Below are 225,598 nucleotides of genomic sequence, written 5' to 3' on the forward strand. Positions count from 1 at the left end.
CGCCTTTGTACCAGCCATCGTTGATCCGGCGCGCTCTTTGCGCACCTGCTCGACCCAGCGACGCAAAGCCGTAGGGCCGATATCCAAACTGGCGCAAATTTCGGGAACAGGCAGGTTTTGATCAAGCACCATACTGACGGCGTTGAGTTTGAACTCGCTGGAATAGGACTTTCGCATCATCTGCACACCTCAGGTTTGGGCGCCATCATAGCGCCCTATTGATGTGTCCAAATTCATTAGGCCAGTTCAAGCCCGCTCCCACATTTGGATCTCCACAAATCTTATCGACCGCCGCTGCGCTCGGCATTACGGATCGAAACCTGCGTATTCAGCGTCCAGAAGTCATACAGCACGCCGATCAGGAATAACCCACCGGTCAGCAAGTAAACGATCCCGCTGATCCATTTGCCCTGATACATGCGGTGCAACCCGAAAACACCCAGGAACGCCAACAGAATCCAGGCCACGTTGTATTCAATCGGCCCGGCCGTAAATCGCAGGTCCGCTTCCCGGTCCATCGCCGGGATCAGGAACAAGTCGATCAGCCAGCCAATCCCGAACAAACCAAAGGTGAAAAACCAGATCGTCCCGGTCACCGGCTTGCCGTAATAAAAGCGGTGAGCACCGGTAAAACCGAAAATCCAGAGCAGGTAACCGATCACCTTGCTGTGGGTGTCTTGTTGCGAAACATCCTGTCGATAGGTGTTCATGGAGTACCTCTTTCGCCTCGATAGATAAATTTTTTCATTTTCTTTGTGACTTTTTTACGGGCGCCCGACGCACGGCAAATGGTATCTTCCTTCCCGCAAAGCCTTATGCCACCTGACCTGAGTCGGACAATAGCGACAATTCGTCGCGTTTTTCCTGAATTTGACCCCAGGGTTCAGTCGACAAACGGCCTTAGAACGACACAAAAAGCTGTTATAAAGTTGCGCGCAAACCTAAAAGAGCCACGCCTAATGCGACCATTTTTCAAGACATGGCTAACCATTTGCCTATTAATGCCACTGGCCGCCCACGCCACCAATCGTGAGCAACGACTTCCAAACGTTAACGGTTTCACCCCTAAAGTTCACGCCACCACCAGCTCCGCCAAATCGGTAAAGCTGACCGTGAAGCGCCCGACTCAACTGAGCAAGGCCAACGGTAAGGCAGTTCCAGGGTTGATGGCCGTCAACACCAAGCAAAGCAGCAACGTCCTCAGCCGCGCCGTCAACGTGCTCGGTACTCCTTATCGTTGGGGCGGCAGCAGCCCAAGTAAAGGGTTCGACTGCAGCGGTTTGGTGAAATATGCGTTTAACGACGTAAAAGCCGTGGATTTGCCGCGCACTTCCAACGCCATGGCCGCCGGCCACGGGCAAAAGGTTGAGCGCAAGGATTTGAAACCGGGCGACCTGCTATTCTTCAAACTGAAGAGCCGCCAGGTGAACCACGTTGCCATTTACCTGGGCAACGACCGCTTTATCCACGCACCGCGTCGTGGCAAGTCCGTGAGCATCGATACCCTGAAGAAGCCGTTCTGGGACAAGAACTACGTGATTGCCAAGCGTGTCCTGCCTAAAGAGCAGAACAATCTGCGGATTGTGCAGCGCTGATATCAGGCTGATGTGGGAGCGGGCTTGTGTGGGAGCGGGCTTGCTCGCGAATGCGGAGTGTCAGTCGATACATGCTTGACTGATACACCGCATTCGCGAGCAAGCCCGCTCCCACATTAGTTTTTCATCGCCCACGCGATCTTAAATATCCCCTGGCACCCTCGCCTTCTCCCGCGCATGCTCCCGGCTGATCAGCCCCTGGCTGACCAACGCCTTCAAACTCATGTCCAGCGTCGTCATCCCCAACGCCCCACCCGTCTGGATCGCCGAATACATCTGCGCCACCTTGTCCTCGCGGATCAAGTTACGAATTGCCGGCGTGCCGAGCATGATTTCGTGAGCCGCCACCCTCCCGCCTCCGACTTTCTTCACCAGCACCTGGGACACCACCGCCTGCAATGACTCCGAGAGCATCGAGCGGACCATGGCCTTTTCCCCCGCAGGAAACACATCCACCACTCGATCCACGGTTTTAGCCGCCGACGTGGTGTGCAATGTGCCGAACACCAGATGCCCGGTTTCCGCCGCCGTCAGTGCGAGCCGAATGGTTTCCAGGTCCCGCAACTCGCCCACCAGGATCACATCCGGGTCCTCCCGCAATGCCGAACGCAGGGCGGCCGAGAAACTGTGGGTGTCGCGATGCACCTGCCGCTGGTTGATCAGGGCGTTTTTCGGTTGATGGATGAACTCGATCGGGTCTTCAAGGGTGAGGATGTGCTGGCGGCGATGGGTGTTGAGGTAATCGATCATCGCCGCCAGGGTCGTGGACTTGCCGGAACCGGTCGGCCCGGTGACCAGTACCAACCCTCGGGGGAGGTCTGCGATGCGCCGGAATACCTCGCCCAACCCCAGGCTTTCAAGGCTCTGCACCGCCGAGGGGATGGTGCGAAACACCGCGCCCATGCCCCGATGCTGCTGGAACACATTTACCCGAAACCGCGCCACCTCGGGCAACTCGAAGGCAAAATCCGTTTCAAGAGATGTTTCGAAATCCTTTTGCTGATGATTGTTCAGCAAAGGGCTGAGTAACTCCGCCACTTGCGTAGGGAGCAGCACCGGCCAATCGAGGGGCCAGACCTCGCCATCAACTCGCAGCATCGGCGCCAACCCGGCCGACAAATGCAGGTCCGAGGCCCCCAGGCGCACGCCGGCAGCCAGCAGTTCAGTGATATCCATAGGGCTTTCCATTTCCAGTAGAATGCCGCGGACTCCATATCCACGGGCGCAACTTGAATGTCGACCATAGCAGACAACATCAGCCTGGTTTCCGAGCGGATCCGAGCCGCGGCCCAAGCCTCGCAGCGCGACGCGGACAGCGTGCACCTGCTGGCCGTGAGCAAGACCAAACCCGCACAAGCCATACGCGAGGCCTATGCCGCCGGGATGCGTGAGTTTGGCGAGAACTATCTGCAGGAAGCCCTGGGCAAACAGGCCGAATTAACCGACCTGCCCTTGAGTTGGCACTTCATCGGCCCCATTCAATCGAACAAGACTCGTGCGATCGCCGAGAACTTCGCTTGGGTGCATTCCGTGGACCGCCTGAAAATCGCACAACGCCTGTCCGAGCAACGCCCGGCTGACCTGCCGCCGCTGAATATCTGCATTCAGGTCAACGTCAGTGGCGAAGCCAGCAAGTCCGGCTGTACACCCGCCGACCTGCCCGCCCTGGCCGAAGCCATCAGCGCCCTGCCGCGCCTTAAGCTGCGCGGGTTGATGGCGATCCCCGAGCCAACCGACGACCGCGCAGAACAGGACGCAGCCTTCGCGACAGTACGCGACCTGCAAGCGAGCCTGAACCTGGGTCTCGACACACTTTCCATGGGCATGAGCCACGACCTTGAGTCGGCCATTGCCCAAGGGGCCACCTGGGTGCGGATCGGTACCGCGCTGTTTGGTGCCCGCGACTACGGCCAGCCGTGAAATGGCTGACTTCCATCTGAGTAAGGACCTGTCATGAGCAACACGCGTATTGCCTTTATCGGCGCCGGTAACATGGCGGCCAGCCTGATCGGCGGCCTGCGGGCCAAGGGCCTGGAAGCACAGCAGATTCGCGCCAGCGACCCGGGCGCCGATACTCGCTCCCGCGTCAGCGCCGAGCACGGCATCGACACCTTCGCCGACAACGCAGAAGCGATTGAAGGCGTTGACGTGGTGGTGCTGGCGGTCAAGCCACAAGCCATGAAAGCCGTGTGCGAAAGCCTGCGCCCAAGCCTCAAACCCCATCAACTGGTGGTGTCCATCGCCGCCGGCATCACTTGCGCCAGCATGACCCACTGGCTCGGCGCCCAGCCAATTGTACGTTGCATGCCCAACACCCCGGCGCTGCTGCGCAAGGGCGTGAGCGGCTTGTACGCCACGTCCGAAGTCACTGCCCAACAGCGTGATCAGGCACAAGAGCTGCTGTCCGCCGTGGGTATTGCCGTGTGGCTGGAACACGAGCAGCAACTGGACGCCGTCACCGCCGTGTCCGGCAGCGGCCCGGCGTATTTCTTCCTGCTGATCGAGGCCATGACCGCCGCTGGCGTGAAACTCGGCCTGCCACAGGAAGTCGCCGAGCAATTGGCCGAGCAAACCGCACTGGGCGCCGCGCAGATGGCCGTGACCAGTGATGTCGACGCCGCCGAACTGCGCCGTCGCGTGACCTCGCCGGGCGGAACTACCCAAGCGGCAATCGAATCGTTCCAGGCCGGGGGCTTTGAAGCCCTGGTGGAAAAAGCACTGGGTGCCGCAGCACATCGTTCGGCTGAAATGGCCGAGCAGCTGGGCAAATAGTCGTCCCCCACATAGGAATTAAACATGCTCGGAATCAATGACGCTGCCATTTTCATCATCCAGACCCTGGGCAGCCTGTACCTGCTGATCGTGCTGATGCGTTTTATCCTGCAACTGGTGCGGGCGAACTTCTACAACCCGCTGTGCCAGTTCGTGGTGAAGGCCACGCAGCCGCTGCTCAAGCCACTGCGCCGGGTGATCCCGAGCATGTTCGGCCTGGACATGTCCTCGCTGGTGTTGGCGCTGCTGCTGCAGATCCTGCTGTTCGCGGTCATCCTGCTGCTCAACGGCTACCAGGCCACCACGCTGCTGTTGCTGCCGTGGGCCTTGATCGGGATTTTCTCGCTGTTTTTGAAGATCATTTTCTGGTCGATGATCATCAGCGTGATCCTCTCGTGGGTCGCTCCCGGCAGCCGCAGCCCTGGCGCAGAGCTGGTGGGGCAGATCACTGAACCGGTGCTGGCGCCGTTCCGCCGCCTGATACCGAACCTGGGTGGCCTGGATATCTCGCCGATCTTCGCGTTTATCGCGATTCAACTGCTGCAAAGCTGGGTGATTCCGCGCCTGGCTTTCTACGCATTCATGCCCAAAGAACTGTTCGGTCTGATCTGACAACAATGTGGCGAGGGAGCTTGCTCCCGCTGGGCTGCGCAGCAGCCCCAAAAARGCCGACCGCGTTGCATCTGCAAAATCGCGGCAGCCGGACTGGGACCGCTTCGCGCTCCAGCGGGAGCAAGCTCCCTCGCCACAAAAAGCCTTAAAAACACCAGCAGCAGGCCTTTGCTTGCCGCTGGGTGCAGCGGTCTTTAGACTTACGCCTCATTTAAACGAGAGCAGGGTCGATGCCAGCTGCCTTCCCCCCCGATTCTGTTGGACTGGTCGTGCCCCAAGTGGCGCACTTCAGCGAACCTCTGGCCCTGGCCTGCGGCCGTTCGCTGCCCGCCTACGACCTGATCTATGAAACCTACGGCCAACTGAACGCCACGGGCAGCAATGCCGTGCTGATCTGCCACGCCCTGTCCGGCCATCACCACGCTGCGGGTTACCACAGCATGGACGAGCGCAAGCCCGGCTGGTGGGACAGCTGCATCGGCCCCGGCAAACCGATCGACACCAACACGTTCTTCGTAGTCAGCCTGAACAACCTCGGCGGCTGCAACGGTTCCACTGGCCCCAGCAGCCTCAACCCGGAAACCGGCAAGCCGTTTGGCGCCGATTTCCCGGTATTGACCGTGGAAGACTGGGTGCACAGCCAGGCGCGCCTGGCCGACGTACTGGGCATCGCCCAATGGGCCGCGGTAATCGGCGGCAGCCTGGGCGGCATGCAGGCCCTGCAATGGACCATCACCTACCCGGACCGCGTGCGCCACTGCCTGGCCATCGCTTCGGCCCCCAAGCTGTCGGCGCAGAACATCGCCTTCAACGAAGTGGCGCGCCAGGCGATCCTCACCGACCCGGAGTTCCACGGCGGTTCGTTCCAGGAAGCCGGCGTGATCCCCAAGCGCGGGCTGATGCTCGCGCGCATGGTCGGGCACATCACTTACCTGTCGGATGACTCCATGGGCGAGAAATTCGGCCGTGGTCTCAAGAGCGAGAAGCTCAACTACGACTTCCACAGCGTCGAGTTCCAGGTCGAGAGCTATCTGCGTTATCAGGGTGAGGAGTTCTCCGGGCGTTTCGACGCCAACACCTACCTGCTGATGACCAAGGCCCTGGACTACTTCGACCCGGCGGCGAACTTCGACGATGACCTGGCGCGGACCTTCGAGGCGGCCACCGCCAAGTTCTGCGTGATGTCGTTCACCACCGACTGGCGCTTCTCCCCGGCCCGCTCGCGGGAATTGGTGGATGCGCTCATGGCCGCGAAGAAAGACGTCTGCTACCTGGAGATCGACGCACCGCAAGGCCACGATGCCTTCCTGATCCCGATCCCGCGTTACTTGCAGGCCTTTAGCAACTACATGAACCGAATTGCGCTTATATGAATTGCTTACGCTTTGGGAGAACGCCATGAGAGCCGACCTGGAAATCATCCAAGACTGGATCCCCGCCGGCAGCCGCGTGCTCGACCTCGGTTGCGGCGATGGCGAACTGCTGAGCTGGCTGCGCGACAACAAGCAAGTCACCGGCTACGGCCTGGAAAACGACCCGGACAACATCGCCCAGTGCGTGGCCAAGGGCATCAACGTGATCGAGCAGGACCTGGACAAGGGCCTCGGCAACTTTGCCAGCAACAGCTTCGACATCGTGGTCATGACCCAGGCGCTGCAAGCCGTGCACTACCCGGACCGGATCCTCGACGAAATGTTGCGCGTCGGCCGCCAGTGCATCATCACCTTCCCCAATTTCGGCCACTGGCGCTGCCGCTGGTACCTGGCCACCAAGGGCCGCATGCCGGTGTCGGATTTCCTGCCCTACACCTGGTACAACACGCCCAACATCCACTTCTGCACCTTCGAAGACTTCGAAGCCCTGTGCAGCGAGCGCGAAGCCAAAGTCATCAACCGTCTTGCCGTCGATCAACAGCACCGTCACGGCTGGGCGAGTAAGCTATGGCCCAACCTGCTGGGTGAGATCGGGATCTACCGGGTCAGCAGCCCGGGCCTGACGGACCACCAGATTGCCGTCTAACCATTTTCAAGGAGGACGAACATGAGTCGTTTGGCTACTTTTTTACTCACCGCGTGCCTGAGCGTCAGCGCTATGGCGGCGGATGTTATCGACGGTAATCGCCAGAAAGAATTCGGCGATATCACGGTGCACTACAACACCCTGACCACCAGTTTCCTGACACCGGAAATGGCCCAGGAAGCCGGGATCGTACGCAGCAAAGAGCTGGGCATGATCAATGTATTCGTGAACAAGGGCGTCGAATCGATAGACGCCACCGTCACCGGCACGATCAAAGACCTGGGCGGCAAGAGCGAGATGCTGACGTTCAAGAAAATCACCCAGAAAGGTTCTACGCTTTACGTCGCCCAGTACCCGGTGCCGCAGCAGGAAACCAAGATTTTCACCATCAACGTTGAAACCGGTGGCAAAGCCCACGGTTTCAGTTTCAACCAGGAACTGTTTCCGGCCGAATGATGAACCTCACACAACTCGTACTCGCCAGCCATAACGCCGGCAAGCTCAAAGAACTCCAGGCCATGCTCGGCGACTCGGTGCAATTGCGCTCGATTGGCGAGTTCAGCCAGGTAGAGCCGGAAGAGACCGGCCTGTCGTTCGTCGAGAATGCCATCCTCAAGGCCCGCAATGCCGCGCGCATTTCCGGCCTGCCGGCACTGGCCGATGATTCGGGCTTGGCCGTGGATTTCCTCGGTGGTGCCCCGGGCATCTACTCGGCGCGTTATGCCGACGGCAAAGGCGACGCGGCCAACAACGCCAAGCTGCTCGACGCCCTCAAGGACGTGCCCGACGCGATGCGCGGCGCACAGTTCGTCTGCGTACTGGCCCTGGTGCGTCACGCCGATGATCCATTGCCGATCCTCTGTGAAGGCCTTTGGCACGGGCGCATCCTGCACGCGGCCAGCGGCGAGCACGGCTTTGGCTACGACCCGCTGTTCTGGGTACCGGAACGCAATGTCTCCAGCGCCGAACTGAGCCCAGCCGACAAGAACCAGATCAGCCACCGCGCCCGCGCAATGGATTTGCTGCGCCAGCGTCTGGGCCTGAAATGACTCAGAACACCTCTGCGCAGCCGCTGATCCTCGGTGGCGCGCAAACACCTCGGGCGGCCTTGCCTCACCTGCCGCCCCTGGCGCTGTACATCCACATCCCGTGGTGCGTGCGCAAATGCCCTTACTGCGACTTCAACTCCCACACCGCCAGCAAGGTGCTGCCGGAAGAAGAGTACGTCGACGCATTGCTGGCCGACCTCGATCAGGACCTGCATGCGGTGTATGGCCGCGAGCTGAGTTCGATCTTTTTCGGCGGCGGCACCCCGAGCCTGTTCAGCGCCGCTGCGCTGGGCCGGTTGCTCAAGGGCGTAGAAGCGCGCATCCCGTTTGCCAGCGACATCGAGATCACCCTGGAAGCCAACCCCGGCACCTTCGAGCAAGAGAAGTTCGTGGCGTACCGCAAGCTGGGGATCAATCGGCTGTCGATTGGTATCCAGAGTTTCCAGCAGGAAAAACTCGAAGCCCTGGGCCGCATCCACAACGGTGACGAAGCGGTACGTGCCGCCGGCATGGCGCGCCAGGCCGGGTTCGACAACTTCAACCTGGACTTGATGCACGGCTTGCCCGATCAGTCCCTGGACGACGCCCTGAGCGACCTGCGCCAGGCCATTGCCCTCAAGCCCACGCATCTGTCCTGGTATCAACTGACCCTGGAACCCAACACCGTATTCTGGAACCAGCCGCCCGTGCTGCCGGAAGACGACACCCTGTGGGACATTCAGGAAGCCGGCCAGGCGTTGCTCGCCGAACACGGTTACGCCCAGTACGAAGTATCGGCCTACGCCCAACCGGGCCGGCCGGCGCGGCATAACCTGAACTACTGGAGCTTTGGCGACTTTATCGGCATCGGTGCCGGTGCCCACGGCAAGCTCAGCCATCCGGACGGGCGCATCGTGCGCACCTGGAAAACCCGGGCGCCGAAGGACTACCTCAACCCGGCGAAAAACTACCAGGCCGGCGCGAAAGAACTGACCAACGAAGAGTTACCGTTCGAGTTCCTGATGAACGCCCTGCGCCTCACCGACGGCGTCGAAGCCAGGCTTTACGCCGAGCGCACCGGCCTTGAGCTGGCGAGCCTCGATGAAGCCCGCACGGATGCAGAACAAAGTGGCTTAATGCAGGTCGAACCGTCACGCCTGGCGGCCACCGACCGCGGGCAACTCTTTCTCAATGACCTGCTGCAGAAGTTTTTGAGCTGATTGCTCTTAAGGAAATCGAATGGATCTGGTACTCGACCTGCTCGCCACCGTATCCCGCTGGAGCCGTAGCAACCTGTCGGAAATCTCCCTGGCGTTGGTAGGCTGCCTGCTGGTGCTGTTTGGCGCCGACATCAAGGGCTGGGTCGAAGCACGACTGGGCAGCATCGCGGGCGCGCTGCGCGTGCCGCTGATGGCACTGGTGTGCATGATCGGCAGCGGCGCGGCACTGATCTACGCCACACCGTGGATTGTTCGGGGCTTAAGCCAGTTCAACAACTACAGCCTGGCACCGGTGTTGTTGGTGGTGCTGGTGTTGATTGGGGTGGTGGCGGATCGCCGCTGACCCAAGGAACGACACAAGCCACTGTAGGAGCGAGCTTGCTCGCGAAGAACGTCAACGATAACGCAGCGCTATCAGGTAGCACGCGTCGCCTGTTGTTTTTTCGCGAGCAAGCTCGCTCCTACAGTGAGTTGCATTTCAAGGTTGTGGCGAGTTACGCCAGCTTCTCGAACTTCAAATCCCAAACCCCATGCCCGAGTCGCTCGCCGCGACGTTCAAACTTGGTGATCGGCCGTTCGGCCGGGCGCGGGACGCATTTGCCGTCTTCCGCCAGGTTGCGGTAGCCAGGGGCGACGTTCATCACTTCCAGCATGTATTCGGCATACGGTTCCCAGTCGGTGGCCATGTGCAGGATGCCGCCCACTTTCAGCTTGCTGCGCACCAGTTCCGCGAAGGAAGCCTGGACGATACGGCGCTTGTGGTGACGGCTCTTGTGCCATGGGTCCGGGAAGAACAGCATCAGGCGGTCAAGACTGTTGTCGGCGATGCAGCGGTTGAGCACTTCGATCGCGTCGCAGTCGTAGACCCGCAGGTTGGTCAGGCCCTGAGTCAGCACGCCGTTCAGCAGCGCGCCAACACCCGGACGGTGTACTTCAACCCCGATAAAATCCTGCTCCGGCGAAGCCGCAGCCATTTCCAGCAGGGAATGGCCCATGCCGAAGCCGATTTCCAGGGAACGTGGCGCCGAGCGGCCGAACACCTGGTCGTAATCCACCGGTGCGTCTACCAGCGGCAGGACGAACAGCGGCGTGCCCTGCTCCAGGCCTTTTTGCTGGCCTTCGGTCATGCGACCGGCGCGCATCACAAAACTCTTGATGCGGCGGTGCTTGGACTCGTCGCCTTCTTCCAGGGTGTTCGGCGTTTCGTTTGATTCAGTCATCAATGGCTCTTACTTGATCAGACCATCCAGCGGCGAGGAGGCGCTGGCGTAAAGTTTTTTCGGCATGCGCCCGGCGAGGTACGCCAGGCGGCCGGCGACGATCGCGTGTTGCATGGCTTCAGCCATCATGATCGGTTGCTGCGCATGGGCGATGGCCGAGTTCATCAGCACCGCATCGCAACCCAGTTCCATGGCGATGGTGGCGTCGGAGGCAGTACCCACGCCCGCATCCACCAGCACCGGGATCTTGGCTTCTTCAAGGATGATCTGCAGGTTGTACGGATTGCAGATGCCCAGGCCGGAACCGATCAGACCAGCCAGCGGCATCACGGCGATGCAGCCGATTTCGGCCAGTTGGCGGGCGATGATCGGGTCATCGCTGGTGTAGACCATCACGTCGAAGCCTTCCTTGACAAGGGTTTCGGCGGCCTTGAGGGTTTCGATCACGTTGGGGAACAGGGTTTTCTGGTCGGCCAGCACTTCCAGCTTCACCAGGTTGTGGCCGTCGAGCAACTCACGGGCCAGGCGGCAGGTGCGCACGGCTTCGATGGCGTCGTAGCAACCGGCGGTGTTCGGCAAGAAGGTGTAGCGATCCGGCGACAGCACTTCGAGCAGGTTCGGCTCGCCCTCGATCTGGCCGAGGTTGGTGCGGCGCACGGCGAAAGTAACGATCTCGGCACCCGAGGCTTCGATGGCCAGGCGGGTTTCTTCCATGTCGCGGTACTTGCCGGTACCGACCAGCAAACGGGACTGGTAGGTACGACCGGCCAGGACAAAAGGCTTGTCGCTACGAACGATGCTCATGGGAAATCCTCGAGTTGGGGTGAGGTTCTGCAGAATGCGGTTTGGCGCTCTTGAGCGCCGGGCGGCTAGCCGCCGCCGATGGCGTGGACCACTTCGACCTGGTCACCTTCGGTGAGCGCGGTCTCGGCGTGCTGGCTACGCGGGACGATATCCTGGTTGAGCTCCACTGCGACGCGACGCCCGGTCAAATCCAGACGGGTCAGCAGGGCCGAAACGGTTTCACCGTCGGGCAGTTCAAAGGGTTCGCCGTTCAACTGAATGCGCATGCCACGGGCCGCCATCGTTTTTAGGGGCCAGCATTCTAGCGTGATCGGCGCTGATGACCCAAGCCCTCCGGTCAGCAACCTATGACAGGCTTCAAGCGGCTTGAAGGCGCCAGGCCGCGAGTCCCAGGAAAAACCAGCCCAGCAGGAACGCAAGGCCACCGAACGGGGTGATGATGCCGAGCTTGCTGATGCCGGTCATGGTCAGCACATACAGGCTGCCGGAGAACAGCAGAATGCCCACGGCAAAGGACACGCCCGCCCACGTCACCAGTCGACCGGGAATGTGCACCGCCAGCAATGCCACGCCGAACAGCGCCAGGGTGTGCACCAGTTGGTAGGTCACGCCGGTGTGGAAAATCGCCAGGTATTCGGCGCTCAGGCGGTTTTTCAGGCCGTGGGCGGCAAACGCGCCCAAGGCAACGCCGGTGAAACCGAAAAAGGCAGCCAGCATCAGAAAGCCACGCAACATGAGGAACTCCAGTCAGACTCAGTGGACAGGGTCTGTATAATGGCCCGCTCAACGGGTTCGGCCAAGCCATCTCTATGCTGCATCTTCTCTTCAAGCGTGTTCTCAAAGCCCTCAAGTGGTTTGCCATCGGCAGTGTGCTGCTGGTGCTGCTGTTCCGTTTCGTGCCGCCTCCGGGCACCGCGTTGATGGTTGAGCGCAAGGTCGAGTCCTGGGTCGACGGCGAGCCGATTGACGTACAGCGCACGTGGGTGCCGTGGGATCAGATCTCCGACGAGCTTAAAGTGGCGGTGATGGCGGGTGAAGACCAGCGCTTCCCGCAGCATTGGGGCTTTGATTTTGGCGCGATCCAGGCGGCATTGCTGCATAACGAGCGCGGCGGTTCGATTCGTGGCGCCAGTACGTTGAGCCAGCAGGTGTCGAAGAACCTGTTTTTGTGGACCGGCCGCAGCTATTTCCGCAAGGGCCTGGAAGCCTGGTTTACCGGGCTGATCGAGATTTTATGGCCCAAGCAGCGGATTCTTGAGGTGTACCTCAACAGCGTGGAGTGGGATGAAGGCGTGTTCGGCGCAGAAGCGGCGGCGCGGCATCATTTTGGGGTGAGTGCCAAGGCGCTGACCCGCCAGCAGGCCAGCTATCTGGCTGCGGTGCTGCCTAACCCGCGGGTGTGGAGTGCCAGTCATCCAACGTCATATGTGGCGCGACGGGCTGCCTGGATTCGGCAGCAGATGAGCCAGTTGGGTGGCGACAGCTATTTGAATGAGCTTAACAACTCGCGCAAGGCACCTTGGGCTGACTGACACCCCATAAAACAAAAGTGGGAGCGGGCTTGCTCGCGAAGGCGGTGTGCCAGTCAATATCTTAGGTGACTGATCCACCGCCTTCGCGAGCAAGCCCGCTCCCACATTTCGATCGCGCTGTCCTGGCTGCCTGTGTCAGGCGGCGATCGACAGTTTCAGCTTGTTCATCGCACTCTTCTCGAGCTGACGAATCCGCTCAGCCGACACGTTGTACTTCTGCGCCAGGTCGTGCAGCGTGGCTTTTTCTTCTGCCAGCCAGCGCTGGTAGAGGATGTCACGGCTGCGGTCGTCCAGCACTTCCAGTGCTTCATGCAGGTTGTGATTGGAGTTGTCGCTCCAGTCAGCATCTTCCAGTTGACGCGCCGGGTCGTACCGGTGGTCTTCCAGGTAGTTGGCCGGCGATTGGAAGGCGCTGTCGTCGTCCGCTTCGGCGGCCGGGTCGAAGGCCATGTCATGGCCGGTCAGGCGACTTTCCATCTCGCGCACTTCACGTGGCTCAACGCCGAGGCTTTCGGCCACGCGATGCACTTCTTCGTTGTTCAGCCACGCCAGGCGTTTCTTCTGGCTGCGCAGGTTGAAGAACAGTTTGCGCTGGGCCTTGGTGGTCGCGACTTTCACGATGCGCCAGTTGCGCAGGATGAATTCGTGAATTTCCGCCTTGATCCAGTGCACAGCAAACGACACCAGGCGCACACCCATTTCCGGGTTGAAGCGCTTTACAGCTTTCATCAGGCCAACGTTGCCTTCCTGAATCAGGTCAGCCTGGGCCAAGCCGTAGCCGGAATAACTACGGGCGATATGTACGACAAAACGCAGGTGGGCGAGCACCATCTGCCGAGCCGCCCCCAAATCCTGCTCATAGTAGAGACTCTCGGCCAGTTCACGCTCCTGCTCGGGCGTCAGCAATGGAATGCTGTTGACCGTGTGCACATAGGCCTCCAGGTTCGCACCCGGGACCAGAGCATAAGCAGGTTGCAAAGAAGTGGTCATACGAAAAAACCTCCGACTCACATAACTCGTGCAGTTCAGCACTGCGAAAATTGACCGGGAACCGTAGGACAAGTTCCCTAAACCACTGATACGGTCAATACAAACGAAACCACATTACCCTGACATTAACTACTTCGGTGCCAGCTCACGTAAATGCCGTGCGACCGCAATCCACGCACCGATATACCCCAAGAGCACTGCCCCAAGCAACAATGACAGACCGTCGGCTGCCGGCACGCCGGCCAAGGCAAAATCACTGCCGTACAGGCCGGCAAGCCCCACCACCGCGTCGTTCAGCCAATCAAGGCCAAAAGCCAGTACACCCCAGGACAAAATCCCGGCACCAAAGCCATAAAGCGCGCCCATGTAAAGAAAAGGCCGACGCACATAGCTGTCCGTGCCGCCGACAAGTTTAATCACTTCTATCTCGGTGCGGCGGTTTTCAATATGAAGACGAATGGTATTGCCTATCACCAAAAGTAATGCAGAAACCAGCAACACCGTCAGGCCGAACACAAACCGGTCGCCCAGCTTGAGAATTGCCGCCAACCGCTCTACCCAGACTAGATCAAGTTGTGCCTGCTGAACCTTCGGCATCTCTGCGAGTTTTTGTCGCAGGGCTTCCAGGGTCGTCTTGTCCACTTCGTTCGGCGTTACCAGCACCACGCCTGGCAGCGGGTTCTGCGGCAACTCCTTGAGCGCCTCACCCAGGCCGGACTGTTGCTGGAACTCTTCCAGGGCTTGGTCGCGGCTGATGTATTCAGCCTCGGCCACACCTGGAAGCTCTTTGATCTCGTCGCGCAGGGACTCGCCGTCTTTGGCGCTGGCGTCCAGGTTCAGGTACAGGGAAATCTGCGCCGCCCGCTGCCACGAGCCGCCAAGGCGCTCGACATTATTGAGCAGCAGCGACAACCCCATCGGCAGGCTCAAGGCCACGGCCATCACCAGGCAGGTAAAGAAGCTGCCGATCGGCTGTTTGCCCAGGCGGCGCAGGCTGTCTACCAGGCTGGCACGGTGACTTTCGATCCAGGCATGCACCAGGGTGCCGAAGTCCGGGCCATCGTCTTCGTCGCGTTTTTTCTTCTGAGGCTGCGGGTCGGCCGCTTTTGGCGCGACGCGCTCGGAAACCTTAGGGCTGCGTGTAGCACTCATACCCCAGCCTCCCCGTCGCCAATCAGGCGGCCGCGCTGCAGGGTCAACATGCGGTGACGCATGCGGGCGATCAACGCCAGGTCGTGACTGGCGATCAGCACGCTGGTGCCCAGGCGGTTGATGTCTTCGAACACGCCCATGATTTCTGCAGCCAGGCGCGGGTCGAGGTTACCGGTAGGTTCGTCCGCCAGCAGCAAGGCCGGGCGATGGACGATGGCGCGGGCGATGCCGACGCGCTGTTGCTGGCCGGTGGACAGGTCGCCCGGATACAGGTCGGTCTTGTCGGAGAGCGCGACGCGCTCCAGTGCCGAATCCACGCGCTTGATGATTTCGGCCTTGGACAGCCCGAGAATCTGCAATGGCAAGGCGATGTTGTTGAACACCGTGCGGTCGAACAGCAACTGGTGATTCTGGAACACCACGCCGATCTGCCGGCGCAGGAATGGAATCTGTGCGTTGCTGATGGTGGCCAGGTCCTGGCCCGCCAGCAGCAGTTTGCCGGTGGTTGGGCGCTCCATGGCCAGCAGCAGGCGCAGCAAGGTACTTTTACCGGCACCCGAATGGCCGGTCACAAACAAGAATTCGCCGCGACGCACCCGGAAACTCAGCTCATGCAAGCCGACATGCCCGTTGGCGTAGCGTTTACCGACCTGTTCGAAACGAATCATGAACGCTCCCGCTCGGCAAACAGTGCCTGTACAAAGGGTTCGGCTTCAAAAGTGCGCAGGTCGTCGATGCCTTCACCGACGCCGATATAACGAATCGGCAACCCGAACTGCTTGGCCAGGGCGAAGATCACGCCGCCTTTGGCCGTGCCGTCGAGCTTAGTCAATGCCAGGCCGGTCAGTTGGACCGTCTGGTGGAATTGTTTGGCCTGGCTGATAGCGTTCTGACCAGTACCGGCGTCCAGCACCAGCAACACCTCGTGGGGCGCGTCGGCGTCGAGCTTGCCGATCACGCGGCGAACTTTCTTCAACTCTTCCATCAGGTTGTCTTTGGTATGCAGGCGACCGGCGGTATCGGCGATCAGCACGTCAATGTTGCGGGCCTTGGCAGCCTGCACCGCATCGAAGATCACTGAAGCCGAATCGGCGCCGGTGTGCTGGGCGATGACCGGGATCTTGTTGCGCTCGCCCCAGACCTGCAGTTGCTCCACGGCAGCAGCACGGAAGGTGTCACCGGCGGCCAGCATGACTTTCTTGCCTTCCAGTTGCAGCTTCTTGGCCAGCTTGCCGATGGTGGTGGTCTTGCCGGCGCCGTTGACGCCGACCACCAGGATCACAAACGGCTTGTTCTGCGTATTGATCACCAGCGGTGCTTCCACCGGCTTGAGCATGGCCGCCAGCTCGGCCTGCAGCGACTTGTAAAGTGCATCGGCGTCGGTCAACTGCTTGCGCGCGACCTTCTGGGTCAGGCTCTGGATGATCACGGCGGTGGCTTCAACGCCCACGTCGGCAGTCAGCAGGCGGGTTTCGATGTCTTCCAGCAGCTCGTCATCGATGGTCTTTTTGCCGAGGAACAGGCTGGCCATGCCTTCGCCGATACTGGCGCTGGTCTTGCTCAGGCCTTGCTTGAGGCGGGCAAAGAAGCCGGTCTTGCTGGTTTCGGTGGGAGCGGCAGGTGCTTCGACTTCGATGACAGCAGGAGCGGCAACCACCACAGGAGCCGGTACTGGCTCGACCACCACCGGCGCCGCTGGCGCCTCGACTATGACCTGCGGCGGCTCGACAACCACAGGAATCGGCGGTGCAACATGCTCGGCCTGCACGTCCTCGACCAGCGCCACCGGCTCTTCAGCCACCGGCAACTCCGGCCATGGCGTGTGCTCGGGTTCAGGCTCGGGCTCAGGCTCTACCTCGGCTACCGGCTGCAACACCGGCTCAGCCATCGGCAACACCACCGGGGCCGGGATTTCGGCAACCGGTTCGGCTTCTACTGGGGATTCAGGGATCGGTTCTGCTTGAACCTGCGGCTGTTCGACGACGGTTTCCTGCGGCTTTTTGCGCAGCCATCCGAACAGGCCTTTTTTCTCGCCAGCCGCAGCTGGGGTCTTCTTGTCGTCGTTGGAACCAAACATGGAGACGGCTATCTCAAGGTAGCGACGCGCCAAGGGGCGCGTCGGTAAATAAAATTCGATGCGTAACAGACTGTTTTTTAGCCAGCTCGTTCATGCGCAACATTTTGTAAGGCCTAAATAGGGCCTCAACAAGACAGCCGTAGTGGCCGTCCCTAGGTCGGATCAGTATCCTAGCACCTCCTCGCCCGCCGACGCTAAGACCAAGCGGGCAGCTCAACAGGTTTAAAAACGAATGAATGCTCTAGCCCGCCGCGCCGCAGGCCTGCTGCTCAGCACAGTTTGTCTGCCCCTTTCAGCTTTGGCTGCCGACCCACAACCCACCCACGAATTCACCCTGGACAACGGCCTCAAGGTCATCGTGCGCGAAGACCATCGCGCGCCGGTGGTGGTTTCCCAGGTCTGGTACAAGGTTGGCTCCAGCTATGAAACCCCGGGCCAGACCGGTTTGTCCCACGCCCTGGAACACATGATGTTCAAGGGCAGCGCCAAGGTTGGCCCCGGCGAAGCCTCGCTGATCCTGCGTGACCTGGGCGCCGAAGAAAACGCCTTCACCAGTGACGACTACACCGCTTACTACCAAGTGCTGGCCCGTGACCGCCTGGGCGTTGCCTTCGAGCTGGAAGCCGACCGCATGGCCAGCCTGCGCCTGCCGGCCGACGAGTTCAGCCGCGAAATCGAGGTGATCAAGGAAGAGCGCCGAATGCGCACCGACGACAACCCGATGTCCAAGGCCTACGAGCGCTTCAAGGCCATGGCCTACCCCGCCAGCGGCTACCACACGCCGACCATCGGCTGGATGGCCGACCTGGACCGCATGAAGGTTGAAGAGCTGCGCCACTGGTACCAATCCTGGTACGTGCCGAACAACGCCACCCTGGTGGTGGTGGGCGACGTGACCCCGGATGAAGTCAAGACCCTGGCCCAACGCTACTTCGGCCCGATCCCCAAGCGCGACGTGCCACCGGCGAAAATCCCGCTGGAACTGGCCGAGCCCGGCGAACGCCTGCTGACAATGCACGTACAGACCAAACTGCCGAGCGTGATCCTTGGTTTCAACGTGCCCAGCCTCGCCACCGCTGAAGACAAGCGTTCGGTCAACGCCTTGCGCCTGATCTCGGCCCTGCTGGACGGCGGCTACAGCGCGCGCATCTCGACGCAACTGGAGCGCGGCGAAGAACTGGTGTCCGGCGGTTCGTCGAGTTACGACGCCTACACCCGCGGCGACAGCCTGTTCACCCTGACCGCTACCCCGAATCTGCAGAAGAAAAAGACCGTGGCCCAGGCTGAAGCCGGCCTGTGGCGCCTGCTGGATGAGCTGAAGGCCAAGCCACCGAGCGCAGAGGAACTGGAGCGCATCCGCGCCCAGGTCATCGCCGGTGTGGTTTACCAGCGCGATTCGATCACCAGCCAGGCCACCGCCATCGGCTCCCTGGAGACGGTGGGCCTGTCCTGGAAGCTCATGGACACTGAGCTTGCCGAACTGCAAAGCGTAACCGCCGAAGACATCCAGAAAGCTGCACGCACCTATTTCACCCGCAAACGTCTCAGCGTCGCCCATGTTTTGCCTGAGGAGACCGCTCATGAGTGAACGTAAAAACAACCGTCTGGTGCTGCCCGGTTTGATCGTGGTCACTTTGGCGGCCGCGTGCGCGGTGTATTTCCTGCGCCCGAGCGAATCCGTCGCCAGCCAGGCGCTGGAGCAGGCCAAGTCCGCCAACAAGCTGCAATCCCTGGCCGAGCTGGACGACAAGGCGCCGACCAACCGCAAGCTCGACGTGCAAACCTGGACCACCGCCGAAGGCGCCAAGGTGCTGTTCGTCGAAGCCCATGAACTGCCGATGTTCGACATGCGCATCCTGTTCGCCGCCGGCAGCAGCCAGGACGGCGACACACCGGGCCTGGCGCTGTTGACCAACGCGATGCTCAACGAAGGCGTGCCGGGCAAGGACGTCAGCCAGATTGCCGCCGGTTTCGACGGCTTGGGTGCCGATTTCAGCAATGGCGCCTACCGCGACATGGCGCTGGTTTCCCTGCGCAGCCTGAGCGCCAGCGACAAGCGTGATGCCGCCCTTTCGCTGTTTGACGACGTGATCGGCAAGCCGACCTTCCCCGCCGACTCCCTGGCGCGGATCAAAAACCAGCTGCTGGCCGGCTTTGAATACCAGAAGCAGAACCCCGGCAAACTGGCGAGCATCGAGCTGTTCAAGCAACTCTATGGCGACCACCCCTACGCCCACCCGAGCGAAGGCAACGCCGAGAGCGTGCCGAAGGTGACCCTCGCGCAGTTGAAGGACTTCCACGCCAAAGCCTACGCCGCTGGCAACGCGGTGATTTCTGTAGTCGGCGATCTGACCCGCGCCGAAGCCGAAGCCATGACCGCCAAGGTCTCCGCTTCACTGCCCAAAGGCCCGGCGCTGGCGAAGATCGCCCAACCGGTCGAACCGAAGGCGGGCACCACGCATATCGAGTTCCCGTCCAAGCAGACAACCCTGCTGCTGGCGCAACTGGGCATCGACCGTGCCGACCCGGACTACGCCGCGCTGTCCCTGGGCAACCAGATCCTCGGCGGCGGTGGCTTCGGCACCCGCTTGATGAGCGAAGTCCGCGAGAAACGTGGCCTGACCTACGGCGTATACTCCGGCTTCTCACCGATGCAGGTGCGCGGCCCGTTCATGATCAACCTGCAAACCCGCGCCGAAATGAGCGCCGGCACGCTGCGATTGGTGCAGGACGTACTCGCCGACTACCTCAAGACCGGCCCGACACAGAAAGAACTCGACGACGCCAAGCGCGAACTGGCCGGCAGCTTCCCGCTGTCCACCGCGAGCAACGCCGATATCGTCGGGCAGCTGGGCGCCATGGGTTTCTACAACTTGCCGCTGAGCTACCTGGAAGATTTCATGAAACAATCCCAGGCGCTGACCGTTGACCAGGTCAAAGCTGCTTTGAACAAACATTTGAGTGCCGACAAGCTGGTCATCGTGACCGCCGGCCCAACGATTGCGCAAAAGCCACTACCGCCCCCCACAGATAAACCCGCCGAGCAGCCGCTCGGGGTTCCGGAGCATTAATGGCCCGTCCATCACGTCCCAAAAAACCTGTCCACAACGTTCACAACGGTGTGGGCCAACTGCGCATCATCGGTGGAGAATGGGGCAGCCGTAAGCTGAGCTTCCCTGACGTCGTGGGCCTGCGCCCGACGCCCGACCGCGTGCGTGAAACCCTGTTCAACTGGCTCGCGCCGTATATCGCCGGGGCCAAGGTGCTGGACCCGTTCGCGGGCAGCGGCGCGTTGTTCCTTGAAAGCCTGTCCCGTGGCGCTGCCTTGGGCCAGGCGCTGGATGCCAGCAACGTGGCGGTTGCCAGCCTCAAGGAACACCTGGGCACCCTGCGTTGCACCACGGGGCAAGTGCAGACGGCTGATGCGCTGCGCTACCTGGAAACCCAGGAAGCCCGTGAGTTTGACGTGGTGTTTCTGGATCCGCCGTTCAACCAGAACCTGCTGCCGACCGTTTGCGCGTTGCTGGAAGAGCGTCAGTGGTTGGCACCGGATGCCTGGATCTACACTGAAAGCGAAACCGCACCGTCCACACTCGGCCTGCCAGGCACCTGGCGCCTGCACCGCGAGCAGAAATCCGGGCGGGTGTATTACGCGTTGTGGCAGCGCACGACACAACACTAACCCTGTGGCGAGGGAGCTTGCTCCCGCTGGGCTGCGCAGCAGCCCCAAAGCAGGCGACCGTGTTTCCTGAGAAATTGAGTGATCAGTTTTTGGGGCCGCTTCGCAGCCCAGCGGGAGCTTGCTCCCTTGCCACAGCAAGCTCCCTCGCCACAGGTTGCTTATCCGCTCTGCCACCTGCCGCGAGAATCATCGTGTCAAAAACGTCCGACCGCTTCACCCCCGCCTTCGGCCTCGGCAACCCGCACCTGCAAACGTTGTGGGGACCGCTGTGGCGCAAAACCACCCATATCGAACGCCAGCGCGAACGGCTGTGGCTCGCAGACGGGGACTTTCTCGACCTCGACTGGCACGGGCCCCATGACGCAACCACCCCGTTGGTGCTGGTCCTGCATGGCCTGACTGGCTCGTCCAACTCGCCTTACGTAGCCGGCCTGCAAAAAGCCCTGGCGGCTCAAGGCTGGGCCAGCGTGGCGCTCAACTGGCGTGGCTGTTCCGGCGAACCCAACCTGCTCGCCCGCAGCTACCATTCCGGCGCCAGTGAAGACCTGGCCGAAACCATCGCTCACTTGCGGGCCATGCGCCCGTTGGCGCCGCTGTATGCGGTGGGTTATTCGTTGGGCGGGAATGTGCTGCTCAAGCATCTGGGGGAAACCGGCGAAGCCTCCGGGCTGCAAGGCGCGGCAGCCGTGTCGGTGCCGTTTCGCCTGGATCAGTGCGCAGATCGCATCGGGCTGGGGTTTTCACGGGTTTACCAAAAGCATTTCATGCGCGAAATGCTGGCCTATATCCGTGTCAAACAAAGCCGTTTTCTAAAGGATGGCCACGAGGCAGGCCTGAAAACCCTGGCCGACCTGGGCTCACTGGAGAAGATGCGCACGTTCTGGGACTTTGACGGCCGCGTCACCGCGCCGCTGCACGGGTTTCTCAGCGCCGAGGACTATTACCGCCGGGCCTCAAGCCGCTATTACCTCGGGTCGATTCGCACGCCGACCCTGATCATCCAGGCCGCCGACGATCCCTTCGTGTTCGCCCACAGCCTGCCCGAGCCCAGCGAGTTGTCGGACTGCACCGAGTTCGAGTTGCTGGCCAAGGGCGGGCATGTGGGTTTTGTGGATGGCTCGCTGAAACAGCCAACTTACTACCTGGAACGACGCATCCCGAAGTGGCTGCTGACACAACGCGGATAAAAATGTGGGAGCGGGCTTGCTCGCGAAGGCGGAGTGTCAGCCAAAACATCTGTGCCTGATACACCGCCTTCGCGAGCAAGCCCGCTCCCACACTTTGGATCAGACCGTGTCAGATAGACCTCAGTCGCCTGTCGCAACTTCCCGCTTTGGATCAGTGATCCACTCGCTCCACGACCCCGCGTACAACTTGCCCAACGGGTAACCCGCCAGACACAACGCAAACAGGTTGTGGCAAGCCGTCACACCCGAACCGCAGTAAGCCACCAGGTCATCCGGCGAGCGATCTTGCAGCTTGGCGGCAAAACGTTGCTTGAGCTGGTCCGCCGGCAGAAAACGGCCGTCGCTGCCCAGGTTTTCATTGAACGCCGCACATTGCGCACCGGGAATATGCCCGGCAACCGGATCGATCGGCTCCACTTCACCGCGAAAGCGCGGCTGGGCGCGGGCGTCGATCAGGGTCAGGCCGGGTTGGCCGAGGCGTTTTTGCAGGTGTTCGGCATCCAGTTGCAGGTGGTTGTCCGGCGAGCCGCTGAAGGTCCCGGGCTCAATCACCGGCGCATCCAGGCTCAGGGGGAAGCCCGCCGCGTGCCAGGCTTTCAGGCCGCCATCGAGGATAAACACTCCGTCGCGCTTGCCCAGCCAGGCCAGCAGCCACCAGGCGCGGGCGGCATAGGCACCGGGGCCGTCGTCATACAAAACGATACCGCTGTCGGCGCTAACGCCCCATGCCCGCAGTTGCCGGATAAACGCATCCGCCGCAGGCAGCGGATGGCGACCGGTCACGCCCTTGATGATCGGCCCGCTGAGGTGGCGTTCCAGATCGGCATACTGCGCCCCTTCGATATGCCCTTCGGCGTAGCTGCACAGGCCGTAATCCGGGTCTTCCAGGGCAAAGCGGCAATCGAGGATCACCAGCCCGCCGGACTGCTGGCGCTCGGCCAGTTGCTGGGGGCTGATCAGTTGGGCAAGCGGCATGACTGACTCCTGTGGCTAGGTTAGCGTTCGGGAAACATCCTACTTCACTTCTTCCAGCGCCTGATTCAACGGCACGTAAAACTCTTTGAACAGCGCATCCACCGCGTCCTTGGCTTTTGGGGTGATAAACCCGGCTTCCAGCACCAGCACCTGGTACACACCGCGCTTGATCGCCTCGGCGCTCAGGTGCGTGGATTTTTCATTGGTGGTGCACAGGAAGCGCACCCATGAGGTGAGGATGATCCAGGCGTTGAGGGTCAGGGCTTCGGTTTGTACCGGGTCCATGTTCAGGATGCCGGCATCGACAAAACCCTGATAGATGGCCGCACCCTGGATCAGGCAGCGCTGGGAAAACCGCCGGTAGCCGGTGGCCAGTTCCGGGTCGCTTTCCAGCAGGTGTTCGAGGTCGCGGTGCAAAAAACGGTAGCGCCACATGCCGGCGAGCACCGCCTGCAGGTAGAAGCGTTTGTCTTCCACGGTCACCGCGCGGCCCTGGGGCGGGCGCAGGAAACTGTCCACCAACGCTTCGTACTCGCGAAACAGCACGGCGATAATCGCCTGCTTGTTGGGGAAGTGGTAGTACAGGTTGCCCGGGGAAATTTCCATATGGGCGGCGATATGGTTGGTGCTGACACTGCGCTCGCCCTGCTGGTTGAACAGCTCCAGGCTGGTTTGCACAATGCGCTCGCTGGTCTTGACTCGTGGTGCCATGGGAAATCAACTTCTAGACCCGTGATGACGGCATCTTACGGACTATCCTTGTCCGGATAAATCGGCATGTACTTGCAATGTTATTTGACAATTTAGAGTAATGACTCTAAAAACTGAAGCATTCCAATAACAATCGGGAACTTCGCCATGTCTGCCAACGTTGCCTACCTGCAAGATTCCCAGGCACTGGATCAGCTCCAGGTCCTGTTTGACGCTCAGCGCCAAGCCTACGCGGCCAACCCGATGCCGCCCGCCGCCCAGCGCCAGCAATGGCTCAAGGCCTTGCGCGAGCTGCTGAGCGATGAGCGCCAGGCGCTGATCAACGCCATCAGCCGTGACTTCAGCCACCGCAGCGCCGACGAAACCCTGTTCGCCGAACTGATGCCCAGCCTGCATGGCATTCACTACGCGAGCAAACACCTCAAAGGCTGGATGAAACCTTCCCGTCGCGCTGTAGGCATCGCCTTCCAGCCCGCGTCGGCCAAAGTCATCTATCAACCGCTGGGCGTGGTCGGGGTAATCGTGCCCTGGAACTACCCGCTGTACCTGGCCATCGGCCCTTTGGTGGGCGCCTTGGCGGCCGGCAACCGGGTGATGCTCAAGCTCAGCGAATCTACCCCCGCCACCGGCCAGTTGCTCAAGGCGCTGCTGGCGAAGATCTTCCCCGAAGACCTGGTGTGTGTAGTGCTCGGTGAAGCGGAAGTCGGCATGGCGTTTTCCAAGTTGCGCTTCGATCACCTGCTGTTCACCGGCGCCACCAGCATCGGCAAACACGTGATGCGCGCTGCGGCCGAGCACCTGACACCGGTCACCCTGGAACTGGGCGGAAAGTCACCGGCGATTGTTTCCGCCGACGTACCGCTCAAGGACGCCGCCGAACGCATCGCCTTCGGCAAGGCGCTGAATGCCGGGCAAACCTGCGTGGCGCCGGATTACGTGCTGGTGCCGGAAGACCGTGTGGACGGTTTCGTCGAGGCCTACAGCAAAGCGGTTCGCGGGTTTTACCCGACCCTGGCCGACAACCCGGACTACACCGCGATCATCAACGAACGACAATTGGCCCGGCTCAACGGCTACGTGAAAGACGCTACCGACAAGGGAGCCACGCTGATCCCGCTGTACGACCAGGGCCAGGACCGGCGCATGGCCCACAGTCTTCTGCTGAACGTCAGCGACGAAATGACGGTGATGCAGGACGAAATCTTCGGCCCGGTGCTTCCGGTCGTGCCGTATCGCGGCCTCGACCAGGCTTTCGCCTACATCAATCAGCGCCCTCGCCCACTGGCGCTGTATTACTTCGGCTACAACAAGGCCGAACAGAATCGCGTATTGCACGAGACCCATTCCGGCGGCGTGTGCCTGAACGACACCCTCTTGCATGTAGCCCAGGACGACATGCCCTTCGGCGGCATCGGCCCGTCGGGCATGGGCCATTACCACGGCCATGAAGGTTTCCTGACCTTCAGCAAGGCCAAGGGTGTGTTGATCAAGCAGCGCCTGAACGCGGCCAAGCTGATTTACCCGCCCTACGGCAAATCCATTCAGAAGTTGATCCAGAAGCTGTTCGTCCGCTAACAAACCCATCATCGGGATAACAATAAGAATGAACCCTAGCCTGACTGAATCACCCGCGCTGTCACGGCGCGGCGTCTTGAAACTCGGCCTGTGCGCCAGCGCCTTCCTGGCCACCGCCGGGCTTGGCGCCAGCCTCAGCGGCTGCTCCAGCAGCACCCCGGCCAGCGGCTTTGCGATGTTGCGCAGCAGTGACCTGCCGTTTTTGCGGGCAGTGATTCCGGTGCTGCTCGAAGGTGTGGCCAGCGCCGAGGTGGTGGTAGCCGGCATCGACGACACCCTGAAAAAGCTCGACTTCAGCCTGCAACACCTGTCGCCGGAGATGTTCAAGCTCACCCAGCAACTGTTCGACGTACTGGGCATGGCGGTCACCCGTGGGCCGCTGACCGGGGTGTGGGGCAGTTGGGAAAACGCCAGCAGCGAGCAGATCCGCAACTTCCTGCACCGCTGGGAAAACAGCTACCTGAACCTGCTGCGCATGGGCCAGGGCTCGTTGCTCAAGCTGGTGATCATGGCCTGGTATTTCCGCCCCGAGTCCTGGGCGCATTGCGGCTACCCCGGCCCACCGAAAATCTGATTCGCATCCCGATAAAAACAAGAGAAGACCCTGATGCCCGTACCTGATCTGTTCCGCGATGGCATGGCCCGCGGCTGGAAAACCCACAATGGCGCCGCCCTCGACCAGGACCTGACCCTGGAGGCTGACGTCGCAATCATCGGCAGCGGTGCCGGCGGCGGCACCACCGCCGAAATCCTCAGCGCCGCCGGCTACAAGGTGTTGTTGATCGAAGAAGGCCCGCTGAAAACCAGCAACGACTTCAAGCTGCTGGAGGACGAGGCCTACGCCAGCCTGTACCAGGAAGGCATCGGGCGCATGAGCAAGGACGGCGCCATCACCATCCTGCAAGGCCGCGCCGTCGGCGGCACCACGCTGATCAACTGGACCTCCAGTTTCCGCACCCCGGACCCGACCCTCGCCCACTGGGCTAGCGAGTACGCGGTCAAGGGCCACAGCAGCGCCGAGATGGCGCCCTGGTTCGAAAAAATGGAGCAGCGCCTGGGCATCGCGCCCTGGGCGATGCCGCCGAACGCCAACAATGACGTGATCCGCAAAGGCTGCGAAAAGCTCGGATACAGCTGGCACGTGATCCCGCGCAACGTGCGCGGCTGTTTCAACCTGGGGTATTGCGGCATGGGCTGCCCGGTCAATGCCAAGCAATCGATGCTGGTGACGACCATTCCGTCGACCCTGGAGAAAGGCGGCGAACTGCTGTACCTGGCCCGCGCCGAACGCCTGAAGTTCAGCGGCGACACCATCACCAGCCTCGAATGCGTGGCCATGGATCAGTATTGCGTGGCCCCCACAGGCCGCAAAATCACGGTCAAAGCCAAGCACTACGTATTGGCCGGCGGCGGCATCAACAGCCCGGCGCTGCTGATGCGCTCTGACGCGCCCGACCCCCATTCGCGCCTGGGCAAACGGACCTTTCTGCATCTGGTGAATTTTTCTGCCGGACTGTTCGACGAGGTGATCAACCCGTTCTACGGTGCGCCGCAGTCGATTTACTCCGATCACTTCCAATGGCAGGACGGCACCACCGGCAAAATGTCCTACAAGCTCGAAGTGCCGCCACTGCATCCCGGCCTGGCCAGCACCTTGCTCGGCGGCTATGGCACCCAGAACGCCCTGGATATGGGCCAACTGCCGAACACTCACGCGATGCTTGCCCTGTTACGCGATGGTTTCCACCCCGACAGCCCGGGCGGCACAGTCGAACTACGCGGCGATGGCACCCCGGTGCTCGATTATCAGGTCTCGCCCTACGCCTGGGACGGCCTGCGCCGGGCCTTCCACAGCATGGCGGAGATTCAGTTCGCCGGCGGTGCCAAGTCGGTGATGCCGCTGCACGGGGATGCACGCTACGTGAACACATTGGCCGAAGCCCGCAGCATGATTGACGGCTTGAACCTTGAATTGCATCGCACACGGCTCGGCAGCGCGCATGTGATGGGCGGTTGCGCCATGGGTGAAGAACCGAAAAATGCCGTGGCCGACAGCCTTGGGCGCCATCACCAACTGAGCAACTTGTCGATCCACGATGGCTCGCTATTCCCTACCAGCATTGGAGCTAACCCGCAGCTATCGGTGTATGGATTGACCGCGCAACTGGCGACAGCGTTGGCCGAACGTCTGAAAACGGCCTGAAAAAACCGGGTATTCGCGGTGTCTATAGTGCTTTCTTCTGAATAAGTTGACTTGGCCGACCGGGATGGCTGCGATACCATCCGGTTCCCCAACGGACTCCGCCAGGACGACGCGATGAACCGAGTGTTGTACCCAGGTACCTTCGACCCAATCACCAAGGGCCATGGCGATCTGGTCGAACGCGCCTCGCGCTTGTTCGACCATGTGATTATCGCGGTCGCCGCCAGCCCCAAGAAAAACCCGCTGTTTCCCCTGGAACAGCGCGTGGAGCTGGCCCGTGAGGTCACCAAGCATCTGCCCAACGTTGAAGTGGTCGGCTTTGCCACCCTGCTGGCGCACTTTGCCAAGGAGCAGAACGCGAATGTGTTCCTGCGCGGCCTGCGCGCGGTGTCGGACTTCGAATACGAATTCCAGCTGGCCAACATGAACCGCCAACTGGCGCCGGACGTGGAAAGCCTGTTCCTTACGCCGTCGGAGCGTTATTCGTTCATTTCCTCGACGTTGGTCCGAGAAATCGCGGCGTTGGGCGGGGATATCACCAAGTTTGTGCACCCAGCTGTGGCGGATGCGCTGACGTTGCGCTTCAAGAAGTAATTCTGGTCTTTGGGCTTATTGTGGCGAGGGGCTTGTCTGTGGCGAGGGGGCTTGTCCCCCGTTGGGCTGCGAAGCAGCCCCCAATAAAGACGCCGCGTAGTTTCAGGTAAAACCCAATCGCCTGATTCGGGGCCGCTTCGCGCCCCAACGGGGTACAAGCCCCCTCGCCACAGGGGCGCCAATGCGGCACAATTGCGCGCATTAGTTTTCAGATGCCTTGGCTGACAGCCCTGGCAGGAGTTTCCATGTCCCTGATCATCACCGACGATTGCATCAACTGCGACGTCTGCGAACCCGAGTGCCCGAACGCTGCCATTTCACAGGGTGAAGAGATCTACGTGATCGACCCCAACCTGTGCACCCAGTGTGTCGGCCACTACGACGAACCCCAGTGCCAGCAGGTCTGCCCGGTGGATTGCATTCCGCTGGACGAGGCTCATCCGGAGACGGAAGAGCAACTGATGGAGAAGTACCGGTTGATTACCGGCAAGGCCTAAGTCCCTTGGCGATTCGTTAGGCCCCTTCGCGAGCAAGCCCGCTCCCACATTCGACTGCATTCCAAAGGTGGAACTCGAACGAATGTGGGAGCGGGCTTGCTCGCGAAGAGGCCATCAGCAGCACCACAAATTCTCAGCTCTGACACTTCGGGCAGAACACACTTGCCCGCTGCCCCAGCGTCACACTGCGCAATTCGGTCCCACAGACCTTGCACGCCTCGCCACCACGGCCATAGACGAACAATTCCTGCTGGAAATACCCCGGCTGCCCGTCGCCGCCGATAAAGTCCCGCAGCGTGGTGCCGCCGCGCTCGATGGCCGCCGCCAGGATGCGTTTGATCTCGATCGCCAGCTTCAGGTAACGCCCACGGGAAATGCCCTTGGCTTCCCGGCGCGGATCAATCCCGGCGGCAAACAGCGCTTCTGTCGCATAGATATTGCCCACGCCCACCACCACCGCGTTGTCCATGATGAACGGTTTCACCGCCATCGAGCGTCCACGGGACAGCTGGAATAGCCGCTCGCCGTCAAACAGGTCGGTCAACGGCTCCGGCCCCAGGCGAATCAGCAGTTCGTGGTTCAGCGGGTCGAGGCTCCAGAGCATCGCGCCAAAGCGTCGCGGGTCGGTGTAGCGCAGGGCCAAGCCCGACTCCAGCTCGATATCCACATGCTCATGCTTGGCCGCCGGGCTGCCGGCCTCCACCAAGCGCAGGTTGCCCGACATGCCCAGATGGCTGATCAAGGTGCCGACTTCGGCATTGATCAACAGGTACTTGGCCCGCCGTTCCACCAGCACGATCCGTTGCCCGGACAGCCGTACATCCAGGTCTTCCGGGATCGGCCAGCGCAGGCGCCGCTCACGCACCACCACACGGCTGACCCGCTGGCCTTCCAGATGCGGCGCAATTCCGCGCCGGGTGGTTTCGACTTCCGGTAACTCGGGCATGTTTACCTCATGGAGAAAGAGTTAGTGCGCGCCCAGCTCGCGGATCGACAACTTCAAACTCTCGAAGTCGTAGTCCGACAGGCCGATATGGTCCAGCACCAGCGGGCCGATGGCGTTCCACTCATGGTCATCCACCTGGTTGCCCAGCACGCGGTAGGACGCGCAAATGTGCTCGGCCATTTTCAGGATCGCCAGCAGGTTTTTCAGCTGCGGCTTGTGGTTGGACTCGTCGCTGAAAATCGCCAGGGCATTGTGGTGATTGGCGATGGCATCGGTCACATGTTCCGGCAGGCGCCAGGATTTGGCGGTGTAGTAACCCACCACGGCATGGTTGGTGTTGAACGCCTGGTTCTCGGTGTCGACCACACGGCATTCCGGGCCGGCGTTGGCGTAGGCCTCTTCCAGCACGCTCATGTAGTTCGGGAAACGCTTGAGCATCAACGGCACGCCGCAATCGTGGAACAGCCCCAATGCGTAGGCTTCATCGACCGCCTGACTGCCGGTGCGCTTGGCCAGGGCCAGGCAGGTCATGGCCACGTCCTGGGCGGTATCCCAGAAACGATTGAGGGTGACGATGGTGTCGTCGCTCATCTCGCCCTTGATCGACTGCGCGTTGATCAGGTTGATGATGGAGCGGCTGCCCAGCAGGTTCACCGCGCGCTGGATCGAGACGATCTTGTTGCTCAGCCCGTAATACGGCGAGTTGACGATCTTCAGCAGCGAGCCGGAGAGGCCCGGGTCTTGGGCGATCAGCCGGGCGATCACTTCCAGGTCCGGATCGGGCATGTACTGCTCCATCTGCAAATCCACCATGATTTGCGGTTGAGGCGGCACGCTGATGCCTTGGAGGCTCTGTTGGATCTGTTCGGCGGATAGCTCTTGGGACATAGGGGGCACACTCTGGACTAGGCGGCGATTCTAACCTTTATAAAGACTCGGCTGACACCTCAAAAACCCGAACTGAACCGGATCAAATGTGGGAGCGGGCTTGCTCGCGAAAGCGGTGTGTCAGCCGCCGAATGTGTTTACTGATCCTCCGCTTTCGCGAGCAAGCCCGCTCCCACATGTCCGGCGGCGCCGCCAAGTACTAAACAACACGGTATACTCCCGCTCTTTTTTCCGGAGCGACGTCATGTCCCTGCCAAGCCTGCGTCTCAAAGCCAACGCCGATCGTCGTTTGCGCAACGGCCACCTGTGGGTCTACAGCAACGAAATCGATGTGGCCGCCACACCTCTTCACGGCTTCCAGGCAGGCGACCAGGCGATCCTGGAAGCAGCCGGTGGCAAGACCCTCGGCATCGTGGCCATGAGCCCGAACAACTTGATCTGCGCCCGCCTGCTGTCCCGCGACATCAAGCTGCCGCTGGACAAGTCGCTGCTGGTGCACCGCATCAACGTGGCCCTGTCCCTGCGCGATCGATTGTTCGACAAGCCGTTCTACCGCCTGGTGTATGGCGATTCCGACCTGTTGCCTGGCCTGGTGGTTGACCGTTTCGGTGACATCCTGGTGGTGCAGATCGCTTCGGCGACCATGGAAGCCCACAAGGAAGACGTGATCGCCGCACTGACCCAAGTGCTCAAGCCAAGCGGCATCCTGTTCAAGAACGACTCCGCCGCGCGTGATGCCGAAGGCCTCAACCGCTACGTCGAAACCGTATTCGGCCTGGTGCCGGAGTGGGTTGCCCTGGAAGAAAACGGCGTGAAGTTCGAAGCGCCAGTGATCCAGGGTCAGAAGACCGGCTGGTTCTACGACCACCGCATGAACCGCGCCCGCCTGGCCCCGTATGCCAAAGGCAAGCGCGTACTCGACCTGTACAGCTACATCGGCGGCTGGGGCGTGCAAGCCGCAGCCTTCGGCGCCAGCGAAGTGTTCTGCGTCGACGCTTCCGCCTTCGCCCTCGACGGCGTGGAGCGCAACGCGGCACTGAACGGCGTTGCCGAGAAGATGACCTGCATCGAAGGCGACGTGTTCGAAGCCCTCAAAGAGCTGAAAGCCAGCGAAGAGCGTTTCGACGTGATCGTTGCCGACCCGCCTGCCTTCATCAAGCGCAAGAAAGACATGAAAAACGGCGAAGGCGCCTACCGCCGCCTGAACGAGCAAGCCATGCGCCTGCTCAGCAAGGACGGCATCCTGGTCAGCGCTTCGTGCTCGATGCATTTGCCGGAAGACGACCTGCAAAACATCCTGCTGACCAGCGCCCGTCACCTGGACCGCAATATTCAGATGCTGGAACGCGGCGGCCAGGGCCCGGATCACCCGGTGCACCCGGCAATTGCCGAGACCCGGTATATCAAGAGCATTACTTGCCGGTTGTTGCCGAATAGCTAACGCCCAATTGGAACCGGATCAACTGTAGGAGCGAGCTTGCTCGCGAAAGACGAATAGACAACACGGGCTACCTGATAGCGCTGCGTTATCGTTGACGTTCTTCGCGAGCAAGCTCGCTCCTACAGCGGCAACAAACATCATCATGGGCTGGCCTCCCACAACACTTTTGATTGAATTCCCCGTTTCGCAGACTAGTATCGGTTTCTGGTTTTACTCCGGAAAATAAAAACAATGTCTGAGTCCTCTTATTCGCCACCCCATGGCGACGTAAAACGCCGACAACTCTCACGCTTCATCCTCATCACCTGCATCTCCCTGATCAGCTTCTTCCCGATCAATATCCTGCTGCCCTCCTTTCCAGCCCTGGCCGCGAAGTTCGACACTTCAACTTCTGAAGTCGCGCTGTCTATCAGCCTGTTCACCCTGGTATTTGCGATTTCCCAGCTGATCGCCGGCCCGCTTTCAGACAAGTTCGGGCGCAAGGAAGTCTTGCTGGGCTGCATTGTGGTTTCCACCCTTGGCTCGATCGGCTGCGCACTGGCGGCCAATTACCCGAGCTTCCTGCTGTTTCGCGCCGTCCAGGCCATCGGCTGTGGTTTTTTCGTACAGGGCCATGCGCTGGTGGAGGACCTGTTTGAAGAGCAGGATCGCGCCCGCATCCGCATCTACTACATGACCCTGAGCGGATCGTTTGTCGCGCTGTCGCCGCTGCTCGGCTCCTGGCTGCAAACCACATTTGATTGGCAGGGCAGCTTTTATGGATTTGCGGTGATGGCGCTGGGCATGTTTATCCATGCCTGGCTGATATTGCCGTCCAAGGCGGCCAGCCCTGAAAGAGCCCCTGTTTCAATCATCGGCACGCTGAAATCCATCGCTGGGAACAGGGACTTCATCCGCTATTGGTGGATCGCCGCGCTGGTATTCGCGTGTTACTTCGCCTTGATCAGCGTGACGCCGTTGATTTTCATGGATGAGTTGAAGCTGTCCGAATACCAGTACGCGGTGGTGCTGATGGTGTATGGCGCTGCCTATCTGCTGGGCGGCGTTGCAGCGACCGCTCTGCAGAAACATATCTCCCTCACGCGGCAAATCAACCTCGGGCTGGGCCTGCTGGCGATCGCCGGCGTGTTGCTGGCGTTGGTCATTCACTATGAGGCCATGACCACCGTCACCCTGCTGATCCCGATGCTGATCAGCGCCCTGGCCGTGACCCTGGTTCGCCCCGCCGCGATTTCCGCGGCCATGCTGCTGTTCTCCAGTAGCGCCGGCACCGCCGCCTCGGCCGGCAACAGCATCATGTTCATCACCGCCGCCGTCAGCAGCGCCGCGCTTGCCCAAGCCGGAGCCAACTTGCTGATGACCATCGCTATCAGCTTCATCGTGTTCAGCGTTTGGGGCGTGGTGACGAACATTAGAGTCGGACACTAACGCCCTCCCACTGTAGGAGCGAGCTTGCTCGCGAAAAACGTATAGGCGACACGGGCTACCCGATAGCGCTGCGTTATCGTTGACGTTCTTCGCGAGCAAGCTCGCTCCTACAGAAAGGCATGACATATTCGGAACCAGTGTTTAAACGCCAATAGACACCGCTGCCTCCTACCGTCTCTCTTCTACCCACACGAAGAGGACGAAGGAATGTCCACCCACCACAACGCACATCGTCTGCGTACAGGCCGCTATTCAGAACCCGGCCGCATTTACCTGCTCACCGCTGTAACGCATCAGCGACAGCTAATCTTCCAGGACTGGCGTATCGGCCGCCTGCTTGTTCGCGAATTCAGAAAGGCTCAAGACGACGGCGAAGCGACTTCCCTGGCCTGGGTGGTAATGCCGGACCATTTCCATTGGCTGGTGGAATTGCACAACGGCGATTTGCCGAGACTGATGCGAATCACCAAATCGCGAAGTGCCCACGCCATTAACAAAGCGCGCAGTTGCCACGGGACACTTTGGCAAAAGGGCTACTTTGATCGCGCGTTGCGCCGGGAAGATGACCTGAAAGCAACAGCCCGATATATCGTCGCCAATCCATTAAGAGCAGGGCTGGTTGAGCGTATCGGCGACTATCCACTCTGGGACGCCATGTGGCTTTAAAATACGCAACCCTGTAGGAGCGAGCTTGCTCGCGAAAAACCAACAGGCGACACGGGCCACCTGATAGCGCTGCGTTATCGTTGACGTTTTTCGCGAGCAAGCTCGCTCCTACAGGTAGACGGTGTAGAATCGGACCTATTCATCGCCAGTCATCCCCCGGCGGGTTTATGAGCTCGAGGCCCAAGCACGCGGCGATCCCGCGACGCGAGTGGCAACTTCCGGACACACGGCCATTTTCTGAGTGTTCCAGACGTCGATAGAAGCTCACTTCCCCTTTAGCACCTGATTAGCCGCCCGGAGTGTTCCATGCCAGATTACCGTTCGAAAACATCCACCCACGGCCGCAACATGGCCGGCGCGCGCGCACTGTGGCGCGCCACGGGGATGAAAGATGACGACTTCAAGAAGCCGATCATCGCGATTGCCAACTCGTTCACCCAGTTCGTACCCGGCCACGTCCACCTCAAGGACCTGGGCCAACTGGTCGCCCGCGAGATCGAACGCGCCGGCGGCGTGGCAAAAGAATTCAACACCATCGCCGTGGATGACGGCATCGCCATGGGCCATGACGGCATGCTGTATTCCCTGCCGAGCCGCGAGATCATCGCCGACTCCGTGGAATACATGGTCAACGCCCACTGCGCCGACGCCATTGTGTGCATCTCCAACTGCGACAAGATCACCCCCGGCATGCTGATGGCCTCCCTGCGCCTGAACATCCCGGTGATCTTCGTTTCCGGCGGCCCGATGGAAGCCGGGAAGACCAAACTCGCCTCCCACGGCCTCGACCTGGTAGACGCCATGGTCATCGCCGCCGATTCCAGCGCTTCTGACGAGAAGGTTGCGGAATACGAGCGCAGCGCCTGCCCTACCTGCGGTTCGTGCTCCGGCATGTTCACCGCCAACTCGATGAACTGCCTGGTGGAAGCCTTAGGGCTCGCCTTGCCAGGCAACGGCTCGACACTGGCCACCCACAGCGACCGCGAGCAACTGTTCCTGCAGGCCGGCCGCACCATCGTCGAGCTGTGCAAGCGCTACTACACCGAGAACGATGAGTCGGTGTTGCCGCGCAACATCGCCAACTTCAAGGCGTTCGAAAACGCCATGACCCTGGACATCGCCATGGGCGGTTCCACCAACACCATCCTGCACTTGCTGGCCGCCGCTCAGGAAGCCGAGATCGACTTCGACCTGAAGGACATCGATCGCCTGTCCCGCCACGTGCCGCAACTGTGCAAAGTCGCGCCAAACATCCAGAAGTACCACATGGAAGACGTGCACCGCGCCGGCGGGATCTTCTCGATCCTCGGTTCCCTGGCTCGTGGCGGCTTGCTGCACACCGACCTGCCGACCGTGCACAGCAAATCATTGGCCGAAGGCATCGCCAAGTGGGACATCACCCAGACCACCGACGAAGCCGTGCATCACTTCTTCAAGGCAGGCCCGGCCGGCATCCCGACGCAGACCGCGTTCAGCCAGTCGACCCGTTGGGAAACCCTCGACGACGACCGTGAAAACGGCTGCATCCGCAGTGTTGAGCACGCCTACTCCCAAGAAGGCGGCCTGGCCGTGCTGTACGGCAACATCGCGCTGGATGGCTGCGTAGTGAAAACCGCCGGTGTCGACGAATCGATCCACGTGTTCGAAGGCCGCGCCAAGATCTACGAAAGCCAGGACAGCTCGGTACGCGGCATCCTCGCTGACGAAGTGAAGGAAGGCGACATCGTCATCATCCGTTACGAAGGCCCGAAAGGCGGCCCGGGCATGCAAGAGATGCTCTACCCGACGTCGTACCTGAAATCCAAAGGCCTGGGCAAAGCCTGCGCCTTGCTCACCGACGGCCGCTTCTCGGGCGGCACTTCGGGCCTGTCCATCGGCCACGCTTCGCCGGAAGCCGCTGCCGGCGGCGCGATTGGTCTGGTGCAAGATGGCGACAAGGTGCTGATCGACATTCCGAACCGTTCGATCAACCTGCTGATCAGCGACGAAGAACTGGCCGCGCGCCGGGTCGAGCAGGACAAGAAAGGCTGGAAGCCGGTGGAGAAGCGTCCGCGCAAAGTCACCACCGCGCTGAAGGCTTACGCCCTGCTGGCCACCAGTGCCGACAAAGGTGCTGTGCGTAACAAGGCGATGCTTGACGGTCTGTAAGATTCGCCCATAAAAATGCCCCGCCAGGTGCGGGGCATTTTTTTGCCTGGAGATAATTCCTCAAACAAAGGAGATCAACTGTGGGAGCGAGTACATCCGTACTTACTGAATTTCGTCCGGCTTGACGATCACCCAGTTCTTGTCCGCTGTCACCGGCAACCCTTCCTTGGCCTGGGCCGCCGCGTGCTTGGCCATCATGCCGTTGAGCTGGGTCATGTATTTGTCTTTACGGTTGATCCACAGGTGGATGCCGCCCTTGGCCACGTCCACGTCATGAAACAGCATGTAGCCGTCACTGGTTGGCGTGTCGCCACCGACGATCACCGGTTTTTTCCACTCGTCGATATAGGTCAGGATCGCCGCGTGCTTGCCAGCCATCCAGGTGGCTGGGGTCCACAGGTACGGGGTCAGTTCCAGGCCGAGGTTGGCCTTCTCGTCATACTTGCCTGCAGCAATCTGCTTGCGCGCGGTGGTCAGCTCGCCGGTCTTGCGGTCCTTGAGCAAGGTGGTCACGCCGATGACATTCTCGGGTTTAACGTTGTAGCCGTACTTCGGATCGGCCGCGACCATGCGCACCAGTTCCTCGGACGCGGCGGTCATCACGTAGACCTCAATGCCGTTTTCCATCAGCTTGTTGAACAGCTCAGCCTGGCCGGTGAAGACCTTCGGCGGCTGCACTTCCATCTTCTTGACCACGTCACCTTCGTAATAGGTGACCGGCACCGGCTTGCCCGACGCCATCATCTCGTCGACGTAGCCCTTGAGTTCCTTGAGGGTGAAGCCGGAGAAAATCTGCGCGACCCATGGGTAGCAGACCATGTCGTCGACTTCACAGAGGCGGTAGTAGTAACTGAACAGGCTTTCCTTGTGGTCGGCGGTGTCTTTGAACGGGATCAGCTTCAGGGAAGGGTCCATGGTGTCGCGGGTGATCAGGCCCTTGTTTTCCAGGTACGGCAGCAACGACTCTTCAAGGTCGTAGCGGTAACTGGTGTTGTCCATGTCGAATACCGCAAAGTTGCCCTTGTTGGCATTGGCGGCAATCATCGTGTCCAGTTGCTTCGCGGCAGCCGCAGGCCAATGTTTCAACTCGGTGGCGGCAAAGGCCTGGCTCGCAAGGCCCAGGCACAGCGCGGCGGCAAACAGTTTCGGCGCTAGCTTCATGTGCGTTTTCTCCCTGAGTGAAAGACATCGACGCTAACAAATCCGTGTGACAGTTATCGCCCGAGCGCGACCGCTTTCGTCGTGATCGCGCCACCCGCGTACGCCTGGGCGCCATTTGCTTATTCCAAAAACGACAGTGACCATTCCATAAAGGTATTAAATCATTATATTTCAAGCTGTTAGCATTTCCGGTTCGCAATCGCAGGCTCACGCGATTGGCTGCCTTCTCAACGGAGCTTCAATGAATCTGCCCCTGATTCTCAACTTACTGGTGTTCGTGGCCCTGTTGCTGGGCCTGGCACAAACCCGTCGAACCAACTGGAGCCTCGCCAAGAAGGTCTTGTTCGCGTTGGTACTCGGCGTGATCTTCGGTGTGGTGCTGCACGCGATCTACGGTGCCGGCAACCCGGTGCTCAAGGCCTCGATCGGCTGGTTCGACCTAGTCGGCAACGGTTACGTGCAGTTGCTGCAGATGATCGTGATCCCGCTGGTGTTCGCCTCGATCCTCAGCGCCGTGGCCCGTCTGCATAACGCCTCATCCCTGGGCAAGATCAGCTTCCTGACCATCGGTACGCTGCTGTTCACCACGGCCATTGCGGCGCTGATCGGTATCGGCCTGACCAACCTGTTCGGCCTTACCGCCGAAGGCCTGGTGGCCGGCACCCAGGAAATGGCGCGCCTGCAAGTAATCCAGAGTGATTACGCTGGCAAGGTTGCCGACCTGAACATCCCGCAACTGCTGCTGTCGTTCATCCCGCAGAACCCGTTCGCCGACCTGGCCCGGGCCAAGCCGACGTCGATTATCAGTGTGGTGATCTTCGCTGCATTCCTCGGGGTTGCCGCGCTGCAACTGCTCAAGGATGACGTGGAAAAAGGCCAGAAAGTCCTCAACGCCATCGACACCCTGCAAGCCTGGGTGATGCGCCTGGTGCGCCTGGTGATGAAACTGACCCCGTACGGCGTATTGGCGCTGATGACCAAAGTGGTCGCCAGCTCCAACCTGCAAGACATCATCAAGCTCGGCAGTTTTGTGGTGGTGTCGTACCTGGCCCTGGGCCTGATGTTTGTGGTGCACGGCCTGCTGCTGTCCCTGGCCGGGGTCAACCCACTGCGGTTCTTCCGCAAGGTCTGGCCAGTGCTGACCTTTGCCTTCACCAGCCGCTCCAGCGCCGCCAGCATCCCGCTGAGCATTGAAGCGCAGACCCGTCGCCTGGGAATTCCGCAGTCCATCGCCGGCTTTGCCGCCTCGTTTGGCGCAACAATTGGCCAGAACGGTTGCGCGGGTCTTTACCCGGCGATGCTGGCGGTGATGGTTGCGCCGACCGTGGGCATCAACCCGCTGGACCCGCTGTGGATCGCAACACTGGTGGCGATTGTGACCTTGAGTTCCGCCGGTGTGGCGGGCGTGGGCGGCGGTGCGACGTTTGCCGCGCTGATCGTGCTGCCGGCGATGGGCTTGCCGGTGTCACTGGTGGCGTTGCTGATTTCGGTTGAGCCGCTGATCGACATGGGCCGTACGGCGTTGAACGTGAACGGTTCGATGACGGCCGGGGCGATTACCAGCCAAATCATGCAGCAGACGGATAAAGAGTTGTTGAATGCGGATGAGCATGCGGAGTTGGCGCAGGCTTAACGGCTGAACTTTGTGGCGAGGGAGCTTGCTCCCGCTGGGCTGCGCAGCAGCCCCAAAGCAGGCGACCGAGTTTTCTGAGAGATTGAGGGATCAGCTTTCAGGGCCGCTTCGCAGCCCAGCGGGAGCAAGCTCCCTCGCCACAGCAAGCTCCCTCGCCACATGAATTTTAGGCTTTTTCCCAAACCTCAAAGTTGTACGCCGGCTTATCACCCTCAGCCGCATTCTCGACATTCGACACCAGCTTCCACTGGTTCAAATCAAACTCGGGAAACCACGCATCGCCGTCCGGGCTCAACGCCACCCGCGTCAAATACAGGCGATCCGCCTGCTCCAGCCCCTGGGCATACAACTGCGCGCCGCCGATCAGCATCAGCTCATCCACGCCCTGCGCCTTGGCCCATTCCTCAGCCCGCTCTACTGCTGCGTCCAGGGACGGAAAAACTTCCGCACCTTCCAGCGCCAAGTCGGTCTGACGGCTGACCACAATGTTCAACCGGCCCGGCAACGGTCGACCCAGGGAATCCCAGGTCTTGCGCCCCATGATGATCGGCTTGCCCAAGGTGGTGGCCTTGAAATATTTGAAATCCCCCGGCAAATGCCAGGGCATGCTGTTGTCGACGCCGATCACACGGTTTTCACCGAGGGCTGCGATCAGGCTTAAAGGGAGAGTTTTTTTCATGGCGACGAGAATACCAGAGGCGCGCGCGGCATMCCCCAACCGCCGTTCCAGCGGTTATGCTCCAAGCTCACTGGCTCAACAGGATGACGCGTGACAGCTCTGAATCCCCTGCAAACACTCTGGCTGACCGAAACCGTGCGCCTGCGCGAGGAACACGCCGGCGCCCTGGAAGACCAGGAAGCCAATCGCCTGGCCCGCAGCAGCGGCGGTGACTTGCCGACGCGCATTCAAAACCGCGCGCTGTGGCTGGCTGAACGCGATGGCCTGACCGCCGCCCTGACCCGCTGGCTGCAGGGCGCGCGCCTGGCGCTGATCCTGCTGGCGGTGGTTGCTATCGTCAGCGGTGCCGGCCTGGCCTTTGCCGCGCTGGGCAACGGGCTGGCGCCGGTCAATGTGTTCTGGGCCCTGGGCAGCCTGCTGGGTTTGAACCTGATCCTGCTGTTGAGCTGGGCCCTGGGCCTGTTGTTTGCCGGTGAACACGGCGCGAGCCTCGGCCGCCTGTGGTTATGGCTCAGCGAAAAACTCGCCCGCGACGCCAAGGCCGCGCAACTGGCGCCCGCCCTGCTGCTGTTGCTGCAACGGCGCAAACTCAATCGCTGGGCCGTTGGTGTGCTGGTCAACAGCTTGTGGCTGCTGGCCCTGCTCAGCGCCCTGCTGATCCTGCTGACGCTCTTGGCCACCCGGCGCTATGGCTTTGTGTGGGAGACCACCATCCTGCGGGCCGATACCTTTGTCGCCGTGACCCAAACCCTCGGCGCCCTGCCCGCCTTGCTCGGCTTCAATGTGCCCACCGTCGAGATGATCCGCGCCAGCGGCGATGCCGCCCTGAATATCGAAAGCGCCCGCCAGTCCTGGGCTGCATGGCTGGTTGGCGTGCTGCTGGTGTACGGCATCCTGCCGCGGCTGATCCTCGCGTTGCTGTGCCTGTGGCGCTGGAAACGCGGGCGCGCCGCCTTGAGCCTCGACCTTAACCTGCCCGGCTACAGCCAACTGCGTGAGCGGCTGATGCCCAGCAGCGAACGGCTTGGGGTCAACGATGCAGCGCCCGAACAGTTGCACAACGTGACCGGCGGCGTCAGCGAACTGGAAAGCGACGGCGCCCTGCTGGTGGCCATTGAACTCGATGACCAACGCACTTGGCCGCCGAAGCTCCCGGCCAGCGTCAAGGACGCCGGCATCCTCGACAGCCGTGAATCCCGCAACAAGCTGCTGGAGCAACTCACCCGCTTCCCGCCCGCACGCCTGGCCATCGCCTGCGACCCACGGCGCTCGCCGGATCGTGGCAGCCTCGCGCTGATTGCCGAACTGGCCCGCAGCGCCACCGCCACCCGCGTCTGGCTGCTGCAAGCGCCGGCGGGCCAGGCGCTGGACGCGGAACGTTTGGGTGATTGGCATACAGCATTGCAGCAGTTGCAGATCCCGTTCGCTGATTGCGCGCCGCTCACTTGGCTGGAGACCGGTCATGACTAAGCCCCTGAAACTCGCCGTGGTCGGCCACACCAACGTCGGCAAGACCTCGTTGCTGCGCACCCTCACGCGAGACGTCGGCTTCGGAGAAGTCTCCCATCGGCCCAGCACCACCCGGCATGTGGAAGGTGCTCGGCTGTCGGTAGACGGCGAAGCCTTGCTGGAGCTGTACGACACGCCCGGACTGGAAGATGCCATCGCCCTGCTCGATTACCTCGAGCGCCTGGACCGCCCCGGCGAACGCCTCGACGGCCCGGCACGGCTGGCGCGTTTTCTGGAAGGCAGCGAGGCCCGGCAACGCTTCGAACAGGAAGCCAAGGTGCTGCGCCAACTGCTCGCCTCCGACGCCGGGCTGTATGTGATAGACGCCCGGGAGCCGGTGCTGGCCAAGTACCGCGATGAGCTGCAAGTGCTGGCCAGCTGTGGCAAGCCGCTGCTGCCAGTGCTCAACTTTGTCAGCAGCGCCGACCACCGCGAGCCGGACTGGCGTGAAGCCCTCGCCCGCCTCGGCCTGCACGCACTGGTGCGTTTCGACAGCGTCGCGCCACCGGAAGACGGCGAGCGCCGCCTCTATGAAAGCCTCGCCCTGCTGCTGGAAAATTCCCGTGGGCAACTGGAGCGGCTGATCCTCGATCAGGAAGCCCAGCGCCAGGCTCGCCAGCAAAGTGCTGCACGGCTGATCGCCGAACTGCTGGTCGACTGCGCCGCCTGCCGCCGCAGCGTGGTCAGCGAAGCCGAGGTAGAACAGCAAGCCATCAGCGAACTGCGCAAAGCCGTGCGCCAGCGCGAACAGCGTTGCGTGGAGGCCTTGCTCAAGTTGTTCGGCTTCCGCCCGCAAGACGCCGCCGCCAGCGATTTACCGCTGCTGGACGGGCGTTGGGGCGATGACCTGTTCAACCCCGAAACCCTCAAGCAACTGGGCGTGCGGGTCGGTGGCGGTATCGCAGCCGGCGCGGCCGCCGGTGCGGGTGTGGATCTACTCGTAGGCGGCCTGACCCTCGGCGCCGCTGCGCTCGCCGGGGCCATCGCCGGTGGCGCCCTGCAAACGGCTCGCAGTTATGGCAGCCGCCTGCTGGGCAAGATCAAGGGCCAGCGCGAGCTGACCGTCGACGACAGCGTGCTGCGCCTGTTGGCCCTGCGCCAGCGGCAACTGCTCAAGGCCCTTAACCTGCGGGGTCACGCGGCGATCCACAGCATCAAGGTCGACACACCCCAGGACAAGACCTGGCGCGAAGGCAAGCTGCCGGAAGCCCTGAACAAGGCCCGTGCCCACCCGCAATGGTCGTCCCTTAACCCGCACCCCAAGTTGAGCCAGGCCGAGCGCCAGGAACAGATCGAAGCCCTGGCCCAGCGCCTGGACGAGACCTAAGCCGCCAACAGTTGCCGGGCCTTGGACTTCAGCACTTCAAGGTCCAGCACCGGCACGTGCATTTCCTTGGCCTGTTCATCCCAGTGGCGCATGCGCAGGCTGACGGCGCACAGCGGATCCTGCTCGAACGCCCGTGCTTCCTCGGCAGTCATCACGCCGCCCTGGTAACCCAAGGTACGGCGGCTGGCTTCGCTCAAGCGTGCGTAATAATCCGGCTGGCTGAAGGTCAGGTAACGCTTGGCTTGCACGTGGTATTCCACCAGCTTGGCCATCCGCTCGCTGAAGCCTGCGCGGCGCAGATAATCGGCGCCCAGCCGTTCATGGCTGACCACGCCATAGCCGCCCATGTTCTCGCCACCTTGGCCGCAAATATGCCCGATATCGTGGAAGAACGCCGCCAGCACCACTTCATCATCGAAGCCCTCAGCCATGGCCAACTGCGCAGCCTGGGACATGTGCTCGATCTGCGAGACCGGTTCGCCGATGTAGTCAGCGGTGCCGTGTAGTTCATACAGGCCGAAGACCTCGGCGATTGCCTGTTCAGTGTTCATCAAGCACTCCCCCACAGCTCTGTGATATTGCGCTCGGCCATCGCCGGCCCGACGCTCATGCCCACGCCGGTGTGCATCAACGCCGCGCTCACCCCGGGTGCCGCCCGCAGGAACGAAAACGGCCCTGGGCCACGGGAACCATAGACACCCTGCCAGCGTTCCACCACCTGGATCTTGCAGCCCAGCGTCTCTTCGGCCAACTCGATCATCCAGGTGTCCACCTGCTCAGTGTTGAACGGTGAAGGGTCGCTGCCGTAATGGTGGGAGTCACCGATGATCAGCTCGCCATAAGGCGTTGGGCTGATCAGCAGATGAATGCCGTTTTCGTGCAGATGCGGTACATCCCGCAGAATTTCGGCCTGCACCGGCGCGGCTTCCGGCAAATCAGCGAAGGCGCCGTAGTGGACGCAGCTCAGACCGGTCAGCAGCGCGTGTTGCAGGTTCAACGCCACCGCAGGCCGGGCGCGCAGCATTTGCAGGCGGCAGATTTGCGGGTTGAGTTCGGCGATCTGCTCGGCCAGCAGCGTCTGGTAGTCGTGGCCGGAGCAGACAATGATCTGCTCGCCGCGAAAGGAACCGGCGGTGGTGTGCACCTGCCCGGGCTCGATGTCGCGGACCAGGGTGGAGAAGTGAAACTCCACGTTGAGTTCGCGGCTCAGGTAGTTGATCAGCGCCGGGATGGCTTCGCGGGAATACAGTTGCTGATCGTCCAGGCCGTGAAGCGCGGCGCGGTGATGCTTGAACTGGCCGCCGTAAAGGTCGTGCAGGGCGGCACCTTGCAGCAACTCGACGCGATAACCGTGCTCCAGGGCGCGACCGGCGCAGAAGGCTTCAAGCAAGTGCTCTTCGGCTTCGGTGCGGGCGAACAGATAGGAGCCGTTGCGTTTGAGCTGGATACCGGCGAGCTGTGCCCACTGGCCCCAGATTTCGCGGCTGTCCCGCGCCAGGTCGAGCATCGGCCCGGGCGGCTGGCCGGTGACCAGTGCCTGGCCGAAGTTGCGCACGGAAGCGCCCAATGGAGTGGCGCTGCGCTCGAAGACCTTGACCTTGAGGCCGCGTTTGGCGGCCGCATAGGCGTGGGAAAGGCCGAGGATGCCGGCGCCGATGATCAGCAGTTGTGTCATGAAGTGATGTCCTGAATTCGAGACCGCCTTCGCGAGCAAGCCCGCTCCCACATTTTGATTTGTGAACACATTCAAAATGTGGGAGCGGGCTTGCTCGCGAAGAGGCCATCAGCCCAACCCGAAAAATTACTGACCCGCCACCTTTTCCGACTTGCCGTCATAGCGCTTACGCCATTCGGTCAGGATGCTGTCGCGGTTTTTCGACGCCCAGGCGAAGTCGTTCTTGATCAGCCGCTGCTCATAGTCAGCCGGCAATTCGGTCTGCGGTTTGGCGATGCCCGGCTGGGCCAGTACCGCGAAGTTTTCCTTGTACAGCTCCATCGCCGCCGGGCTGGCGGAGAAGTCGGCGAGTTTCTGTGCCGCGTCCGCGTGGGCAGTGCCTTTGATCACGGCAGTCGCTTCGATGTCCCAGCCCAGGCCTTCTTTCGGCAGGATGATGTCCAGCGGTGCACCCTGGCGCTTCAGTTGAACGGCCGGGTATTCAAACGAAATGCCGATCGGGAACTCACCCGAGGCCGCCAGCTTGCACGGCTTGGAACCGGAGTGAACGTACTGGCCGATGTTCTGGTGCAGGTCGTCCATGTACTGCCAGCCCTGCTTCTCGCCGAAGGTCTGCAGCCAGGCGCTCACATCCAGGAAACCGGTGCCGGACGAGGCCGGGTTGGGCATCACGATCTTGCCTTTGTACTCAGGCTTGGTCAGGTCTTGCCAGCTCACCGGCTTGCTCAGGCCCTGCTTTTCGGCTTCAACGGTGTTGAAGCAGATAGTCGCAGCCCACACGTCCATGCCGACCCAGGCCGGCGGATTGGCGGCGTCGCGGTAGTTCGCACCGATCTTGCCCAGGTCCTTGGGTGCGTAGTTTTGCAGCATGCCCTGCTGGTCGAGGATCGCCAGGCTGGAAGCCGCCAGGCCCCAGACCACGTCAGCCTGCGGGCGGGATTTTTCGGCCAGCAGCTTGGCGGTGATGATGCCGGTGGAATCGCGTACCCATTTGATATCGATGTCCGGGTTAGCCTTTTCGAAGGCCTGTTTGTAAGTCTTCAATTGCTCGGCTTCGAGGGCCGTGTACACGGTCAACTCGGTCTTGGCGGCAAAGGCATTCAGGCTGAACGCAGTGAGCACAGCAGCGGCTAACGCCAGGGGCTTGAACATGGTGCAGTTCCTTTATGGATGATTTATTGACCGGGCACGGTTTGGCGCCAGGCCTGGGAGCGGCGCAACAAGCCGCGTGAGGCCCACGCCAGCAGCAAGGACACGCCCGCCGAGGTGAACAGAATCAGGGTCGACATGGCCGCCGCGCCGCCGACGTTGCCGGCGTCGTCCATGTTCAATACGGCGACTGCCGCGAGGATGGTGTCGGGGCTGTAGAGGAAGATCGCGGCGGAGACGGTGGTCATCGCCGAGACGAACAGATAGCGCACGATGTCCAGCAGCGCCGGCAGGCAGATCGGCACGGTGACCCGCAGGTAATGCCGGTACAGCGGCGCCTTGAGGGACAACGCGGCGGCTTCGAACTCGGCGTCCAACTGGCGCAGGGCCGTGGTGGCGGTCATTTGTGCGGTGGTCAAATAGTGAGCAATGGTGCACACCACCAGCAGCGTCATGGTGCCGTAGAGCACATGCAGCGGGTTGCCGTTGAGGTTGAAAAAGAACACGTAGCCCAGGCCCAGCACCAACCCTGGCACCGCCATCGGCACGAAGCTGAGCATGCGCAGCGCCAGGTTCAGGCCCTTCTGGCCCTTGGTTTTTTCCATCAGGTAGGCGCCGGTAAAGATCAGCACACTGCCGATCAATGCAGTGCACAGGGCCATGGTGATGCTGTTGCGATAGGCCAGCCAACCGCCGCCGGCCGTGTCCTCGAACTGGTAATGGGCCAGGGACAGCGACAGGTTATAGGGCCAGAATTTCACCAGCGACGAGTAGACCGCCATGCCAAACACCAGCAACAGGATCGCGCAGATCAGCAGGACGATGGCCAGGTAGCAGCCATCCCGCAGCTTCGACGGTGCCGGCTGGAACACTTGGGCGCGGCCGCTCATGGAGTCGCCATGACGGCGGCGCAGCCAGGCGTCGACGCCGAAGCTGAAGAGTGCCGGCAGCAGCAGGACCATGCCGATCAAGGCGCCCCGGCCGAATTGTTGCTGCCCGACCACGGCTTTGTAGGCTTCCAGGGCCAGTACTTGATAGTCGCCACCGACTACCACGGGCACGCCGAAGTCAGTGATGGTCAAGGTGAACACCAGGCAAAATGCAGCGAAGACAGCCTGACGCGTCGCCGGCCAGGTGATGCTGCGGAACGCCCGGGCGGGACTCGCGCCCATGCTCGATGCGGCGTCAAACAATCGTGCGTCCGCCAGGGAAAGCGCTGACAACAGGATCATCAGGGCATGGGGAAAGGTGTAGATCACTTCACCGAGGACGATGCCCCAGAAGCCATAGATGTTGTCCGACAGCAGCCCGCGCAGCATGCCCTGGTTACCGAACAGGTAGACCAGCGCAATCCCGGGCAGCATCGACGGCGCCATCAATGGCAGCAGCGACATGCCGCGCCAGATCGCCTTGCCGGGAATCAGCGTGCGTTGCAAAGCGTAGGCAAACAGGTAAGCCAGCGGTACGACGATGGCCGCCACACTGAGGGAAACCTTCAGGCTGTTACCCAGCAACCAGTGGAAGTTATCGCTGGTGACCAGTTCCCGCGCAGCCACCAGGCCACCGCCCTGCCCGGCTTCACTGCTGAAGCCGCGCCAGAAGATGGCCAGCAGCGGCAGCAGTACCGCGACGCCCAGCAAACACAGCCAGAGCAGCTTGCCGCCGATAACAAAAATACGGTCGCCGACTTCGGCACGGGAAACCTGACGAGCCACGTTATCGGGTATCGGCAGAGTTATATCGCGGGCCATCTCAGGCAAACACCTGCAGGCTGCGCGGGGGCAGCGCGACCCAGATGTCCTGGGCGCCGAGGCGTGGCATGGCTTCCGGGGCCAGTTCGGCCAGCAGCGGATGGCCGGGCAGTTGGTCCAGCTCAAAGCTCATGCGGCAGCGGTTGCCGAGGAAGGTGATCTCGCGGACCTTGGCCGGGAACAGGTTTTCTTCATGCACCGGCGGGTTGACGTTGATGGCTTCCGGGCGGCAGAACAGGCGACCCGATTTTGCGGCACCCGAGTTTTCCGCAAGACGCATGTTCATCCCGCCGACCTGGGCGTGGCTGTCGCTGTTGCGGCTGAACGGCAGCCAGTTGCCCTGGCCGACGAACTCGGCCACGAACGGCGTGGCCGGGCGATCGTAGATTTCCTGGGGCGTGGCGTACTGCTCGACCTTGCCGTTGTTCATCACGGCAATGCGGTCGGCCATCAGCATGGCCTCGTCCTGGTTGTGGGTGACCATCAGGGTGGTAATGCCCAGGCGGCGTTGCAGTTGGCGAAGCTCGGTGCACAGATGCTCGCGTACCCGGGCGTCGAGGGCCGACATGGGTTCGTCCAGCAACAACAAGGACGGCGCCGGTGCCAGGGCGCGGGCCAGGGCGACGCGCTGTTGTTGGCCGCCGGAGAGTTGACCGGGGAATTTCTTTTCACTGCCCACCAGGCCTACCAGTTCCAGCATCTGCCCGACGCGCTTGCGCACCTCATCGCGGCCACTGCCAGTGAGGCCGTAGCCGATGTTCGCTTCGACGGTGAGATTGGGAAACAGCGCGTAGGACTGGAACAGAATGCCGTAGTCCCGTGCCTGGGGTGCCAGTAGGGAAACGTCGCGGTCGCCGAGGTACAACTCGCCGCTGTCCTGGCGTTCAAGGCCCGCGATGCAGCGCAGCAAGGTGGTCTTGCCGCAGCCTGACGGGCCCAGCAGGCACACCAGTTCGCCGGCGGCGACATCCAGGGACACGTTATCCAACGCGGTAAAGGCGCCGAAGCGTTTCTGCACACCGCGCACCTTCATTGGCGCGCCGGGGCGGGTCTGAGCTGTGTTCATGGAGGCACCTCATCAAACTGATGAAGGTCATCCTAGGCAGGCAATGCGTCCCTCTTGTGGCAGAAAGGCAAAACGTGGCGATAGTGGTATTGGTGGATTTGGGTAAGGTTTACCCCGTATCTATAGCCTAGCGCTTGTGGCGAGGGGGCTTGTCCCCCGTTGGACTGCGCAGCAGTCCTAAACCCTGCTGGCGCGATCTGCCAGGAAAAATGCAGTGACCTTATTGGGGCTGCTTCGCAGCCCAACGGGGGACAAGCCCCCTCGCCACAAAAGCCCGCTCGCCATGGAAGCAAGTTAGCCTGCCGGAGACATTTCCTGCGCCAACCCCAGGAAAGCCGCCGGCAATCGGGCACCCTTTCTCTCTTTAAGACAGTACAAATATTCGGGAATCTGCGGGGCATTCTCGATGGTCAGCACACGCAGTTGCGGATCGTGGGGCACTTCCTGCCGGGCGATGATGCTGATGCCGATGTTACGCAACACCGCCTCACGGATCGATTCCCGACTGCCGATCTCCAGCAACGGCCCGTAACTCACACCGGCGCCCTGCAGCATCTCCTCGGTTAACCGACGGGTGGTGGAGCCCGGCTCGCGCATCAGCAAGGTGTGCCCGGCCAGCGCGGTCAACGGCACATGGTCGAGCACTGCCAGCGGATGATTGCGATGCACCGCCAGCACCAGCGGGTCCATGCCCAGTACCCGCCGGATCAGGCGCGGGTCTTCAAGCAACTGGGATGAAGCAGCGACGTCGACGCGGTAGTCATCCAGCGCTTCCAGCACCTGCTGGGAGTTGCCGATTTCCACCGAAACCTCAACCTGCGGCAGCCGCTCACGGAAGGTTTTGACCAGGTCGAGAATGTAATAAGGCGCCGTCGCGGCAATCCTCAACGCGCCTTGCACCTGGCCGCTGTTACGCAGGAAAAACTCGATGTCCGCTTCCTGCTGCAACAGCGCCTTGACCATCGGCAACAGCCGCGCGCCTTCGTCGCTGACGGTCAGGCGGCGCCCGCCACGGTAGAACAATTCCACCGAGTACTGGCTTTCCAGGTGACGAATCTGGGTGGTCACCGTGGGCTGGCTCAGCCCGAGCTTTTTCGCCGCCTGGGTAATACTGCCCAGGCGGGCGACCATGTAAAACGCCTTCAGCTCGGCACTCAGCACACCACCCTCTCATCGACTATTTGCGCAACAGGCGCAGACCATTGAACACCACCAGCAGGCTCACGCCCATGTCGGCGAACACTGCCATCCACATGGTGGCCATCCCAAGGAAGGTCACCGCCAGGAAGATCGCCTTGATCACCAAGGCCAGGGCAATGTTCTGCTTGAGGATACTCGACGTGCGCCGCGACAGTTGAATGAATGCCGGAATCTTGCGCAGGTCGTCGTCCATCAGCGCCACGTCGGCGGTCTCGATGGCGGTGTCGGTACCGGCGGCGGCCATGGCAAACCCGATCTCGGAACGGGCCAGCGCCGGGGCGTCGTTGATGCCGTCGCCGACCATGCCCACCCGGTGGCCCTTGGCGTAGAGCGCTTCGATGGCTTGCAGTTTGTCGGTGGGCAACAGGTCGCCCTGGGCCTGGTCGATGCCGACCTGATCGGCGATTGCCTTGGCGGTGTGGGTGTTGTCGCCGGTGAGCATCAGGGTCTTGATGCCCAGGTCATGCAACTGCTGGATGGCCTCGCGGCTGGTGTCTTTCACGGTGTCGGCCACGGCGAACAGCGCCAGCGGGCCGGACTTGTCCAGCAGCAGGACCACGGACTTGCCTTGTTTTTCCAGGGCGAAGAGTTTTTCTTCAAGGGCCGGCGAGCACAGGTTCAGCTCTTCCACCAGACGGTGATTGCCCAGGTAATAGACTTCACCATTGATTTCACCCTTCACACCGCGACCCGCCAGGGCTTCGAAGTTATCCACAGTGTGAACGGTAAGATTCTTATCCACCGCCGCGTTGGCGATGGCCAGGGACACCGGGTGATCGGAGCGCCCGGCCAAGCTCGCGGCCAGGGCCGGCGCGCTGTCTTCCATGTTCGGGAACAGCGACAGGTAATCGGTTTGCACCGGTTTGCCGTGGGTGATGGTGCCGGTCTTGTCCAGGGCCAGGTAGTCGAGCTTGTAACCGCCCTCCAGGTACACGCCGCCCTTGATCAGGATGCCTTTGCGCGCCGCGGCGGCCAGGCCGCTGACGATGGTCACCGGGGTGGAAATCACCAGCGCACAAGGGCAGGCGACGACCAGCAATACCAGCGCACGGTAGATCCAATCAAACCACGCGCCTGCCATGAACAGCGGCGGAATCAGCGCCACGCCCAAGGCAAAGATAAACACCGCCGGGGTGTAGACCTTGGCGAAGGTGTCGACAAAACGCTGGGTTGGCGCACGGGCGCCTTGGGCCTGTTCCACGGCGTGGATGATCCGCGCCAGGGTCGAGTTGTTGGCGGCGGCGGTGACTTTGTATTCCAGGGAGCCGGCCTGGTTGATGGTGCCAGCGAAGACTTTGTCGCCCAGGGTCTTTTCAATCGGCAGGCTTTCACCGGTAATCGGCGCCTGGTCGATGGTGGACTGGCCGGAGGTGACTTCACCGTCGAGACCAATGCGCTCGCCGGGGCGAACCCGCACGATGGCGCCCAGTTCGATGACTTTGACATCCTGTTCAACCCAACTGCCGTCGGCCTGACGAACCGTGGCCTGTTCCGGGGTCATCTGCATCAAGCCACTGATGGCATTGCGAGCACGGTCGAGGGACTTGGCTTCGATCAGTTCGGCCACGGTGAACAGGAACATCACCATCGCGGCTTCAGGCCACTGGCCGATCAGGATCGCGCCGGTGACGGCGATGCTCATCAGGGCGTTGATGTTCAGGTTGAGGTTTTTCAGGGCAATCCAGCCCTTTTTGTAGGTGGTGAGGCCGCCACTGAAGATCGAGATCAGCGCGACCAGGGCGATCACCCACGTGGGGGCTGCGTTGGTGAAATGCAGCACTTCGGCGCCTAACGCACCGACGCCAGACAGGGCCAGCGGCCACCAGTGCTTCTTCGCCGGCGGTTCCGTCGGGGCGACGCCCTCTTCGATGGGATCCGCCTGCATGCCCAAGGACTTGATGGCCTCGATGATCGGCGCGGTAGTCGGCAAATCGTGCGTCACACCGAGGATGCGGTTGATCAGGTTGAATTCCAGTTGCTGCACACCGGCGAGCTTGCCCAGTTTGTTCTGGATCAGCGTCTGCTCGGTGGGGCAGTCCATGGCTTCAATGCGGAAGGTGCTCAGCCGCGAGCCCGCCGTCGGGGCTTCAGTCAGCTTCACCAGCGCAGGCGCCGCTTTGCTGGAACAGCAGGAATCGCCATGGCTGCCATGGTCGTGCTTCTGCACAGGTTTCAGCTTGGGGCCATGATCGTGCGCGTGGTCATGATCATGGTCGTGCTTGTGCGGGGTGTGGATGGAGTCGCTCATTCTGTCGCGTCCGTAAAGGTGCCTGTTGCCAAGTAAAGACCCTGTAGCCACTATAGGGTCAAGCACCCTTTTGGAGATTGCTGCGATGAAGATCGGCGAATTGGCAAAATTGACGGATTGCCAGGTGGAAACCATCCGTTATTACGAGAAGGAAGGCCTGCTGCCGCCGCCTGCGCGCAGCGATGGAAACTACCGCCTGTACACCCAGGCGCACACCGAACGGCTGGTGTTTATCCGCAACTGCCGCAGCCTGGACATGACCCTTGAGGAAATTCGCAGCCTGCTGGGCCTGCGGGACAGTCCTCAGGACCAGTGCGAAAGCGTGAATGCATTGATTGACGAGCACATCCACCACGTGAAGGCGCGGATCGACGGACTGCTGGCGTTGCAGGAACAGCTGCTCGACCTGCGCCAACGCTGCGGCGGCGGGCCGGATCTGGATCAGTGCGGGATTTTGCAGCGGCTGGAAGTCAGCGGGAGTGTCGCGGCCAGCGAGGCTGAGCCCTCACATGTGGGCAGAAGCCACGGCCATTGAATGTGTACACAGAACAAATGTGGGAGCGGGCTTGCTCGCGAAAGCGGTAGATCAGTCATATTTCCGGCGACTGACACACCGCTTTCGGGAGCAAGCCCCCTCCCACATTTAGACCGAGACCGCCTTTAAATGGCTACGTCGGCCTTGATGCTCGGGTCGGCGTCGTAGCCCACGATTTCAAAGTCTTCGAATTTGTAATCGTAGATCGACTCGGGTTTGCGCTTGATCACCAGTTCCGGCAGCTTCTTCGGCGTGCGCGCCAGCTGGGTCTGGATCTGCTCCATATGGTTGCTGTAGGCATGGGTGTCGCCCGTGGTGACGATGATCTCGTGAGGGATCAGGTCGCACTGTTGGGCCAGCATATGGGTGAGCAACGCCAGGGCCGCGGTGTTGTACGGCAGGCCGAGGAATACATCGGAGCTGCGGATGTACAACTGCATCGACAGATGACCGTCATGCACAAAGGCCTGGTACAGCAGGTGGCAAGGCGGCAGCGCCTGCTTGCCGTCGCGGGCGTTTTGCTGGGGGCTTTTGGTCTCGTCCGGCAGGTACTCGACGTTCCAGCCGTGGAACAGGATGCGGCGGCTGTTGGGGTTGGTCTTCAGCGTCTCGACCATGTAGTCGATCTGGTTGATCTTGCCGCCGTCCTTGGTTGGCCAGGCGGTCCACTGCTCGCCGTACACCGGGCCCAGGTCGCCGTCTTCGGTGGCCCATTCGTCCCAGATTTTTACGCCATTCTCGTTCAACCACTTGATGTTGGTGTTGCCACTCAGCATCCAGATCAATTCGTTGGCGATGCTTTTGAAGTGAAGCTTCTTGGTGGTCAGCAACGGGAAGCCGTCGGCCAAGCTATGCCGAAACTGACGGGCAAACACCGCCTTGGTGCCGGTGCCGGTGCGATCGCCCTTGGTCAGGCCATTGGTCACGACATCGTTCAGTAGTTCGAGATATTGCTTCATGTCTATACCTGTTTCGTTGAAGCCGGGACCCTCGGGCCCCGGCGTTCGAATTTAAAGCGCGGTGTTCTTGATGCCTTGCGGGCGATTGTAAGCCCACCACAGCAGACCCAGGCCGGCGATGATCATCGGCAGGCTGAGAATCTGACCCATGGTCAACCAGCCCCACGCCAGGTAGCCCAGCTGCGCATCCGGCACCCGCACGAACTCGACGATAAAGCGGAAGATCCCGTAGAACAGCGCGAACATGCCCGACACGGCCATGGTTGGGCGTGGCTTGCGCGAGAAGATATAGAGGATCAGGAACAGCGCCACACCTTCCAGGGCGAACTGGTACAGCTGCGACGGATGACGCGGCAATTGCGCCGGGTCGCTGAACGGCGGGAACACCATGGCCCACGGCACGTCAGTCGGCTTGCCCCACAATTCGGCATTGATGAAGTTACCGATACGCCCGGCACCCAGGCCAATCGGCACGAACGGCGCGACGAAGTCCATCAGCTGGAAGAACGACTTGCCGTTACGCCGGCCAAACCACCAGGCAGCGATCATCACGCCCACAAACCCGCCGTGGAACGCCATGCCGCCCTTCCACACCTCGAAGATCAGCGTCGGGTTGGCGATGTAGGCTGACAGGTCGTAGAACAGCACATACCCCAGGCGTCCGCCGACGATGACCCCCATCGACATCCAGAACACCATGTCGGAGAGCTTCTCCTTGGTCCAGGTCGGGTCGAAACGGTTCAGGCGCCGGGAAGCCAGCAGCCAGGCACCGCCGATGCCGATCAGGTACATCAACCCGTACCAATGGATTTGCAGCGGACCGATGGCCAAGGCCACCGGGTTGATCTGCGGGTAAGGCAGCATTGCGACTCCTCGTTAAATCAATAGTCATGGCGCATCGGACCATGCCGTTGCGCGATTAAGCCTGCGTTACAACAAAAAATTCAAACCTACGCAAAACAGCAAGCCGGCGAACAGCCGCTTGAGCAAGCGCGGCGACAACCGATGCGCCAGGCGCGCGCCGAAACGGGCCGCCACCATGCTGGTCAGGGCAATGCCCAGCAGCGCCGGCAGATACACAAAGCCGAGACTATGCTCGGGCAGCAGCGGGTCATGCCAGCCCAGAATCATGAAACTTAATGCACTGGCCAGGGCGATCGGCAAGCCGCAGGCCGACGAAGTGGCCACCGCCTGCTGCATCGGCACGCTGCGCCAGGTCAGGAACGGCACGGTCAACGAACCACCACCGGTGCCGAAAATCGCCGACGACCAGCCGATCACGCCGCCGGCCAAGGTCAGGCCGAGCTTGCCCGGCACCTGGCGGCTGGCCTTGGGCTTGAGCTCCAGGGTCATCTGCAACGCGATCACCAGGGCGAACACACCGATGATCTTCTGCAAATGCGGCCCGGAAATCGCCTCGGCCGTCAGCGCGCCGAAGCCTGCACCCAGCAGAATGCCCACGGCCATCCACACAAAGATCGGCCAGCGCACGGCTCCCCGGCGGTGATGCTCGCGCACCGCGTTGACCGAGGTGAAGATAATAGACGCCAGGGACGTGCCGACAGCGAGGTGGGTCAACACCGAGGGATCGAAGCCCTGCAAGGTGAAACTGAACACCAGCACCGGCACGATAATGATCCCGCCGCCCACGCCAAACAGCCCGGCGAGCATGCCCGCACAGGAACCCAGCAGCAAATACAGCAGAAATTCCATGGGAGCCCCCGAAAACAGACCGGCATGTTAACGGATGCAAAGCACAGGGTTCTATGGGTAGAGTGGGCAAAACACAAAGGGATCGCCTTATGTGCCTGATTGTTTTTGCCTGGCGGCCGGGCCACGCCCAGCCGCTGATCGTCGCGGCCAACCGTGATGAGTTCTATGCCCGGCCCAGTCTGCCGTTGGCCCAGTGGCTGGATGCGCCCCATGTTTACGCCGGGCGCGATCAGGAAGCCGGCGGGACCTGGCTGGGGGTCGGGGCGGATGGGCGCTTTGCGGCGCTGACCAATATTCGTGACCCGCACCAGCCGCCGGCACGCAAGTCGCGGGGTGAGTTGGTGGCGCGGTTTCTCAGTGGTTCGCTGCTGATTGACGATTACTTGGCCGACGTTAGCGGCAGATCGATTGAATATGCCGGGTTTAACCTGTTGGTGGGGACGCGGGACGAATTGTGGCATTACAACGCCAGCGAATCAGCGCCGACGCGCCTGGAAGCAGGGGTTTATGGGTTATCCAATGCAGGGCTGGATACGCCGTGGCCGAAGTTGTTGAAGGCCAAGGCGGCGCTGACGCAAGTGCTGGAAGATCCTCAGCCCGAGGCCTTGCTGGGGATTTTGAGCGACCCGCAGACCGCGCCGTTTGCCGACTTGCCGGATACCGGCGTGGGGTTGGCGACAGAGAGTCTGTTGTCGAGCGTGTTTATTGCCAGCCCCAGTTACGGGACGCGGGCGAGTACGGCGTTGATTGTGAATGCCGACGGGACACGGCATATCGTGGAGCGCAGTTTTGGGCCCCATGGCGGCAGGCTGGGCGAGGTGGAACTCAAAATCTGAACGTCACGCAAATCAAATGTGGGAGCGGGCTTGCTCGCGAATACAGGGTGTCAGTCAATACATCCGGTGACTGATACACCGCCTTCGCGAGCAAGCCCGCTCCCACATTTCGATTGGGGACAGGCTCTGAAATCCGGCTAGAGGCTTTTTGCAGACGCCGGGTTGATCATCCGCGCCAACCCAAGGTTCTTCAGCGCCAATTGCAGCGAGCTGTGGATAACTTGCGGGTTGTCGATGGTCATCAACTCCGCCAGCAGTTCCTTGGCCCGGCTGAGGTTAATCTGGCGCAGCATCCATTTCACCTTCGGCAAGTTGGTGGCGTTCATCGACAGGCTGTCAAAGCCCATCGCCATCAACAGCACGGCCGCCGCCGGGTCACCGGCCATCTCGCCGCAGATACTCACTTGCTTGCCTTCGGCATGGGCATCGCGCACCACGTTCTGCAAGGCTTGCAGCACTGCCGGGTGCAGGTAGTCGTAAAGGTCGGCCACCCGTGGGTTGTTGCGGTCAACGGCCAGCAGGTATTGGGTAAGGTCGTTGGAACCCACCGACAGGAAGTCCACCTGCCGCGCCAGCTCTTTAGCCTGGTACACCGCCGCCGGAATCTCGATCATCACGCCAATCGGCGGCATCGGTACATCAGAACCTTCGTCGCGCACTTCGCCCCAGGCCCGGTGGATCAGGTGCAGCGCCTCTTCCAGCTCGTGGGTACCGGATATCATCGGGAGAAGAATGCGCAGGTTATTCAGGCCTTCGCTGGCCTTGAGCATGGCGCGGGTCTGGACGAGGAAGATTTCAGGATGGTCGAGGGTAACGCGAATACCGCGCCAGCCGAGGAAGGGGTTGTCTTCCTTGATGGGGAAATACGACAGTGACTTGTCGCCGCCAATGTCCAGGCTGCGCATGGTCACCGGTAACGGATGGAAGGCGGACAGTTGCTCGCGATAAATCGCCAGCTGCTCCTTCTCACTCGGAAAACGTTGGTTGATCATGAACGGCACTTCGGTGCGGTACAGCCCAACACCTTCAGCGCCGCGCTGTTGTGCGCGTGCCACGTCCGCCAGCAGGCCAGTGTTGACCAGCAGCGGTACACGGTGGCCGTCGAGGGTCACGCACGGCAGCTCCCGCAGGGCGTCGAGTCCCTGGGACAGCTGGCGTTCTTCTTCCACCACTTCGGCGTATTGCTTGCGCAGCACTTCGCTGGGGTTGGTGTAGACCTCGCCGTGGTAGCCGTCGACGATCATTTGGATGCCGTCGACCTTGGAATACGGCAGGTCCACCAGGCCCATCACCGTCGGAATGCCCATGGCCCGGGCCAGGATCGCGACGTGGGAGTTACCCGAACCCAATACCGAGACCAGGCCCACCAGTTTGCCTTCCGGCACTTCGCCGAGCATGGTGGCGGTCAGTTCTTCACTGATCAGGATAGTGTTGTCGGGGTACACCAGGGTGGTCGAGCGTTCTTCCTGCAGGTAGGCCAGCAGACGGCGACCGAGGTCTTTCACGTCCGAGGCGCGTTCGCGCAGGTAGGCGTCGTCCATCAATTCGAAACGGTTGACGTGATCGGTGACCACTTGGCGCAGCGCGCCCTGAGCCCACTGGCCGGTCTTGATCACGTCCTTGACTTCGCTGCCCAGGGACGCGTCGTCAAGCATCATCAGGTACACGTCGAACAGCGCCCGTTCTTCAGGCCGCAGCTGGGTGGCCAGCTTGGTCGACAGGGTGCGCATGTCATTGCGCACGCCTTCGAGGGCAGTCTTGAAGAGGATGATTTCAGCGTCGATGTCGGTGACGGTCTTGTCCGGCACCACGTCCAGGTCGGCCGGCGGCAGCATGACCACGGCGGTACCGACGGCTGCGCCCGGCGAACCCGGTACGCCGACGAACTTGGCTTCCTGGATACCCTTGCCCTGGCGCCCCAGGCCGCGAATCGAACCGGTGGCCTCGGCGTGGGCAATAACCCCGGCGAGCTGCGCGCTCATGGTCACGAGGAAGGCTTCTTCACCTTCGTCGAACTGGCGGCGTTCTTTCTGCTGGATGACCAACACGCCGACAACGCGACGGTGGTGAATGATCGGTGCACCGAGGAACGAGGCGTAGCGCTCTTCGCCGGTTTCGGCAAAGTAGCGATAACGCGGGTGATCGGCAGCGTTTTCAAGGTTCAGGGGTTCTTCACGCGTCCCCACCAGGCCCACCAGACCTTCATTGGGCGCCATGCTGACCTTGCCGATGGAGCGCTTGTTCAAGCCCTCGGTGGCCATCAGGACAAAACGGTTGGTCTCGGGGTCCAGCAGGTAAACCGAGCAGACCTGGCTGCCCATGGCTTCCTTGACGCGCAACACAATAATCCCCAACGCCGCCTTGAGATCCTTGGCGGAGTTAACTTCCTGGACGATCTTGCGCAGCGTATTGAGCATGGCTCGGGGTCGAACTCCGTCGTCAGTCGCGCGCTAAAAGGCGCGGGGCAAGCTCTTTAAGAGCGCGACGATAAACCTCGCGCTTGAATGTCACCACCTGGCCCAACGGATACCAATAACTGACCCAGCGCCAGCCATCGAACTCCGGTTTACCGGTCAAATCCATCCGCACCCGCTGCTCGTTGGAGATCAGGCGCAGGAGAAACCATTTCTGTTTCTGGCCGATGCACAGCGGTTGGCTGTGGGTACGCACCAGACGTTGCGGCAAACGATAGCGCAACCAGCCTCGGGTGCAGGCCAGAATTTGCACATCTTCACGTTCAAGGCCTACTTCTTCGTTCAACTCACGGTACAAGGCGTCTTCAGGGGTTTCGTCGGGGTTGATTCCGCCTTGAGGAAACTGCCAGGCATCTTGGTTGATACGGCGAGCCCATAGCACCTGTCCGGCATCATTCGTAAGAATAATCCCGACATTAGGACGGAAACCATCGGGGTCGATCACGGCAACAACCTCGCAAACGCATGTCACCGCATTGTTCCACAAAGATTGATACAGCGGCAACGAGGCTGCTTACCTTATGTGCACTCTTGTGAAAAGACCGTATTCTGGACGCCTTTTTACAGACATTTCAGCGAGTAACTGCAATGCGCCTGGCTTTATTCGACTTGGACAACACGCTTTTGGGGGGTGACAGCGATCACGCCTGGGGCGATTACCTCTGTGAACGCGGGATTCTCGACGCCGTGGCCTACAAGGCCCGCAACGATGAGTTCTACCAGGACTACCTGGCCGGCAAGCTGGATAACGCCGAGTACTTGAACTTCTGCCTGGAAATCCTCGGCCGCACCGAGATGGCCCAGCTGGATGAATGGCACCGTGACTACATGCGCGACTGCATCGAGCCGATCATGCTGCCCCAGGCGGTTGAATTGCTGGCCAAGCACCGGGCGGCGGGCGACAAGTTGGTGATCATCACCGCGACCAACCGTTTTGTGACCGCACCGATTGCCGAGCGGCTGGGGGTTGAAACCCTGATTGCGACGGAATGCGAGATGCAAGATGGCCGTTACACCGGGCGCAGTACGGATATCCCGTGCTTTCGCGAAGGTAAAGTGACGCGCTTGAATCGTTGGCTGGAAGAGACCGGGTACAGCCTGGAGGACAGTTACTTCTATAGCGATTCGATGAATGACCTGCCGTTGCTGGAGCAGGTGACGCATGCGGTGGCGGTGGATCCGGATCCGAATCTGCGGGCTGAGGCTCAGAAGCGTGGTTGGCCGGTGATTAGCCTGCGCGGCTGATAACGCTTTCGCGAGCAAGCCCGCTCCCACATTTGATCGAGTTCCACCTTTGGAATGCAGTCGAATGTGGGAGCGGGCTTGCTCGCGAATGAAGGCGACCCGGTTTCAAGCCTTAAACGGGTTTAGCACCCATCAACCCGGCAATCGCCACAAACCCCACCAAACTGACCACGGCCAGCGCCACGGTGAAGTTCACACTCCCCGCCCCGCCCAACCGCAGTCGATTAAGCCGCGCCACCAGCCAGAACCAGCTCAGCGCCGCCACGGTGTAGATCACGCTCGAACCCAGAATCCAGGTTTGCCCCAGCGGCCAGCCGATCAAGTGCGCCAGCCACCAGCCGGTGAACGGCATGCTCACCACGCAAATCCCCATCAACAACCACACAAACACCCACGGCCGCTGCACGGTATAGGCAGGCCCTGCGCTGCGTTTGCGCCAGGCCAGCACCGCCAGCGCGACGCCGCTGAGCAGCAGCAACACCGTGGCCGCGATGTGGATAACTTTAAGGGTGGTCAGCGTTTCCATGTTCTCGATTCCTTGAAGGCCGCTCAGTCAGCGTAGTCGCTCAACCGAGGAACAGTTGGTAGGCCGGGTTATCACTTTCATCCCAGTACGGGTAGCCAATGGCTTCCAGCGCCGCCGGCACCAGGTGGCGCTCGTCCGCCGGCACCTGCAGCCCCGCCACTACGCGCCCGTCAGCGGCGCCGTGGTTGCGATAGTGGAACATCGAGATGTTCCAGCGCCCGCCCAATTTGTTGAGGAAGTTGAACAACGCTCCCGGACGTTCCGGGAATTCGAAGCGGAACACCACCTCGTCGCTGACGTGCGCCGCATGGCCACCGACCATATGACGGATGTGCAGCTTGGCCAGTTCGTTTTCCGTCAGGTCCAGCACCGGGAAACCCTGGCTGGTAAGGCTGGCGATCAGCGCGCTGCGCGGGTCATTTTCCGGGTGGGTCTGCACGCCGACAAAAATGTGCGCTTCGCGGCCAGAGTGGTAGCGGTAGTTGAATTCGGTGATCTGGCGCTTGCCCACGGCCTCGCAGAAGGCCTTGAAGCTGCCCGGCTTCTCGGGGATGGTCACGGCGATGATGGCTTCGCGGCCTTCACCCAACTCGGCGCGCTCGGCCACATGGCGCAGGCGGTCGAAGTTGACGTTGGCCCCGGAATCGATGGCCACCAGGGTTTGCCCGGTGATGCCACGGGTCTCGACGTACTTCTTGATGCCCGCCACGCCCAGGGCGCCAGCCGGCTCCGTGATGGAGCGGGTGTCGTCGTAGATGTCCTTGATCGCCGCGCAGATTTCATCGGTGCTGACGGTGATCACTTCATCCACGTAGTCCTTGCAGATGTCGAAGGTGTGCTGGCCGATCTGCGCCACCGCCACGCCGTCGGCGAAGATGCCCACGGTCGGCAATACCACGCGCTCGCCCGCCGCCATGGCGGCTTGCAGGCAGTTGGAGTCGTCCGGCTCGACGCCGATGATCTTGATTTCAGGCCGCAGGTATTTCACGTACGCCGCGATCCCGGCGATCAGGCCACCACCGCCCACCGGGACGAAAATCGCGTCCAGCGGCCCCGGGTGCTGGCGCAGAATCTCCATCGCCACCGTGCCCTGCCCGGCAATGGTGTGCGGATCATCGTAGGGGTGAATGTAGACGTAGCCTTTTTCGTCGACCAGCTTCAGCGAATACGCCAGCGCTTCCGGGAAAGAATCCCCGTGCAGCACCACTTTGCCGCCACGGGAGCGCACGCCTTCGACCTTGATCTCGGGCGTGGTCTTGGGCATCACGATGGTGGCCTTGACCCCCAGCACCTTGGCCGCCAGGGCCAGGCCCTGGGCGTGGTTGCCCGCTGAAGCGGTGACCACACCGCGCGCACGTTCTTCGGCGCTCAGTTGGGTCAGCTTGTTGTAGGCACCGCGAATCTTGAACGAGAACACCGGCTGCAAGTCTTCGCGCTTGAGCCAGACCTTGTTACCCAGGCGCTCGGAGAGCTGGCGGGCGGTCTGCAGCGGGGTTTCTACGGCAACGTCGTAAACGCGCGAGGTGAGGATCTTTTTGACGTACTGTTCAAGCATCGGAAAGCATCACTGGGCGGGTTGGGCAGGGCCAAGGAGTCTAACCCAGCGTTTGGCCGGGCGACCACACGAAAACCGAGGTTTTGTTGGGTTATACTCGCGCCCCTCTTTACTCCCCGCCCGTTCCGGAGCCCGCATGACCCAGGATCAACTCAAACAGGCAGTGGCCCAGGCCGCCGTCGATTTAATCCTTCCTAAACTCGACGATAAAAGCATCGTCGGTGTCGGCACCGGCTCCACCGCCAACTGCTTTATCGATGCGCTGGCCCTGCACAAGGGCGCGTTCGACGGCGCGGTCGCCAGCTCCGAAGCCACCGCTGCGCGGCTCAAGGGCCACGGCATTCCGGTGTATGAGCTGAACACCGTCAGCGACCTGGAGTTCTATGTCGACGGCGCCGATGAAAGCGACGCACACCTGAACCTGATCAAGGGCGGCGGCGCAGCACTGACTCGCGAGAAGATCGTCGCGGCCGTGGCCAAGACCTTCATCTGCATCGCCGATGCCAGCAAACTGGTGCCGGTACTTGGCGCGTTCCCGCTGCCGGTTGAAGTGATCCCGATGGCCCGCAGCCACGTGGCCCGCGAGCTGGTGAAGCTGGGCGGCGACCCGGTGTACCGCGAAGGCGTGCTGACCGACAACGGCAACATCATCATCGACGTGTTCAACCTGCAGATCACCAACCCGGTGGAGCTGGAGCGCCAGATCAACGCCATCGTCGGCGTCGTCACCAACGGCCTGTTCGCGGCACGCCCGGCTGACGTATTGCTGCTGGGCACCCCGGAAGGCGTGAAAACCCTCAAAGCCTGAACCGCTCCTCCACTGTAGAAGCGGGCTTGCCCGCGAAAAACCAACAAGCGCCTCGCCCGCTCAGGACGACCCGCGTTACCGGTAACGTTTTTCGCGAGCAAGCGTGCTCCTGCAAGCAGCATTTGCGCTCACCCTCGGCCGAAACCGAGCACCCGCCACGGCATCTCTCGCCGCGCTTCGTATCAAATCTGTTACAAATTACAGCCAGGCGACTCGTGCGTTTAACAATGCGCCAATTCGCCGCCGCCCATGGAATGAGGCGCGCATTGTGCAAAAGGTCTCGGCTCCCGACTCCAATCACTTCAAGGAAGACCCTGTGATAAAGCCTCTAGCCCTCGCTGTCAGCGTTGCCAGTGCCCTGCTGTCCACCAGCGCCCAGTCATACGATTACGGCCAACACGCCAACACCACCCTGGAAACGCTGATCAACGACTATCCCGGTCGCTATCGCGGCACCGCCAATTTCGCCGGGGCCGCCGATTGGATGCAAAGCCAGATGGGCAGCGCCTACAGCATCAGCCGCCAGGATTTTTCCTGGACCGCCAGCGGCACCTCCCGCAGTTCGCAAAACGTGGTGGCCTACGCCGCCGGCACCCAGCCGCAATATGTGGTGATCGGCGCGCACTTCGACACCTACTTTGGTCGCCCTACCTTGCAAGGCCTCGATGACAACGGCTCCGGCGCCAGTGTGCTGACCGAGGTGGCAAAAAACCTGGGCGGGTTGCAGTTGGAGAACGGCCTGCAAATCGTCGGCTTTGGCGCAGAGGAAGAAGGCCTGCGCGGCTCGAAAGCCTTCGTCAACGCATTGAGCGCCAGCCAGAAGGCCAACATGCTGGCGATGATCAACCTCGACAGCCTGATCACCGGCGACATGATGTACGCCCACGCCGGCCAGAACAGCACGGCCAACCCGGCGCTGGCGTCGTTGCGCGAGCACACGTTCCAGATCGCCAGGGAGCTGAACATTCCGCTGTTCACCAACCCCGGCCTCGACCCGCAATACCCCAAGGGCACCGGCTGCTGCAGCGATGGCGAACCCTTCGAGCCGCTGAATATCCCGATCCTGTATATCGAAGCAACCAACTGGGAATTGGGCGACCTGGATGGTTATACCCAGACCAACAACCCGGCCATCCCCGGCGGATCGACCTGGCACGACCCTACCGAGGACAACAAGGAAGTGCTGACCAACGCCTTTGGCCAGGAACGTATTGACCAGCGCCTGCGGGACTATTCGCGGCTGCTCAGCCGGCTGGTATTGGAGTTGACCAATGCCGACTTGATGGCCTCCACCGCCTCGGGTGGCGCCGTTGCGCGCAATATGCAGGACAACCTGCAACGCCAGCATCAGTCGATGGTGCGCCTGCACGATCGCCGCTGGCTGACCCTGCAGTCGGCTAGCCGCGAGGTCGGCAGCTTCGATGGCGAAATCGGTGTAGACGGCGAATACAACCCCGACAGTGGTTTCGACGCCGCCCCCAACCCCGAGGCGCGGAGTCTCGGCCTGCATGCCCTGGGCGACTACCAGTTGAGTTCCAGCCTGAACCTCGGCGCCAGCCTCAGCTACCTCAATGGGCGCGACAAGCTTGAGCATCGCGGCAAACTGCAAAGCGACACTTGGCAGGCAGCCGCTTACGCACTGTTGAATGACGGCGGTCCGAGCTGGCTGGCCGGCGACTTGAGCGTGGGCCACAGTCGCTTTGACTCCCGGCGCAATTTGCTGATCCAGGCCAGCGGTGGGCCGGTATTGCTCAATCAGCACCTGACCGGGAAAACCGATGCGTTGGCATTGGGCGCGCGGGTGCTGGGTGGCTATGACTTCGACTTCGGCGCAATCAAGAGCGGGCCCTTTGCCGGGCTGGACTACACCCATTACCGCATCGATAAATTCCATGAAAAGCAGGACCTGCGTACCGCCCTTGAGTACGAAGAACAGTCGTTCGACTCACTTGAAGCCAGCCTCGGCTGGCGTGTGCGCGGTGCTGTCGCCTTGCCTTATGGCCTGAGCCTGATGCCTTACGCCGACATCGCCTGGGTCAAGGAACTGGCCGACGGCCGCCTGGACGACCTTGACCTGACCGCCCGCGCCGATGACCAGGCACGCACGGCCCGGCTGGGGTCAGTAGATAAAAGTTTCGGACGCGCCCAGGTCGGCAGCCAACTGGCAATCACTCCGCAGTTAGGCGTGTATGCCGAAGTGAACGGCCGATTGGGCCATGCCGAGGGTAGCCAGACCGGCTATTCGCTGGGCGTGCAGTGGATGTTCTGATCAGGGCTTCTTGAACACATAAAAGAGGTTCGGCTCACTGACCATGTACAACGTGCCGTCGTTGTCCATGGCAATCCCCTCGGCCTGAGGCACTCGCTGCTTCAGGCCATGGCGCCCCTTGAGCAGCGACAAACTGCTCAGGGGACGACCGTCGATATCCAGTTCCAGCACCAGGAATGACTCATCCGACAGCGCCAGCAAATGGCCGCTGCGCTCGTCGTATTGCAGGCTCGACAGGTCGCGCACAAACAACCCGGCATCGCGCTTGGGGTTATTGATTACGTGCACCGAGTAGGTTTTTTCCGGTTTGAAATGGGGAAAGCCGTGCACCTCGTAGATCAGCATCGGGTCCCGCTCCTTGGCCACAAACAGGCGCTTGCCCACCGAGTCATAGGCCAGGCCTTCGAAGCCTTTGTTGCCACCCAAGTGCACACCGAGGGTCATTTGCTCGGCGTCGGCGGCATCGAGGAATTGGGTGTCCTCATCCACATGGACCTTGATCAGCCGCTGCTGACGCTCGTCGCTGATGACGTAGGTGTTGTCGCTGATGTACTCCACCGCCTCGGCATCACCAAACCCCACCAGCGCAATGCGCCGCAGAATTTTGCCCTCCAGGGACAGCTCCACCAGTTCGGCATTCTTGTTGGTCACGGTAAACAGGCTGTCGCGCACCGGATCAAAGGTCAGGGCCGAGACATCATCGTTGAGGCCGTCGATCACCTGCGCTTCCAGGCTGACCCGGTAATCCCCCAGGCCAATCGAATGCTCACCAGCGGGATTGCGCCAGGACTGCCAGTTGAACCAGGCACGCTCGAACAGACGCAATTGCTGGGCAACCACACCGCAAGCCACCAGGGCGATCAGGATCAGGATGAAAAACGCAGGTTTGGGACGGGCAAGTCGACGCATCGGGGCGGGGCTCAAAGTGAAAACTGGCGAATGAATATCACGGTCGCCTGAATTTAAACTTAAACGCCCCGGGTGTCTGGCAGATGCCGCAAATAGCGAAAAATCTGACGTGATCGAACTACTGTGCCTGCTTCTCGAAGCGATAGAACAGGTTCGGCTCGCTGACCATGTACAGCGTGCCGTTCTCGTCCATGGTCACGCCTTCGGCACGGGGAATGGTGCTCTTCAAGCCATTGAAGCCACCGAGCAAGGTCATGAAGCTGACTTGCTCGCCCTTTTCGTCGAGTTCCAGCAGCAGATGGGAATCGGCTGACAGCGCCAGCAGATGGCCAGTACGCGGGTCGACGGTCAGTGCCGAGAGGTTGCGCATGTCCAGTTCAGTGCTGGCGAGCTTTTGCTTGTCACCGGTGAGGGTCTGGCTGCCGTCGCTTTTCCAGGTGAACAGGGCCGGCGGGCGCTCTTCGCCGAGAATCAGCTGTTGATTGCGTTTGTCCCAGGTGATCGCTTCGAAGGCTTTGTTCTGGTCCTTCGAGGGGCCGAGGTCATAGGACGGGAAGTCGGCTTTGTTCAACTGCTGGGTCTGCGGGTCAACCTTGATGATGGTCAGGCTGTGCTGACGCTCATCGACCACAGCCATCAGGCCGTTTTCCATCATGGTCACGCCTTCCGGGTTGTTCCAGCCGTTGAGCAGCATCTTGCGCAGCACGTCGCCTTGCAGGGTCAGCTCAACCAGGAACGGGTTCTTGCCCATGACCGAGAACAGGGTCTTGGTCAGCGGGTTATAGGCCAGGTCCGAGGCTTCGTCCTTCTCCATGCCGGGCAGCAGCTTGGCGTCGATCACCGCGTGGTAGTCCGGGAGCCAGACACTTTCCAGGCGCTCGGTCGGGGTTTCGAAGCCCTCTGCCACCCACAACACGCCGCGATCGTCCCAGTGCATGGCCCAGGCCACGCCATAGATGATCGCGCCGGCCAGGAACAGCCAGGAATACCAGCGCATGGCAAGGCGTGAACGCAGCGTGGGTTTTACAGAGGGGAGAGGCACGGCCATTACGCTTTCCAGAAAGTCAGCTTTAGGGGATAGCACAGGATCACAAGGTCCGCGCGCAGGAGGCTGAGGATTATCCGGATGGGGTGTGAAAAAAATGCAAAAACCCGATTTTGCAGCCATACACCGATCAAATGTGGGAGCGGGCTTGCTCGCGAATGCGCAGTGTCAGTCACTGAATCTGCCACTGATACACCGCTTTCGCGAGCAAGCCCGCTCCCACATTTTTATCCGCGTGTCGCCAGGTATTAGCGAACGCTGCTTTCGAACCGGCTCACACCCGGCAATTCCAGCACCAGCTCATCGCCCACGTTCAGCGGGCCCACGCCTGCCGGCGTACCGGTGAGGATCACATCCCCGGCCTGCAGCGAGAAGCAACCGGCCATGTACTGGATCATCGGGATGATCGGGTTGAGCATGATCGCGCTGTTGCCGTCCTGGCGCACTTCGCCATTGATGGTCAGGCGAATGCCGATGTCAGTCACGTCCGGGAAGGTACTGCCGACCACGAACGGTGCAATCACTGCCGCGCCATCAAACGACTTGGCGATTTCCCACGGCAGGCCCTTGGCTTTCAGCTCGGCCTGTTTGTCCCGCAGGGTCAGGTCCAGGGCCGGGGCGAAGCCGGAGATGGCGTCCAGCACTTCCTCGCGGCTCGGCTTTGTCGACAGCGGCTTGCCGATCAACACCGCGATTTCCGCTTCGTAGTGCACCGAACCGCGCTCGGTGGGAATGGCGAAACCGCCTTCCAGCGCCACCACGCAACTGCCTGGCTTGATAAACAGCAGCGGCTCGGTAGGTACCGGGTTATCCAGTTCCTTGGCGTGTTCGGCGTAGTTACGCCCGATGCACACCACTTTCCCTAGCGGAAAGTGAATATTGGTGCCGTCGACATACTTGTGCTGATAGCTCATGGACCGACTCCTTCAGGGACTGTTAAACAGCGAAAATCTTGCCCGGGTTCATGATCCCGTTCGGGTCAAACACCGCTTTCACTGCTTTCATGTATTCGATTTCAACCGGCGAGCGGCTGTAGGTCAGGTAGTCGCGCTTGGTCATGCCCACGCCGTGTTCGGCGGAGATCGAGCCGTTGTACTTCTGTACGGTCTCGAACACCCACTTGTTCACGGTGGCGCACTTGGCGAAGAACTCATCCTTGCTCAGGTTTTCCGGCTTGAGGATGTTCAAGTGCAGGTTGCCGTCGCCGATGTGGCCAAACCAGACGATTTCGAAGTCGGGGTAGTGTTCGCCGACGATCGCGTCGATTTCCTTCAGGAAGGCCGGCACTTTCGACACAGTCACCGAAATGTCATTCTTGTACGGCGTCCAGTGGGAGATGGTCTCGGAGATGTACTCGCGCAGCTTCCACAGGTTGTGCAGTTGGGTTTCGCTCTGGCTCATCACGCCGTCCAGCACCCAGCCCTGCTCCACGCAGTGTTCGAACGTGGCCAGGGCGTCGTTGGCCACTTCTTCGGTGGTCGCTTCAAATTCCAGCAGCGCGTAGAACGGGCAGTCGGACTCGAACGGCGCCGGCACGTCGCCGCGCGCGAGGACTTTGGCCAGGGCCTTGTCGGAGAAGAACTCGAAGGCGGTCAGGTCCAGCTTGCTCTGGAAGGCGTGCAACACCGGCATGATCGAGTCGAAATCGGTGGTGCCGAGCACCATCGCGGTGAGGTTTTTCGGCGCCCGGTCCAGGCGCATGGTCGCTTCGACCACAAAGCCCAGGGTGCCTTCCGCGCCGATGAACAGCTGGCGCATGTCGTAGCCGGTGGCGTTCTTGATCAGGTCTTTGTTCAGTTCCAGCAGGTCGCCCTTGCCGGTGACGACTTTCATGCCGGCGACCCAGTTACGGGTCATGCCGTAGCGAATGACCTTGATCCCGCCGGCATTGGTGCCGATGTTGCCGCCAATCTGGCTGGAACCGGACGAAGCGAAGTCCACCGGGTAGTACAGGCCTTTTTCTTCGGCGACGTTCTGCAACTGCTTGGTGACCACGCCCGGCTGGCACACGGCGGTGCGGTCGGTGAGGTTCACGTCGAGGATCTGGTTCATATAGTCGAACGACACGACCACTTCGCCATTGGCCGCCACCGCAGCAGCCGACAAGCCGGTACGGCCACCGGACGGCACCAGCGCCACCTTGTGTTCATTGGCCCAACGGACGATGGCCTGCACCTGTTCGGTGGTCTTCGGGAAGACGATGGCCACCGGTGCCGGGGCGAAATGCTTGGTCCAGTCCTTGCCGTAAGCCTCAAGGGAGTCAGCATCGGTCAGGACCTTGCCAGGCTCAACCAGGGTCTTCAGCTCATCAATCAGGGCAGGATGGGTCATCGACAGAACTCTCGAACAATTCATGGTCATCCTGAGAACGCTTCACGTCGCAGGAATGGGTGTTTAGCGGGGCACGTATGCTAGCATACCGCCCCCGCAGGATAGTGCCCAAGGGCGTTCTGCGGTGACGGCTTTCCTGCCGTCCGGGTCAGCTTACGCGATCCGATTCCCTGCCATTTTTCTCCGGGATACAGGTTTACGCAGATGAGCAAGACTTCTCTCGATAAGAGCAAGATCAAGTTCCTTCTTCTGGAAGGCGTCCACCCATCGGCCGTCGAAGTTCTGAAGGCTGCTGGGTACTCCAGCATTGAGTACATCACCAGTTCTCTGCCGGAAGCCCAGCTCAAGGAAAAGATCGCCGACGCGCACTTTATCGGCATTCGCTCCCGCACTCAGCTGACCGAAGAGATCTTCGATCACGCCAAGAAGCTTGTCGCTGTAGGTTGTTTCTGCATCGGCACCAACCAGGTCGACCTCAACGCAGCGCGCGAGCGCGGCATCGCGGTGTTCAACGCACCGTACTCCAACACCCGCTCCGTGGCTGAGCTGGTATTGGCCGAGGCCATCCTGCTGTTGCGCGGTATTCCTGAGAAGAACGCCTCCTGCCACCGTGGCGGCTGGATCAAGAGCGCAGCCAACTCCTTCGAAATCCGCGGCAAGAAGCTGGGTATCGTCGGTTACGGCTCGATCGGCACTCAACTGTCGGTTCTGGCCGAAGGCCTGGGCATGCAGGTGTTCTTCTACGACACCCTGACCAAGCTGCCATTGGGCAACGCCACTCAGGTGTCGAGCCTGACCGAGCTGCTGGGCATGTCCGACATCGTGACCCTGCACGTACCGGAAACCGCTGAGACCCAGTGGATGATCGGCGAGAAGGAAATCCGTGCCATCAAGAAGGGCGGGATCCTGATCAACGCGGCACGCGGCACTGTTGTTGAGCTGGACGCCCTGGCCGACGCGATCAAGGACAAGCACCTGATCGGCGCCGCCATCGACGTGTTCCCGGTAGAGCCGCGCTCTAACGACGACATCTTCGAAAGCCCGCTGCGCGGCCTGGACAACGTGATCCTGACCCCGCACATCGGCGGCTCCACCGCTGAAGCCCAAGCCAACATCGGCCTGGAAGTGTCGGAGAAACTGGTCAAGTACAGCGACAACGGTACGTCGGTGTCCTCGGTCAACTTCCCGGAAGTGGCCCTGCCGGCTCACCCTGGCAAGCACCGTCTGCTGCACATCCACCAGAACATCCCTGGCGTGATGATGGAGATCAACAAGGTCTTCGCGGAAAACGGTATCAACATTTCCGGTCAGTTCCTGCAGACCAACGAGAAGGTCGGCTACGTGGTTATCGACGTAGACGCCGAATACTCGGACCTGGCGCAAGAGAAGCTGCAACACATCAAAGGCACTATCCGTAGCCGCGTGTTGTTTTAATCCTGTAGGAGCGGGCTTGCCCGCGAAAAACGTTAACGAAACGCGTGCATTCTGGATACACGCAGCGCCCTCGGGTTTTTCGCGAGCAAGCTCGCTCCTACAAATAAAAAACGGGAGCCCCGCAAGGGGCTCCCGTTTTTTATTTCACGTTAACCGTGATGACTTTTGACGCTACAGTCGGGTTGAACTGCATATGCAGTTTGTCGCCGGCGACCAGTTGCAGCGTGTGCTTGCCTGGGGTGAGGGTCAGCTCGGTTTCGGTCTGGGCCTTGCCGTAGTGGATCACGGTGTCGGTGGCCGGGATTGGCACGCTGGCGTCAGGCAATGCTTTCTGGTCGATCAGCAGGTGATGGTGGCCTGTGCCCGGGTCCTGGCTGGTGGCCGGGGCCAGTTTCAGGCCTTCCATGCCGAATTTCACGGTGAAGGTTTTATCGACAGTGGCGCCGTCTTTGGGCGACACGATGAACACTTTGGCACCTTCTGGTGGAGCGCTGCGCGGGATGCCATCAGCAGCAGTCGCCAACATCGAAGCACCCAGCAGCAGGCTGGCCAGGGTTGCACGGGTCAAAAAGGCTTTCATTCACTTCTCCAGTTTTTCGGTGAAATCTGTAGGGTTATGACAACTTCGCGACAAATTGCTGTCCAAGGCACTCAACACCATAGCAAAGCGAGCCGGAACAGCGCCTCGCTCATTCGAATTCTTTAGGAGAGACCATGCGCTTCCTGCCTGGCCTGTTACTTTTACTTCCCCTTGTGAGCCCCTTGGCCCATGCCGAACTGATCGACGATGTGTTTGACCGTGGGGAATTGCGCATCGCCCTGGAAGCCAACACCCCGCCCTTCAACTTCAAGGAAGGCGACAAACTCACCGGCTTTGAAGTGGAACTGGGTGAGTTACTGGCCAAGGAAATGGACGTACGCCCCTCCTTTATCACCGTCGATGCCGCCGAGTTGCTGGCGGGCGTGGAAAGCGCCAAGTACGACGTGGCCATCAACCATATCGCTATGACTCCTGAACTGGCGGATCGTTTCGACTTCAGCGAGCCCTACAGCTACTCCAGTGCACAGCTGATCGTGCGCAAGCAGGAACAACGTCCACTGGGCAGTTTCGCGGCGCTCAAGGGCAAAGCGCTGGGCGTGGCCCAGGGCAGCCAGTTTGTGGAGCAGGCGCGCACCGCCGAGGGCGTTGATTTGCGCAGCTATGCCGATGCCAAGCAGCCGATCAAGGACGTCGCTGACCAACAGATTGATGCCGCCATCAGTGACCGGTTGCTGATTCCCTACGCGATTCGCGACAGCCAGTTGCCGGTGAAGGAAGGCGCAGACGTCGGCCCTACGCTGAGCCTGGCGATTCCGTTCCAGAAGGGTAACCCGGCGTTCAAGGCCAGCCTGGACAAGGCCCTGCAGCGAGTAAAGGCCGATGGCCGGCTGACGGCGTTGTCGGAGAAGTGGTTCGGAATGGATGCGAGCAAGCCGGTCAAAAAGGCCGAATAAACGACTCGGTCAATGTGGGAGCGGGCTTGCTCGCGAATGCGGTGGGTCAGCTTGAGCATCGGGTGACTGACACTGCGCTTTCGCGAGCAAGCCCGCTCCCACATGTTGATCTATGTCGGGCTGGAGAGTTTTGCCAGGGCCTCTGCCGCTTCGGGCAGTTCCAGCTCACTGAACACCAACACCCCATGGCGCTTGAGCAATGCCGCCGTCACGCCTTCGCCCGTGACCTTCACACCGGTGAAGGTGCCGTCATAGGTCAGCAGATTGCCGCAAGACGGGCTGTTGGCCTTGAGCACGGCGACCCGGATGTTGTGACGCTGCACCAAGGCCAACGCCTGGCGGGCACCCTCGAGGAAAGCTTCGCTGAAGTCTTCGCCCTGGGCCGTCAGCACCTGGGCGCGGCCTTCCCACACGTCAATCCCCTGCCCGCCCGGGATCTCGGCTGACGGCCGTGGCGTCGGCAAACCTCCCGCAACCTCGGGGCACACGGCAACCACCCGGCCTCCCGCCTGCCATGCGGCGAGTTGGTCGAAAGGCCCGCTGGCCCCTCCGTCGTAGCGTACCCGGTGCCCCAGCAGGCAGCGGCTGACCAGAATCTTTTGCATCATCAGAACGGCTCGTTACCCCGCCGGCGAAACCAGCCGGTAAGGGACAGGCGTTCGCGGGTGGCGGGCATGACTTCATGGGGGATCTCCCCCGACAGGAACACCACCAGGCAACCGCCGATGGGCACCACATCGTATTCGACGTCGCCCTTGAGGTACATGCGCAACTGGCCACCATGCTCCGGCAGCCAGGCGTTGTTCAAGTAGATCACCGCCGACACCATGCGCCGGTCGTCATCGCGAAAGCGGTCGACATGCTTGAGGTAAAACGCCCCCGGCGGGTACATCGCGAAGTGGCTTTCGAAGTCTTCCAGGCCCAGGAACAGGCCCCGGTTCATCGCCACCCGCAGGCTGTCCATCAGCTCGAGGTAGGTGTCGCAGGCAACCACTTCACCCGGTTCCAGCCACTGGATATGGTCCCCCCGAATGCCCTCGCGAATCTCCTGGGACGGCCCGCGCCCGACGGCTGCCGGCGCCAATTCACCCTCGGCGGCGCGTTTATGGCACTCAGCCGCCAGTTCGAGGGTCAGAGCCTCGGGCAGGAAGATATTCTGCTGCGACCAGCCTTGTGCGGCCAGGTCATCGACAATGCGTAACAGCAGCGGGTGATCGGAGGGTATGGGCATGGCGCGCATAGTATCCATACGCCTGTGAATCCGACAGAGCCGCCGAGCGTCTGAATACACTTTAGTCAGGTGACCGATAGGATTTCTCGACAAATCCTACGCCCGACACGGACAATAGTGGCCGACTGACAGGAGTCCCTATGCGTCGTTTGTTTTTTTCCTTGCTGATGCTCTGCGTTTTGCCCGCCTGGGCAGACAGCCATGACCAGTTGTACAAGGTCGCCGGCTGGGCAGACCAGCGCGCGCATTTTAATGACGCCCTCAGTGCCGCCCAGCAACGCTACCGCAACAGCTTGCCGCCGGCGGTGTATCAAGCGCTGGTGGACAACAGCAATAAACGCTTTGCGCCCCAGTCGGTAGACCAGCGCGCCGAAGCACAGCTACGCAAGAACCTGGCGGACCCGAAGCCGGCGCTGGCCTTCTTCCAATCGCCCCTTGGCCGCAAGATCGTCGCCGCCGAGTTGCTGGCCACGCGCCGGGATCAACTGGCGAAGAATGCCCAGGGCTTGCCGCATATGGAGGCCGACGCCACCCGCAGCCTGATCATCGGCCACCTGGCCCAGGCGCTGCCTGCGCGGGAAGCCGGGGCTGAAGTCAGCCTGGCGATTGCCGGTGTGGCGGCCGACAGCTTGAGCCAGATGATCCCCGGCCTGTTGGGCGGCGGTCAGGCGCAAGGCATGTTGAACGGCCAGCGTGAGCGCTTGATGCAGCAGATTGGCAATGATTTGAACAACACGTTGCTGTACGTCTACCGGGATCTGTCTGACCCGGAGCTGGAGGAGTTCGCGACGTTCGCGGAGTCGCCGGATGGCAAGGCGTACTACAAGGCGGCACTGGCGGCGATCCGGGCCGGCCTGGCGGTGGGGCAGAGCACTTCAAGCCTGGCGCAGTAACCCTGTGGGAGCGGGCTTGCTCGCGAAGACGGTGTGCCAGTCACTGGTTATGCTAACTGATCTACCGCCTTCGCGAGCAAGCCCGCTCCCACATTTGGATTGCGTTATTTCAGGTGGTCGGTGAGAAACCTGAAGTATTGCTGTCGAATCTCCGGAATCTCATTCGCCAAATGATGCCTGCCACGCGCCAGCATCAAAATCTCCGGCTGGTCGAACTTGCTGCGCAGCACCTTCAGGTTGTGCTGCCAGTCCACCGTCATGTCCTCCTCGCCCTGCACGATCACCGGCCGCCGCGTACTGCGTGGCGCTGCTTCAATGCGTTTGATCCAGCGCGCCAAGGCACCCACCCACGCGGTCGGCAGTTGCCGGGGTTGCAACGGGTCGGCCTCCAGGAACGGCTTGAACTGCGGGTCGTTGGTGTTATCGCTGAAACGCCGGGCGATGCCTTTGACGAACGGCCTGAGCAGGTAATAACTGAGCTGCGACCAACCCCACGCGCGAGGGCGCACCAGCGGTGACAGCAGAAAGGTCTTGCCCTGGGCCGGGCTGTCGACGCCATGGTTAAGCAGGTGATCCACCACAATCGCGCCGCCGGTGCTTTGCCCGAACAGGTGCCACGGCTGCGGCAATTGCAACGCCCTGGCCTGTTCAAACAGCGCCTGCACCACGTCCTGGTACACCGCAAAGTCATCGATACTGGCCCGCTCGCCGCTGGACAAACCATGGCCCGGCAAGTCGCAGGCGATCACCACAAAGCCTTGGTCCAGCGCCCAATCCACGGCATTGCGGTACAACCCCATGTGGTCGTAGAAGCCATGGAACAGGAACATCGTCGCCACCGGAACAGGCGGCCACCACACCTGGCAGACCACCTCGAACCCATCCACCGCAACCCGCCCCAGGCGGCTCACTGCGGGCACTGTGCGGGCGGGCAGGTCCAGGCCGTAGAAGCGCTGGTAGACCCGGGCCTCGGCAGAAAGCGGCTGCGCGTCCACCAGGGGCCGCAAGCTTTCGCGTAGATGATCAGGGTCAAACGTAACGGGCATAAGAACTTCCAGACTGTGGCTTCAACGCATTGAACAGATGAATATCGAGCCGCGATATTCATCTGTCAGGGCAAGCATGGCAAGCTACGCGTCCTCCGAGGATCGATCCAAATGCGACAGCCCTACCGCACCACCCTCTTCGCCAGCCTGATCGTGATCATTTGCGCCGGGGTGTTATGGGCGGCGTATGACTGGTTTCAGGGACGTTACCTGCGGGCGTTCAGTGAGCATACGGCGGTGTTTTCCGGTGACAGCCTGAGCCTGCCGGCCGAGCTTGCCGGCCCGGGCCCGATCCGCCTGGTGCACTTCTGGGACCCGGCCTGCCCGTGCAATGTCGGCAACCAACAGCACCTCAGCGAGCTGATCGAGCAGTACGCGCCCCAAGGCGTAGAGTTCTATTCCCTGCAGAAAGCCGGCAGCCACGGCCAGCTGCCCGCGACCCTCGGCGCGATGAAGGCCCTCAAAGCCGTGCCAGGCGCCCAACACCTGCCTGCCAGCCCCGCCGTAGGCATCTGGGACCGCAGCGGCAAGCTGGCCTACTTCGGGCCCTACAGCGAAGGGCTGACGTGTAACTCCAGCAACAGCTTTATCGAGCCCATCCTGCAAGCCCTCGGAGTCGGGCGCGAGGTCAATGCGACCCACACCCTGGCGGTAGGCTGTTACTGCGAGTGGAACGCGGCCGCCCCTCCACCCTGAGGCGACGCGCCAAGCTGAACAGACGCTGTTCATTCGGCAAACTCGAATAACTGTATCGGCATGCTCCTGTATCGTGAGCAGCTAGTGGGGCGGACGGCGTTTGAGTCGTCGGTGCCAGGCGCACAAGCAGACGACACGGGAACACATGAGCCAATTAACCATCATCCTCTGGATACTCAACGTCATCGTTGATACGTCCGGCCAGTTGGCGTTTAAAGCCGCTGCCTCAGCCAGCGCCGAGCATGACGGCATGGCCCACTGGCGCCATATGCTCAAGCGTCCGTGGATCTGGCTGGGCATCATCTGCTATGTCTTCGAATTCGTGCTGTGGCTGGCCTTCCTGACGCTGGTGCCGTTGTCGGTCGGGGTGATGCTGGGCTCCATCAATATTGTCGTGATCATGATTGCCGGGCGTTTCCTGTTCAAGGAAAGCCTGACCAAATGGCGGTTGATCGGCATCATGCTGATCGCCTGTGGCGTGACCGTCGTGGGGTTTGAGTAATGAAACGGTTTTATATCCTGGGTTTTCTGTCGCTGATCGTTTTCGATACCTTGGCGCAGGTCAGCTTTAAGTTCGCCTCGATTCACGCCGAGCCGCTGACGATGGACGCCGCGTGGCTGATACGCGTGTTCGGCGCGCCGTGGATCTACGGCGCATTTGTTGGCTACATCGGCGCGTTTTTTACCTGGATGACGTTGCTGAAATACGCGCCGGTCGGCCCTGCATTTGCGGCGTCACACCTGGAGCTGATCAGCGTGACGCTGATCTCCGTCTGGCTGTTCAACGACACCTTGACCCTGCCTAAAATCGTCGGTGGCGCGCTGATTATCGCGGGCATCCTGTGCCTGGCGCGCAGCGAAGACAAAGAGAGCAAGACCGTCGAGGCCGAGCCCTCGCAGACGCTGGCGTCATGACCTGCGTTGCCGGCCGGGAGATTCCGCCAACAGCGGGCCTTCCCCTGCGCTGGCGGGATTTGTTCAACCTCTCGGGCGACCTGGCCCGCTCGCTGGCCCAGCAACTCGATATCCCGCTGCCGGCCCTGCCCTGTTCCGGCAGTGCCGCCCTGATCATGGCGCTGCGGGTGTTGCAGCAACGAAGTCCTGGGCGCACCGAGCTTATCGTGCCGGCTTACACCTGCCCGCTGGTGGCCCTGGCTGCCCATCACTGCCCGCCTCTACGGGTGGTGCCGTGCGATTTACAGCCCGGCAGTATTGACCTGGACGAGCAACAGCTGGCGCAGCTGTGCAACGAAAACACCTTGGCGATCGTCGTCACCCACCTGGCCGGGCGTGTGGCGGATGTGGATGCCGCCAAGCGCATTGCCGAGCCGCTTGGCGTGGCGATCATCGAAGATGCCGCCCAAGCCATGGGCGCGCTGGATGACGGAAAAAGCGTCGGGCTCAAAGGCGACATCGGCTTTTTCAGCATGGCGCTGGGCAAAGGCCTGACGACGGCCGAAGGCGGCGTGTTATTCAGCCGGGACCCGGCGCTGCATCAGGCATTGCACCAGCAATGCCGGCAGGACTTGCCGTTCAGCCTGCGCTGGGAAGTGCAACGCAGCGCCGAGCTGTGGGGCTATGCCGCGGCGTATCAGCCCCGCGGGCTCAAGTACGTGTACGGTAAGCCGCTGCGGGCGGCGCTGGCGCGGGGCGATGAAGTGGCGGCGGTCGGCGACGATTTTTGCGTCAACGATATTCCGTTGCACCGTCTGGGCGGCTATCGCCAAAAAGTAGGTGCTGCAGCGCTGACACGCCTGCCCGAACATTTGCACCAAGGGCGCCTGCGGGCGTTGCGCCGCGTGTCGTTGCTCAACAGCTTGCCCGGCGTCTCGGTGTTGACCGACGGCCCGGGCCAGCAAGGCACCTGGCCGTTCCTGATGGTGGTGATGCCCAGCGCACAAACCCGCGATACCGCCATGGCGCAGCTGTGGACATCGGGCCTGGGCGTCACCCGCCTGTTCATCCACGTATTGCCGGGCTACCCGGCACTCACTCCGCTCTTACAGCAAGGCGTCGCTACCCCGCGTGCGCAATGCTTCGCCGCCCAAACCCTGTCGATCAGCAACAGCCACTGGCTGACGGACGAACTGTTCGAGCAAGTGCTGGATCATCTACGGCGAATTCTTAAACGCTAGCCCAGCTCTGATCGATGCGGGTCAACAAGCGCGCATTCAACTCATTCTGCTGCTGCTGCCAGATGACCACCTGGTTCTCCGGCAACGCTTCCTGGCCATCCGATGCGCTCAGCCAACGCTTGAACTTGCTCTGGTAGTGATAAGCCGAGACGTCGCCGGTAATGTCCGCGCCAATGATGCTGCCGTGGCATGCATCGATCAGCTGATTCAAATGCGTCTCCAGAAACTCGCCCTGGTCCCAGTTGGTATTCACCACCTGCGGGCTCAGCACGTCTTTGTCGATGGAGAGATACACCGGCAACGACCGGTCGAGCTGCGCCAGGAACGCGCTCATCAGCTCGTCCGCGTTGGCGAATGCACGATTGCTGCGGCCTGCGCCGATCCACTTCAACCAGCGGGTATCGACGTTGGTGTTCCAGTAGGTCAGCTTGCGTTTCACCAACGGCGACCAGTGATTCTCCCAGGCGTGCTTGAGGGAAATGTCCGGCGAGCCAATGCCCAGCACATGCACATGCTCGACCTGCGGCAAACGGCTGGCCCAGTAGACCCAGGACCCACAATGGATACCAAACGGATAGCGCATGTTGTCCGGGTGGTTATCGCAGATGATCAGTTGGATTTTTTGCTGGGTGGGGAGGCGATTCAACAGCAACTGGCTGAGATGGTGATAGTCGCCGCTGCCGGTGAACACACAGCCGTAGTCACTGGGCATCTGTGTTTGCAGCGCACGTTCCAGCTCCTTGAACTGCGCCCAGCGGCAACCGAACCGGATCTTCTCCTGCCAGGCTTGCAGCGGCAGGGTAATGGCGCCGGGAATGTTATTCACGGCCCCGTCAAAATCGAGGATCAATGCGGGACGGGCCTGGCTCATGCGGTTTGCTCCTGCTGCCACTGCATATCGCTTTCAAAATGGTGACGGAAACGGTTCAACACTTTGCGCAGCAGCGGGTTTCTCACCCAGACCAGATGGCGGGTAAACGTGAACTTGGCGCCGAGGCTGGACTTGACCTGTGGGTCGGTCCAACCCGCGACATAAAACTGCAGGCCCTTTTCCAGGGCGAACTCCAGGTTCACAAACCAGCTGACGAAGTACAGGTTGTGCTCCAGTGCCAGCGGGTAGTTCAGGCCGATGTACTTGTCGAGCAACTTGCCGTCTTGCTGATAGCACAGGTTATAGCCAACCAGCTCGTCCTCGTCCCAGTAACAGAACACATGCCCGCCGCTGTCGGCATCAGTGAGCAACTGGATGAAGAAGTCGGGCGTGAGCAAGTCGAAGTGGATTTCGCTCTGTGCGTACACCGCCTTGTACAGCCGATACAGTTCCTGCTGCCATTGCTCATCGCTGAAGCGGGCATCGCCGGTGCCCAGGATCTCGATGCGCAGCTCATCACGGCTGCGTAGCTTGCGGCGGATATTACGGCGACGGCTGTGGGACAACCGCGACAGATACTCGTCCGTCGAGCTGAAGTCGATCGGTACATAGGCCAGCGCCTGGCCCTCCACACTGATGAAGCCACGCTGGGTGCAGGCCTCGATCAACGCGTGTGCGTAGCGATTGTCCTCGACGCTGAGCAGCGGAGAATCCAGCGGCACATCTTTGACGATGGTGAGTTTGCGTTGCGGCGCACACTCCTGTTGCAGCCATTGCGCCATGTCCTGTGGCGGTACGCTCAGCGGAAACGGCGAATACTCGCTGACCGTGGTGCCGACAAAACAGGTGTCGACTTGCAGCCACGACTGCCACAGACGGTACCCCGGCCAACTGCGCAGGCGGGCACGCAGCTCATCGTCGGCGGTGGTTTGCAAGTCGAACCGGGTGAAAAAGTACGGCAGTCCCTGTGCTGACAGCTGGGCGTTGAAGCCCACCGGCGGGTATCGCAAAAAGTGCCTGATCAGCGATGGCGTTTCCATGCAGCAGGCATAAGGCACCTGTGCACGGCTGGGATCTGTCATAAATTGCATTCCGAAAGTGATAGCAAAGGCGCGCCCGGATGACGGGGTGAATCATCGCGCCGCTGGTTTCATGTAACAGAGTAAACATAATACTCCGCCCACCCGCGGCCCACTTCAGAACCCCGACTTCATGCAGCTCAGGTTCAGGGAGCACGAACCCGAGAGCATTTTCCGCAGCGCTCGCCAAACCCACTAAACTGCCCGAATCTTCACGGCGACCGACTAATAAGGGACACCCCATGAAACGCATCCTGACCGCGCTGGCCATCCTGCTCGTAGCCCTTATGGTTGGCGCCGGCTGGTACGTGTACAGCAAGCAGCCGACCCGCCAGGGCACGGTGGAGCTGGCCCACCTGCAAGGCTCGGTCACCGTGCGTTACGACGACCGAGGCGTGCCGCATATCCGCGCCGAGAATGAGACCGACCTGTACCGCGCCCTCGGCTACGTGCATGCCCAGGACCGGTTGTTCCAGATGGAGATCATGCGGCGCCTGTCCCGTGGCGAGCTGGCCGAGGTGCTGGGGCCCAAGTTGCTGGAAACCGACAAACTGTTCCGCAGCCTACGCATTCGCGAGCGTGCCTTGAGCTACGTCGAACACATGGACCATGAGTCTGCATCCTGGAAGGCCCTGCAAGCCTACCTGGACGGGGTCAACCAGTATCAGGACAGCCACGCCAAACCCATGGAGTTCGACGTACTGGGCATCCCCAAGCGTCCGTTTACCGCCGAAGACACCATCAGCGTCGCCGGCTACCTGGCCTACAGCTTTGCCGCCGCCTTCCGTACCGAACCCTTGCTGACCTACGTCCGCGATCAACTGGGCAACGATTACCTGAAGGTCTTCGACCTCGACTGGCAGCCCAAGGGCGCACTGAACCTGGCAGCCGGTGACTGGAAAGACCTCGGCGCCATCGCCCAACTGAGCGAACAGGCCATGGCCGACAACGGCCTGCCGCAGTTCGAAGGCAGCAACGCCTGGGCCATCAGCGGCAGCCGCACCAAAAGCGGCAAACCGTTGCTGGCGGGTGACCCGCATATCCGCTTCTCGGTGCCATCGGTGTGGTACGAGGCGCAGCTGTCAGCGCCGGGTTTCGAGCTTTACGGTTATCACAACGCGCTGGTGCCGGTGGCGTTCCTGGGCCACAACAAGGATTTCGGCTGGAGCCTGACCATGTTCCAGAACGATGACCTCGACCTGATCGCCGAGAAGGTCAATCCGGACAACCCCAACCAGGTCTGGTACCACGACAAGTGGGTGGACATGACCAGCAGCGAGCAACAGATCGTGGTCAAGGGCCAGGACCCGGTGACGCTGACCCTGCGCACCTCGCCCCACGGCCCGATCATCAACGACGTGCTCGGCGAAAACGCCGGCAAGACGCCGATTGCCATGTGGTGGGCGTTCCTCAACACCGAAAACCCGATCCTCGACGGTTTCTACCAGCTCAACCGTGCCGACACGCTGGCCAAGGCCCGTGCGGCGGCGGCCAAGGTCCAGGCGCCTGGCTTGAATATCGTGTGGGCCAATGCCAAAGGCGATATCGGCTGGTGGGCAGCGGCGCAACTGCCGATCCGCCCGGCCGGGGTCAACCCGGGCTTTATCCTCGACGGCAGCACCGCCCAGGCGGACAAGCTCGGCTTCTACCCGTTCAGCGCCAACCCCCAGGAAGAAAATCCGGCCCGCGGTTATGTGGTGTCAGCCAATGCCCAGCCGGCGTCACCCACCGGCATGCCAATCCCTGGCTATTACAACCTGGCGGACCGTGGCCAGCAGTTGAATGCCCAGTTGAGCGACAACAGCGTGAAATGGGATGTGGACAACAGCCAGGCCTTGCAGCTCGGCACCACCACCGCCTACGGCCCACGGCTGCTGGCACCGCTGCTGCCGGTGCTGCGTGAGGTGGTCAAGGACCCGGCGCAGTTGAAACTGGTGGAGCAATTGGCAACGTGGAAAGGCGATTACCCGCTGGATTCCACCAGTGCCACGCTGTTCAACCAGTTCCTGTTCAACCTCACCGACGCCGCGTTCCACCCAAAGCTGGGCGATGCGATGTTCAAGACCTTGCTCACCACTCGAGTGGTGGATGCGGCCTTACCGCGCCTGACCGCTTCAGCGGATTCGCCTTGGTGGGACGGCCACCGCGCCGAGACCGTCAAGCTCGCCTGGGACAACAGCCTGCAACACCTCAAGGCGACCTTCGGCGACGACCCGTCGCAGTGGCAATGGGGAAAGGCCCACACCCTGACCCACGGCCATCCGCTGGGCTCGCAGAAGCCGTTGGACAAGATCGTCAACGTCGGCCCGTTTGCCGCTCCCGGTACTCATGAAGTGCCTAACAACCAATCCGCACAGATCGGCCCGGCGCCGTGGCCGGTGACGTATGGTCCATCGACCCGGCGCCTGATCGACTTCGCCGATGCGGCGCATGCGCTGACCATCAACCCGGTCGGGCAAAGTGGCGTGCCGTTCGACAAGCACTACTCCGACCAGGCGGAAACCTATATCGAAGGCGGGTATGAGCAGGCGCACTTCAATGATGAGGAAGTGACGGCGAATACCCGTAGTACGCTCAAGCTGTTGCCGGCCCGCACACCGCAATAACTGAAGAAACAGAAGACCCAATGTGGGAGCGGCCTTGCTCGCGAATGCGGTGGATCAGTCAATACATCTGGTGACTGACACTCCGCTTTCGCGAGCAAGCCCGCTCCCACATTTTGATCTGCGTTGTTGCGTCTACCGTGCTCGCAGCCGCCCCGGCGCTTCACCGTAGGTCTCCTTGAATTTCTTGCTGAACGCCGCCTGAGACTGATACCCCGCCTGGGCGGCAATATCCGTCAGGCTCAGCCGCGACTGCTGCAGCAGGTTGAACGCCAGCTCCATGCGCAACTGCGTCAGCAACACCCACGGCGACACGCCGGCCACTTTGACAAACCCACGCATGAAGGTCGCCCGGGACATCGACGCGGCGCTGGCCAGGCTGTCGATGGTCCACTCATGCCCGGGGTCCGCCAGCATCGCCTGCCAGGCCTTGCCCAGGCGTTTGTCGGTCAACAAGGCAAAGGTGCCCGCCACCGGCGCTTGCTGCGTCAGCCACGCCCGCAGGATCAAGGTGAACAACGCCGACGACAGTGCATCGATAAAGAAGCGCGCCCCCAATCGCTGCCCGTCCGCCTCGCTGCGCAGCAAGGCAATCAGCGCAGCCAGTTGCCCATCGGCCTGCCACTGCCGACTCGACACCACCAGATAGTCCGGCAACGCACTGAACAACAACGACTGACGGTTATAGCGAAAGCTGCCGCAAAGCATGTCCACGTCCGGCTGCTCACTGCCCAGGCGATGGATCGGCAACAGGCCGCCCTCGATCACGGTCTGCGCCACCGGCTTCACCCGCACGCCCTGGCTGCGCACCAGGTGCGTCGCGCCACCGGGCATCAACAGGATATCGCCCTCCTCCAGCGTCACCTGCTGCCCACCGGACAATTCGGCGCGGCAGGTGCCCGCCAGCACAATGTGATACGGCGCCACGCCCAGCGGCTCGGGCTCGTGGTCCATGGCCCAGGCGCCCTGGAACTGGCAACGCAAGTCCAGGCTGCCCCGCAGGTTAGCCAACGCAATCAAGGTGTCGATGGAGTTCATTTGCGAGCATCGGTCAAAAAGATGAGCGGATTGAACAATACCGCCAAACCGGAACGGCCCAGACTGGTTTCACACCCAACCTGTTCAGGAGTTAACGCGATGTTCAATAACTGGTCCGACTTGCTGCCTACCGTGAAGAAAGCCTTTGGCGCACTGGGCAAGAGCAACCCGAAGATGGTCAAAGCCTACATGGCGCTGGGGGAAGCTGCCGAGGAAAACAACGTCCTGGATGCCAAGACCCGTGAGCTGATTTCCATCGCCGTGGCCATCACCACGCGCTGCGACGGCTGCATCGGCGTGCATGCCGACGCGGCGATCAAGGCCGGCGCTACCCGCGAAGAAGTGGCGGCGACCCTGGCCACGGCGATTTCGCTGAATGCCGGTGCGGCGTATATCTACTCGCTGCGTGCCCTGGAAGCCTACGACACGCTCAAACCGGCGCCGCAAAGTTAAGCCGGAATTGTTGCGGCGTCACGCCCAGCCGGCGGTTGAACACACTGCGCATGTGCTGGGCGTCGCGAAAGCCGCATTGATACGCCACGGTCTTGAGCGGTGCGTGGGTGCTTTCCAGCATCACCCGCGCCGCGTCCACCCGCGCCCGCTCGACAAACTCGGCCGGGGTGATCTGCGCTTCCCGGGCGAATACCCGCGAGAAGTTGCGTGCACTCATGTTGGCGGCTTTGGCCAGGTCGGCGATGGTCAAGTCGCCTGTCAGGTTGGCCAAAACGTAGAGCTGCACCAGCGCCACCGCCGAGGTGGATTCGGCGTGGGGTGTCAGAAACGGGCTGAACTGCGACTGCCCGCCTGAACGCTGGGTAAACACCACCAGACGCTTGGCCACGCTGAGGGCGACTTCCGGGCCGTGGTCCTGGGCCAGCAGGTACAGCGACAGGTCGATGCCCGCCGTCACCCCGGCGGAGGTGTAGAGGTTGCCGTCCTGCACGTAGAGGCGGTCGGCTTCGACCTGGGCCGATGGGCACAAACTGGCCAGACCGGCCGCGTCGCCCCAGTGGGTGGTGACGGTGCGGCCGTCCAGCAGACCGGCACGGGCGAGCATGAAGGCGCCGTTGCAGATGGAGCCGAAACGTTTGGCTCGCGCGCTGGCATCACGCAGCCATTGATTGAACACCGAGCCGAAATCCTCGAAAAGCAGCTGCGGCCCGCCGGCCATCAATAGCAAATCGTAGGGCTCGACGGCTTCGCTGAAATGCCGGTGCGCCTGCAACGACAAGCCGTTGGAACAGGCCATGTTGCCGTGGCTCAGGCCAATCACTTCCAACTGGTAATGCTCCTCGGGCGGCAGAAAACGGTTGGCCTCGCAAAACACATCCAGGGGGCCGGTCACGTCCAGTGACTGGACGCCGGGGAAGATCAGGATGGCGACGGTTTTGCCCATGAGCAGGAACACCTTTTTCTAACTGATTAAATGCAAAACCCCTGTGGGAGCTGGCTTGCCTGCGATACAAGCGACTCGGTCCATCAGGTATACCGAGGTGATGCTATCGCAGGCAAGCCAGCTCCTACAGTTGATTGCGCATAGCCTTGGCGCGATATCGCGGCACATTGGCCGGGATCACTCCCTCACCACGGTAGCCCCCTAGCGGGCGCACGACCAGACTGGACTCATCGGCGCCAACCCGGCGCTTTCTTGAGGACAACGACCATGAGCACCACCATCGCCGGCATCAAGATCCCGGACAGCGCCCTGGCCAAGGCCACTACTGAATACATCCGCGACATCGAATCCGACCTGCTTTACCACCACTCCCGCCGCGTGTTCCTGTTCGGCGCCTTGAGCGGTGAGCGCCAGCAATTGGCTTATAACCCGGAGCTGCTGTACGTCGGCGCCATGTTCCACGACCTGGGCCTGGTGGAAGGTCACCGCAGTGATGACGAACGCTTTGAAGTGGACGGCGCCAATGCAGCAGCGGATTTCCTCAAGCCTTACGGGCTGAGCGATGACGACATCGAGCAGGTGTGGTTGTCGATTGCCCTGCACACCACCCCGGGCGTGCCCAAGCATTTGCGTCCGACTGTGGCGCTGGTGACGGCTGGCGTGGAAATGGACGTGCTGGGGATGGAGTACGCGGCGTTTACCAGCGTGCAGCGCGAAGCGGTGGTGCATGCGCATCCACGGGGTGAAGGGTTCAAGGAGTGCATCATCTGCGCGTTTGCCGACGGCTTGCGCCATCGTCCGCAGACCACGTTCGGCAACGTGAAGACCGATGTGTTGGTGGATCAGGAGCCTGGGTTCAAGCCGATGAACTTTGTCGAGGTGATTCGCAAGTCGCCTTGGAACGCATAGCTGACTTGAAATGCAATCAACTGTGGGAGCGGGCTTGCTCGCGAAGGCAGTGGATCAGTCAATACATCCGGTGACTGACACTGCGCTTTCGCGAGCAAGCCCGCTCCCACATTTTTGATCCGGTTTCTTCAGGGCTACCTGATTAGACCGGTGCCGGTGCGCGACGCGAATCCGCCGGCTTCTCCCAACCATCCGCAGCCGCTTCTTCAATCGCCTGCTGGATCGCTTTCTTGCGCATCTCTTCCGCACGACGGCTGAAGAACCACACCAGGAACGTCACGATCGACACCGCCAGCAGAATCAAACTGGCCACGGCGTTGATCTCGGGTTTAACCCCCAGTCGCACCGCCGAGAACACTTCCATCGGCAACGTGGTCGAACCCGGCCCCGACACAAAGCTGGCCAGTACCAGGTCATCCAGCGACAGCGCGAACGACATCATGCCGCCCGCCGCCAGCGACGGCGCGATCATCGGGATGGTGATCAGGAAGAACACCTTCCACGGCCGCGCACCCAGGTCCATCGCCGCCTCTTCAATCGACAGGTCCAGCTCACGCAAGCGCGCCGACACCACCACCGCCACATACGCCGAACAGAACGTGGTGTGGGCGATCCAGATGGTCACCAGGCCACGTTCCTGCGGCCAGCCGATCATCTGCGCCATGGCCACGAACAGCAGCAGCAGCGACAGACCGGTGATCACTTCCGGCATCACCAGCGGTGCCGTCACCAGGCCGCCAAACAGCGTTCGGCCCTTGAACTGGCTGATACGCGTCAGCACGAACGCCGCCAACGTACCCAGCGCCACCGCGGCAATCGCCGTGTAGCAGGCGATTTCCAGGGAGCGACCGACCGAGCCCATCAACTGCGTGTTGTCCAACAGGCCGACGTACCACTTGATCGACCAACCGCCCCACACCGTCACCAGTTTGGATTCGTTGAACGAGTAGATCACCAGGATCAGCATCGGCAGGTAGATGAACAGCAACCCCGCCACCAGCATGAAGCTTGAGAAACTGACGCGCTTCATATCTTGCCCTCCATCTCTTTGGCTTGGCTGCGGTTGAACAGAATGATCGGCACGATCAGGATCGCCAGCATCACGACCGCCAAGGCAGACGCCACCGGCCAGTCACGGTTGTTGAAGAACTCTTGCCACAACACTTTACCGATCATCAGGGTTTCCGGGCCGCCCAGCAGTTCCGGGATCACGAACTCGCCCACCACCGGGATAAACACCAGCATGCAGCCGGCGATGATGCCGTTCTTGGACAGCGGCACGGTGATTTTCCAGAAGCTGTTGAAGGTGCTCGAACCCAGGTCCGATGCGGCTTCCAGCAGGCTCTGGTCGTGCTTCACCAGGTTGGCGTACAGCGGCAGGATCATGAACGGCAGGTACGAATAGACCACGCCGATATACACCGCGATGTTGGTGTTGAGGATCTGCAGCGGTTCGTTGATCAGCCCGATGGACATCAGGAAGCCGTTGAGCAAACCGTTGTTGCTGAGGATGCCCATCCACGCATAGACGCGGATCAGGATCGCCGTCCAGGTCGGCATCATGATCAGCAGCACCAGTACGGTCTGGATTTCCTTGCGCGCGCTGGCAATGGCGTAGGCCATCGGGTAGCCGATCAGCAGGCAGAGGATGGTGCTGAAAAACGCCATCTTCAGCGAGCCCAGGTACGCGGCGATGTACAACTCATCGTCGCCGAGCATCGCGTAGTTGCCCAGGTTGAGCACCAATTGCAGCTTTTGCTCAACAAAGGTGTAGATCTCGGTGTAAGGCGGGATCGCCACGTCGGCTTCGGCAAAGCTGATCTTCAAGACGATGAAGAACGGCAGCGCGAAAAACAGGAACAGCCAGAGGAAAGGGATCCCGATGACCACATGCCGGCCACCGGGGGTTATTCGTTGCAGCTGGCGTTTGAACTTCTTCATGTTCATGAGCGAAGTACCACGCCGCTGTCGTCTTCCCACCACACGTACACCTGGTCGCCCCAGGTTGGGCGCTGGCCACGGCGCTCGGCGTTGGCCACGAAGGATTGCACCAGCTTGCCGCTCGGCAATTCGACGTAGAACACCGAGTGGCCGCCGAGGTAGGCGATGTCGTGCACCTTGCCGCTGGACCAGTTGTGCTCGCAGGTCGGCATTTCGCTGGTCACCAGCAGCTTTTCAGGGCGGATGGCGTAGGTCACCGACTTGTCTTCCACCGAGGTGGCGATGCCGTGGCCGACGTAGATGTTGCGGTCAAGGTCCGGGCACTTGAGTACCGCATGGCCTTCGGCGTCGTCCACCACCTGGGTTTCGAAGATGTTGACGTTGCCGATGAACTCGCACACCAGGCGGCTGGTGGGTGTTTCATAGATGTCGATCGGGCTGCCGATCTGGGCAATCCAGCCCAGGTGCATGATCGCGATGCGCTCGGCCATGGTCATGGCCTCTTCCTGGTCGTGGGTCACCATCACGCAGGTCACGCCTACGCGCTCGATGATCTCAACCAGTTCCAGCTGCATCTGCGAACGCAGCTTCTTGTCCAGTGCGCCCATCGGCTCATCGAGCAGCAGCAGTTTCGGACGTTTGGCCAGGGAACGCGCCAGTGCCACCCGCTGGCGTTGACCGCCAGACAGTTGATGCGGCTTGCGCTTGGCGTACTGGCTCATCTGTACCAGCTTGAGCATCTCGGCCACGCGGGCGTCGACTTCCGACTTGGGAATCTTGTCCTGTTGCAGGCCAAACGCGATGTTCTGGGCCACGGTCATGTGGGGGAACAAAGCATAGGACTGGAACATCATGTTGATCGGCCGCTCGTACGGCGGCATGTCGGTGATGTCCACACCGTCGAGGTAAATGCGTCCTTCCGTTGGGCGCTCGAAGCCTGCGAGCATGCGCAGCAAGGTGGATTTGCCCGAACCCGATCCGCCGAGCAAGGCGAAGATTTCGCCTTTCTTGATTTCCAGGGACACATCGTCCACCGCAATCGTCTCGTCGAACTTCTTCGTGACCCGGTCGATTTTGACCAGCACCTTTTTAGGTGTCTGGTCGCCCTCGAGGGCTTTCTTATAGGCGCCGGAGGCAACTGCCATTTACGAAACTCCCAGAAAAAAAGAGTGCAGCTCGCCCAACACAGACGAGCCCAGGATATTTTGAGCTTTACTTGCCCGTCTTGACCTTGGTCCAGCTACGGGTCATCAAACGTTGCACTTTCGGGGGTAGCTCGAAGTTGACAAAAGTCCGGTCGAGAACCGCCTGCGGTGGGTAAACCGCTTCGTCGGTGCGTATCGATTGCTCCATCAGTTTGTCCGCCCCTGGGTTAGGGTTGGCGTAACCGACGTAATCACTGACCTGAGCGATCACCTCAGGTTTCAGCAAATAGTTGATGAAGGCGAGAGACTCTTTGACGTTGGTGGCATCCTTGGGGATGGCCAGCACGTCGAACCACAGGTTGCCGCCTTCTTTCGGAATCACGTAGGCGATGTTCACGCCTTTGCCCGCCTCGGCTGCACGAGCCTTGGCCTGGAACACATCACCGGAGAAACCCGCCGCCACGCAGATGTTGCCGTTGGCCAGGTCCGAGATGTACTTGGAAGAATGGAAGTAGGTCACGTAAGGACGCACTTTCAGGAGTTTCTCTTCAGCCTTCTTATAGTCTTCATGGTTGGTGCTGTTGGGGTTCAAGCCCATGTAGTTGAGCACCGCCGGCAGCATTTCATCCGCCGAGTCCATGAACGACACGCCGCAGCTCGCCAGCTTCTTCATGTTTTCCGGCTCGAACAGCACGGCCCAGGAGTCGATCTTGTCGACGCCCAGCACTTCTTTGACTTTATCTACGTTGTAACCAATACCGTTGGTGCCCCACAGATACGGCACGGCGTACTGGTTGCCCGGGTCGTTCTTTTCCAGACGCTTGAGCAGCGCCGGGTCGAGGTTGGCGTAGTTGGTCAGTTGCGACTTGTCGATTTTCTGGAACGCCCCGGCCTTGATCTGCTTGCCAAGGAAGTGGTTCGACGGCACTACCACGTCATACCCGGTACGCCCGGCGAGCAACTTGCCTTCCAGGGTTTCGTTGGAGTCGAACACGTCGTAGACCGGCTTGATGCCGGTGGCCTTTTCAAAATTGGCCAGGGTGTCCGGGCCGATGTAGTCCGACCAGTTATAAATATGCACAGTCGGGGCGGCCTGCACGCTGACAGCCAGCGTGATACCTGCACCCACCAGCAAGGCTTTGCGAAATAAAGAAATTGGCAAGTGGAGGTCCTCTTAAATAGTTGGGCCCGAAGTTGTTGCCCGGCAACAAAACCGGCGCGCAACTTACCCTCGATAAACCGATCCGGCAAAACTTTCTGTCATTTAATTGTTTCGCTAACCACCGCGCGCATCGCGGCAGTTAGCAAAACAGGTATCAAAGCGGCTTTACTTGCCCGATTTGATTTTGGTCCAGCTGCGGGTCATTTCCCGCTGAGTAGCAGCCGGCAAGTCAGCAATGGCATACAGCTTGGCTTGCACGTCCGCTGGCGGATAAATGCCTGGGTCGCTGGTGATGTCTTTGTCGACCAATGCGGTAGCCTTCTCGTTACCGTTCGGGAAACGCACGCTGTTGGTGATGCTCGCCATGACTTCCGGCTTGAGCAGGTAGTTCATGAACTTGTAGGCGGCGTCGACGTTCTCGGCATCTTTAGGGATGGCGACCATGTCATAGAAGCTGCCGGCACCTTCTTTCGGAATGTCGTAGGCAACCTTGACCTTGCCACCGGCTTCAGCCGCGCGGGACTTGGCCTGTTGCACGTCACCCGAATAACCCACGGCTACGCAGATGTTGCCGTTGGCCAGGTCGGAGATGTACTTGGACGAGTGGAAGTAACCGATCGAAGGACGCAGCTTGAGGAACAGCGCCTCGGCTTGCTTGAGGTCTTCTTTCTTCTGGGTGTCGGTCGGCAGGCCCAGGTAATGCAGTGCCACTGGCAGCATTTCGGTTGGCGAATCGAGGAAGCTCACACCGCAGCCTTTGAGCTTGGCGAGGTTTTCCGGCTTGAGGATGGTGTCCCACGAGTCGATCTTGTCGATGCCCAGTGCGGCCTTGACCTTCTCCGGGTTGTAGCCGATGCCGATGGAGCCCCACATGTACGGGAAGGCGTGCTTGTTGTCCGGGTCGCTGACGGACACGGCTTTAAGCAGGGATTTGTTCAAGTTGTCGTAGTTCGGCAGCTTGGACTTGTCCAGTTCCTGGTAAACACCGGCCTTGATCTGCTTGGCGAGGAAGTTGTTCGACGGCACGACGATGTCGTAGCCGGACTTGCCTGCCAGCAACTTGGCTTCCAGGGTTTCGTTGGAGTCGAACACGTCATAGACCACCTTGATCCCGGACTCTTTTTCAAAGTTCGCGATGGTGTCCGGTGCGATGTAGTCGGACCAGTTATAAACGTGCAGCACTTTATCGTCGGCGTGCGCCGCGCCTGCCATGGCCCCCATCAGGGACAAGGCCAGGAGGGTCTTGCCAGCGTTCTTCAAACCTAATGCCTTCATTCGGTCATGCTCCAATTTTTTCTTTTTTGGGCCACGTTCGTTCTTTAAGTACAACGTGTTTCGCAGCCCGTCTAAGGGGCAACAAAACAGGGCGACAGTCTGGCAAGTTCCGAGGCCGGCTTTCAACCAAAGCGCTCTTTTTATAAATGCCTTTTCTAACATCCCAGAAGCAGCGCCCAATCGGCGCTGCGCTCTGAGCCTAGCACTTAGCCCTGCAAAGCCGCCAAAGTCAGGTCCAGGCAGTGCCGCGCCTTGGTCACCAACTCGTCTATCTCGGCCTTGCTGATCACCAGCGGCGGCGAAATGATCATGGTGTCGCCCACGGCGCGCATGATCAGGCCATTCTCGAAGCAGAAGGTGCGGCAGATCATGCCAACACCACGGCCTTCGTAACGCTTGCGCGTTGCCTTGTCCTGAACCAGCTCGATTGCACCGAGCATGCCCACGCCGCGAACTTCACCCACCAGCGGGTGATCAGCCAGTTCCCTCAAACGCTTTTGCAAATAGGGTGCCGTTTCGTCGTGCACACGCTTAACAATTTGTTCATCGCGCATGATGCGGATGTTTTCCAGGGCTACCGCCGCTGCAACCGGGTGACCCGAATAGGTGAAGCCATGGTTGAAATCACCGCCTTCGTTCAGCACCGCGACCACTTCGTCGCGCACGATCAGGCCACCCATCGGGATGTAGCCGGAGGTCAGGCCCTTGGCGATGGTCATCATGTCGGGCTTGAGGTCGTAGAAATCGCTACCGAACCACTCACCGGTACGGCCAAAGCCGCAGATCACTTCATCGGCGACGAACAGGATGTCGTACTTGGCGAGGATTTCCTTGATGCGCGGCCAGTAGCTGGCAGGCGGCACGATCACGCCACCGGCACCCTGGATCGGCTCGGCAATAAAGGCGCCGACGTTGTCCACGCCCAGTTCCAGAATCTTCTCTTCCAGCTGGTTGGCCGCCCACACGCCGAACTCGTCCGGGCTCATGTCGCCGCCTTCGCCGAACCAGTATGGCTGGGCGATGTGGACGATGCCCGGGATCGGCAAGTCGCCCTGTTCATGCATATACGTCATGCCGCCCAGGCTGGCGCCGGCCACGGTTGAGCCGTGGTAGCCATTCTTGCGGCTGATGATGGTTTTCTTGTTCGGCTGGCCTTTGATCGCCCAGTAGTGGCGGACCATACGCAGCATGGTGTCGTTGCCTTCGGAGCCGGAACCGGTGAAGAACACGTGGTTCATGCCTTGCGGGGCGATATCGGAGATGGCTTTGGCCAGTTCCAGCACCGGCGGGTGGGCGGTCTGGAAGAACAGGTTGTAGTACGGCAGCTCTTTCATCTGCTTGGCGGCCGCATCAGCCAGTTCATCGCGACCGTAACCGATCGCCACGCACCACAGGCCGGCCATGCCGTCGAGAATCTTGTTGCCTTCGCTGTCCCACAGGTAAACGCCGTGGGCTTTGGTGATGATCCGTGGGCCTTTCTCTTTCAATTGCTTGAAGTCGCTGAACGGCGCCAGGTGGTGATCGCTGCTCAAGGCTTGCCATTCACGGGTTTGCGGGTTGTTGCTGGACATACCAATCTCCTAGATGTTTCAGGTGAGGACGCGCCGTTTGAAGGGCGCGCCCGGCGCATCAGACGGCAAAGAGCAGGAATTCCCGCTCCCACGAACTGATGACGCGCTTGAAGTTTTCATGCTCGGCCCGCTTGACCGCGACGTAGCCTGTGATGAATTTGTGACCCAGGTATTTCTCGATGGTCTTGCTGTTTTCCATGCGTTCCAGGGCGTCTTCGATGGTCAGCGGCAGGCGCAGGTTGCGGCGCTCGTAACCACGACCCACCACCGGCGCGCTTGGGCTGATGCCTTCGACCATGCCGATGTAGCCACACAGCAAGCTGGCAGCAATCGCCAGGTACGGGTTGGCGTCGGCACCTGGCAGGCGGTTTTCCACCCGACGGTTTTGTGGGCCGGCGTCCGGTACGCGCAGGCCTACGGTGCGGTTTTCTTCGCCCCACTCCACGTTGACCGGCGCCGAGGTATCGGGCAGGAAGCGGCGGAACGAGTTGACGTTCGGTGCGAACAGCGGCAACAGCTCAGGGATAAATTTCTGCAGGCCACCGATGTGGTGCAGGAACAGCTCGCTCTTGGTCCCGTCTTCATTAGAGAACACGTTCTTGCCGGTGGCGATGTCGATGATGCTCTGGTGCAGGTGCATCGCGCTGCCGGGCTCGCCGGTCATGGGTTTGGCCATAAAGGTGGCCGCCACGTTGTGCTTGAGCGCCGCTTCACGCATGGTCCGCTTGAACACCAGGATCTGGTCGGCCAGGGACAGGGCGTCGCCGTGACGGAAGTTGATTTCCATCTGCGCCGTGCCGTCCTCGTGGATCAGCGTGTCGAGGTCCAGCTCCTGCAGCTCGCACCAGTCGTAGACGTCTTCGAACAACGGGTCGAATTCGTTGGCTGCTTCTATAGAGAAGGACTGGCGGCCGGTTTCCGGGCGACCGGAACGGCCAATCGGCGGTTGCAGCGGGAAGTCCGGGTCTTCGCAGCGCTTGGTCAGGTAGAACTCCATCTCCGGCGCCACGATGGGCTGCCAGCCTTTATCGGCGTAGAGCTTGAGGACTTTCTTGAGCACGTTGCGCGGCGACAGTTCGATCGGGTTGCCTTGCTTGTCGTAGGTGTCGTGGATCACCTGGGCCGTAGGCTCTATGGCCCAGGGCACGAGGTACACCGCGTTCTCGTCCGGGCGGCAGATCATGTCGATGTCGGCCGGGTCGAGCAATTCGTAATAGATGTCGTCTTCGACATAGTCGCCGGTCACGGTCTGCAACAGAACGCTTTCGGGCAGGCGCATGCCTTTTTCGGCGATGAACTTGTTGGTCGGCGAGATCTTGCCCCGGGTGATGCCGGTGAGGTCGCCAATCATGCATTCGACTTCTGTGATCTTGTGGTCTTTCAACCAATCGGTGAGCTGGTCGAGGTTGTTACTCATAAATGCCTCTGGGCTGTGTTTCCTGACATCCATTAAAGGTCAGGCGTAAGTTGACGCAGCATCCGCGTCGCGTTGCATCACCCGCTTTCGACAAGCATTGCCAAATGCCTGGAAGATTGCGAGGTAGTGCGGGTTAGAGCTTACCTGCCATTCGGGGTGCCATTGCACTCCTAAAGCAAAAGCCTTGCCCGCGGGAACCGAAAAGCCTTCGATCAGGCCGTCCGGCGCGGTGGCCTCGACCTGAAAACCCGGCGCAAGGCGATCGATGCCCTGTGAATGAATCGAGTTGACCTGGATCGTCGGCGGCAAGCCCAGGCTTGCCAATACCCCATTCGGGGAGATGGCCACTGCGTGCGCCGGGCCATACTGGATATCCAGCGGCTGGGTGTCGTCTTCGCAGTGATCCATCATGCCCGGCACTTCGTGAACCTTCTGGTGCAGGCTGCCGCCAAACGCCACGTTCATTTCCTGGAAGCCACGGCAAATCCCCAGCACCGGAACGCCTGCCGCAATCGCGGCACGCAGCATCGGTAGCGTGGTTTGGTCCCGTGCAGAATCATGAGCAGTCCCGGGCGCGCTGGCCGGGCCGTCGTAATGAAAGGGTTCGATATTGGAAGGTGAGCCGGTAAAGAGAATGCCGTCCAGACCGTCAAAAATATTGGCCGGGTCGAGCACATCCGCCAGGGACGGAATAATCAATGGCAAGCCCTTGGCAGCGGTGGCCACTGCACGGACGTATTTGTCGCCACTGATGTGATAAGCATGCAGACCGACCTGTTTGGAGCAGGCGGTGACGCCGATTAACGGCAGGCGAGACATGAAGCACCCCGGTATTATTGCTGTTATGGGTTTGAATCGAGCTTAGCCTTGTTCATTTTTTTACACAACACCCCCGTAAAAAATACAACACGGCCCGCTCAAACGTGCTGGTTCCAAGAGCACCAATCCCAAAAAACCGCCCCAAAAAGCCCCAAAAAAGCCCTCAAGGCGCTTTTTTAGGGCAAAAAAGGCCTCGCTTGACTTCGGCATGCCGTTCGGGTTGACTGAAACCCGAAGAGATCAATGATTGATATTTTTAACAACAAAGGTGTTGCATCATGTCGGTACCCCCGCGTGCCGTTCAGCTTAACGAAGCGAACGCGTTCCTTAAGGATCATCCTGAGGTTCTGTACGTAGACCTTCTAATTGCGGATATGAATGGTGTGGTGCGCGGCAAGCGCATCGAACGCACCAGCCTCCACAAGGTTTACGAGAAGGGCATTAACCTGCCTGCCTCTCTATTTGCCCTGGATATCAATGGCTCAACGGTGGAAAGCACCGGTCTGGGTCTGGACATCGGTGATGCTGACCGAATCTGTTATCCAATCCCCGACACCCTGTGCAATGAGCCCTGGCAAAAGCGCCCAACCGCGCAATTGCTGATGACCATGCACGAACTCGAAGGTGAACCTTTCTTCGCCGATCCTCGCGAAGTACTCCGCCAAGTTGTAAGCAAATTTGACGACCTCGGTCTGACCATCTGCGCCGCATTCGAGCTGGAGTTCTACCTGATTGACCAGGAGAACGTGAATGGCCGGCCACAACCGCCCCGCTCGCCGATCTCCGGCAAACGCCCGCACTCGACACAGGTCTACCTGATCGACGACCTCGACGAATACGTCGACTGCCTCCAGGACATTCTGGAAGGTGCAAAAGAGCAAGGCATCCCTGCCGACGCCATCGTCAAGGAAAGTGCCCCGGCGCAGTTCGAAGTGAACCTGCACCACGTTGCCGACCCTATAAAGGCCTGCGACTACGCGGTACTGCTCAAGCGCTTGATCAAGAACATCGCCTACGACCATGAGATGGACACCACCTTCATGGCCAAGCCTTACCCGGGCCAGGCAGGCAACGGCCTACACGTGCACATTTCGATCCTGGACAAGGACGGCAAGAACATCTTTGCCAGCGAGGATCCCGAGCAGAACGCCGCATTGCGTCACGCGATCGGCGGTGTGCTGGAGACCCTACCCGCCCAAATGGCGTTCCTGTGCCCTAACGTCAACTCCTACCGTCGTTTCGGCGCACAGTTCTACGTGCCGAACTCGCCGTGCTGGGGCCTGGATAACCGCACCGTAGCGATTCGCGTACCGACCGGCTCGTCCGACGCCGTACGTATCGAACACCGTGTGGCCGGCGCCGACGCCAACCCTTACCTGCTGATGGCTTCGGTCCTGGCGGGCGTGCATCACGGCCTGACCAACAAGATCGAGCCTGGCGCACCCGTGGAAGGCAACAGCTACGAGCAGAACGAACAGAGTCTGCCGAACAACCTGCGTGATGCCCTGCGCGAGTTGGACGACAGCGAGGTGATGGCCAAGTACATCGATCCTAAATACATCGATATCTTCGTCGCCTGTAAGGAAAGTGAGCTGGAAGAGTTCGAACACTCCATCTCCGACCTTGAGTACAACTGGTACCTGCATACCGTGTAAGCGGTTGCTTGATTGAAGGAACGCCGCAGGCTTTTGGCTTGCGGCGTTTTTTTATGCCTGTTTGTAGGAGCGAGCTTGCTCGCGAAAAACCTGAGGTCGCCGCGTTGATTCAGGATGCCCGCGTCATCGTTTACGACCATCGCGAGCAAGCTCGCTCCTACATGGTATGGATCACAGGCTGTCTCTCGTACAATGCCCGCTGCCCTGTAGGAGACTTCAATGAATCGCCCTGCCACCCCTCGCAAACCCCGCGCCCGCAGCCAGGCCCGGATCGACGCGATCCTCGACGCCGCCCGCACCTTGCTGGCCGCCGAAGGCGTGGCCAGCCTGTCGATCTACAGCGTGGCCGAGCGGGCGCAGATTCCACCGTCATCGGTGTACCACTTCTTCGCCAGCGTGCCTGCCTTGCTGGAGGCGCTGACCGCTGACGTCCATGCAGCCTTCCGCGCGGCCATTCAGGCGCCAATCGACCACGACTCACTCAAGCATTGGCGCGATCTGTCCTGCGTGGTGGAGCAGCGCATGCTCATCATCTACAGCAACGACGCCGCCGCCCGGCAATTGATCCTGGCCCAGCACGGGTTGACCGAAGTGACACAGGCCGACCGCCAGCACGATCTGGAGCTGGGAAACCTGATGCATGAAGTGTTCAACCGGCACTTCGAGGTGCCGAGCCTGCCCGCCGATGTCGACGTGTTTGCCCTGGCCCTGGAACTGAGCGACCGCGTCTACGCGCGCTCGGTGCATCAGCACGGGCAAATCACCCCGCGCATGGCCGAGGAAGGCATGCGGGTGTTTGACGCGTATGTGGGGCTTTATCTGCCGGCGTTCTTGCCCAAGCGGGTGGCTGCGCTCTGATTTTTTGTTGCCTGTCCGGGCCTCTTCGCGAGCAAGCCCGCTCCCACATTTGACCGAGTTTTAACTTTGGAATGCGGTCGAATGTGGGAGCGGGCTTGCTCGCGAAAACTATCTCAAGAACGACAAAAACCCCGACAAGCTTTCACCTTCGGGGTTTTGGGCGAACCATCGATCACAGCTTGGCGATCGATACCTCGGTGGATTTGACGAAGGCAATCACTTCGCTGCCAATCACCAGCTCGAGCTCTTTCACCGAGCGCGTGGTGATCACCGAAGTGACGATGCCGGATGCGGTCTGCACGTCGATTTCCGACAGCACGTCGCCTTCGACGATTTCCTTGATGGTGCCTTTGAACTGGTTACGCACGTTGATGGCTTTAATAGTCATGGTCGTTCTTCCTGTGTAAGACAAGTGAATTATTGAGCCCAACGCAACTGCGTAGGCAGCGGTGAAACAGGTTCGGGTTCCGGCGGGGTGCCGGGCAGCGACAACACACGGTTAAGCACTTCGGTTTCCAGCGCCGCCAGGCGGTGGGAGCCACGCACCCGCGGGCGTGGGAGTTCCACGTGCAGGTCGAGGCCGATTTCGCCGTCTTCGATCAGGATCACCCGGTCGGCAATGGCCACGGCTTCGCTGACGTCGTGGGTCACCAGCAATACGGTGAAGCCGTGTTTCTGCCAGAGGTTCTCGATCAGTTGCTGCATCTCGATCCGGGTCAGGGCATCCAGGGCCCCCAGCGGTTCGTCCAGCAGCAACAGGCGTGGCTGGTGGATCAAGGCGCGGGCCAGGGCCACGCGTTGCTTCTGGCCACCGGACAACGCCGCCGGCCACTCATTGGCACGCTCGGCCAGGCCGACCGCTTCCAGCGCTTCCAACGCCTGCGGACGCCAGTTGCCCTTGAGGCCCAGGCCCACGTTGTCGATGATCTTTTTCCACGGCAGCAGGCGCGCTTCCTGGAACATCAAGCGCGTGTCTTCAATCGCCTCGCTCAGCGGTGCGGAGCCGGCGAGCAATTCGCCGCCGCTGGCTTTGTCCAGGCCGGCCAGCAAGCGCAGCAAGGTACTTTTGCCGCAGCCACTGCGGCCCACGACCGCAACAAATTGACCGGCTGGAATGTGCAGGTCGATTGCCTTCAGCACTTCCCGCGCGCCGAAAGCCTTGCGCAACTTGCGCACTGCCAGGGGAATGCCCCGCAGCAGGCGTGGAGGTTGTTGAGCAGTCATGCCGCACCTCCTTTATTCACTTGATAAGCCGGGTGCCAGCGCAGCCAGACACGTTCCAGGCCACGCGCCGCCAGGTCTGCCAGCTTGCCGAGTACCGCGTACAGCACGATCGCCAGTACCACTACGTCGGTTTGCAGGAATTCCCGGGCGTTCATCGCCAGGTAGCCGATGCCGGAACTGGCGGAGATGGTTTCCGCGACGATCAACGTCAGCCACATAAAGCCCAACGCGAAGCGCACGCCCACCAGAATCGAAGGCAAGGCGCCCGGCAAAATCACCTGGCGAAACAGACTGAAGCCGGACAGGCCATAACTGCGGGCCATTTCCACCAGCGCCGGGTCGACGTTGCGGATGCCGTGGTAAGTGTTGAGGTAGATCGGGAACAGCGTGCCGAGGGCGACCAGGAATATCTTCGCGGTCTCGTCAATCCCGAACCACAGGATCACCAGTGGGATCAGCGCCAGATGCGGCACGTTGCGGATCATCTGCACCGAGCTGTCCAGCAGGCGCTCACCCCAGGTCGACAGGCCGGTGATAAAGCCCAGGGCCAGGCCGATGCTGCCGCCGATCACAAAACCCAGGCCCGCGCGCCAGCCGCTGATGGCCAGGTGCGTCCAGATTTCGCCGCTGCGCACCAGGCTGACGCCCGCTTCGATCACCGCGCTGGGTGCCGGCAGAATCCGCGTCGACAACCAACCTGCCGAAACGGACAACTGCCATACCGCCAGCAACAGAATCGGCAGCGCCCAGGGCGCCAATCGATGACTTAACTTTTCAAGATTCATGGCGGCGCCTCAGCTCTGGGACGCAGCTTTGGGGAGAATGTCGTTGGCGACCATTTCGCCGAACGGGCTGACGTAGCCGGCGCCCTTCGGCAGCTCGGGACGCTCGATGTCCAGGTGCGGGAACAGCAGCTCAGCCACGCGATACGACTCTTCGAGGTGTGGATAACCGGAGAAGATAAAGGTGTCGATGCCCAGGTCAGCGTATTCCTTCACCCGTGCAGCTACGGTCGGGCCATCACCTACCAAGGCAGTGCCGGCACCGCCGCGCACCAGTCCTACGCCGGCCCACAGGTTCGGGCTGACTTCCAGGTTGTCGCGGCTACCGCCGTGCAAGGCAGCCATACGCTGCTGACCTACGGAATCGAAGCGCGACAATGAGGCCTGGGCGCGGGCGATGGTTTCATCGTCCACGTGGGAGATCAGTTTGTCGGCGGCCTGCCAGGCTTCGGCGTTGGTTTCACGTACGATCACATGCAGGCGAATGCCGAAGCGCAGGGTACGCCCGAGCTTGGCGGCCTTGGCGCGAACCTGTGCAATCTTTTCCGCCACCGCGGCCGGCGGCTCGCCCCAGGTCAGGACCATTTCCACTTGTTCAGCTGCCAGGTCCTGCGCCGCTTCGGAGGAACCCCCGAAATACAGCGGCGGACGCGGTTGCTGGATCGGCGGATAGAGCAACTTCGCGCCTTTGACGCTGATGTGCTGGCCATCGTAATCGACGGTTTCGCCCTCCAGTACGCGGCGCCAGATGCGGGTGAATTCCACCGACGCCTGATACCGCTCTTCATGACTCAGGAACAACCCGTCGCCGGCCAATTCTTCCGGATCACCGCCGGTCACCAGGTTGAACAACGCACGGCCGCCGGACAGACGATCCAGAGTTGCCGCCTGACGCGCAGCCACCGTCGGGGAAATGATCCCGGGGCGCAGCGCGACAAGGAATTTCAAACGTTGGGTCACCGGGATCAGCGACGCCGCCACCAACCACGAATCCTCGCAGGAACGGCCGGTAGGGATCAGCACTCCGCCGAAGCCAAGGCGGTCTGCCGCCTGGGCCACTTGCTGCAGGTAACCGTGATCAACGGCGCGAGCGCCTTCGGCGGTGCCAAGGTAATGGCCGTCGCCGTGGGTAGGCAGGAACCAGAAAATATTGAGGCTCATGGAGTTGTCTCCTGAAGAAGTCGGATTACGGCGCTTTGGCAACGGCGGCGGGTGGCGTCCAGATCACGTCCTTGATGTTCAAGGGTTTGGGGATCAATTTGAGTTGGTAGAAGCTGTCGGCAATTTTCTGCTGCGCGGCGACCACTTCCGGGGTCAGGAACAGCGCGCCGTAGCCCTGGCGTTTCACCGAGGTGAGGGTGATGTCGGCCGGCAAGCCCAGCAGCGGTGCAACTTGTTCGGTGACTTGCTCCGGATTGGCCTTGGACCATTCGCCCACGGCGCGCACTTCCTCCACCAATGCCTTGATCACATCAGGGTGTTTTTCGGCGTAAGGCTTGGTGGCCAGGTAGAACTGATGGTTGTCAGCGATGCCGGTGCCGTCACGCAGGGTGCGCGCTTGCAGTTGTTTTTCGGCGGCTGCCTGGTACGGGTCCCAGATCACCCAGGCATCGACGCTGCCACGCTCGAACGCGGCGCGGGCATCGGCGGGCGGCAGGAATACGGTCTGCACGTCGGTGTATTTCAGGCCGGCATCTTCCAGGGCACGCACCAGCAGGTAGTGCACGTTGGAGCCTTTATTGAGGACGACTTTCTTGCCCTTGAGGTCTTGCACCGATTTGATCGGCGAGTCTTTCGGTACCAGAATCGCTTCGCTGGTAGGCGCTGGTGGTTCGTAGGCGACGTAGAGCAGATCGGCACCGGCAGCCTGGGCGAACACCGGCGGGGTTTCACCCGTCACGCCGAAGTCGATGGAGCCGACGTTCAGTCCTTCCAGCAGTTGCGGGCCGCCGGGGAACTCCGTCCATTGCACTTGCACGCCCTGCTCGGCCAGGCGCTTTTCCAGCGAGCCCTTGGCCTTGAGCAGCACCAGGGTGCCGTATTTCTGATAACCGATCCGCAGGGTTTCGGCGGCTTGGGCTTGAACAATGGCGCCGAACGACACAGCCGCAGCAAACAGTGCGACCAGTCCACGACGCAAGATGACAGTGCGCATGGCGCTCTCTCCAACTATACGATGAGGGGGTTGGCTGCACCTGCTTGGCCGTTGACGGCTGAGTAAGGTGAGTAGTACTTGTCGAATTCAGGTAAAGCTCGGTAAGGCTTAAATGCTCCAGCGAGCACTCAACAGACGTTCATTCAACACATTGGGATCAAGGGGTTTCGGGCGGCGGGCCATGGCGCTGTAGAACTGCTCCAGGGCCTCGCTCAAACGTTGTTCCAGCACCGGCACCAGTTGCGCCTGGGCACTGCCTTCGCCGTAAGCGATCTGGCTGTCTTCGGCGAAAATCCCGTGAAGCAATTCCTGGGCTTTCAGGGCCGACAGCACTGGCTTCAGCGCGTAGTCCACCGCGAGCATGTGGGCGATGCTGCCGCCGGTGGCCATCGGCAATACCACTTTGTGGGCCAGGGCGCGTTCGGGCAGCAGGTCAAGGATGGTTTTCAGCGCACCGGAAAACGAAGCCTTGTACACCGGCGTGGCAATCACCAGGCCATCGGCATTTGCCACTTGCTGCAGCAGGTCGATGATTTTCGGGCTGTCGAACCGCGCGTGCAGCAAGTCTTCGGCCGGGAAGTCCCGTATCTGATAACTCACCACTTCCACGCCTTGTTGCTGCAACCAGTTTCGGGAGTGATCCAGCAAGATCCCGGACCGGGAACGTTGGCTGGGGCTACCACCAAGTGTTACGACCAGCATGTAGGCAATTCCTTTGGAAAGTGTCGGCGGTTCGCTTTGTGGCGATGGCGCCAAGATGGGACAGACCATATCAGCCAATTTATATATCTATAAATCTTATTTTTTCATTTGTTTATTCTTTAAATGCATATGCAGCTGACTGAATTCCAGGCGTAAAAAAAGGCCGTCGAAACGGCCTTAAAACCCCTGCTGTGTGAGACTTGAAATGCGATCAAGTGTGGGAGCGGGCTTGCTCGCGAAAGCGGTGTGTCATTCAAAGAGGCGTCAACTGACAGTGCGCGTTCGCGAGCAAGCCCGCTCCCACATTTGGTTCTGTGTCAGCGATTCGGTTGAGGGGTGAGCCGCAGGTACGGCTTCACCGCCCGGTAACCCTTCGGAAAGCGCGTCTTGATCTCTTCTTCGTCCTTGAGCGACGGCACGATCACCACCTCGTCACCGTCCTGCCAGTTGGCCGGGGTGGCGACTTTGTGGCTGTCGGTCAGTTGCAGCGAGTCGATCACCCGCAGGATTTCGTGGAAGTTGCGCCCGGTACTGGCTGGGTAGGTGATGGTCAGGCGAATCTTTTTGTTCGGATCGATCACGAACAGCGAACGCACGGTGAGGGTGTCACTGGCATTCGGGTGGATCAGGTCATACAGGTCGGAGACCTTGCGGTCAGCGTCGGCCAGGATCGGGAAGTTGACGATGGTGTTCTGGGTTTCGTTGATGTCTTCGATCCACTTGTGGTGGGAATCCACCGGGTCCACCGACAGGGCAATGGCCTTGACGCCGCGCTTGGCGAATTCATCCTTGAGCTTGGCGGTGAAGCCCAGCTCGGTGGTGCACACCGGGGTGAAATCCGCCGGGTGGGAAAACAGCACGCCCCAGCTATCGCCCAGCCACTCGTGGAAGCGAATCTTGCCGGCGCTGGAATCCTGTTCAAAGTCGGGGGCGATGTCGCCCAGTCTGAGGCTCATGGTGTGGCTCCTGATGAGTGCTTATGGAGCCCACTGTGCCTGCGTTGTGGATTATTTAAAAAGAATAAATATCGATTTATCTAGACGATAAAAGAATATTAAAAATCTGTTCATTGGACTTGGCGACAGGCGAGGATCAACATCCATTTCAAGGTTCGAGAAGGCCTTGAGACGCTGTACAAAGAGGGGATTCAGGAAGGGCTTGCGGGGGTTGAGCCCGACTTGAAAAGTAAAGCACCCTGCCCGGCATTGCGCCGGGCAAGGTTTTACGCTCTTACTTGAACGCGTAGCTATAGCTGACGATCAGGCGGTTTTCGTCCTGGTCGCGAGTGCTGGCCAGGTCGGTACGCCACATGGCGTTCTTCCAGGCGACGCCCAGGTTTTTCAGCGGACCTTCTGGAATAACGTAGGCCAGCGTCAAGTCACGCTCCCACTCGGTCTTTTCACCGACGGCAGTGTCGATGTTGCTGCCACGCAGGTAGATCACACCGGCTGTCAGGCCAGGTACGCCAACCTTGGCGAAGTCATACGCGTAGCGGGCTTGCCAGGTACGCTCGCCAGCACGGGCGAACTTCTGGATTTGCATGTCGGTAGTGGTGCTGTTCGACGAGCCGTCACCTTGGTTCAACCAAGGGAAGTCGCTGTCGCCCTTGGTGTACTGGTAACCAGCACCAAAGGTGTGACCAGCAACCGAGTACAACGCCAGGTAGCTGTACAGGTCGTTGTCGACTTTACCTTTGGTAGTCGTGTTGCCGTAGAAACCGGTGGTGTAGTAACCGGCAGTGTCACCGTTGGCACCGTTGTCGCGGCTGCGGTAGTAACGCAGGTCACTTTTCAGAGTGCCTGGACCGATCGCCCAGTTGTGGACCAAGCCCAGGAAGTTCTGAGCATAAAAGTCCTTCAGCTCGCCGTAGTAGTACGAAGCGGTCAGGTCTTTGGTGATTTTGTAGTCAGCACCGGCGTAGTAGAACTTGTTGACGAAGTTACCTGCGTCATAGTTCGAGCTGCCGTTGGCGCCTGCCAGCGACAAACCTTCGTTGTTGCTGGAGTTACGACCTTTGGAGTGCTCGATCTGACCGGCAGTCAGGGTCAGGTCCTTGATCTCGTTCGAAGAGATCTCGCCGCCCTGGAAGGTTTGTGGCAGCAGACGACCGTCGTTGGTCTTGATGACCGGGTTGTTCGGCTGCAGGGTACCGATCTTCAGCACGGTCTGGGAGATCTTGACCTTACCGGTCACGCCCAGGCTGGCGAAATCGTTGACCGCCTTGTTGCCATCACTTGGGAACACGGTGCCGCCGGAAGCAGTACCGGTGTAGTTACCGTGATTTTCACGGCTTGAGTCCAGACGTACGCCGTACAGGCCGATGGCATCAAGACCGAAGCCTACAGTGCCCTGGGTAAAGCCGGAGATGAAGCGCAGGTCGAAGCCTTGGCCCCATTCAGCGTTTTTGCTGCGGGTGTTGGACGTTCTCGAAGGAACGCCATCACGGTTGTCGGTATTGATATAAAAGTTGCGCAGGCCAAGAGTGACCTTGCTGTCGTCGATAAAACCTGCGGCGCCTGCTTGTTGAGCGATTGCCCCCAAAGCTACGGCCAACGCCAATGTTGACTTCTTCATGTACCGCTCCTCTCATTTCTAATTTTTGTATTTCTTAGGTCTCGGGTCTGACGCCCTTGATCCACAGATGCGCGATTAGCGCCGGATAGTGACTGACAAGTCAATCGTAACCTTGTGTGTCTACTACTTTCGTCTAACCGCAGTTGATTTGGTCCCTGCAGGGTAATGAGTTTTTCATACACCCAAAAAGAATTGTTTCATTCTTTTTAATACGATTCAGGAATAAGGCTTTCCATGGGGCAGTCAAGCCGTTGAGGCAGTACCGCTCCATAAGGTTGTTCCTGAAGAGTATGTCTCTACGTTTTTTTAGATCGTTTTGTGTTGACCAAATGGGGTCATACGTCACTCACGATCAAAAACGCGACGCCATCATGGCCAAACGCACATCATTCCGTCAATTTGTTACAGTTTTTGTATCGATGAAACTTTTCTGCCGTCCCGCTAATGCACCTCACCGTACCTGGCGATAATGTCACTTTGATGTCAGTTGTGTGGATAATTCTGCAAACCCGGCGAGTGGCATCATTGCACCCGGTACGGATGCAAGACTCGCCAAAGTGACAGGCGAGAGGATTGCCCCCTCGCCGCTTCAGGCTTACAACGCCTTTTCGAAAATCTTCGAATTACGCTGATAGTTGTACAACGACGCCCGCGCCGACGGCAGGCGGTCGACCGTACTCGGCACAAACCCACGCTCGCGGAACCAGTGGGCAGTACGGGTGGTCAGCACGAACAACGTTTTCAAACCCTGGGCCCGGGCACGGGTCTCGATACGCTCCAGCAGTTCATCACCGCGACCGCCATGGCGGTACTCCGGGTTCACGGCCAGGCACGCCAGCTCGCCTGCGTCCGAGTCGGCGATCTGATACAGCGCCGCACAGGCGATGATCATGCCTTCACGTTCCACCACGCTGAACTGCTCGATTTCCCGCTCCAGCACTTCCCGGGAACGGCGCACCAGAATCCCCTGCTCTTCGAGCGGGCTGATCAGGTCCAGCAGACCGCCAACATCTTCAATCGCCGCTTCGCGCACCAGCTCGAACTGTTCCTGGGCCACCAGCGTACCGCCGCCGTCCCGGGTGAACAGCTCGGTCAGCAAGGCGCCATCTTCGGCATAACTGACAATATGGCTGCGGCCTACGCCGCCACGGCACGCCTCGGCTGCCGCGTCCAACAGTTCGGCCTGGTAGTTGTTGCCCAGGCGTTGCAAGTGCGCGGGCACCTGTTGCGGCCGCAGCTCACGCACCAGCCGGCCGTGTTCGTCAATCAGGCCAAGGTCGGCGCCGAACAGCAGCAGCTTGTCTGCGCCAAGGTCGATGGCGGCGCGGGTGGCGACGTCTTCGCAGGCGAGGTTGAAGATTTCACCGGTGGGCGAGTAACCCAACGGCGACAGCAGCACGATGGAACGCTCGTCCAGCAGGCGGTTGATACCCTTGCGGTCGACGCGGCGCACTTCGCCGGTGTGGTGATAGTCGACGCCTTCAAGCACACCGATCGGGCGCGCGGTCACCAGGTTGCCGCTGGCCACCCGCAGGCGCGAGCCTTGCATCGGCGAGGAGGCCATGTCCATGGACAGCCGCGCTTCGATGGCGATACGCAGATGGCCGACGGCGTCGATCACACACTCAAGCGTCGCGGCATCGGTGATGCGCAAGCCTTCGTGGTAAGCCGGGGTCAGGCCGCGGGCGGCGAGGCGGGTTTCGATTTGCGGACGCGAACCGTGGACCAACACCAGACGCACGCCCAGGCTGTGGAGCAGCACCAGGTCGTGGACGATATTGCCGAAGTTCGGATGTTCCACACCATCGCCCGGCAGCATGACCACAAAGGTGCAGTCGCGGTGGGCATTGATGTAAGGCGAAGCGTGACGAAGCCAATTGACGTATTCGGGCATAAACCTGGGCCTGTAATAAAAAGCAGCCAAAAAGGGATGAATCATGAAAACGCACAGCGGGCTGTTGGTTATCGTCGGAACAGGCTTGGCGACACGCTCGCTCTCCTTCTATGTACGGATGGGCAGGGGTTAATTTATGCAGGTGTCAGGCAGTAATGTTGAATCAGTTCCCGCAATAGACGCACTGTAGGCGTCAAGCGTGACATTTCAAGGTACTCGCCGGGCTGGTGGGCGCAGGCGATATCACCAGGGCCGAGCACCAGGGTCTCGCAACCAAGGCGCTGAAGATAAGGCGCTTCGGTGCCGAACGCTACTGCTTCGGCGCGATGACCGGTAAGTCGTTCAGCCACCCGCACCAACTCGGCATCCTCGGCCTGCTCGAACGGCGGTACTTCGGGGAACAACGGCGCGTAGTCGATCTTCACCTTATGCCGCTCGGCCAGGGGTTCAAGCTTCTGCCGGATGGCCGCGCGCAGCACTTGGGGATCCATGCCGGGCAAGGGCCGCAGGTCGAATTCCAGGGAGCATTGGCCGCAAATGCGGTTGGGGTTATCGCCGCCGTGAATGCAGCCGAAGTTCATGGTCGGTTGCGGCACACTGAACTGCGGGTTGCGGTATTCGCGCTGCCAGGCAAGGCGCAGGCCACGCAGCTCGCCGATGGCGTCGTGCATCGCTTCGAGCGCGCTGTGGCCCAGGCTTGGATCCGACGAATGGCCGCTGCGCCCAAGAATATCGATGCGCTCCATCATCACGCCTTTGTGCAGGCGGATGGGTTTGAGGCCCGTCGGCTCGCCGATCACCGCCGCGCGACCTAAAGGACGGCCCGCCTCGGCCAGCGCACGGGCGCCGGCCATGGAGCTTTCTTCATCGCAGGTGGCAAGGATCAGCAGCGGTTGCTTGAAGGGTTGGTCCAGCAACGGCTGGACGGCTTCGATCACCAAGGCGAAAAAACCTTTCATGTCACAGCTGCCCAGTCCTACCCAGCGGCCGTCGACTTCCGTCAGCTTCAGCGGATCGGTCTGCCATAGCGCGCCGTCGTACGGCACGGTGTCGCTGTGCCCCGCCAACACCAGGCCGCCGGGGCCCGTGCCGAAACTGGCCAGCAGATTGAATTTGCCGGGGCTGACCTGCTGGATATCGCAGGCAAAGCCCAAGTCCCCCAGCCAGGTGGCGAGCAAATCGATCACCGGGCGGTTGGATTGGTCGAGAGAAGCCTGGGTACAACTGACCGAAGGCGCGGCAATCAGCGCGGCGAATTGTTCTTTCATGGACGGTAAAGGCATGCGCGGTCTCTCAACTTCCCGGATGAACCCCATCATAGAGCCATCTGCACGACACAATAAACCGTTGCGGCGCGTTGCCGGGCTCAGTCCTGTACACTGCACGGCCTTGGCAGCCACTCATTTCCCCGGCTGCGCTCCCGATCCTGGATTTTCCGGCCATGCAGAAAGAAACCGAAATCAAGCTCCGCGTCAGCCGCGAAACCCTCGCCGCGCTGCGTGAGCACCCGTTACTGAAAAAACGCAACAAAAGTGGCTGGGAACGCCGTGAGTTGATGAACCAGTACTTCGACACCCCGGAACGCGACCTGGCCCAGGCCAAAGTGGCCCTGCGCCTGCGCAAAGACGGCGACGAAGTGATCCAGACCCTCAAGACCCGTGGCCAGAGCGTTGCCGGCTTGTCGGAACGCAATGAGTACAACTGGGACCTGGCCAAAGCCAAGCTCGACGTGAAGAAGCTCGACGGCGAATGCTGGCCAGAGCAACTGGCCGAGCTGGACAAAAAGACCCTCAAGCCGATCTTCACCACCGATTTCGTCCGCGAACGCGCCGAAATTGCCTGGGGCCGCGGCAAGGCCAAGGTGGTGATCGAAGCCGCCCTGGACCTCGGCCACGTGGTCGCCGGCAAGCAGAAGGAAGAAATCTGCGAACTGGAACTGGAACTGCGCGAAGGCGACCCGGCCGCCCTGCTGGAGCTGGCCGCTGAACTGGCCGCAACCCTGGCCCTGATGCCGTGCGATATCAGCAAGGCTGAGCGTGGCTATCGCCTGTTCGACGCCAACAGCTATTCCCTGAGCTTGCCAGCGCCGGTGCTGCACGCTGAAATGCCGCTGGACGACGCGTTTGCCGCCGTCATGTGGCACCTGTTGGGCAGCAGCCAGCGCCTGGCCGAGCAATACCGTTTCAATGGCCACTGGCGTCTGCTGCAAGACTGGGTAGAAAACCTCGGCGAACTGCGTGCCCTGCTCGGCAGCCTCGGCCAGGCCGCGCCACGCCAATCCACCAGCGAACTGCGCGCCGCACTGGACGCCTTGCTGGAAGACTGGCGCCCGCTGGTCCAGGCGGGTGACGACGATGAAGACATCCGCAAGGCCGCGCCAGAACAGTTCGCTGAAGAACTGGAAGACGTGCGCTGGGGCCTCTTCTCGCTGACCACTTCCCGCTGGCTGCTGGCCCGTACCTGGGCAGCAGAGCGCAACGTACGTGGCAATCGCCAGGGCGCTGCACAGCTCGCCAATTGGCTGCCGCGCCTGCTGGCCGACGACGCCGTCGCCCTGCAACTGCCGCGCTACCAGCAACAGCCGGAAGACCTGGCCGAGCAACTGCCGCGTATCGAACGCATCCTGGCCTGGCTGCACCATGCACGCCAAGTGCTGGATATCGCCGAGCTGGACCGTTTGTATGGCGAGCTGAACAAGCTGGCGCACCTGGCCAACCAGCCGATTACCGATGAGTCGCTGGATGCGCGGATGCATCAAGCAATCGCGGTGTATCAGAATCGCGCCTGGAAGACCCTGCTGCGCCTGTAAACCCCTTGTGGCGAGGGAGCTTGCTCCCGCTGGGCTGCGTAGCAGCCCCTAATCCTGGGATCACGCTCCCTCGCCACTAAAATCAGGCCATGACAACTATCAGCGCAACACCGGCAAACTCGTGGTGGACTTGATCTCCGACAAGGCCACTATCGAGTTGACCTCCTGAATCCCCGGCACCATCGAGAGTTTTTCGAAGAAAAACCGCTCATACGCTTCAATGTCCGACGTGACGATACGCAGTAAAAAGTCCACCGCCCCCATCAGCACATAACATTCCAACACTTCCGGAAAACCGCGAATCGCCTCGGTGAATTCAGTGAAGTTGGAACGGCCGTGGGCGTTGAGTTTCACCTCGGCAAAGATCTGCGTGTTGAGGCCGATTTTTTTGCGGTCCAGCAGGGTGACCTGGCCGCGAATCACACCCTCCTCTTTCAGCCGCTGAATCCTGCGCCAGCACGGCGACTGCGACAGGCCGACCTGCTCGGCAATCTGCGCGCTGGAGAGCGAAGCGTCTTCCTGCAACAGCGCCAGGATGCGCCGGTCGTACACGTCCAACTCACTGTGCATAGAAATACCCATTAATCGTACTTTACGGAATTGAATGATTCTCTTATAAGCCAATACGGGCTTTTTTAGATAAGAAATCTCCTGCGCCGCATGTAAAAATTTCTCCAGTCGAATCCGGAGAATCATCATGCACGTCGTCGAATCCGCCAGCCCCGCCCCACGCGTCGATGCCTGGGCCGTCAGCAATGCTCACTGCCAGGCGCACTATCAAATCCTCGCCGAGGCTGAACCCGATGTGTTGTGCCGGGTGCTCAACTATTTTGCCCTGCAGTTCCTGGTTCCTCGCCAGGTGAACGTGCAGCGCGAAGACGACCTGTTGGCGATCGATATCGTGATGGATGGCCTGAGCTGGCATCGGGCCCAAGTGATCGGCGAAAAACTTCGTAACCTGATCAGTGTGTGCTCGCTGGAACTGCAACCGGCTGATACTGCGCGGCCTCTGGCGGTAAAGGCAGCCGGTCAGTAAAAGCCTGCAATAAAACCCGGAAGCCGAAGCGCAACGGCTGACTAGCCTGAGGACTACGCCTAACCGTTGCCCAGGAACGTCATCATGTCCGTTGCGCCAAACACCCAGGATCGCTGGCTGGAAATCCATCAGTTGTTGCCTGCCCTGATCGACCAGGGCCTGGTGCCTGCCAACCTGACCGTTCCGGCGAACAGCGAGCTGCATCCCTTGGAATGCATTGCCAGCCATGGGCCTTCCCTGGAAATGCTGACCGAATGGCTCGCCCGTCACTGTGGGCAGCCTTACCTGCGTATCGACCCGCTGAAAATCGATGTCGCCGCAGTGGTGCCGCTGATGTCGTACGCCTTTGCCCAGCGGCACAGGATCCTCGCGGTGGCGGTCGACGGCGGCAGCGTTACAGTCGCCAGCGCCCAGCCCTACGTGACCAGCTGGGAAGCTGGCCTGGCCCAAGTGTTGAAACGCTCCATCAAGCGCGTGTTGGCCAACCCCGAGGATATTCAGCGCTGCACCGTGGAGTTTTATCGGCTGGCGAAATCGGTCAGCGGCGCCATTGATCAAAAAACGTCCAGTTCTCCCAACATCGAGCAACTCCTCAACCTTGGCGCCAGCGACCAGGAACCCGACGCCAATGACGCGCACATCGTCAATATCGTCGACTGGCTGTTGCAGTACGCCTTCGGCCAACGGGCCAGTGATATCCATATCGAACCCGGTCGCGACCAGGGCCGCGTGCGTTTTCGCATTGATGGGCTGCTGCACGACGTCTATCAATTCCCGTCCCAAGTGACGATGGCGGTGGTCAGCCGCCTGAAAAGTCTCGGGCGGATGAACGTGGCGGAAAAACGCAAACCCCAGGACGGCCGGGTGAAGACCAAAAGCCCGGCGGGCGGTGAAGTGGAACTGCGCCTGTCGACCTTGCCCACGGCCTTCGGCGAAAAGCTGGTGATGCGAATTTTCGATCCTCAGGTGCTGCACAAGGATTTCCAGCAACTGGGGCTCTCCGACGACGACCTGCAACGCTGGCAATCCATGACCGTCCAGGCCAACGGCATCATCCTGGTCACCGGGCCCACCGGTTCGGGCAAGACCAGCACCCTCTACACCACGCTCAAGCAACTGGCCACCCGCGAGGTCAACCTGTGCACCGTCGAAGACCCGATCGAGATGGTCGAGCCGGCCTTCAACCAGATGCAGGTCCAACCCAACATCGACCTGACCTTCGCCAGCGGCATCCGTGCCCTGATGCGCCAGGATCCGGACATCATCATGATCGGCGAGATTCGCGACCTGGAGACCGCAGAAATGGCGATCCAGGCCGCTCTGACCGGGCACCTGGTGCTGTCGACGCTGCACACCAACGATGCACCCGGCGCCATCAGTCGCTTGCTGGAACTGGGCATTCCTCATTACCTGATCAATGCGACATTGCTGGGAGTGATGGCCCAGCGTCTGGTGCGGCTGTTGTGCCCGCACTGCAAGCAGCCCGCCGGGCAGGTCTGTCAGGCAGTGGGTTGTGGGGAATGTCGGGAAAGTGGTTATCGAGGACGGACCGGGATCTACGAGATCATGCTGATGAACGACCGCCTCAAGGCTCTGATCACCCCGGGCACCGACCTCCAGGCCTTGCGCCACGCGGCCCTTGACCAAGGCATGTGCAGCTTGCGCTCTGCCGGTACGCGCAAGGTAATGGCAGGGCTGACGACGATGGAAGAGGTGCTGCGAGTGACGCCTGGGGATTCAGAAACAAATCCTTTGATTGATGGGCCGGTAAACCGTTCTTATCCGTGACAACACCGTTACAATCGGAAAAACCTCGCTTTACCGCCCACACCAGACAAGGAATCGTTATGCAGATCGGAACCGTACTGCTTCTTTTTGTAGGCTTGGCCGTCGCCATACTGTTCATGGGCTTCAAGGTCGTTCCGCAGGGTTACCAGTGGACGGTCGAGCGCTTCGGCCGCTACACCAACACCCTCAAGCCGGGCCTGAACATCATTATCCCGGTCATGGACCGCATCGGTCGCAAGATCAACGTGATGGAAAGCGTGCTGGATATTCCACCCCAGGAAGTCATCACCGCCGACAACGCCACGGTGCAGATCGACGCCGTGTGCTTCTTCCAGGTGGTCAATACCGCCCAGGCCGCCTACGAGGTGAACAACCTCGAACACGCCATCCGCAACCTGCTGCAAACCAACATCCGTACTGTGCTCGGCTCCATGGAGCTGGATGCAATGCTCAGCCAGCGTGACGGCATCAACGAAAAACTGCTGCGCACCGTCGACGAAGCCACCGCGCCGTGGGGCATCAAGATCACCCGGATCGAGATCAAGGACATCAGCCCGCCTGCCGACCTGATGGCCGCCATGTCCGGCCAGATGAAGGCCGAGCGGATCAAGCGTGCACAGATCCTCGAAGCCGAAGGCCTGCGAGCCTCCGCGATCCTGACCGCCGAAGGCAAGAAGCAGGCGCAGATTCTTGAGGCCGAAGGTGGTCGTCAGGCGGCGTTCCTGGAATCCGAAGCCCGTGAGCGTCAGGCCGAAGCTGAAGCCCGCGCCACTCAAGTGGTATCGGAGGCGATCGCCACCGGTAACGTGCAGGCCATCAACTACTTTGTCGCCCAGAAATACATCGACGCACTGGGCAAGCTGGCCTCGGCCAACAACAGCAAGGTGATCCTGATGCCGCTGGAAGCCAGCCAGGTGATTGGCGCCGTCGGTGGTATCGGCGAGATCGTCAAGGCAACCTTCGACAACAAGAAAGCCTGAGGCACGCGCCATGTGGGAATTCCTGCAGCACCTGTCGTTTTGGGACTGGCTGGCACTGGGCACGGTGCTGTTGATCCTTGAAGTGTTCGGTGCCGGCGGTTATCTGCTGTGGATGGGCATCGCTGCGGCAGCCGTGGGCGTAATCAAGTTCTTCATCCCGAGCCTGGGCCTCGAATGGCAACTGCTGCTGTTCGCGGTGCTATCGATCCTGACGGCGGTGTACTGGTGGCGACGCCAACGTAGCAGCGCCAAAGTCAGCGACCAGCCAGGGCTGAACATGCGCGGTTCGGAGCTGATCGGCCGCACCTTTGTGGTGCATCAGGCCATTATCGAGGGACGTGGCAAGATCAAGGTTGGGGACGGTGTCTGGATGGCATCCGGGCCTGACGCGCCGGTTGGGGCACACGTACGTGTCACTGGTCAGGAAGGCGTGATTTTGCAGGTTGAAACTGTTTAGTCATCCATGGAACTCGACTGGGCTATCTACAATCAAACTGTTCAGATAACCCAGTCGGAGTCACCCATCATGCGTCTAAAATATGCTGTCGCAACCCTCGCTGTGCTTTCCCTTCCTGTCGGTTCAGCCATGGCCGACAGCTTCTGGCGTAATGTCATCTCATCGGGTGCCACCACCGGCTCGACGTACCTGACCTTCAAGGACCACAAAATGGTGGTCGCCGCCCAGGACGACGCCGGTAGCTTCGTCGCCAGCGACGGCAGCATCCGTGGCCCGTACCTGGAAGCTGCGATGCAGAAGGTGCGCGCTGATAACCCTGGCCTCAAGGCCACGGATATGGACCTGGCCAACGCTATCCTGGCGAAAAACGCCATTGCTTCCGAGTAATACCGCCGCATAAAAAATGCCGCTCTTCGAGAGCGGCATTTTTTTGCCCCGCCTTCCTACACCCGACGCTGACGATTCAGGATTTGATCAGGAAAACTCCTGTCGAGCGGCCCGTCCCCCCAGCAACAAGCTATCGACTCCCTTTTTAGATCAAGTGAATCGATGACCATGCAAAAACTCTCCTGCGCCCTGCTGCTTGCCGCGATCGTCACCCCTTACGCCCAGGCAGAAGGTTGGTACGGGTCGGCAAAGCTCAACAGCGCCCGCCAGAATCTCTCAAGCTCCCTGTTGACCAGCCCACGGGTAACCCACCGGGTAGAAGCGCCAGACAACAGCAAGACATTCACCGGTTCATTTGCCGTGGGTTATGCCTTGGCTGATGGCTGGCGCGTTGAAGGTGAATACACCATGCCCAGCCAATCGAACTACAAATCCCGTTGGGCACCGTTCAATGCCAACGTCAACAGCCTGCAGACCGACAGCCAGCGCTTGATGCTCAACGGTTATAAAAATATCCCGATCAACGAGTGGCTGTCGTTCTACGGCATGGCAGGGGTGGGCCTGGCCCAAATTGACGCCAATGGCTATCAGGCCAACGAAACCCGTCGCTTCGCCAGCCATCGCCAACACAACTTCGCCTACAGCGTGGGCCTGGGGCTGGATGCCAAGGTCAGCAAAACCCTGACCCTGGGCACCGGCTGGCGTTACGTGGACATGGGCAGGATCGAAACCGGCTACAACACGTTCGCAAACCGGATAAATGCCCTGGACGAACAGCTCAAAGGCAAGCTCAAGGAACAGAATGTGTTTCTTGAGGCACGCGTCGCCTTCTGACACCGATGCTGAAAATGCCGCTCCCAAGGCGGCATTTTTGTTTAAGGGGGGACGATTCATTCACAGGCGACAGGCTATATTCAGTCGAGCCGTGCAACCATGCGCGGCATTGATATGCTTTTTTCTCAGCGCCTTTCTGAAACGGATGCCTTCAACGTCATGAGCCAACTGCCCTTTCTGCCGTTCTCCAAGCCCACCATTGATGAAGCCACTATCTCGGCGGTGGGCGACGTACTGCGCTCCGGCTGGATCACCAGCGGGCCGAAAGTGCAGGCGTTCGAAGCGCAGTTGTCGGAATACTTTGGCGGGCGCCCGGTGCGCACCTTCAACTCGGGCACCTGCACCATGGAGATCGCCTTGCGCATCGCCGGAATCGGCCCTGGAGATGAAGTCATCACCACCCCGATTTCGTGGGTCGCCACGGCCAACGTGATTCTGGAAGTCGGCGCCACGCCAGTGTTCGCTGATATCGACCCGGTTACCCGCAATATCGACCTGGCCCAGGTGGAAGCCGCGATCACGCCGCGCACCAAGGCGATCATCCCGGTGTACCTGGCCGGTCTGCCACTGGACATGCCATTGCTCTACGCGCTGGCCAACAAGTACAACCTGCGCATCGTCGAAGACGCCGCCCAGGCCTTGGGCTCCAGCTGGGATGGCCAGCGCATTGGCGCTACCGGCGATTTCGTGTCGTTCAGCTTGCAGGCGAACAAGAACATCACGTCATCCGAAGGCGGCTGCCTGGTGTTGAACAACGCTGAAGAAGCGCGCCTGGCAGAGAAATATCGCCTGCAAGGCGTGACGCGCACCGGCTTCGACGGCCTGGACGTGGATGTACTCGGCGGCAAGTTCAACATGACCGACATCGCAGCGGCCATCGGCTTGGGCCAATTCGCCCATATCGAGAAGATCACTGCCCATCGCCAGGAGCTGGCGCGGCACTATTTCGAATGCTTCGGCAGTGATTTTGAAGAAGAGTACGGCGCGCAATTGCCACCGGCAGACTTCGAAAACAGCAACTGGCACCTGTTCCAACTGGTACTGCCGGAGCGCCAGGACGGGTTGCCGGCACGCGCCACGTTCATGGAGCAGATGCAGGCCCACGGCGTCGGCATTGGCTATCACTACCCGCCGATCCACCTGCTGAGCTTGTACAAGGCGCAGGGATTCAAGGAAGGCATGTTCCCGGTAGCGGAAAAAGTGGGGCGTTTGATTGTGTCGTTGCCGATGTTCACGGCGATGACGAAGGCGGATGTAGAGCGTTCGGTAGCGGCAGTCAAAGCGGTATTGAAGCGCTGATAAAACCTTTGCGGGAGCCGATTGCCGGCTCCCGCAGCAGGATCACTCGCCGATGGCAGCCTTGTAACCGGCAGCATCCAGCAGCTTGTCCAGCTCAGCCGGGTTGCTTGGCTTGAGCTTGAAGATCCAGGCGCCGTAAGGGTCGGAGTTCAACAGCTCTGGCTCGCCGCTCAAGGCGTCGTTCACCGCGATCACTTCGCCAGCAATTGGCGAGTAGATATCTGAAGCGGCCTTAACCGATTCAACTACACCCGCCTGCTGAGTCGCCTCAAATACGTTGCCGACTTCGGTCAACTCGACGAACACCACATCCCCCAATGCTTCCTGGGCATGGTCCGAGATCCCGACGGTCACGGTGCCGTCAGCTTCCAGACGGGCCCATTCGTGACTTTCGGCAAAACGCAGGTCGGCAGGGATATCGCTCATAGTCTGTGTCCTCAAGAAAAAATGTCAGCGGCCATTGGCCCGCCGGAAAAGTTAAATCAATGTTTTGCCATGACGTACGAAGGTCGGTTTGACCACCCGAACCGGGTACCACTTGCCGCGGATTTCAACCTCGGCCCGGTCAGCAGTCGCCGACGGCACACGCGCCAGGGCAATGGATTTGCTTAGCGTAGGGGAGAAACTACCACTGGTGATCTCTCCTTCGCCAACATTGGCGATACGAACCACCTGATGAGCGCGTAAAACCCCGCGTTCCTCCAGTACCAGGCCGACCAGCTTGGACTTCACGCCCGCAGCCTTTTCGGCTTCCAGGGCGGCGCGGCCGATGAAATCGCGCTCGGCCGGCTCCCAGGCGATGCTCCAGGCCATGTTGGCTGCCAGGGGCGAAACGTCCTGATGAATATCCTGACCGTAGAGGTTCATGCCGGCCTCAAGGCGCAGAGTGTCGCGGGCGCCGAGGCCGATGGGCGAAATACCTGCGCCCACCAGATCGTTGAAAAACGCCGGGGCCTGGTTGGCCGGAAGGACAATTTCCAGGCCGTCTTCACCGGTATAACCGGTGCGTGCAATAAACCAGTCGCCGTCGGCAAAACCTTCAAAGGGCTTGAGCTGGTGAATCAAGGTGGCGCGTGATTGGGTGACCAGTTCGGCAATCTTTTGCCGGGCATGGGGGCCCTGAATAGCGAGCATGGCCAATTCGGGCCGCTCGTGGATCTGGGCCTGAAAGCTGCCGAGCCGGGCCTGCATCCAGGCCATGTCCTGGTCGCGGGTGGCAGCGTTGACCACCAGCCGGTAACCCGTCTCGGTGCGGTACACGATCATGTCGTCCACCACGCCGCCCTGCTCGTTGAGCATGGCGCTGTACAACGCACGGCCGCAGCCGTGCAGTCGGTCAACATCATTGGCCAGCAGATGCTGAAGCCATTCCTTGGCCTGGGGGCCTTTGATATCGATCACGGTCATATGGGATACATCAAACACCCCGCAGTCGCGTCGCACCTGATGGTGTTCCTCAACCTGCGAGCCGTAGTGCAAAGGCATATCCCAACCGCCAAAATCGACCATTTTCGCGCCAAGGGCGAGATGCAGGTCATACAGAGGCGTGCGCTGTCCCATGGGTTTCTCCTTCCGGGCGTGGCGAAGGTGCGGACGGTCGCCGTTCGGGCCGCACGCCTTGAAATACAAGGCCTGTAGCCGCGTTCAGCAACCCGACCTGAAAGATCGACCGCACCGAATGCCGCGCATTGTAGCCTCAAGCCGTAGGACTGGCACCTAACCGATTCGTCTCGCCGAACGTCGGATCAACCCGATGACCGGTAACAGGCCCACCAACACCAGGGTCAAGGCCGGCAGCGAAGCCCGCGCCCACTCCCCTTCGCTGGTCATCTCGAAAATCCGGACCGCCAGTGTGTCCCAGCCGAACGGGCGCATCAGCAGGGTGGCGGGCATTTCCTTGAGCACATCGACAAACACCAGCAACGCCGCGCTCAGGGTGCCCGGCAGCAAAAGCGGCAGATACACTTTGCAAAACAGTCGCGGCCCGCTGACGCCCAGGCTGCGGGCGGCTTCCGGCAAGGACGGGCGGATTCGCGCCAGGCTGTTTTCCAGCGGCCCGTAGGCCACCGCAATGAAGCGCACCAGATACGCCAGCAGCAAGGCCGACAAACTGCCCAGTAGCAGCGGCTTGCCGGCGCCACCCAGCCAGCCTGATACCGGGATCACCAACTCACGATCCAGGTAGCTGAACGCCAACATGATCGACACCGCCAGCACCGAGCCCGGCAGCGCGTAACCCACGTTGGCCAGGCTGATGCCGGAGCGGATGGCCCGGGTGGGCGCCAAACGATGGGCGAACGCCAGCACCAGGGCCACGCTGACGGTGATCAGGGCCGCCATGCCACCCAGGTAGAGGGTATGGACGATCAAACCGGCGTAGCGCTCGTCCAGATCAAAGCGGCCCCGCTGCCAGAACCAGGCCACCAGTTGCAGCATCGGAATCACGAACGCGCAGGCGAATACCAAGCCGCACCAACCGCTGGCCAACGCCGCCTTGAACCCGCGCAGGTGGTACAGCGCCTTGCCGCGAGGTCGCTCATTGCTGGGTCGGCTGGCACCCCGGGCACGGCGCTCGCCGTACAGCACCAGCATCACCACCAGGAGCAACAGGCTGGCCAGTTGCGCAGCACTGGAGAGGCTGAAAAAGCCATACCAGGTCTTGTAGATGGCGGTGGTGAAGGTGTCGAAGTTGAACACCGAGACGGCGCCGAAATCCGCCAGGGTTTCCATCAGCGCCAGGGCCACACCCGCACCGATTGCCGGGCGCGCCATGGGCAGGGCCACACGCCAGAACGCTTGCCACGGTGACTGCCCCAATACCCGCGCCGCTTCCATCAGGCCTTTGCCCTGGGCGAGAAACGCGGTGCGCGCCAACAGGTAGACGTAGGGGTAGAACACCAGCACCAATACGATGATTACACCGCTGGTGGACCGTACGCGAGGCAGGCGCAGCCCCGTGCCGAACCATTCGCGCAGCAGGGTTTGTACCGGGCCGGAGAAGTCCAGCAAGCCAACGAAGACGAAGGCGAGCACATAGGCAGGAATCGCGAAAGGCAGCATCAACGCCCAGTCCAGCCAGCGCCGGCCCGGGAATTCGCAGAGGCTGGTCAGCCAGGCCAGGCTGACGCCTAGCAGCGTGACGCCCACACCGACGCCCAGCACCAGGGTCAAGGTGTTGCCCAGCAGGCGTGGCATCTGGGTTTCCCACAGGTGGGACCAGATCTGGTGATCGATGCTCTGCCACGACAGCAACAGCACGCTCAGCGGCAGCAGCACCAGGGCGGCGACGGTGAAGACCGGCAGGTACCAGCGGCGTTGGGCGGGATGGGCCAAAGGTTAATTCTCAGAGAATGAATAGCTTGAAGCCACCGCTAACCAATGTGGGAGCGGCTTGTGTGGGAGCGGGCTTGCTCGCGAAAGCGCCGTGTCAGTCAACGCATATGTGACTGACACATCGTCTTCGCGAGCAAGCCCGCTCCCACACAAGCCGCTCCCACATTTAGATCGGCGGCGCCTTACAAATTGTATCTAGTTCCAGCCGGCCCGATCCATCAAGCGGATAGCTTCAGCCTGACGCTTGCCCGCCACTTCCACCGGCAACGTATCGGCCACAAACTTGCCCCAGGTCGCGACTTCAGCCGAAGGCGGCACCGCCGGGTTGGCCGGGAATTCCTGGTTCACATCCGCAAAGATCTTCTGCGCTTCCGGCGTGGTCATCCATTCAACCAGCGCCTTGGCCGCTTCCGGGTGCGGTGCGTGCCTGGTCAGGCCGATGCCCGACAGATTGACGTGCACCCCACGGTCGCCCTGGTTGGGCCAGAACAGTTTCACCGCCAGGTCCGGCTTCTGCTTGTGCAGGCGGCCGTAGTAGTAGGTGTTGACGATACCGACGTCGCACTGCCCGGCATTGATCGCCTCGAGCACGGCGATGTCATCGGAGAACACGTCGGTGGACAGGTTGTTGACCCAGCCCCTGACGATTTCTTCGGTCTTGGCCGCGCCGTGGGTTTCGATCAGGGTGGCGGTCAGCGACTGGTTGTAGACCTTCTTCGCAGTGCGCAGGCACAGGCGGCCTTCCCATTGCTTGTCGGCCAGCGCCTCGTAGGTGGTCAGGTCGCCCGGCTTCACGCGATCGGTGGAATAGGCAATGGTCCGCGCACGCAGGCTCAAGCCGGTCCAGGCATGGGCCGAAGAGCGGTATTGAAGGGGGATATTCTTATCGATCACCGCAGAGGTGAACGGTTGCAGGATGCCCATCTGCTCGGCCTGCCAGAGGTTGCCGGCATCGACGGTGAGCAGCAGGTCGGCGGTGGCGTTTTCACCTTCGGCCTTGATGCGCTGCATCAGCGGCGCTTCCTTGTCGGTGATGAACTTCACCTGCACGCCGGTCTTTTTGGTGTAGGCGTCGAACACCGGCTTGATCAGTTCGTCGATGCGCGAGGAGTAGACCACGACCTCATCGGCCGCCTGCACGGTGGTGCTGCCGATCAGGGTGAGTGCCAGGGCAGTCAGGAGGCGCTTGGGTGCCAACATGGGTGCGGTCTCTCATTTGCGAAAAGAGGGCAAATGATAAGGACTCACATTTGGTAACGCTCGACGGAGCCGTTACCAAATGTTGCGCAGCCCCCTCAGGCCTTGGCCAGCTCCGGCAAATCGCCGGACAAGCCCAAGGCCTGACGCACAAACAACGCTTTGGCCTCCGGCATCTGCTCAACCACCTTCAGCCCGGCATTACGCAGCCAGCGCAGCGGCAGTTGATCAGCCTGGAACAACCGCTCGAAGCCTTCCATCGCCGCCATCAGTGCCAGGTTGTGCGGCATGCGCCGGCGCTCGTAACGGCTGAGCACCTTCGCATCCGCCAGGCGCTCACCGCGCTCGTTGGCGGCCAACAACACCTCGGCCAGCACCGCCGCATCGAGGAAGCCCAGGTTCACGCCCTGCCCCGCCAACGGATGAATGACGTGGGCCGCATCGCCAATCAATGCCAGGCCCTCGGCGACGTAACGCTTGGCATGGCGCTGGCGCAACGGCACGCACACCCGTGGATCGGCGCTTACCACGGTGCCCAGGCGTCCTTCGAAGGCGAGTTCCAGCTCACGGCAGAAGCTTTCATCGTCCAGCGCCATCAAGCGCTCGGACTCACTCGGGGTGGTCGACCAGACGATCGAACACCAGTCTTCCTGCCCATCGCGCACCAGCGGCAAAAACGCCAGCGGGCCGTTGTCGGTAAAACGTTGCCATGCCGTGCGCTGATGCGACTGACTGCTGCGCACACTGGTGACGATGGCGTTGTGCAAATAATCCCACTCACGGGTGGCGGTGCCGGTCAGACGGCGCACGGCCGAGTTGGCGCCGTCCGCCGCGACCACCAGCGGCGCGCGCAAGGTGCGGCCATCAGCCAGGGTCAGCAGCCAGTCATCGCCGGAGCGGCGCATCTGTTCCAGGCGCGCGTTGGCCAGCAGCCCAAGGTCGCAGTCGTGCAGGCGACCAAGCAAGGCGTCCTGAACCACGCGGTTTTCGACGATATGCCCAAGCACCTCGGCATGCACACTGGCCGCCGAGAAGTGGATCTGCCCGGTGCCGCTGCCGTCCCACACCTGCATCTCGCCATAAGGGCTGGCACGTCGCTCGACAATGCCGTCCCACACGCCGAGGCGTTCGAGGATGCGCTGGCTGGCGGCCGACAAGGCGCTCACCCGCGGCTCGAACGCAGCATGAGGGTCGAACGGTTTGACGCTCAGCGGGCTGCCGTCCAGCAGCAGCACCTGCAGGCCACTGCCCTGCAACGCCAGCGCCAGGGCGCTTCCGACCATTCCGGCCCCGACAATCAGCACATCTGCGCGCATGTCCATGCTTTAAGCCTGTCTCGCTTGCGGCTTGCGCCGCACGTAAAGGGTTTTGTCGACCCGCGCCACCAGGGTGCCGGAGCCGTCATGAATCTGCACCTTGAGATGCGGCAGGTACTTCTCGCCGCCGGCGGTGTGCTGGCGAATCTCGTCCAGCAACGCCTGGTCGATGGAAAATTCGGCAAACACCGGGCCTTTGCCCGGCGAGATGAAATCGATGGCCGCTGCCTTGTCCCAGACAATGTAGTCGCGCCCCAGGTTCTCCATCAGCATCAGCATGTAGAACGGGTCGACCATCGAATACAGGCTGCCGCCAAACTGCGTGCCGACGTAATTGCGGTTGTACCAGCCCAGGCCCATGCGCACCTTGACCTCGCGAAAATCGCTGCCGATGTGCAATACCCGAACTCCGGCCCCGAGGTACGGCGGGTACAGGGTCATGATCCAGCGCAACAGCCGCGCCTTGCCCAGGCGTTGGGTCAGCCACTCACGCATCGGGACGGGTACCCAGGCCCATGGCCTGGCGCGCAAACCAGCGCTTGGCCGGCGGCAGCAGGTCCAGACCCAGCAACCCCATGTTGCGGCCCAGCGCTACCAACGGTTGCGCACTGCCAAACAGGCGGGTGACTTGGTCGGAAAAGCCGACAGTGAGTTTCTGGTCCATGCGCTGGCGCTCGCGATATGCCTGTAAGGTCGCCAGGTCGCCCGGGATCTCAGGCCCGGCCAGCAGCGCCTCGGCCAACGCGTAGGCATCCCGCAGGGACAGGTTGAAGCCCTGACCGGCAATCGGGTGCAGGCTGTGGGCGGCATTGCCGAGCACTGCCAGATGGGAGCGCACTTGTTCTTCGGCTTCCACAAGGGTCAACGGGTACAAGTGACGCGCACCGACCTGCTTCAGAGTGCCCAGGCGGTAGCCGAACACACCCTGCAATTCACTGAGGAAGCTGCGCTCGTCCAGCTCGGCCAAACGCTGGGCGTCCATGCCGATGCGGGTCCAGACCAGCGCGCAACGGTTGTCCGGCAGCGGCAGCAAGGCCATCGGGCCTTCGTCGGTGAACCGCTCGAACGCCTCGCCGTTGTGGGCTTCGCTTGGGGTGATGTTGGCGATCAGCGCACTCTGGTTGTACGGCCGCTTTTTAACGCCGATGCCCAGTTGTTCGCGCAAGCCGGAGCGGCCGCCATCGGCCAGCACCGCAAGGTCGCACTCCAGCACGGTTTCGTCATTGAGGGTCAGGCGGTAGCCATCGGCAAGCGGCTCCATGCGGGTGACTTCCGCCGGGCAACGCCAGCTGACGACTTCCTTGTCCAGGCCTTGCCACAGGCATTGGCCGAGCCAGGCGTTTTCCACCACGTAGCCGAGGGCGGGCACGCCTTCTTCCATGGCCGACAGGCGCGCAGTGGAGAAACGGCCACGGTCCGACACATGAATCTGCTTGATCGGCTCGGCGCGACGGGAGATTTCCTGCCATACGCCCAACCGTTGATAAATCTGCCGCGCGCCAAAAGACAGTGCCGAAGAACGTGCGTCGTAGCTCGGCTGGTAACTGTCGCCGGGGGCAAACGGCTCGATCAGCACGATCTTCCAGCCACGGGCCTTGGCCCCGGCCTGCAACGCCAACGCGAGGCTGGCGCCCACCAGGCCGCCGCCGATAATCGCCAGATTGACCCGGCTCATCGGGCACCCGCCATCAGCGCTTCGATCTCGCCGACGGACTTGGGCACGCCACCGGTCAGAATTTCACAGCCTTGCTTGGTCACCACCACGTCGTCCTCGATGCGTACGCCAATGCCACGCCATTTCTTCGCCACGTTCTGGTTGTCCGGGGAAATGTAGATCCCCGGCTCCACGGTCAGTGCCATGCCGACTTCCAGCACCCGCCACTCGCCGCCTACCTTGTACTCGCCCACATCGTGCACATCCATCCCCAGCCAGTGGCCAGCGCGGTGCATGTAGAAGGCTTTATAGGCTTCGCTGGCGATCAGCTCGTCGACGTCACCCTGCAACAATCCCAGCTTCACCAGCCCGGCGGTGATCACTTGCACCGTCGCCTCATGGGCCTGGTTCCAATGCTTGTTCGGAGCGATTTCGGCAAAGGCAGCTTCCTGGGAAGCCAGCACGATTTCGTAAATCGCCTTTTGCTCAGTCGAGAACTTGCCGCTCACCGGCCAGGTGCGGGTGATGTCGCTGGCGTAGCAGTCGATCTCGCAACCGGCATCAATCAACACCAGGTCGCCATCCTTGAGCACCGCGTCATTCTGCTGGTAATGCAGGATGCAGCTGTTGCGCCCCGAGGCGACGATGGAGCCATAGGCCGGCATCTTCGCCCCGCCCTTGCGGAACTCGTAGTCGAGCTCCGCCTCGAGGCTGAACTCATACAACCCGGCGCGACAGGCCTGCATGGCCCGCACATGGGCCGCGCAGGAAATCCGCGCCGCCTCGCGCATCACCTTCACTTCTGCCGCCGATTTATACAGGCGCATGTCGTGAAGCAGATGATCCAGGGCAACAAATTCATTCGGCGGCTGGGCGCCGAGGTGCGCTTTAGAGCGGATCACGTTGATCCACTCCATCAGGTGCCGGTCGAATTCGGCATTGCTGCCCATCGCCGAATACACCCGGTCACGGCCTTCGATCAGGCCGGGCAGGATGTCGTCGATATCGGTAATCGGGAAAGCGTCATCAGCCCCGAATTCGCGGATCGCGCCTTCGGTGCCCGCTCGCAGGCCGTCCCACAGTTCGCGTTCGGCATTGCGTTCACGGCAGAACAGCACGTACTCGCCGTGCTGGCGGCCGGGCATCAGCACGATCACCGCTTCCGGTTCAGGGAAGCCGCTCAGGTACTGGAAGTCGCTGTCCTGACGGTAGACGTGCTCGACGTCACGGTTGCGGATGGCCACCGCAGCCGCCGGCAGAATGGCGATGCTGTTGGGTTCCATCTGCGCCATGAGCGCCTTGCGGCGCCGGGTGTATTCCGCTTTGGGGATATGGATCATGGGCAGATGGGCTTCCTTTCTTAGTGCAGCGACGGCTTGGGTGCAGCAGGCTCAGCCGATTTACGGGTCTCGGTGAACAGCAGCAGCGGCGCGACGCGCAGGTATTCCATGACTTCCATGTAATCGCTTTCGCCGTCTTCGGATTCTTCCAGGGCGTCTTGCACCTGGGAGATGGCGGCCAGGTCTTGCAGCACTTCCTGGGCGTCGGTGCTCAGGTCCAGGCCGCCGGCGTTCACGCCAAAACCGTGGAGGAAGCCTTGGCACCATTGGCCCAGCGCGGCGGCGCGCTCGGTGAGCGGCGCGTCATCGGTCGGCAGCAGCAACACGACGGTGACGTCATCACCGGTCAGTTCGCCTTTGACCATCTCTTGCAAGCCGATGAGGGCGTTGCGCACGTTTTCGGTGGGCTCGGTTTCCAGCAGCTCGGCGACGTCGGCCAGCCAGTTGTCGGCATCAAAGCCGACACCGGTGCAACTGCGGCCCAGCAGCACGCCGTGCAGCTCGGCAGGCGAGCAAGGATGACCGCTGGAGCTCAGCAGTTTGGAAAAAGCATCGTACGGGGAATTCTGAATGGGCATGGTGAGCTAGGCGCCAGGCGGCGCAATGTCTAGAATGAAGCGCTGTATCCTAGCATCGGCAGACGTACCAAGACTATCGAGGGCGTCAGATCGTTTATCCAGCAGTTGCCATTCATCAGACAAATCCAGTGGAACCCAATGGAAGACACCGACCTGCAAGCGCTGATGGCCAGACTCGAGCTGCTAATTAACCGGGTCGAGCAACTTAAGAGCCAAAACGGACTCCTATTAGCTCAGGAAAAGACCTGGCGCGAGGAACGCGCTCACCTCATTGAAAAAAACGAAATCGCCCGGCGTAAGGTCGAATCGATGATTTCGCGCCTGAAGGCCCTGGAGCAAGACTCATGAGTTCAAGCAATAGCGTCACCGTGCAGATTCTCGACAAAGAATATTCGATCATCTGCCCACAGGAAGAACGCAGCAACCTGGTGAGCGCTGCCCGCTACCTGGACGGCAAGATGCGTGAAATCCGCAGCAGCGGCAAAGTCATCGGCGCCGATCGCATCGCGGTGATGGCCGCACTGAACATTACCCACGATTTGCTGCATAAGCAGGAACGGCCTGACGTGCAGGCCAGCGGCTCGACGCGCGAGCAAGTGCGCGACCTGCTGGAGCGGGTTGATCTGGTACTTTCTACCGATCCAGAGCCACCCAAGGGCTGATTGCGGCGTCGGTTTCGGGTATACTCGCCCCACTCCCTGGCGTGCTTGCCAGTCGGCGATGTCCCGGAGCCGATTCGCACTACCCTGGAAGTTGCACGTTGGGCTGGTGTGCATGTCCGCTAGACGGAAAGCCTTAAAGCCTACTGCTTCTTCCACCTTGAACTTTCGGGTTCAAGGGCTTAGTCGACAGCGGTTCTGTCGGGGAGCCTGATTCCCAAATCCAATGCCAGTCTTAGGACTGGCATTGTTTTATGAGCCGAAAACCATGACCGAACCTGCGCCGCTTTCCCGCCCGCAACTTCGACGCATGCTGCGCACAGCCCGCCGCGCCCTGACGCCCAGCGAGCAACGCCAGGCCGCCCTGGGCCTGTATCGGCAACTGGCACAGCACCCGCTGTTTCGCCGAGCCAAACACATCTCCTTGTATCTACCGACGGACGGTGAAATCGATCCGCGCCTGCTGCTGCGCGCCGCGCAACGCCGGGGCAAAGCGACTTACCTGCCGGTGCTCAGCGCATGGCCGCGAACCAAGATGGTGTTTCAGCGGGTACGGCCCGGCGAGAAGCTGAGCCCCAACCGTTTTCGCATCCTTGAGCCACAGGTAAATGTCAGCCGGCAACGCAAGGTCTGGGCGCTGGACCTGGTGCTGTTGCCACTGGTGGGATTCGATGATGTGGGCGGACGGCTGGGCATGGGCGGCGGTTTCTATGACCGCAGCCTGGCCTACATGGCCCGCCGGAAATCCTGGCGCAAGCCGACACTGTTGGGCCTGGCCCATGAATGCCAGAAGGTCGAACGATTGGCGCAGGCGAGCTGGGATGTACCGCTTGAGGGCACAGTCACCGATAAGGATTGGTATATAGCAGAGACGCTACTGGAACCAGCAGCGCCTTAAAGACAGGTCAGCGTTTGAACGGTTGCGGTTGTTGCTGTGCGAGTTCAATCGGTGCGTCAGTCTTGTTCGACCACAAGCTCTGCGCATAGCCGGTGGTCACGACGCCCAGACCGAACAAAATAACCAATATCCATAGTAAATCCGGTTTGCGTTTCATCGATTGCCCCCCTTCAGGCATCTTGCACACGATGACAGCAACGTTCCATTAGTAGTCCGTGCCAGCTGCGCCAAGCTCAAAACCCCGGCATTCTGCGTTAACGTGGACCAACACGCAAACCTTGACGCCAACCGACCGTCGGTTTGTCATAAAATTGCCGGACAACTTTCCCAATCGTCTTTTGAGGAGCGAAAACATGGCCTATTGGCTGATGAAATCCGAGCCCGATGAACTGTCCATCAAGGGCCTGGAAAAGCTCGGCGAGGCCCGTTGGGACGGGGTGCGCAACTATCAGGCGCGTAACTTCCTGCGGGCAATGGCGGTGGGTGACCAGTTCTTCTTTTATCACTCCAGCTGCCCGGAACCGGGGATCGCCGGCATCGGCAAAATCGTCGAGGCAGCGTACCCGGACCCGACCGCGCTGGAGCCTGACAGCCATTACTTTGACGCCAAGGCCAGCCCTGAGAAAAACCCGTGGAGCGCGATCAACGTCGCCCACGTCGAGACCTTCCCCAAGGTTCTGGGGCTGGGCTATCTAAAACAGCAAACCGCCCTCACCGAACTGCCCCTGGTGCAAAAAGGCAGCCGCCTTTCGGTGATGCCGGTCACCGCTGAGCAATGGGCCGCCGTACTCGGCCTGCTTTAACTGTAGGAGCGAGCTTGCTCGCGAAAAACTCCAAGGCACCGCGACTATCCAGACAGGTCGCGTTATCGTTGACGTTTTTCGCGAGCAAGGGCTAGGCGCCCCCCTCGTTCCTACAGTTCATTTGACCCGCATCAAGGGCCTTCGGGCAGGATCGGTCAAACTAGGACGCTAACGCCGCAGGATGCACCCATGTCGACGAACCACCGCACCTCCCATCTTTTCGCCATTCCATTGATTGTCTTGCTGCTGGCCGCCGGCGGCTTTGGCTATTGGCAATCCACCCAGGACCGCCTGCCCGAAGGCTTGAGCATGGGCAATGGCCGGCTGGAATCGACCGAAGTGCAGATCGCCGCCAAAATCCCCGGGCGCCTCGCCGAAGTGCGGGTGGACGAAGGCGACAAGGTGCTCAAGGGCCAACTGTTGGCGCGCATGGACACCCGCACTCTGGAAGCCCAGCGCGCCCAGGCTGAAGCCGAAGTGCTGCGGGCCAAAGAGAATTTCGCCGCCGCCCAAGCCAATGTGCAACTGCGCCAGAGCGAACAACTGCTGGCCAGCCAGGAACTCAAGCGCACCCAGGAGCTGTACAAACGCGGCTTCGCCAGCGGCCAGTTGATCGACCAGCAGCAGGCGCGGCAAAACACCGGCAACGCCGCCGTGGTCGCCGCGCAGGCCCAGGTCAATTCGGTGAAGGCCGCCATCGGCGCCGCCCAGGCCCAGGTCGCGCAGCTCACCAGCGAAATCGAAGACAGCAGCCTGCGGGCGCCCATCGACGGCATCATCCAGCTGCGCCTGGCCGAACCCGGCGAAGTGCTCGGTGCCGGTGGTCGCGTGTTGCTGCTAATCGACCCCAACGACCAATACATGAACCTGTATCTGCCCGCTTCAGTCACAGGCGCTTTGACCGTGGGCAGCGACGCGCGGATCGTCCTCGACGCCCTGCCGAAGCAACCGCTGCCGGCGAAAATCAGTTTTGTCGCGGCCAAGTCGCAGTTCACCCCCAAGGAAGTGGAAACCCGCGACGAGCGCCAGAAGCTGGTGTTCCGGGTCAAACTGCGCCTGACCCAACCGAGCGCCGTGCCGCAAGCCAAACCGGGCATGCCCGGCGCCGGCTATGTGCGCACCGCTGAACTGGACTGGCCGGCCAACCTGCAATGAGCGGCCTGGCGCTGCACGCCACGGGCATCAACCATCGCTACGGCAAGCAACAGGCGCTGATCGACATCGCCTTCAGCTTGCCCGCCGGCACACGCTGCGGGCTGATCGGCCCGGACGGCGCTGGCAAGTCGAGCCTGCTGGGCTTGATTGCCGGGGTTAAAAAGCTTCAACAAGGCGAACTGCAAGTGCTCGGCGGCTCCATCGAAGACCGCCGCCATCGCAACAGCCTGTACCCGCGCATCGCCTTCATGCCTCAGGGCCTGGGCGGCAACCTGTACCCCGAGCTGTCCATCAGCGAGAACATCCGGTTCTTCGCCACGCTGTTCGGCCTGACGAAAGCCGACTGCGAACAGCGCATGCATAACCTGCTGCTGGCCACCGACCTTGCGCGCTTCGCCGAGCGCCCCGCCGGCAAACTCTCCGGCGGCATGAAACAGAAACTCGGCCTGTGCTGCGCGCTGATCCACGACCCGGACCTGCTGATCCTCGACGAACCCACCACCGGCGTCGACCCGCTGTCCCGTCGGCGCTTCTGGGAGCTGGTGGAAACCGTACGCAGCGAACGCCCGCAGCTGACATTGCTGGTAGCCACTGCCTACATGGAAGAAGCCGAGCAGTTCGAACACTGCCTGATGCTCGACCGCGGCAAGCTGATCGCCGACGGCTTGAGCAGCGAACTCGCCGCCGCGACACCCAGCGGCAAACTGGACGAAGCCTTCACTCATTTCCAGGGCGACAGCGCCCACAACAACCAGCCGCTGGTGATTCCGCCACGGCAAAGCGACAACACCGACATCGCCATCGAAGCCCACGACCTGACCCTGCGCTTCGGCGACTTCACGGCGGTCGACAAGGTCAGCTTCGGCATTGGCCGAGGCGAGATCTTCGGTTTCCTCGGTTCCAACGGCTGCGGCAAAACCACCACCATGAAAGTCCTCACCGGGCTGATGCCCGCCACCGAGGGCACCGCGACCCTGCTGGGCAACCCGGTAAACGCCAAGGACCTGGCGACCCGCAAGCGCGTGGGTTTCATGTCGCAAAGCTTCTCGCTGTACGGCGAACTCAGCGTGCGCCAGAACCTGGTGCTGCATGCGCAGTTGTTCGACCTGCCGAAGGCTGAAAGCGGCCAGCGCATTGATGAGTTGATCGAGCGTTTTGACCTGGGCGACGTTGCCGAGCAGCCTTCCGGCGAGCTGCCATTGGGTTTGCGTCAGCGTTTGTCCCTGGCGGTGGCGGTGCTGCACCGCCCGGAAGTGCTGATCCTCGATGAGCCGACCTCGGGCGTCGACCCAGCCGCGCGGGATGATTTCTGGCGGTTGTTGATTGAGCTGTCCCGGGAACAGGGCGTAACGATCTTCCTGTCCACGCACTTCATGAACGAGGCCCAGCGCTGCGACCGGATCTCGCTGATGCACGCGGGCAAGGTACTGGCCTGCGACACGCCGGATGCGCTGCAACAGCAATTCCACGGCGAGACCCTGGAAGCAGCGTTCGTCACCTGCCTGGAACAGGCCCAAGGCGCGCCCGAAGCGGCAACCGCGCCCACCGAAACCGTCAGCGAACCCATGACGCCGCCCGTCAGCAAACGCGGGTTCAGCCTCGCCCGCCTGTTGGCCGTGGCCAGCCGCGAAGGCAAGGAACTGCTACGGGACAAAGTGCGCATGGCCTTCGCCCTGCTGGGTGCGATTTTCATGATGGTGATCTTCGGCTACGGCATTTCCCTGGACGTGGAAAAGCTCGCCTTCGCCGTCTACGACCAGGATCAAACGCCGCAAAGCCGCGCCTATCTGGAAGCCTTTCGCAGCTCACGCTACTTCGCCGAACAGCCGCCGATCACTGACTCCAACGAACTGCACAAACGCCTGCAACGCTCGGAAATCAAACTCGCGCTGGAAATCCCACCGGGTTTCGGCCGTGACCTCTACGCCGGCCGCCAACCCGCCGTGGCCGCCTGGCTCGATGGCGGCATGCCATTCCGTGCGGAAACCAGCCGCAATTATGTAGAAGCGGTGCATCAGGCCAATCTCCAGCAACTGGCCGAACTAAACAGCACGCCACTGAATCAGCAAGCCGCCGCCAAACTGGAAACCCGCTTTCGCTACAACCAGGACGTGGTCAGCGTGAACGCCATCGGCCCGGGCGTGATGGCGCTGATCCTCGCCTTCATCCCGGCGATGCTCACGGCCCTGGGGATCGTGCGCGAAAAGGAACTGGGCTCGATCACCAACTTCTACGCCACACCGCTGACTCGCTTGGAGTTCCTGCTGGGCAAACAGGCACCGTACCTGGCGGTGAGCCTGATCAACCTCGGGCTGCTGGTAGCAATGAACCGCTGGCTATTCGGCGTGCCCTTCAAGGGCAGCGGCGTGACCCTGGCCTTCGGCGGCCTGCTGTATGTGCTGGCCACCACCAGCATGGGCCTGCTGATTTCCGCGTTCACCCGCACCCAGATCGCGGCGATTCTCGGCACCATGATCATCACCAGCCTGCCGACCATTCAGTTCTCCGGGCTGATCGTGCCGCGCTCGTCCCTGGAAGGCGCCGCCGCGTTGATGGGCATGCTGTTCCCGGCGGGCTACTTCCTCGACATTGCGGTGGGCACTTTTACCAAAGCCCTCGACCTGCGCCAGTTGTGGCCGCAGTGCCTGGCGCTGTTCGGGTTCTTCCTGGGGTTCACCGGGCTTAGCCTGATCATGCTCAAGAAGCAGGAGGCCTGAGATGCACAAGTTCGCCCATATCCTGCGCCTCGGCATCAAGGAACTGACCAGCCTGCGCCACGACAGCGTGTTGCTGCTGTTCCTGTTCTACGCCTTCACCGTCGCCATCTACATGCCCGCCGCCGGTTCGGTGATCGGCGTGCACAACGCCAGCGTGGCCTTTGTGGATGAAGACCACAGCGCGCTGTCCCGACAACTGGCCGAAGCACTGCAACCACCGGAATTCCAGGCGGCGGTGCCGTTGCCGTATGACCAACTGGACAAGGTGATGGACAGCGGCCAGTACACCTTCGTGATCAACGTGCCGGCGAATTTCCAGGCCGACCTGTTGGCCGGGCGCCAGCCGGGCGTGCAGGTCAACGTCGATGCCACGGCCATGAGCCAGGCGTTCATGGGCGCCGGGTATATCGGACGGATTTTCCAGCGGGAACTGCTGACCTATGGCGGCCAGGCCGATGCGGCCCAAAAAGCGCCGGCGCTGCTGACCACCCGGGCGTTGTTCAACACCAACCTGGAAGGCGGCTGGTTTCTGGCGGTGATTCAGATCGTCAACAACATCACCATTCTCGCCATCGTGCTGACCGGCACCGCGCTGCTGCGTGAACGTGAACACGGCACCCTCGACCATCTGCTGGTGCTGCCGCTGACGGCACTGGAAATCATGCTGGCGAAAATCTGGAGCAACATGCTGGTGGTAGTGCTGTGCACCTGGCTGTCGCTGGAAGTGGTGGTGAAAGGCTTGCTCGGCGTGCCGCTGGCCGGGTCGCTGACGTTGTTTTTGCTGGTGACAGCGCTGTACCTGTTTGCCAGTACTGCCCTCGGCATCTTCCTCGCCACCCTCGCCCGCTCGACGCCGCAGTTCGGACTGCTGGCGATCCCGGTGATTATTCCGATGCTGTTGTTATCCGGCGGCAGCACGCCACTGGACAGCATGCCGCAATGGTTGCAATGGGTGATGCAGGGCTCGCCGTCGACGCATTTTGTGAGCCTGAGTGCGGCGATATTGTTCAGGGATGCAGGCGTGACTGTGGTGTGGCCGGACTTGCTGGCACTGGCGGGGATTGGGTTGTTGTTCTTTGCGGTGGCGTTGGCGCGGTTCAGGAAGAGCCTGGCTTCCTGAGGTGTCTGTCAGGGCCTCTTCGCGAGCAAGCCCGCTCCCACATTCAACCGCATTCTCATTTTAGAACTCGGTCAAGTGTGGGAGCGGGCTTGCTCGCGAAGGGCGCGAAGCGACCGGCTTACTGGATGATCAGGTTGTTGAACAACAAATCCTCAACCTGCGGCTTGCCGGTCTCGTCGTTCATTACTTGCTGAGTCTGCTTCAGGGCTTCCTGGCGCAGCTTTTCCTTGCCGTCGACGCTGCTCATGGCGTCGTTGGTTTGCTGGGTAAACAGCGCCACCAACTGGTTGCGAATCAACGCATCGTTGGCTTTGACGGCGGCCGCCGCCTCGGGGCCGGTCACCCGCAGGGCGATATCCGCCTTGAACACCCGCAGCTTCGCAGTGCCGTCCAGGCCGTAGTTACCGACGAACGGCGGGCTCAGGCTGATATAGCTGACCTTCGGCGCGTCGCCTTCTTTGGCTTCTTCGCCCTGGGCGGCCATCGGCAGTGTCAGGGCCAGCATCAACAGGATCCACGCTTTCACAATTCATTCCTCAATTCGGTTGCCCAGTAGCATAACGCTAGCAGCCCTGAGCACAAGCTTATGGCGACTTATCAGGCCGGGGCATGCTCGTTGACCCGTCGCCCTGCCCACCTACACTTATCGGCCAACACGCCAAAAGGAATAGTCCGATGAAAGCTGTGCTGTGCAAAGCCTTCGGCCCCGCCGAAACCCTGGTGCTGGAAGACGTCGAAAGCCCGGCGATCAAGAAGAACGAAATCCTGTTGGATGTGCATGCCGCCGGGGTCAATTTCCCGGACACCCTGATCATCGAGGGTAAATACCAGTTCAAGCCGCCCTTCCCGTTTTCGCCAGGCGGTGAAGCGGCAGGCGTGGTCAGCCAAGTCGGAGAAAACGTCAGCCACCTGAAGGTCGGCGACCGGGTGATGGCGTTGACCGGCTGGGGCAGCTTCGCCGAGCAGGTCGCGGTACCAGGCTATAACGTGCTGCCAATCCCGCCGAGCATGGACTTCAACACCGCCGCCGCGTTCAGCATGACCTACGGCACGTCGATGCACGCACTGAAGCAGCGGGCCAACCTGCAGCCTGGGGAAACCCTGCTGGTGCTCGGTGCTTCCGGCGGTGTCGGCCTGGCTGCGGTGGAAATCGGCAAGGCCATGGGCGCCCGGGTGATCGCCGCGGCCAGCAGTGCCGACAAGCTGGCGGTGGCCAAGGCGGCCGGTGCCGATGAGTTGATCAATTACAGCGAAGCCAGCCTCAAGGACGAAATCAAACGCCTTACCGGCGGCAACGGTGTGGATGTGATCTACGACCCGGTGGGCGGCGACTTGTTTGACCAAGCCATTCGCGGCATCGCCTGGAATGGCCGGCTGCTGGTGGTGGGCTTTGCCAGCGGGCGCATTCCTGAGTTGCCGGTAAACCTGGCGCTGCTCAAGGGCGCGTCGGTGGTCGGGGTGTTCTGGGGGTCGTTTGCCCAGCGCCAGCCTCAGGACAATGCCGCCAACTTCCAGCAACTGTTCAACTGGTTTGCCGAAGGCAAGCTGAAGCCGCTGGTGTCCCAGGTGTACCCGCTGGAGCAAGCGGCGCAGGCAATCAATGACCTCGGCCAGCGCAAGGCCGTCGGCAAGGTCGTGGTGCAGCTACGCTGACGATTGTTTCATTTTGTCGGCGAGGTGCCTGGGCCCATGATCGGCCGAGGCACTCATTCATTGGCAGGAAAAATAATAGTCATACGGTTGCGCGCGCTGCTGCTGGGGTTGTTGATGGTGATCTCGGCTCAAGCCTTTGCCCATAAAGAGGACAAGGATGTGCGTGGGCTAAACAACGTGACCGTGCTGATCGTGCGTCATGCAGAAAAACCCGATGAAGGCCCGTTGCTAAGCCCCAAGGGCGAACAAAGGGCGGCAGCCTATGCCAGTTATTTCGACCCACTGTTGTTGAATGGAGTCTCTGTGGTGCCCCAGCGGCTGATCGCTACCAGCGACAGCAAGGAAAGCTCCCGCCCTCGCCTGACCCTGACGCCGCTGGCCCAGCGCCTGCAACTCCCACTTGAAACACCCTACTCAGACGATCAAGTCGGCAAGCTGGTGAAGTCGCTGCGCAAGTCCAACCAGGCCCAAACCGTGCTGATCGCGTGGCACCACGGGCATATCGACAAGTTGATCGAAGCCTTTGGCGGCGACGGCCCGGCACTCACCGGCATGAAGAAATGGCCGGAAAATGTGTATGACTGGCTGATCGTGTTGCGCTTCGACGAACAGGGCCAACTGGTGGAGTCACGCAGCCAGAAAGTCCAGGAACACCTGCTTCCAGGTGATATCGCAGCCGCCAACGGCATCTGAACCGAATCACTGTCTGTGGCGAGGGAGCTTGCTCCCGCTGGGTCGCGAAGCGGCCCCCAAAGATGGGCCTGCTGCGCAGTCCAGCGGGAGCAAGCTCCCTCACCACAGGTTCTTGGCATTCTCTCCTGAAAACGTCCTTCACTTGCCTCTAAGCGACATGTTCGTAAAAGAACATGCAATTGCACTCTATTCCTATGCCCGCAGATAAGAGGCGGTGCTATTTTCGGTAACGAAACTGTAACATTCGCATCCGCAGTCAAAACAAGAAATCTGGAGCTCTTGAATGTTTGCTTTCTTCCGTCCTGCCGCACATCAGGCGCCCCTGCCTGAAGAAAAAATAGACAGCACGTATCGACGCCTGCGCTGGCAGATCTTCGCCGGTATTTTCTTCGGCTACGCCGGATACTACTTGCTGCGCAAGAACTTCTCTCTCGCCATGCCGTACCTGATCGACGAGGGTTACACCCGTGGCCAGTTGGGCCTGGCGATGTCGGCGATTGCGATTGCCTACGGCCTGTCCAAGTTCCTCATGGGCCTGGTGTCCGACCGCTCCAACCCGCGCTACTTCCTGCCTTTCGGCCTGCTGGTGTCCGCCGGGGTGATGTTCATTTTCGGTTTCGCGCCTTGGGCAACGTCCAGCGTGACCATGATGTTCATTTTGCTGTTCATCAACGGCTGGGCCCAAGGCATGGGCTGGCCGCCAAGTGGGCGGACCATGGTGCACTGGTGGTCGCAGAAGGAACGCGGCGGCGTGGTTTCCGTATGGAACGTGGCGCATAACGTCGGTGGTGGCTTGATCGGCCCGCTGTTCCTGCTGGGCATGGCGTGGTTCAACGACTGGCACGCGGCGTTCTACGTCCCGGCCACCGTGGCCCTGCTGGTGGCGGCATTTGCCTTCATTACCATGCGCGACACTCCGCAATCGGTGGGCCTGCCGCCTATCGAGGAGTACAAGAATGACTACCCGGAAGGCTACGACGCCAGCCACGAAGACGAATTCAGCGCCAAGGAAATCTTCGTCAAGTATGTGCTGCGCAACAAAATGCTCTGGTACATCGCCTTCGCCAACGTCTTCGTCTACCTGCTGCGCTACGGCGTACTGGACTGGGCACCGACGTACCTCAAGGAAGCCAAGCACTTCGACGTGGATAAAACCTCGTGGGCGTACTTCTTCTACGAGTGGGCGGGCATTCCGGGCACGCTGCTGTGCGGCTGGATGTCGGACAAGATCTTCCGTGGCAACCGTGGCCTGACGGGCATCGTGTTCATGGCCTTGGTGACCGTCGCGACCCTGGTTTACTGGCTCAACCCGCCGGGCAACCCGATGGTCGACATGATCGCGCTGTTCTCCATCGGCTTCCTGATCTACGGCCCGGTGATGCTGATCGGCCTGCAGGCGCTGGAGCTGGCACCGAAGAAAGCCGCCGGTACTGCAGCGGGCTTTACGGGCCTGTTCGGTTACCTGGGTGGTTCGGTGGCAGCGAGTGCGGCCATGGGCTACACCGTTGACCATTTCGGTTGGGACGGCGGTTTTGTGCTGCTGATCGGCGCGTGCCTGCTGGCGATTGCATTCCTGATCCCCACCTTGTGGCACACCAATAGCGTCAGTACCGCACGTTAATCGTCGGAACAGCCTTTGGAACACCGCTTGAGCCGCGCCTCCAGATTCTTGTCTGGCATGGCGTGGCTACGCAGGGCGTTGACGGTCTGCTCGACATAATCGCGAGTGGTCCCGTAACGCCCGCAAGCGCTTTGCAACACGTGATTCAGCACGATATCGGGCAAATTCCCGGCATAGCTGGGCAGGTGCCGTTCCAAAACAAATCCCAATGCCTGCACCTGGCTGCCATCTTCAAGACGGCAGGTGAGCCAGTGTGGCCGGTAGGACGGGTAAGGCATCTCGCGCTGCCACAAGGCATAAAGCGAAGCCTCCAGCTGATCTTCCGGCAAGCGGTAGGCAAACCCACTGCACGAGCCACCACGATCCAGGCCAAACACCAACCCCGGTGTTTCCGGCGTGCCCCGGTGCTCATGGGACCAGAGGTACAAACCCCGGTGATAACCGTGGACCCGAGCCCGCATGCGTTGTGTGGACGAACATTCAGGCCGCCAGATCAGCGAACCATAAGCGAATAGCCAGACCGGCCCACCCTTATGCAAAGCCATGGTGGCTTGCATCGAGCTCATCAACTGTTCGTGAGTGAGTTGCGGCCCCAGATCGAGCCGCGGAGGGTAAGCCAATTGCAAAAGATCAGATTCAATGGCGGTCATGGCAAATCGCTTAGGTCTCCTTTGTTGTTACGAGAAGCTGTTACCAGTTGTAAGCAACTTTACCGTAATAGAACGCGCCGCTGTAACCGTACGGCGAAAAAGTGCTATAGGCCAAATTGCCACCACTGCTGGCGTAGGCATTGAGTTTTTCCGGGTACTTGTCGGTGACGTTGTCGCCGCCAACGGTGAAGGTCCAGTTTTTCAGCTTGTAGTCGGCTGACAGGTCCAACAGCCAAGCGGCCTTGAAGCTCTGGTCGTTGGCCGGGTCGGCCTGGTAGCTGGTAAATGAACCATAGCGCACCAAATTACTGTGCAGCGCCCAATTGCCGAAGCTCAGGTCATTGCCCAGGCTCAGCTTGTGCTGAGGCGTGGTGTCGCCCAACAGGCCGATGCGTTCGCGACGATCCACCCGGACCAGGCTCGCACCCAGGCTATCCAGTACAGCCGGGTTGGCTTTTACGTCGGTGACCTTGGTGTGGTTGTAGTTGTAGCCCACGGTGCTGTTCCAGCGCACACCGTTGTCCAGCTGGTAGCGATAGTTGGCCACCAGGTCGACGCCGTTGGTGGTGGTATCGGTGGCATTGGTGAAGTAACGCACGGTGGTGTAGTTGATGTTGCCGACGCCGTTGGCCTGCAGGTACGCCAGCGCAGCCGGGTTCTTGCTCAGATCCAGATTGGAGGACAGGCTGATGCGGTCGCTGATGTCGATACGGTAGACATCGGCGGTCACGGTCAGGTTGTCGGTCGGCTCCAGCACCAGGCCGAGGCTGTAGTTGCGGGACTTCTCGGCTTTCAGGTCTTCAGCGCCGAGCAGGCGCGCCACCTGGCTGTTGGCCGGGAACGTACCGGCTTCCTGGATGGTGTTGCCGATCAGCTGCGACGAGGTGTAGGCGAAGTTTTGCTGCGCCAGGGACGGCGCGCGGAAACCGTTGGATACACTGCCGCGCAAGGCCACTTGCGGGGTGAAGTCGTAGCGGGCCGAGAGCGAGCCGCTGACGTTGGAGCCAAAATCACTGTAGTCCTCATGACGCACGGCAGCCGAGGCGCTGAGTTTTTCGGTGAAGTTGGTTTCCAGGTCCAGGTACTGCGCCCAGTTATGGCGCGTGCTGGTGCCGGCGTCGGAATCCCGGAAGCCGCCCAGGCCCGAACTGCCGGTCTGGTAGTAGGACTCCGGGTCGCCCGCCTTGATCTGGTAACCCTGGTCCAGGTATTCGCCACCGAACGCTACCGACACCGGATACGGCAACCAGCCCAGGCTGAATTCCCGCGACAGGTCCAGGCTGAGTTGCTTCTGATCATTGACCAAAGTGCCGTTGTCGAACTTGCGCGGCGTCGCCAGGCCCAGTGAGGTGTTGATGGTTTCGGTACCGATCTGGTACTGGTTCTTGCCATAGTTGACCGACACATCGTAGTGCCAGTCATAGGCCAACAGGCCGCGCAGACCGACCGCCAGGGACGTGTCTTCCACGTCGCCGCGAATCAGTGGCAAGTAGCCGTTGGGGTTGAGCGCAGGAATATTGTTGCTCGCGTTGCTGGCCCGGTAGAACGCCGCCGTCTCGCCGCGGGTCTTGCTGTAGCCGCCAAACGCGTAGAATTCGGCGGCTTCGTTGAAGGAGTATTCCGAGTTGAGAAACAGCTTGCCCTGGTCGGTAGCCGGCTCGCCCTGGCGGAATACTCGCTGGCCATAGGTCGTCGAACCAACGCTGCCCGGACGCAGATCCTTGCCGGCGCGGTTTGTGTAATCGTTGTCGGCACCTTCGGCCGAGATATTGATAAAGCCGTTATCGCCCAGCGCCACACCGGTGTTGCCGCTGAGATTGCGCTGGATACCGTCACCCTTCTTGTACTCACCGAACTTGCTGGTGATCGAGCCACCGTGGTCGTCATGCTTGAGGATCACGTTGATCACCCCGGCAATCGCATCGGACCCGTAGCGGGCGGACGCGCCGTCCCGCAGCACTTCAATATGGTCGACCGCCGACAGTGGGATCGCATTCAGATCGGCCGGTGCCGAGCCGCGCCCCACTGCGCCGCCGAGGTTGACGAAGGCACTGGTGTGGCGGCGCTTGCCGTTAACCAGCACCAACACCTGGTCCGGTGACAGGCCGCGCAGTTGCGCCGGGCGTACCAATTCGGCGCCGTCTACCAGGCTGGGGCGTGGAAAGTTGATGGACGGAATCAGACGGGCCAACACCGCGCCCAATTCATCAGAGCCGGTGCTGCGCAAGGTGTCGCCGGAAATCACATCGATGGGCGACAGCGAAGCACTGGCAGTGCGCTCTTGGGCGCGGGTGCCGGTCACGATGACTGTGTCGAGTTTGGGTACATCGGCAGTGGCCGTTTCGGCGGCTGCCACTGGACTGAATCCCACAGCGGTCAGCAAATTAGCCGACAAAATCGCCGTGTACAGCAGGTGCTGCTTGTTGCTCCCCATACCGCTCCCCTTGGAATCAAAAGCCAGAACGTCAATGCTCTGAGCTCATACGATCGATCCGTGTGGCGGACGGTGGCGGTCATTTATTGGTTATTGGCAGAAAGTCGGTAGTCCGTTGTCATATAGCTTAATGATATTTATGTAACAAATTAAATACCTTTAAAGAATAAGCGAATGCATAAGCCCGGGTCGCTCCGCTCATCAGGATTGGCCGCCTCAATCCCTGTAGTTTCAGCGCACGTTCAGCCTAGAGGCGCGGGGAGCCTTCAAAATAGGCACTTATCACGACCCACTTAGCCGCCAACCGCACCGACTATCGAGGTCGCACCATGAAATACCGACTTTCCAGCCTGCTGCTCCTGGCACAGGCCACCACCGCCCTGGCGGTGGAAGCACCCAGCCAAGACGAAAAAGGCTTCTGGTACGCCCAGACAAGCGTCTACACCCGGCATTTTGCGCCAGACAAGGACCACAACAACAATCAGGACCTGATCGGCCTGGAGCGCAATGAAGCGTCAGGCCTGGTGTATGGCGGGGCGACATTTCGCAACTCGTTCAGACAGCGGTCGTACTACGCCTACGCCGGCAAACGCTACGACATGACCGATTATCCGGTGTACCTGAAGCTCACAGGCGGCGTGATCCAGGGCTATCGCGGCAAGTACCGCGACAAGATTCCGCTGAATGGACTGGGAGTGGCGCCGGTGATCATCCCGTCCGTGGGCACTCACTACGGGCCGGTTGCCGCCGAGCTGGTGTTGCTCGGGTTTAATGCGGCGATGGTGACGACGGGCGTGCGGTTTTAATTGAGCCGCTGAAGGGCTTCTGTGGCGAGGGAGTTTGCTCCCGCTGGGTCGCGAAGCGGCCCCTGAAGTTCATGCGGTCTTTCAGATAGAACCCAGCGACTGTTTTAGGGCTGCTACGCAGCCCAGCGGGAGCAAGCTCCCTCGCCACAGGTTACGGACGGGGTGCGTAGGCAAACACATCGGCACGCATCTGGTGCGCATCCATACCAGCCTCGACCAACGCATCCAGGGTGCCATAGATCATCGCCGGTGAGCCGCTGGCGTAGACGTACACGGCCTTGAGGTCGCTGATGTCTTCGCACACCGCTTCATGCAGCAACCCGCAGCGCCCTTCCCAGCCACACAGGTCGCTGACCACTTTGTGCAGGAACAGGTTGGGCAGTTGCAGCCATTGGTCCCAGTGCTCGATCTCGTAGAAATCTTCCGGTCGACGTACACCCCAATACAGATGCACCGGGTGCTTGAAGCCACTGGCGCGACAGTGTTCGATCAGGCTGTGCATCTGCGCCATGCCGGTACCGGCGGCGATCAGCACCAGCGGCCCGTCGGGCAGTTCGGCCAAGTGGGTATCGCCAAACGGCATTTCGATGCGGGCCATCTGGTTGCGCTGCAACTGCTCCAGCAGGCTGCGGGCACTGTCTTCACGGGCCAGTACGTGCAATTCCAGCTCGCGCCCGGCGTGGGGCGCCGAAGCCAGGGAGAACGCCGACTTCTCGCCGTTTTCCCGTTCGATCATCAGGTATTGCCCGGCGTGGTAACGCACTGCCTTGCCGGCCGGAGCCCGCAGGCGCACGCGCCACACGTCACCGCCCACTTCAACGCACTCACTCAGTTGGCAAGACAATTTGCGCACCGGCAACTCTCCCGGCGCCAGCACGCCATCCCACAACACAATGCAATCTTCCAGCGGTTCGGCAATGCAGGTAAAAAACTCGCCATGGTCACGCACCTCACCGGCTTGCTGCACCCGGCCTTCCACCAGCAGCGCTGCACATACGTGGCACACACCATTGCGGCACGCCTGGGGGCAATCGTAGCCCAGGCGTCGCGCGCCCTCGAGAATCCGCTCGCCGGGCGTCAGTTCAAGTACCGCACCGGAAGGCTGCAGGGTTACACGCATCAATCTATTCCTAATTCTTTCCAGAGCGCATCCACACGGGCAGTCACCGCTTCGTCCTTGACGATCACGCGGCCCCATTCTCGGGTAGTTTCACCCGGCCACTTATGGGTGGCATCCAGGCCCATTTTCGAGCCGAGGCCCGATACCGGCGAGGCAAAGTCGAGGTAGTCGATCGGCGTGTTATCGATCATCACCGTGTCGCGCTTGGGGTCCATGCGCGTGGTGATGGCCCAGATCACGTCGTTCCAGTCCCGGGCGTTGATGTCGTCGTCGGTGACAATAACGAACTTGGTGTACATGAACTGTCGCAAAAACGACCACACACCCAGCATTACCCGCTTGGCGTGGCCGGGGTACGACTTCTTCATCGTCACGATGGCCATGCGGTACGAGCAGCCTTCGGGCGGCAAGTAGAAGTCGGTGATTTCCGGAAACTGCTTTTGCAGGATCGGCACAAACACTTCGTTCAACGCCACGCCGAGGATCGCCGGCTCATCCGGCGGACGGCCAGTGTAGGTGCTGTGGTAGATCGGCTTGATTCGGTGGGTGATGCGCTCGACGGTGAACACCGGGAAGCTGTCGACTTCGTTGTAGTAGCCGGTGTGGTCGCCGTACGGGCCTTCATCGGCCATCTCGCCGGGGTGAATCACGCCTTCAAGGATGATTTCGGCGGTGGCCGGCACTTGCAGGTCATTACCACGGCATTTCACCAACTCGGTGCGGTTACCGCGCAACAGACCGGCGAAAGCATACTCGGAAAGGCTGTCGGGCACTGGCGTGACCGCGCCGAGAATGGTCGCCGGGTCAGCGCCCAGGGCCACCGAAACAGGGAATGGCTTGCCGGGATGCTTTTCGCACCACTCACGGAAATCCAGCGCGCCGCCACGGTGGCTCAGCCAGCGCATGATGACCTTGTTGCGGCCAATTACTTGCTGACGGTAGATGCCGAGGTTCTGGCGGTCCTTGTTCGGGCCTTTGGTGACGGTCAGGCCCCAGGTGATCAGCGGGCCGACGTCGCCAGGCCAGCAGGTTTGCACGGGGAGCATGCCGAGGTCGACGTCATCGCCTTCGATGACCACTTCCTGGCATACCGCGTCTTTTACGACCTTGGGGGCCATGGCGATGATCTTGCGGAAGATTGGCAGCTTCGACCAGGCGTCCTTCAGACCCTTGGGTGGCTCGGGTTCCTTGAGGAAGGCCAGCAGCTTGCCGATCTCCCGCAGTTCGCTGACAGACTCGGCGCCCATGCCAAACGCAACGCGGTCGGGGGTGCCGAACAGGTTGCCGAGCACCGGGATATCAAAGCCCACCGGATTTTCGAACAGCAGCGCCGGGCCCTTGTTACGCAAGGTGCGGTCGCAAATCTCAGTCATCTCCAGGACCGGGGAAATCGGCACCTGGATACGTTTCAACTCTCCGCGCTGCTCAAGTTGCTGCACGAAATCCCGAAGATCCTTGAATTTCATTAACCATGCCACCCGTAAAATAGGCGTACATCCTACCTGCTCTTACGGTCGCTGGCAGCTTATTGAGCAGCATTGCCGACGACACAGACTCAAAGAGCGGATGCCTGGGTTTCATTGCGCAAGGCTTTGAACAACGGTTCAAGGAACGCCTCGACATACCGCGAGCCGACCGCCGAGAGGTGATTGTCGTCGGTGTACAGCGACTGACCGTCCAGTTCCACGCGACACCAGTCATTCGCACTGCATAGCTTAGGCGCCGGATCCATTACCTTTACCCCGGGATCAGCCGCCGCGATGCGCTCGAATACGCTGCTGATATAGGCCTGGCGCTGGAGGTGATCAGCCAGGGGCATGCCTTCTTTGTCGGTGGGACGGCCAAGCATCGCCAGGCGACTGAGGCGGTAAGGCGGATTGAATTCCTGCAGGGGGACTTCCTTGACCAGCCACACCCGATGGCCGCTGGCGCGCAATTGCTGCACAAGGGCGCCCAAGCTTTCAGCGAAGCGCCGCTCGGCGAAGGCGCGGTCATAGGTTCCGGTCGCCGGGTCCAGCAACGAAGCCTCGGTGTCACCATCGCGCTGCCCATAGACGTACAGGCTCCAGCGCGCCACCAGCACCACATCGCTAAAGGTTTCCTTGCCGAGCAGTTGGATGACCTGCTGGTTAAAGGTCAAGCAGCCCGGAACGCTTTCCTTGCGATTAAACGGCAAGCAACCGGCATAACCTGCCTGGGTGACGCTGACACCGTACTTGCTGGCGCCGTCTCGCAACGCCGGAACCAGCGCCGTGGCATGGCTATCGCCCCATACCAACGCGCGTGTCGGCGCGGACTGAGGTCCGAAATGACAAAATCCATGATGGCGATTTTTTCCACCATCCACCAGGCAGGCCATGAGGTCCGGGCCCCACTCGCGCGCCTGGGCAAATTGCAGCGCCTCGGGCGACAGGCGCCAAGGCAACCCCTTTGTCCAGACCAGGCCTTTGCCGAGCAGCCCCACCGCCAGCAGCGCGATACCCGCCACCACCAGGATTTGCTTGCGTCCTGCCAACAACCGACGCTCACGGAACGGCGCCTCGACGAATCGCCAGGATCCGTAACCCAGCACCAGGCTCAACACAAACAGCGCACCAAGCTCCCATGGCCCCAGGCCATCGACACTGGCGTACTTGCCGAACACGTAGACCGGCCAATGCCACAGGTACCAAGAGTAGGAGATCAGGCCGATCCCAACCAGCAAACGGCTACCCAGCAGCTTGCTCGCCAGGGTGGCTTGCTGGCCGTTGGCCCAAATCAGGCAGACCACGCCCACCACCGGCAACAGCGCTGCGGCGCCGGGAAACGGCGTGCTTGGGTCATAGGCGAAGACCGCCAGCAGGATCAGGCCAAGACCGGCAAGGCTGACGACCTGCGCCAATGCCGGGCTCGCGCGGTACTGGCGTACAGGCATAACCGCCAGCATTGCGCCCGCCAACAGTTCCCAGGCACGCATCTGCAGCAGGAAAAAGGCTCTTTCCGGAGCGTGGGCCACCGCCCACGTACTCATCCCGAACGACACCAGCAACAACACAAACAGCGCCGCACGCCAGTGTTTGAGCCGGCTCGACAGTACTGTCAGCAACAGAGGAAAAAGAATGTAGAACTGTTCTTCAACCGACAATGACCAGGTATGCAGCAACGGCTTGATGTCGGAGGCCACATCAAAGTAGCCGTCCTGGCGCATGAAAAACAGGTTGGAGATAAACACCACCTGGTTGTGAATCGAGCGCCCCAACTCGCTGTAATCCTTGGGCGCCAGCAAAAACCAGCCCACCACCAGCGTGCCGAGCATCATCACAAACAGTGCTGGCAGGATACGCCGCGCTCGCCGGGCCCAGAAGCCGACAAAACTGAAGCGCCCGGCCTCACGTTCACGCCAGATGATCGAGGTGATCAAGTAACCGGAGATCACGAAAAATACATCAACACCGACAAAGCCGCCGGTGAAGCCCGGTACACCAAAATGAAACAGCACAACAGCGAGAACGGCAATGGCACGCAGGCCGTCAATGTCCCTGCGATAAGCGAGAATGGTCATAAATCTTGTTGTTTGCCTGATCAGATTGACAGCGAGTGTAGTCACACCCGCAAATTTGTTTCTAAACAGACACACACTAAGGCCAAACCTCCTTTTTCAGAAACAAAAAAAATGGCGCCCCATGGGGCGCCATCCTTTTTGACCGAAGCGTCGTGTTACTTGCGCTTCATCGACAGGAAAAACTCGTCGTTGGTCTTGGTGGTTTTCAGCTTGTCGATCAGGAACTCGATGGCAGCCACTTCATCCATCGGGTGCAGCAGCTTGCGCAGGATCCACATGCGCTGCAGTTCGTCGTCGGCGGTCAGCAACTCTTCACGGCGTGTGCCGGAGCGGTTGATGTTGATGGCCGGGAACACACGCTTTTCAGCGATACGGCGGTCCAAAGGCAGTTCCATGTTGCCGGTACCTTTAAACTCTTCGTAGATCACTTCATCCATCTTCGAGCCGGTTTCAACCAGCGCGGTGGCGATGATGGTCAGCGAGCCGCCTTCTTCGATGTTCCGCGCAGCGCCGAAGAAACGTTTCGGTTTCTCCAGGGCGTGGGCATCGACACCACCGGTGAGCACTTTGCCGGAGCTCGGGATCACGGTGTTGTAGGCACGCGCCAGACGAGTGATGGAGTCGAGCAGAATCACCACGTCTTTCTTGTGTTCGACCAGGCGCTTGGCCTTCTCGATCACCATTTCGGCAACCTGCACGTGGCGGGTTGGCGGCTCATCGAACGTCGAGGCAACCACTTCGCCGCGCACGGTGCGCTGCATTTCGGTTACTTCTTCCGGACGCTCATCGATCAGCAACACGATCAGGTGAACTTCAGGATTGTTACGGGCGATGTTCGCTGCGATGTTCTGCAGCATGATGGTCTTACCGGCTTTCGGCGGGGCCACGATCAGGCCGCGCTGGCCTTTGCCGATCGGGGCGCACAGGTCGATGACACGACCGGTCAAGTCTTCGGTGGAACCGTTACCGGCTTCCATCTTCATGCGCACGGTCGGGAACAGCGGGGTCAGGTTCTCGAAGAGAATCTTGTTTTTCGCGTTCTCGGGACGATCGTAGTTGATCGTGTCGACCTTGAGCAGGGCGAAATAACGCTCACCTTCCTTTGGAGGGCGGATCTTGCCAACGATGGTGTCACCGGTGCGCAAGTTGAAGCGACGGATCTGGCTCGGCGAGACGTAAATATCGTCTGGGCCGGCGAGATAGGAAGCGTCTGCAGAGCGGAGGAAGCCGAAGCCGTCCTGGAGAATCTCCAGCACGCCATCACCGGAGATTTCCTCGCCGCTTTTCGCGTGCTTTTTGAGCAGGGAGAAAATCACGTCCTGCTTGCGCGAACGGGCCATATTTTCTATGCCCATCTGTTCGGCCAATTCGAGCAGTTCGGTAATCGGCTTTTGCTTGAGTTCAGTCAGATTCATATAGGAATGACGTAATCATTTATGGAGGGGGGGAAATTAAGCTTTTGGCTTAATGAGGCCGCGCCGCAGAGAAGGCGACAGGATCGCGTACTAATCGAAAAGGAGAGCGTCGGCGACGGCTTGCAGGGGGCAGTGGAGAAACCAGTGCGGGGCCGAATGTACCACCTGAATTTCAGAGCGTCTAGCCCTGTCTCACGAAAAAGCCCCGCAATTTGCGGGGCCTTTTGAGGACGCTTAGATGTTGGCGTCGAGGAAAGCTTGCAGCTGGGACTTCGACAGCGCGCCGACCTTGGTGGCCTCGACATTGCCGTTCTTGAACAGCATCAGGGTTGGGATACCACGCACGCCGTGCTTGGCCGGGGTTTCCTGGTTGTCGTCGATGTTCAGCTTGGCAATGGTCAACTTGCCTTCGTAAGTGGTGGCAATGTCGTCCAGGACCGGAGCGATCATTTTGCAAGGACCGCACCACTCAGCCCAGTAGTCAACCAGCACCGGGCCCTGGGCCTTCAGTACTTCGGCCTCAAAGGTCGCGTCGGTGACGTGCTTGATAAGATCGTTGCTCATGGATGTCTCCGGGTTGTAAGCAAAAAAAACGTTGCCCATCATAGCCGCCCTTCCCGCGTTCAGGAAGCCGCAGCTGATTGACTCTTGCTATGGTGGTGCATGAGTTTGGGTATAGCCCAATTCATGGGGTCACGGGAGTCATGAACGCAATGCCGGTGCGCAGCGCTGCGTTACGTACGTGTTCCTGCATGCTTTTCTGGGCCGCCCCGCTGGCGCGCCGGGCCAGCGCACGGAGGATCTTGCGGTGCTCCTGCCAGGTCTCCATGGCCCGCTCCGGCCGGATGAACGGTAGCTTCTGACTCTCCAGAAATACCTCGGCGCTGGCACTGAGAATATTCACCATCGCCTGATTGCCGCTGGCCAGCAGGATGCGCTGGTGGAATTCGAAGTCCAGCCGGGCCGCGGCTTCAAAGTCGCCGGCCTTGAGCTCCTTGCGCATCGCCTCGACATTGTCTTCCAGGCAATCCAGCTCATCGGTGGTCAGCGTCACCGCCGCCAGCCCCGCGGCAAAGCCTTCCAGGGCGTAGCGCAGTTGGAAGATATCCAGCGGCGTTGCCTGCGCCGTAAACGGCCAGGCCAAACCCGGAAGCTCCTCGGGCGCTTGCACGAACACGCCCTTTCCCGGCTGCACACTCACCACGCCTAACGCACTGAGCGACGACAAGGCTTCGCGCAACGAGGCCCGGCTCACGCCCAATTGCAGCGCCAGCTCGCGCTGGGAGGGCAATGCATCGCCCGGCCCGAAGCCTTCGTCAGCGATCAACTTGCGGATGGCCTGTAGCGCCACTTCCGGTACGGCTTGGGCGATGGAATTCATAAAAACTCGAGTTTTCGTCAACTGAGCGACTAGTTGTAAAGCTATTCGCAGCGCCCGGCAAGCCACGCCCCAAAGGGGCTCGCGGGGTTTTGAAGGCGCTCGAAAAGGGTGCAGAAAACGCGGCAACTGTTCAGACCAGTAAGACCGCCAGAACTCAACAGCTACCGGCCTTCCAGCGAATTAAGACAGTGCTGGCATGGGCTGTGCACTGGCAAAACTCAGAAAATCCTTTCGTCCCTTTCGGAGAGTTGCCATGACCAAGCGTTGCAGCGCCCTGCTCACTGCCCTGTTTGCCAGCCTGATGCTGAGCCAGGCGCCCGCCCAGGCCAACGGTCTGGACGATATCGTCGCCCGTGGCACCCTGAAGGTGGCCGTGCCTCAGGATTTCCCGCCGTTCGGCTCGGTCGGCCCGGACATGAAGCCTCGCGGGCTGGATATCGACACCGCAAAACTGCTGGCCGACCAGCTCAAGGTCAAGCTTGAACTGACCCCGGTCAACAGCACCAACCGCATCCCGTTTCTTACCACCGGCAAGGTCGACCTGGTAATTTCCAGCCTCGGCAAGAACGCCGAGCGCGAAAAGGTCATCGACTTCTCCAAGGCCTACGCGCCGTTCTACCTCGCCGTATTTGGCCCGCCAGATGCGCCGATCAGCACCGTTGACGACCTCAAGGGCAAGACCATCAGCGTGACCCGCGGTGCCATCGAAGACATCGAGCTGACCGCCGTCGCGCCTAAAGAGGCAACGATCAAGCGCTTTGAAGACAACAATTCGACCATCGCCGCCTACCTCGCCGGCCAGGTGGACCTGATCGCCAGCGGCAACGTGGTGATGGTGGCCATCAGCGAGCGCAACCCCAAGCGCGTACCGGCACTGAAAGTGAAGCTCAAGGACTCGCCGGTCTATGTGGGCGTAAACAAGAACGAGCCGGCGCTGCTGGACAAGGTCAACCAGATTCTGGTCGCGGCCAAAGCCGACGGCAGCCTGGAAAAGAACGCAATGCAGTGGCTTAAAGAGCCGCTGCCGGCTGATCTCTGATCGCGGTAACGAGGGTTAGCTATGGCCTATCAATTCGACTTTGTGCCGGTTCTGGCCAATACCGATCTGTTGCTGCGCGGCGCGCTGTTCACCCTTGAGCTGACCGCCATCGGTGCAGTACTGGGCGTGGCGCTGGGAATCGTCGGCGCCGTGGTTCGGGCGTGGAAGATCCAGCCGTTCAGCTGGATCTTCGGGGTGTACGTCGAGTTGATCCGCAACACGCCGTTCCTGGTGCAGTTGTTTTTCATCTTCTTCGGCCTGCCGTCCCTCGGTTTGAAAATCACCGAATGGCAGGCGGCGGTGCTGGCGATGGTGATCAACCTGGGGGCGTACTCCACGGAGATCATCCGCGCCGGCATCCAGGCGATCCCGCGTGGGCAACTGGAAGCGGCGGCCGCGCTGGCGATGACGCGTTTCGAGGCGTTCCGCCATGTGGTGTTGCTGCCCGCGCTGGGCAAGGTCTGGCCGGCCCTGAGCAGCCAAATCATCATCGTGATGCTCGGCTCGGCAGTTTGTTCGCAAATCGCCACAGAAGAGCTGAGCTTCGCCGCCAACTTTATCCAGTCACGCAACTTCCGTGCTTTTGAAACCTATGCACTGACCACGTTGGTCTACCTGTGCATGGCGCTGATGATCCGCCAATTGCTGAACTGGATCGGCCGGCGCTATGTCATGAGGAACGCCCGATGAGTGATTTTTCGTTCTGGGACATCGTGCGCAACCTACTCACCGGCTTGCAGTGGACGCTGTTGCTGTCGCTGGTGGCGTTTATCGGCGGCGGCGTGATCGGCTTGTTGGTGATGACCATGCGTATCAGCAGCAAAGCCTTCCCGCGCAACGTTGCACGCACCTACATCGAACTGTTCCAGGGCACGCCGCTGTTGATGCAGCTGTTCCTGGTGTTCTTCGGCATCGCCTTGCTCGGCGTGGACATTTCGCCCTGGCTGGCGGCAGCCATTGCCTTGACCCTGTTCACCAGCGCCTACCTGGCCGAGATCTGGCGTGGCTGTGTCGACTCCATCGCCCACGGGCAATGGGAAGCGTCCGCGAGCCTGGCCCTCAACCCGCTTGAACAACTGCGCTACGTGATCCTGCCCCAAGCCCTGCGCATTGCCGTGGCGCCGACCGTGGGGTTCTCGGTGCAGGTGGTTAAAGGCACCGCCGTGACCTCGATCATCGGCTTCACCGAGCTGACCAAGACCGGCGGCATGCTCGCCAACGCGACCTTCGAACCCTTCATGGTCTATGGCCTGGTGGCGCTCGGTTACTTCCTGCTTTGCTACCCCTTGTCCCTCAGTGCGCGCTACCTGGAAAGGAGACTGCATGCCTCTGCTTAGAATTTCCGCCCTGCATAAGTATTACGGCGATCACCATGTACTCAAGGGCATCGACCTGAGTGTCGAAGAAGGCCAGGTGGTGGCGATCATCGGTCGAAGCGGCTCGGGTAAATCCACCTTGTTGCGCACCCTCAATGGCCTGGAGTCGATCAACGATGGAGTGATTGAAGTCGACGGCGAATACCTCGACGCCGCCCGCGCCGACCTGCGCAGCTTGCGGCAAAAGGTCGGCATGGTATTCCAGCAGTTCAACCTGTTTCCGCACCTGACGGTGGGTGAAAACGTCATGCTTGCGCCACAAGTGGTGCAGAAAGTGCCGAAAGCCAAGGCCGCGCAACTGGCGCGGCAGATGCTGGAGCGGGTCGGGCTGGGAGAGAAGTTCGACGCCTTCCCTGATCGACTGTCCGGCGGCCAACAGCAGCGGGTAGCTATCGCCCGGGCGCTGGCCATGTCACCCAAGGTATTGCTGTGTGATGAAATCACCTCGGCCCTGGACCCGGAACTGGTCAACGAAGTACTCAGCGTGGTGCGCCAATTGGCCAAGGATGGCATGACACTGATCATGGTCACCCACGAGATGCGTTTTGCCCGGGAAGTGGGGGACAAGCTGGTGTTCATGCACCAGGGCAAGGTGCATGAAGTGGGTGACCCGAAAATCCTGTTTGCCAACCCGCAGACCGCCGAACTGGCCAACTTTATCGGCTCGACAGAGACACCCGACTGAGCCGTCAGCCAGCCGGCACCAACTCAAAACGCCCACAGCCCTCCAGCACGGTTTTGTCGCGCACGGCGGTGGTCGTGTCGAAGAGATAAGTGTCGACTTGCACCTGGGCCGAAAACACGCGACCCACGACGGGCAGTCCGGCTGCCAGCACCACCATGGTCTGGTCCGGCAGCAGTTGGCCGCTTCGCTCGGCCCGATTATGCATCGGGGCCAACTCCGCGGGCCTGCCGTCCAGCACCGCCTGTTGGAGGCTAAGGTTGAAATACCCCTGCTCGCCAAACTTGAAGCCTTGGCCCACAGCGGGTACGCCTCGAAAACGCAGGGCGATGAGCGTGTCCTGCGGGCACACCACATTCAAATGCACCGTGCGCTTACCAAAAAGTACGCCTTGCGCAGCAGCCTGCCCACCATGGCGCAAGGCGCCAAGATCAACCTCTGGCCGGCTCAACGACAGACGACATTCTGCGGCATAGGCCTCGCCCGCCATCAACAGGCAGGACAGCATGCCTGCAGCGCCTACCTTAACGGCAGGTCGCTGAGGCGGTTTCGTAGGGTCGCTCATCATAAGATTGCTCCGCCAGGTCGAGTTGAAGTGTGCACGAAGCCCCGCTTGGCGATGACACCATGAGGGTTTGCGCGCTATCGATATTGCTCAGGAAAATCATGCCGTCTGCGACTACGTTGGTCAGGAATGCATTACCTGCACCCAGCACCGATGCACCCTGGGGCAGAGGCTCGCCAGCTGTATCCGTGGCCCTCAGTAGCACGCGTCGAACTTTAACCACCTCGAAGTCGACCTTGCTGAATGAACCTCGCCCGGCCTCCAGCACTTTCGTACCGTTCTTGATATCCACCTGCCGCGGCAAGGACTTGCCTTCGATTTCAAGCTGGCTGACTTGATAGGCGGGCAGCCCGGGAAGCACCGCCATGCCCCAGTGATCAGTCCACACCGGCCCTTGAGGGGTGCTGATGCGGGCCCCGGCTATATCACCGGCCGAGGCGACGCCAAACGTATCCTCGACCCGGTACGGCGTAAAGGTCACGCCCCGGTCATGGGCCACTACGGCGCCCTGCAATTGCCCGCTATAGCGTGTGCTGGAGCCATCCCGGTCAATGCCCGCGCCCGCCTGGGTATAACGCGACATGGTGTTGACCCAGCCGCCCACGGCCTGCTCATGATCGCCTCTCAAGTCTCTCTCGCCACGAAGCTCATAGTTGAGGGTTTCATCCACACGTTCGTTGTACGTGGTGCCAATACTGGATCGACGACCTTGATGCCGTGCAACAGAGCTGAGGGACCGCTCACGGCCCAGCGGTACAGTGACCTGCAAGCGAACCCCGACGCCATCATTGTCGCCCCTGGTGTCACCCGACTTACCCACTTGCGAGTCCACCGTCACACCCACGTTCGCGTACCTGAAGTCCTTGCTCCATGAGCCATAGACGTTTTGGGTGGTCCTGCTATTGAAATGAGCCGCCCGGGAATAGCCCAGCGAAAACTCGCCAACCTCTCGGACAGCCCAACTGAAGCCCGCGGTGTACTGGGTTTTAAACCGCGCGTCCCCGGCCTCGGCGGCGGCAGTACGCAGGGTGTCGAGCACCTCACGATAGCCTGGGGTTTGAGCAGTCGCGCTCAGCGACACCTGCACATTGCCTGGCAACGTGCTTCCCAGGGAAACGCTGTTGCGCGCGCCCTGGAGCTTTTTTTTTCGGTCGCGCGCAAGGTTGTTCCGCAGCCCCAAGGAAAAACGTTCGCCAAAACCGGTGTCCAGCGCAAAGCCCACCGAGTTGTAGTTGTCGGTACCCTGCACCCCGGAGCTGAAGGCGCTGCGCTTGCCTAATGCCCACGTTCCGCTGGCCATTCCCAGCACAGGCTCTTTGGCGCCACTACGGTTCACATCACGCACCTTGCCCAGCCCAGCCGTATAACCCGTCCTGACCGGTACTGCCGCGCGAAAAGACGCCGCCGGCACCACGAAGCTACGTCGCCCTCCTCCTCGCGTTTCGATGACACTGACCTGAAGGTCACTTGTGCCATTGAGCAAAGGTAAATTGTTCAATGAAAAGGGACCTTCGGGCACCACCGTGGTGTAAATCAGGGCGCCTGATTGGCGTACCTCAACCCGTGATTGGCTGACGGCCACGCCCTCAACCACGACGCCTGCACCGCTCGAACCGCTCGCGACCCCGTCGGGAAACAACTGCGCACCCAACAGTTGCACACCGCCAAATACCGGGCTGGTGCCGGAGATCTGCCCCAATTGGAGCGTAGATGCCAACGGCACTAAATCACGCTGTGCGTAGGCAAACAGATGCTCAGTAGTGGAGCGACCATCGCTGGAGACATACAACTGGCGACTACGGGCAATCCAGTCGCCGAAGTTGAAGCCTATTTCAGTCGAAGCGGAGAGATGACGGCTGGTGTCCTCCCGCGAATGGCTATTACTGCCCTGCAGGTCATAGTTGAGCATCCCTGCGGTACCGCCCCGGGAGTAGTGGCCAGACCCGCGTTGCAGTTCGCGCAACGCCTGGGTAGGCACCACCAGGAATACTTCCTCGCTTCCCGGGCGTAACGTTGCGACCGTATTGGGATACTCAGAGAGGAAATCATGGCAAGCCTGGTCAACCGCTGCGTCTTTGTTCAGTACCCGGGAAGGCACTTGCAAGCCCGCTCGGTCGAGCAAACCACGGGTGAAACACAACTCGCCTTCATGATTGAAACGCACATCCGCCAGCCCGACCCGGTCACCATTCACCGTCAGCCCGACAACGCGCACGCCTTCGGTGAAACGCGCAGCGCTACGGAAATAACGAGCGACGCCGGGGTCAATGCCGCGAGCCTGTAAGGTCGCCAGGTCGAACCCCAGCAACTGGGTGCCGGGCTGGGCAGCGTAAGCCTGCTCAGCCATCCCCGACAGGATCGCCACACACACCAGGCCATTACGCCTGAATCGCTCATCGTCACGCTTGGTTTTAGATAGCTTTTTACTGACTGCACCCGTAACTCTTTTGACTTTTCTCATGACCGGTCAAGGCGCATTGGCTAGGAGTAATGCGTCGTAGCTGTCGACGGTAAATCCATAGATGGTGGCCGGCTCGAGGGTCACTGAAGTGGCGTCCGGTAGGGCCTTCTTCAGGTCAACCCTCAACACTTCGCCCGGCAAGATATAGGCGCGAGGAAGGATGGCTTGAATTTTTTGCGGATTGACCTTCACTTCAGTACCCAGTCGGACCACATAAGGACTGTCGTTGCGCACGATCAGAGTGCTGGCCTGCAGTTGCCAGGTCAGTAGCTCCCAGGGTGCTTCATTTCGAGGCAAGCCTTTGGGGTGCAGGATCAGGGGCAAATTCTGCCGAAGGCTGATACCGATGGTCGCACCCGAACCGGGTCGCGTCTGAGGAACGCCCTCGAAAGACACGCGCTTCAAACGCTGTGTCTTGAGCGGCTCCTTGCCAATCGCCAGGAACCTCACCATCTGCTGCTCCCCTGCATCGACTCGTGCAACAGGCGGCGTTATAAGCACCAACGGCTCAAGGTCTTCAGGAATATCTTCGATCGTCGAATGAAGTAAGGCGGGGCCTCCATCGGTATTGGTTACGTTGATGCTGACTTCACCCTCCGACTCGTTCAGCACAATAACGGTTGTTTCAGGACGCATACCATCTGCCCATACACCAGCAGCGAACACCATATTCAAACAAACATACAAAGGTGCAAGAACCTTGAATCTCAACTGAGTCATCGAACGACCTTCCCATTACCTCAAGAATACAAACCAGTCGACGCAAGCTCTGGCAAAATAACACTCAGCCCTAACTTGCACCGACCCAATTCAAATAATGCTTAGAGGTAACGCAGTTCCAAGGTTGCTTGACCATCAAGAGCGATTTGACTCGTCATATCAAGCTCAGAAGTTTTATTGATAACTGCCTGAATTTCCAGATTCCCGGCCAGTGTATTCAGTTGGATTGGCGTGTTGGTGCCAGTGTGCCATGCAGCAATGTTCGCGCCTTGCCCCAAAGCCGGCCCACCCTGCACCCAACTTGTACCATTATTGATACTGGTAAGAACGTTTACCGCCCTGCCATCAGCCACAGAGTTACGCAGGTGTACAACGTAACCGCCTATTTTCTGCGCTCTTGCGGTTGTGCCCAAGCCGTAGTTATAGGTATCGGTGTAACTCCCGCCAATCTGACTAACCATCAGGTTCGGGATCCGGCTGCTGGCGCGGTTATCCACTGCCTTGATACCCACCTTGGTCTTTACGCCGCTGCTGCACCTGATTGCATAAGGAGTAGTCTTGGTGGCCAACTTGGTATAGTTGGTAGGGCTCAAGGTGCTGGGATTGATAGCGCCGTAATCAATAACAGAGTTAGTGATTGTAAAACTGCAGCTGGAAGGCGCGATAGTACCTTTGACACGAAGATCGGCGGCTTGCGCGCTCAGACCTGCAACAGCCAGGAACATGCCCACCAATACAGCAATATTTTTCTTCATCAGATAGTTACCTTTCAATGAGAGAAACGGCTAATTACAGATGGCCAGAAACGATCATTGCCCGCGTTCATGCGGACAAACTTATGCAGCACGATGCTCTGATCCATAAATAAATACCGCCACGGCACAAATGCCGAATCGAAGTATCGGCATATCAATTCCACAATAAAGCCGGAAAAAATTTCAATCCTCGTATGAACCATCAGGCATATCGCCTTGAACCTTCCTGCGCCGTTGTGCGAGCGTGCGTAAAATCGCTCAGGATGAATACGAATACGCGTAGGAACTATCAGTTACCTCAATAGGTGCTTGGTTGAACAAATATGGACCACATCAACTATTAACTTAGTAATACGAGATGAACGCACATTTCCTACAACGACAACTCGCCGGTCTCATAGCGGTTTTGGAAAAATTACTCTGGCACTACGCGTTGGCGTCAGCGGTTGATCGTGGCACGATGTCGAGGTTATCGACCGAGACCCCTTAACCATGCCGCAATCCCAAGCCAAGAATCTGTCCCTGATCGCCGCCATCGACCTGGGCTCCAACAGCTTTCACATGGTCGTGGCCAAGGCCCAGAACGGCGAAATCCGCATCCTTGAGCGGCTCGGCGAGAAAGTGCAACTGGCTGCCGGGATCGACGATGAGCGTCAGCTCAATGAAGAATCCATGCAGCGCGGGCTCGATTGCTTGAAGCGCTTTGCCCAACTGATCAACGGCATGCCCCCGGGCGCCGTGCGGATCGTCGGCACCAACGCCCTGCGCGAAGCCCGCAACCGCGGCGAATTCATCCGCCGTGCCGAGGACATTCTCGGCCACCCCGTAGAAGTCATCTCCGGCCGTGAGGAAGCGCGCCTCATCTACCTCGGCGTGTCCCATACCCTGGCCGACACACCGGGCAAACGCCTGGTGGCCGACATCGGCGGGGGCAGTACCGAGTTCATCATTGGCCAGCGTTTCGAACCATTGCTGCGCGAAAGCCTGCAGATGGGCTGCGTCAGCTACACCCAGCGCTATTTCAAGGATGGCAAGATCACCCCGGCCCGCTACGCCCAGGCTTATACGGCAGCGCGGCTGGAGATCATGAGCATCGAGCACGCCCTGCACCGCCTGACCTGGGATGAGGCCATCGGCTCGTCCGGTACCATTCGCGCCATCGGTCTGGCGCTCAAGGCCGGCGGCCACGGCACTGGCGAGGTCAACGCCGAAGGCCTGGCCTGGCTCAAGCGCAAGCTATTCAAGCTGGGAGATGCCGAGAAGATCGATTTTGACGGCATCAAGCCTGACCGCCGCACGATTTTCCCCGCAGGCCTGGCGATTCTCGAAGCTATTTTCGACGCCCTCGAACTGCAGCGCATGGACCACTGCGACGGCGCCCTGCGTGAAGGCGTGCTGTACGACCTGCTGGGCCGCCATCATCACGAGGACGTCCGTGAACGCACCCTCAGCTCGTTGATGGAGCGTTACCACGTCGACCTGGAACAAGCGGCGCGGGTTGAGCGCAAAGCGCTGCACGCGTTTGACCAGGTGGCCGAGGACTGGGACCTGGAAGACGGCGTCTGGCGTGAACTGCTGGGCTGGGCGGCCAAGGTCCATGAAGTGGGGCTGGACATCGCCCACTACCATTACCACAAGCACGGCGCCTACCTGATCGAGCACTCGGACCTGGCGGGTTTCTCTCGGGAAGACCAGCAGATGCTCGCGTTGCTGGTACGCGGCCACCGCCGCAATATCCCCCGGGACAAGTTTGCCGAATTCGGCGCCGAGGGCATCAAGCTGATTCGCCTGTGTGCGCTGCTGCGTTTCGCGATCCTGTTCCACCACATCCGTGGTACCCAGGAAATGCCGCAAGTGGTGCTGCGCGCCAATGCCGACAGCCTGGACGTGGTGTTCCCGAAGAACTGGCTGGATGAAAACCAGCTGACCCAGGCGGATTTCGCCCAGGAAGCCGAGTGGCTGACGCGGGTTGGGTTCACGCTGAACGTGCGCTGATAGGGGTGAGTGACGCGGAGCGTCACAGGATGTATTCCCACGCAGAGCGTGGGAACAATCTAACGCCACAAAACAAATGTGGGAGCGGGCTTGCTCGCGAAGGCGGAGTGTCAGTCAACAGATTCATCGACTGATCCACCGCTTTCGCGAGCAAGCCCGCTCCCACATTTTTGACTGCGTCGGTTTTTAGTTCACCGTCAGAATCGGGCTGCCCAGCTTCTCCAACAACGTCGCCTGGGCGCTGCGCGGGTTCTGGTTGCCGGTCGGCGTGTTGCGCACGTAGCGCCCGTCCGACTGCAGGCTCCAGCTGTGGGTGTTGTCGGTGAGGTAACTCTCCAGCTCCTTCTTGACCCGCATGATCAGCTTCTTGCCTTCGACCGGGAAGCAAGTCTCCACACGCTTGTCGAGGTTGCGCTCCATCCAGTCAGCACTGGAGAGGAACATCTGCTCCTCGCCGCCATTGAGGAAGTAGAACACCCGTGTGTGCTCCAGGAAGCGCCCGATGATCGAACGCACGTGGATGTTATGGGAGACCCCGGCGATGCCCGGACGCAGGCAGCACATGCCACGCACCACCAGGTCGATGCGCACACCCGACTGACTGGCCTTGTACAGCGCGCGGATGATCTTCGGATCGGTCAGCGAGTTGAACTTGGCGATGATGTGCGCCGGCTTGCCTTCGAGGGCGAACTGGGTCTCGCGGGCAATCATGTCGAGCATGCCCTTCTTCAGGGTGAACGGCGCGTGCAGCAGCTTCTTCATGCGCAAGGTCTTGCCCATGCCGATCAGCTGGCTGAACAACTTGCCGACGTCTTCACACAAGGCATCGTCAGAGGTCAGCAAGCTGTAGTCGGTGTAGAGCTTGGCGTTGCCGGCGTGGTAGTTGCCGGTGCCCAAGTGGGCGTAACGCACGATCTCGCCGGCTTCACGGCGCAGGATCAGCATCATCTTGGCGTGGGTCTTGAAGCCGACCACGCCATAGATAACCACCGCACCGGCCGCTTGCAGGCGGCTGGCCAGTTGCAGGTTGGATTCTTCGTCGAACCGCGCCCGCAGTTCGATCACTGCCGTCACTTCCTTGCCGTTACGCGCGGCGTCTACCAGCGCATCGACGATTTCGGAGTTGGCGCCGGAGCGATACAGGGTTTGGCGTACGGCCAATACATGCGGGTCCTTGGCGGCCTGGCGCAGCAGGTCGACCACCGGGGTGAAGGACTCGAACGGGTGCAGCAGCAGGATGTCCTGCTTGCTCACCACGCTGAAGATGTTCTCGCTGTTCTGCAGCAGTTTCGGGATCTGCGGGGTGAACGGCGTGTATTGCAGCTCCGGATGGCTGTCCAGGCCAGTGATGCTGAACAGGCGCGTCAGGTTCACCGGGCCGTTGACCTGGTAAAGCTCGGTCTCGCTCAGGTTGAACTGCTTGAGCAGGTAGTCGGACAGGTGTTTCGGGCAGGTATCGGCCACTTCCAGGCGCACGGCGTCACCGTAGCGACGGGAGAACAGCTCGCCGCGCAGGGCGCGGGCCAAGTCTTCGACGTCCTCGGAGTCCAGCGCCAGGTCGGCGTTACGGGTCAGACGGAACTGGTAGCAGCCCTTGACCTTCATACCCTGGAACAGGTCATCGGCGTGGGCGTGGATCATCGACGAAAGGAATACATAGTTATCGCCAGCGCCCCCCACCTCTTCCGGTACCTTGATGATCCGTGGCAGCAAGCGCGGCGCCGGGATGATCGCCAAGCCGGAATCTCGACCGAAGGCGTCGATACCTTCCAGCTCGACGATGAAGTTCAGGCTCTTGTTCACCAGCAGCGGGAACGGGTGCGTCGGGTCGAGGCCGATGGGGGTGATGATCGGCGAAATTTCGTCGCGGAAGAAACGGCGCACCCAGGTCTTGATCTTGGTGGTCCAGTGACGGCGGCGGATGAAGCGGACGTGATGCTTTTCCAGTTCCGGCAACAGAATGTCGTTGAGGATCGCGTATTGGCGGTCCACATGACCGTGCACCAGCTCGCTGATGCGGGCCAGGGCCTGATGCGGTTGCAGGCCGTCGGCGCCGGCTTGTTCACGGGCGAAGGTGATCTGCTTTTTGAGGCCGGCGACACGAATCTCGAAGAACTCGTCCAGGTTGCTGGAGAAGATCAGCAGGAACTTCAGCCGCTCCAGCAACGGGTAGGACTCATCCAGTGCCTGTTCCAGCACGCGGATGTTGAATTGCAGTTGTGACAGCTCGCGATGGATGTACAGGCTGCTGTCATCCAGGTTGGGAATCGCAACCACCGGCACCGGTGCGGCGGCAGGCGTTTCGGCCACCACGGCAGGCGGTGCCGGCTCCAGCTCCGGCGGGGTCTCGGTGACTTGTTCAACCACCGGGTGAGCGTCTTTTACGGCAACTTCTGTGAGTCCTTCGGTATTCATCGAGTGTTCCTGTGAGGGCTAGTGTTGCTCTCTAAGCAATTGGGCGGCGCGGGCGGCGAAGTAAGTCAGGATGCCATCGGCACCCGCACGTTTAAAGGCAGTCAGGGATTCAAGGATCACCCCTTCACTCAACCAACCATTCTGGATCGCGGCCATGTGCATGGCGTATTCACCGCTGACCTGATAGACAAAGGTCGGCACCTTGAATTCCTCTTTGACCCGATAAAGGATGTCGAGATACGGCATCCCGGGCTTGACCATGACCATGTCGGCACCTTCAGCCAGGTCCGCCGCCACTTCGTGCAGGGCTTCGTGGCTGTTGGCCGGGTCCATCTGGTACGAGGCCTTGTTGGCCTTGCCCAGGTTCAGCGCCGAGCCCACCGCATCGCGGAACGGGCCGTAATAGGCGCTGGCGTACTTGGCCGAGTAAGCCATGATGCGCACGTTGACGTGGCCGGCCAGCTCCAGGGCTTCGCGAATCGCCTGGATGCGACCGTCCATCATGTCAGACGGTGCCACTACCTGGGCGCCCGCTGCGGCGTGGGACAAGGCCTGCTTGACCAGCGCATCAACGGTGATGTCGTTCTGAACATAGCCTTCTTCGTCGAGAATGCCATCCTGCCCGTGGGTGGTGAACGGGTCCAGGGCCACGTCGGTGATCACTCCCAGTTCCGGAAAGCGTTCGCGCAAGGCGCGGGTGGCGCGCTGGGCGATACCCTCCGGGTTCCAGGCTTCGGCGGCGTCCAGGGACTTGAGTTCAGACGGCGTGACCGGGAACAGCGCCAGCGCCGGGATCCCCAGTTCAACCCAGTTCGCGGCCTCTTCGAGCAGCAAATCAATGGTCAAGCGCTCCACGCCCGGCATCGACGCCACCGCTTCCCGACGATTTTCACCGTCCAGCACAAACACCGGCAGGATCAGATCATTCACCGTCAGCACGTTTTCACGCACCAGGCGACGGGAAAAATCATCGCGACGGTTGCGACGCAGACGGGTGGCGGGAAACAGGCGGTTGGCGGGGGTAAAGCTCACGGCAGACTCCTGAGCCCGGCTTGACGGGCGAGCGTGACAGTTATAAGCGGCCATTATGACGAAGGAATTACAGTTGTGGTGAGCTCATGCACCGTAAGGCAACCGGCATGCGACCCGTAGTCGCATTCGTCGTTTATGTAGGAATTGTTCACTTCGTGACACATCTCGATACTTTCATGAATGTTCACGAAGGCGTAGGCTGCGCGTTCATTTCGCCAGCACCCAGACCATGCTTCAACAATTTCTGCATGACTTCGGCTACTTTGCGCTGTTCCTAGGCACCTTCTTCGAAGGCGAAACCATTCTGGTTCTCGCAGGCTTCCTGGCGTTCCGTGGATACATGGATATCAACCTGGTGGTGGTCGTTGCCTTTTTCGGCAGCTACGCCGGTGACCAGTTGTGGTACTTCCTGGGGCGCAAGCACGGCCGCAAACTGTTGGCACGCAAGCCGCGCTGGCAACTGCTGGGTGACAAGGCCCTGGAGCACATCCGCAAGCACCCGGACATCTGGGTGCTGAGCTTCCGTTTTGTCTACGGTTTGCGCACGGTGATGCCGGTGGCCATTGGTTTGTCGGGCTACCCGCCGGGCCGCTATCTGTTGCTGAACGGGATTGGCGCCGCCGTGTGGGCTGCGGCGCTGGGGGCTGCGGCTTACCATTTCGGCGCGGTACTGGAAGGCATGCTGGGCAGCGTCAAGAAATATGAGCTGTGGGTACTGGGCGCACTGCTGGTGCTGGGCCTGGGCTTGTGGATCCGCCGGCGCGTCAAGAACGCCCGCCTGACCCGCGAAGCCTGCGCCGCCGAGAAGGTTCGCCTGGCGGCCGGCGAACCTGAAAAAGCCGAAAAGCCTACGACGCCAGTCGAGTAAGCCGGTCTCTGCAACAGTAGAGGCCGATGCCGCTGAGCAAGCTGTAACTGACCAGGCCCAGCCAGCCCAACGAGCTGGCCGGCCACAGCCCCACCAGCGGCGCCAGCCACACCAACGGCACATTCAGCGCCAGGCGTGCCAGCTCGGCTTTCAACGCCCATGGGCGATTCTCCAGCGCCACCCCCAGGGTGAACAACCCCAACGCCATTGCGCTCCAGCCCAACACCAGGGCGGCGGTCGGCAAGCCCTCGCCGAAATTCATCAAATAGCTGCCAAAGCCAACGTACGCGGCAAACTGCAGGGCGATGTAAACCTGTTGGCGCCCGTCCAGCGGCACCTCGAACTTGCGGAACTGGCTCAAGTCCGGCTTGGCCATCGGGTACTTCGCCGCCACATCCGCCGGGCGCCAGCCGGTGCGCATGAACCAGATGCGCAGCTTGTCCCACCAGCTCTCAGCACGCCGTGCATCACTCCACAGCTGCGCATAAAACTGCAGGTTGGCCCACAGCGGGTTCCAACTGGCCAATGGCGTGGTCACGCCAAAGATCACCGGCTCGTTATCGTCTTCTTCCTGGAAGGAGCCAAACAGACGGTCCCAAATAATGAACACCCCGCCGTAGTTGCGATCCATGTAGAGAGCGTTCTGTGCATGGTGGGCCCGATGATTGGACGGCGTGACGAAAAACCACTCGTACCAGCCGAGCTTCGGCACATGGCGTGTGTGCACCCAGAATTGATACAGCAGGTTGAGGGAAGCCACACTGATAAACACCACCAGCGGTACGCCCAACACGGCCAGCGGCAGGTAGAAGATCCAGCTCAGCAGGAAGCCGGTGCTGGTCTGGCGCAAGGCGGTGCTGAGGTTGTAGTCCTCGCTCTGGTGATGCACCGAATGCGCGGCCCAGAGGATGTTGCGCTCATGGCCCATGCGATGCAGCCAGTAGTAGCAGAAGTCATAGAACACAAAGGCGAACACCCAGGTCCAGACGCTTTGGGCCGACAGTTCGATGATCGCCAGGTGCTTGAGCGTGAAGGCGTAGGTAAGGATGCCCACACCTTTGGTCAGCAACCCTGTGGTGGTGGACAGCACGCCGGTGCTGAGGCTGTTGATGGCATCGGCCACCCGGTAGTTGCGTTGGCCACGCCGGTAGTCGGCCAGCAGCTCGACCACGATCAAGGCAATGAAAAACGGTACCGCGTAAGGGACGAAGTCCATGGGCAAGTCCGGTCAATTATTGTTACATCAAGATTAGGTGTAACCGCGAAATATCCCATTGGCATCGAGTTACAAATTGGTAGACATTTAACGCCATGAATCAGGAGAAATGCCCATGAGCAAAAAGATTGCAGTGATCCTTTCCGGCTGTGGCGTGTACGACGGCGCTGAGATTCATGAAAGCGTGATCACCCTGCTGCGTCTGGACCAGCGTAGCGCCGAGGTGCAGTGCTTTGCGCCGAACATTGCCCAACTGCATGTGATCAATCACCTGACCGGCGAAGAGATGCCTGAGTCGCGCAATGTGCTGGTGGAGTCGGCGCGCATTGCCCGTGGCGAGGTGAAGGACATTCGTGAGGCCAACGCCGAGGACTTCGACGCGCTGATCGTGCCCGGTGGGTTTGGCGCCGCGAAGAACCTGTCGAACTTTGCCGTGGAAGGCGCGGGGTGCACGGTCAACCCGCAGGTGCTGGAACTGGCCGAAGCCTTTGCCGAAGCGGGCAAACCAGTCGGGCTGATCTGCATCTCGCCGGCCTTGGCGGCGAAGATCTATGGCCCAGGCGTGACCTGCACCATCGGTAACGACGCCGACACTGCAGCGGCCATGGACAAGATGGGCGCCACCCACCAGGTGTGTGCGGTGGACGATATTGTCGAAGACAAGGCACGCAAACTGGTGAGCACCCCGGCCTACATGCTGGGCAAGCGCATCAGCGAAGTGGCGTCAGGCATCAACAAGCTGGTGGACCGAGTGCTGGAGCTGACCCACGAGAACGATTAGGCCTTCATCAGCCTCGTCAGAATCCGATCCAGTGAGTTGGCAAACGCCTGCTTGTCCTTGTCCCCATGGGGCGGTGGACCACCGCCCATCTGGCCCTGCTCCCGCAGATCGGTGAACAGGTTGCGCACCGCCAGCCGCTCGCTCATGTTCTGCGGGCTGAACTCCTTGCCTCGCGGGTCCAGCGCTGCCACGCCGTTCTTTACCAAACGGTCGGCCAGCGGCACATCGCTGCAGATCACCAGTTCGCCGGGCACCGCGTGCTCCACCAGGTAGTCATCGGCCGCATCCGGACCGCTGGGCACCACAATCAGCTTCACACACGAGAAGCTCGGCTTGATCTGGCTCTGCCCGGCCACCAGCACCACTTCGAACTGGCGCTTGAGGGCGAACTTCACCACCTGGTCCTTGGCCGCCCGTGGGCAAGCATCTGCATCGATCCACACGCGCATGGTTACGCCACCACCCGGCGCTTTTCAGCCAGCCGGCTGCGACCGTACAGCACCACAATCGCCAGGATCGCCACGGCCTGGGCACTCAACGAATAAGCATCGGCGTGGATGCCCAGCCAGTCGAAGTCAAAGAACGCCACTGGCCGGGTGCCGAAGATCCCGGCTTCCTGCAACGCCTTGACGCCATGCCCGGCGAACACCACCGACAACGCACACAGCAATGCCGCGTTGATACCGAAGAACAGCGCCAGCGGCAGTTTCGCCGAACCCCGCAGAATCACCCAGGCCAGGCCCACCAACAACACCAGCGCCGTGGCACCACCGGCCAATACCGCGTTGTGCCCGGCTGGGCCTGCCTGCAACCACAGGGTTTCGTAGAACAGGATCACTTCGAACAGCTCGCGGTACACCGAGAAGAACGCCAGCATCGCAAAGCCGAAGCGCCCGCCGCCGCCCACCAGGCTGCTCTTGATGTAGTCCTGCCAGGCGGCTGCGTGACGGCGGTCGTGCATCCACACCCCGAGCCACAGCACCATCACACTGGCAAACAGCGCCGTGCAGCCTTCCAGCAACTCGCGCTGGGCGCCGCTGACGTCAATCACATAAGCCGCCAACGCCCAGGTGGCCAAGCCGGCCAACAGCGCCAGGCCCCAGCCGACGTTGACGCTGCGCACCGCCGATTGCTGGCCGGTGTTACGCAGGAACGCGAGGATCGCCGCCAGCACCAGGATTGCTTCCAGGCCTTCGCGCAGGAGGATCAACAAACCAGAGATATAACTCAGCGACCAGCTCAAGCCATCGCTGCCCAGCAGGCCGGCCGACTCGGTGAGTTTGCCCTTGGCCACGTCCAGGCGCTGCTGGACCTGCTCGATCGGCAAGCCATCCTGCAACGACTGCCGGTAGGCCATCAGGGCCTTTTCGGTGTCCTTGCGCACGTTGGCATCGACGTTATCGAGGGAGCTTTCAACCAGCTCGAAACCTTCCAGGTAAGCCGCTACCGACAGGTCGTAGGCCTGCTCGTGCTCACCGTTACGGAAAGCGGCGAGGCTTTTGTCGAGGGTGGCGGCGGTGTAATCGAGCAACTGCGCCGGGCCACGCTTGACCTGCGGCGGCTGTGCGCGCTGGGCACGGAAGGTAGCGACGGCGTCGGGGCCTTCGGCGGCGAGCACTTCATTGGGGGTTTGGCGCGCCAGGTCGGCGAGGTTGAAGGACCTTTCGCTTTTCGCCGCAGCCGGGTCGGCAGTAAAGCCGGCGATGTAGGTGGCCAGGTCCCAGCGTTGGCGGTCGTCCAGTTGATCGGCGAAAGACGGCATGTCGGTGCCTTCGACGCCCAACCCAAGGGTGTTGTAGATCGCGTAGAGACTCAGGCGGTCGAGGCGGGCAGCGTCTCGCAGGTTGGCTGGCGGCGGGGTCATGCCGACAGCGGCTGGGCCATCGCCAGCGCCCGCGGCGCCGTGGCACACCGAGCAATTCTGCGCGTACAGCGGCGCACCACGCGTCGGGTCGGGCGTAATGGCAGGGGCTTGGCTGACTTCATATGCCACCGCCAGCTTGGCGCCCAATTGCCGGGCCTGGTGAGCAACCAACGCGCCATCCTGATAGGCCGTTACGGCAGCCAGCAGTTCATCCACGCCTTTTATCAGCTCGGCGCGCTCGGGCTTTTCCGGTAGATCGGCCACCAGCCCCTGCAACACCCCGAGAAACTCTACCTGTTCACGGTATTCGGAATCATCGATAACCTTGCCCGCCTCCACTGTCGGGGGGTAGTCCGCACCGATGTAGTCCAGTAAATGCAGGGCTTGGGGCGCGCCCTCGGCAGTTGCAGCCAGCAGGTTGAAACTGCACGACATCAACGCCGGCAGCACCAGCCAGGCAAGAAAACGGAAGGGGGCAATCATGAATGGATCTCAAATGGAAATACGAAGTAACACATTGTCAAACCTTACGGGGTTTGACTCAAGTTGTTAGTGATATGGGCTGCGTTTACCCAAGGGCTGATGCTGGCCTCATTACCGGAAAATGGATCCAAAAGGCCATTGTTTTGCCAGTAATCGGGCTTATAATGCCGCGCCTTCGTTATTGCGAACTGGCATTTTCGCTCCTCTTTTTATGAGGAATTGGCAGGATGCAACGCCTTCCTGCCATTGGTGATTCGGTCCGACCAGCACCTTCGGCCGATTACGTTCAGGGAAGAAGCTCCTCGATGGCATCTCGCGCCTTTACCTCGCTCGCGCTCGCAGCAGTCACCTTGTTGTCCGGTTGTTCGATGTTCCGCAGCTACGACACCGAGCTGCAAGCCACCAATCAGCAGTTGGCCACCGGCAATGTCGACGGCGCGCTGACCCTGCTTGAGAAGAACAACACCGGCGACGACAAGGACCTTCTCTACTACTTCGAAAAAGGCGAGTTGTTGCGGGCCAAGGGCGACCTCACCGGCAGCCAGACCGCCTGGCGCAGCGCCGACCTGCAAGTCTACAAATGGGAAGAGTCGGTCAAGTTCGACACCGATAAGTACCTCGCGCAGTTCGGCTCCTTTCTGGTCAATGACAAGGTCCGCCGCTACGAAGGCTACGACTACGAAAAAGTCATGCTCACCACGCAGATGGCCCTGAACCTGCTGGCGCTGAACGACTTCGACGGTGCCCGCACCGAGATCAAGAAGACCCACGAACGCGAAGCGGTGATTGCCGACCTGCGGGACAAGGAATACCTCAAGAGCGAAAACGAAGCCGAGCGCCAGGGCATCGCAACCCAGTTCAAGGACCTGCGCGGCTACCCGGTGGAAAGCCTCAATGCCCCGGAAGTGGTGGGCCTGAAGAACAGCTACCAGAGCGCGTTCAGCCATTACCTGGCCGGCTTCGTCTACGAAGCCCTGGGCGAAAAAGACCTGGCCGCGCCGGGCTACCGCAAGGCCGCCGAACTGCGCCCCAACACTCCGCTGCTGGAACAGGCCCTGCTCAACCTGGACAAATCCAAAGTCGGAGCCGACGAGACCGACGTGCTGATCGTGGTGCAAAGCGGCCTGGCACCGGCCCGCGACTCGATTCGCCTGCCGTTGCCGATCCCCATCGACGGCCACCTGGTGATCACCCCGCTGTCGTTCCCGGTGATCAAGGCCGACGCCTCCACCGCGACCTTCGCGCAGATCGGGGTCGATGGCCAGCAGCAGAACCTCACGGCCCTCAACAGCACCACCGCCATGTCCCGCCGCGCCCTGCGGGATGACATGCCGGGCATCATCCTGCGCACCACCGTGCGGGCCGTGACCCGCGGTATCACCCAGAACAACCTGAACAAGACCAACCCGATGGCAGGCCTGGTACTCGGTATCGCTTCAGCCGTCACCGAAGGCGCCGACACCCGCACCTGGCGCACGTTGCCGGACATGACCCAGGTGACTCGCCTGCGCCTCAAGCACGGCGAGCACCAGGTCAGCCTGCCCAACGCCTTGGGCGGCACGCTGGTAACGGTCAAGGCCGACCAGCGCTATCAAGTGATTACCTTGCGCGTGGTCGGCAACCAGGTATTCGCCGGCGGTCTTGCGGCCCATGTGGTGCAGAGTAATCCGCCCCAGGCCGTCGCCACTCTCAAACAACCTTAAGGAGCACGCTATGCGTCATTTCATCCTCGGCGCCCTGGCGCTGATCCTGCTGGCCGGTTGCGCCACCCCGCCACCGCCGGAACCTGGCAGCGCCGCGAGCAAAATCGTGGTGATGGGCAAGTTCAAGGGCATCGCCGTCGGCGCGATCCGCGTCGCCCGGGAAAACGGCTTCCTGACCGCCAAGGTGCAGTTGAGCAATATCACCAGCAGCAACCAGATGATGTATTACCGCTTCGCCTGGCTGGGCGCCGACGGCTTCCCGGTGGGCGACGAAGAAACCTGGAAAGTGCTGAACCTCTACGCAAACCAGGCGACCTTCCTGCCGGCCATCGCCAACCTGCCCCAGGCTGCCGACTTCCGCCTTGAAGTGAAAACGCCTTGATCCGCCCACTCATTCAGTTTCAGAGAGACATCCCCATGTTTGCACGCTTCTCGTTCCTCGCCGTGGTCGCCGTTATGGCCAGCGGCTGCGCCAACACCTCGCCGGTACTGGGCGGTAAAAACATCAGCTACGGCGACACCAAGGCCGTGGAACTGGTGACCAACGAGTTCGGTTCCACCGACCTGCAGATGATCGCCGAAAGCATGACCCGCTCCCTGGCCCAGTCCGGCATCCTCCAGGGCCGCCCGGTGGTGCAGGTATATGACGTGAAGAACAAGACCAGCGAGTACATCGATACCCGCGAGATCACCACGTCGATCAAGACCCAGCTGATGAAGACCGGCACCGCTCGCTTCGCCAGCGACAACACCGACATGCAAAGCCAGGTCGACCAACTGAAGCTGCAGAACCAGAGCGGCCTGTACAAGAAGTCGACCGTCAGCAAGACCGGCAACATGGTCGCCGCCAAGTACCGTCTGGAAGGCTCCATCAGCTCCATCGTCAAGCGCAGCTCGGACTACAAGGACGTGTTCTACAAGTTCAGCCTGCAACTGATTGACGTTGAAAGCGGCCTGGCCGAATGGATGGACGAAAAAGAAATCCGCAAGACCACGGAGCGCTAAGCAATGCGTGCATGGATCGGCATGATCGGCCTGTTGTGCGCCTTTGGCGCCTCGGCCGCACCGAAGATCGCGGTGACCGACCTGGCCTACGAGGCCCGGGTGGAGGAGTACATTCACCAGGTCGCGGCCAGCAACAACTTCCAGGCCAGCGCCTATAGCGCCAGCGGCGGCTCGAGCTACAGCGAGTACGAGAGCCGCAACAGCTACATCGAGCAGACCGAACTGCGCAAGTTCAGCGGCGACATCAAGGGTGAAATCCTCAAGTCGCGGCAGTTCCAGCTGGTGCAGGGCACGCCGTACACCGCTGACGCCAAGGGCGATGTGTATGACGTGATCAAGCGGATCAAGGCCGGTAACTTCAAGGGCGCGGACTACGTGTTGTTCGGCACCTTGTCGGACATCGACTTCACCCAGGACGTCAACGCGCTGGACCACACCAACAGTTATTCGGCGGTGCTGGGCCTGACGCTGGTGGCAGACTTCAGCCTGATCAACACCCGCACCTTTGAGATCACCTCGGCGTTTACGGCCATGGGCGAAGGCCAGGACACCAAGCTGGTGAGCAACCGTGACGTGCGCGTGAGCCTGAACCGGCCTCGTGTGGTGCGGGAAGTGTCGAAGGCGTTGGGCGAGGATGTTGCGCGGCAGTTGGCCGAACAACTTGGCGGTGGTTATCAGGAGCAACCGGGGCAGCCTGCATTGCGCAATAACCTGCCACGGGATGAAGCGCCGAAGATCTTGCGCTGATCACTGGAAGTACATGCAACACAAAACCAATGTGGGAGCGGGCTTGCTCGCGAATGCTGTGGATCAGTCAATACATCTGGTGACTGACACTCCGCATTCGCGAGCAAGCCCGCTCCCACATTTTTTATCCGGTTTCGTCAGTTATGCCGTTGCGCGGTGCAAGCTGGCCAGGAACCCCGCCGCACCAACAAACAGCCCGGCAAACGTGCGGTTCATGCGTTTCTGCTGCTTGGGTGTGCGCAGCAAGCGCAACACTTTCGACGCCAGCCCGGTGTAGCCGGCCATCACGATCATGTCCACGCAGATCATTGTCGCACCCAGGATCAGGTACTGGTTCAGCAGCGGCGCCTGTGGGTTCACGAACTGTGGCAACACCGCCAGCATGAACACCAGGGCCTTGGGGTTGCTGGCGTTGACCAAAAACCCACGGAACATCATCGCCATCGGCTTGCCGATCGGGCGAATCGCCGCGTCATCGCTAAGGTCGGTTGGCAGCGCGCGCCATTGCTTGATGGCCAGGTACACGAGGTACGCCACGCCAAACCATTTGATCGCGTAGAACGCCGTGGAGGATGCCGCGAGGATCGCCCCCAGGCCACCGGCGACCACGGCAATTTGCATCGCCAGGCCCAGTTGCAGGCCCAGGGCATTCCAGTAGCCGCGCAGGAAACCGTATTGCAGGCCGCTGGACATCGACGCGATGGCGCCGGCGCCAGGAGAGAGACTGATGATCCAACTGGCCAGGAAAAAGGCCAGCCATGTGTCGAGAGCCATTACACACCTCGTATCAAATTCGTTGTCGGCACTAAGCTAACTCCGACACATAAGGGCTGGCTACAGAATTCTTGCTGTAGGAGCGAGCTCGCTCGCGAAAAACCCACAGGCACCACGGACTATCGGAAGCGCTGCGTCATCGTTGACGCTTTTCGCGAGCAAGCTCGCTCCTACAGGCCGGTAATGTCTGTGTCGCGCCAACGGCGCACCGAGCGCTGGAAGAACAGGCTGTTGGGCACTTGCACCATGACACTGCCGGTACCGGCCTCTTCCACTTCGATCAGCGTGGTGTAGAGCAGATTGATCGCCACCACCCGGCCTTTGACGCCGGGCTTGTCGACGGTGTCCACCAACTCGACCACGTCGCCCAAGCGGAACGGCCCGACGGTGAAGATCAAAATGGCGCACAGCAGGTTCGACAACACCGACCACATGGCGAAGAACGCCACTGCAGCCACCGCCACAAAGCCCGACAACGCCGTCCACAGCACCGTGGCGGAAACGCCCAGGCGCTCCAGCACAAAGATCAGCGCACTGCCCATGATCAGCCAGCGCAGGCCGCCGCGCAGGGGCATCAGCAACTGCGGCGGGAACGGATAACGCTCCCCAAGGCGGTTCAAGCATTTGGCGACGAACCGCTGGGCGAGATAGCCGCCCAGCAAGATCAGCAAAATCTGTACGGCCACCCAGATCGGCGCGATCCATTGGGCCGGCAGCGGCAGTTGCAGCGTTTCCATCAGGAAAGCGCCTCCAGCTCCGCTTGCAAGGATTCCAGCAGTTCGAGGGCTTCCATCCAGGTCTCCTCCAACTGTGCCTCACGCACCTTGAGCTTGGCCTGTTCGGCCAGCAGGTCGCGCAATTCATCCTTGCGGGCCGGCTCGTACACGGCGCTGTCACCCAGGCTGGTTTCGATCTTCGCCAGCTTCTCGTGGATCTTGCCCAACTCGGCTTCCAGCTTGTCGGCTTCACGCTTGTGCGGTGCCAACTGCTGACGCAGTGCAGCAGCGGCCTGGCGCTGGGCCTTCTTGTCGGTCTTGTCCGGGTTGACCGGCGTGTTGCTGACCGGCGCGTTGCGCAAGCGGTAGTCCGACAGCCAGCGCGCGTAGTCTTCCAGGTCGCCGTCGAATTCCTCGACCTTGCCGTCAGCCACCAGCAGGAAGTTATCCGTGGTGCTCTTGAGCAAATGCCGATCGTGAGACACCACCAACACCGCGCCGCTGAATTCCTGCAGGGCCATGGTCAGCGCCAGGCGCATTTCCAGGTCGAGGTGGTTGGTCGGTTCGTCGAGCAGCAACAGGTTTGGCCGGTCCCAGGCGATCAACGCCAGGGCCAGGCGGGCCTTTTCGCCACCGGAGAAATTCAACACCGGCTCGTCGATGCGCGCACCGCGGAAGTCGAAACCACCGAGGAAGTCTCGCAGGGTCTGTTCACGTTCGGTCGGCGCCAGGCGCTGCAAGTGCAGCAGCGGGCTGGCCTTGGCGTCGAGGGAGTCCAACTGATGCTGGGCGAAATAGCCCACCACCAGGTTCTCACCGCGCACCAGACGGCCGGCCAAAGGCTGCAATTCGCCCGAGAGGTTTTTGATCAGGGTCGACTTGCCCGCACCGTTGGGGCCGAGCAGGCCGATCCGCGCGCCGGGGGTGAGCTGCAACTTGACCTTCTCGAGGATGGTCTTGTCGCCATAACCCAGGCGGGCGTCGGACAGGTCCAGCAACGGGCTGGAGATTTTCACTGACTCGCGGAACACAAAGTCGAACGGTGAATCGACGTGGGCCGCCGACAGTTCTTCCATGCGCTCCAGGGCCTTGATCCGGCTCTGGGCCTGACGGGCCTTGGTGGCCTGGGCCTTGAACCGGGCGATGTAGCTTTCCATATGCGCACGTTGCGCCTGCTGCTTCTCGTAGGCTTGCTGCTGCTGGGCCAGGCGTTCGGCACGGGCGCGCTCGAAGGCGCTGTAGCCACCGCGGTAAAGGGTGATTTTCTTCTGGTCGACGTGGGCGATGTTGTCGACCACGGCGTCGAGGAAATCCCGGTCGTGGGAAATCAGCAGCAAAGTGCCCGGGTAGCTTTTGAGGAAGTCTTCCAGCCACAGGATTGCATCGAGGTCCAAGTGGTTGGTCGGTTCATCGAGCAGCAACAGGTCCGAGGGGCACATCAGCGCCTGGGCCAGGTTCAGGCGCATGCGCCAGCCGCCGGAGAAGTCGGCGACCGGGCGGTCCATCTGTTCGTTGGTAAAGCCAAGGCCGGCAAGCATCTTGCGGGCGCGGGCGTCGGCGGTGTAGCCGTCGGCGCTGTCCAGTTCCGAGTGCAGGCGGGCCTGTGCGGCGCCGTCCTGGGCTTTCTCGGCCTCGGCGAGGTCGTGTTGCACCTGGCGCAGGCGCAGGTCGCCATCGAGCACGTAGTCGATCGCAATGCGGTCGAGGGTGTCGATCTCCTGGCGCATATGGGCGATGCGCCAGTCGGCCGGCAGCAGACAGTTCCCGGAATCAGGCGTCAGCTCACCCAGCAGCAAGGCGAACAACGTGGATTTGCCGGCGCCGTTGGCACCGATCAGGCCGGCTTTGTGACCGGCGTGCAGGGTCAGCTCGGCGTCTTCGAGAAGACGTTGCGGGCCACGCTGTAATGTTAGGCTTTGAAGTCGGATCATAATGGCGGCGGAGTCTACCAGCTTCGTTGGCCGCTGGCTTGGGTGTGAATATGTGCGCTGACCTGTGGAGCTTTGCCCTCTCGACTTACGCCCGCCCGGGCGTCGAGGACGCGTGTCTGCGCCTGCAGGCGCAAGGGGCTGATGTGTGCCTGATGTTGTGCGGGTTGTGGCTGGAGCAGCGTGGCGTGGCGCCGGAAACGTCGCGTTTGCAGGCACTGCGGCAGGTCGCCGAGCCGTGGCAGGCGGAGGTGGTCGAGCCGCTGCGGCAAGTGCGCACGCAATGGCGGGCCACGGCGCAGCAGGATGCTGAGCTGGGAGCGTTACGGGAACGGGTCAAGGCTCTGGAGCAGGAAGCTGAGCGGCTGCTGTTATCGCGCCTGGAAGGCGTTGCGCAGGGTTGGCCGATGGCCGAGGCGGGTGTTCAAGCGTGGCTTGAAGGACTGGCGGCCGAAACCGCCAACCTTGACCACGACGCGCTGCATCAGCTGCGCGCCGCAGTCACCAGCACTTAGGAAGCGCTGGTTGGGGTGACGCTTGGCGCTGCCGGTGCAGGCGTGCTGCTGGCCGGAGCGGTTGGCGCTGCGGTGCTGGCAGCCGGTGCGGCAGGTGTCGCAGGCTTTGCAGCTGGGGTAGCTGGTTTGGCCGGTGCAGACTTGGCGGCTGCTGGTTTTGCGGCTGGCTTTGCGGCAGCAGGTTTAGCGGCTGGCTTGGCAGCTGGTTTTGCAGCAGCAGGTTTAGCAGCTGGCTTGGCGGCTGGTTTCGCAGCAGCAGGTTTAGCGGCTGGCTTGGCAGCTGGTTTCGCAGCAGCAGGTTTAGCAGCTGGCTTGGCGGCTGGTTTTGCAGCAGCGGTTTTAGCAGCTGGCTTGGCGGCTGGTTTTGCAGCAGCAGTTTTAGCAGCTGGCTTAGCGGCTGGTTTCGCAGCAGCAGGTTTAGCGGCTGGCTTGGCAGCTGGTTTCGCAGCAGCGGTTTTAGCAGCTGGCTTAGCGGCTGGTTTCGCAGCAGCAGTTTTAGCAGCTGGCTTGGCGGCTGGTTTCGCAGCAGCAGTTTTAGCAGCTGGCTTGGCGGCTGGTTTTGCAGCAGCAGTTTTAGCAGCTGGCTTGGCGGCTGGTTTTGCAGCAGCAGTTTTAGCAGCTGGCTTGGCGGCTGGTTTTGCAGCAGCCGTTTTAGCAGCTGGCTTGGCGGCTGGTTTCGCAGCAGCAGTTTTAGCAGCTGGCTTGGCGGCTGGTTTCGCAGCAGCAGTTTTAGCGGCTGGCTTGGCAGCCGATTTAGCCGGTGCTTTTGCCGCAGGTTTGGCCGCAGCTTTCGCAGGTGCCTTGGCGGCGACTGCTTTGCTGGCTGGCTTCTTCGCTGCGCTGGCTGCAACAGCTTTAGCCGGAGCACGGGTGCTCAGCACTTTGCCTACAGCTTCCTTCACACGACCAACACCCTGAGCCAGTTTCAGGCTCTCGGAAGCATCACGCTTGAGTTGGGAAATGTAGGTGCGGGTTTCGGATTGACGATCCTTGAGGGCGTCGAGCAAGTCCTCAAGTTCTTTGACGGCGTCCTTGGCTTTGGCTTGTGCCTTGGCTTTGCCAGCGGTCGCTGCGCCTTGCAGTTTGGTACGGGATTTGTGCAGTTTTTCCTGAGCTTTGCCGCGTTGTTTTTCAAGCTTGGCGAGCAACTTCTCAGCATCAGCCAAGGCTTGGGAACAAGCAGTTTCCAAATGTTCGAGCAGGCTGCCCGAAAGTTGTTGGAGCAAATGCAACGGGGTATTTACAGGCTTCTGTTTGGCCGACATGGTTTACCTCCTGGCTGACGTGGGTGCGGCTCATACTAGCCCTCTGCTCTTACCGCCGCTAGGGCATGTTGACAGTATCGATTGGCTTGCGTTGCACCGCACGAAAATTCTTATTGATATAACGAAAATCCACGCCACTTTTTAAGCATTCACACTGGCATAATCCATCGCACTTTCGGCTGGAGAACGCCCATGTCGCGTTACCTTTTTTTAGTGTTGGGCCTGGCGCTTTCCGTGGCCAATGCGAGTGAGAAATCCCCGTCAAAAGATGACCACGACCTGGCCTACAGCCTGGGCGCCAGCCTGGGTGAGCGCCTGCGCCAGGAGATGCCGGGCCTGCAACTCGAGGCACTGATCGACGGCCTTAAACAGGCTTACCAGGGCAAGCCGCTGGCGCTGGACGACACACGCATCGAACAGATACTTGCCCAGCACGAAGCGCAAAACGCACCGGACAATCGAGCACCACAAAGTGAAAAGGCTCTGGCTGCCGAGCAACAATTTTTAGCCAGTGAGAAATCCAAAAGTGGTGTGCGCGAATTGGCAGGCGGCATCCTGATGACCGAACTGACCCCTGGCAGCGGAAAAAAACCTGCGGCCGATGATCGCGTGCAGGTGAATTACGTTGGGCGGTTACCCGACGGGACAGTCTTCGACAAAAGCACGCAGCCTCAGTGGTTTCGCCTGGACAGTGTGATCAGCGGCTGGCGAAGCGCGTTGCAACAGATGCCGGTGGGCGCGAAATGGCGTCTGGTGATTCCGTCCGACCAAGCCTATGGGGCTGACGGTGCCGGCGAGTTGATCCCGCCTTACACACCGTTGGTATTTGAGATCGAATTACTCGGCGCGGGTGCCTGAACCCAAACGAAAAACGGTGCGCAATGCGCACCGTTTTTTTGTGTTGCGGCGAGTCAGGCTTTGGCCGCCAACTCTTCCTTGTGAGCATTGTGCAGCACTTCGATCAGACAATCTTCCAGCTCGAAACGCTCATGCAGCAAACCGCCCAACTCTTTGAATTTTTCTGCGACACATTTGCCGGCATCACACAGGTCGTTGAAGGCCAGCAGCTTCTCGGTGATGACATCGATGCGCGGGTAAATCGTTTCTGCCAGGTCCAAGCCACGTTGATCGTCGAAGGCCTCGGCCTCTTTGGTCAACTGCTCGTAGACACCGAAGTGCCCCGCCGAGACGTAGTCCACCAATACACCGCAGAATTCCTGCAACGGCTTGCGGTTCTCGCTCAGCGCTTCGGGCTTGGCACCGAGAGCATCAAAGGACCGAACCAGTTCGTGACGCGCTTTCAACCAACCATCGATCAGTTTGTGCACCCCACCCCAGCGTTCCTGAGCATTCTGACAACTTTCCAACATGATGATCTCTCTTCCCTATAGGGGCGCCGCCCGCTGCCCGCGCAACACTTCAAGGTTAAAGCGGCAACCGGGCAGACGTGCATCGAACAGTCTGTTTCACTAACGCGTGCGGGCCAGATTATGCCCGCACGACTATGGCATCAAGGTACGCAGGAGAGAAAGTTCATACAAGTGTTTAATCCCTTCCTACAACCCGCGGGCACCTGTCAGTGCCGTGCAAGGCCAAAACGCTGACTCAACGCCAACCGCGAGAACTGCGCTACACCAAGGATCAGCATCGCCACGAAGAACAGCAGGCTCCACTCGGGAATACTTAAATCGAACAGCGTCCAGTTGATTTCCACACAGTCAACGCTGCCCTTGAACATCAGGGACAACGCTTCTCGTATCGACAGGTTTTCGATCATGGATTGAAGGCCGGGCCAACAGGTCGGCAGCTGCTCCGGCGGCGTATTTTGCAGCAGCACCTGGCGTACGGCGGTGATGGCGCCCAACACTGCACAGCCCATGCTCGCCGCCCAATACACGTAGATCCCGGAACGCTTGGGCCCATGAATCGCCGCCACCAGGTTGATCAGCGTGAAGGCCGCCACAAGAATTCGTTGCACCTGACACAGGAAACAAGGCCGCAACAGCGCGGCATACTCCAGGTAAAAGGACGCGCCCAGCGTCAGCGCACCAGCCAGGAACGCCAGGAGGAACAGGGAGCGTGAGGGGGCCAAAGACATTGTTTATCCGCAACGCAAGAGATAGGTAGTTACGGTAGAGGAAAGGCCTTACCCCTTTCAATACGCGCCAGAGCAGACGATTCCGCGAGAGCGTAGGGATATCCCGTCAGAAGGTGAGCGATTAAACGCCCGTCTGCGTAGGAGTTTACTACAAGCCATATTGCCTACAGCTATTGAGCGCTATTGAAGGGTTGCCCACGAGACAACTCTGAGGCAACCCCTACGCCATTTCCTACCTCAAACCCGTGCCGGCACAGGCAGAGGTGACGCCAGCAGACGCTTGTCCAACAGGCCCAGGCCTTCCTGGAACAACTGGTTGCTGCGCTCGGTGTCGCCCAATTGCGCCAGCAGGCGTGCCAGTTCGGCGCAGGCTTCGGGATTGCGCTGCACCTGCAGGCTGCTTTCCAGGTAGTCCCGCGCCTTGCCCCACAGGCTGTTTTGCAGGCACAGGCGGCCGAGGGTCAGCAACAGGCTGGCATCGCCCGGATGGTCCTTGAGCCAGCCTTCGGCAAACTTCAACTGCTTCGCCGAATCGCTGCCTCGCAGCAAGCCGTAGAGCCTGATCAGATGGCTGTCGTACTCACGCTTGAGCGCACCACGCAGCACCTCTTCAGCCTTGGCATCCGCGCCCAATTGACGCAGTTGCTCGGCATAGGCCAGCACCAGTTGCGGCTCCTGGCGCTGGGCCGAAGTCAATTGCTGCCACGCCCGCTCAAGGGATTGCTGACCAGCCTCGCCTTGCTCTTCGCGTTGGGCAGCCAAGGTCAGGTTCTCGCCCCATGCACGACGCTCCAGTTCGGCCAGCTCGGCAGGCGGCAGCGCTTTGTCTTTGCGCAGTTCCGGCAACAGCCGAATGACCGAAGACCAATCACCGCACTGTTGATAAAGCCGCTGTAATTGACGCAATACCTGGACGTTATGCGGATGCCGCTCATGCATGGCCTGCAAGGTGACCAGGGCACCCTCGGTGTCACCACGGTCCATCTGCAACTGCGCATGACTCAAGGCCACCGCGAGTTCTGCTTGGGGCTGGCGCTCAAGCGCCCGCTCCAGCAGGCCGTCCGCCTCCTCATAACGGCCCTGTTCGTTGGCCGCGCGGGCAGCGCCGAGGTAGTAGAGCAATGGCTGGCGTTCCGCTTCGGCCGCACGGTGCAAGTGACGCTCGGCACTGGCCCAGCGCCCTTCGGCGAGGTCCATCTGCCCCTGTTCGATGGCAATCTGAACACGACGACTACGATTGCGCCGCGACCATGGGTTGACCACACCACCGGAAGTCAGCACCAGGCTCAACAGCACCCTGACCAGATAGATCACCAAGCCAATGGCAAACACCGCCACCAGCGTCGACCAAAGTCCGGACTCGTAATGCAGCACATGGGGATAAGTAATCAGCACGTAACCGGTGTGTTTCGAAATGCCCACAGCCAGTGCCAGGGCGATCGCAATCGCCAGCACCAGGATCACATAGAAACGCTTCATCGGCTTTACTCCTGGGTCGCCGGCTTGCCAGCAGAAACCTTGGCTTCTTCGGCAGACAGGTGGCGACGGTCAAGGTAAGCCTGCACGGCGGCCAAGCTTGCGGCCAAGTCCGGCGTTACCACCGAGACAGCCTTGGGCTCGAGCTCGGCAATACGGGCCAGCATGTTTTTGCTTTGCGGGTTGTCTTGATTGAAGTTGTCCTGCAGGACGCTGCGCGCCTCGCCCAAGGATCGGCTATACACAGCCGGCTCGCCGTTGAGCGCCGCCCATTGCGCCTGCTCCAGCGCCAGGCTCAGCGCCAGGCGCACCTGATTCAGACCTTGCCCTGCCAGCAGCGGACGAATGTTGTCATCCGGGTTGAAGTCGATGCGGAAATACCGCGAGATCTGCTCCCACCACTGGCTCCAGCGGCTGTCCGTATCGGCGGTCGGACGGCCCCCATTGGCGGCTTCCGGGAGCTGGTATTCCGGGGCGACGGCCGCCAGTTGCACGACCTGATCGCGCAATGCCGCCAGTTGCAGGTACAGCCCGGTACGGTCCGGCTGTTCGATATTGCGCAACGCGGCGAGGCTCTTGGCCAACTGCTCACGGGCGGCGTACGAGCCGGGATCACTTTGTTCGCGGAGGATTTCGTCAGCGCCTTGGACCAACGCTTGGGCACTGTTGATGTCCTGCAAGGCGGAGAGACGCAGGCTGGCCAGGCGGATCAGGTGTTCGGCCTCGGCCAGGCGCCAGTCCTGGCGGCTGGCACCCAGCACGGTTTCCAGGCGCTGACTCAAGCGCTGCTGATCGCCCTGCAATTGCGCCACCAACCGACGGCGCTCTTCCAGTTCCTCAGCACCCGGCAGTTGCCCCAGGCGTGCCGACAGCTGCTGCTGGCTCTGCTTGAGGCTCTGGGATTGGTCGTCCAGGGTCTGCACTTGGCCCAGCTGTTGCTGGCTGCTCGCCTGCAGTGCACGGACCTGCCAGATCCCCCAACCACCGGCGGCAACACCGGCAGCGCCGAGCAACAAGGCCACGATAGCCAGGCCGTTACCACGGCGCGGGGCGGTGGTAACCGGTGTCTCAACAGGCGCATCAAGCGCGGGCTGAGCTTCATCTTTAGGCAAGGCTGTTTCGCTCACGTATCCATCCTTTGCGTATTAGAGAGTGGGAACGGAGAAACTCCGTAACGCCACTAACAAAGCCGCGGCACTGGCGCCACGACAATCCACAACTTCTTGCGCACCAGCGACACGGGCCATCTCGGCGACTCGTGGGCTGGGCACGAACAATGGCAGCTGTGCCACCAGGGGCCAATCCGGGCCGGCCAGGGCTTGCAGGTGTAAAAAACCCTGCCCACTGCTGACCACCACGCCGTTCAAGCGTTCCACGTTTATGCGTTGGATGAGGGTTGCACCGTCGTAATCCGGCAGGAAACGGCGATACAACTCCAGATAGTCGACACTAGCACCTTGCTCGCGCAAACGCTCAGCGAGCAACTCGCGCCCGCCCTCGCCCCGCAGGATCAGCACCCGGGCCCCAGGCCGAGCGATAGCCTCGCGCAAGGCGACCAGTTCAAGCAAGGCTTCACTGTCGTCGCCTTCCTTGGGATAGCTGACATCAAGGCCGTGGTCCGCCAGCACCTGCGCTGTAGCAGCACCGACGCTGAACCACGGCAATGCCGGTGGCTGTGGCCAGTGTTGAGCCAATAACTGCAAACCCAGGCGCGCCGCCGGCTTGCTCACCACGATCACCGCGCAATAACGGTCCAGCTCGCGAAAGATCGCGTGTTGCTCAGGCGTGACGGGCAGCGCTTCGATCTCCAGCAACGGCAGGCTGCTGCTGAAAATACCTTCTTCAGATAACGTCGCGGCCAACGCTGCCGACTCCTCGGCAGGCCGCGTCAGCAGCACACGCCATTGCGTCACTGCGGCCCGGCCTCGCCGTACACCGCTTGCAGAATGCCACCGGCGCCTTTCTCCAGCAGTTCCTCGGCGACTTTGATCCCCAGGCTGGTCGCTTCGCTTTGTGGCCCGCGGATCTCTGCGGTGAGCAGCAACCCACCACTCGGATCGCCCACCAGCCCACGCAGCCAGAGGTTCTCACCTTCAAGCACCGCGTAGCAGGCGATCGGCACTTGGCAGCCACCGTTGAGGTGCTTGTTCAAGGCGCGTTCGGCGGTGACGCGAATCTCTGTGTCCTGGTGATCCAGTGGCTTGAGCAGCGCGTGAATTTCGCTGTCGACGGTGCGGCATTCGATCCCCACGGCGCCCTGCCCGCCAGCCGGCAAACTGTCTTCGACGCTGATGGCCGAAGTGATGCGGTCTTCAAAACCGAGGCGAATCAAGCCGGCTGCCGCGAGGATGATCGCGTCATATTCACCGGCGTCGAGCTTGGCCAGGCGGGTATTGACGTTGCCCCGCAAAAAGCGAATTTGCAGGTCCGGGCGGCGGGTCAGCAACTGTGCCTGGCGACGCAGGCTGGAAGTGCCGACGACGCTGCCCAGCGGCAACTCATCAAGAGAGGCGTAGGTGTTGGAAACGAAAGCGTCGCGCGGGTCTTCGCGCTCGCAGATGCAAAAAAGGCCCAGGCCTTCAGGGAAGTCCATGGGCACATCTTTCATAGAATGCACGGCGATGTCGGCTTCGTTCTCCAACAGAGCGGTTTCCAGTTCCTTGACGAACAGGCCCTTGCCGCCGATTTTCGACAATGGCGAATCAAGCAGCTTGTCGCCGCGACTGACCATAGGCACCAGGGACACCTTGAGGCCGGGATGGGCCTGCTCAAGACGTGCTTTAACGTACTCGGCCTGCCATAAGGCCAAGGCACTTTTACGGGTGGCGATGCGGATTTCGCGAGAGGACATGGATCAATCCGTACTGAATAGATACGGCAGATAATAACAGCTCAGGCAAAGGCGCTTTGATTTGAATCAGCAAATGCGGGGCCTCCCTGGCCGCGTCGCACCGGGATATGGGCGGTGAAGCTCGCGTCAGCCCTTGGGCTAAAGCTGCTGCATCATCTTGCGCACACCGGCGACGTGGCGCCGGCTGACGATCAAGGCGTCGCCATTGAGGCCTTTCAGGAACAGCTGAAAGTGCCCAAGCGGCGTGCGCTGCAGACGCTCGATACGCTCCCGTGCCACCAGCGCATTGCGGTGGATGCGCACAAAGCGGTCGCCAAATTCGTCTTCCAGGGCCTTGAGCGGCTCATCGAGCAGCACTTCACCGGCCTCGTGACGCAAGGTCACGTACTTGTGATCGGCGATGAAATAGACCACCTGATCCAGGGGAATCAGCTCGATGCCCTTGCGGGTGCGGGCGCTGATATGGCTGCGCGGCCCGTTGCCGCCCTGGGCCGCGGGCTGGGTCAAGGCAGCGAGCTGGACGCGATTGGGACGCTCGGCCTTTTTCAAGGCCCGAAGCAAGGCATCGGCATTGATCGGCTTGACCAGGAAGCTGGCGCCACTGGCATCCAGAGCCTCGGAGGAGAACTCATCCTGGGAGGCGCACAGCACCACCGAAGGCGGCGATTCTCGCTCGCTCAGGCGGGCAGCTACCTGCAAGCCATCAAGGCCCGGCATGCGGATGTCGAGTAACACGACGTCCGGCTTTAGGCTGTCAATAAGGGCCAAGGCTTCTTCGCCACTGGTGGCGCTCGGCTCAAGGACACTGTAACCCTCGAGTTCACTGACCAAACGGCTCAGTCGCTCGCGGGCTTGGGGTTCGTCATCAACGATCAGGACATTCATATTGCGCTGGATTCCTGCGTGAGTCTCGCACAAGGATAGCGTAGACAGGTGCGGTGACTTCCGTCACGGCGATCCACGCTAAGACTAGCGCGAGCGGCAAAAAGTGCCCCGAGAGTGGCACCAATATTTACCCGGACCTGTTCAATCGCGCCCAAAGCCTGCTGCCTTTGGGCATCGTCGTAGGGTTTGCTGATACACAATACGAACACCCCCTCTCTAATGGTTAGCCTGGAGTTCGACCTCATCGCCCGGCATTGGTGCAATGCACCGTCTGTCAGCGCGACGCTCTATCAGTGCACTGTAGACGCTCGTGAAGACGATATTGCTCAATCGTCAAATATCGTTTCAATAAACACGCTTTGTTTACCCAAGACCGCAAGTTTTAAACCCCCGTTCGGTCCTGGCTCCAGTCTCGTCCTGCGCGAGTCCGGCGGCAAGGCACTTAGCCATCTTGGAAACAAATAAAAATGCCGCGCCCCCGCATCCTCGCCTCCGGGGGCAACCCTGTTATTATCGGCGCCACACTTTCATGCCCTCTTTCCAGCAGATCACGAGCGAATCCATGAGCACCGACAAGACCAACCAGTCCTGGGGCGGCCGCTTCAGTGAACCCGTCGACGCCTTCGTCGCGCGCTTCACCGCCTCCGTCACCTTCGACCAGCGCCTCTACCGCCACGACATCATGGGCTCGATCGCCCACGCCACGATGCTGGCCAAGGTCGGCGTACTGACCGACGCCGAGCGCGACAGCATCATCGACGGCCTGACCACCATCCGTGGTGAGATCGAAGCTGGCACCTTCGACTGGCGCGTCGACCTGGAAGACGTGCACATGAACATCGAAGCCCGCCTCACCGACCGCATCGGCGTGACCGGCAAGAAACTGCACACCGGTCGCAGCCGTAACGACCAGGTGGCCACCGACATCCGCCTGTGGCTGCGGGACGAGATCGACCTGATCCTGGCCGAAATCACCCGCCTGCAAAAAGGCCTGCTGGAGCAGGCAGAGCGTGAGTCCGGTACCATCATGCCCGGCTTCACCCACCTGCAAACCGCCCAGCCTGTGACCTTCGGCCACCACCTGCTGGCCTGGTTCGAAATGCTCAGCCGCGACTACGAGCGCCTGGTGGACTGCCGCAAGCGTGCCAACCGCATGCCTCTGGGCAGCGCCGCACTGGCTGGCACCACCTACCCGATCGACCGCGAATACACCGCGCAGCTCCTGGGTTTCGACGCGGTGGGTGGTAACTCCCTGGACGGCGTGTCGGACCGTGACTTCGCCATCGAATTCTGCGCCGCGGCCAGCATCGCGATGATGCACTTGTCGCGTTTCTCCGAAGAGCTGGTGCTGTGGACCAGTGCGCAATTCCAGTTCATCGACCTGCCGGACCGCTTCTGCACCGGCAGCTCGATCATGCCGCAAAAGAAAAACCCCGACGTGCCTGAGCTGGTGCGTGGCAAAAGCGGCCGTGTATTCGGCGCACTGATGGGCCTGTTGACCCTGATGAAAGGCCAGCCGCTGGCTTACAACAAGGACAACCAGGAAGACAAGGAGCCGCTGTTCGACGCCGCCGATACCCTGCGCGACTCGCTGCGGGCCTTTGCCGACATGATCCCCGCGATCAAGCCCAAGCACGCCATCATGCGTGAAGCGGCCCTGCGTGGTTTCTCCACCGCCACCGACCTGGCCGACTACCTGGTACGCCGTGGGCTGCCGTTCCGTGACTGCCACGAAATCGTCGGGCATGCCGTGAAATACGGTGTGGACACCGGCAAGGACCTGGCGGAAATGAGCCTGGAAGAGCTGCGTAAGTTCAGCGACCAGATCGAGCAGGACGTGTTTGCGGTACTGACCCTGGAAGGCTCGGTGAATGCCCGTAACCATATCGGCGGGACTGCGCCGGCGCAGGTGAAGGCTGCCGTGGTTCGCGGCCAGGAACTGCTCGCCAGCCGCTAACCCAAAGGTAAGTACCCCGGCAAATAGGGGCGAACACTGAACCTGTGGCGAGGGAGCTTGCTCCCGCTGGACTGCGCAGCAGTCCCATTTTTGGGGCCGCTTCGCTGCCCAACGGGAGCAAGCTCCCTCGCCACAAAAGCAGTCTTTATTTCTTGGCGGCAATCATCGCCATAAACGCCGGCATCGCCGCTTCCTTGTCCGCCGCTACCCGCCGGGCATTCGGCAACGCCTGCAAGCGCTCCAGCAACGCCCTGGCCTTCGGCAACTCAGCCAACAGGTCCAGCCCAAACAGCTTCCCAGCCACGGCACACGCCAGGTCCACGCTGTACACAAAGTACAAATCCGCAATCGTGAAACTGTCCCCCGCCACATACGGCGCGAACTTCCCGTGCCGCCCCAACGATGCGATCCCCAGCAATAACTCCGCCTTGGACTTCTCCTTGATCGCCTCCGGCACCGGCATCCCGAAAAACGCCTCGGCAAAAGACGCCCGGGCCGGCAGCTCGATGTACAGCTCGATTTCCCTGCACAACGCCAGCACCTGGGCCCGCTGAAACGGATCGCTGGGCAGCAGCGATCGACCGCCCTGGGTCTGTTCGATGTATTCGAGGATCACGCTGGTTTCGTTGATAAAGCCTTGTTCGACACCCAACACCGGCACCTTGCCCCGCGGGCTCACGGCCAATGCTTCAGGGGTCTGGCCTGCGTAGAACGGCACCTCTTCGAAGGGCAGCCCTTTCTCCAGCAGCGCCAGTTTGACCATGTTGTAGTAGTTGCTGACCGAAAATCCATAAAGCTTGAGCATCACAAAGCCTCCAGGCCGTGTACGGGGTTGGCAGCAGTGGTTATAGAACGGGATGCCACGCCTGACCAGCAGCATCAGCCGAGTGAATGGGGGTAGACTGGCGCCCTTTCCTTCAGGAGCCTGCCATGAGCGAGCCAACCGATATCGACAACGACGAAGAAGAGTTCGCCGAGACCACCTTGATTGAAGCGATCGAAAACCAGCTCGAAAGCGACAACCCGCCCGCCGCCAAGGCCACGTTCAACAAGCTGACCCTGGTGGGCTACGAGCGCGAAGACATCCTGCAAATGATGGCCCACGTACTCGCCATCGAAATCGACGCCTTGCTCGAAGAAGACCGCGCCTTCAATACCGAATGGTATGAAACTGCCTTGCGCGCCCTGCCAGAGCTACCGCCCGAGAAGCAATAAGCCCGACACCGCGCTGGCCAGCAAGCGCTTGCTGGCCACAATCCTGCCCCACATCAACACTGCATGAGTTCCGACTGGACAGCTCGCCAAAGTGCGTTCACCTTATGGCTGCTAACGTCTAAAAATTCCTAGAAAGTCTGGAGTCCTTATGTCGTATACCCCTGAGTTGGTTGCCGAACTGGAAATCCTTGCACTCTTCAACCTGGGCAGCTCCCAGGAAGGTCTGAAAGTTCATCAGACTGCCGCTCCTACTGCCATTGCCGCTGCCCGGCGCCTGTTTGATAAAGACCTGATCGACCAGCCAGATGGTGGCTACCTCACCAGCCTTGGCCGGGATGCTGCCGAACACGCACAAAGCCTGCTGATTATCCTGACGACCAGCAAAGAAGCCGCCTGACACCTCGTATCGCCCACGGGATCCTCTTTTCACGGATTCCGCGGGCATTTCTGCGCCCGGGATAAAATTCTGGCGCCAAAAACAAAATCCCGCTAAACCTCCTACGCTACTGGCTGTAAACTCCTACACGGCCGCCCATGTCGGGCCCTGCGAGCCACCGAGTTCGACATGACCCGCACCCACGAAATCCGCCCCGACCTGGACGAAGGCATCGACCGCAAGGTGCTGACCCAGTTGCGCGCGCGGTTTCTGGCCCTGAACGAGGGCCGCATGGCCCGGGCCGTCGAAGGGCTGACGCCACGCCAGCAAAGCGTACTGACGCTGCTGCCGCTGTTCTTTCACGTCAACCATCCGCTGCTGCCGGGCTATGTGTCGGGCAGCACGCCGGCCGGCCTGTCGAATTTTGAACCCGACGCACAAGCCTTGGCCGAGGCTCAGCGCCTGACCCGCACGTTTTCCTACAAGCCCCGACACGGCAACCCACCGCGGCCGATTCATGGCCTGTTTCTGATGGGCAGCCTCGGCACGCTGGCCCAGGCCGATCAAAGTGATATGGACGTGTGGGTCTGCCACGCTGCCGATCTCAGTGAGAACGAGCTGGCCGAGCTACGCAAAAAATGCCAGTTGCTGGAAACCTGGGCCTTGAGCATGGGCGCCGAGGCGCATTTTTTCCTGATCGAGCCCACGCGGTTTATCCAGGGCGAGCGTGACACCCAGCTCAGCTCCGAAGACTGCGGCACCAGCCAACATTACCTGCTGCTGGACGAGTTCTACCGCACCGCCATCTGGCTGGCCGGGCGCACGCCGATCTGGTGGCTGGTGCCGGTGTATGAAGAAACCCGCTATGCAGAATTCACCCACGCGCTGATCTCCAAGCGCTTTATCCGCGCCGATGAAACCCTCGACCTGGGCCATCTGGCTCACATCCCACCGGGTGAATTTATCGGCGCCGGCCTGTGGCAGTTGTTCAAGGGCATCGAATCGCCCTACAAGTCGGTACTCAAACTCCTGCTGACCGAGGTCTACGCCAGCGAACACCCGAAGGTGCAGTGCCTGAGCTTGCGCTTCAAACGCGCGGTGTTTGCCAACCAGATGGACCTCGACGAGTTGGACCCGTACATCGTGGTCTACCGCCGCATCGAGGAATACCTCAAGGCCCGCAACGAGCCGGAGCGCCTGGAACTGGTGCGGCGCGCCCTGTACCTGAAGGTCAACCGCAAACTCACGGCCGGCCAACGCACCGACCGCTGGCAACGCTTGCTACTGGAGCGCCTGGCCCGTGAATGGGGCTGGGACCAGCGCCAACTGGCCCTGCTGGACAGCCGCAGCCAATGGAAAGTCCGCCAGGTGGCTTCCGAGCGCCGGGCGCTGGTGAACGAGCTTAACTACAGCTATCGCTTCCTGACCCAGTTTGCCCGCACCGAACAGACCGTCAGCCTGATCAACAAGCGCGACCTCAATGTGCTCGGCCGGCGCCTGTACGCCGCTTTTGAGCGCAAGGCCGGCAAGGTCGAGTTCATCAACCCCGGCATTGCGCCCGATCTTGCCGAAGACACCCTGACCCTGGTGCAGTCGCCCAACCGCAAAGAGCCGGGCCAGCATCATTGGGGCCTGTACAACGGCAGCCTGACCGCCCTGGAATGGGAGCACTTCGCGCCGATCAAGCGCAGCCGCGACCTGCTGGAAATGCTCACCTGGTGCCACCGCAACGGCGTGATCGACAGCAGCACCCGCCTGGCTTTGCACCCCGGCAGCAGCGACATGACCGAATTCGAGCTGTTCAACCTGCTGGGCGGCCTGCAACAGACCGTCGCCCTGCCCTTGGCCAGCGTCGATGAAGAACGCCTGTTGCGCTCGGCGGTGCCCGAGGAAGTGCTGCTGTTGATCAACGTCGGCGTCGACCCACTCAAGCACCACCGCGACCTGAATATTTTGATGACCACCGAGCGCACCGACTCCCTGAGTTATGCGGGTGTGCGGGAAAACCTGGTGCTGACCCTGGACCAGGTCATCCTCAACAGCTGGAACGAGGTGATGGTCAGCCGCTACGACGGCCCCCACGCGCTGCTCGACTGCCTGCGCGACTACCTCAATCAACTGCCGGCCAATCATTTGCCGAGATTGCGCGTGCGCTGCTTCTGCCACAACCGCGCGCAATTCATTGCCCAGCGCGTGGAAGAGATCTTCGACACCGCGCAAAACCTGCTGCTCAGCCAGGAAAACCATCGCTACCTGGTGCAGGTACAACAGCACTACCACGTGATGGAGTTGACGCCCGGCCAAGCGAACCATGTGTCACTGGCGACCCAGGACGCGTTGATCGCCTACCTCAGCGAAGAGCTGGCCAGCTACAGCCCGCTGCACCTGGACAGCATGGCCCTCGAAGACCACGACCTGGCGCTGTTGCTGCCGATGGGCCTGCCCGACTGCGTGCAGGTGTTCTACCGGATCAACGAAGGGGTTGCCGAGCTGTACGTGCTGGATGAATTCAACGCGCTCTGGCAGCAGCGCCTGCCGTTTCACGACGAGCAAAGCCTGTTGGTGCCGCTGCAACGCTTCCTGCAGTCGATCATTTATCGCCGCGACGCGCTGCTGCCGCTGGACCCGCAACAGCCCCTTGGCGCGGTGCAAATCCTGTATTACCAGCTGTTGCCGTCTGGCACCGGCCGGGCACGCAGGGCCGAACCGCGCCCTGCGCCGCAAACCCCGGCCAATAAACCGTTCTACGACGTGCAGGCGATTATCGGCAAGGCAGCGCCGGGCCAGGTGGGGATCACCTTGTACTGCAATCAACGGGAGTTTTCCGAGCTGGAATTTGGCGACCAACTGTTTGCGGTGGTCGCCCAGCAAATCGTCGGGCAACGCCGGGAGGCCGAGCGCTACCGCTGCTACATCACCGATCTGGACCTGTCCGGCCTGCTCGGTGATGTTCAAAGCCCGAGCAATCTGTACCTGCGCTACAAGGCTGATCTGGAACTGGCGCTCAATGAGGCGCTGAACCAGGTTTAGAGAGGAAAGGCGCCACCGTCTTTCGGCTGGCCTTCGACGCCGAGCAATTCAAGCTTCAGAGTCTTGCCACCCGGTGCTGGCCAGTCGATGTGCTGGCCGACTTGCAGGCCCAGCAATGCACTGCCCACTGGAGCCAGGATCGAGATTTTGCCTTCGTCGGCGTTCGCGTCCTTGGGGTAGACCAGGGTCAGGTGATAGTCCTTGCCACTGCCTTGTTCGCGGCAATGCACACTGGAGTTCATGGTCACGACCGTTGCAGGCACTTCATCGTGGCCAACCACTTCTTCGGCGCGGTCGAGTTCGTGTTGCAGGGCTTCAACGCCCGGCGATGCCTCGCCGACACGGTCGATCAGTTGCTCAAGACGCTGCACGTCAAGACGGGTGAGGATGATGGAAGGTGCGGTCATGATTCAGGCAGACTCCTTTTTTCTGCACAAAAAAGCAAAACCCCGCCAGGAAAAGGCGGGGTTCTCACGGACCTCGATGAGTTGAGGTGTATCCGGACACTACCACAGCACAATAAATAAACAAGACGGCCTCAGGCGCAGGCCTTGCGCTGCTCGGCCTGGGCGACGATCACGCGGCGCCGCGCATCATCGGCGGAGCGCCATTCGCGGATGTCTTCCACATGGCGGAAGCAGCCGAGGCAGACTTTGTGCTCATCCAGCCGACATAAGCTGATACAAGGTGACGGCACCGCCGGGCTGACATTGCTGAACAGCGGCTTGGGCGGGCGTACGGGTGCGGGCTGCGTCACGATCAGATCTCGTCGAAGTCCAGCTCGGCGCCGGTATATTCATGGACCAGGCGCGTGAGCATCTCGCCCAACAACTCTTCGCTCTTGTCGCACTGCCATTTGCCGCTTTCTTCGTCGTAGTCGAAGTGAACGCCACCGGAACGCGCAGCCAGCCACAGCTGACGCAGCGGTTCCTGGCGACTGAAGATCAGTTGCTGGCCGCTCTCGAACTTGACGGTCAGCACACCGGCCGAGTTCTCCAGGTCCACATCCAGACCGCTGTCGTCGAAAATATCCTCCAGCGCTTGCTGGGTCGAATCCACCAGGTCGTGAAAACGGGCTTCGGTCAAACTCATTGTGGGAACCTCGAAAAGTGTCTGGTCTCGCTCAAGCGCCGCACAATACGGACGCGCCATCATGATTGCAAAGGATACCGATTTCATTACCCGCAGCCGCGTGAATTATCCCTGATTAGCGTAAGCGCAATCGCGACAAACTCGGCAAAGCCCCGCCGGACGGGTATTTCGGCACATAGGCAATCCGGCGGGTGGTCGGTATACTCGGGCGCAATTAATGCATATTCAAGGATTTCGCCATGAAGCGCCTGATCTCTTCCCTTGCTGCGCTCGTCGCGGTCGCTTGCCTCGTTAGTGCCTGTGGTCAAAAAGGCCCGCTGTATCTGCCCGATGACAGCAAAGACCCGAATGAACAGGCGCAATCGTCGCAAACCAAAGCGCACAAGCACGACACCTACTAAGGGAACATCATGGACGCTTTTAACTACCGGGACGGCGAGCTGTTCGCGGAAGGTGTCGCGCTGTCCGCCATTGCCGAGCGCTTTGGTACCCCGACGTACGTGTACTCCCGTGCCCACATCGAAGCGCAATACCGCTCCTTTGCCGACGCGCTGGAAGGCACGCCAAGCCTGGTGTGCTACGCGGTAAAAGCCAACTCCAACCTGGGCGTACTGAATGTCCTGGCGCGCCTGGGCGCCGGTTTCGACATCGTGTCCCGTGGTGAGCTTGAGCGTGTGCTGGCGGCGGGTGGCAAGGCTGACAAGATCGTGTTCTCCGGCGTCGGCAAGAGCCGCGAAGACATGCGCCGCGCCCTGGAAGTAGGCGTGCACTGCTTCAACGTTGAATCCACCGACGAGCTGGAGCGCCTGCAAGTGGTGGCCGCCGAGATGGGCGTACGCGCGCCGATCTCCCTGCGGGTCAACCCGGACGTAGATGCCGGCACTCATCCGTACATTTCCACCGGTCTCAAAGAGAACAAGTTCGGCATCGCCATTGCCGACGCCGAGGACGTGTACATCCGCGCCGCCCAACTGCCGAACCTGGAAGTATTGGGCGTCGACTGCCATATCGGCTCGCAACTGACCAGCCTGCCACCGTTCCTCGACGCCCTCGACCGCCTGCTGGCGTTGATCGACCGTCTCGGCGAATGCGGCATCTACCTGCACCACATCGACCTCGGTGGCGGCGTGGGCGTGCGTTATCGCGATGAAGAGCCGCCGCTGGTTTGCGACTACATCAAGGCCGTGCGCGAGCGCACCGAAGGCCGCGACCTGACGCTGATGTTCGAGCCGGGCCGCTACGTTGTCGCCAATGCCGGCGTGCTGCTGACCCAGGTCGAGTACCTCAAGCACACCGAACACAAGGATTTCGCCATCGTTGACGCGGCGATGAACGACCTGATCCGCCCGGCGCTGTACCAGGCCTGGATGGATGTGACGGCCGTCAAGCCACGCGCGGGCGAAGGCCGCACCTACGACGTGGTCGGTCCGATCTGCGAGACCGGCGACTTCCTGGCCAAGGAGCGTCAGCTGGCCCTCGAAGAAGGCGACCTGCTGGCGGTGCATTCGGCCGGTGCCTACGGGTTTGTCATGAGCTCCAACTACAACACCCGCGGACGTACCGCCGAGGTGCTGGTGGACGGTGATCAAGCGTTTGAAGTGCGTCGCCGCGAGACGGTAGCCGAGTTGTTTGCTGGCGAAAGCCTGCTGCCGGAGTAAGGCCATGTTGCTGCGTTTTACCAAGATGCACGGGCTGGGCAATGACTTCATGGTTCTCGACCTGGTCAGCCAGCACGCGCACATCCTGCCCAAGCACGCCAAGTTGTGGGGCGACCGGCACACCGGTGTCGGCTTCGACCAATTGTTGCTGGTGGAAGCACCGAGCAACCCGGAAGTGGATTTCCGTTACCGGATCTTCAACTCCGACGGCTCAGAAGTGGAACAGTGCGGCAACGGTGCCCGCTGTTTCGCCCGTTTTGTGCTGGACAAGCGCCTGACCGCCAAGCGGCAGATTCGCGTCGAGACCAAAAGCGGCATTATCGAGCTGGATATTCGCAGCGACGGCCAGATCGGCGTCAATATGGGCGCCCCACGGCTGGTGCCGGCGGACATTCCGTTCCAGGCCACCGAGCAAGCGCTGAGCTACGCCGTGGACGTGGACGGCAAGACCGTCAACCTGGCCGCCGTGTCCATGGGCAACCCCCATGCCGTGCTGCGGGTCGATGACATCAACAGCGCACCGGTTCACGAACTGGGGCCGAAGATCGAAAACCACCCGCGCTTTCCGGCGCGGGTTAACGTGGGTTTCCTGCAGGTCATCGACCGTTCCCGTGCGCTCTTGCGCGTCTGGGAACGCGGTGCCGGCGAAACCCAGGCTTGCGGTACCGGCGCCTGCGCCGCTGCCGTTGCCGCGATCAGCCAAGGGTGGATGGATTCGCCGCTGCTGATCGACCTGCCCGGCGGACGTCTGTCCATCGAATGGGCAGGCCCCGGCCAACCGGTGAAAATGACCGGCCCGGCCACCCGCGTCTACGAAGGACAGGTCCGTCTATGAGTGAGCAAATCTAATGACTGATAAGCCTCAAGTACCCGCGCAAGCATCCCCAAGCGAAAGTCTGGAGGCCGCAGCCGTTGCGGCGTATCTGGAGGCTAATCCGGACTTCTTCGTCGAACACGAAGAGCTGCTGCCAGCCCTGCGTATTCCCCACCAGCGCGGCGATACCGTGTCGCTGGTGGAGCGGCAGATGAAGATCCTGCGCGAGCGCAATATCGAGATGCGTCATCGGCTCTCGCAGCTGATGGACGTAGCCCGCGACAACGACCGCCTTTTCGACAAGACCCGCCGGCTGGTCCTGACCCTGATGGACGCCGCCAGCCTGGAAGAAGCGGTGATTGCCGTCGAAGACAGCCTGCGCCAGGACTTCCAGGTGCCTTTTGTCAGCCTGATCCTGTTCAGCGACAACCCGATGCCGGTAGGGCGTTGGGTCAGCGGCAGCGATGCCCAGACTGCCATTGGCGGCTTGCTGTCCGAAGGCAAGACCATCAGCGGCAGCCTGCGTGAGCATGAGCTGGACTTCCTGTTTGGTGCCGAGCAGCGCCAGCAGATCGGCTCCACGGCGGTGGTTGCCCTGAGTCATCAAGGGCTGCATGGAGTGCTGGCCATTGCCAGCCGCGATCCGCAGCACTACAAAAGCTCGGTGGGCACGCTGTTCCTGAGCTACATCGCCGAAGTGCTGGGCCGCGTCCTGCCGCGCTTCACCACCGCCTTGCGCGCGGTGCGCTAGCCATGGAACGACAACTGGACGCCTACTGCGCTCACCTGCGCAGCGAGCGCCAGGTGTCACCGCATACCCTGGAAGCCTACCGGCGGGACTTGAACAAGGTCCTGGCGTTCTGCGAGAAACAACACATCAGCAGCTGGAAGGCCCTGGATATCCAGGGTCTGCGCAGCCTGATCGCCCGCCTGCACCAGCAAGGCCAATCCTCCCGCAGCCTGGCGCGCCTGCTGTCGGCGGTGCGCGGCCTCTATCACTACCTGAACCGCGAAGGCCTGTGCGACCACGACCCGGCCAACGGCCTGGCGCCGCCCAAGGGTGAACGTCGCCTACCCAAGACCCTCGACACCGACCGTGCCCTTCAGTTGCTCGATGGCGCGGTGGAAGATGACTTCCTGGCCCATCGCGACCAGGCGATCCTCGAACTGTTCTACTCCTCAGGCCTGCGCCTGTCGGAGCTGACCGGGCTTAACCTCGATCAACTGGACCTGGCAGATGGCCTGGTGCAAGTGCTCGGCAAAGGCAGCAAGACCCGCGTGTTGCCGGTGGGCAAAAAGGCCCGCGAAGCCTTGCTGCTGTGGCTGCCTCTGCGTGCGCTGGCCAACCCGGCGGATGACGCGGTGTTTATCAGCCAGCAAGGCCGCCGCCTCGGGCCCCGGGCCATTCAGGTACGGGTCAAGGCCGCCGGCGAGCGCGAGCTGGGGCAAAACCTGCACCCGCACATGCTCCGGCACTCCTTTGCCAGCCACTTGCTGGAGTCGTCACAGGACCTGCGCGCGGTGCAGGAACTGCTTGGGCACTCCGACATCAAGACCACCCAGATCTACACCCACCTGGACTTCCAGCACCTGGCAACGGTGTACGACAGCGCCCATCCACGGGCCAAACGCATTAAGGGCAGTGACTCATGAGCATCAAGCTGATCACCTTCGACCTGGACGATACGCTCTGGGATAACGTGCCGGTCATCGTCAGCGCCGAGGCGTCAATGCGCGAGTGGTTGGCGACCCATGCCACCAAGGTGGGCGACTTGCCCCTGGAGAAGTTTGCCAGCCTGCGCCAACAGGTGCTGGAGCGACATCCAGAGTTGAAATACCGCATCAGCGTGCTGCGTCACAAGGTGCTGCAATATGCTTTCGAGGAGGCTGGATATCCGCTGCCGGAAGCGGCGCAGATGGCGGATGTGTGCTTTGAAGCGTTCATCCACGCCCGGCACCAGCTCACGGTATTCCCCGAGGCCGAGCCGATGCTCCACGCGCTACGCCAGCACTACCTGCTGGGGGTGATTACCAACGGCAATGCCGACGTGCAGCGTGTGGGGCTGGCGGATTACTTTCACTTTGCCCTGAGGGCTGAAGACATTGGTATCGCCAAACCGGATGCGCGGTTGTTTCAGGAAGCCTTGCAGCGCGGTGGCGTAGAGCCGGGCGCGGCGGTGCATGTGGGTGATCATCCGGGGGATGACATTGCCGGTGCGCAGCAGGCGGGGCTGCGGGCGGTGTGGTTCAACCCGGCGGGCAAGGCCTGGGAAGCAGAAAAACGCCCGGATGCCGAGATTCGCAGCCTGACCGAGTTGCCAGCACTCCTCGCCCGCTGGAACGCGTAACCTGATGATGAAGGGCTTTTGTGGCGAGGGAGCTTGCTCCCGCTGGGCTGCGAAGCGGCCCCTGAACCAGCCACGACGGCCTTTCTGAAAGAACGCGTCGACCCAACCAGGGGCCGCTTCGCGCCCCAACGGGAGCAAGCTCCCTCGCCACACACGCTCTTCATCCTTAGATGGGTGTTGGCCCTAACCATTTTGTAGCGCCCATGAAAAAGCCCGCAGCGACGGCGGGCTTTTTCAGCAAGCGAACAGCTGACCTTAGATAGGCCGGCTGCCGTACTTGTTATCAGGCTTCTTCGGCGGATCTGCCACCACGTTAGCCTCGACTTCCTGCACTTTGCCGCCTTTAGCGAGGAATTCTTCCATCGCACGGGCCAGCGCATCGCGCTCTTTGTTCTTGGCTTCTACGCTCGGCAGTTCGTCGACCGACACCGCAGCCTTGGCCTTGCCCTTGGCTGCCGGGGCCGGTGCATCGTCGCCACCGTCGTCGTCAGCCACGTCTTCGGCAGCCGCCTCAAGACCTTCTTCGGTTTCGTCGTCGCCTACTTCGAGGTCGTCGTTTTCCAGATCATCGTCGCTCATGTTCTACCTCATGACTTGCGAAAAGCAGATTAGTTATAGCCCAGCTTCGCCACCTGTCGACGGCCGCCGGGAAAAAATCAACATCCACCGGATAACCAGTGGCTTATGCCCCATCACCGTGCAAGGTGGCGAGGACTTTACGAGCACCGCCATGATCACGGTGCTCGCCCAGATAAACACCTTGCCAGGTCCCCATCGCCAAGCGGCCGGCCCTTACCGGCAAACTCAGCTGGCAGCCCAGGAGACTGGCCTTGAAGTGCGCCGGCAGATCATCCGGACCTTCGTCGTTGTGTTCATATCCCGCCATGCCTTGCGGCACCAGCGCATTGAAAAAACGCTCGAAGTCACGGCGAACCGCCGGGTCGGCATTCTCGTTGACCGTCAACGAGGCCGAGGTGTGCTGCAGCCACAAATGCAACAGTCCCACCCGACAGGCCTTCAATTCAGGCAGGCCGGCGAGCAACTCGTCCGTCACCAGATGAAAGCCCCGGGGCTTGGCCCGCAGGGTTATCAGGGTCTGTTGCCACATACAGTTCTCCGCACATCGGCGCGCATTCTAGCGCGCTCAGGAAAAAAACAAAGTGCCGAATACGCCTACATGCCTGTAAGACATTCGCACACTGAAAAGTGCGGTGTGGATCCCATCACAAAGTCGCCAAAAAACCCATACACCTTTAGCCACAGACAAACCCCGGGCAAAAAAATGCCCGGCAAGCCGGGCATCTTTTTTTCGCGTACTTACAAGTTGTAGCCGCGCTCGTTGTGTTGTGCCAGGTCGAGGCCAACCGCCTCTTCTTCTTCGGTCACCCGCAGGCCCATCACCATGTCCAGCACCTTGAGGATGATGAAGGTCACGATAGCGGTGTAAATGACGGTGAAGCCGACACCCTTGGCCTGAATCCAGACCTGCGCCGCCACGTCAGTCACAGTGCCGAAGCCGCCCAGCGCAGGGGCTGCGAACACACCCGTGAGGATCGCACCCACGATACCGCCGATACCATGAACGCCGAACGCGTCCAGGGAGTCGTCGTAGCCCAGCTTGCGCTTGAGGCTGGTGGCGCAGAAGAAGCAGATCACACCGGCAACCAGGCCGATCACCAGGGCGCCCATCGGGCCCACGGTGCCAGCGGCTGGAGTGATGGCCACCAGGCCAGCGACCACACCCGAGGCGATGCCCAGAGCGCTTGGCTTACCGTGAGTGACCCACTCGGCGAACATCCAGCCCAGCGCAGCAGCCGCGGTAGCGATCTGGGTCACCAGCATCGCCATACCGGCAGTGCCGTTGGCCGCAGCAGCGGAGCCAGCGTTGAAGCCGAACCAGCCAACCCACAGCATGGCCGCGCCCACCAGGGTGTAACCGAGGTTGTGAGGTGCCATTGGGGTAGTCGGGAAGCCTTTACGCTTGCCGAGCACGATGCACGCCACCAGGCCAGCCACACCGGCGTTGATATGCACCACGGTGCCGCCTGCGAAGTCCAGCACGCCCCAGTCGCCCAGCAACGAACCCGGACCGCCCCACACCATGTGGGCAATCGGTGCGTAGACCAGGGTGAACCAGACGCCCATGAAGATCAGCATCGCGGAGAACTTCATACGCTCCGCGAACGCACCGACGATCAGCGCCGGGGTGATGATCGCGAACGTCATCTGGAAGGTCACAAACACGGCTTCAGGGAACAACGCCGCCGGGCCGGTGATGCTGGCCGGGGTCACACCCGAGAGGAACAGTTTGGACAAGCCACCCACAAACGAGTTGAAGTTGACGACGCCTGCTTCCATCCCGGTGGTGTCGAACGCCATGCTGTAGCCGTAGACGAACCACAGGATGGTGATCAAGCCAGTGATGGCGAAACACTGCATCATCACGGAAAGAATGTTTTTGGAGCGAACCATGCCGCCGTAGAACAGCGCCAGGCCTGGAATGGTCATGAACAGCACCAACGCAGTGGATGTGAGCATCCAAGCGGTGTCGCCGGAATTGAGGACTGGAGCAGCCACTTCGTCTGCCGCCATGGCCAGGCTTGGCATTACGATGGACAACAGGGCTCCGAGCCCTGCGAATTTACGCAGAGTCATATTGTTTTCTCCTGGGGCGTTGGGGTTTGGCGGCTTAGATTGCGTCGGTATCGGTTTCGCCGGTACGGATGCGAATAGCCTGTTCCAGATTGACCACGAAGATCTTGCCGTCACCGATCTTGCCGGTGTTGGCAGCCTTGGTTATCGCCTCGATAACCCGGTCAAGATCCTTGTCATCAATGGCGACATCAATCTTCACCTTTGGCAGGAAATCGACCACGTATTCCGCGCCGCGATACAGCTCGGTGTGACCCTTCTGCCGACCGAAGCCTTTGACCTCAGTAACGGTAATGCCCTGCACGCCGATCTCGGACAGTGACTCGCGTACATCGTCCAACTTGAACGGCTTGATGATGGCAGTGACTAGCTTCATGAAAACTCTCTCCCGAATTGGTGGACTTGCCCCAGGAAAACAAACCCGTCTCAAGTCTAAGCGCAGTGCCTGGCTTTGTAACGCTTCGTCGCCTTGGCATTTGCCATTGCGACGCTCGCTAACCACTGGTGACGAAACCTACCCCGCTCCGTCGGCGCACTGCATCGTCACAGCGACTGCATCAGTGCATGGGTCATGATCGTCTAAGCAGAAAGCTTGCCAGCTCCGTAAAAATCACTGAAATCAGTCCTTTGTTCGCTCGCGCCCACCTACCGGGCGCTACGACGGCGAAGATACGCACGAAAACGGTGCGCGACCGCCCGTCCCCATGCGCGAAAAGCGTGCGCCGCCGCTGCTGGAAATGACTATAGACGCTGCGTGATACACTGCCGGCCAACAGATTTTCCGGACGATTTCCCATGCTCGCGCCCAAAGACCTCCTCGACGCCCTGAGCGGCCACGCCTCCCGCCTGTTCAGCAGCGACACGCCGCTGCCGCGCAATGAAATTGAAAGCCAGTTCAAAGCGCTGCTGCAAAGCGGTTTCAGCAAGCTGGACCTGGTAAGCCGGGAAGAGTTTGATAGCCAGATGGTGGTGTTGGCGCGCACTCGGGCGCGGTTGGAAAGCCTTGAGGCCAAGGTGGCGGAACTGGAAGCGCGATTGACGCCGGCCGCCGAATAAACCAGCCCAACCGGGGCAGGTTTCGCCTGTCCCCGTTAAACCGTTGTAACCTTCAGCTCACCCGCTGATACCCGCCGACAACCCCCTTCTTCGACAATACCCACTGCCACAACTGGATATCCCGCGCGCGAAACGCCCCGGCGCACGACAGCAGGTAATAGCGCCACATCCGGTAGAAACGCCGTCCGAAGGTTTCGGCAAAATCCGGCCACGCCCGTTCGAAGTTTTCGCACCAGGCCATCAGCGTCTTGTCGTAGTCGGCGCCAAAGTTGTGCAGATCCTCGGCAACAAACAACCCGTCCATGGCGTCGCCAATCTGCCCGATCGAGGGCAAATCCCCGTTGGGAAAGATGTATTTGTCGATCCACGGATCCGGCGTGCTGTTGCGCTGGTTCTTGCCGATGGTGTGCAACAGGAATAGCCCGTCGTCCTTCAGGCAGCGGTTGGCCACCTCCATATACGCCCGATGGTTCTTGCGGCCCACATGCTCAAACATGCCGACGCTGGCGATATGGTCGAATTGCTCGTCGATATCCCGATAGTCCTGCAGACGAAACTCGATCGGCAGATGTGCATACTTGGCGCGACCCCACTCCGCCTGCTCTTTGGAGATGGTCACACCCACGCACTCCACGCCATAGTGCTCGGCCGCATGGCTCATGAAACTGCCCCAGCCACAGCCGATATCCAGTACGCGCATGCCCGGCTTGAGACCGAGCTTTTTACAGATCAGGTCCAGCTTGGCGAACTGCGCTTGTTCCAGGGTGGTGGCATCTTTCCAGTAGCCACAGGTGTACGTCATGCGAGAGTCGAGCATGCGCGCGTAGAAGTCATTGCCGAGGTCGTAGTGCGCCTCGCCGACCTGCCAGGCGCGTTTCTTGTTTTGCAGGTTCAACCATCGGGAACTGAACGCGTGAAACAACAAGGTGGCCGGGTTGGCCTGGTCGATCACCCCGGAACGCATAAGCCGGTAGAAAAACTCATCCAGCGCCTCGGCGTCCCAACCGCCTTCCATGTAATCCTCGCCAAGACCAAGGTTGCCTTTGGCCAGGGCCAGGTCGAACGTGCCACCGTGGTACAGCTGCATATCCGCAGCCGACGGCCCGTTGACCTCGATCTGCGCCTGCACCAGCAACTCCTTAACGAAGCGCGCTCCCTGAGACATCTCATCAGAACCGGAAAAAGAATGACGCGTTTTGTTAAGCACAATTGCTCTCCAGAAATAGCGTTGCCTTTGATTCATACACTGCGAGAAATCTGGCCATGGAAGCGTCTGGCAAGGCCCTTACGGCATCACCGGGTACGCTGGCTGGGAACAGATGTAACAAATCTTATCCAGCCATTTTTTAAAGATATAATGAATTAATCTTATGAAAACCATGCGAAATTGGAATGCAAGATGGACATCAGGGCGCTTCGTTATTTCGTAGAAGTCGTGGACCAGCAGAGCTTCACCAAGGCCGCAGTGAAGCTGCACCTGACCCAGCCAACGGTCAGCAAAATGGTGCAGCAACTGGAGGCGAGCCTTGGGCTGAAGCTGCTGGACCGTATGGGAAAACGCTTCACCCTGACGGACGCCGGGGAAATTGTGCTCAAGCGCGCCAGGGAAATGATCGCGCTGCACGATGAGATGAACGTGGAGTTGCAAGACCTCCAGCAGGTCGAGCGCGGCGCCCTGCGCATGGGGCTTTCGCCCTCCACCCACCTCGCATTGGCGCCGATCTTTGCGGCGTATCACGCCCGTTATCCGAAAATCGAACTGAAACTGTTCGAAAGCGGCGGCAACATCACCATCCAGGACCTGCGCCAAGGCACCCTGGAGTTCGGCACCATCCTGGACTCGCCGCGCGTGGCGGACATCTGGTCCGAATTTGAATCCATGCCCTTGTTCGAATCGCCACTGTGCCTGCTCGCGCCCCATGACTCGCCCTGGCAGGGGCGCAGCTCAGTTGAACTGAGCGAGCTGCAAGCCTGCGAATTCATCTTTTACGATGACACCTTCACCCTTAACCAATTTGTACTCGATGCCTGCGCCCTGGCCGGTTTTGAGCCGCGTATCAGTGGCCGCAGCAGCCAATGGGACTTTATCGCCTCCCTGGTGCGCCTGGGCGTGGGCATCACCCTGCTGCCCCGGGCGTTCTGCGACACCCTCGACGCCAGCCAATTCAGCATCGCGGAAATACAATCGCCGGCCCTGAACTGGCGGCTGATGCTGGCGTGGCGTAGGCAGTGCAAGCTGTCGTTTGCGGCGCAGGCGTGGTTGACGTTGGCGAAGGAGTTCTTGTGCGTGCCGCCGCCCAGCCAGTAGCCCGATACGTTCTGTAAAACCTCGCCGCTGCGTTGCGCCAGCGCTGAACTACCCTTGAAAAACCGCAGGAAGCGGCCACTCATTTCAAGGAACGAGCATGTCCCTCGCCATCGTCCACAGCCGCGCCCAGATTGGCGTTGAAGCCCCCGCAGTCACCGTCGAGGTACACATGGCCAACGGCTTGCCTTCGCTGACGCTGGTAGGCCTGCCGGAGACCGCCGTCAAGGAAAGCAAAGACCGCGTGCGCAGCGCCATTCTCAACTCTGCGCTGCAATACCCGTCCCGCCGCATTACCCTCAACCTCGCGCCCGCCGACCTGCCCAAGGACGGCGGGCGTTTTGATTTGGCGATTGCCTTGGGGATTCTTGCCGCCAGTGTGCAGGTGCCGACGCTGACCCTCGACAACGTGGAATGCCTGGGCGAGCTGGCGCTGTCCGGCGAGGTGCGGGCGGTGAAAGGTGTGTTGCCGGCAGCCCTGGCGGCGCGCAAGGCCGGGCGCACCTTGATCGTGCCTCGGGCCAATGCGGAAGAGGCGTGCCTCGCCTCGGGATTGAAGGTGATTGCGGTGGATCATCTGCTGCAAGTGGTGGCGCACCTGAACGGTCACGTGCCGATCGAGCCCTTCGTTTCCAGTGGCCTGATGTACCTGAACAAACCCTACCCGGACTTGAGTGAAGTCCAAGGCCAGCTCGCAGCCAAACGCGCGCTGCTGATCGCTGCGGCGGGTGCCCACAACCTGTTGCTCAGCGGGCCACCGGGAACGGGCAAAACCTTGCTGGCCAGCCGTCTGCCGTGGTTGTTGCCGCCCTTGAGTGAGCAGGAAGCGCTGGAGGTGGCGGCGATTCAGTCGGTGGTCAGCCTGGCGCCGCTGAGCCATTGGCCACACCGGCCGTTTCGCCAGCCGCATCATTCGGCATCCGGTCCGGCGCTGGTGGGCGGTGGCTCGAAACCGCAGCCAGGGGAAATTACTCTGGCCCATCATGGTGTGTTGTTTCTCGACGAGCTGCCGGAGTTTGATCGCAAGGTACTAGAGGTGCTGCGTGAGCCGCTGGAATCCGGGCATATCGTGATTTCCCGCGCCCGCGACCGGGTGAGTTTCCCGGCGCGCTTTCAGTTGGTGGCGGCCATGAATCCATGCCCTTGCGGCTATGTGGGCGAGCCGAGCGGGCGCTGTCGATGTACGCCGGAGCAGATCCAGCGCTATCGCAACAAGCTCTCGGGTCCGCTGCTGGACCGGATCGACCTGCACGTGACCGTCGCCCGGGAAAGCACCGCGCTGAACCCCGGCAAACAGTCAGGTGACGATACCGCCAGCGCTTCCATGCTCGTCGCCGAGGCCCGGGAACGCCAACAACGGCGCCAGGGCTGCGCCAATGCTTTTCTCGACCTGCCGGGGCTACGCCAGCACTGCAAACTGGCGAAGGCCGATGAAGGCTGGCTGGAGAGCGCGTGCGAACGACTGACACTGTCATTGCGGGCAGCCCATCGCTTGCTCAAGGTCGCGCGCACCCTGGCCGACTTGGAACAGGTGGAGGCCATCGCTCGCCATCATCTGGCGGAAGCCTTGCAGTACCGGCCGGCTAGCGCTTCTTAGGCAACGCCAGGAGCAGCCCCGCCACTTCCATCACCTCATCCATTACCGCTTCAGCGGATTCAACGGAGGGTTTGAGCATCAAGTCATCGGCATAGCCCATGGCGACGGCGAACAACTGCCGCGCCGCGCGTTTGGGCGACTCACAGCGGAACACCTTGGCCGCCACACCTTGCTCAATGATCTCGGCGAGCATGGCCTGCCATTGGGCGTTGATCACCAGGTAAGCCTGGGCCAGTGGCTCGTCATGCATGGCTTCATCCCAGGCATCCAGCCACAGCGCCCAGCCGGCGTCTGCCGTGGAGGGCAAGCAGTCACGCAGGAAACCTTCGAGCGCTTGCAGCGGCGGCAGACCTTCCAACGGCACCCGCACCTCGTCCAGTTGCTCGTTGGCAAACCGCACAAAGGCTTCGCGGCGCAGGTCTTTCCAGTCGCTGAAGTAGTGATAGACATGGCTGCGGGACAGCCCGGCATGCTCCGCCAGATCGCGGGTGGAGACATCGGCGAAGCCTTTGCTGCGAAACAGCTCCAAGGCGGCGGCGATAATCTGGTCTTTACGGTCGATACGCGACATGAGGCTTTTCCTTCAGGCACCGGCAGATCGACGGCGCTTGCTTTTTGAGCGGTCGCTCAAGGATACTTGAGCAGTCGCTCAATACTAGCGTTTATCTCACCCTTGGTGCACCCCATGTCATCCGTAACACCGCAAATCCTGATCGAAGAAAGCAAAAAGATCGGGCAACAATCCGCCAGCCAAACCCTCAAGGCGATCGCCAGGGCCTATCCCGGGAAACTGTTCTGCACCTTGTCGCTGGTGGCCCTGGAAAACGCGTTGCTGCTGGCCTACCCGCTGTTTGCCGGGTTCGCGGTGGACTCAATTATCCGCGGCGACGCCGGCAGCGCGCTGTTCTACGCCGCCGTGGTGCTGGCGTTCTGGGTGGTCGGGGCGGCGCGACGGGCGCTGGACACGCGCACCTTCACCCGCATCTACGCCGATCTCGCGGTGCCGGTGATTCTCAACCAGCGCCTGCAAAACCACAGCACCTCACGGGCGGCGGCGCGGGTGGTGCTGGCGCGAGACTTTGTGGATTTCTTCGAAAAACACGTGCCAATCATCGCCACGGCGTTGGTGTCGATCGTCGGTGCGGCCGTGATGTTGCTGGTGATCGAACCGTGGATCGGCCTGGCGTGCCTGACCGCGCTGGTGCTCTGCACGACCTTGTTGCCACGTTTTGCCCGGCGCAATCAGGAGCTGCATGTGCGTTTGAATGACCGCCTGGAAAAGGAAATCGGCCTGGTGGAAAAGGTCGGCGCGCAGACCTTGCAGCGGCACTACCAGGTGCTGTCACGCCTGCGCATCTGGCTGTCGGACCGCGAGGCCGCAGCGTTCCTGTTTATCGGTACGCTGGCGGCACTGCTGTTTGTGGTTGCGATCAGCCAGTTGGCGCTGTCGCCGGCGGTCAAGGCCGGCCACGTGTATGCGGTGATGACCTACCTATGGACCTTTGTCAGCAGCCTGGATGAAGCGCCAGGGATGGTCGACCAACTGGCGCGACTCAAGGACATTGGCAAGCGTGTGGACCCGGGGCTGGCCGACCGATCCGAAGTTTGAGGCGTCGAATCGTCCGTCATCGCGGGCAAGCCCGGCTCCCACATTGAACCGGTTTCTTCAATTGAACACGGTCAACCGTGGGAGCGGGCTTGCCCGCGATGCGGCCCGAACAGTCAATCAACGAAAACGGTCCACCTCATGCCGCAAGCCCGCCGCCAGGGTCTCCAGTTCCTTGGCGGTAATCGCCAGGTTCGACACCACTTCACGCTGCTCGCTGTTGGCCAGGGCGATGCTCTGCAAGTTGCTGCTAAGCAAGGTCGCGGTGCTGCTCTGCTCTTGGGTAGCGGTGGTAATCGCCGCAAACTGCTGGCCCGCCGAGCGGCTTTGCTCGTCGATCCGCGCCAAGGCTGATGCCACGTCAGCATTGCGTGCCAGGCCTTCTTGCATCAGCACGTTGCCTTGTTCCATGGTGCTGATGGCGTTGCCGGTTTCCTGCTGGATGCTCTGGATCATTCCGGAAATCTCATCCGTGGCTTGACGGGTGCGCGACGCGAGGTTGCGCACTTCATCGGCCACCACCGCAAACCCGCGCCCTTGCTCACCGGCCCGCGCCGCTTCGATGGCGGCGTTGAGCGCCAGCAGGTTGGTCTGTTCGGCAATCGCGGTGATCACACCGACGATCCCGCCGATTTCCTGGGAGCGCTGGCCCAAGGTATTGATCACCGTGGCCGTGCTGTTCAGCGCGGTGGCGATGTGTTCCAGGGACGACGACGCTTCTTGCATCGAGGTGCGGCCGATCTTGGTTTGCTGGGCGTTGTCCTGGGCCAGGCGCTCGGTGTTGCCCATGTTGTCGGCGATGTTCAGCGAGGTGGCGCTGAACTCTTCTACCGCGCCGGCCATGCTGGTGATTTCGCCGGACTGTTGCTCCATGCCTTCGTACGCACCGCCGGACAAACCCGACAACGCCTGGGCACGGCTGTTAACGTCTTCTGCCGCCTTGCGGATATGCGACACCATGGTCGACAGGGCTTCGCCCATCTGGTTGAAACTGCGGGCTAGCTGGCCGATTTCATCATGGCTGGAAACGTTCAAGCGCACGCTCAAATCACCGGCGCCCAGGGCTTCAGCCTGACGCACCAGGTCGCCCAACGGCTGCAATTTGCTGCGCAGCAGCCAGACCGCCGCGCCCACCGCCAGCAGCATCGCGAGCAAACTGCCGATCGCCAGGCGAATCCCCACCGACCAGGTCACCGCGCGAATTTCGGCTTTCGGCATGCTCGCCACCACCGACCACGGGCCGCCTTCAAACGGCACCGCGACGCTGTAGAAGTCTTCGTTCTTGTCGCTCCAGAAACGGCCTTTTCCAGGTTTGGCGGCCAGGTCGAGCATGACCGGAATCGACTGATCCAATGCCTGCACCCCAGCTGGCGGGACCAGCCAGTGCTTCTGTTCGTCCAGCAGCGCCAGGGAACCGGTCTGGCCGATGCGGAAGCGCTTGAGGTTGTCGAACTGGGCGTTCTGCGCATCGGTGTAGTCGAAGCCGACAAACAGCACCGCAATCACTTTGCTGCTGGCATCACGCACCGGGCTGTACTGGGTCATGTAGGAGCGATCAAACAACACCGCGCGGCCGACATAGCCCTGCCCGCCGAGCAAGCGTTGATAGGCCGGGTGCTGATGATCCAGCGCCGTACCGATGGCGCGGCTGCCGTCCTGCTTGGTCAGGGACGTGCTGACGCGGATAAAGTCCTCCCCGCTGCGTACGAATACGGTCGCCACGCCGCCGGACATCTGCTTGAACTCATCAACTTCAGCGAAATTGTTGTTGAGCACTTCCTCGCCCAGGTAAAGGCCCGGGGTCTGCACGCCCGCCACCGTCACCGGTTGTTCAGGACGCGTGCTCAAGCCGGCGCTGAAGCGCTTTTCAAACAGCCCGCTCAAACGCTGAGTGCTCTCGCGCAAGGTGCTGTGGAAGGTATTGAGTTGGTCGGCCAGCAAGCGAGCCTCGCTGGCCAGATGCTCCTCGCGGGTGTCGAGGTTGGCTGAGTCCAGCGAACGCAAGGCGAACACCGTGCTGCCGCTGATGACGACAGCCAGTATCACGGCGAGGGCAAGCCCCAGTTGAGAGGCGATCCGGGCGCGAGGTTGAGACATGAAGGCTCCTGGCCGAGGCCAGGATCATCCTGATCTCATAGCGCTGCTCGGCAAAATTCTAATAGGGGAAACGTTGTAGAACGGTAGTTCCAACAACCCTACTTCGGCGGGCAGGCTCAATACTTGAGCGAATCACAGGGGTATCACGCAAACGATTGCTCGCAAATGTGCAATCCGCTCAATCCAGCCGCTCTACCTCGGGCAATTCCATCGCCTGGACCTCACCCTGGAGAAAGTCCGCCAGCCGGCGCAAACGCTCACCACCGGGTCGGGTTTTCGGCCACACCAGATAGTAACTTTCCCCACTGGCCACGGCGGTTGGCCATGGCAGGCTCAGGCGGCCTTGGGCAACGTCTTCGGCCACCATCAGCAGGTCGCCCATGGAAACGCCGTAACCCCGCGCGGCAGCGATCATGCCCAGCTCCAATGTGTCGAACACCTGCCCGCCCTTGAGCGATACCTGGGATGACAACCCCATGCGCTCCAGCCAATAGCGCCAGTCACGCCGGTCGGGTGTCGGATGCAGCAACTCGGCGGTAGCCAGCCGTGTGACATCCCAGGGCCCGTCGCTCAACAGGTTGGGGGCGCCCACCGGAATCAACAGCTCAGGAAACAGGTAACTGGCTTCCCAGTCCGGCGGGAAATGGCCATTGCTCAGTAACACGGCGCAATCGAACGGCTCCTGGTTGAAGTCCACTTCATCGATGCTCATCCAGGCGCTGGTCAGTTGCACTTCATTGCCCGGCAGCAAATGCCGGAAGCGACTGAGCCGCGCCAGCAGCCAGCGCATGGTCAGGGTGGAGGGCGCCTTCATGCGCAGGATGTCGTCCTCTGCGTTCAACGTGTGACAGGCGCGTTCCAGGGCCGCGAAGCCTTCGCGCACGCCCGGCAGCAACAGGCGCGCCGCCTCGGTGAGCTGCAAGGTGCGGCCGCTGCGTTGGAACAGGCGGCAGGCGAAGTGCTCTTCCAGGGTACGAATGTGCCGGCTCACCGCGCTTTGGGTGATCGACAACTCTTCCGCCGCCCGGGTGAACGAGTTGTAGCGGGATGCGGCTTCAAACGCGCGCAAGGCGTAAAGAGGAGGAAGACGACGAGACATGGCGAAAGCTCCGACGGCGCAATCTCGAAACCCTACCAGAATCATTCAGGCATGAGTTTTAATCATGCGTGCCATCGGATTTATCCCTTTGTGCAATGCGCTGTGAGCGCCGAGAATCAACCCTTCCACCCTTCCCTGACTTTTTGAGCGTGATGATCATGCAGCATCCGGCACGTACCGAACTCTGGGCCATTCTGCGGCTGTCAGGGCCGCTGATTGCCTCACAGTTGGCCCACATGCTGATGGTGCTGACCGACACCCTGATGATGGCCCGCCTGAGCCCCGAGGCCCTGGCCGGCGGTGGCCTGGGTGCAGCGAGCTATTCGTTCGTGTCGATTTTCTGCATCGGCGTGATCGCCGCCGTGGGCACGTTGGTCGCGATCCGCCAGGGCGCGGGCGACATTGAAGGCGCCACGCGCCTGACCCAGGCCGGGCTGTGGCTGGCCTGGTTGATGGCGCTGGTGGCCGGCTTGTTGCTGTGGAACCTCAAGCCGGTGCTGCTGATGTTCGGCCAGACCGAAACCAACGTCGCGTCGGCCGGCCAGTTCCTGACCATCCTGCCGTTCGCCCTGCCCGGCTACCTGACGTTCATGGCCCTGCGCGGCTTCACCAGCGCCATCGGCAAGGCCACGCCGGTGATGGTTATCAGCCTGGGCGGCACGGTGATCAACTACCTGCTCAACCACGCGTTGATTGAAGGCATGTTCGGCCTGCCGAAACTTGGGCTGGTGGGCATTGGCCTGGTCACGGCCATCGTCGCCAACTGCATGGCCCTGGCGCTGATCTGGTACATCAAATACAACCGCGCCTACGACGCCTATCCGCTGCGCAAGGGCCTGCTGCGGCCCAACCTGCATTACCTGCGGGAACTGTGGCGCCTGGGCCTGCCGATTGGTGGCACCTATGCGGTGGAAGTCGGGCTGTTTGCGTTCGCGGCGCTGTGCATGGGCACCATGGGCAGCACGCAATTGGCCTCGCACCAGATTGCCCTGCAGATTGTGTCGGTGGCGTTCATGGTTCCGGCGGGCATGTCTTACGCGATCACCATGCGCATCGGCCAGCATTACGGGGCCGGGAACCTGCTGGACGCACGGCTGGCCGGAAGGGTTGGCATCGGCTTTGGCGCGCTGGTGATGCTGGGCTTTGCAGCGGTGCTGTGGTTGTTCTCGCACCAGTTGATCAGCTTGTTCCTCGACCAGAATGACCCGGCGTTTCGCGACGTGATCAACCTCGCGGTCAGCCTGCTGGCGGTGGCCGCTTGGTTTGAGCTGTTCGACGGCGTGCAGACCATCGCCATGGGCTGCATTCGCGGGCTCAAGGATGCCAAGACCACGTTCCTGGTCGGGTTGGGTTGCTATTGGCTGATCGGCGCACCGGCCGCCTGGCTGATGGCGTTCAACCTCGGCTGGGGGCCAACCGGCGTGTGGTGGGGCCTGGCCCTGGGCCTGGCGTGCGCGGCAGTCAGCCTGACCTGGGCGTTTGAACGGAAGATGAAACGGATGATTCGCCAGGAGCCTGAAGCCCACCGCGGATTTCAAGCCCCGCAGCCTGAGTAACGGCTGTACTCGGTCAAATGTGGGAGCGGGCTTGCTCGCGAATGCGGTGGGTCAGCTATGAATTGGTTGGCTGAAATACCGCATTCGCGAGCAAGCCCGCTCCCACATTTTTGATCGGGTTCACAATATTAGATCACGCCGCCCACCAACTCCTGGCTGTCACCAAACGTCAGGTAGTCCACCAGTTCCGACAGCGGCAACGGTTTGCTGATCAGGTAACCCTGGGCCTGGTCGCAGCCGAACAACCGCAGCAACGCCAGTTGCTCTGCGGTTTCCACGCCCTCGGCCACCACTTCCAGGTTCAGGTTGTGAGCCAGGTTGATCATCGCGTGGACCAGTTTGCGGTTCTCTTCGCGCTCTTCCATACCGCCGACGAAGCTCTTGTCGATCTTCAGCAAGGCAATCGGCAGGCTGTTGAGGTGCACGAACGACGAGAAGCCGGTGCCAAAGTCATCCAGGGAAAAGCGCACGCCCAGGCGGCCAAGGGCGTCCATGGTCTGCTTGACCAGGTCGCTGCGGCGCATCACCGCGGTTTCCGTCAGTTCAAATTCCAGCCACTGGGCTTCCACGCCACGCTCGGCAATCAACCGGCTGAGGGTGCTGAGCAATTGGCTGTCCTGGAACTGGCGGAACGACAGGTTGACGGCCATGTGCAACGGCGCAATCCCGCGTTCGCGCAGGTCCTGCATGTCGCGCAGGGCCCGGGAAATCACCCAGTAGCCCAGCGGCACGATCAAGCCGCTCTGCTCGGCCAGGGGCACGAACTCGCTCGGCGGCAACAGCCCGCGCTCGCCGTGGCGCCAGCGCACCAACGCTTCGAGGCCGACGATATGCCCGTCGTCGAGGTCCAGGCGCGGCTGGTAATGCAGTTCCAGTTCGTCACGACGCAAGGCCCGGCGCAGTTCGCTTTCCAGGTCGGCGAGGCTGCGGGCGTTGCGGTTGATGCGTTCGTTGAAGATATGAAAGGTGCAGCCCTGGGTGCTCTTGGCTTGCTGCATGGCGATATGGGCGTGCCACATCAGCGGGTCGGCGCCGGCCCGGGCCCGGGCATGTGCCACGCCGAGGCTGCAACCGATCAGCAGGCTTTCGCCATCGACCCAATACGGTTCGGCCATGGCTTCGATGATGCGTTCAGCCATCCATTCGGCGCGCTGGGGCGCACGGCGGGTGTCGATCAGCAGGGCGAATTCATCGCTGCCCAGGCGCGCCAGTTGATCACCGGCCTCCAGCTGGCTCTTGAGCCGCGAGACCACTTGCAGGATCAGCCGGTCGCCGGCCTGGTGGCCGAGGGCGTCGTTGGCGTGGCGGAAGTTGTCCAGGTCGAGGTGACCGAGGGCGACGCCACGGCCTTCGTTTTCCGCCAGGCGGGCGGTCAACAGGGTCTGGAAACCCTGGCGGTTGGCGATGCCGGTCAGCGGGTCCTGCTCGGCCAGGCGTTGCAGGGTGTTTTCCAGCACACCGCGCTCGCGCACATGCCGCAGGCAACGGCGCAATGTATCGACATCCAATGCATTCAGGATCAGCCAGTCGCTGACGCCGAGGGGCGAAACCAGAGGTTCCTCTTCCAACAGCAATACCGTTGGCAAGCTGCAACGACCGGGGCCGGGCTGAAGGCTGGCCGTTGTCAACAACACCGCACTGTGATCGTCGTCGAACAGATTGCTCACAGACTCCCAGTTTGGCGCGCTGATCAGCACAGCTCCGTCGCCCATCGGCGCCAGGCACTCGCGCAATAACGCTGCCCACGCTGGCTCATCGGCCAGTAGCAGCAAACGCAAGGGTTCGACAGGCGTAGACAAGCTAGCTCCCTAGACTCTGCAAAATTTCGTTGGCGGCGGGCATTATGACGTGCGGCCAGATAATGACCAATGATATGGGTTATCAAATACGCACTGCGCGGCTCTAGACCGAACAATAGTCCTAAATACCCTATACATCCTGCGGCAAAGTAACAAAACCGGCAAATTTAGATCGAGTGGTACGTCACACTGTCGTTCAGAGGCAGCAGAATCTTGCCAGCCTGTTAAAATGCCAGCCCTTTTGATCAATGACTCCCTGAATTCTGTATGTCCCGACTCAATCCCCGGCAGCAAGAAGCCGTGAACTACGTCGGCGGCCCTCTATTGGTGCTCGCCGGTGCCGGTTCCGGCAAGACCAGCGTGATCACCCGCAAGATCGCGCACCTGATCCAGAGCTGCGGCATCCGCGCCCAGTACATCGTCGCCATGACCTTTACCAACAAGGCGGCGCGGGAAATGAAAGAGCGCGTCGGCACCCTGCTCAAGGGTGGCGAAGGCCGTGGCCTCACTGTGTGTACCTTCCACAACCTGGGGCTGAACATCATCCGCAAGGAGCATGTGCGGTTGGGCTACAAGCCGGGCTTCTCGATCTTTGACGAGACTGACGTCAAGGCGCTGATGACCGACATCATGCAAAAGGAATACGCGGGCGACGACGGCGTCGACGAGATCAAGAACATGATCGGCTCGTGGAAAAACGACCTGATCCTGCCCGCCGAAGCCCTCGAAAATGCGCGTAACCCCAAGGAACAGACCGCCGCCATCGTCTACACCCACTATCAGCGCACGCTCAAGGCGTTCAACGCGGTGGACTTCGACGACCTTATCCTGCTGCCGGTGAAGCTGTTCCAGGAACACGCCGACATCCTCGAAAAGTGGCAGAACAAGGTCCGCTACCTGCTGGTGGACGAATACCAGGACACCAACGCCAGCCAGTACCTGCTGGTGAAGCTGCTGATCGGCACGCGCAACCAGTTCACCGTGGTGGGCGACGACGACCAGTCGATCTACGCCTGGCGCGGCGCCCGCCCGGAAAACCTGATGCTGCTCAAGGACGACTACCCGTCCCTGAAAGTGGTGATGCTGGAGCAGAACTACCGCTCCACCAGCCGCATCCTGCGTTGCGCCAACGTACTGATCTCCAACAACCCCCACGAGTTTGAAAAACAACTGTGGAGCGAGATGGGCCACGGCGACGAGATCCGCGTGATCCGCTGCCGCAACGAAGACGCCGAAGCCGAACGCGTGGCCGTCGAACTGCTCACCCTGCACCTGCGTACCGACCGGCCCTACAGCGACTTTGCGATCCTGTACCGCGGCAACTACCAGGCCAAGCTGATCGAGTTGAAGCTGCAGCACCACCAGATTCCTTATCGTCTGTCGGGCGGCAACAGCTTTTTCGGACGCCAGGAAGTGAAAGACCTGATGGCCTACTTCCGGCTGATCGTGAACCCGGACGACGACAACGCCTTCCTGCGGGTGATTAACGTCCCACGCCGGGAAATCGGTTCGACCACCCTGGAAAAGCTCGGCAACTACGCCACCGAACGCAAGATCTCGATGTACGCCGCCACCGACGAAATCGGCCTGGGCGAACACCTGGACACCCGCTTCACCGATCGCTTGGCGCGCTTCAAGCGTTTCATGGACAAGGTGCGCGAGCAATGTTCCGGCGAAGACCCGATCAGCGCCCTGCGCAGCATGGTCATGGACATCGACTACGAGAACTGGCTGCGCACCAACAGCTCCAGCGACAAGGCCGCCGATTACCGCATGGGCAACGTGTGGTTCCTGATCGAGGCGTTGAAAAACACCCTCGAGAAGGACGAAGAAGGCGAGATGACCGTCGAGGACGCCATCGGCAAGCTGGTCCTGCGGGACATGCTTGAACGCCAGCAGGAAGAGGAAGACGGCGCCGAAGGCGTGCAGATGATGACCTTGCATGCGTCCAAGGGCCTGGAATTCCCCTACGTGTTCATCATGGGCATGGAAGAGGAAATCCTCCCGCACCGCTCCAGTATCGAAGCCGACACCATCGAAGAAGAAAGGCGCCTGGCCTACGTGGGCATTACCCGCGCGCGTCAGACCCTGGCCTTCACCTTTGCCGCGAAACGCAAGCAGTACGGCGAGATCATCGATTGTGCCCCCAGCCGGTTCCTCGACGAGCTGCCGCCGGATGACCTGGCGTGGGAAGGCAACGACGACACACCAACCGAAGTCAAAGCCGTTCGCGGCAATACCGCACTGGCGGATATACGCGCGATGTTAAAGCGCTAGAATCGACTACTTTTTAATCTACTTTCGGCGCGTGTTGCGCCAACAGAGGAAGCTTTCGTGGAAGCACTGCACAAGAAAATTCGCGAAGAAGGCATCGTGCTTTCCGATCAGGTACTCAAGGTCGACGCCTTTCTGAACCACCAGATCGACCCGGCGCTGATGAAACTGATCGGTGACGAATTCGCTGCGTTGTTCAAGGATTCGGGCATTACCAAGATCGTCACCATCGAAGCCTCGGGCATTGCGCCGGCGATCATGACCGGCCTGAACCTCGGCGTACCGGTGATTTTCGCGCGCAAGCAACAGTCCCTGACCCTGACTGAGAACCTGCTGTCGGCAACGGTGTATTCCTTCACCAAGAAAACCGAAAGCACCGTGGCGATTTCCCCGCGCCACCTGACCAGCAGCGACCGCGTGCTGATCATCGATGACTTCCTGGCCAACGGTAAGGCGTCCCAAGCACTGATTTCGATCATCAAACAGGCCGGCGCGACCGTTGCGGGTTTGGGGATTGTGATCGAGAAGTCGTTCCAGGGTGGCCGTGCGGAGCTGGATGCGCAGGGTTATCGGGTTGAGTCGCTGGCGCGGGTGCAGTCGTTGGCGGGTGGTGTAGTTACCTTCATCGAGTAACCGACACCCACATACTGTAGGAGCGAGCTTGCTCGCGAAGAACGTTAACGATAACGCTGGCATTCTGGATGAACGCGTTGTCTGGACGTTTTTCGCGAGCAAGCTCGCTCCTACAGTGACGTCGCCCGAAGCCCTGCCAGCAACAGGCGCTGATACAAGTCCTCTTTCAACCCCTCCGGCTTATCCAACCGCATCCGCACCAAATGCTCGGGAAACGCCTCCGGCTCCGGTGCATCCAGCGCCGCCTTGCCCAGTTCCAGAATCTCCGTCAGCTTGAATTTGCTCTTGAGCCAGTTCAACGCCCGCAACAAATCCCGCTCTTCATCGGTGAAGTCACAGCCCAACGGATACTCCGGGAACAACCGGGGATGCCGCGCCTGAATCGCCTGCAAACGCTCCGGCGTGTTGTCGGCAAACCGCGGATCCAGCTGGAAATCCTTCGGCAACTTCCCAGCCTTCTGCGCCTGTTCGATCAAGTCTTCCTGGAATCGTGAGTCGGTGATATTCAGCAGCCGCTCAATCACCTTGGCATCAGTCTGCCCACGCAAATCCGCGATCCCGTATTCGGTGATGACGATGTCCCGCAGGTGCCGGGGAATCGTGCAGTGGCCGTATTCCCAGACGATATTGGAGCTGACATCACCCCCCGATTCGCGCCAGCTGCGCAGGATCAGAATCGAGCGCGCGCCTTCCAGCGCATGGCCTTGGGCGACGAAGTTGTATTGCCCGCCGACACCGCTGAGCACCCGGCCGTCTTCCAACTGGTCGGCCACGCCCGCGCCCAACAGGGTCACGGTAAACGCGCTGTTGATAAACCGCGCATCCAGGCGCTGCAAGCGCTTGAGTTCTTCTTGGCCGTACAGCTCGTTGATGTAGCTGATGCGGGTCATGTTGAACTCCAGGCGCTTGCTCTGGGGCAAATCCCGCAGGCGCTCGTAGAAACTTTGCGGGCCGAGGAAGAAGCCGCCGTGCACCGAAATGCCGTCTGTCTGCGCCGCTTCGTCCAGGGTGCCGGCGTTGGCCCGCTCCTGGGTCGCCACGTCCGGGTACACCTTGCGCCGCACAATCCCGGCGTCGGCCAACACCAGCAAGCCGTTGACGAACATTTCGCTGCAACCGTACAGGCCACGGGCGAAGGGCGCGACGCCGCCTTCATGGCTGATCAGCGGCGCCCATTGGTACACATCCAGGTCGGTGAGCAACAGGCGATACGCCTCGTTGTCCGCCTGGCGCGCCAGCAAGGCGGCGGTCAGCGCGTCGCCCATGGAGCCGATGCCGATCTGCAAGGTGCCACCGTCGCGCACCAGGGTGCTGGCGTGCAAACCGATAAAGTGGTCTTGGAAACCCACTGGCATGTTGGGGGTGGAGAACAGCGTGGTGCTGTCCTTCTCGTCGATCAGGAAGTCGAATTCATCCATGCCCAGTTCAGCGTCGCCGGGCATGTAGGGCAAATCGCTGTGAACCTGGCCCACCACCAGAATGGTCTCGCCGGCCTCGCGGCGCTTGGCGATCATCGGCAACAGGTCGAGGGTGATGTCGGGGTTGCAGCTCAGGCTCAGGCGGTCCGGATGTTCGGCGCTGCTGGCCACCAGTTGCGCGACGAGGTTCAGGCCGGCGGCATTGATGTCGCGGGCGGCGTGGCTGTAGTTGCTGCTGACGTAATCCTGCTGGGCCGAGGCGCTGTGCAACAAACTGCCGGGCTGCATGAAAAACTGCTGCACATGAATGTTGGCCGGCAGATTGTCCTTGTGCAGGGCGGCGAGGAAATCCAGCTCGGGATAGTCACCGAAGACCCGTTCGATAAAGGGTTCGAGGAAGCGCTTCTGCAAACCGTCGCCCAAGGTAGGACGACCCAGGGCCAGGGCGGTGTAGAGGGTCAGCGCCCGGTCCGGCAGCTTGGCGATACGCCGGTACAGCGCGTTGACGAACAGGTTGGGTTTGCCCAGGCCCAAGGGCATGCCCATGTGAATATGCGCCGGCAGCCGTGCCAGTACGTCGTCGACCGCTTGCTCAATTGAACACAACTGCACCATCCGACTTCTCCCGAACATTCCATGAATTGGGGTTGGACCGAGCTTGCCGGGTCTTTGCTGCAAAGAACAGCCTCAAAAGGCAAATTTCAGGCACAAAAAAGCCGCTGGTCAGCGGCTTTTTTGGCGAAGATCGGTTTATTTAAGACCCGACATCTTCTCGATCGCACCTTTAAGCTCGTCATCCGAGCAGTCGGCACAGGTGCCTTTTGGCGGCATGGCGTTCAGGCCGGTGATGGCCTTCGCCAGCAGGCCGTCGAGGCCACCCTGGTGATCAGCGCGGTCTTTCCAGGCGGCGGTGTCGCCAATTTTCGGAGCGCCCAACAGGCCGGTACCGTGGCAAGCGTTGCAGTGCTTGGCGATTACGTCATCCGGCGATTTCGCGCCACCGCCACCGCCCGCAGCCACTGCTACTTCCATCCCCTTGCACTCTTGGCCCTGGACGCACACCTGGCCGACAGGCTCCAGGCGTTTGGCAATTTCATCATTGGTCGCAGCTTGAGCGCTGACAGCCCATAGGGCCAGTACGGTTGCTGGTGCAGCCAGCATTTTCATAATTAGGTTCACGCGTTCACCCTCAATGGTGGCTATTCACGCCTGCGGCCACGGTTTCGCAGGCGGCGAAAGTATAACGGTTAGCCCGCCCCGCCGAAACAACCCTATTAACCAAGGGGAGATTCAGCAGGGCGGAATGCTGCTACGGGAGTCTCTGCGACATAGGCAGGACGCCTCTTTTCTTAAAAGTTCGCGGGTGTGGCTGCGCTGATTAGTCGCGCCGGCACTTCGAACGGATTACGAAAACGGTGCGGCTTGGTGCTTTCAAAGTAGTAGCTATCGCCGGCTTCGAGCACAAAAGTTTCAAGGCCGACTACCAGCTCCAGGCGGCCTTCCACCAGAATCCCGGTTTCCTCGCCCTCATGGGTGAGCATCTCTTCGCCGGTATCAGCACCGGGCGGGTAGATCTCGTTGAGGAACGCAATCGCCCGGCTCGGGTGCGCGCGGCCCACCAGTTTCATGGTGACGGCGCCGTCGGAGATATCGATCAGCTCATTGGCTTTATAGACGATCTGGGTCGGTTTTTCCTGGAGGATCTCCTCGGAAAAGAACTCCACCATCGACATGGGAATGCCGCCCAGCACCTTGCGCAAGGAGCTGATGGAGGGGCTGACACTGTTTTTTTCGATCATCGAAATGGTGCTGTTGGTGACGCCCGCGCGCTTGGCTAGCTCACGCTGGGAAAGACCTTTCAGTTTACGGATGGATTGCAGTCGTTCGCCGACGTCCAATGCAGGAGCCTCCTAGGATTCAGGCGTTGTTGTAATTGAGCGTTATCATGGCGACAGCGTTCAGTATTTACAACACTTTGGCCTAAATCCCGGGATCTGCCATTCGTGGGTGCCGCTCAAGCGCCGGAATAGAGCCGTGGCACCCGGCGCAGGTTGCAGAAGATCTGGTAGGGAATGGTGTCGGCGGCGGTGGCAACGTCACTGGCGAGGATGTTTTTGCCCCACAACTCGACGGTGGAGCCGAGCTCGGCTTGAGGCACGTCGGTCAGGTCGATACACAGCATGTCCATCGACACCCGGCCCAGCAACTGGCTGCGCTGACCGGCCACCAGCACTGGCGTGCCGGTGGGCGCGTGGCGCGGGTAGCCGTCGGCATAACCCATGGCAACCACGCCGACGCGCATCGGTTTCGGCGTGATGAACCTGGCGCCGTAACCCACCGGCTCACCGGCCGGCAGTTCACGTACGCAGATGACTTTCGATTCGAGGGTCATCACCGGCTGCAAACGCGCGGCGATGGCCTGGTTTTCGCCAAACGGCGTGGCGCCGTAGAGCATGATGCCCGGGCGTACCCAGTCACTGGAAACGTTCGGCCAGCCCAGCACCGACGGCGAATTGCGCAGGCTGACCTGGGCCGACAGGCCCTGGCGCGCCGCTTCAAATACCGCCACCTGCTCTTCGCTGCTGGTGCTGTCCAGCTCATCGGCACGGGCGAAGTGGCTCATCAGCACAATCTTCGCGACTTTGCCGCTGGCCAGCAGGCGCTGGTAAGCGTCGTGATAATCCTTGGGGTGCAAGCCGACACGGTGCATGCCCGAATCAAGCTTGAGCCAGACGGTCAGCGGCTGGCTGAGCTGCGCCTGTTCAATTGCATCTAACTGCCACAGCGAATGCACCACGCACCAGAAATCATGCTCGATGATCAGCGGCAGTTCGTCGGCTTCGAAAAAACCTTCGAGCAACAGCACCGGCCCGCGAATTCCGGCGGCCCGCAGTTCCAGCGCTTCCTCGATGCAGGCCACCGCAAAGCCGTCCGCCTCGGCTTCCAGCGCCTGGGCAACGCGCACGGCACCGTGGCCGTAGGCATCGGCCTTGATCACGGCGAGGGCCTTGGCCCCACCCGTGACTTCACGGGCCAGTTGGTAGTTGTGGCGCAGGGCTTGGAGGTCGATCAGGGCACGGGCAGGACGCATGGCGGCGGGCTTCTAGGCGGCAGTGAGAAGAAAAAACCGGCACCCACTGACTGCGCGGGCACCGGGAGAGGAGTTTTGCTTAAGGCAGAGCGGCCACAACCGACAGCTCCACCAGGATTTCCGGTTCGCAGAGTTTCGCTTCAACCGTGGCACGGGCCGGCGCGACGCCTTTTGGCAGCCACCTGTCCCATACCGCGTTCATCCCGGCGAAATCAGCGTCGATGTCTTTCAGGTAGATGGTCACCGACAGCAGCTTGGTCTTGTCGGTACCGGCCAGGTCCAGCAAACGCTCGATATTGACGAGGGTTTCGCGGGTCTGCTGCTCAATCCCGGCACTCATGTCGTCGCCGACCTGCCCTGCCAGATACACGGTACCGCTGTGAACAACGATCTGGCTCATGCGCTCATTGGTGAGCTGGCGCTGGATTGACATGTTTTGCGGACTCCTGGTGGTTGCCATAACGGGAAATATCGAGGCCTTCGGCACTGATTTGCGGGGTTTTCTTCGCCATCAAATCGGCCAGCAAACGACCAGAGCCACAGGCCATGGTCCAGCCGAGGGTGCCGTGACCGGTGTTCAGGAACAGGTTTTTGAACGGGGTAGCACCGACAATCGGCGTGCCGTCTGGCGTGGTCGGGCGCAGGCCGGTCCAGAAACTGGCCTGGCTCAAATCACCGCCCTGAGGATAAAGGTCGTTGACGATCATCTCCAGGGTTTCCCGCCGACGCGGGTTCAGCGACAGGTCAAAACCGGCTATCTCAGCCATGCCACCGACGCGGATGCGGTTGTCGAAACGGGTGATCGCGACCTTGTAGGTCTCGTCAAGAATGGTCGAAGTCGGGGCCATCGCCGCGTTGGTGATCGGCACGGTCATCGAGTAACCCTTGAGCGGGTACACCGGCGCCTTGATCCCCAGTGGCTTGAGCAGTTTCGGCGAGTAGCTGCCGAGGGCCAGCACGTAGCGATCGGCGGTTTCCAGCTTGCCGTCGATCCACACGCCGTTGATCCGGTCACCGGCGTAGTCCAGGCGCTGGATATCTTGCTCGAAGCGGAATTCGACTCCCAGCTGCTTGCACATGTCGGCAAGGCGGGTGGTAAACATCTGGCAGTCGCCGGTCTGGTCGTTCGGCAGGCGCAGGGCACCGGCGAGGATATCCGTAACGCTGGCCAGGGCCGGCTCGACGCGGGCAATGCCGGCGCGGTCCAGCAGCTCGTAAGGCACGCCAGACTCTTTCAACACGGCGATGTCCTTGGCGGCACCGTCCAGCTGGGCCTGGGTACGGAACAACTGCGTGGTCCCCAAGGTGCGGCCTTCGTAGGCAATGCCCGTCTCGGCGCGCAGCTCATCGATGCAGTCGCGGCTGTACTCAGACAGACGCACCATGCGCTCCTTGTTCACCGCATAGCGGCTGGCGGTACAGTTGCGCAGCATCTGCGCCATCCACAGGTACTGATCAATATCGGCGGTGGCCTTGATCGCGAGGGGTGCGTGGCGCTCCAGCAGCCATTTGATGGCCTTGAGCGGCACACCTGGTGCAGCCCATGGCGAGGCGTAGCCCGGCGAGATCTGCCCGGCGTTGGCGAAACTGGTCTCCATGGCCACAGCCGGCTGACGGTCGACCACGACCACTTCAAAACCAGCTCGTGCCAAATAGTAGGCACTGGCCACGCCAATGACACCGCTACCCAAGACCAGAACGCGCATTTTTATTCCCTCATCACGGCTTGACCGCTGACGTTTGTTGTTCAGCACAAAGATGTGGGCAGTATAAAAAGCAATCACCAGTGCATTTCACTATATAACTGCCTATATTTGGCGACAATTCTCGGCAAAAACCCTTTTCACGGAGGAGCATCCCCTATGCGGACCAACACTCAGACCAAGCGGGAGCTGGACAAGATCGACCGTAACATCCTGCGCATCCTGCAGGCTGACGGGCGAATTTCGTTTACTGAGCTGGGGGAAAAGGTCGGCCTGTCGACCACACCGTGCACCGAGCGTGTCCGGCGCCTGGAGCGCGAAGGGATCATCATGGGCTACAACGCCCGGCTCAATCCGCAGCATTTGAAGGGCAGCCTGCTGGTGTTTGTCGAGATCAGCCTCGACTACAAGTCCGGCGACACCTTTGAAGAATTCCGACGCGCCGTGCTGAAACTGCCCCACGTGCTGGAGTGCCATCTGGTGTCGGGGGATTTCGACTACCTGGTGAAGGCGCGCATCTCCGAGATGGCGTCCTACCGCAAATTGCTCGGCGATATCCTGCTCAAGCTGCCCCACGTAAGGGAATCCAAGAGCTATATCGTGATGGAAGAGGTGAAGGAGAGCCTGAACCTGCCGATCCCGGATTAAGACAGCACCACAGGCCAATGTGGGAGCGGGCTTGCTCGCGAAGGCGGCATGCCAGCCAACCCTATATCCACTGATCCACCGCATTCGCGAGCAAGCCCGCACACACTAGTTGATCGGGGACATCCGCTAGACCAATACCTGACGCGTCGACGCCATGTACGCGTGAATCTGCTTTTCCACCCGTGGGTGGATCAACTCCACCGGGCGGCGGTCGTTGGGGCATGGCAAGGTCGGCGTGGTGCCGAACAGCCGGCAAATCAGCGGGCGCTCGTCGTAAACGGTGCAGCCATTGGGGCCCAGGTGCACGCAGTTGAGCTCGTCCATCGCCGCTTCCTGCTCGGCAGCGGTCTTGCGCGGCAGGCGCGACATTTCCTCGGTGGACGTGGTTACCGGCCCACAGCAGTCGTGGCAACCCGGGACGCACTCGAACGAGGGAATCTGCCGGCGCAGCGCGTTGACTTTCTGACTGTTGCAACTCATCGACACAGGGACCGAACGGCGAATAGGCGTGGATTCTGCCCTAAAAGCCCCCGGTGAGACAGCTTCGCCCGACCGCTGTATCCTGCGTCAAATTTTCCAAACAGGGATGCTCCCCATGACCGCCAGCGCCCGGCACGCCAATTCCTACTACGCCGCCAGCAGTTTCCCGCAGCCTGATTATCCAGTGCTGACAGGTGAGATCGTGGCCGATGTGTGCGTGGTTGGCGGCGGCTTTTCGGGGCTTAACACCGCCCTGGAACTGGCTGAGCGTGGTTTCAGCGTGGTGTTGCTGGAAGCCCGCAAGATTGCCTGGGGCGCCAGCGGGCGCAATGGCGGGCAGCTGATTCGTGGTGTCGGCCATGGACTCGACCAGTTCACCAACGTCATCGGCGCCGAGGGCGTGCGCCAGATGAAACTGATGGGCCTGGAAGCCGTGGAAATCGTGCGCCAGCGGGTCGATCGTTCGCAGATCGCCTGCGACCTGACCTGGGGTTACTGCGACCTGGCCAACAAACCCCGCGACCTGGAACACCTGGCCGCCGACGCCGAAGAGCTGCAAGGCCTTGGCTATCGCCATGAAGTGCGCCTGCTGCAAGCGAGCGAGATGCGCAGTGTGATCGGCTCCAACCGCTATGTTGGCGGCATGATCGACATGGGCTCCGGCCACCTGCACCCGCTGAACTTGGCCCTCGGCGAGGCAGCAGCGGCACAGCAGTTGGGCGTCCAGTTGTTCGAGCATTCCGAGGCGGTGCGGATTGATTACGGCCCGGAGGTCAACGTTCACACGGCTCAGGGCAACGTGCGCGCCAAGACCCTGGTGCTGGGCTGCAATGCTTATTTGAACGGCCTTAACCCGCACCTGAGCGGCAAGGTGCTGCCCGCCGGCAGCTACATCATCGCCACCGAGCCGTTGAGCGAAGCCCAGGCGGCCGAGCTGCTGCCGCAGAACATGGCGGTGTGTGATCAGCGAGTGACAGTGGACTACTTCCGCTTGTCCGCCGACCGACGCTTGCTGTTCGGCGGTGCCTGCCATTATTCCGGACGCGACCCACAGGACATTGGCGCCTACATGCGCCCCAAGATGCTCCAGGTGTTCCCGCAGTTGGCCAACGTAAAAATCGACTACCAATGGGGCGGCATGATCGGCATCGGCGCCAACCGCCTGCCGCAGATTGGCCGGCTGGCCGACCAACCCAACGTGTATTTCGCCCAGGCCTATGCGGGTCACGGCCTCAATGCCACCCACCTGGCGGGCAAACTGCTGGGCGAAGCCATCAGCGGCCAGCAAAGCGGGCGTTTTGATCTGTTTGCCAAGGTGCCGCACATCACCTTCCCGGGCGGCAAGCATTTGCGCTCGCCGCTGTTGGCGCTGGGAATGCTCTGGCACCGGTTGAAAGAACTGGTCTGAATCAACCGCGCCAGAAGGGTTTCAAGCCTTCCTGGCGCGCCTGTTCGACACTCAGGCCCACGTCACGCAGTTGCTCCGGGGTCAGTTCCAGCAAGGTCTTGCGCGTGTGCATGCGGTGCCAGAACAACGCCCAGGAGCGGAGTGCCGGGGCCTCGTGACGCGCCGCCATACGCCGCTCCTGCCCGGCTTCCAGTTCCTGACTGTGTAACGCCAACCGCACATCGCTCAAACCGCTCATTTTCCTGCCCCTCATTTACGTATTGCCATGAGTACGTAGGATGAGCCGGCGCGCAAAACCATGACAGATTCAACCACCCAGTATTAAATCCATACAGATACTGCCTATAGGCGGCTGAATCCTGTATTTTCAGCCTATCTGTACTGGTAATCGGGAAGCATCGCCATGACCCTATACGTCAACCTCGCCGAACTGTTGGGCACGCGAATCGAGCAGGGCTTTTATCGCCCGGGCGATCGATTGCCGTCGGTGCGGGCCTTGAGCGTGGAGCACGGGGTGAGCCTGAGCACCGTACAGCAGGCCTACCGTATGCTGGAAGACAACGGCCTGGCGATGCCCAAACCCAAATCTGGCTACTTTGTACCGGTAGGCCGCGACTTACCGGCACTCCCGGCAGTAGGCCGCCCGGCCCAGCGCCCGGTGGAGATTTCCCAATGGGACCAAGTGCTGGAACTGATCCGCGCGGTGCCACGCAAAGACACCATACAGTTGGGCCGTGGCATGCCGGATGTATTGTCGCCGACCATGAAACCGCTGCTGCGCAGCCTCGCCCGGATCAGTCGGCGCCAGGACATGCCGGGACTGTATTACGACACCATCCACGGCAACCTGGAGCTGCGCGAACAGATCGCGCGCCTGATGCTCGATTCAGGCTGCCAACTGACGCCCCAGGACCTGGTGATCACCACCGGTTGCCATGAAGCGCTGTCCGCCAGTATCCACGCCATCTGCGAGCCGGGCGACATCGTAGCCGTCGACTCGCCAAGCTTCCACGGCGCCATGCAGACCCTCAAAGGCCTGGGCATGAAAGCCCTGGAAATCCCCACCGACCCGCTCACCGGTATCAGCCTGGATGCGCTGGAGCTGGCGCTGGAACAGTGGCCGATCAAAGTCATACAGCTGACCCCCAACTGCAACAACCCGCTGGGCTACATCATGCCGGAGTCGCGCAAACGCGCGCTGCTGACCTTGGCCCAGCGCTTTGACGTGGCAATCATCGAAGACGATGTGTATGGCGAACTGGCCTACAGCTACCCGCGCCCACGCACCATCAAGTCCTTCGACGAAGATGGCCGCGTCGTCCTGTGCAGCTCCTTCTCGAAGACCCTGGCGCCGGGCCTGCGGATCGGCTGGGTAGCACCCGGTCGGTACCTGGAGCGCGTGCTGCACATGAAATACATCAGCACCGGCTCCACCGCAACGCAGCCGCAGATTGCGATTGCCGAATTCCTGAAAGATGGTCATTTCGAACCGCATTTGCGGCGGATGCGTACGCAATACCAGCGTAATCGCGACCTGATGCTCGATTGGGTCAGCCGTTACTTCCCGGCTGGCACCCGCGCCAGCCGTCCACAGGGCAGTTTCATGCTGTGGGTGGAATTACCGGAAGGCTTCGACACCCTGAAGCTCAACCGGTTGTTGCTGGATGAAGGTGTACAGATTGCTGTGGGAAGTATCTTTTCCGCCTCCGGCAAGTACAGGAATTGCCTGCGCATGAACTACGCTGCCAAACCAACGCCGCAGATTGAAGAGGCCGTGCGCAAGGTCGGCGCAACGGCCATCAAGTTGCTGGCCGAAGCCGCGGACTGACCTTTCTCGGGAAATAGCCGTCATATGCCGACAACCGCCCTGATTCGGAACCCACGTCATTGATGACCCAACGGCTATTACCGTTTTTCCTGCTGGGCATGCTGACCCTGGGCGGCTGCGCCACCATCAACGCGCCACGCACGCCCAGCGAGGCGCTGCCGGCCAACGAGTCGTCCTTCGGCCGCTCGATCCTGGCCCAGGCCGCACCGTACAAAGGCCGCTCCGGATTCCGCCTGCTGCCCAACAGCAGCGAAGCCTTCATGGCCCGTGCCGAACTGATCCGCAACGCACAGACCAGCCTCGACTTGCAGTACTACATCGTCCACGACGGCATCAGTACGCGGATGCTGGTGGATGAATTGCTCAAGGCTGCCGACCGTGGCGTGCGCGTGCGCATCCTGCTGGACGACACCACCAGCGACGGCCTGGACCAGATCATCGCCACCCTCGCCGCCCACCCGCAGATCCAGATTCGCCTGTTCAACCCGCTGCACCTGGGCCGCAGCACCGGCGTGACCCGTGCCATGGCGCGGCTGTTCGACCTGTCGCTGCAACATCGGCGCATGCACAACAAACTGTGGCTGGCGGACAACAGCGTCGCCATCGTCGGCGGGCGCAACCTGGGGGATGAGTATTTCGACGCCGAACCCAACCTCAACTTTACCGATATCGACATGCTCAGCGTGGGGCCGGTGGCCGAGCAACTGGGCCACAGTTTCGATCAGTACTGGAACAGCGCCCTGAGCAAACCCATCGGTGACTTCGTCAGCAGCGCCACCAAAGGCGACCTGGCCAGCGCCCGCATACGCCTCGAGGAATCCCTCGCCGAATCGCGCCAGCAAAATCATGCGCTGTACAACCGCCTGCGCACTTACAAGACTCAGCCGCGCATGGACATCTGGCGCCGCGAGCTGATCTGGGCCTGGAACCAGGCGCTGTGGGATGCGCCGAGTAAGGTACTGGCCAAGGCCGATCCGGATCCGCGACTGCTACTGACCACCCAATTGGCGCCGGAGCTGGAAGGTGTCAGCCATGAGCTGATGATGATTTCGGCTTACTTCGTGCCCGGGCAGCCCGGGCTGGTGTACCTGACCGGGCGCGCGGACGCCGGGGTATCGGTGAGTCTGCTGACCAACTCCCTGGAAGCCACCGACGTGCCGGCCGTGCACGGTGGTTATGCGCCCTATCGCAAGGCATTGCTGGAGCACGGGGTAAAGCTGTACGAATTGCGCCGCCAGCCGGGAGACGGAGGCGGCAGCGGCCCTCATCTGTTCCGCAAGGGCACTTTCCACGGCTCGGATTCCAGCCTGCACAGCAAGGCGATCATCTTTGACCGGGAGAAATCCTTCATCGGCTCATTCAACTTCGACCCGCGCTCGGTGCTGTGGAACACCGAAGTCGGGGT

At 60.9% G+C, this 225,598-nt stretch carries 219 protein-coding genes, 1 other RNA gene and 1 pseudogene (1 of these 221 cut by a window edge); 98 read left to right on the top strand and 123 right to left on the bottom strand.

Annotated features, from left to right (window positions below; all coding sequences use genetic code 11):
- Together AU074_RS00005 and AU074_RS00010 are read right to left on the bottom strand one after the other, a co-directional pair.
- Window positions 1-180, bottom strand: a 180-nt coding sequence (locus AU074_RS00005) for a transposase (protein WP_256576769.1), incomplete at its 3' end; no start/stop codon positions are given.
- 101 nt (window positions 181-281) lie between these two features.
- On the bottom strand, window positions 282-710 hold the full coding sequence (locus tag AU074_RS00010; RefSeq protein ID WP_076012988.1) for a TM2 domain-containing protein: 429 nt from the start codon (window positions 708-710) through the stop codon (window positions 282-284).
- A gap of 249 nt (window positions 711-959) precedes the next feature.
- Here AU074_RS00010 and AU074_RS00015 point away from each other — a divergent pair, with 249 nt between their 5' ends.
- The gene (locus tag AU074_RS00015; RefSeq protein ID WP_076012989.1) at window positions 960-1,595 is read left to right on the top strand and encodes a C40 family peptidase; all 636 of its coding nucleotides are present in this window, start codon (window positions 960-962) and stop codon (window positions 1,593-1,595) included.
- Between the two features lie 141 nt (window positions 1,596-1,736).
- Here AU074_RS00015 and AU074_RS00020 read toward each other — a convergent pair whose 3' ends face one another.
- Complete coding sequence (locus AU074_RS00020) at window positions 1,737-2,771, bottom strand: type IV pilus twitching motility protein PilT (RefSeq protein WP_076012990.1); 1,035 nt, start codon at window positions 2,769-2,771, stop codon at window positions 1,737-1,739.
- A gap of 57 nt (window positions 2,772-2,828) precedes the next feature.
- On the opposite strand from AU074_RS00020, the gene AU074_RS00025 reads away from it, so the two are divergent.
- The 9 genes from AU074_RS00025 (at window position 2,829) to AU074_RS00065 (ending at window position 9,589) form a co-directional block, all read left to right on the top strand.
- Window positions 2,829-3,515 (top strand): YggS family pyridoxal phosphate-dependent enzyme, encoded by a 687-nt coding sequence (locus AU074_RS00025; protein WP_076012991.1) that lies wholly within the window; start codon window positions 2,829-2,831, stop codon window positions 3,513-3,515.
- 33 nt (window positions 3,516-3,548) lie between these two features.
- Window positions 3,549-4,367, top strand: a complete 819-nt coding sequence (gene proC / locus AU074_RS00030) for a pyrroline-5-carboxylate reductase (protein ID WP_076012992.1) — start codon at window positions 3,549-3,551, stop codon at window positions 4,365-4,367.
- A 24-nt stretch (window positions 4,368-4,391) separates the two neighbouring features.
- Entirely contained in the window at window positions 4,392-4,979 is a 588-nt protein-coding gene (locus tag AU074_RS00035; protein WP_017476523.1) for a YggT family protein, read from the top strand.
- Window positions 4,980-5,209: 230 nt separating this feature from the next.
- Window positions 5,210-6,352 carry a homoserine O-acetyltransferase gene (locus AU074_RS00040; protein WP_076012993.1) on the top strand — a complete coding sequence of 381 codons (1,143 nt, stop codon included), beginning with the start codon at window positions 5,210-5,212 and terminating at the stop codon, window positions 6,350-6,352.
- Between the two features lie 25 nt (window positions 6,353-6,377).
- Window positions 6,378-6,998, top strand: a complete 621-nt coding sequence (gene metW / locus AU074_RS00045; protein WP_076012994.1) for a methionine biosynthesis protein MetW — start codon at window positions 6,378-6,380, stop codon at window positions 6,996-6,998.
- Window positions 6,999-7,019: 21 nt separating this feature from the next.
- The gene (locus AU074_RS00050) at window positions 7,020-7,454 is read left to right on the top strand and encodes a DUF4426 domain-containing protein (RefSeq protein ID WP_076012995.1); all 435 of its coding nucleotides are present in this window, start codon (window positions 7,020-7,022) and stop codon (window positions 7,452-7,454) included.
- Window positions 7,451-8,047: an RdgB/HAM1 family non-canonical purine NTP pyrophosphatase gene (gene rdgB, locus AU074_RS00055; RefSeq protein WP_008434161.1), complete on the top strand. Its 597-nt coding sequence runs from the start codon at window positions 7,451-7,453 to the stop codon at window positions 8,045-8,047. Before AU074_RS00050 ends, rdgB begins: the two co-directional genes overlap by 4 nt.
- Entirely contained in the window at window positions 8,044-9,246 is a 1,203-nt protein-coding gene (hemW, locus tag AU074_RS00060) for a radical SAM family heme chaperone HemW (protein WP_076012996.1), read from the top strand. Before rdgB ends, hemW begins: the two co-directional genes overlap by 4 nt.
- 19 nt (window positions 9,247-9,265) lie before the next feature.
- Window positions 9,266-9,589: a DUF3392 domain-containing protein gene (locus AU074_RS00065; RefSeq protein ID WP_003213776.1), complete on the top strand. Its 324-nt coding sequence runs from the start codon at window positions 9,266-9,268 to the stop codon at window positions 9,587-9,589.
- A 151-nt stretch (window positions 9,590-9,740) separates the two neighbouring features.
- On the opposite strand, the gene trmB is transcribed toward AU074_RS00065, so the two are convergent.
- From trmB to AU074_RS00085, 4 genes are all read right to left on the bottom strand, one after another.
- Window positions 9,741-10,466 carry a tRNA (guanosine(46)-N7)-methyltransferase TrmB gene (gene trmB / locus AU074_RS00070; protein ID WP_063026504.1) on the bottom strand — a complete coding sequence of 242 codons (726 nt, stop codon included), beginning with the start codon at window positions 10,464-10,466 and terminating at the stop codon, window positions 9,741-9,743.
- Window positions 10,467-10,475: 9 nt separating this feature from the next.
- Entirely contained in the window at window positions 10,476-11,270 is a 795-nt protein-coding gene (locus tag AU074_RS00075; protein WP_003234615.1) for a thiazole synthase, read from the bottom strand.
- Between the two features lie 65 nt (window positions 11,271-11,335).
- Window positions 11,336-11,536: a sulfur carrier protein ThiS gene (thiS, locus tag AU074_RS00080; protein WP_173860300.1), complete on the bottom strand. Its 201-nt coding sequence runs from the start codon at window positions 11,534-11,536 to the stop codon at window positions 11,336-11,338.
- Between the two features lie 91 nt (window positions 11,537-11,627).
- Window positions 11,628-12,005: a DUF423 domain-containing protein gene (locus AU074_RS00085; protein ID WP_076012998.1), complete on the bottom strand. Its 378-nt coding sequence runs from the start codon at window positions 12,003-12,005 to the stop codon at window positions 11,628-11,630.
- Between the two features lie 74 nt (window positions 12,006-12,079).
- On the opposite strand from AU074_RS00085, the gene mtgA reads away from it, so the two are divergent.
- Window positions 12,080-12,802, top strand: coding sequence for a monofunctional biosynthetic peptidoglycan transglycosylase (mtgA, locus tag AU074_RS00090; RefSeq protein WP_076012999.1), 723 nt, complete (start codon window positions 12,080-12,082; stop codon window positions 12,800-12,802).
- Window positions 12,803-12,937: 135 nt separating this feature from the next.
- On the opposite strand, the gene rpoH is transcribed toward mtgA, so the two are convergent.
- From rpoH to ftsY, 4 genes are all read right to left on the bottom strand, one after another.
- Window positions 12,938-13,792, bottom strand: a complete 855-nt coding sequence (gene rpoH, locus AU074_RS00095) for an RNA polymerase sigma factor RpoH (RefSeq protein WP_003176698.1) — start codon at window positions 13,790-13,792, stop codon at window positions 12,938-12,940.
- Window positions 13,793-13,921: 129 nt separating this feature from the next.
- Entirely contained in the window at window positions 13,922-14,944 is a 1,023-nt protein-coding gene (gene ftsX, locus AU074_RS00100) for a permease-like cell division protein FtsX (RefSeq protein ID WP_076013000.1), read from the bottom strand.
- A complete protein-coding gene (gene ftsE, locus AU074_RS00105) occupies window positions 14,941-15,612 on the bottom strand; it encodes a cell division ATP-binding protein FtsE (protein ID WP_017476533.1) in 672 nt (223 codons plus the stop codon). The genes ftsX and ftsE overlap by 4 nt, the downstream gene beginning before the upstream one ends.
- Window positions 15,609-17,021: a signal recognition particle-docking protein FtsY gene (gene ftsY / locus AU074_RS00110; RefSeq protein ID WP_076013001.1), complete on the bottom strand. Its 1,413-nt coding sequence runs from the start codon at window positions 17,019-17,021 to the stop codon at window positions 15,609-15,611. Before ftsY ends, ftsE begins: the two co-directional genes overlap by 4 nt.
- 232 nt (window positions 17,022-17,253) lie before the next feature.
- Between ftsY and AU074_RS00115 the strand changes: the two genes are divergently transcribed.
- The 4 genes from AU074_RS00115 (at window position 17,254) to AU074_RS00130 (ending at window position 21,890) form a co-directional block, all read left to right on the top strand.
- Window positions 17,254-18,609: a pitrilysin family protein gene (locus tag AU074_RS00115; RefSeq protein WP_076013002.1), complete on the top strand. Its 1,356-nt coding sequence runs from the start codon at window positions 17,254-17,256 to the stop codon at window positions 18,607-18,609.
- On the top strand, window positions 18,602-20,092 hold the full coding sequence (locus AU074_RS00120) for a pitrilysin family protein (RefSeq protein ID WP_076013003.1): 1,491 nt from the start codon (window positions 18,602-18,604) through the stop codon (window positions 20,090-20,092). The genes AU074_RS00115 and AU074_RS00120 overlap by 8 nt, the downstream gene beginning before the upstream one ends.
- Entirely contained in the window at window positions 20,092-20,703 is a 612-nt protein-coding gene (gene rsmD, locus AU074_RS00125) for a 16S rRNA (guanine(966)-N(2))-methyltransferase RsmD (RefSeq protein WP_076013004.1), read from the top strand. The genes AU074_RS00120 and rsmD overlap by 1 nt, the downstream gene beginning before the upstream one ends.
- A gap of 191 nt (window positions 20,704-20,894) precedes the next feature.
- The gene (locus AU074_RS00130; RefSeq protein ID WP_076013005.1) at window positions 20,895-21,890 is read left to right on the top strand and encodes a hydrolase; all 996 of its coding nucleotides are present in this window, start codon (window positions 20,895-20,897) and stop codon (window positions 21,888-21,890) included.
- Between the two features lie 120 nt (window positions 21,891-22,010).
- Here the strand turns inward: AU074_RS00130 and AU074_RS00135 are convergent, their stop codons facing one another.
- Together AU074_RS00135 and AU074_RS00140 are read right to left on the bottom strand one after the other, a co-directional pair.
- Entirely contained in the window at window positions 22,011-22,865 is an 855-nt protein-coding gene (locus AU074_RS00135; RefSeq protein ID WP_076013006.1) for a sulfurtransferase, read from the bottom strand.
- Window positions 22,866-22,904: 39 nt separating this feature from the next.
- Entirely contained in the window at window positions 22,905-23,576 is a 672-nt protein-coding gene (locus AU074_RS00140) for a TetR/AcrR family transcriptional regulator (protein WP_003213791.1), read from the bottom strand.
- Window positions 23,577-23,723: 147 nt separating this feature from the next.
- Between AU074_RS00140 and AU074_RS00145 the strand changes: the two genes are divergently transcribed.
- The 5 genes from AU074_RS00145 (at window position 23,724) to AU074_RS00165 (ending at window position 28,445) form a co-directional block, all read left to right on the top strand.
- Window positions 23,724-25,151 (top strand): coniferyl aldehyde dehydrogenase, encoded by a 1,428-nt coding sequence (locus tag AU074_RS00145; protein ID WP_076013007.1) that lies wholly within the window; start codon window positions 23,724-23,726, stop codon window positions 25,149-25,151.
- A gap of 28 nt (window positions 25,152-25,179) precedes the next feature.
- Complete coding sequence (locus AU074_RS00150; protein ID WP_076013008.1) at window positions 25,180-25,725, top strand: twin-arginine translocation pathway signal protein; 546 nt, start codon at window positions 25,180-25,182, stop codon at window positions 25,723-25,725.
- Window positions 25,726-25,758: 33 nt separating this feature from the next.
- The gene (locus AU074_RS00155; protein ID WP_076013009.1) at window positions 25,759-27,354 is read left to right on the top strand and encodes a GMC family oxidoreductase; all 1,596 of its coding nucleotides are present in this window, start codon (window positions 25,759-25,761) and stop codon (window positions 27,352-27,354) included.
- Between the two features lie 114 nt (window positions 27,355-27,468).
- On the top strand, window positions 27,469-27,948 hold the full coding sequence (gene coaD, locus AU074_RS00160) for a pantetheine-phosphate adenylyltransferase (protein ID WP_049711086.1): 480 nt from the start codon (window positions 27,469-27,471) through the stop codon (window positions 27,946-27,948).
- Window positions 27,949-28,193: 245 nt separating this feature from the next.
- A complete protein-coding gene (locus AU074_RS00165) occupies window positions 28,194-28,445 on the top strand; it encodes a YfhL family 4Fe-4S dicluster ferredoxin (protein WP_003213796.1) in 252 nt (83 codons plus the stop codon).
- A 133-nt stretch (window positions 28,446-28,578) separates the two neighbouring features.
- Here AU074_RS00165 and mutM read toward each other — a convergent pair whose 3' ends face one another.
- Together mutM and AU074_RS00175 are read right to left on the bottom strand one after the other, a co-directional pair.
- Window positions 28,579-29,391 (bottom strand): bifunctional DNA-formamidopyrimidine glycosylase/DNA-(apurinic or apyrimidinic site) lyase, encoded by an 813-nt coding sequence (gene mutM, locus AU074_RS00170; protein WP_076013010.1) that lies wholly within the window; start codon window positions 29,389-29,391, stop codon window positions 28,579-28,581.
- Window positions 29,392-29,412: 21 nt separating this feature from the next.
- A complete protein-coding gene (locus AU074_RS00175) occupies window positions 29,413-30,225 on the bottom strand; it encodes an HDOD domain-containing protein (RefSeq protein ID WP_173860309.1) in 813 nt (270 codons plus the stop codon).
- 298 nt (window positions 30,226-30,523) lie between these two features.
- Here AU074_RS00175 and AU074_RS00180 point away from each other — a divergent pair, with 298 nt between their 5' ends.
- From AU074_RS00180 to ilvD, 4 genes are all read left to right on the top strand, one after another.
- Window positions 30,524-31,720 (top strand): class I SAM-dependent rRNA methyltransferase, encoded by a 1,197-nt coding sequence (locus AU074_RS00180; RefSeq protein ID WP_003213799.1) that lies wholly within the window; start codon window positions 30,524-30,526, stop codon window positions 31,718-31,720.
- A gap of 231 nt (window positions 31,721-31,951) precedes the next feature.
- Entirely contained in the window at window positions 31,952-33,148 is a 1,197-nt protein-coding gene (locus tag AU074_RS00185) for an MFS transporter (RefSeq protein WP_076013012.1), read from the top strand.
- Window positions 33,149-33,355: 207 nt separating this feature from the next.
- Window positions 33,356-33,814, top strand: coding sequence for a transposase (locus tag AU074_RS00190; protein ID WP_076013013.1), 459 nt, complete (start codon window positions 33,356-33,358; stop codon window positions 33,812-33,814).
- Window positions 33,815-34,120: 306 nt separating this feature from the next.
- The gene (ilvD, locus tag AU074_RS00195; RefSeq protein WP_076013014.1) at window positions 34,121-35,962 is read left to right on the top strand and encodes a dihydroxy-acid dehydratase; all 1,842 of its coding nucleotides are present in this window, start codon (window positions 34,121-34,123) and stop codon (window positions 35,960-35,962) included.
- Between the two features lie 102 nt (window positions 35,963-36,064).
- On the opposite strand, the gene AU074_RS00200 is transcribed toward ilvD, so the two are convergent.
- Complete coding sequence (locus AU074_RS00200) at window positions 36,065-37,123, bottom strand: phosphorylcholine phosphatase (RefSeq protein WP_076013015.1); 1,059 nt, start codon at window positions 37,121-37,123, stop codon at window positions 36,065-36,067.
- A 241-nt stretch (window positions 37,124-37,364) separates the two neighbouring features.
- Between AU074_RS00200 and AU074_RS00205 the strand changes: the two genes are divergently transcribed.
- A complete protein-coding gene (locus AU074_RS00205) occupies window positions 37,365-38,756 on the top strand; it encodes an L-cystine transporter (protein WP_076013016.1) in 1,392 nt (463 codons plus the stop codon).
- Window positions 38,757-38,922: 166 nt separating this feature from the next.
- On the opposite strand, the gene AU074_RS00210 is transcribed toward AU074_RS00205, so the two are convergent.
- Window positions 38,923-39,435 (bottom strand): dihydrofolate reductase, encoded by a 513-nt coding sequence (locus AU074_RS00210; RefSeq protein ID WP_008438965.1) that lies wholly within the window; start codon window positions 39,433-39,435, stop codon window positions 38,923-38,925.
- A 90-nt stretch (window positions 39,436-39,525) separates the two neighbouring features.
- Between AU074_RS00210 and AU074_RS00215 the strand changes: the two genes are divergently transcribed.
- Window positions 39,526-40,905 carry a DUF2868 domain-containing protein gene (locus AU074_RS00215; RefSeq protein WP_076013017.1) on the top strand — a complete coding sequence of 460 codons (1,380 nt, stop codon included), beginning with the start codon at window positions 39,526-39,528 and terminating at the stop codon, window positions 40,903-40,905.
- Window positions 40,898-42,271 carry a DUF3482 domain-containing protein gene (locus tag AU074_RS00220; protein WP_076013018.1) on the top strand — a complete coding sequence of 458 codons (1,374 nt, stop codon included), beginning with the start codon at window positions 40,898-40,900 and terminating at the stop codon, window positions 42,269-42,271. Before AU074_RS00215 ends, AU074_RS00220 begins: the two co-directional genes overlap by 8 nt.
- Here AU074_RS00220 and AU074_RS00225 read toward each other — a convergent pair.
- The 7 genes from AU074_RS00225 to AU074_RS00255 all read right to left on the bottom strand — a co-directional run bounded on the left by AU074_RS00225 (window position 42,268) and on the right by AU074_RS00255 (window position 51,360).
- Complete coding sequence (locus AU074_RS00225) at window positions 42,268-42,822, bottom strand: phosphonate degradation HD-domain oxygenase (RefSeq protein ID WP_076013019.1); 555 nt, start codon at window positions 42,820-42,822, stop codon at window positions 42,268-42,270. The genes AU074_RS00220 and AU074_RS00225 overlap by 4 nt on opposite strands.
- Window positions 42,822-43,946, bottom strand: a complete 1,125-nt coding sequence (locus AU074_RS00230; RefSeq protein WP_076013020.1) for a TIGR03364 family FAD-dependent oxidoreductase — start codon at window positions 43,944-43,946, stop codon at window positions 42,822-42,824. The genes AU074_RS00225 and AU074_RS00230 overlap by 1 nt, the downstream gene beginning before the upstream one ends.
- A gap of 126 nt (window positions 43,947-44,072) precedes the next feature.
- The gene (locus tag AU074_RS00235; protein ID WP_076013021.1) at window positions 44,073-45,098 is read right to left on the bottom strand and encodes a putative 2-aminoethylphosphonate ABC transporter substrate-binding protein; all 1,026 of its coding nucleotides are present in this window, start codon (window positions 45,096-45,098) and stop codon (window positions 44,073-44,075) included.
- A gap of 23 nt (window positions 45,099-45,121) precedes the next feature.
- Complete coding sequence (locus AU074_RS00240; RefSeq protein ID WP_076013022.1) at window positions 45,122-46,846, bottom strand: putative 2-aminoethylphosphonate ABC transporter permease subunit; 1,725 nt, start codon at window positions 46,844-46,846, stop codon at window positions 45,122-45,124.
- Between the two features lies 1 nt (window position 46,847).
- Window positions 46,848-47,912, bottom strand: coding sequence for a putative 2-aminoethylphosphonate ABC transporter ATP-binding protein (locus tag AU074_RS00245; protein ID WP_076013023.1), 1,065 nt, complete (start codon window positions 47,910-47,912; stop codon window positions 46,848-46,850).
- A gap of 294 nt (window positions 47,913-48,206) precedes the next feature.
- Window positions 48,207-49,073 carry a LysR family transcriptional regulator gene (locus AU074_RS00250; RefSeq protein WP_076013024.1) on the bottom strand — a complete coding sequence of 289 codons (867 nt, stop codon included), beginning with the start codon at window positions 49,071-49,073 and terminating at the stop codon, window positions 48,207-48,209.
- A 16-nt stretch (window positions 49,074-49,089) separates the two neighbouring features.
- Window positions 49,090-51,360 (bottom strand): heavy metal translocating P-type ATPase, encoded by a 2,271-nt coding sequence (locus tag AU074_RS00255; protein WP_076013025.1) that lies wholly within the window; start codon window positions 51,358-51,360, stop codon window positions 49,090-49,092.
- 85 nt (window positions 51,361-51,445) lie between these two features.
- Between AU074_RS00255 and cadR the strand changes: the two genes are divergently transcribed.
- Entirely contained in the window at window positions 51,446-51,895 is a 450-nt protein-coding gene (gene cadR / locus AU074_RS00260; RefSeq protein WP_017476559.1) for a Cd(II)/Pb(II)-responsive transcriptional regulator, read from the top strand.
- A 125-nt stretch (window positions 51,896-52,020) separates the two neighbouring features.
- Here the strand turns inward: cadR and AU074_RS00265 are convergent, their stop codons facing one another.
- From AU074_RS00265 to AU074_RS00275, 3 genes are all read right to left on the bottom strand, one after another.
- Window positions 52,021-52,854 carry a thymidylate synthase gene (locus tag AU074_RS00265; RefSeq protein ID WP_076013026.1) on the bottom strand — a complete coding sequence of 278 codons (834 nt, stop codon included), beginning with the start codon at window positions 52,852-52,854 and terminating at the stop codon, window positions 52,021-52,023.
- A 51-nt stretch (window positions 52,855-52,905) separates the two neighbouring features.
- Window positions 52,906-53,718, bottom strand: coding sequence for a prolipoprotein diacylglyceryl transferase (gene lgt / locus AU074_RS00270; RefSeq protein WP_076013027.1), 813 nt, complete (start codon window positions 53,716-53,718; stop codon window positions 52,906-52,908).
- 66 nt (window positions 53,719-53,784) lie between these two features.
- The gene (locus AU074_RS00275; RefSeq protein WP_076013028.1) at window positions 53,785-54,567 is read right to left on the bottom strand and encodes a sulfite exporter TauE/SafE family protein; all 783 of its coding nucleotides are present in this window, start codon (window positions 54,565-54,567) and stop codon (window positions 53,785-53,787) included.
- 89 nt (window positions 54,568-54,656) lie between these two features.
- On the opposite strand from AU074_RS00275, the gene AU074_RS00280 reads away from it, so the two are divergent.
- Window positions 54,657-55,403 (top strand): NRDE family protein, encoded by a 747-nt coding sequence (locus AU074_RS00280; RefSeq protein WP_076013029.1) that lies wholly within the window; start codon window positions 54,657-54,659, stop codon window positions 55,401-55,403.
- Between the two features lie 137 nt (window positions 55,404-55,540).
- Here the strand turns inward: AU074_RS00280 and ptsP are convergent, their stop codons facing one another.
- Both ptsP and AU074_RS00290 read right to left on the bottom strand, forming a co-directional pair.
- Window positions 55,541-57,820: a phosphoenolpyruvate--protein phosphotransferase gene (gene ptsP / locus AU074_RS00285; protein ID WP_076013030.1), complete on the bottom strand. Its 2,280-nt coding sequence runs from the start codon at window positions 57,818-57,820 to the stop codon at window positions 55,541-55,543.
- Window positions 57,821-57,842: 22 nt separating this feature from the next.
- Window positions 57,843-58,322: an RNA pyrophosphohydrolase gene (locus AU074_RS00290; protein ID WP_003176750.1), complete on the bottom strand. Its 480-nt coding sequence runs from the start codon at window positions 58,320-58,322 to the stop codon at window positions 57,843-57,845.
- 143 nt (window positions 58,323-58,465) lie between these two features.
- Here AU074_RS00290 and AU074_RS00295 point away from each other — a divergent pair, with 143 nt between their 5' ends.
- Window positions 58,466-59,122 carry an HAD family phosphatase gene (locus tag AU074_RS00295; protein ID WP_076013031.1) on the top strand — a complete coding sequence of 219 codons (657 nt, stop codon included), beginning with the start codon at window positions 58,466-58,468 and terminating at the stop codon, window positions 59,120-59,122.
- Window positions 59,123-59,234: 112 nt separating this feature from the next.
- Here the strand turns inward: AU074_RS00295 and AU074_RS00300 are convergent, their stop codons facing one another.
- Together AU074_RS00300 and ilvA are read right to left on the bottom strand one after the other, a co-directional pair.
- A complete protein-coding gene (locus tag AU074_RS00300) occupies window positions 59,235-59,648 on the bottom strand; it encodes a DUF2269 family protein (protein ID WP_076013032.1) in 414 nt (137 codons plus the stop codon).
- 40 nt (window positions 59,649-59,688) lie between these two features.
- Window positions 59,689-61,203, bottom strand: coding sequence for a threonine ammonia-lyase, biosynthetic (gene ilvA / locus AU074_RS00305; protein WP_003213834.1), 1,515 nt, complete (start codon window positions 61,201-61,203; stop codon window positions 59,689-59,691).
- 136 nt (window positions 61,204-61,339) lie between these two features.
- On the opposite strand from ilvA, the gene rpiA reads away from it, so the two are divergent.
- Together rpiA and AU074_RS00315 are read left to right on the top strand one after the other, a co-directional pair.
- The gene (gene rpiA / locus AU074_RS00310; protein WP_076013033.1) at window positions 61,340-62,011 is read left to right on the top strand and encodes a ribose-5-phosphate isomerase RpiA; all 672 of its coding nucleotides are present in this window, start codon (window positions 61,340-61,342) and stop codon (window positions 62,009-62,011) included.
- 316 nt (window positions 62,012-62,327) lie between these two features.
- Window positions 62,328-64,280 (top strand): autotransporter domain-containing protein, encoded by a 1,953-nt coding sequence (locus AU074_RS00315; protein ID WP_076013351.1) that lies wholly within the window; start codon window positions 62,328-62,330, stop codon window positions 64,278-64,280.
- Here the strand turns inward: AU074_RS00315 and AU074_RS00320 are convergent, their stop codons facing one another.
- The 4 genes from AU074_RS00320 to AU074_RS00335 form a co-directional block, all read right to left on the bottom strand.
- Complete coding sequence (locus AU074_RS00320) at window positions 64,281-65,189, bottom strand: SdiA-regulated domain-containing protein (RefSeq protein ID WP_076013034.1); 909 nt, start codon at window positions 65,187-65,189, stop codon at window positions 64,281-64,283.
- A 118-nt stretch (window positions 65,190-65,307) separates the two neighbouring features.
- Window positions 65,308-66,237, bottom strand: coding sequence for an SdiA-regulated domain-containing protein (locus AU074_RS00325; protein WP_076013035.1), 930 nt, complete (start codon window positions 66,235-66,237; stop codon window positions 65,308-65,310).
- A 245-nt stretch (window positions 66,238-66,482) separates the two neighbouring features.
- On the bottom strand, window positions 66,483-67,148 hold the full coding sequence (locus tag AU074_RS00330; protein WP_010167806.1) for a fumarylacetoacetate hydrolase family protein: 666 nt from the start codon (window positions 67,146-67,148) through the stop codon (window positions 66,483-66,485).
- Between the two features lie 22 nt (window positions 67,149-67,170).
- Window positions 67,171-68,565 (bottom strand): FAD-binding oxidoreductase, encoded by a 1,395-nt coding sequence (locus AU074_RS00335; RefSeq protein ID WP_076013036.1) that lies wholly within the window; start codon window positions 68,563-68,565, stop codon window positions 67,171-67,173.
- 204 nt (window positions 68,566-68,769) lie between these two features.
- On the opposite strand from AU074_RS00335, the gene serA reads away from it, so the two are divergent.
- The gene (gene serA / locus AU074_RS00345; protein ID WP_076013037.1) at window positions 68,770-69,999 is read left to right on the top strand and encodes a phosphoglycerate dehydrogenase; all 1,230 of its coding nucleotides are present in this window, start codon (window positions 68,770-68,772) and stop codon (window positions 69,997-69,999) included.
- A 139-nt stretch (window positions 70,000-70,138) separates the two neighbouring features.
- Here serA and AU074_RS00350 read toward each other — a convergent pair whose 3' ends face one another.
- Window positions 70,139-70,579 carry a DUF4399 domain-containing protein gene (locus tag AU074_RS00350; protein ID WP_063026439.1) on the bottom strand — a complete coding sequence of 147 codons (441 nt, stop codon included), beginning with the start codon at window positions 70,577-70,579 and terminating at the stop codon, window positions 70,139-70,141.
- A 134-nt stretch (window positions 70,580-70,713) separates the two neighbouring features.
- On the opposite strand from AU074_RS00350, the gene AU074_RS00355 reads away from it, so the two are divergent.
- Window positions 70,714-71,493: a transporter substrate-binding domain-containing protein gene (locus AU074_RS00355; RefSeq protein ID WP_076013038.1), complete on the top strand. Its 780-nt coding sequence runs from the start codon at window positions 70,714-70,716 to the stop codon at window positions 71,491-71,493.
- 110 nt (window positions 71,494-71,603) lie between these two features.
- Here the strand turns inward: AU074_RS00355 and AU074_RS00360 are convergent, their stop codons facing one another.
- Both AU074_RS00360 and AU074_RS00365 read right to left on the bottom strand, forming a co-directional pair.
- Window positions 71,604-72,098 carry a DUF523 domain-containing protein gene (locus AU074_RS00360; RefSeq protein WP_076013352.1) on the bottom strand — a complete coding sequence of 165 codons (495 nt, stop codon included), beginning with the start codon at window positions 72,096-72,098 and terminating at the stop codon, window positions 71,604-71,606.
- Between the two features lie 2 nt (window positions 72,099-72,100).
- On the bottom strand, window positions 72,101-72,733 hold the full coding sequence (locus tag AU074_RS00365; RefSeq protein ID WP_076013039.1) for a 2OG-Fe(II) oxygenase: 633 nt from the start codon (window positions 72,731-72,733) through the stop codon (window positions 72,101-72,103).
- 131 nt (window positions 72,734-72,864) lie between these two features.
- On the opposite strand from AU074_RS00365, the gene AU074_RS00370 reads away from it, so the two are divergent.
- On the top strand, window positions 72,865-73,617 hold the full coding sequence (locus AU074_RS00370; RefSeq protein WP_076013040.1) for a DUF2059 domain-containing protein: 753 nt from the start codon (window positions 72,865-72,867) through the stop codon (window positions 73,615-73,617).
- Window positions 73,618-73,721: 104 nt separating this feature from the next.
- On the opposite strand, the gene AU074_RS00375 is transcribed toward AU074_RS00370, so the two are convergent.
- Window positions 73,722-74,663, bottom strand: a complete 942-nt coding sequence (locus tag AU074_RS00375; RefSeq protein WP_076013041.1) for an alpha/beta hydrolase — start codon at window positions 74,661-74,663, stop codon at window positions 73,722-73,724.
- Between the two features lie 111 nt (window positions 74,664-74,774).
- On the opposite strand from AU074_RS00375, the gene AU074_RS00380 reads away from it, so the two are divergent.
- From AU074_RS00380 to AU074_RS00395, 4 genes are all read left to right on the top strand, one after another.
- On the top strand, window positions 74,775-75,359 hold the full coding sequence (locus tag AU074_RS00380) for a DUF6436 domain-containing protein (RefSeq protein WP_076013042.1): 585 nt from the start codon (window positions 74,775-74,777) through the stop codon (window positions 75,357-75,359).
- 145 nt (window positions 75,360-75,504) lie between these two features.
- Window positions 75,505-75,861, top strand: a complete 357-nt coding sequence (locus AU074_RS00385) for an EamA family transporter (protein WP_076013043.1) — start codon at window positions 75,505-75,507, stop codon at window positions 75,859-75,861.
- Complete coding sequence (locus tag AU074_RS00390; RefSeq protein ID WP_076013044.1) at window positions 75,861-76,274, top strand: multidrug efflux SMR transporter; 414 nt, start codon at window positions 75,861-75,863, stop codon at window positions 76,272-76,274. Before AU074_RS00385 ends, AU074_RS00390 begins: the two co-directional genes overlap by 1 nt.
- Complete coding sequence (locus AU074_RS00395) at window positions 76,271-77,494, top strand: DegT/DnrJ/EryC1/StrS family aminotransferase (protein WP_076013045.1); 1,224 nt, start codon at window positions 76,271-76,273, stop codon at window positions 77,492-77,494. Before AU074_RS00390 ends, AU074_RS00395 begins: the two co-directional genes overlap by 4 nt.
- Here the strand turns inward: AU074_RS00395 and AU074_RS00400 are convergent.
- Together AU074_RS00400 and AU074_RS00405 are read right to left on the bottom strand one after the other, a co-directional pair.
- Window positions 77,484-78,365, bottom strand: a complete 882-nt coding sequence (locus tag AU074_RS00400) for a hypothetical protein (protein WP_076013046.1) — start codon at window positions 78,363-78,365, stop codon at window positions 77,484-77,486. The genes AU074_RS00395 and AU074_RS00400 overlap by 11 nt on opposite strands.
- Window positions 78,362-79,447 (bottom strand): GNAT family N-acetyltransferase, encoded by a 1,086-nt coding sequence (locus AU074_RS00405; protein WP_076013047.1) that lies wholly within the window; start codon window positions 79,445-79,447, stop codon window positions 78,362-78,364. The genes AU074_RS00400 and AU074_RS00405 overlap by 4 nt, the downstream gene beginning before the upstream one ends.
- 239 nt (window positions 79,448-79,686) lie before the next feature.
- On the opposite strand from AU074_RS00405, the gene AU074_RS00410 reads away from it, so the two are divergent.
- Entirely contained in the window at window positions 79,687-82,050 is a 2,364-nt protein-coding gene (locus AU074_RS00410) for a penicillin acylase family protein (RefSeq protein ID WP_076013048.1), read from the top strand.
- A gap of 132 nt (window positions 82,051-82,182) precedes the next feature.
- Here AU074_RS00410 and AU074_RS00415 read toward each other — a convergent pair whose 3' ends face one another.
- On the bottom strand, window positions 82,183-83,085 hold the full coding sequence (locus AU074_RS00415; protein WP_076013049.1) for an AraC family transcriptional regulator: 903 nt from the start codon (window positions 83,083-83,085) through the stop codon (window positions 82,183-82,185).
- A 99-nt stretch (window positions 83,086-83,184) separates the two neighbouring features.
- Between AU074_RS00415 and AU074_RS00420 the strand changes: the two genes are divergently transcribed.
- Entirely contained in the window at window positions 83,185-83,538 is a 354-nt protein-coding gene (locus AU074_RS00420) for a carboxymuconolactone decarboxylase family protein (protein WP_016973032.1), read from the top strand.
- Here the strand turns inward: AU074_RS00420 and AU074_RS00425 are convergent.
- Complete coding sequence (locus AU074_RS00425) at window positions 83,516-84,481, bottom strand: GlxA family transcriptional regulator (RefSeq protein WP_076013050.1); 966 nt, start codon at window positions 84,479-84,481, stop codon at window positions 83,516-83,518. The genes AU074_RS00420 and AU074_RS00425 overlap by 23 nt on opposite strands.
- A gap of 267 nt (window positions 84,482-84,748) precedes the next feature.
- On the opposite strand from AU074_RS00425, the gene AU074_RS00435 reads away from it, so the two are divergent.
- Window positions 84,749-85,390, top strand: a complete 642-nt coding sequence (locus AU074_RS00435; protein WP_076013051.1) for an HD domain-containing protein — start codon at window positions 84,749-84,751, stop codon at window positions 85,388-85,390.
- 142 nt (window positions 85,391-85,532) lie between these two features.
- Here AU074_RS00435 and AU074_RS00440 read toward each other — a convergent pair whose 3' ends face one another.
- From AU074_RS00440 to AU074_RS00475, 8 genes are all read right to left on the bottom strand, one after another.
- Window positions 85,533-86,420 (bottom strand): ABC transporter permease subunit, encoded by an 888-nt coding sequence (locus AU074_RS00440; RefSeq protein WP_017476583.1) that lies wholly within the window; start codon window positions 86,418-86,420, stop codon window positions 85,533-85,535.
- Entirely contained in the window at window positions 86,417-87,337 is a 921-nt protein-coding gene (locus AU074_RS00445) for an ABC transporter permease subunit (RefSeq protein WP_076013052.1), read from the bottom strand. The genes AU074_RS00440 and AU074_RS00445 overlap by 4 nt, the downstream gene beginning before the upstream one ends.
- Window positions 87,334-88,476 carry an ABC transporter ATP-binding protein gene (locus tag AU074_RS00450; protein WP_076013053.1) on the bottom strand — a complete coding sequence of 381 codons (1,143 nt, stop codon included), beginning with the start codon at window positions 88,474-88,476 and terminating at the stop codon, window positions 87,334-87,336. Before AU074_RS00450 ends, AU074_RS00445 begins: the two co-directional genes overlap by 4 nt.
- Before the next feature lie 67 nt (window positions 88,477-88,543).
- Window positions 88,544-89,638 (bottom strand): polyamine ABC transporter substrate-binding protein, encoded by a 1,095-nt coding sequence (locus tag AU074_RS00455; RefSeq protein WP_076013054.1) that lies wholly within the window; start codon window positions 89,636-89,638, stop codon window positions 88,544-88,546.
- A 165-nt stretch (window positions 89,639-89,803) separates the two neighbouring features.
- Window positions 89,804-90,898 (bottom strand): polyamine ABC transporter substrate-binding protein, encoded by a 1,095-nt coding sequence (locus AU074_RS00460; RefSeq protein WP_076013353.1) that lies wholly within the window; start codon window positions 90,896-90,898, stop codon window positions 89,804-89,806.
- 221 nt (window positions 90,899-91,119) lie between these two features.
- Entirely contained in the window at window positions 91,120-92,484 is a 1,365-nt protein-coding gene (locus tag AU074_RS00465; protein WP_076013055.1) for an aspartate aminotransferase family protein, read from the bottom strand.
- A 58-nt stretch (window positions 92,485-92,542) separates the two neighbouring features.
- Window positions 92,543-93,901: a glutamine synthetase family protein gene (locus AU074_RS00470; protein ID WP_010167850.1), complete on the bottom strand. Its 1,359-nt coding sequence runs from the start codon at window positions 93,899-93,901 to the stop codon at window positions 92,543-92,545.
- Window positions 93,902-93,940: 39 nt separating this feature from the next.
- Window positions 93,941-94,720 (bottom strand): gamma-glutamyl-gamma-aminobutyrate hydrolase family protein, encoded by a 780-nt coding sequence (locus AU074_RS00475; RefSeq protein WP_076013056.1) that lies wholly within the window; start codon window positions 94,718-94,720, stop codon window positions 93,941-93,943.
- A 278-nt stretch (window positions 94,721-94,998) separates the two neighbouring features.
- Between AU074_RS00475 and AU074_RS00480 the strand changes: the two genes are divergently transcribed.
- Entirely contained in the window at window positions 94,999-96,375 is a 1,377-nt protein-coding gene (locus AU074_RS00480) for a glutamine synthetase family protein (protein ID WP_003213894.1), read from the top strand.
- 62 nt (window positions 96,376-96,437) lie between these two features.
- Here the strand turns inward: AU074_RS00480 and AU074_RS34285 are convergent.
- Window positions 96,438-96,515: pseudogene (locus tag AU074_RS34285) on the bottom strand (outer membrane lipoprotein carrier protein LolA); the annotation flags it as partial.
- Window positions 96,516-96,594: 79 nt separating this feature from the next.
- Here AU074_RS34285 and AU074_RS00485 point away from each other — a divergent pair.
- A complete protein-coding gene (locus AU074_RS00485; protein ID WP_076013057.1) occupies window positions 96,595-97,233 on the top strand; it encodes a TetR/AcrR family transcriptional regulator in 639 nt (212 codons plus the stop codon).
- Between the two features lie 172 nt (window positions 97,234-97,405).
- On the opposite strand, the gene AU074_RS00490 is transcribed toward AU074_RS00485, so the two are convergent.
- The 10 genes from AU074_RS00490 to argE all read right to left on the bottom strand — a co-directional run bounded on the left by AU074_RS00490 (window position 97,406) and on the right by argE (window position 107,847).
- Window positions 97,406-97,621: a molybdopterin-binding protein gene (locus tag AU074_RS00490; protein WP_003213899.1), complete on the bottom strand. Its 216-nt coding sequence runs from the start codon at window positions 97,619-97,621 to the stop codon at window positions 97,406-97,408.
- Window positions 97,622-97,650: 29 nt separating this feature from the next.
- Window positions 97,651-98,457 (bottom strand): aliphatic sulfonates ABC transporter ATP-binding protein, encoded by an 807-nt coding sequence (gene ssuB, locus AU074_RS00495; protein ID WP_076013058.1) that lies wholly within the window; start codon window positions 98,455-98,457, stop codon window positions 97,651-97,653.
- Window positions 98,454-99,242 carry an aliphatic sulfonate ABC transporter permease SsuC gene (ssuC, locus tag AU074_RS00500; RefSeq protein WP_076013059.1) on the bottom strand — a complete coding sequence of 263 codons (789 nt, stop codon included), beginning with the start codon at window positions 99,240-99,242 and terminating at the stop codon, window positions 98,454-98,456. The genes ssuB and ssuC overlap by 4 nt, the downstream gene beginning before the upstream one ends.
- 9 nt (window positions 99,243-99,251) lie before the next feature.
- On the bottom strand, window positions 99,252-100,400 hold the full coding sequence (gene ssuD / locus AU074_RS00505; RefSeq protein WP_076013060.1) for an FMNH2-dependent alkanesulfonate monooxygenase: 1,149 nt from the start codon (window positions 100,398-100,400) through the stop codon (window positions 99,252-99,254).
- A 25-nt stretch (window positions 100,401-100,425) separates the two neighbouring features.
- Entirely contained in the window at window positions 100,426-101,394 is a 969-nt protein-coding gene (locus AU074_RS00510; protein WP_076013061.1) for a sulfonate ABC transporter substrate-binding protein, read from the bottom strand.
- A 108-nt stretch (window positions 101,395-101,502) separates the two neighbouring features.
- A complete protein-coding gene (gene ssuE, locus AU074_RS00515; protein ID WP_076013062.1) occupies window positions 101,503-102,096 on the bottom strand; it encodes an NADPH-dependent FMN reductase in 594 nt (197 codons plus the stop codon).
- Between the two features lie 317 nt (window positions 102,097-102,413).
- Window positions 102,414-103,052, bottom strand: coding sequence for a peroxiredoxin (locus AU074_RS00520; protein ID WP_076013063.1), 639 nt, complete (start codon window positions 103,050-103,052; stop codon window positions 102,414-102,416).
- Window positions 103,053-103,326: 274 nt separating this feature from the next.
- Window positions 103,327-104,670 (bottom strand): OprD family porin, encoded by a 1,344-nt coding sequence (locus tag AU074_RS00525; protein WP_076013064.1) that lies wholly within the window; start codon window positions 104,668-104,670, stop codon window positions 103,327-103,329.
- A 595-nt stretch (window positions 104,671-105,265) separates the two neighbouring features.
- Entirely contained in the window at window positions 105,266-106,564 is a 1,299-nt protein-coding gene (gene argA, locus AU074_RS00530) for an amino-acid N-acetyltransferase (protein WP_003213914.1), read from the bottom strand.
- A gap of 134 nt (window positions 106,565-106,698) precedes the next feature.
- Window positions 106,699-107,847, bottom strand: coding sequence for an acetylornithine deacetylase (gene argE / locus AU074_RS00535; RefSeq protein WP_076013065.1), 1,149 nt, complete (start codon window positions 107,845-107,847; stop codon window positions 106,699-106,701).
- Between the two features lie 158 nt (window positions 107,848-108,005).
- Between argE and AU074_RS00540 the strand changes: the two genes are divergently transcribed.
- Window positions 108,006-109,373 (top strand): inorganic triphosphatase, encoded by a 1,368-nt coding sequence (locus AU074_RS00540; RefSeq protein ID WP_076013066.1) that lies wholly within the window; start codon window positions 108,006-108,008, stop codon window positions 109,371-109,373.
- 99 nt (window positions 109,374-109,472) lie between these two features.
- Here the strand turns inward: AU074_RS00540 and AU074_RS00545 are convergent, their stop codons facing one another.
- Window positions 109,473-109,943: an Lrp/AsnC family transcriptional regulator gene (locus AU074_RS00545; protein WP_010167872.1), complete on the bottom strand. Its 471-nt coding sequence runs from the start codon at window positions 109,941-109,943 to the stop codon at window positions 109,473-109,475.
- A gap of 127 nt (window positions 109,944-110,070) precedes the next feature.
- Between AU074_RS00545 and AU074_RS00550 the strand changes: the two genes are divergently transcribed.
- From AU074_RS00550 to AU074_RS00580, 7 genes are all read left to right on the top strand, one after another.
- Window positions 110,071-110,409 carry a hypothetical protein gene (locus AU074_RS00550; RefSeq protein ID WP_076013067.1) on the top strand — a complete coding sequence of 113 codons (339 nt, stop codon included), beginning with the start codon at window positions 110,071-110,073 and terminating at the stop codon, window positions 110,407-110,409.
- 84 nt (window positions 110,410-110,493) lie between these two features.
- On the top strand, window positions 110,494-112,197 hold the full coding sequence (locus tag AU074_RS00555) for a GspE/PulE family protein (RefSeq protein ID WP_076013068.1): 1,704 nt from the start codon (window positions 110,494-110,496) through the stop codon (window positions 112,195-112,197).
- Window positions 112,198-112,256: 59 nt separating this feature from the next.
- A complete protein-coding gene (locus AU074_RS00560) occupies window positions 112,257-113,177 on the top strand; it encodes an SPFH domain-containing protein (RefSeq protein ID WP_003213925.1) in 921 nt (306 codons plus the stop codon).
- Window positions 113,178-113,187: 10 nt separating this feature from the next.
- Entirely contained in the window at window positions 113,188-113,634 is a 447-nt protein-coding gene (locus AU074_RS00565; RefSeq protein ID WP_076013069.1) for an NfeD family protein, read from the top strand.
- A gap of 69 nt (window positions 113,635-113,703) precedes the next feature.
- Window positions 113,704-114,021, top strand: coding sequence for a DUF2388 domain-containing protein (locus tag AU074_RS00570; protein ID WP_010167882.1), 318 nt, complete (start codon window positions 113,704-113,706; stop codon window positions 114,019-114,021).
- A 162-nt stretch (window positions 114,022-114,183) separates the two neighbouring features.
- On the top strand, window positions 114,184-114,855 hold the full coding sequence (locus AU074_RS00575; protein WP_076013070.1) for an outer membrane protein: 672 nt from the start codon (window positions 114,184-114,186) through the stop codon (window positions 114,853-114,855).
- A gap of 159 nt (window positions 114,856-115,014) precedes the next feature.
- Window positions 115,015-116,154 carry a DegT/DnrJ/EryC1/StrS aminotransferase family protein gene (locus AU074_RS00580; protein ID WP_076013354.1) on the top strand — a complete coding sequence of 380 codons (1,140 nt, stop codon included), beginning with the start codon at window positions 115,015-115,017 and terminating at the stop codon, window positions 116,152-116,154.
- A gap of 42 nt (window positions 116,155-116,196) precedes the next feature.
- Here AU074_RS00580 and gcvH read toward each other — a convergent pair whose 3' ends face one another.
- The 9 genes from gcvH to AU074_RS00625 form a co-directional block, all read right to left on the bottom strand.
- Window positions 116,197-116,580, bottom strand: a complete 384-nt coding sequence (gene gcvH / locus AU074_RS00585; RefSeq protein ID WP_017476603.1) for a glycine cleavage system protein GcvH — start codon at window positions 116,578-116,580, stop codon at window positions 116,197-116,199.
- A gap of 51 nt (window positions 116,581-116,631) precedes the next feature.
- Complete coding sequence (gcvT, locus tag AU074_RS00590; protein ID WP_076013071.1) at window positions 116,632-117,714, bottom strand: glycine cleavage system aminomethyltransferase GcvT; 1,083 nt, start codon at window positions 117,712-117,714, stop codon at window positions 116,632-116,634.
- Between the two features lie 156 nt (window positions 117,715-117,870).
- Window positions 117,871-119,487: an iron ABC transporter permease gene (locus tag AU074_RS00595; protein ID WP_076013072.1), complete on the bottom strand. Its 1,617-nt coding sequence runs from the start codon at window positions 119,485-119,487 to the stop codon at window positions 117,871-117,873.
- A gap of 195 nt (window positions 119,488-119,682) precedes the next feature.
- The gene (locus AU074_RS00600; protein WP_076013073.1) at window positions 119,683-120,687 is read right to left on the bottom strand and encodes an extracellular solute-binding protein; all 1,005 of its coding nucleotides are present in this window, start codon (window positions 120,685-120,687) and stop codon (window positions 119,683-119,685) included.
- Between the two features lie 95 nt (window positions 120,688-120,782).
- Window positions 120,783-122,000: a 2-octaprenyl-3-methyl-6-methoxy-1,4-benzoquinol hydroxylase gene (locus AU074_RS00605; protein WP_173860311.1), complete on the bottom strand. Its 1,218-nt coding sequence runs from the start codon at window positions 121,998-122,000 to the stop codon at window positions 120,783-120,785.
- Window positions 122,001-122,009: 9 nt separating this feature from the next.
- Window positions 122,010-122,495 carry a DUF4442 domain-containing protein gene (locus AU074_RS00610; protein WP_076013075.1) on the bottom strand — a complete coding sequence of 162 codons (486 nt, stop codon included), beginning with the start codon at window positions 122,493-122,495 and terminating at the stop codon, window positions 122,010-122,012.
- Window positions 122,488-123,675 carry a 2-octaprenyl-6-methoxyphenyl hydroxylase gene (ubiH, locus tag AU074_RS00615; protein WP_076013076.1) on the bottom strand — a complete coding sequence of 396 codons (1,188 nt, stop codon included), beginning with the start codon at window positions 123,673-123,675 and terminating at the stop codon, window positions 122,488-122,490. The genes AU074_RS00610 and ubiH overlap by 8 nt, the downstream gene beginning before the upstream one ends.
- Entirely contained in the window at window positions 123,672-124,994 is a 1,323-nt protein-coding gene (gene pepP / locus AU074_RS00620; RefSeq protein ID WP_076013077.1) for a Xaa-Pro aminopeptidase, read from the bottom strand. Before pepP ends, ubiH begins: the two co-directional genes overlap by 4 nt.
- 20 nt (window positions 124,995-125,014) lie before the next feature.
- Window positions 125,015-125,572, bottom strand: coding sequence for a YecA family protein (locus tag AU074_RS00625; protein WP_003213952.1), 558 nt, complete (start codon window positions 125,570-125,572; stop codon window positions 125,015-125,017).
- 138 nt (window positions 125,573-125,710) lie between these two features.
- Here AU074_RS00625 and AU074_RS00630 point away from each other — a divergent pair, with 138 nt between their 5' ends.
- The 4 genes from AU074_RS00630 to AU074_RS00645 all read left to right on the top strand — a co-directional run bounded on the left by AU074_RS00630 (window position 125,711) and on the right by AU074_RS00645 (window position 127,129).
- A complete protein-coding gene (locus AU074_RS00630) occupies window positions 125,711-125,920 on the top strand; it encodes a TIGR02449 family protein (protein WP_003213954.1) in 210 nt (69 codons plus the stop codon).
- On the top strand, window positions 125,917-126,234 hold the full coding sequence (locus tag AU074_RS00635) for a cell division protein ZapA (RefSeq protein ID WP_003213956.1): 318 nt from the start codon (window positions 125,917-125,919) through the stop codon (window positions 126,232-126,234). The genes AU074_RS00630 and AU074_RS00635 overlap by 4 nt, the downstream gene beginning before the upstream one ends.
- Before the next feature lie 30 nt (window positions 126,235-126,264).
- Window positions 126,265-126,443: non-coding RNA, 6S RNA (gene ssrS / locus AU074_RS00640), on the top strand.
- A 56-nt stretch (window positions 126,444-126,499) separates the two neighbouring features.
- Complete coding sequence (locus tag AU074_RS00645; RefSeq protein ID WP_076013078.1) at window positions 126,500-127,129, top strand: 5-formyltetrahydrofolate cyclo-ligase; 630 nt, start codon at window positions 126,500-126,502, stop codon at window positions 127,127-127,129.
- A 7-nt stretch (window positions 127,130-127,136) separates the two neighbouring features.
- On the opposite strand, the gene AU074_RS34115 is transcribed toward AU074_RS00645, so the two are convergent.
- A complete protein-coding gene (locus AU074_RS34115) occupies window positions 127,137-127,286 on the bottom strand; it encodes a hypothetical protein (protein ID WP_003213959.1) in 150 nt (49 codons plus the stop codon).
- A 196-nt stretch (window positions 127,287-127,482) separates the two neighbouring features.
- Between AU074_RS34115 and AU074_RS00650 the strand changes: the two genes are divergently transcribed.
- From AU074_RS00650 to AU074_RS00665, 4 genes are all read left to right on the top strand, one after another.
- Complete coding sequence (locus AU074_RS00650; RefSeq protein WP_076013079.1) at window positions 127,483-127,932, top strand: EVE domain-containing protein; 450 nt, start codon at window positions 127,483-127,485, stop codon at window positions 127,930-127,932.
- A 189-nt stretch (window positions 127,933-128,121) separates the two neighbouring features.
- Window positions 128,122-129,087 carry an HlyD family secretion protein gene (locus tag AU074_RS00655; RefSeq protein ID WP_076013080.1) on the top strand — a complete coding sequence of 322 codons (966 nt, stop codon included), beginning with the start codon at window positions 128,122-128,124 and terminating at the stop codon, window positions 129,085-129,087.
- Complete coding sequence (rbbA, locus tag AU074_RS00660) at window positions 129,084-131,804, top strand: ribosome-associated ATPase/putative transporter RbbA (protein ID WP_076013081.1); 2,721 nt, start codon at window positions 129,084-129,086, stop codon at window positions 131,802-131,804. Before AU074_RS00655 ends, rbbA begins: the two co-directional genes overlap by 4 nt.
- A gap of 1 nt (window position 131,805) precedes the next feature.
- Window positions 131,806-132,924 (top strand): ABC transporter permease, encoded by a 1,119-nt coding sequence (locus AU074_RS00665; protein ID WP_076013082.1) that lies wholly within the window; start codon window positions 131,806-131,808, stop codon window positions 132,922-132,924.
- Window positions 132,925-133,042: 118 nt separating this feature from the next.
- On the opposite strand, the gene AU074_RS00670 is transcribed toward AU074_RS00665, so the two are convergent.
- On the bottom strand, window positions 133,043-133,450 hold the full coding sequence (locus tag AU074_RS00670) for a flagellar basal body-associated protein FliL (RefSeq protein ID WP_076013083.1): 408 nt from the start codon (window positions 133,448-133,450) through the stop codon (window positions 133,043-133,045).
- Window positions 133,451-133,599: 149 nt separating this feature from the next.
- Between AU074_RS00670 and AU074_RS00675 the strand changes: the two genes are divergently transcribed.
- The 3 genes from AU074_RS00675 to glpT all read left to right on the top strand — a co-directional run bounded on the left by AU074_RS00675 (window position 133,600) and on the right by glpT (window position 136,891).
- Complete coding sequence (locus AU074_RS00675; protein ID WP_076013084.1) at window positions 133,600-134,577, top strand: NADPH:quinone oxidoreductase family protein; 978 nt, start codon at window positions 133,600-133,602, stop codon at window positions 134,575-134,577.
- A gap of 75 nt (window positions 134,578-134,652) precedes the next feature.
- A complete protein-coding gene (locus AU074_RS00680) occupies window positions 134,653-135,270 on the top strand; it encodes a flagellar basal body-associated protein FliL (protein WP_083676615.1) in 618 nt (205 codons plus the stop codon).
- A 283-nt stretch (window positions 135,271-135,553) separates the two neighbouring features.
- Window positions 135,554-136,891, top strand: a complete 1,338-nt coding sequence (gene glpT, locus AU074_RS00685; RefSeq protein WP_048729316.1) for a glycerol-3-phosphate transporter — start codon at window positions 135,554-135,556, stop codon at window positions 136,889-136,891.
- Here glpT and AU074_RS00690 read toward each other — a convergent pair.
- Window positions 136,888-137,541: a gamma-glutamylcyclotransferase gene (locus tag AU074_RS00690; protein WP_076013086.1), complete on the bottom strand. Its 654-nt coding sequence runs from the start codon at window positions 137,539-137,541 to the stop codon at window positions 136,888-136,890. The two genes, glpT and AU074_RS00690, sit on opposite strands and share 4 nt — an antisense overlap.
- Before the next feature lie 40 nt (window positions 137,542-137,581).
- Window positions 137,582-139,975, bottom strand: a complete 2,394-nt coding sequence (locus AU074_RS00695) for a TonB-dependent siderophore receptor (RefSeq protein ID WP_076013087.1) — start codon at window positions 139,973-139,975, stop codon at window positions 137,582-137,584.
- 329 nt (window positions 139,976-140,304) lie between these two features.
- Between AU074_RS00695 and AU074_RS00700 the strand changes: the two genes are divergently transcribed.
- A complete protein-coding gene (locus tag AU074_RS00700; protein ID WP_076013088.1) occupies window positions 140,305-140,781 on the top strand; it encodes a sn-glycerol-3-phosphate transporter in 477 nt (158 codons plus the stop codon).
- A 151-nt stretch (window positions 140,782-140,932) separates the two neighbouring features.
- Here AU074_RS00700 and AU074_RS00705 read toward each other — a convergent pair whose 3' ends face one another.
- From AU074_RS00705 to AU074_RS00730, 6 genes are all read right to left on the bottom strand, one after another.
- On the bottom strand, window positions 140,933-141,901 hold the full coding sequence (locus AU074_RS00705; RefSeq protein WP_076013089.1) for a CDP-6-deoxy-delta-3,4-glucoseen reductase: 969 nt from the start codon (window positions 141,899-141,901) through the stop codon (window positions 140,933-140,935).
- Window positions 141,901-143,367: a 4-hydroxy-3-polyprenylbenzoate decarboxylase gene (ubiD, locus tag AU074_RS00710; protein WP_017476626.1), complete on the bottom strand. Its 1,467-nt coding sequence runs from the start codon at window positions 143,365-143,367 to the stop codon at window positions 141,901-141,903. Before ubiD ends, AU074_RS00705 begins: the two co-directional genes overlap by 1 nt.
- An 89-nt stretch (window positions 143,368-143,456) precedes the next feature.
- Window positions 143,457-145,442, bottom strand: coding sequence for an acyltransferase family protein (locus AU074_RS00715; RefSeq protein WP_076013090.1), 1,986 nt, complete (start codon window positions 145,440-145,442; stop codon window positions 143,457-143,459).
- 155 nt (window positions 145,443-145,597) lie between these two features.
- Window positions 145,598-146,857, bottom strand: coding sequence for a transcription termination factor Rho (gene rho, locus AU074_RS00720; RefSeq protein ID WP_008438874.1), 1,260 nt, complete (start codon window positions 146,855-146,857; stop codon window positions 145,598-145,600).
- A 234-nt stretch (window positions 146,858-147,091) separates the two neighbouring features.
- Window positions 147,092-147,421, bottom strand: a complete 330-nt coding sequence (gene trxA, locus AU074_RS00725) for a thioredoxin TrxA (RefSeq protein WP_003213989.1) — start codon at window positions 147,419-147,421, stop codon at window positions 147,092-147,094.
- A 121-nt stretch (window positions 147,422-147,542) separates the two neighbouring features.
- Complete coding sequence (locus tag AU074_RS00730; RefSeq protein WP_076013091.1) at window positions 147,543-148,238, bottom strand: FadR/GntR family transcriptional regulator; 696 nt, start codon at window positions 148,236-148,238, stop codon at window positions 147,543-147,545.
- Between the two features lie 253 nt (window positions 148,239-148,491).
- Between AU074_RS00730 and AU074_RS00735 the strand changes: the two genes are divergently transcribed.
- From AU074_RS00735 to AU074_RS00750, 4 genes are read left to right on the top strand one after another with little or no spacing between them, the layout of a single operon-like run.
- Entirely contained in the window at window positions 148,492-149,277 is a 786-nt protein-coding gene (locus tag AU074_RS00735; RefSeq protein WP_076013092.1) for a transporter substrate-binding domain-containing protein, read from the top strand.
- A gap of 21 nt (window positions 149,278-149,298) precedes the next feature.
- Window positions 149,299-149,967, top strand: a complete 669-nt coding sequence (locus tag AU074_RS00740) for an amino acid ABC transporter permease (protein ID WP_003213995.1) — start codon at window positions 149,299-149,301, stop codon at window positions 149,965-149,967.
- Window positions 149,964-150,614, top strand: a complete 651-nt coding sequence (locus AU074_RS00745) for an amino acid ABC transporter permease (protein WP_076013093.1) — start codon at window positions 149,964-149,966, stop codon at window positions 150,612-150,614. Before AU074_RS00740 ends, AU074_RS00745 begins: the two co-directional genes overlap by 4 nt.
- Window positions 150,601-151,338, top strand: a complete 738-nt coding sequence (locus AU074_RS00750) for an amino acid ABC transporter ATP-binding protein (RefSeq protein ID WP_076013094.1) — start codon at window positions 150,601-150,603, stop codon at window positions 151,336-151,338. The genes AU074_RS00745 and AU074_RS00750 overlap by 14 nt, the downstream gene beginning before the upstream one ends.
- Window positions 151,339-151,342: 4 nt before the next feature.
- Here the strand turns inward: AU074_RS00750 and AU074_RS00755 are convergent, their stop codons facing one another.
- From AU074_RS00755 to AU074_RS00770, 4 genes are all read right to left on the bottom strand, one after another.
- Window positions 151,343-151,843, bottom strand: coding sequence for a hypothetical protein (locus tag AU074_RS00755; protein ID WP_076013095.1), 501 nt, complete (start codon window positions 151,841-151,843; stop codon window positions 151,343-151,345).
- Window positions 151,844-151,859: 16 nt separating this feature from the next.
- Entirely contained in the window at window positions 151,860-154,361 is a 2,502-nt protein-coding gene (locus AU074_RS00760) for a fimbria/pilus outer membrane usher protein (RefSeq protein WP_305886492.1), read from the bottom strand.
- A gap of 6 nt (window positions 154,362-154,367) precedes the next feature.
- Window positions 154,368-155,081 (bottom strand): fimbria/pilus chaperone family protein, encoded by a 714-nt coding sequence (locus AU074_RS00765; protein ID WP_076013097.1) that lies wholly within the window; start codon window positions 155,079-155,081, stop codon window positions 154,368-154,370.
- Window positions 155,082-155,182: 101 nt separating this feature from the next.
- Entirely contained in the window at window positions 155,183-155,836 is a 654-nt protein-coding gene (locus AU074_RS00770; protein ID WP_076013098.1) for a DUF1120 domain-containing protein, read from the bottom strand.
- Between the two features lie 492 nt (window positions 155,837-156,328).
- Between AU074_RS00770 and ppx the strand changes: the two genes are divergently transcribed.
- Entirely contained in the window at window positions 156,329-157,831 is a 1,503-nt protein-coding gene (gene ppx / locus AU074_RS00775) for an exopolyphosphatase (protein ID WP_076013099.1), read from the top strand.
- 186 nt (window positions 157,832-158,017) lie between these two features.
- Here ppx and ppk1 read toward each other — a convergent pair whose 3' ends face one another.
- Both ppk1 and hemB read right to left on the bottom strand, forming a co-directional pair.
- Window positions 158,018-160,246 (bottom strand): polyphosphate kinase 1, encoded by a 2,229-nt coding sequence (gene ppk1 / locus AU074_RS00780; protein WP_076013100.1) that lies wholly within the window; start codon window positions 160,244-160,246, stop codon window positions 158,018-158,020.
- A gap of 18 nt (window positions 160,247-160,264) precedes the next feature.
- Complete coding sequence (hemB, locus tag AU074_RS00785) at window positions 160,265-161,278, bottom strand: porphobilinogen synthase (RefSeq protein ID WP_076013101.1); 1,014 nt, start codon at window positions 161,276-161,278, stop codon at window positions 160,265-160,267.
- 229 nt (window positions 161,279-161,507) lie between these two features.
- On the opposite strand from hemB, the gene AU074_RS00790 reads away from it, so the two are divergent.
- On the top strand, window positions 161,508-162,146 hold the full coding sequence (locus AU074_RS00790; protein WP_003214015.1) for a DedA family protein: 639 nt from the start codon (window positions 161,508-161,510) through the stop codon (window positions 162,144-162,146).
- On the opposite strand, the gene AU074_RS00795 is transcribed toward AU074_RS00790, so the two are convergent.
- The gene (locus AU074_RS00795) at window positions 162,127-163,362 is read right to left on the bottom strand and encodes a sterol desaturase family protein (protein WP_076013102.1); all 1,236 of its coding nucleotides are present in this window, start codon (window positions 163,360-163,362) and stop codon (window positions 162,127-162,129) included. The genes AU074_RS00790 and AU074_RS00795 overlap by 20 nt on opposite strands.
- A gap of 115 nt (window positions 163,363-163,477) precedes the next feature.
- Here AU074_RS00795 and elbB point away from each other — a divergent pair, with 115 nt between their 5' ends.
- Window positions 163,478-164,143, top strand: a complete 666-nt coding sequence (gene elbB / locus AU074_RS00800; protein WP_076013103.1) for an isoprenoid biosynthesis glyoxalase ElbB — start codon at window positions 163,478-163,480, stop codon at window positions 164,141-164,143.
- On the opposite strand, the gene AU074_RS00805 is transcribed toward elbB, so the two are convergent.
- Together AU074_RS00805 and AU074_RS00810 are read right to left on the bottom strand one after the other, a co-directional pair.
- The gene (locus AU074_RS00805; RefSeq protein WP_017476645.1) at window positions 164,140-164,592 is read right to left on the bottom strand and encodes a YaiI/YqxD family protein; all 453 of its coding nucleotides are present in this window, start codon (window positions 164,590-164,592) and stop codon (window positions 164,140-164,142) included. The genes elbB and AU074_RS00805 overlap by 4 nt on opposite strands.
- 2 nt (window positions 164,593-164,594) lie before the next feature.
- Entirely contained in the window at window positions 164,595-166,490 is a 1,896-nt protein-coding gene (locus AU074_RS00810) for an FTR1 family protein (protein WP_076013104.1), read from the bottom strand.
- A gap of 305 nt (window positions 166,491-166,795) precedes the next feature.
- Between AU074_RS00810 and AU074_RS00815 the strand changes: the two genes are divergently transcribed.
- The 4 genes from AU074_RS00815 to AU074_RS00830 are packed head-to-tail and all read left to right on the top strand — an operon-like array spanning window position 166,796 to window position 169,945.
- The gene (locus tag AU074_RS00815) at window positions 166,796-168,193 is read left to right on the top strand and encodes a COG3014 family protein (RefSeq protein ID WP_076013105.1); all 1,398 of its coding nucleotides are present in this window, start codon (window positions 166,796-166,798) and stop codon (window positions 168,191-168,193) included.
- A 10-nt stretch (window positions 168,194-168,203) separates the two neighbouring features.
- The gene (locus AU074_RS00820) at window positions 168,204-168,575 is read left to right on the top strand and encodes a YcfL family protein (RefSeq protein ID WP_003214024.1); all 372 of its coding nucleotides are present in this window, start codon (window positions 168,204-168,206) and stop codon (window positions 168,573-168,575) included.
- A gap of 35 nt (window positions 168,576-168,610) precedes the next feature.
- Complete coding sequence (lpoB, locus tag AU074_RS00825) at window positions 168,611-169,198, top strand: penicillin-binding protein activator LpoB (protein WP_076013106.1); 588 nt, start codon at window positions 168,611-168,613, stop codon at window positions 169,196-169,198.
- Window positions 169,199-169,201: 3 nt separating this feature from the next.
- Complete coding sequence (locus AU074_RS00830; RefSeq protein ID WP_076013107.1) at window positions 169,202-169,945, top strand: penicillin-binding protein activator LpoB; 744 nt, start codon at window positions 169,202-169,204, stop codon at window positions 169,943-169,945.
- A gap of 141 nt (window positions 169,946-170,086) precedes the next feature.
- Here AU074_RS00830 and AU074_RS00835 read toward each other — a convergent pair whose 3' ends face one another.
- From AU074_RS00835 to AU074_RS00845, 3 genes are all read right to left on the bottom strand, one after another.
- The gene (locus AU074_RS00835; RefSeq protein WP_003208844.1) at window positions 170,087-170,719 is read right to left on the bottom strand and encodes a LysE family transporter; all 633 of its coding nucleotides are present in this window, start codon (window positions 170,717-170,719) and stop codon (window positions 170,087-170,089) included.
- A 170-nt stretch (window positions 170,720-170,889) separates the two neighbouring features.
- On the bottom strand, window positions 170,890-171,456 hold the full coding sequence (locus tag AU074_RS00840) for a mechanosensitive ion channel family protein (RefSeq protein WP_076013108.1): 567 nt from the start codon (window positions 171,454-171,456) through the stop codon (window positions 170,890-170,892).
- Window positions 171,456-173,366 (bottom strand): ATP-binding cassette domain-containing protein, encoded by a 1,911-nt coding sequence (locus tag AU074_RS00845; protein ID WP_076013109.1) that lies wholly within the window; start codon window positions 173,364-173,366, stop codon window positions 171,456-171,458. Before AU074_RS00845 ends, AU074_RS00840 begins: the two co-directional genes overlap by 1 nt.
- Before the next feature lie 50 nt (window positions 173,367-173,416).
- Between AU074_RS00845 and AU074_RS00850 the strand changes: the two genes are divergently transcribed.
- Entirely contained in the window at window positions 173,417-173,878 is a 462-nt protein-coding gene (locus AU074_RS00850; protein ID WP_076013110.1) for a TIGR02444 family protein, read from the top strand.
- On the opposite strand, the gene AU074_RS32895 is transcribed toward AU074_RS00850, so the two are convergent.
- On the bottom strand, window positions 173,875-175,143 hold the full coding sequence (locus AU074_RS32895) for an AlgP family protein (protein WP_143503517.1): 1,269 nt from the start codon (window positions 175,141-175,143) through the stop codon (window positions 173,875-173,877). The genes AU074_RS00850 and AU074_RS32895 overlap by 4 nt on opposite strands.
- 192 nt (window positions 175,144-175,335) lie before the next feature.
- Here AU074_RS32895 and AU074_RS00865 point away from each other — a divergent pair, with 192 nt between their 5' ends.
- Window positions 175,336-176,001: an FKBP-type peptidyl-prolyl cis-trans isomerase gene (locus AU074_RS00865; protein WP_076013112.1), complete on the top strand. Its 666-nt coding sequence runs from the start codon at window positions 175,336-175,338 to the stop codon at window positions 175,999-176,001.
- A 53-nt stretch (window positions 176,002-176,054) separates the two neighbouring features.
- Here AU074_RS00865 and AU074_RS00870 read toward each other — a convergent pair whose 3' ends face one another.
- The 7 genes from AU074_RS00870 to AU074_RS00895 all read right to left on the bottom strand — a co-directional run bounded on the left by AU074_RS00870 (window position 176,055) and on the right by AU074_RS00895 (window position 182,453).
- Window positions 176,055-176,513 carry an Rsd/AlgQ family anti-sigma factor gene (locus AU074_RS00870; protein WP_076013113.1) on the bottom strand — a complete coding sequence of 153 codons (459 nt, stop codon included), beginning with the start codon at window positions 176,511-176,513 and terminating at the stop codon, window positions 176,055-176,057.
- A 206-nt stretch (window positions 176,514-176,719) separates the two neighbouring features.
- Entirely contained in the window at window positions 176,720-177,241 is a 522-nt protein-coding gene (locus AU074_RS00875; protein WP_076013114.1) for a disulfide bond formation protein B, read from the bottom strand.
- Between the two features lie 237 nt (window positions 177,242-177,478).
- On the bottom strand, window positions 177,479-178,720 hold the full coding sequence (locus AU074_RS00880) for a heme biosynthesis protein HemY (RefSeq protein ID WP_076013115.1): 1,242 nt from the start codon (window positions 178,718-178,720) through the stop codon (window positions 177,479-177,481).
- Between the two features lie 5 nt (window positions 178,721-178,725).
- Window positions 178,726-179,844: a uroporphyrinogen-III C-methyltransferase gene (locus AU074_RS34290; RefSeq protein ID WP_256576772.1), complete on the bottom strand. Its 1,119-nt coding sequence runs from the start codon at window positions 179,842-179,844 to the stop codon at window positions 178,726-178,728.
- Window positions 179,845-179,862: 18 nt separating this feature from the next.
- Window positions 179,863-180,630, bottom strand: coding sequence for a uroporphyrinogen-III synthase (locus tag AU074_RS34295; protein ID WP_256576773.1), 768 nt, complete (start codon window positions 180,628-180,630; stop codon window positions 179,863-179,865).
- A complete protein-coding gene (gene hemC / locus AU074_RS00890; protein ID WP_076013116.1) occupies window positions 180,627-181,568 on the bottom strand; it encodes a hydroxymethylbilane synthase in 942 nt (313 codons plus the stop codon). The genes AU074_RS34295 and hemC overlap by 4 nt, the downstream gene beginning before the upstream one ends.
- 138 nt (window positions 181,569-181,706) lie before the next feature.
- Entirely contained in the window at window positions 181,707-182,453 is a 747-nt protein-coding gene (locus AU074_RS00895) for a LytTR family DNA-binding domain-containing protein (protein ID WP_017476662.1), read from the bottom strand.
- Window positions 182,454-183,015: 562 nt separating this feature from the next.
- Between AU074_RS00895 and argH the strand changes: the two genes are divergently transcribed.
- Complete coding sequence (argH, locus tag AU074_RS00905) at window positions 183,016-184,410, top strand: argininosuccinate lyase (protein ID WP_076013117.1); 1,395 nt, start codon at window positions 183,016-183,018, stop codon at window positions 184,408-184,410.
- Window positions 184,411-184,555: 145 nt separating this feature from the next.
- Here the strand turns inward: argH and AU074_RS00910 are convergent, their stop codons facing one another.
- Complete coding sequence (locus AU074_RS00910) at window positions 184,556-185,215, bottom strand: glutathione S-transferase family protein (protein ID WP_076013118.1); 660 nt, start codon at window positions 185,213-185,215, stop codon at window positions 184,556-184,558.
- Between the two features lie 125 nt (window positions 185,216-185,340).
- Here AU074_RS00910 and AU074_RS00915 point away from each other — a divergent pair, with 125 nt between their 5' ends.
- The 3 genes from AU074_RS00915 (at window position 185,341) to AU074_RS00925 (ending at window position 189,031) form a co-directional block, all read left to right on the top strand.
- A complete protein-coding gene (locus AU074_RS00915) occupies window positions 185,341-185,625 on the top strand; it encodes a hypothetical protein (RefSeq protein ID WP_076013119.1) in 285 nt (94 codons plus the stop codon).
- Between the two features lie 148 nt (window positions 185,626-185,773).
- Entirely contained in the window at window positions 185,774-186,022 is a 249-nt protein-coding gene (locus tag AU074_RS00920; protein WP_076013120.1) for a TIGR02647 family protein, read from the top strand.
- A gap of 168 nt (window positions 186,023-186,190) precedes the next feature.
- Complete coding sequence (locus tag AU074_RS00925; protein WP_076013121.1) at window positions 186,191-189,031, top strand: class I adenylate cyclase; 2,841 nt, start codon at window positions 186,191-186,193, stop codon at window positions 189,029-189,031.
- Here AU074_RS00925 and rnk read toward each other — a convergent pair.
- From rnk to cyaY, 3 genes are all read right to left on the bottom strand, one after another.
- The gene (gene rnk, locus AU074_RS00930) at window positions 189,028-189,438 is read right to left on the bottom strand and encodes a nucleoside diphosphate kinase regulator (protein WP_017476667.1); all 411 of its coding nucleotides are present in this window, start codon (window positions 189,436-189,438) and stop codon (window positions 189,028-189,030) included. The two genes, AU074_RS00925 and rnk, sit on opposite strands and share 4 nt — an antisense overlap.
- A gap of 131 nt (window positions 189,439-189,569) precedes the next feature.
- Window positions 189,570-189,788, bottom strand: coding sequence for a DUF1289 domain-containing protein (locus AU074_RS00935; RefSeq protein WP_010168015.1), 219 nt, complete (start codon window positions 189,786-189,788; stop codon window positions 189,570-189,572).
- Window positions 189,789-189,790: 2 nt separating this feature from the next.
- Complete coding sequence (gene cyaY / locus AU074_RS00940) at window positions 189,791-190,123, bottom strand: iron donor protein CyaY (RefSeq protein ID WP_076013122.1); 333 nt, start codon at window positions 190,121-190,123, stop codon at window positions 189,791-189,793.
- A gap of 239 nt (window positions 190,124-190,362) precedes the next feature.
- Here cyaY and AU074_RS00945 point away from each other — a divergent pair, with 239 nt between their 5' ends.
- Genes AU074_RS00945 through AU074_RS00970 form a run of 6 tightly spaced genes read left to right on the top strand, consistent with a single transcriptional unit; the run spans window position 190,363 to window position 194,943 of the window.
- Window positions 190,363-190,524, top strand: a complete 162-nt coding sequence (locus AU074_RS00945) for a lipoprotein (RefSeq protein ID WP_003208801.1) — start codon at window positions 190,363-190,365, stop codon at window positions 190,522-190,524.
- A 9-nt stretch (window positions 190,525-190,533) separates the two neighbouring features.
- On the top strand, window positions 190,534-191,781 hold the full coding sequence (gene lysA / locus AU074_RS00950) for a diaminopimelate decarboxylase (RefSeq protein WP_076013123.1): 1,248 nt from the start codon (window positions 190,534-190,536) through the stop codon (window positions 191,779-191,781).
- Between the two features lie 4 nt (window positions 191,782-191,785).
- A complete protein-coding gene (dapF, locus tag AU074_RS00955) occupies window positions 191,786-192,616 on the top strand; it encodes a diaminopimelate epimerase (RefSeq protein WP_003208798.1) in 831 nt (276 codons plus the stop codon).
- 13 nt (window positions 192,617-192,629) lie between these two features.
- Window positions 192,630-193,346, top strand: coding sequence for a DUF484 family protein (locus AU074_RS00960; protein WP_076013124.1), 717 nt, complete (start codon window positions 192,630-192,632; stop codon window positions 193,344-193,346).
- 2 nt (window positions 193,347-193,348) lie between these two features.
- The gene (gene xerC / locus AU074_RS00965) at window positions 193,349-194,248 is read left to right on the top strand and encodes a tyrosine recombinase XerC (protein ID WP_076013125.1); all 900 of its coding nucleotides are present in this window, start codon (window positions 193,349-193,351) and stop codon (window positions 194,246-194,248) included.
- Window positions 194,245-194,943 (top strand): HAD family hydrolase, encoded by a 699-nt coding sequence (locus AU074_RS00970; RefSeq protein ID WP_076013126.1) that lies wholly within the window; start codon window positions 194,245-194,247, stop codon window positions 194,941-194,943. Before xerC ends, AU074_RS00970 begins: the two co-directional genes overlap by 4 nt.
- A 255-nt stretch (window positions 194,944-195,198) precedes the next feature.
- On the opposite strand, the gene sutA is transcribed toward AU074_RS00970, so the two are convergent.
- From sutA to glnK, 4 genes are all read right to left on the bottom strand, one after another.
- A complete protein-coding gene (sutA, locus tag AU074_RS00975) occupies window positions 195,199-195,522 on the bottom strand; it encodes a transcriptional regulator SutA (RefSeq protein ID WP_076013127.1) in 324 nt (107 codons plus the stop codon).
- Between the two features lie 103 nt (window positions 195,523-195,625).
- A complete protein-coding gene (locus AU074_RS00980; protein ID WP_017476675.1) occupies window positions 195,626-196,051 on the bottom strand; it encodes a secondary thiamine-phosphate synthase enzyme YjbQ in 426 nt (141 codons plus the stop codon).
- A gap of 209 nt (window positions 196,052-196,260) precedes the next feature.
- On the bottom strand, window positions 196,261-197,598 hold the full coding sequence (locus AU074_RS00985) for an ammonium transporter (protein WP_076013128.1): 1,338 nt from the start codon (window positions 197,596-197,598) through the stop codon (window positions 196,261-196,263).
- 34 nt (window positions 197,599-197,632) lie between these two features.
- Window positions 197,633-197,971, bottom strand: a complete 339-nt coding sequence (gene glnK / locus AU074_RS00990; RefSeq protein ID WP_002555808.1) for a P-II family nitrogen regulator — start codon at window positions 197,969-197,971, stop codon at window positions 197,633-197,635.
- A 419-nt stretch (window positions 197,972-198,390) separates the two neighbouring features.
- Between glnK and AU074_RS00995 the strand changes: the two genes are divergently transcribed.
- On the top strand, window positions 198,391-198,651 hold the full coding sequence (locus AU074_RS00995; protein ID WP_003208783.1) for an accessory factor UbiK family protein: 261 nt from the start codon (window positions 198,391-198,393) through the stop codon (window positions 198,649-198,651).
- 52 nt (window positions 198,652-198,703) lie between these two features.
- Here AU074_RS00995 and cfa read toward each other — a convergent pair whose 3' ends face one another.
- Window positions 198,704-199,816, bottom strand: a complete 1,113-nt coding sequence (gene cfa, locus AU074_RS01000) for a cyclopropane fatty acyl phospholipid synthase (RefSeq protein WP_076013129.1) — start codon at window positions 199,814-199,816, stop codon at window positions 198,704-198,706.
- A 234-nt stretch (window positions 199,817-200,050) separates the two neighbouring features.
- On the opposite strand from cfa, the gene AU074_RS01005 reads away from it, so the two are divergent.
- Together AU074_RS01005 and AU074_RS01010 are read left to right on the top strand one after the other, a co-directional pair.
- The gene (locus AU074_RS01005) at window positions 200,051-200,959 is read left to right on the top strand and encodes a LysR family transcriptional regulator (RefSeq protein ID WP_076013130.1); all 909 of its coding nucleotides are present in this window, start codon (window positions 200,051-200,053) and stop codon (window positions 200,957-200,959) included.
- Between the two features lie 97 nt (window positions 200,960-201,056).
- Window positions 201,057-202,553, top strand: coding sequence for a YifB family Mg chelatase-like AAA ATPase (locus AU074_RS01010; protein ID WP_076013131.1), 1,497 nt, complete (start codon window positions 201,057-201,059; stop codon window positions 202,551-202,553).
- Here AU074_RS01010 and AU074_RS01015 read toward each other — a convergent pair.
- Window positions 202,540-203,124 carry a TetR/AcrR family transcriptional regulator gene (locus tag AU074_RS01015; protein ID WP_076013132.1) on the bottom strand — a complete coding sequence of 195 codons (585 nt, stop codon included), beginning with the start codon at window positions 203,122-203,124 and terminating at the stop codon, window positions 202,540-202,542. The genes AU074_RS01010 and AU074_RS01015 overlap by 14 nt on opposite strands.
- Window positions 203,125-203,238: 114 nt before the next feature.
- Between AU074_RS01015 and AU074_RS01020 the strand changes: the two genes are divergently transcribed.
- Window positions 203,239-204,162 carry an ABC transporter six-transmembrane domain-containing protein gene (locus AU074_RS01020; RefSeq protein ID WP_076013133.1) on the top strand — a complete coding sequence of 308 codons (924 nt, stop codon included), beginning with the start codon at window positions 203,239-203,241 and terminating at the stop codon, window positions 204,160-204,162.
- A gap of 117 nt (window positions 204,163-204,279) precedes the next feature.
- Here AU074_RS01020 and AU074_RS01025 read toward each other — a convergent pair whose 3' ends face one another.
- Together AU074_RS01025 and AU074_RS01030 are read right to left on the bottom strand one after the other, a co-directional pair.
- Complete coding sequence (locus AU074_RS01025; protein WP_076013134.1) at window positions 204,280-206,256, bottom strand: methyl-accepting chemotaxis protein; 1,977 nt, start codon at window positions 206,254-206,256, stop codon at window positions 204,280-204,282.
- A gap of 178 nt (window positions 206,257-206,434) precedes the next feature.
- Window positions 206,435-207,355: a LysR substrate-binding domain-containing protein gene (locus AU074_RS01030; RefSeq protein ID WP_076013135.1), complete on the bottom strand. Its 921-nt coding sequence runs from the start codon at window positions 207,353-207,355 to the stop codon at window positions 206,435-206,437.
- 152 nt (window positions 207,356-207,507) lie between these two features.
- Here AU074_RS01030 and AU074_RS01035 point away from each other — a divergent pair, with 152 nt between their 5' ends.
- Window positions 207,508-208,911, top strand: a complete 1,404-nt coding sequence (locus tag AU074_RS01035) for a NorM family multidrug efflux MATE transporter (RefSeq protein ID WP_076013136.1) — start codon at window positions 207,508-207,510, stop codon at window positions 208,909-208,911.
- 128 nt (window positions 208,912-209,039) lie between these two features.
- On the opposite strand, the gene AU074_RS01040 is transcribed toward AU074_RS01035, so the two are convergent.
- Window positions 209,040-210,710 carry a bifunctional diguanylate cyclase/phosphodiesterase gene (locus tag AU074_RS01040; RefSeq protein ID WP_076013137.1) on the bottom strand — a complete coding sequence of 557 codons (1,671 nt, stop codon included), beginning with the start codon at window positions 210,708-210,710 and terminating at the stop codon, window positions 209,040-209,042.
- A gap of 267 nt (window positions 210,711-210,977) precedes the next feature.
- Here AU074_RS01040 and rep point away from each other — a divergent pair, with 267 nt between their 5' ends.
- Together rep and AU074_RS01050 are read left to right on the top strand one after the other, a co-directional pair.
- The gene (gene rep / locus AU074_RS01045; RefSeq protein ID WP_076013138.1) at window positions 210,978-212,987 is read left to right on the top strand and encodes a DNA helicase Rep; all 2,010 of its coding nucleotides are present in this window, start codon (window positions 210,978-210,980) and stop codon (window positions 212,985-212,987) included.
- A 57-nt stretch (window positions 212,988-213,044) separates the two neighbouring features.
- On the top strand, window positions 213,045-213,617 hold the full coding sequence (locus AU074_RS01050) for a xanthine phosphoribosyltransferase (protein WP_008439415.1): 573 nt from the start codon (window positions 213,045-213,047) through the stop codon (window positions 213,615-213,617).
- A 110-nt stretch (window positions 213,618-213,727) separates the two neighbouring features.
- On the opposite strand, the gene AU074_RS01055 is transcribed toward AU074_RS01050, so the two are convergent.
- The 6 genes from AU074_RS01055 to dadA all read right to left on the bottom strand — a co-directional run bounded on the left by AU074_RS01055 (window position 213,728) and on the right by dadA (window position 219,832).
- The gene (locus AU074_RS01055; protein WP_076013139.1) at window positions 213,728-215,650 is read right to left on the bottom strand and encodes an acetyl-CoA hydrolase/transferase C-terminal domain-containing protein; all 1,923 of its coding nucleotides are present in this window, start codon (window positions 215,648-215,650) and stop codon (window positions 213,728-213,730) included.
- Between the two features lie 135 nt (window positions 215,651-215,785).
- Window positions 215,786-216,202: a cytochrome c5 family protein gene (locus AU074_RS01060; protein WP_076013140.1), complete on the bottom strand. Its 417-nt coding sequence runs from the start codon at window positions 216,200-216,202 to the stop codon at window positions 215,786-215,788.
- A gap of 182 nt (window positions 216,203-216,384) precedes the next feature.
- The gene (locus tag AU074_RS01065; protein WP_003208755.1) at window positions 216,385-216,933 is read right to left on the bottom strand and encodes a cupin domain-containing protein; all 549 of its coding nucleotides are present in this window, start codon (window positions 216,931-216,933) and stop codon (window positions 216,385-216,387) included.
- A 116-nt stretch (window positions 216,934-217,049) separates the two neighbouring features.
- Window positions 217,050-218,126, bottom strand: a complete 1,077-nt coding sequence (gene alr, locus AU074_RS01070) for an alanine racemase (protein WP_076013141.1) — start codon at window positions 218,124-218,126, stop codon at window positions 217,050-217,052.
- 79 nt (window positions 218,127-218,205) lie between these two features.
- A complete protein-coding gene (locus AU074_RS01075) occupies window positions 218,206-218,559 on the bottom strand; it encodes a RidA family protein (RefSeq protein WP_017476691.1) in 354 nt (117 codons plus the stop codon).
- Window positions 218,531-219,832, bottom strand: a complete 1,302-nt coding sequence (gene dadA / locus AU074_RS01080) for a D-amino acid dehydrogenase (protein WP_063033857.1) — start codon at window positions 219,830-219,832, stop codon at window positions 218,531-218,533. The genes AU074_RS01075 and dadA overlap by 29 nt, the downstream gene beginning before the upstream one ends.
- A 156-nt stretch (window positions 219,833-219,988) precedes the next feature.
- Between dadA and AU074_RS01085 the strand changes: the two genes are divergently transcribed.
- Window positions 219,989-220,477, top strand: a complete 489-nt coding sequence (locus AU074_RS01085; RefSeq protein WP_003206849.1) for an Lrp/AsnC ligand binding domain-containing protein — start codon at window positions 219,989-219,991, stop codon at window positions 220,475-220,477.
- Window positions 220,478-220,603: 126 nt separating this feature from the next.
- Here the strand turns inward: AU074_RS01085 and AU074_RS01090 are convergent, their stop codons facing one another.
- Window positions 220,604-220,957 carry a YkgJ family cysteine cluster protein gene (locus tag AU074_RS01090; RefSeq protein ID WP_008439419.1) on the bottom strand — a complete coding sequence of 118 codons (354 nt, stop codon included), beginning with the start codon at window positions 220,955-220,957 and terminating at the stop codon, window positions 220,604-220,606.
- A gap of 115 nt (window positions 220,958-221,072) precedes the next feature.
- Between AU074_RS01090 and AU074_RS01095 the strand changes: the two genes are divergently transcribed.
- Window positions 221,073-222,365, top strand: coding sequence for an FAD-binding oxidoreductase (locus AU074_RS01095; RefSeq protein ID WP_076013142.1), 1,293 nt, complete (start codon window positions 221,073-221,075; stop codon window positions 222,363-222,365).
- Between the two features lies 1 nt (window position 222,366).
- Here the strand turns inward: AU074_RS01095 and AU074_RS01100 are convergent, their stop codons facing one another.
- Window positions 222,367-222,603, bottom strand: coding sequence for a DUF1127 domain-containing protein (locus AU074_RS01100; RefSeq protein ID WP_076013143.1), 237 nt, complete (start codon window positions 222,601-222,603; stop codon window positions 222,367-222,369).
- 165 nt (window positions 222,604-222,768) lie between these two features.
- Between AU074_RS01100 and AU074_RS01105 the strand changes: the two genes are divergently transcribed.
- Both AU074_RS01105 and AU074_RS01110 read left to right on the top strand, forming a co-directional pair.
- Window positions 222,769-224,193 (top strand): PLP-dependent aminotransferase family protein, encoded by a 1,425-nt coding sequence (locus AU074_RS01105; RefSeq protein ID WP_076013144.1) that lies wholly within the window; start codon window positions 222,769-222,771, stop codon window positions 224,191-224,193.
- A 62-nt stretch (window positions 224,194-224,255) separates the two neighbouring features.
- Window positions 224,256-225,598 carry the 5' portion of a phospholipase D family protein gene (locus AU074_RS01110; RefSeq protein WP_076013145.1) on the top strand. Its footprint extends 220 nt past the window's final position, so the window shows 1,343 of its 1,563 coding nt (coding positions 1-1,343); its start codon is at window positions 224,256-224,258; its stop codon lies off the right edge, out of view.

This window comes from Pseudomonas sp. ATCC PTA-122608, from assembly GCF_001952855.1.
Lineage (GTDB): Bacteria > Pseudomonadota > Gammaproteobacteria > Pseudomonadales > Pseudomonadaceae > Aquipseudomonas.

Coding starts and splice junctions, on each gene's coding strand:
- AU074_RS00740 (WP_003213995.1), top strand. CDS start 149,299: ATGGCCTATCAATTCGACTTTGTGCCGGTTCTGGCCAATACCGATCTG.
- AU074_RS00490 (WP_003213899.1), bottom strand. CDS start 97,621: ATGACTATTAAAGCCATCAACGTGCGTAACCAGTTCAAAGGCACCATC.
- AU074_RS00150 (WP_076013008.1), top strand. CDS start 25,180: ATGAACCCTAGCCTGACTGAATCACCCGCGCTGTCACGGCGCGGCGTC.
- AU074_RS00675 (WP_076013084.1), top strand. CDS start 133,600: ATGAAAGCTGTGCTGTGCAAAGCCTTCGGCCCCGCCGAAACCCTGGTG.
- AU074_RS00370 (WP_076013040.1), top strand. CDS start 72,865: ATGCGTCGTTTGTTTTTTTCCTTGCTGATGCTCTGCGTTTTGCCCGCC.
- rho (WP_008438874.1), bottom strand. CDS start 146,857: ATGAATCTGACTGAACTCAAGCAAAAGCCGATTACCGAACTGCTCGAA.
- AU074_RS01025 (WP_076013134.1), bottom strand. CDS start 206,256: ATGTCTCAACCTCGCGCCCGGATCGCCTCTCAACTGGGGCTTGCCCTC.
- AU074_RS00910 (WP_076013118.1), bottom strand. CDS start 185,215: ATGCTCAAGCTTTATGGATTTTCGGTCAGCAACTACTACAACATGGTC.
- AU074_RS00245 (WP_076013023.1), bottom strand. CDS start 47,912: ATGAACACAGCTCAGACCCGCCCCGGCGCGCCAATGAAGGTGCGCGGT.
- gcvT (WP_076013071.1), bottom strand. CDS start 117,714: ATGGGACAGCGCACGCCTCTGTATGACCTGCATCTCGCCCTTGGCGCG.
- AU074_RS00210 (WP_008438965.1), bottom strand. CDS start 39,435: ATGAAAAAAACTCTCCCTTTAAGCCTGATCGCAGCCCTCGGTGAAAAC.
- cfa (WP_076013129.1), bottom strand. CDS start 199,816: ATGTCTCAGGGAGCGCGCTTCGTTAAGGAGTTGCTGGTGCAGGCGCAG.
- elbB (WP_076013103.1), top strand. CDS start 163,478: ATGAGCAAAAAGATTGCAGTGATCCTTTCCGGCTGTGGCGTGTACGAC.
- AU074_RS00820 (WP_003214024.1), top strand. CDS start 168,204: ATGCGTCATTTCATCCTCGGCGCCCTGGCGCTGATCCTGCTGGCCGGT.
- AU074_RS00655 (WP_076013080.1), top strand. CDS start 128,122: ATGTCGACGAACCACCGCACCTCCCATCTTTTCGCCATTCCATTGATT.
- AU074_RS00850 (WP_076013110.1), top strand. CDS start 173,417: ATGTGCGCTGACCTGTGGAGCTTTGCCCTCTCGACTTACGCCCGCCCG.
- AU074_RS00750 (WP_076013094.1), top strand. CDS start 150,601: ATGCCTCTGCTTAGAATTTCCGCCCTGCATAAGTATTACGGCGATCAC.
- glnK (WP_002555808.1), bottom strand. CDS start 197,971: ATGAAGCTAGTCACTGCCATCATCAAGCCGTTCAAGTTGGACGATGTA.
- AU074_RS00845 (WP_076013109.1), bottom strand. CDS start 173,366: ATGATCCGACTTCAAAGCCTAACATTACAGCGTGGCCCGCAACGTCTT.
- AU074_RS00795 (WP_076013102.1), bottom strand. CDS start 163,362: ATGGACTTCGTCCCTTACGCGGTACCGTTTTTCATTGCCTTGATCGTG.
- AU074_RS00870 (WP_076013113.1), bottom strand. CDS start 176,513: ATGTTGGAAAGTTGTCAGAATGCTCAGGAACGCTGGGGTGGGGTGCAC.
- mtgA (WP_076012999.1), top strand. CDS start 12,080: ATGCTGCATCTTCTCTTCAAGCGTGTTCTCAAAGCCCTCAAGTGGTTT.
- AU074_RS00380 (WP_076013042.1), top strand. CDS start 74,775: ATGCGACAGCCCTACCGCACCACCCTCTTCGCCAGCCTGATCGTGATC.
- AU074_RS00560 (WP_003213925.1), top strand. CDS start 112,257: ATGCAGATCGGAACCGTACTGCTTCTTTTTGTAGGCTTGGCCGTCGCC.
- AU074_RS00025 (WP_076012991.1), top strand. CDS start 2,829: ATGTCGACCATAGCAGACAACATCAGCCTGGTTTCCGAGCGGATCCGA.
- AU074_RS00555 (WP_076013068.1), top strand. CDS start 110,494: ATGTCCGTTGCGCCAAACACCCAGGATCGCTGGCTGGAAATCCATCAG.
- AU074_RS01075 (WP_017476691.1), bottom strand. CDS start 218,559: ATGTCAATCCAGCGCCAGCTCACCAATGAGCGCATGAGCCAGATCGTT.
- coaD (WP_049711086.1), top strand. CDS start 27,469: ATGAACCGAGTGTTGTACCCAGGTACCTTCGACCCAATCACCAAGGGC.
- AU074_RS00770 (WP_076013098.1), bottom strand. CDS start 155,836: ATGAAGAAAAATATTGCTGTATTGGTGGGCATGTTCCTGGCTGTTGCA.
- AU074_RS00440 (WP_017476583.1), bottom strand. CDS start 86,420: ATGAAGCGCGTCAGTTTCTCAAGCTTCATGCTGGTGGCGGGGTTGCTG.
- lpoB (WP_076013106.1), top strand. CDS start 168,611: ATGTTTGCACGCTTCTCGTTCCTCGCCGTGGTCGCCGTTATGGCCAGC.
- ppk1 (WP_076013100.1), bottom strand. CDS start 160,246: ATGAATACCGAAGGACTCACAGAAGTTGCCGTAAAAGACGCTCACCCG.
- pepP (WP_076013077.1), bottom strand. CDS start 124,994: ATGATCCATATCCCCAAAGCGGAATACACCCGGCGCCGCAAGGCGCTC.
- AU074_RS00540 (WP_076013066.1), top strand. CDS start 108,006: ATGCAGAAAGAAACCGAAATCAAGCTCCGCGTCAGCCGCGAAACCCTC.
- trmB (WP_063026504.1), bottom strand. CDS start 10,466: ATGACTGAATCAAACGAAACGCCGAACACCCTGGAAGAAGGCGACGAG.
- AU074_RS00180 (WP_003213799.1), top strand. CDS start 30,524: ATGTCCCTGCCAAGCCTGCGTCTCAAAGCCAACGCCGATCGTCGTTTG.
- AU074_RS00155 (WP_076013009.1), top strand. CDS start 25,759: ATGCCCGTACCTGATCTGTTCCGCGATGGCATGGCCCGCGGCTGGAAA.
- AU074_RS01005 (WP_076013130.1), top strand. CDS start 200,051: ATGGACATCAGGGCGCTTCGTTATTTCGTAGAAGTCGTGGACCAGCAG.
- AU074_RS00815 (WP_076013105.1), top strand. CDS start 166,796: ATGGCATCTCGCGCCTTTACCTCGCTCGCGCTCGCAGCAGTCACCTTG.
- metW (WP_076012994.1), top strand. CDS start 6,378: ATGAGAGCCGACCTGGAAATCATCCAAGACTGGATCCCCGCCGGCAGC.
- AU074_RS00485 (WP_076013057.1), top strand. CDS start 96,595: ATGAATCGCCCTGCCACCCCTCGCAAACCCCGCGCCCGCAGCCAGGCC.
- AU074_RS00810 (WP_076013104.1), bottom strand. CDS start 166,490: ATGATTGCCCCCTTCCGTTTTCTTGCCTGGCTGGTGCTGCCGGCGTTG.
- AU074_RS00360 (WP_076013352.1), bottom strand. CDS start 72,098: ATGCAAAAGATTCTGGTCAGCCGCTGCCTGCTGGGGCACCGGGTACGC.
- AU074_RS00525 (WP_076013064.1), bottom strand. CDS start 104,670: ATGAAGAAGTCAACATTGGCGTTGGCCGTAGCTTTGGGGGCAATCGCT.
- AU074_RS00735 (WP_076013092.1), top strand. CDS start 148,492: ATGACCAAGCGTTGCAGCGCCCTGCTCACTGCCCTGTTTGCCAGCCTG.
- ssuB (WP_076013058.1), bottom strand. CDS start 98,457: ATGACTGCTCAACAACCTCCACGCCTGCTGCGGGGCATTCCCCTGGCA.
- AU074_RS34115 (WP_003213959.1), bottom strand. CDS start 127,286: ATGAAACGCAAACCGGATTTACTATGGATATTGGTTATTTTGTTCGGT.
- AU074_RS00190 (WP_076013013.1), top strand. CDS start 33,356: ATGTCCACCCACCACAACGCACATCGTCTGCGTACAGGCCGCTATTCA.
- AU074_RS00510 (WP_076013061.1), bottom strand. CDS start 101,394: ATGCGCACTGTCATCTTGCGTCGTGGACTGGTCGCACTGTTTGCTGCG.
- AU074_RS00415 (WP_076013049.1), bottom strand. CDS start 83,085: ATGAACTCCATCGACACCTTGATTGCGTTGGCTAACCTGCGGGGCAGC.
- AU074_RS00960 (WP_076013124.1), top strand. CDS start 192,630: ATGACTGATAAGCCTCAAGTACCCGCGCAAGCATCCCCAAGCGAAAGT.
- AU074_RS00545 (WP_010167872.1), bottom strand. CDS start 109,943: ATGCACAGTGAGTTGGACGTGTACGACCGGCGCATCCTGGCGCTGTTG.
- AU074_RS00625 (WP_003213952.1), bottom strand. CDS start 125,572: ATGCCCATTCAGAATTCCCCGTACGATGCTTTTTCCAAACTGCTGAGC.
- AU074_RS00665 (WP_076013082.1), top strand. CDS start 131,806: ATGCACAAGTTCGCCCATATCCTGCGCCTCGGCATCAAGGAACTGACC.
- AU074_RS00700 (WP_076013088.1), top strand. CDS start 140,305: ATGAAATACCGACTTTCCAGCCTGCTGCTCCTGGCACAGGCCACCACC.
- AU074_RS00995 (WP_003208783.1), top strand. CDS start 198,391: ATGCTCGCGCCCAAAGACCTCCTCGACGCCCTGAGCGGCCACGCCTCC.
- AU074_RS00165 (WP_003213796.1), top strand. CDS start 28,194: ATGTCCCTGATCATCACCGACGATTGCATCAACTGCGACGTCTGCGAA.
- AU074_RS00320 (WP_076013034.1), bottom strand. CDS start 65,189: ATGCGTCGACTTGCCCGTCCCAAACCTGCGTTTTTCATCCTGATCCTG.
- rdgB (WP_008434161.1), top strand. CDS start 7,451: ATGATGAACCTCACACAACTCGTACTCGCCAGCCATAACGCCGGCAAG.
- AU074_RS32895 (WP_143503517.1), bottom strand. CDS start 175,143: ATGTCGGCCAAACAGAAGCCTGTAAATACCCCGTTGCATTTGCTCCAA.
- AU074_RS00035 (WP_017476523.1), top strand. CDS start 4,392: ATGCTCGGAATCAATGACGCTGCCATTTTCATCATCCAGACCCTGGGC.
- thiS (WP_173860300.1), bottom strand. CDS start 11,536: ATGCGCATTCAGTTGAACGGCGAACCCTTTGAACTGCCCGACGGTGAA.
- AU074_RS00400 (WP_076013046.1), bottom strand. CDS start 78,365: ATGAGCCAGGCCCGTCCCGCATTGATCCTCGATTTTGACGGGGCCGTG.
- AU074_RS00235 (WP_076013021.1), bottom strand. CDS start 45,098: ATGTTCAAGCCCCTGGCGTTAGCCGCTGCTGTGCTCACTGCGTTCAGC.
- cyaY (WP_076013122.1), bottom strand. CDS start 190,123: ATGAGTTTGACCGAAGCCCGTTTTCACGACCTGGTGGATTCGACCCAG.
- AU074_RS00140 (WP_003213791.1), bottom strand. CDS start 23,576: ATGGCACCACGAGTCAAGACCAGCGAGCGCATTGTGCAAACCAGCCTG.
- AU074_RS00135 (WP_076013006.1), bottom strand. CDS start 22,865: ATGCCGCTTGCCCAACTGATCAGCCCCCAGCAACTGGCCGAGCGCCAG.
- mutM (WP_076013010.1), bottom strand. CDS start 29,391: ATGCCCGAGTTACCGGAAGTCGAAACCACCCGGCGCGGAATTGCGCCG.
- rpoH (WP_003176698.1), bottom strand. CDS start 13,792: ATGACCACTTCTTTGCAACCTGCTTATGCTCTGGTCCCGGGTGCGAAC.
- AU074_RS00230 (WP_076013020.1), bottom strand. CDS start 43,946: ATGACACAACTGCTGATCATCGGCGCCGGCATCCTCGGCCTTTCCCAC.
- AU074_RS00470 (WP_010167850.1), bottom strand. CDS start 93,901: ATGAGTAACAACCTCGACCAGCTCACCGATTGGTTGAAAGACCACAAG.
- AU074_RS00375 (WP_076013041.1), bottom strand. CDS start 74,663: ATGCCCGTTACGTTTGACCCTGATCATCTACGCGAAAGCTTGCGGCCC.
- AU074_RS00565 (WP_076013069.1), top strand. CDS start 113,188: ATGTGGGAATTCCTGCAGCACCTGTCGTTTTGGGACTGGCTGGCACTG.
- AU074_RS00840 (WP_076013108.1), bottom strand. CDS start 171,456: ATGGAAACGCTGCAACTGCCGCTGCCGGCCCAATGGATCGCGCCGATC.
- AU074_RS00220 (WP_076013018.1), top strand. CDS start 40,898: ATGACTAAGCCCCTGAAACTCGCCGTGGTCGGCCACACCAACGTCGGC.
- AU074_RS00875 (WP_076013114.1), bottom strand. CDS start 177,241: ATGTCTTTGGCCCCCTCACGCTCCCTGTTCCTCCTGGCGTTCCTGGCT.
- AU074_RS00475 (WP_076013056.1), bottom strand. CDS start 94,720: ATGTCTCGCCTGCCGTTAATCGGCGTCACCGCCTGCTCCAAACAGGTC.
- AU074_RS00010 (WP_076012988.1), bottom strand. CDS start 710: ATGAACACCTATCGACAGGATGTTTCGCAACAAGACACCCACAGCAAG.
- AU074_RS00550 (WP_076013067.1), top strand. CDS start 110,071: ATGCACGTCGTCGAATCCGCCAGCCCCGCCCCACGCGTCGATGCCTGG.
- AU074_RS00730 (WP_076013091.1), bottom strand. CDS start 148,238: ATGAATTCCATCGCCCAAGCCGTACCGGAAGTGGCGCTACAGGCCATC.
- AU074_RS00065 (WP_003213776.1), top strand. CDS start 9,266: ATGGATCTGGTACTCGACCTGCTCGCCACCGTATCCCGCTGGAGCCGT.
- AU074_RS00745 (WP_076013093.1), top strand. CDS start 149,964: ATGAGTGATTTTTCGTTCTGGGACATCGTGCGCAACCTACTCACCGGC.
- AU074_RS01090 (WP_008439419.1), bottom strand. CDS start 220,957: ATGAGTTGCAACAGTCAGAAAGTCAACGCGCTGCGCCGGCAGATTCCC.
- AU074_RS00390 (WP_076013044.1), top strand. CDS start 75,861: ATGAAACGGTTTTATATCCTGGGTTTTCTGTCGCTGATCGTTTTCGAT.
- AU074_RS01095 (WP_076013142.1), top strand. CDS start 221,073: ATGACCGCCAGCGCCCGGCACGCCAATTCCTACTACGCCGCCAGCAGT.
- AU074_RS01100 (WP_076013143.1), bottom strand. CDS start 222,603: ATGAGCGGTTTGAGCGATGTGCGGTTGGCGTTACACAGTCAGGAACTG.
- AU074_RS01020 (WP_076013133.1), top strand. CDS start 203,239: ATGTCATCCGTAACACCGCAAATCCTGATCGAAGAAAGCAAAAAGATC.
- AU074_RS01060 (WP_076013140.1), bottom strand. CDS start 216,202: ATGAAAATGCTGGCTGCACCAGCAACCGTACTGGCCCTATGGGCTGTC.
- ssuD (WP_076013060.1), bottom strand. CDS start 100,400: ATGAGCCTCAATATTTTCTGGTTCCTGCCTACCCACGGCGACGGCCAT.
- AU074_RS00385 (WP_076013043.1), top strand. CDS start 75,505: ATGAGCCAATTAACCATCATCCTCTGGATACTCAACGTCATCGTTGAT.
- AU074_RS00295 (WP_076013031.1), top strand. CDS start 58,466: ATGCGCCTGGCTTTATTCGACTTGGACAACACGCTTTTGGGGGGTGAC.
- AU074_RS00835 (WP_003208844.1), bottom strand. CDS start 170,719: ATGGCTCTCGACACATGGCTGGCCTTTTTCCTGGCCAGTTGGATCATC.
- rep (WP_076013138.1), top strand. CDS start 210,978: ATGTCCCGACTCAATCCCCGGCAGCAAGAAGCCGTGAACTACGTCGGC.
- AU074_RS00355 (WP_076013038.1), top strand. CDS start 70,714: ATGCGCTTCCTGCCTGGCCTGTTACTTTTACTTCCCCTTGTGAGCCCC.
- xerC (WP_076013125.1), top strand. CDS start 193,349: ATGGAACGACAACTGGACGCCTACTGCGCTCACCTGCGCAGCGAGCGC.
- lysA (WP_076013123.1), top strand. CDS start 190,534: ATGGACGCTTTTAACTACCGGGACGGCGAGCTGTTCGCGGAAGGTGTC.
- AU074_RS00915 (WP_076013119.1), top strand. CDS start 185,341: ATGAGCGAGCCAACCGATATCGACAACGACGAAGAAGAGTTCGCCGAG.
- AU074_RS00265 (WP_076013026.1), bottom strand. CDS start 52,854: ATGAAGCAATATCTCGAACTACTGAACGATGTCGTGACCAATGGCCTG.
- ubiD (WP_017476626.1), bottom strand. CDS start 143,367: ATGAAATTCAAGGATCTTCGGGATTTCGTGCAGCAACTTGAGCAGCGC.
- dadA (WP_063033857.1), bottom strand. CDS start 219,832: ATGCGCGTTCTGGTCTTGGGTAGCGGTGTCATTGGCGTGGCCAGTGCC.
- AU074_RS00970 (WP_076013126.1), top strand. CDS start 194,245: ATGAGCATCAAGCTGATCACCTTCGACCTGGACGATACGCTCTGGGAT.
- AU074_RS00645 (WP_076013078.1), top strand. CDS start 126,500: ATGACCGAACCTGCGCCGCTTTCCCGCCCGCAACTTCGACGCATGCTG.
- AU074_RS00880 (WP_076013115.1), bottom strand. CDS start 178,720: ATGAAGCGTTTCTATGTGATCCTGGTGCTGGCGATTGCGATCGCCCTG.
- AU074_RS01055 (WP_076013139.1), bottom strand. CDS start 215,650: ATGGTGCAGTTGTGTTCAATTGAGCAAGCGGTCGACGACGTACTGGCA.
- argA (WP_003213914.1), bottom strand. CDS start 106,564: ATGCCCGAATACGTCAATTGGCTTCGTCACGCTTCGCCTTACATCAAT.
- argH (WP_076013117.1), top strand. CDS start 183,016: ATGAGCACCGACAAGACCAACCAGTCCTGGGGCGGCCGCTTCAGTGAA.
- AU074_RS00225 (WP_076013019.1), bottom strand. CDS start 42,822: ATGAACACTGAACAGGCAATCGCCGAGGTCTTCGGCCTGTATGAACTA.
- AU074_RS00805 (WP_017476645.1), bottom strand. CDS start 164,592: ATGCGCGTGTGGATCGATGCAGATGCTTGCCCACGGGCGGCCAAGGAC.
- AU074_RS00085 (WP_076012998.1), bottom strand. CDS start 12,005: ATGTTGCGTGGCTTTCTGATGCTGGCTGCCTTTTTCGGTTTCACCGGC.
- AU074_RS00605 (WP_173860311.1), bottom strand. CDS start 122,000: ATGCGCGCAGATGTGCTGATTGTCGGGGCCGGAATGGTCGGAAGCGCC.
- AU074_RS01010 (WP_076013131.1), top strand. CDS start 201,057: ATGTCCCTCGCCATCGTCCACAGCCGCGCCCAGATTGGCGTTGAAGCC.
- AU074_RS00395 (WP_076013045.1), top strand. CDS start 76,271: ATGACCTGCGTTGCCGGCCGGGAGATTCCGCCAACAGCGGGCCTTCCC.
- AU074_RS00410 (WP_076013048.1), top strand. CDS start 79,687: ATGAAACGCATCCTGACCGCGCTGGCCATCCTGCTCGTAGCCCTTATG.
- AU074_RS00325 (WP_076013035.1), bottom strand. CDS start 66,237: ATGGCCGTGCCTCTCCCCTCTGTAAAACCCACGCTGCGTTCACGCCTT.
- AU074_RS01035 (WP_076013136.1), top strand. CDS start 207,508: ATGATCATGCAGCATCCGGCACGTACCGAACTCTGGGCCATTCTGCGG.
- AU074_RS00920 (WP_076013120.1), top strand. CDS start 185,774: ATGTCGTATACCCCTGAGTTGGTTGCCGAACTGGAAATCCTTGCACTC.
- ssuE (WP_076013062.1), bottom strand. CDS start 102,096: ATGCTGGTCGTAACACTTGGTGGTAGCCCCAGCCAACGTTCCCGGTCC.
- AU074_RS00280 (WP_076013029.1), top strand. CDS start 54,657: ATGTGCCTGATTGTTTTTGCCTGGCGGCCGGGCCACGCCCAGCCGCTG.
- AU074_RS00925 (WP_076013121.1), top strand. CDS start 186,191: ATGACCCGCACCCACGAAATCCGCCCCGACCTGGACGAAGGCATCGAC.
- AU074_RS00830 (WP_076013107.1), top strand. CDS start 169,202: ATGCGTGCATGGATCGGCATGATCGGCCTGTTGTGCGCCTTTGGCGCC.
- AU074_RS00255 (WP_076013025.1), bottom strand. CDS start 51,360: ATGAGCGACTCCATCCACACCCCGCACAAGCACGACCATGATCATGAC.
- AU074_RS01030 (WP_076013135.1), bottom strand. CDS start 207,355: ATGTCTCGTCGTCTTCCTCCTCTTTACGCCTTGCGCGCGTTTGAAGCC.
- AU074_RS00330 (WP_010167806.1), bottom strand. CDS start 67,148: ATGAGCTATCAGCACAAGTATGTCGACGGCACCAATATTCACTTTCCG.
- AU074_RS01105 (WP_076013144.1), top strand. CDS start 222,769: ATGACCCTATACGTCAACCTCGCCGAACTGTTGGGCACGCGAATCGAG.
- AU074_RS00425 (WP_076013050.1), bottom strand. CDS start 84,481: ATGGGCAAAACCGTCGCCATCCTGATCTTCCCCGGCGTCCAGTCACTG.
- cadR (WP_017476559.1), top strand. CDS start 51,446: ATGAAGATCGGCGAATTGGCAAAATTGACGGATTGCCAGGTGGAAACC.
- proC (WP_076012992.1), top strand. CDS start 3,549: ATGAGCAACACGCGTATTGCCTTTATCGGCGCCGGTAACATGGCGGCC.
- AU074_RS01085 (WP_003206849.1), top strand. CDS start 219,989: ATGCGGACCAACACTCAGACCAAGCGGGAGCTGGACAAGATCGACCGT.
- AU074_RS00200 (WP_076013015.1), bottom strand. CDS start 37,123: ATGAAGCTAGCGCCGAAACTGTTTGCCGCCGCGCTGTGCCTGGGCCTT.
- rbbA (WP_076013081.1), top strand. CDS start 129,084: ATGAGCGGCCTGGCGCTGCACGCCACGGGCATCAACCATCGCTACGGC.
- hemC (WP_076013116.1), bottom strand. CDS start 181,568: ATGTCCTCTCGCGAAATCCGCATCGCCACCCGTAAAAGTGCCTTGGCC.
- ftsX (WP_076013000.1), bottom strand. CDS start 14,944: ATGAGTGCTACACGCAGCCCTAAGGTTTCCGAGCGCGTCGCGCCAAAA.
- AU074_RS00040 (WP_076012993.1), top strand. CDS start 5,210: ATGCCAGCTGCCTTCCCCCCCGATTCTGTTGGACTGGTCGTGCCCCAA.
- AU074_RS00635 (WP_003213956.1), top strand. CDS start 125,917: ATGAGTTCAAGCAATAGCGTCACCGTGCAGATTCTCGACAAAGAATAT.
- AU074_RS00945 (WP_003208801.1), top strand. CDS start 190,363: ATGAAGCGCCTGATCTCTTCCCTTGCTGCGCTCGTCGCGGTCGCTTGC.
- AU074_RS00985 (WP_076013128.1), bottom strand. CDS start 197,598: ATGACTCTGCGTAAATTCGCAGGGCTCGGAGCCCTGTTGTCCATCGTA.
- AU074_RS00435 (WP_076013051.1), top strand. CDS start 84,749: ATGAGCACCACCATCGCCGGCATCAAGATCCCGGACAGCGCCCTGGCC.
- AU074_RS00520 (WP_076013063.1), bottom strand. CDS start 103,052: ATGAGCCTCAGACTGGGCGACATCGCCCCCGACTTTGAACAGGATTCC.
- AU074_RS00020 (WP_076012990.1), bottom strand. CDS start 2,771: ATGGATATCACTGAACTGCTGGCTGCCGGCGTGCGCCTGGGGGCCTCG.
- ftsY (WP_076013001.1), bottom strand. CDS start 17,021: ATGTTTGGTTCCAACGACGACAAGAAGACCCCAGCTGCGGCTGGCGAG.
- AU074_RS00405 (WP_076013047.1), bottom strand. CDS start 79,447: ATGACAGATCCCAGCCGTGCACAGGTGCCTTATGCCTGCTGCATGGAA.
- AU074_RS00580 (WP_076013354.1), top strand. CDS start 115,015: ATGAGCCAACTGCCCTTTCTGCCGTTCTCCAAGCCCACCATTGATGAA.
- rsmD (WP_076013004.1), top strand. CDS start 20,092: ATGGCCCGTCCATCACGTCCCAAAAAACCTGTCCACAACGTTCACAAC.
- alr (WP_076013141.1), bottom strand. CDS start 218,126: ATGCGTCCTGCCCGTGCCCTGATCGACCTCCAAGCCCTGCGCCACAAC.
- AU074_RS00445 (WP_076013052.1), bottom strand. CDS start 87,337: ATGAACATGAAGAAGTTCAAACGCCAGCTGCAACGAATAACCCCCGGT.
- AU074_RS00755 (WP_076013095.1), bottom strand. CDS start 151,843: ATGCTGTCCTGCCTGTTGATGGCGGGCGAGGCCTATGCCGCAGAATGT.
- ftsE (WP_017476533.1), bottom strand. CDS start 15,612: ATGATTCGTTTCGAACAGGTCGGTAAACGCTACGCCAACGGGCATGTC.
- AU074_RS00575 (WP_076013070.1), top strand. CDS start 114,184: ATGACCATGCAAAAACTCTCCTGCGCCCTGCTGCTTGCCGCGATCGTC.
- AU074_RS00420 (WP_016973032.1), top strand. CDS start 83,185: ATGTTCAATAACTGGTCCGACTTGCTGCCTACCGTGAAGAAAGCCTTT.
- AU074_RS00240 (WP_076013022.1), bottom strand. CDS start 46,846: ATGGCCCGCGATATAACTCTGCCGATACCCGATAACGTGGCTCGTCAG.
- ssuC (WP_076013059.1), bottom strand. CDS start 99,242: ATGAATCTTGAAAAGTTAAGTCATCGATTGGCGCCCTGGGCGCTGCCG.
- glpT (WP_048729316.1), top strand. CDS start 135,554: ATGTTTGCTTTCTTCCGTCCTGCCGCACATCAGGCGCCCCTGCCTGAA.
- AU074_RS00630 (WP_003213954.1), top strand. CDS start 125,711: ATGGAAGACACCGACCTGCAAGCGCTGATGGCCAGACTCGAGCTGCTA.
- dapF (WP_003208798.1), top strand. CDS start 191,786: ATGTTGCTGCGTTTTACCAAGATGCACGGGCTGGGCAATGACTTCATG.
- gcvH (WP_017476603.1), bottom strand. CDS start 116,580: ATGAGCGATATCCCTGCCGACCTGCGTTTTGCCGAAAGTCACGAATGG.
- AU074_RS00760 (WP_305886492.1), bottom strand. CDS start 154,361: ATGAGAAAAGTCAAAAGAGTTACGGGTGCAGTCAGTAAAAAGCTATCT.
- AU074_RS00570 (WP_010167882.1), top strand. CDS start 113,704: ATGCGTCTAAAATATGCTGTCGCAACCCTCGCTGTGCTTTCCCTTCCT.
- AU074_RS00650 (WP_076013079.1), top strand. CDS start 127,483: ATGGCCTATTGGCTGATGAAATCCGAGCCCGATGAACTGTCCATCAAG.
- hemW (WP_076012996.1), top strand. CDS start 8,044: ATGACTCAGAACACCTCTGCGCAGCCGCTGATCCTCGGTGGCGCGCAA.
- AU074_RS00300 (WP_076013032.1), bottom strand. CDS start 59,648: ATGGAAACGCTGACCACCCTTAAAGTTATCCACATCGCGGCCACGGTG.
- AU074_RS00185 (WP_076013012.1), top strand. CDS start 31,952: ATGTCTGAGTCCTCTTATTCGCCACCCCATGGCGACGTAAAACGCCGA.
- AU074_RS00480 (WP_003213894.1), top strand. CDS start 94,999: ATGTCGGTACCCCCGCGTGCCGTTCAGCTTAACGAAGCGAACGCGTTC.
- AU074_RS00120 (WP_076013003.1), top strand. CDS start 18,602: ATGAGTGAACGTAAAAACAACCGTCTGGTGCTGCCCGGTTTGATCGTG.
- AU074_RS00695 (WP_076013087.1), bottom strand. CDS start 139,975: ATGGGGAGCAACAAGCAGCACCTGCTGTACACGGCGATTTTGTCGGCT.
- AU074_RS00465 (WP_076013055.1), bottom strand. CDS start 92,484: ATGTCCAGCAACAACCCGCAAACCCGTGAATGGCAAGCCTTGAGCAGC.
- AU074_RS00205 (WP_076013016.1), top strand. CDS start 37,365: ATGAATCTGCCCCTGATTCTCAACTTACTGGTGTTCGTGGCCCTGTTG.
- AU074_RS00050 (WP_076012995.1), top strand. CDS start 7,020: ATGAGTCGTTTGGCTACTTTTTTACTCACCGCGTGCCTGAGCGTCAGC.
- ptsP (WP_076013030.1), bottom strand. CDS start 57,820: ATGCTCAATACGCTGCGCAAGATCGTCCAGGAAGTTAACTCCGCCAAG.
- AU074_RS00365 (WP_076013039.1), bottom strand. CDS start 72,733: ATGCGCGCCATGCCCATACCCTCCGATCACCCGCTGCTGTTACGCATT.
- trxA (WP_003213989.1), bottom strand. CDS start 147,421: ATGAGCAACGATCTTATCAAGCACGTCACCGACGCGACCTTTGAGGCC.
- rnk (WP_017476667.1), bottom strand. CDS start 189,438: ATGACCGCACCTTCCATCATCCTCACCCGTCTTGACGTGCAGCGTCTT.
- AU074_RS00350 (WP_063026439.1), bottom strand. CDS start 70,579: ATGAAAGCCTTTTTGACCCGTGCAACCCTGGCCAGCCTGCTGCTGGGT.
- ilvA (WP_003213834.1), bottom strand. CDS start 61,203: ATGCTTGAACAGTACGTCAAAAAGATCCTCACCTCGCGCGTTTACGAC.
- AU074_RS00275 (WP_076013028.1), bottom strand. CDS start 54,567: ATGGAATTTCTGCTGTATTTGCTGCTGGGTTCCTGTGCGGGCATGCTC.
- AU074_RS00865 (WP_076013112.1), top strand. CDS start 175,336: ATGTCGCGTTACCTTTTTTTAGTGTTGGGCCTGGCGCTTTCCGTGGCC.
- AU074_RS00765 (WP_076013097.1), bottom strand. CDS start 155,081: ATGACTCAGTTGAGATTCAAGGTTCTTGCACCTTTGTATGTTTGTTTG.
- AU074_RS00610 (WP_076013075.1), bottom strand. CDS start 122,495: ATGCGTGAGTGGCTGACCCAACGCCTGGGCAAGGCGCGGCTGTTGCGC.
- AU074_RS00690 (WP_076013086.1), bottom strand. CDS start 137,541: ATGACCGCCATTGAATCTGATCTTTTGCAATTGGCTTACCCTCCGCGG.
- AU074_RS00790 (WP_003214015.1), top strand. CDS start 161,508: ATGCTTCAACAATTTCTGCATGACTTCGGCTACTTTGCGCTGTTCCTA.
- AU074_RS00075 (WP_003234615.1), bottom strand. CDS start 11,270: ATGAGCATCGTTCGTAGCGACAAGCCTTTTGTCCTGGCCGGTCGTACC.
- AU074_RS01015 (WP_076013132.1), bottom strand. CDS start 203,124: ATGTCGCGTATCGACCGTAAAGACCAGATTATCGCCGCCGCCTTGGAG.
- AU074_RS00115 (WP_076013002.1), top strand. CDS start 17,254: ATGAATGCTCTAGCCCGCCGCGCCGCAGGCCTGCTGCTCAGCACAGTT.
- AU074_RS00450 (WP_076013053.1), bottom strand. CDS start 88,476: ATGGCAGTTGCCTCCGGCGCCTATAAGAAAGCCCTCGAGGGCGACCAG.
- AU074_RS00335 (WP_076013036.1), bottom strand. CDS start 68,565: ATGACCCATCCTGCCCTGATTGATGAGCTGAAGACCCTGGTTGAGCCT.
- AU074_RS00715 (WP_076013090.1), bottom strand. CDS start 145,442: ATGACCATTCTCGCTTATCGCAGGGACATTGACGGCCTGCGTGCCATT.
- argE (WP_076013065.1), bottom strand. CDS start 107,847: ATGCCTTTACCGTCCATGAAAGAACAATTCGCCGCGCTGATTGCCGCG.
- rpiA (WP_076013033.1), top strand. CDS start 61,340: ATGACCCAGGATCAACTCAAACAGGCAGTGGCCCAGGCCGCCGTCGAT.
- ilvD (WP_076013014.1), top strand. CDS start 34,121: ATGCCAGATTACCGTTCGAAAACATCCACCCACGGCCGCAACATGGCC.
- AU074_RS00015 (WP_076012989.1), top strand. CDS start 960: ATGCGACCATTTTTCAAGACATGGCTAACCATTTGCCTATTAATGCCA.
- serA (WP_076013037.1), top strand. CDS start 68,770: ATGAGCAAGACTTCTCTCGATAAGAGCAAGATCAAGTTCCTTCTTCTG.
- AU074_RS00980 (WP_017476675.1), bottom strand. CDS start 196,051: ATGTGGCAACAGACCCTGATAACCCTGCGGGCCAAGCCCCGGGGCTTT.
- ppx (WP_076013099.1), top strand. CDS start 156,329: ATGCCGCAATCCCAAGCCAAGAATCTGTCCCTGATCGCCGCCATCGAC.
- AU074_RS00145 (WP_076013007.1), top strand. CDS start 23,724: ATGTCTGCCAACGTTGCCTACCTGCAAGATTCCCAGGCACTGGATCAG.
- lgt (WP_076013027.1), bottom strand. CDS start 53,718: ATGCTGCCTTACCCGCAGATCAACCCGGTGGCCTTGGCCATCGGTCCG.
- AU074_RS00600 (WP_076013073.1), bottom strand. CDS start 120,687: ATGTTGGCACCCAAGCGCCTCCTGACTGCCCTGGCACTCACCCTGATC.
- AU074_RS00895 (WP_017476662.1), bottom strand. CDS start 182,453: ATGAATGTCCTGATCGTTGATGACGAACCCCAAGCCCGCGAGCGACTG.
- ubiH (WP_076013076.1), bottom strand. CDS start 123,675: ATGAGCCGGGTCAATCTGGCGATTATCGGCGGCGGCCTGGTGGGCGCC.
- AU074_RS00705 (WP_076013089.1), bottom strand. CDS start 141,901: ATGCGTGTAACCCTGCAGCCTTCCGGTGCGGTACTTGAACTGACGCCC.
- sutA (WP_076013127.1), bottom strand. CDS start 195,522: ATGAGCGACGATGATCTGGAAAACGACGACCTCGAAGTAGGCGACGAC.